The organism is Solibacillus sp. FSL W7-1464, from assembly GCF_038004425.1.
In the GTDB taxonomy this organism is placed as follows: Bacteria; Bacillota; Bacilli; order Bacillales_A; family Planococcaceae; genus Solibacillus.
Genome location: NZ_JBBORC010000001.1, coordinates 3108574 through 3312500 on the forward strand (window position 1 = coordinate 3108574; position 203927 = coordinate 3312500).

Below are 203927 nucleotides of genomic sequence, written 5' to 3' on the forward strand. Positions count from 1 at the left end.
CTGTTGTTAAACGAATATCGACCGATTCACGGGCGTATTCGTAAGGGACGGAATAATACATGCGTTCAACTTGGATGTGGTAGTTCAGTTGAACCTTGGCGGTTTTCCATTCCGTCATTTTGAAGCGTGTTTGAGGCAGTTGCTGGAGAGTGCTTTTCTCTTCTTCCTCAAATACGCTTTTTCGTGTTCCTGGACGTTTTTGAAAATCGGTTGTGTTGATTTCTTCTAATTTTTCAGCGATATACTGATTCAGCTCGTTAATGTGAAAACACTGTGCGTTGCGTAATGCAGCGATGATTTGTCTTGAGGCATGTCCTACGCTACCTTCGGCACTTGGCTTATCTTTTGGCTTTTGCACACGACTTGGCACGATAACTGTACGATAGTGATCAGCCAGTTCACGGTATGCCTCATTTAAAACAGATTCTTCGCGTTTCGCTTTAATGACACCGGTTTTTAAATTATCAGGTACAAGGGTTTCCGTAACACCACCAAAATAATCGAAGGCATGGATGTGTGCTGTTAACCAACTCGTCGATTTCATGTCTAAAAAAGCTTCTACATACATCATTTGGCTGTACGGCAAAGCAGCGACGAATACATACGCAGGCATTTCTTCACCTGTTGCACGGTCTCGAATAGAGAGTGTTGCACCAGCCCAATCGACTTCCATAATTTCACCTGGCTTGCGTCTTAGCGGCATCGTTAGTTTAAATTTTCGCGCATAATGACCATATTTTTCAGCGAATGTCCGATAGGCATAGGGGATTTTCTCTGCTTCCTTTGCAGCTAGCGCGTACTCGTGATGTAAAAGTTTGAGCGTCACATGCTTTTTCTGTAATTCTTTATGCACCTTCTCCCAATCCACAGGATAATAGCCTTTTTCAATTGGCTGTTTCTCGGGGTAAAGATATTCCTCTAGCCAAGCGTTTGTCATCGTGTCGTTTAACAAAGTAATCCTGAGATTTCTCGCACGTTGGATTACGTCAGATATGGTATTGCGAGAGTGTCCGGTGCTAGCGCTAATCGTTCTTTGGCTAATGCCATCAAAGGAAAGAGCTAGTATTTTACGGTAATCAATCATAAAAAATCCTCCTGTTCTGAAGTGTCATGCTGGGTGGCATGCTCCTTCATTATACAGGAGGTTTAAGGGAATATATGTAAGTGGCTCAAAGTTTCCGCACTCGGTGGCTCAATTGTCCGCATTGAGTGGCTTAATGTTCCGCACTAGTGGTCTTTTTTGATCGCAATATTCATTAAAACCTAAATGCCTGACAATTTCTGTTTGAGCTTCATTAAATACTTTAATCTCTATATAAAGAGAACGCTCAAGATCTCCTAGTTGGTTATAACCTAAAACATTTTTTTAAAATTCATTTTTTGGGATAAGGATAGATGGAATTTTTAAAGACTCAAGTGTTTCATCATCATCTTCGTTTTCTTCTCTTCCAAATTTTATTAGAATATTGTGATCAAATTTATTTTTTATATCAAATAAAACAAATAATTTCCCCTCAACTTCTTCAAAGTATATTCTTACAAATTGAATAAACAAGGCATCGTCATTAAATAAATTGAAATAAAAATGCATATCATCTTCACTAACTGTAGTACCGTTTGTCAAATCAATATTAATTATTTCTTTTTCCTTTATTTTCCTCATAATTGGCTCCCAAGGTGATTTCCCTGAATAATATTCTATTATTAACGCATAAAACTATAATACTATAATACTAATTACATTTGTTATTCCACAATCGGGTGCTTTCCTTGAAGAAGGAAAGCCCTTTTTGCGTAAAAGGGCCATGCGTCTTTAAATATACGTTTAAATCCCGTAATGAATCATATATTTATTTTCCTTTTTTGCTTGAATTATTTTTTTGCCCAATTCATTTAAATCATCAAATTGTTTCAAATCATCAGCAGATAAAACAATATCTAAAAACGTGGGTAATGATTCTGGAGGAATAATAGTGATACCGTGATATGCCAATCCGAATTCAGGACGATTTAAAGAATGGAAATAAGTTTTTATTAACGATAAGGGCTTCATTAAATTTGCAATTATCTCATCGTCTACTGAAATACATTGAGATTTCTCAGGTGCATAGTTGTTGTAAGATTTTTCGGTAATATCTTTTATGATTCCAAATTCGTGTGTTAATGGCATCAGCAACCACCTCTTTTCTTCTTCAATGATACCAAATTTACAATATATCCCCAAATCATCGTTTGTGAATATTGTCGTTCATTACCTAGAAGCCCTAAATCATTCAAAAGTCCTTTTTGTAACCTTTGGAATATACCTATAAAAATACTTTTATATAGAAAAGAGGTTGGAGTTGCAGGGGAAGATCAGTTTAATTGTTGGTTGGATTACTTTATTTCTAATGGGTACAGACTTATTTGTAGTGTCTCCGTTATTACCGTCGATTTCCGAAGCATATTACATCAGTCCCGAGACTACTGGATGGATGGTAACTGTGTTTGCAGTTACATATGCATTTTCTGCTCCTTTATTTGGGTGGCTTTCGGATAAAAAGGGACGAAGAACATTTATTCTATTTGGTTTACTTCTGTTTGCCATTTCTAATACACTAACTGCTTTTGCTCCTTCCTTTTTATGGCTTATTGTCAGTCGTATTTTAGCTGGTTTTTCTGTTGCTGCAATTACACCTTTGATCTATGCAATTATTGGAGAGATTGCGCCGTCAAATAAAAGAGGAACATGGCTTTCAATCGTAGTCTCTGGACACTTAACCGCACTTTGGGCAGGTGCACCATTAGGTACGTTATTAGAACATTTTCTTGGTTGGCGTTCAGTATTTATTGTTATAGCAATTATAGGAGTTATATTGGCAGTAGTGAATTTTAAAACATGGGCCTCTATCCCGAAAAGTGATGAAACCAAGGATAGAGTAGAAAGCAATTTGTTAAGAATACTCGGTTCAGTTAGTGTTACGACCATTTGGGCCATTTCGATGTATGCCCTTTATGTTTATTTAGGTGCAGCTCTATACGCGGAAAATAAATTCTCATCAACAGAAATTGCATTAGCTGTTACTTTTTATGGTATTGGAGCCGTTTTAGGAAGCCTTGCAAGTGGACAATTAACAGATAAATTCGGAGCAAACAACATTTCAAAGTCCACATTAATTTTCTTGCCTGTAATACTTATTGGTTTAGGGATATTTTTCTCAGCTGGTGATTGGGTTTATTTCTTTCTTTCTCTCTGGGCTTTAGTCGGTTATGCTGGATTCACATCCTATCAAGCACGATTAGCGGTGGAATATCCAAAAGAGCGAGGCATTGTTATGGCATGGAATAATACAGCTCTGTATATCGGTATCACCATTGGTTCAATGATTGGAGGTTTTGTCATATCGAATTGGGGTTATGCTCTACTCCCTTATGTTTGCAGTGTTGCCGCAATCATAAGTTTTGCGCTGAGTACCCAAAAAGTACAACAAGCAAATACCTAATCCTTTTTAGTTGATTGTTATTCAAAACAACCAGCTAATAAGAGTGTTAGAAAAGATACGGATTTATAACGATAACAAAATGGCTATACAAGTTTTTATGCAATTAAAGATCTTGTCCAGCAAAATTAGTAACGTTTCATTGATTTGCATAAAATCTCGTATAAACAATGTTTCAAAAGAAAAATCGGTAAACGCTGCAATAACGTTTACCGATTTTTCTTATAACCCCAAGCTTTTTGGGAACGTTTTATTGATTTCATTTTGTATAATGTATAAGTCTTTTTTGCATTAAAGCCTCATTTACTAATAAAATCATTGTTTCATTTTATTCTTTAATGAATGTTGCTATATCATTTTCTACTACGAAAACCAGAAACTCGTCATCTTCCTCTACCACTTCTTTTTCATACCTGAATTCTTTATCTATTAGCATCTCAAAATAGTTTGTCTTGGTATTTAATTCAAAGACTGGACATTGGTCAAATCTAACATCGCCAATATAGATTGCTCTAATTTTTTTCATGTAATGTTGTCCTCGCAATTTCTTTGAAGTGATTCTTAAAAGCATTACTGTATCAAATTATATTGTACAGTAAATACATATTGCTATGCACACGATTGCTTCTCCTCTTAGCTTTTAACTACTAAAAAAGATGACTCCAGAACTTACCCGAGTCATCTCATACATCCCTTTTTGTTTGGACACATTTTTAGATTTACTTATGTATAGCCTATAACCCCTTCGATAGTCGAATAAGAATGATTAATTTTCAACTACTTCAATCAAGTCTGTATAGATAGTAACAAAATATGCTTCTAATAAATCTCTCAACTCACCATTAAGCTTGTAATACGCATCTGTTGCATTTTCAACGATAGTATAAAATTCTTCTTCATCAATTTCATTGTTTTCTAAGGCAACGTACAAGCTCCACATTTCTTTACAATACTTTTTCTCAATCACCACATAATTGTGTGCACCAATTTCCTCAAGGACTCCAATTAGTTGATTCATGTAGTTATCTATACCCATTTCTTTAATTTCATGTCCAAACCACCTAAATAAACCTTCGTGCCCTCCACTTTCAAGTTCAGAATAATAATGATAGACAATCAATGCTTTATTTAAAGTGTTATCTTCAGATGATAGATTAGATTTACTTAAAACATCCATTACAGCATTTGAGATATCTGACTTGCTCATTAAATCTTTTCTTTTCATTTTAGGTTTCACAGTATTCCCTCCAATTCACCTTTCCTCTATATTACTAAAACGAAAAACGTAAAACCATATATTGACAATGTAAATATAACTTTGTTAATGTATGACTAACGATATATCGATACTCAATATATGGAGGAGCTTATGTTGCCATTATCAGAACCAACATTTCTTATTTTACTAGCGTTATGGAACAAGCCAATGCACGGATATGGCATCATTAAGACGATTTTTGACTTTACAGAGGAGCAATACGAGCTCGCCCCCGGCACACTTTACGGAGTGCTAAAAAATTTAGAAAAGCAAAAGCTCATCGAAGTTGTCGGTACTGATTTAGACAACCGCAAAAAGAAGATGTATGCCATTACACAAAGTGGCAAAGACGCCCTTATTGAAGAGCAACGCCGTTATGAAAAATTGCTCGGCTATACGCACAATGTGAAAAAGCAAAACGACTAAATGGAGGATTAACGGATGGGACTGCAAAAGGTATTACAAAAAAAGTTTACCTCATTCGAGGCAGAGGAGCAGTGGCTCAATAAACTCGCCTCTTTTGGCTGGCTGCTTGTTGATTACAGCAAGGACGATTTTAGCGAAACAACTTACACATTCGAGCAGCAGGAGCGTGCGAAAAGCGGCCACTATAAAATCGATTTCGTGACATTTCGGAATCGCGCAGACTTTGAAGATTATAAGGCCTTGCTTGAAGAAAGTGGTTGGGATTTCCTCGCTAAAAATGAGTACTACACGAAGCTCATTTTATTTTCAACAACAAACAAAGCACTCTTTTCTGATCAAGCATCTCAAAATATGCGTGATGTACGCAAACGCCATGCTGCGCTTCGGTTCGCCGTTATGTTCTTTGTACTAGATGTACTTTCGCTACTTGCCTATTTAAAGTTCGACTACGGTATGCTCATGGCGCTGTTATTTGGTTTTCTCGCATTTGGCTTATATTACACGTTTGTCGCTTGTAGGTTAACAGTCCGTATTCGAAAGGGGCAATTAGCATGAAGTATGTGAAGCTAACGCTATTCATATTTGGTTTAATCGGGAGTGTCGCGGTATTGCTATCGACGTTTAATATTCAGCGTGACTTTATTTCAGAACATAATTTCTACTTCATGGTTCCGCTTTGGGTTTCGATTATTGGCCTTTTTATCATAAAAAAATATGAGACGCGTAAAACAGAGAAGGAAATGATGAGTAAGTAGTTTTAACTCGGAAATCTCTTGCCACCCTTATGCAAAATTCGGGCGCGAATCTTCAATAAGAAGATCGCGTTTTTCCGTTATAAATAATGACTCATAAAAAAATCGGCAAACGCTGCTGCAACAACGTTTACCGATTTTTCTTATCCCCTTTAGGAATGTTTTTATTTTTCTACTACTATACAATATTGTTCTTGATAGTTTTCATCGTTCCAATCGTACATTTGTAACAGATGATTGAGAGACAATTCATTCTCATTTAATCTGCTATACGGAATGTTTAGTTTATCGTCCTCATCACCAATCCATACCCGCCATAGTTCGATTATCTGGCCTTCCCTCATATTATCTTTTAAGTAATCCAATAATTGCTTTACTCTTGATTCTGAGTAAACAAAATTCACTTCATATATGAATGGATAGCCTGTATATTCACTTATGTCATAGTAACTTCCTTCGTTAATGACTAACTCATTTAAATCCTCTCCATTTTCTACAACTAATACTTGGGCACTCGGGTCCATCTCCTCCCAAGGCACCAGTTCATGCGGTTTTATTTCTAATGCAATCGCTTCTTTGACCGTAATGTATTTTGCTTTGGATTCGATTTCAGGCATTTCAAAGTTTGTTGCGATAAATGAACAAGAGCTCATCTAAGTACCTCCATATTTCGCTTCTTTTGTTTATAATTTTAACATCCTTAAAACTTCATTTGATCACTTAAAATTTTGTCTAATAAAATGTGAAGTATTCTCATATGTTGCTATTTCTTTATCCAAAAATCTTATCGAGTCATCCGAACCTTTTTCGATAAAACTATATTCGATAGCTACTCTCGGTGTTATCGTTTTTTCAAATAGCGTGAAAATGGCATTTAAGTCCTGTTCAAGATGGACATTGGCTTTCGTGAGGCTATTTTCATCAAAATAGACCGTGACGAAAATATTCGTACATTCCCCTTTTTCATTTGTTTCACGACAGTTGAACCAATAGTTGTCATATTCAGATTGAAACGTAAAACGATCATTTTCAACTTTTGCTCTCTCTGCTTCCCATTTCTTATTCTCGTGGAAACTGCTTAATTCCCAGGAACCTCTTTTTATTTGGACGAATAAATCTTCCTTCGTTTTTACATTTTGTAGATGCTCCATATTGAAAGCAAAAGAATTACTATCAGCTGGTTCGCGCAAGTCTGTGACAACCACATTGGTAATGTCAGCTCCGCTTTGTTTTAGTAATCTTTGTAATTCAAAGAAACGATCTAATTCTTTCTCTCCAAAGGACGCTATTTCAATGGGTGTGGACGAATATAAATTTAGGTCATGCAGTTTTTTTTCACTTGAATAGCCTACTCGGACTTCACCATCAAAATAATCCGGACCTTGGAATCCGAGCCTTTCAATAGCTGGAATCACCTTTTCTAATTTATGAAATGCTTTATCCGCTTCGATTGCATGTGCATGATCATCCGTTAACGTATCTGAATCATAATATTGTGTAACTTTGAATTCCATATCTTGATGGTCTTTCGGAAAAACAACAAACACTGAGTCAGAAAAAAGACCTGTTGTCGATACACTTTTAATTTCAGCATCATATCCATATGTCTCTTTTACATAATCTTTAATTTTCTGTTCTTCCATATAGTTAGTAAAGCGCGGAAAATACATCAGGATACCCGCTATCAAGAGGATAAGAATAGGCACTATAATTAATACTATTTTTTTCATTTAAATTACTCCATACGTGTAGTTTAGTTGTGATGCAAAATAACATAGACCGATTATAACAAATTACTATATCTTTAGTGTTGAGAGGTTTTAGCAAACGCGTCTTCTTAGGTGTTCAAACGAAAAGGCACGAAACACTACTGGTGCCGAAGATTCAATTATATAGTTCATATTAAAAGCCTCAAATGTTGTTATATCAGCATTTGGGGCTTTTAGGCACATTATTGGTTATTAGGTTGGAAACGCGCATCTATACGAGCAATAGCCCAAAACTGTGATGTTGTTAATATAACTATAGTATTAAAAAATAGTTCAAATCAATATGTTAGATGAATTAATTGAATTTCTTCGCTTGTGGTATCAAACTACCGAAATTACCTTTTTTTACTTTTTTATAAAAAATAAGGATTTTATATGCTATTATTACAGATGTTGAAAGAAAAATATCAAAATTCTTTCTCGAAGAAGTAAAATTAGGAGGTTGTATTATGAAAAAAAATAAGTTTTTAGTAGTGATGTTCAGTTTTATATTATTATTTTCAACAGTGTCTGTGACAGGGGTCCAAGCTAATTCTTTAAGTGATGGAAAAGGCAATAATAATTTTTATAAAATTGCTGAAATAGATGAAAAAACGTTCAATAAAGAGTTAGAACAACTTATTATCTTGTTAGAGGAAATGGACTCTAAAGGAATTGACATCGTTAATTTGGAAAACAATGAATCTGAAGAAATTAATTTGTTAAGTCCAGAAGCGAAAAAGCTTTACGTTGATTATGAAAAATTTGGAGTCAATCTGGAATTAGATAAGCATGTATCTGTAGAGATGGAAGATAAAAATGCAATTTCTACTATGAGTTCAAAGGTTAATGGTATTTTCATTTCTAATGATACTATTAACAAATTGAATAAAGTTACAGGTGTAAGTGGAGGAATATTTGGTGTTGCAGCAGCGCTTATTAAAGCTAAATTGGGCTTATCTCCAACGGCATTAACAGCATTAATCGTAGCGGTTGGTGCATTAGGTGTAGCAGGAATCAATGCGTGTAATTGGAATAATAAAGGGATTTATCTAACGGCGGAGTTTATTGGACCGATTACAATGCCTTTAGGAGTTGCTACTTGTAAAGCAGCTAAATAAATAGATTATAAAACTGTAAAGTAGCTAATGGTACTTTACAGTTTTTTTATTATATACATATCCGAGAATATTTAATATTTTACATTTTTCTTAGATTTTAAATTTAGTATGAACTCGTATCCAAAGGCTATCAAAATTCCAGTCCAAAAAATCACACCTGAAGTTAAAGGCTCACTTCCAGATATTAAATAGGCAATATAATTTATGAATAATAGCAACATATAAGTGTAGAACCCGAGGATTGCTCCAGTTCTCCAATTATTTTGCTCAGGTTTAGACATCTTTTTAAAGAATTTCATTTTTCCCCTCCACATTTAACGAGTATTCTTCCAGCTATATTCATGCACTTTAGCCGCCGTACTATCATTTAATTTCACACAATTATCTTATCACAAATAACTAGGATACCTTTTCCCAATATGAAAGTAATGGAAAAATTGCGTCAAAAGCTGTATTTAGAAAGCTTTATAATTGTTACTTAGGATAGGTTTTTATAAATTTTACGCATACAATTTGCATGTTTGTCGAGAATTATTTATCGTACGCTTATTAGCAATAGCGTGGAAACGACACCGCCCATTCAATTGTCCAAGGAATGTTGGTTGCTTTTATAATAAGCTCCTAAACGGCATAGCTTTTGAAACTTTCCATGTTGTTTTTCGTATATATTGTTACGATTACATTTATTAGGAGGTCTAAAATGGTCAATGTACGCACGATGAAAAAAGTTTTTATTCCATTTATCTATATAGCAGAATGGGGATTTTTTTTATTTGTTGCTCTTTGTATTCTTGCTTTAAATTCGATTACTTTAATGAATATTATTACTGTAGATATGCCGTGGGAAGAACCTATTGCCCTGACAACATCATTTATTGCTTCTTTGTCTTTTGTCGTAGGACTGGCACTCGTTTGTTTTCTTTACAGTAAGTATTTAATAGGAAGTAAAACATACCAACAAGTAAAAAAAACGATTTGGGGGATTCTTTTTGGGTTGAATACAATTTTTTGCATACTTTTCGGCACCCTTTTTTATCGTTCCAACCTGTTTCAAGATGATAGCATATTATTGTTTATCATCACTTTATTAAGCGCTTTATTAACAATTACATTTATGTCTAAAAAATGAGCGTCAATACCGCTTGCACATAAAAAAGCCTGGCGATACCATGGCACGTCAGTTGTGCCATGTTCCCATGCTTTGCATTTCGTATTTTATAGTGATGTTCCTATGAAGAAGCGAATATCTTTTAAATAAGTTCAATTTTTCAGGTTAGTTTTTAGTCAGAGCACGCTTTTTCTGAACGTACATATTTTTTAACTTAGCATAATAGGCTGCTGCATGTACTGCACCTGCATCCGTTTTACGTAAAGCAAACTCGAACGCCTCCACTAAATGCTCTGTTGTGACCAATTCACTTCTTATTTTAATTAAATCGAAATGCTTATAGTTGTCAGGTACTTTCGATAAAATATCCTGATCCCCCGTAATTGAAATTAAATGATCGTCGTTAAAAAATAGTTGTAGCATCGTTCATGTCCCCTTTTCTGTTTAGTATCGTGATGTTACCTTTTGATGAGCTTGTTTCAGCCCGTTTTTAATACACTTTATTGATACGGCTTCTATCCATTACCCCATTTTCTGCAAAATGAATCACTAATCAGTCAAAAAAATCCCTATTAATAAAATTATTCAGAAAAGTGAAACTCGAATCCTATAAATCCGGTATAATATATCTATAAAAACTGTTTTACGTTTATGACGAAGTACTTGGAGAGGAAAGACATCTATGAAAATAACACGCGTCATTAAATATAATTTAATCCGGTTATTTCGGCTTAAATCTGGACCGCATCATGTGGCTTCAGGTATAACGATCGGTTTTATCCCTAGCTGGCTCCCTACTTTTGGACTCGGCCCTGTTCTTTCGGTCGGTTTGGCAAGACTCGTAAAGGCGAATACTGTTTCCGCACTTGTCGGCGGTGTCCTGGGCACTTTTATTTGGCCCCTGCTATTTTTCTTGAATTATAAGGTCGGGAGCTTACTACTCGATCGAAATATTAGAGTCGAAGAGGTCGAAGAAGTCGAATATATAGATGCGGTCGAACATACGTATACCGGCATTGTAAATTCCCATTCAAGCGGATTCACTTTTCTAGCAGGGGCCATGTGCAATATAGTGATCTCCTCGTTTCTTATTTATTTCATGGTGTATTTCATGTTTAAGACGCACCGCGTAAGGATATTAAATAAAATTCGCTAATTTGGAAATTATCCCCTACCCTTGGCAGAAATGCGACAATACTATAGAATACTTTTTAGAATAATGAGATAAGCAAGGTGATAACATGCCCTACAGAGGAAGAATATTGGCAACAGGAATCGTTCTCTTTTTTAATATAATCCGCTATTTCTACTATCATGAGTATTTAGATTTGCCCTTTTATTGGTCATTTTTTGTTTTAACAGCCATTTTTCTCGGTATCGCCTGGTGGGCCGGTAAACAATTCGATAAAGTAAAATACTTGTCAGAAAGAGATCCGTTAACCGGTACATTTAACCGTCGTACAATAGAAGAATTCTTTCACAAAACTGCAATGATAAGTGATATAAAGAAACAATCATTAGGGATTATCATGCTTGATTTGAATAATTTTAAAGAAGTAAACGATGAATACGGTCACAATAAAGGCGACGAACTGCTCATACAAGTTGCCGCAGCATTAAATACATTTGTCGGGAAACACGATTTAGTGGCAAGATGGGGCGGCGATGAGTTCGTCGTTATCGTAGACAATATGAAGGTAAATACAGCCGACGACTACGTAAAAGAACTCCAGCAAGCGATCACGCTGAAAAATGCCGAGAACTTTCCGGATGTGGAGGCTTCTGTCGGATATGCGATCTACCCACAGCACGGAAAAAGTTTTCAGAAGCTTGTGCAAGAAGCGGATGCGTATATGTATAAACACAAAAAGGAAAAGTGACGTAACTTAGTTGAACTTGCGTCATAAAAAACGCCCACCTGGATTTTTCAGCGGGCGTTTTTATATTGTACAAACGGGATGCATGCATTGTTATGTTAAATCACCGGAGCCGTCCCAAAATAAAAACTTCCTATATAATATGCTAAAATAAAAGGAATAACCATTTAGGATGATGAGGGATTTTATGTATAAAATAATGATTGTCGAGGACGATGGAAAAATTAGAGGGATTGTCGCGGAGACTCTGAAAAAGTGGCAGTATGACGTCGTGGAAGTGACCCAGTTTGATAACGTGCTTACAGAATTCGAGAACCACAGTCCGCACCTTGTTTTACTAGATATTAATCTTCCGGTTTTTGATGGTTACTACTGGTGCCAGCAAATCCGTGCCTGTTCCAAAGTGCCGATTATATTTCTGTCATCCAGAAATCAAAATATGGATATCATTATGGCGATTAATATGGGTGGCGATGATTTTATTCAAAAGCCGTTTGACCTGGATATCCTTCTTGCGAAAATCAATGCACTCATCCGCAGGAAATATACGTATGAAGAAGATAAGAATAGCCAACTGCTCCACCGGGGGTTGAAATTACATGTCACAAATTCAACGATTGAATTTAACGGAACAAGGACCGAAATCAGCCGCAATGAATTTATCCTTTTACAATTACTGATGCGCAATATCGGAAAAATCATTTCGCGTGAGGACCTGATGCAGGCACTATGGAATGATGAACAATTTGTCGATGATAACACCCTCACCGTGAATGTCAATCGGTTGCGCCGTAAAATTGCCGCGCTCGGAGTGGAAGATTTCATCGTTACCCGAAAAGGAATGGGGTATTTAATCGAATGAACTTTCTTCGCTACCTTAACTATGAAAAGCCTTATATTTATTTGTATCTCGTCAGTTTTCTAGTCGTGGCTGCCATATTTTTTACCGATAGCCATGACGGATTGGACTGGGGGACATTTTTCTATGCGTTTGCCCTATCCGTAATTGTTTTGATCGGCTTTTTAGTATTCCGCTACCAGCAAAATGTAAGGGTAATCCAACAAATGAAAAGTGAACAGTATGAGAGTTTGTCGCTGGAAGGAGAAGTTGCTAAAGGATATATCGATGAGCTGAAACGTGAGCATATCCGTGAGATGAACCGGATTCAAGATAAGCAGAAGGAACATTACAATTTCATCGTCTCCTGGTTCCATGAGATCAAAACACCGATAGCCGTCCTCCGTCTACTCCAGCAAACCGATATGGACAAGGATAGTTTAAGGGAAGAAATCACAAAAATTGAAAACTTTGTGGATCAGGCGCTCTATTACGCCAAACTAGATAGCTTTAACCAGGATTACGATATTCAGAACTGTAACGGAATCCGGATTGTGAAAGAGACCATTAAAGCGCATGCGAAAACGTTTATCTCCAAAAAAATCCGCATCGAAATCAATGCAGCATCTCTTGACGTGCAAAGTGACCCGAAATGGCTTCAGTTTATCATCAATCAGCTCATAACAAACTGTTTAAAATATACAGAACCTGGCGGAGAAATCACCATTTCCGTATCAGAAACACCAAAGGAAAAAAGACTGGTCATTCAAGACAGCGGAATCGGCATCAGTCAAAAAGACCTTCCGCGAATTTTCAATCATGGCTTTACCGGAGAAACCGGACGAACACATACAAATTCTACCGGAATGGGATTATATTTGGCTCAAAATTTATCAACAAAGCTCGGCCATTATATAAGCTGCACATCGGAAGTCGGCGTGTATACCCAATTTATCATTCATTTTCCAAAAGACGATGATTTATATTTACAGCTGAAGAAAACACACGATGATTAAGCTCACCGTGTGTTTTTTTCACTAATAATTTTGTAGTAGATCGTTGTGGAGGATACGTAAAAGATTAAATACGTTAACACATAAAGCCCCATGACCGAAAAGATGATCGTTGTTAAGGAAGGCAGATCCTTTATGACAAGGATGACCGAATAGTATAGAAGGAACCAGCTGTGTACCATCCCAAGGATAAGTGGCGGCAGAAATACGAACAGCAATTGTTTTCGGATAATCGATTTGATTTCCTTCTCCTCAACACCCATTTTTCTTAAAATGCTGTACTGTTCCCGCTCTTCTGTCGCTTCCCTTAATTGTTTAAAGTAAATGACGCTTCCTAGAGCAAACAAAGCGATGACCGCAAAGAACGCAACAGAGAACAATACTAAAGAGGATGACTCCGTATCGATACTATACATATCGACAAATGCCGAATAATAGGCCCCTTCTGTCTGCATGACAATATCGCGGATTTCCCTCGATACATCATTGGAAGTTTTGGCATCTTCAATTTGGTATATTTCAAAGGAAGACAGAAGATGGTTTTCTTTTACACGCTCAAATGACTCGTCTGAAATTACGAGTACAGATGGTTGAAGGTTCGAACCTTGCCCTGAATTCGTTGGGATAGTTAGCAACGGGTAACGTATTTTTTCAATAATACGAAATGTTTCATTATCAAACGCGGCCAATTCAGGCTGAGGACTTTTATATTTAGTCGGTTCGTCGATGCCCCTAGTTAAAACAATGGCCTCTTCCCCTTCCAACTCTACTTTCTCACCCACTCCCCGTAAGTCAACAATCGCATTTAACTGGGACTCAGGGAAAAGGTAAAACTCCTCTGTGTAATATTCAGGATACGTTAAGAATGCATTTCGATTTTGGATTTTCCCTGTTTGAATACCCGTAATCGTTTCATGAGCAATAATCGCATGTGAATTTTTGATGAGTTGTTCAATTTCGTTTTGTGTTTCTTCATCTTGTGTTGAAAAGGCAAGATGGTTCGGATACTCTTTTTTTACAACCTCTTCTTTAATGGCGTAGTCTACCGCTATAAATCCAACCGTAAAGATGATCACCGCACTAATCAAAGAATTAAAGGTAAAGTTTAATGTATTTCCGCGAATGGAAAAGCGGAGTGAAGAAATCCACAGCATTTTATTCCCGGAAAAGTATCGATTACTTTGACTCATTTTTTGTAAAATCCAACCGGAAAACTGGCGGAAAAATAAATACGTCCCGACAATCAATGCGGCGGTAGTAGCAATAAATGTTCCCGTAAATTGATTTTTCCAGATGTCCGTTTCGCTCGCCATCATGATCGTGTAGTAAGACGCGGCGATTAAAATAACGGATAGGAGCGCTAACGAAAAAGAAAACTTAATCGGTTTTTCCATTTTTTCTTTTGCATGAAATAACTCCACTAACTGTACCCGACGAACACTGAAATAACTTTGAATTGTAATAATGACGATGAGTAAAGCGAATAACAGAATCGTTAACGCGATGGCTTCAAGCGGGAAAGAAAATGAAATGTCCTCATTGTAGCGCATGAGATTCATTAGTACGGCACCGAAAAACTTCGATAGTAATCCACCAATTAAAATTCCGCTGGATACGGCAATGGCACTGAGGAATAATGTTTCAAAAAAGATCATTGCGGCAATTTGTCTTTCTTTCATCCCGTAAAGCAAATACATCCCAAATTCCTTTTTCCGCTGTTTCATAAAGAACGAGTTCGCATATAAAATAAAAAATACAACAAATAAAAAGACGATAATTGAAGCAATCAAAATAACGGTTTGATAGTTTTCTTTATTTTGGATGGCTGCAACGACGTCCTCATTAAACATGAGACCGGAAAACGTAAAGTATATGACAACCCCGACAAGCATCGAAATGAAATAGATTGTGTACAAACGGAAATTCCGCTTCATATTCCGCCACGATAAATCAATCAAGTTCATCGTTTGTCACTCCCTATCGCACTCTGGATCGTGAGAATTCTATCAAAAAACTCTTTTTCCGATTGTTCTCCTTTAAACATTTCGTTCACGAATTTTCCATCCCGCAGAAAAATAACACGCTGGCAGTAGCTCGCTGCATAGGGATCATGAGTAATCATCAAAACCGTTGTCTGGAAGGTTTGATTGAGCAATTGAATTTGTTCAAGGAGCTGTGTGGCAGACCTTGAATCGAGCGCACCCGTCGGCTCATCGGCAAACACGATGGCAGGATTTGTAATGATCGCCCGCGCAGCTGCCGTCCGCTGCTTTTGCCCTCCGGAAATTTCAGAAGGATATTGGGTTAAGATCGCTTCGATATTCAATGCTTCCACGATTTTCTCCAATCGTTTCTCCATTTCAGCAACAGGTGTTTTTTGTAACGAAAGAGGCAATAGAATATTTTCTTTCACCGTTAACGTATCCAGCAAGTTATAATCCTGAAATATAAATCCCATTCGCTTTTGGCGAAAATCCCGTAAAGCTTTCTTTTTCATATCCAACAGGGATTTCCCCTCGATCCAAATGTCACCGCCGTCGAAGGAATCAATCGTCGACAAAGTATTCATCAATGTCGTTTTCCCCGAGCCGGATGGTCCCATAATCGCAGTGAACTCTCCTTGCTTAATCGTCAAATCTAAGTTTTTTAAGACTTGTGTTCTTCCGTAAGATTTCGATAAGTTCGTTGTTTGTATAATTGTAGTCACGGTTAACACTCCCTTCACAACCATACTATACGAATTCATTTCCCCCTAACATCGATGCACCAAAATCGAAAGTGACATTTCTGTCATGTTGCGAGTCAGAACTAATTTTTATTCACTTTTACTGTACAAATCCAATTGTTGCGGATGGAATAGTAAGCACCGTTCACTTAAGTTGTTCCTGAAATTTTTTATTGCAACCATGCATATTGTTGAGTTGCACTCTTCACAACGAGAAGTCTTACTTTCCCTTTCTTTGAATTGTCTATATCTCAATGTACCTTCATATAATTTGAATGTTTGTCTACAACTACTACACTCGATTTCGTAGTAAAGCATAGTTTCCCGCCTACAGTCTTGGCCCATTACTTTTTCGTTGATTGCTTGAAAATAGTAACCAGTTCGTTATCTTAAATGTACCTTTTAGTAATAAGTGATAGAAAGAAAAGAAAAGAAAAGAAACAATCCATTTTCACGAATGTAGAGGCTTGTGTTAAACATGCCAATCCCTCTCAGTAAGGAAAGAGTATCCTAAAACTTATGCAAGAGTATTTGCGTGCAGCTATTGAAGGGCTCAAGGCAGAGCATTGCAAAAAGGAGATGTACTGGACAACGGAGAGTCCAATCCAATCAGTCGGGTATTTGTTCGTCAGCTCGCAATTAGGACGACTCACTTTAATTGGTCTGTCGATTATACAAAGTTTCTATTATTTGATAAAAACAAACGATGAGGGTATTACATGGAGCTGAGTTTGAGCGTTTCGATACCGGAAGCCAACAAGCATTCTTCTCGAACCCCCATCAAATAACGACACAAGCGGATCGTATGGGCTACCGGTTGGATGGCGAACCACTCAGCCTATCCGAGAAATCTATTATTTGCGATAGTCTATTTGCATTGAGATTTCTTCAGCAACCCACAAAAATTAAAGTGAGTTCAAAAATTATAGTTAGTATATTCCTCTACCAAATGCTGGCTGCCAAATTCCTTGATCATTCTTCTCCATTTTTAATTCTGTTGGGCCTTCATAAGAAATATATTTAATAACCCCTTGTGTATCTGTTAACTGCTCAAATTCTGCGTTTTCTAAACCATCAAACAATCTTGCAATTATAAGTCTGTTTACTTCCTCTGTTAACAACTTCTGACGTACTATTTTTGTTTTCTCATAATATCTTCGGACACTATTTGTTTCGGTATTAACATTTGTTGTGAACAATGCTTCATATGTTTGATAATCTTTTTCAATATCACTTAATAAAAACATTTTAGTAATCGCTTGTGGTGTCACATCTTTTAACCGGTTCACATCGTAATCTGTTTTAAAGCCATCAAAAACTCGTTGCTCTTGTTCAGTTAGTTCAAAAGATAACTCAAAGTTTTGGAAGCCAATAATCTTTCCTACTAAATCTTCTTTATTAATTTTTAAAATGGAGTGCCCATCATTATGTTGATAAACAACAACTTCATCTTCTTTCGTAGAAATTGATTTTTTGATAAATGGTTCTTGTTTTGTTCCTCTATTATGGAAAAAATATGGATTGTTAAACGGATCTTCCTCATTAGTTACTTCTTTATTTAAACCATGTATTTTTAATGCCTGATTATCCACTAGAATCTGACCGTGATTCATTGTTACGGTATCATTTTCTAAACCTAAAACAGTTGAAACTAATAGCCCTTCAGATCCATAATAGGCAACATAATCTCCATAAGTAACTGATGCTTTCTTATCGATAATCATCGGCAAAAAGTGCAACATCCATTGTTCCCCTAGTAAATTGGCGTATTGTGGGTCAATTACCTCCAAAGTTGTGACATCATCGATAATGGGAAGCAATTCATTATTTTCACTAGCTGTTTGTAAATTATTTTCTTGAAAAAGCTCCATAGAAAATAGCAAAGCAATCATAATACAAGCTACAATTGATACTGTGAGGACTTGCCAGTTACTCTTTTTTCTTGTTTTAGGTTGCGTGATTCTCCGTTGTATCTCTTTAGTAAAGGGTGCATCTTTTCGTAATTCATCCTGTAACCTGTCTTTAAACCCTTTCATAAAATATCTCCCCCAAATCCTGATTGGTTCTTAATAACTCCCTTGCTCGACGAATCCTAGTACGAACGGTATTTTGTGATATTTTTAAGAAACTTGAAATTTCAGGTACACTAAATTCCTCATAATAAAACAGGATAATCACCTCTCTATAATGGAGTGGTAAGGAAAAAACAATTTGTTTTAATGTTGAATGTTCTTCAGTAGAAATATACCTTTGCTCCACGGAAGGCTCATCTTTACGGATAGGCCAAAACTTTGAAATAATGGCGTTTCTCTTTTTTCTCCTAAGCTCATCATGGCAACAATTAATAGCAATTCGAGTTAGATATGTTTTCAAGGAAGCATCCTTCCGATATTTGTCTTTATGTAATAAAAACTTCATTATTACGTCCTGCGTAACTTCTTCTGCAAGCTGATAGTCTTTCATATATAAATAATTAAGATGATATAAATATTCACCATATAGTTCTATGATTTGTTCAGCATTCAGATCCAACGAACATGCACCTCCTTTATCTTTTACTACTTAGACGTTTATTTTATATAAAATTGTTCAACTTATTGAAAATAGTTAAACCTATTCATCAAAAAAGCACGTTTTGAAGAAAATTTTCAAAACATGCCTTATATATTATGTAGGATAATTAAATCAATAATGTAACCCAGGTGCATAAATGATTTATTAAAATTGTTCGTGCACCCGGTTCGTTATTATCTATTATATTGTCTATGTTTATGGAGCTTGTCAGATTAAACTCAATTGCCAATAGATTCATTCCAGTCGCTGTACCTGTACCTATTCCCTAAAAGTTTCAATTTCTACGTAAATACATTATCTTCTTCATATTCCCCTATATTTCGTTAAAATCATTTATTACTCTATGTGAGTTTTTTTAAAATTAATTATATAATGAGTTAAGAAAATATTGCAAAATGCAAAGATTGATTTTATTGAAATACGTACGTATAATCATGCATTAACTGATAGATTAGTAACATGGTAACAAAAGAAATATTTAAAATATTGGAGTGAATTAAATGGTTCGTGGAAAAACAGTAAATGGGCTAATGAGACATTTGAGAGATACTCATGGCATTGAAATAAATGGTAGCAAGAATAAAAAAGACTTACTAAATATGGGCTATTATCATGGTTTTAAAGGTTACCGCTTTATCGGTCAATCAGAAAATAAAATTCCTTATACTAAATTTGATGAAGTTGTAGCGGTCTATCAATTTGACTCTAATTTAAAAACAATTTTTTACCCAAATATTATGTTTATAGAAACTGCCATTAAAAACTATACTTTAAATACATTGATTAATTTAGGTCCTGTTGACTTTGAACATGTTTTCACTATTCTCTTAAATGATTATAAAAGTGAAAATACAGGCAATAGCAAATATCGTGATAAAATGAAGAAGCGCTTAGAACTTAGAAATAAAATTAATGAAGCCATCAGCTATAATTATTCCGATAAAGTCCCGGTTATTCAACATTTCTTTCACACGAATCAACAAATGCCTCTGTGGGCTATATTTGAAGTAATTAACTTAGGTGTATTCGGATTCTTCTTACAATGCTTAAATAAAGATACTCGAATTAAAATTACTGAAGACTTAAATCTTCATACTACCTCACATAATCAAAACGGCAGAATTGTTGAAGATATTATTTTCTTAATTAAAGAATTGCGCAATGCCGTAGCGCATAATTCGGTTGTATTTGATTGTAGATTTAAGAAAACTAACCCTCCCTCAAGACTAAAGGAATATTTACAGAGTGAAACCAATATTGATAATATTAATTTTGATAATATTATAGATTACTTCATCTTGGTTATTTTCTTGTTAAAAAAATTAGGTGTTACTAAAACAGAACTCAAGAAAATCATTAAAAATTTCCATAATGAATCTGAACAATTACGTGATGGGATCCCTGTCCCTATACACACCTCTATTATGGGGTCAGACTTCAAGAAAAAAATCAATAAATTATCTAATTATATCTGAGTAAAAACTTTACGTATAATATTACTTGTAGTATCATAAAATACAACTAATTGCGGTGTATAGCTTCGGCTTGCACTTAAGGGAGCTGGATGCGTCTGGCTCTCTTTTAATTATGATTTTATATTTCAACTATTTACATATTTTTATTTAGAATGCTATTAGCATGTTTCAGAAGTATTATTCAATTTCCCCAGGATACCTGTGCCTTCTATATACGTATTGATACACCTTTAAATAAGCTTTTTTATTATCTTCTCCTTCTATAACTCGCTCTCGTTAATTCTTCCTTTATCATGATTTCTGATAAAAGTATCTACAACACGAGTAAACTCAACGAAATTGCTTTCATGCTTTAACAGTTCATCTAGCTGCCCCATTTCCTCCATTTTAAATCTACTTCCCCTCTACAAATTCGTTCAGATTTTCGCTCATTTCCTCATAATGCGTCCAATGTAAATAATGCTGCCCTTCTAGAACGACTAATTTATTAGTTTTTATATTTTGTAACTGTGCATGATAAAAATCGATTTTGGACTTCCCCTCTACGTATTGTTCTTCGGGAGTGAAAATCATCACTGGTAAATCAGAAGGGAATGTCATATTTGTCGTTATATCAAAGTTATCCCTTAGCTCGTTCGTCTCGTTCACTACTGTTTTATTTATGTATTTCGCAGCAGCTATCGATTTTGCCGTTTTTAAATTCACTTCTGGATACGTACCCTTTTCAGCTAACGGCAGAATATTTTCTGGTGCTACATAGGCCAATAATCGGGCAATGCCGGTTGGTGCCATATATCCTAAATAGTTAGGCATCGCAGGAAATAGGTCATCACCAAAATACTCCGACATCTGTGGTAAGGTAGGATCTATTCCTATGATGGCTTTCACTTCCTCAGGATAATGATTCGCATAATACAAACTATAAATACCCGAGACCGAGTGAGGCATCAATATATATGGACCGTTTATGTTCGATTTTTTGAGTGCGGCCCTTGTTTCCTCTACGATGTTTTCAACTGTTCGTTCTTTATCTGTCAGATCGCTCCAGCCATATCCGAACGGTTCCACGACGACTACCTGATTTTTCTTGGACAATTCATTGATCAACGGCTCAAAATCAAGTGCCGGTGCTGGCGTTGCAAGACCGCTTAATAACACAATTGTATTGTCTCCTTGGCCCTTTGTATAAACGTGCATCTTTTTACCATCTACTTCGACGAATTCCCCGATTGCCGGGTATTTTCTTTGTTCATACGCGGTCATAATCTTACTGTAGATGACCCACATAACCGCCACTGCTACTGCAGCTAATAAAATAGTCTTAATAATAGTCCACAATCTGAACTTCTTTTTGCCTTTAATTACGTTCACAACTCCCTATGACTTCAATGATTCCCTTGATACAGAGAACTTGCTAGCTGTATCAAGGGTTTATATTGAGCTAATTCACTCCACTATTCCGTATACGCAATCGCGCTAATTTCGATCAATTGCTCAGGAGAAGCCAAATAATTGACGCCGATCAGGCTGCCGGCTGGGCGATGCTCCCCCATATATTCCTTGAAAATTTGGATCGCCGGCCCTGTATCCTCTTGTGCATTCGTTAAATAAATTTCCAAATAAGCAAGGTTCGATCTTGAAATATTAAACCCTTCTAATACTTGGTCTAGATTTGCCAGCGTTTGTCGAGTTTGCGCTTCAATATCTCCTTCCCCGATAAAAACCCCTTCCGAATCATGCGAAAACTGCCCGGAAATATAGACGGTTCCATCAACACTGAACCCCTGGGAAATGCCATGATCCCAAAGATCGTGGTTGACTGTTTTAATTTTTTTCATTTTTACCATTCCTTTACTTGAGATTAGGTTAAATATAAAATAGTCCTAAATAAAAAAATAGTACGCACTTTTTTGAAAGGTACTATCAGAAAGGATAGTGTAAATATGGGGATGTCTGACTATGTAGAGAAAGGCAACGTTCGGGAGACACCTTTTGGCTATACATTATCAATTATTGGCGGCAAGTGGAAAATGCTCATTATTTATATATTGGCAGAACACGAAACCGTACGTTTTAATGAATTGCAAAGAAAATTGGGGACGATTACCTTCAAAATATTAAGTTCACAGCTTAAAGAATTGGAAGCAGACGGGATGATTGTACGAAAAGAATATCCGCAAATCCCGCCAAAAGTAGAGTACAGCCTTACACCTAAAGCACAAACCCTTTTACCGGCTTTGGAACAGTTATGTGATTGGGGATTGAAAAATCAAAAAAATAGTTAGAATTTTTATGCGTTTCATACTATAGTTTTTAAAGGACAGAACGAATTTCTAGTAATGAAATTCGTTCTTTTATTTGCTGTTGAAATTGTAGATGAGCGAAAAGAAAGGACATTTTATGAAACAAGTAAATTTACGTAAAACCACAATTGTGCTGTTAACTATCTATACAGCACTGATCCTCTATTTCCTATATGTTGGTTTTAATAGAGGGGTCCTCGGGACAGACTCCAGTTTACGATACAACCTAATCCCTGGAGGCATTGCGTTACACTATCCAATGGGAAAAGCCTTTTCAATCTGGTTTTTCGAGTACGGAAATTTTTTGGCATTCATCCCTTTTGGCGTAGTTATTCCCCTTCTGTTTCGTTGTAGTTTTAAACGCTTTATCATCGGTTTTGTTGTGTCGATCACATTGCTTGAAACGATTCAAATGCTGACACATTTAGGCGCTTTTGATATCAATGACATTATGATCAATACACTCGCTGCTGCTGTAGGTTTCGCCGCACAGCGAATCGTCAAGGATAACCGGGATAGCCTTAAAGGAATTTTTAAAATCGTACTGGTTTCCATTGTGCTTGCACTTGGAACAATAATTATTGTCGGCGGGATGAATCAATATTTAGAAAAAGGCCAAGGTGAAACCGTTGCCCTGAATGATCTGATTCAAGAAGATGGGTCGATCCAGTGGGATGAAAACTTGTCCACTTTTACAGTTGGCCAAAATGAAGTAACCCCACACATTAATTTAATTGATCGAGAGAATACGAAAGCCAATGAATTCGTGTACCTTTTAAATGGCCAATATAAATATATGACTGGGTATGTGGCAATACCTGACGATGTATTGAACGCTTCAAGTACAGAGAATATTGAAATGGAGTTCATCAGCGGTGGAGATTTAATTTACTCGGTCGGGTTATCCGCTACAAGTGGCGAAAACGGCGTAGAGTCTTTTGAAGTTCCTCTTAATGAAGTGAATGCTTTAACAATAAAGGTAAACAGTGAAGATGCGAATCCAATTACATATGCCTTGATATGGGATGTCACACTTACAGAGGAAAATGCGGGGCAGAAGGTGATTAACAGGATAAAAGGAAAGATTAAATCATTATTTTAGCAAAATCTAGCCACAGAAAAACTGCACCTCCTTGGTAAAGGGGGTGCAGATCAAAATTTTCAATCAGCCTTTATTTTTCAGCATCCTACTCGTTTCAATACCAGCGGTGAAATGGATACTACCCCTGCATCAGTCGTTGATGCTCGTTTCACGAATTGTATCACTGAACACCTCATAAGGCTCGAAACCGGAAACATAAAACGTATAGGTAGTTTCTACTGCCAGGGAATCCTTTCTCACCACTTCAAACTCATACGTGACATCCGTCCAACCGTATCCTACCTGTTTAATCTCATAGTCCATCTCTGGATAAGTTTCTTGCAAAAATGTTTCCAGGCTCTCTTTTGCTCTTTGTTTATGCACTGTATTTCCGCTCATTTGCATGTAAGCGTACACTAGCACACCAATTAACAAAACAGCAATTACACTATATAGTATTTTCTTTTTCATATTAATTTTCCTCTCTTACTTTAAGAATGCAAAAGCCGATAACAATTCCGATAAACGTTATGATTAAATGAACAATCACGGCTGTGAGTGCGATCGAAAAAGCCTCCAAAAAGTTTCCCCCATAAAATTCACCGAACCAATCCGTCATATACAACAGGCAGTTCCATATAAAATTCGGTATCCCTGCAAGCAGAACGGCTATAAGAATTGAACGGTAAAATAAATAGGTAACCGCGCCCAGTAAGGCATAGGTCAGAATAAATCCACTCTTGTTATTCATCACGGTCGTCCCCATCGCCAAGATAAAGGCAACCGCAACAAAGAAAATCTGTATCGTTGTCAGCTTCAGTGTAATTTTCCGAATCATTTTTTTAGAGCCACCGCCATGTTCTACCTCAACAGGCAGCGGAATTTGAGATTGTTCTGCCATCTGGCGGCACTCTTGGCAACTTTTCAAGTGTTCCTCGACAAATTGTTTTGTCTCCAGCTGAAGCAAATCTTCCTCATATAAAGGTAAAAGATCTTGGATAATCGGACATTCCTTGGTCATAAAGTCACCTCCATTAATTTTTGAATCTTTAATTTCAGCCGGTGAAACGTCACCCGCGCATAGTTCTCTGATTTACCAATTAAATCACCAATTTCTGCAAAGCTCAGTTCTCCATATATGCGCAGCAATACAATTTCCCTTGAGGCATCATCCAGTTTTGAAATATGATGTAAAAGTATTCTTGTATCTTCATTAACTTCTGCTAACTCTTCCAGTGATAGCATGTCAGTCTCTGGAAGAGTTGCGAGTTTTTGCATTAAGCTTTGCTGATACTTGTTTTTCCGGTAATATTTTTTCAGTAAATTCCCCGCAATCGAGAATATCCATGTCGACAAAGTGGAATGTCCATTAAAGGAGCCAATGCTTTTACAGGCCTCATAAAATGTATCGTGGCAAAGATCTTGAGCAGTCATCCGATTTCCTGTCTTGGATAGAAAAAACGCATAGAGTTTTGGATGAATTTGCTCATATTGTTCCTCTAGCTTGTTCATAACTGCCCTCACTTTCTTGTTGTTCGTAGTATTAATACCACGACCCTCTATTTCGTTACAAATTCTTCTAAAATATTTTGTAACCAGTTTCCCTTAGATTTCTTTATCCAGGTGTAGATATATTTTGTGATTCCTGTTAGTGTCAGAGTAAAAATCCCATGAACAACAAAAATAAGAGGAATCCGGTTCGGTACCGAAATCCTCAACTTCTTATGTAACGGTGCTAGGCCCGCGATGATACTTACTAATCCCAATAATTAAATACTAAATCTCCTACTGTCTGTGACCGGAAATGCTTCATAAAACGCAGTTCCACATCATTAAGTTCATTAGCATTCATCAGAATAATCCCTTTGCCATTCGTTTGATATACTAAGGGCTCTGCTAATTGTGATGCAGTTAATACTGTATAGTGATTTTCAAACAGTGCGCCCACTATTTGAGGATCAAGAAATTTTAAGTCCACAATATCACGATTGCTGGTAAAGGCTATATAATCATACATATTATTATGAAAAATATAGAACTCTTTCTCACCGATTTTCACATGAGCATGGGCATACCCAATATCATGATCCGGCTCATAAAAGGCCATCATGCGCCCATTTAATTGCTGAACATACGCGTAGCAATATTTTTTAAATTCAGCAGTATGGGCAGACCAATCACGCTCAAGTGATAAATCCTCTGAAGTAAAGCCTGTTACGCCTCTTTTCAAAATCATGGATAAAGCCCTCTCTTTCATTGTTTTCCTTTACATCCCTGTGTTTTCCCATGGTTGCCGCGCAATATTTTATATCTAAGTTAGATCAAGCTATAAATAATCTCTCCACTTTCCGCATTAATCCCTTTTATAAAAGCACCGTCCGTCATTTGAATACGGTAAATAAGGCGCATTTCATCCTTATCCTGCTCTGTTTTTCCGTATACCCTCTTCCACTCCGGTTGAACTTTTATGCCTGTTAGCGGCAGCAATTCTTCAATAGGCTTAATCGCTTTCGGCTCAAACTTTTCGATAGATTCAACCGCTATATTCGCTGCTGTAAACATCAGAATAGCGCCTGTTTTTTTACAAATATTCATATGGAAAAATTCATTTTCAACAAATAATCCATCCTTGTGCACTACAAATCGGAAAAAGGCGCGGTTTTTCTCCAGGTCATCTTCCTCTTTCACCTCTACATATAAATATGGTGTGTACTCCGGATAATATGTTTGGATAAACTGGGCGGCAATTTGTAAGCATTCTTCTTCAGAAAGCTTCGCCACACCTTCATTTTCAGTTAACCACATGAAACTAATTAAGCGCTTCGTTCGTTTATCCACTTTTACTTTTATCCGATTTTCAAACTTATTTTTCATATATTGATCGTATGTTTTCCCCCCAGAATCTTCCCAGCCTTTAGGACGCCAATTCAGCTCTTCATACGCCTCATCCATGCTTTCTTCTTCATATTGTTCCCATTCCTCATTGATGCCAATGATTTCTTCCATCTTGACCTTTTTCGGCAGTGCTTCAACCTTCGGAAACGGCACATAGATTTGCGTTGACTCATCATCGTCATCATGTAGCGGTTTGCCTGTCACCGCATCATAGGCACGCGTTAATCGCTTAGACTCATAGATTGCATATATACCCGACTCTTGAACGGAATCGTATTTTTCATCAAAACATACAGCACCGAGTAACCAATCACCTCCGTATAATGTAGTTAAAATACGCTCCGTTGGATAAAGCTTCTTTGGCATTTCTGGAGGATTTTCCATATAGCCTGTATAAGTGAACTGAATGACCTCACCTGGATCGGTCACTTCTATACGACAATAAAAACCGTCTAACGGAAAACCGCCAACAACTTGCCCAAATTTAAAGCTTGTACTTGCTTCCTTTTTATTTTGTTCTATTAATGTATAATACGAAGGTGCTTCCGGGTATTGCTCCCGTAGCTGTCGCTGAGCGATTTCAAGCTTCATCTCTTCCGTCATCGGCGGACCTTCTTTTGTTGCGCTTTTTGCAAAATCATCCAGCCGGCCTTTTTCATCTAAACGCATAAAAACCATTTCATCCTTGCTTTGCCCTTTCCACATGTATGAAGAAATTCCATCCTCCAGATAATTTTCAAGTTCCAGCTCATAGTGTGCAGGTATATTTCCATATTGCTTTGCTAAGTTCAATAACTGTTCTTTTAACATGCGTTTTACATCCTTTTGTTGTAATGACTTTTGCATCGTTTCCTCCAGCTTCAGGCGTATCGCTTTTCTGCCGCGGTGCAGATGCATTTTAATTGTGTTGTTCGGCTTCCCTAGTATTTCCGCGATTTCAAACACTTTAAAATCATAAAAATAATGTAATATTATGGCCATTTGATAGTCTTTTTTAAGGCTTTCTATTGCGTTATGCAACTCGCTGTAATCCTCGCTGTTTTCCTGATCCAGTAACAGAAGCTGTTCCATGATTTCTACCTCTAACAGCTCCGTGCGCTTCTTCTTTTTCATTGCAGAAAAGCTTTCACGAATCAATATTTTGTATAGCCATGTCGCAAAATATTTCGGTTCTTTCAGCTGAGCCAGTGCACCGAATGCTTTTATAAACGTTTCCTGCACAATATCTTCCGCATCCTGCTTATTTTTCATATAGGAATTTGCTTTAGCGAGTAATCGAGGCTTATACATCGTCGTTATGTGCCAGATCGCCATTTCATCACCAGCAAGTGCTTGTTGTATGTACTGATCCATTGCCTTCCCTCCCTCTATAAATGTTGATATATCAATGGCTTGCGCCATTTTTGAGTGTCCTAAAAATATTTTTTTGACACATACATCTATCGTTATTTTGTAATTCTTGATTTTTCTTACATTCCGTGCGAACGCTTCGCTATAGGATTAACCATTAATTGGTAATGGTGATCCTGATCCAGTGCAGTATATTGATGCACTTTTGGATCTCTGCGTTTCTTATGATGACGGACCCTCCCATGTCTCTAGGCGTCTGATTGCGCGTACATTCCTTCGTTCGGTCTATTCATAAGGCAGAGGCTGGCGATGCTCCTATAGGGACTCATTTGAATATGAATCAACGGTCGAATGGGATAAATAATGCCGGCTTCTCCGTGTCATCCTCTTGTTTGGACTTCTGATGTGTACGCTTAGGCAGCGGTTTGAAGACTGGCGAAATCGTTCATCATTTGGTGTTCGTTAAACATGGTTTTCTTTTTGCACAAGGCATGTAAAATCTTGAGTAATTTCCCACATAGCACAACGATGGATTGCTTCTTGCGAAGCGGATTGATCGAGCGTGTGGTGTAATATTCATGTAATTGCTTAAATGCAGAATTATGCAAGATTAACGGCATCATGACTCGGAATAAGAGGGCGCGAAGTTTGCGTCTTCCTCGTTTGGAAATCCGTTTTTGTCCTTTTTGCTGACCGGAAGAGTTTTCACGCAATGTGAGTCCCGCTAGTTTGATTAATTGGCGTGGATGTTCATATTGTGTGAGTGAACCTACTTCTGATAGTAAATCGACAATTGTGACGTCTCCGATTCCTGGGACCGATGCTAAATACTCATAATCTGTCATTTGTTTCGAGAGCTCAATTAATTGAGCTGTTAATTCGTCTAGCTGGGCTTGCATTAATTTCACTTGAGAAAGTAGCGTGGCGATTTCCAATTTGGCCATCACTAAGCCTTTTGTCAGTCCGATTGAAGCCTGCGCAACCCCGACTAATTGTTTTGCCTTTGGTAGTTGGGGACTTTTCATTCCGTCTACTTGGCGGTATAAAAATAGTAGTTCTTCAGGTGTTTTCCCTCTGATATCCGATGGCAGTGGTGTCATTTCGAGTACCGCATACGCCATTTTGCCGAAGCTTTTAAATACGTGTGTAAACTCTGGGAAGAAGCGATCTAGCCAACGAATAATCCGATTGTGTAAAGCATTTAAATCTTCTTGAATCTTTGAGCGTAATGTCGCACCATTTCGTAACTCAGCTTCGATTCCTTCGAGAGTTCGAGGATAGCTGAAGCGACCGTCTCGCATGAGGCGAGCGATGACAAGTGCGTCTTTTTGGTCATTCTTTGTTTGAAGATTGTCGTCCAATTCCTTGGAACGGTTGACGTGCATCGGATTGACCATGACGAATGGAATTCCGTAGCTTGTCAGAAACGCCGCCAAGTTCATCCAGTAGTGTCCTGTTGGCTCAAAACCAACGAGGATTTCCTGTTTTTCATGTGTAGCTTTTAACGTAAGCAGTCGCTCATAAAAGCCTTCAAATCCACTGCGTGACTGCACAATGGGAAATGATTTTTGGAGCACTCGGCCTCGATCATCAATGGCACAGGCGAAATGTTTGTGCTTCGCAATGTCGATACCGATTACCAGAGTATTTTCAGAAACTTGATTAATTTTATGGTTCATATTAGAATTCATTAGATAGTCCTCTCGTAGATGAATGAGTCAATTTAGTCGTTGATACTCAAGCATCATACAGGAGGGCTTTTTTGTTTTCAAGTCCCCGAAAATGTTTCTAACAGGAATGCTCCTATTAACTTAGAGTACGGTTTTACGGTAAAGGTTTCATTTTGTGAAATATTTTTAAAGCTTATCATAAAAAAATAAAGCATAAGCTTCCATTTGGAAAACTTATACTTTACTTATAAAGACTTTCATGAAAAAAAGCGCTCTCCTATTTCAGAAAAGCGCACGATTGTTGGCTACATTGATTTGAAACAGTTTTAGAACGCCTTTTTTAATAAACTAAATAACGTTATACTTTTTATAACAACGCTTTTAGGAGGCTCTATGATAACAAAAGGTGAACGTACTAAACAGCATATTTTACAGGTAGCCATTAAATTATTTAGTAAAAACTCATTTAAAAATGTAACAATCAGACAAATTGCTAAAGAAGCGGGTATTTCACCTGGACTTATTTATAAATATTTTGATACACAAGAAGCTATTTACTATGCGGCCATGCAATATGCGAGCCATGAGCTGCTGGAGCGCTTGCAAACAATTGAGAAATTGGAACAGTTTGTCCAAGAGTATTTACATCATATGTTTACTTCTGAAGTACTGTTTGAAATCATGACCTATTTTTCACTTGATCAAGATCATTCCAAAAACTTTCTCCCGATATTAAATGAAATCAATCAGCTTCTCGATTTATTTGAACAAAAAATTTCAGGACCAAATGCTAAAGTGGAAGCTCAACTTTTATTCTCGACATTAAACGGACTAATCATTTCCTATAAAAAAATTCCCAATCGCGATACAGAAGCCAAAATCGCCGCAATTCAAAAGCTAGCTGATTACTATGTGTCGCAATTAAAAAAACGTTTATAAAAGGTGATAGAAAGCTTCTTCTATCACCTTTCATCGTTATACCGGGTTTGCAACAGTTAAATGTGTTTTTAAAATTTTGCCAACTGCATTGCGAGGTAATTGATCTAAAAATACTACTTCTTTAATAGACTTATAGGATGCTAATCGTTCTTTATTAAAAGCAATTATCTCTGCCTCCGTTACGTGCTCTCCTTCTTTTACGACAATGTAAGCACGCGGTACCTCACCCCATTGTTCATTTGGTACACCGACAACAGCTACTTCTGCTACTGCCGGATGCTCAGCTAGAACAGCTTCTAACTCTGCTGAATATATATTTTCTCCACCACTAATAATCATGTCTTTCAAACGATCCACTACATATAAAAAGCCATCTTCGTCAATATATCCAGCATCTCCTGTGTACATTTCCCCATTGCGTACTGTTTGCTGATAACTTTCTTCATTTTTGTAATACCCCACAAATACTTGCGGACCGCTTAAAACAATTTCACCGACAGTTCCTTGTGCGACCGGTTCCTTCGTTTCGACATCAACAATATGAACACTCGCTTGCATAACCGGTTTCCCCATCGATGTGAATTTCTCTTTGTTTTGTGACTCCTTCCAAAATGAAACCGCACCTGTAAACTCGGTAATGCCGTACACTTGCTGAATTGGAATACCAAGCTGTCTAAAACCTAAAATAAGTGGGGTTGGTACTACTGAAGCACCACATGAAATATTACGAATACTTGAAATATCGGATTTTACCATTGGATAAGTCTTCAACATAAATGCAAGCATAGCTGGAACTGTCATCATCGTTGTAATTTGATGTTCCTGAATCGCTTTCCATGCTTCTACTGGATGAAAGTCCTCCATTAAAATCATTGTTGCCCCAACGTGTACATTCGTAATAAGTGGAGCAAATCCGCCGATATGGAAAAACGGCGCAACCATTAAGAAACGATCCTGCTCCCACCAATCGATTGTATGGCTTAAACCAATGGAAGCTGCTTGCAAATTGTAATGCGAGAGCATCGCACCTTTTGGTTTACCTGTTGTTCCAGATGTATACATCATCAAAATTGGCTCATGGTAATGTGTTACATGAATTGGCTCGGATGCCGTCTCAGAATAAATACCTTGAAGTTCTGATGTGCTAATCCCTGTGATCGGCAACTGCCTTACCACTTCTTGAAACACTTCATCATGCACTAGTAATTTAGCGTCACTATGCTCCACAATGTATTGTAACTCTGCCCCTTGTAAACGATAATTTAGCACAACTGTGATAATGCCTAACTTGGCTGCACCGAAAAATGCTGCTACAACATGCTCGTTATTTTTACAAAGTAATGCAATTTTATCTCCTGCCTGAAGCCCATTCTCCAGCAAATACTGTGCAAAACTGTTTGCACGAGCATTCATTTCAGCAAATGTTAGCTGCACCTCATTGTGAATAAAACCAACTTTCTCTCCTTGTAATGTTGCACGACTCGCTAATACTTGACCAATGTTCATAACCCTATCCCCTTTGTTTATAAAATTGGTAAATCTTCAAACGGCTTTGTTACATATTCCTGATACGAGACAAAAAGCTCCTCCCATAAAGCTTCCCATCGACGAGCTGCACGCATATTTTCTTGATTTGGGAAATCGACTAAATTAATTGAAGCAATCGATTCAATTTCCTTTGCATAATTATTTAGTTCTTGCTCCGATAACTGCGGGAACATTTCACGAAGCACATCTGGCAATGGCCATTTTGACTTCAATAAATCACGATAAACTTGCGCTAACAGTACATTCCTTGGACCTTCCCACAGTTCATTGACCATACTGTCCCTAAACAATCTCGGAATATCACTAAAATCTTCAATCGCTCCGTTCCCCCCGAATAAGGAAATGGCTAAACGTAATTTTTCAACAGTCTCTTTCGAAGCATATATTTTTTGAAGTAAAATCATTTCACGGTTCGCAAAGGCCTTTAATGGGGAACCATCCATTGAATCAAATCTTTTATAAATATTAAATGCTGTCGCTACCGTTCTTTTCGCTGCATATTCCAAATCTGCTATTTGCGCAGCCGCCATTGGAAACTGCTCAATTTTACGACCAAACACATCCCGGAAACCCGCGTATAGCTTCGCTTCCCGAGCAGCACGCATCATAAATGCCCCACTACCAAATCCAATATCTAAACGGGATCTTGTAAGTACGATACTAACAGCAATTGCTACACCTTTATTTTGTTGCCCGATTTGATACGCGAGTGCACCTTTATATTCAATCTCGCCTGAAGGAAGCTCACTTGTGCCAAGTTTCCACTTTAAACGGTTAATTTCATAATGATTACGAATTTCTTTTTCTTTATTCCCTGGTAACCATGAAGGCACGATAAATGTCGCAACATCATCAGTCCCTTCAATACGTGCTGTCACCACTGCATAATCTGAGTGAACAGCTGAGCAGAAAAATTTATGTCCATATAAACGATAGACCTCACCATCCGGTACAGCCTTCAAAACATTCGCTGGAATATTTGAGCCGCCCTGCATTTCAGTCATATACTGTGCACCTATTCCAAAGTCACCGTTGATTCCTTCTTTTACATGTCGATGAATTTCGCGCACTGCTTCAGGTACTTCATCATAATAAGCCTCGATGAGTGCAATCAGACCATCCGTACAAACAAGCGGACAAGAGATACCGGCTTCGCCATTGCCTTGTAAAAGATAGCGTTTAATAATCCCCTCATACGGTAAGTTGTTTTCTGAAAAAACAGCTTCACGAAAAACTTCTTGTGTTATTTGCACCGCCTCTTGTGGTCGGATAATGCGGTCAATGCGATGATTATAAGCATCAAAATGTCGGATTTTCGGATGGTTTTCGGGACGTGCGTATTCTGCTGTTGCACGACGCCAGTCATAAGAAAGCTTTTCACTAAATGGTTTCAGTGACATTATTAATTCGTCATAGCCATTACCCGTAAACTCTTTTAATACTTGTTGGAGAAACGGATTGTCTAAATCATTGAGTGCGGCTCGACTCTCCAAAAACTCATCAAAAGTGTATTGTTCATTTTTCTGTACTTTAATCATCAATTCATCTCCTTTTTCCTGAATTTTACAATCGAGTAGGAGGCTAGCCATTAATTGGCTAGCCGACCTCTCACACCACCGTACGTACGGTTCCGTATACGGCGGTTCAACCTTTTGAGTATCTTTGCTCGTAAAATTGGGACAGGTCTTTCAGTCCCCATTTTACGAGCCTTTTATTTGGAATGGCTTGGTGTAGAACCTCGCTTCGTGATATTCGCCAGTACCCTTTTCTTGAATGCGCCGTTTTCATCGCTTCATCATGTTGGATTCCGTATTGGCGTAATTTCACATATTTAGTTCGTGGTAGCTTCCACCGTTTCCATATTAATTGACGTAAGCGATGGTTTAACCATCCCTGTAATTCTTGGATGAAAGTTTTCATGTTGGCAACTCCATAGTAATTAATCCAACCAACCGTTGTTTGATTGATTCTTTTCACAATCTCACTAAATGTCCCTGTTCGTTTACGACTCGTCAGTATTCTTAGCTTATCTTTTAGTCGTTTCTTGGCGGACTTGATTGGTCGGTATCCCACTTTCCCGACAGATTTTGTAGATGAAACCCTAAGAATGTAGCTGCTGTTGCGCCACACACTTTACTTTTCTGCTCATTGATTGTGAGACCCAGTTCATCTTCGATAAAATTCTTGACACTGGTCATGACGCGTTCACCTGCTCTTGGTGACTTTACATAAATCACAAAATCATCCGCATAGCGAATGAATCGGTGTCCTCGTTTTTCTAACTCTCTATCTAGCTTGTTTAAATACACGTTTGCTAGAATTGGAGAGAGTGGACCCCCTTGGGGTGTACCTTCTGTCGTTTCAATGAGGATGTCCTTGTCCAATATGCCTGAGCGTAAGAATTTCCATATTAGCTTAAGTACTATTTTATCTGTTATGAATTCTTCCAAATAAGCTCGTAGTCGCTGGTGATGAATCGTATCGAAGTAACTTTTCAAGTCACAGTCCACCACTGTTCGATAACCTTCCTCGTAATATTTCTTAGCGAGGGCAATTGCCTGGTGTTGGTTTCGACCTTTTCGAAAGCCAAAACTTTTGTCTGAAAAGTGTGGATCAATTATTGGTTGGATGACTTGTAGAATGGCTTGTTGAACAACTCTGTCCAATACACATGGTATACCTAGATATCGTTTGGAGCCATCCGCTTTTGGGATAGCTACTCGTTTCACTGGTTGAGGTTGGTAGGAACCATCTTTTAATTTCCTTTTCAATGGTTCCTCATATTTTATTAAATGCGCCTTCAGTCCATCAACCGTGATACCATCGATTCCAGGTGCTCCTCCATTTCCTTTTACTTTCTTATATGCATTCCATAGGTTTCTATGGGACGCAATTCTGTCAATTAAATTGATACTTTCTTGTTTCTTCATTTCCATGTTTACATCCCTACACGCTCTTATATACTCTTTCGCTTCCAGCTTATCCCTCTATAAGTAGCCATCTATTCGGTCTATACCTTGATGTTTTCTGTGTTTTGGCGGGATGTCTCCACCTCCTTGTTTCTTTCAAGATTTAAAAGATTGTTCGGCCCTTCATCTTTTGTCGAAGACTACTATGGCTTCTGCTGACTTCTCTTGATTCATCCATTTATCACTAAACAAATTGTTAATTGAATAACCCTCAAGAGACCTCCCCGGGTAAGCACAACCGCCTTCCTCTCATGTAACTGCCAGATTTACTGTATGGGATTTGGGCAGTATTGGACTTCGCTTTGTTTGGCAAGCTCATCCGTCCCAAGTCAGCCTTTTATCTGATTTCTGTTCGTCAGTTCGAGAGTTTGCGTCCGACTTCCTTCAGATTCCACGTCACCATGGACACCCTTGTCTTTCGCTAACAGTTCCTACTGCCAAGCCTGTAGTGGACTTTCACCACCAGGCTGTTGTGCATGCCGGGCACACCAAAATAACCCCAAAAGTAAACACTGTTTACTTTTAGGGTTGAACTTTTTCAAGGTAAGCTTCCGATTGTTAGATAAAAAGCAAAATAGATGTTACAAAACGACACAGGAAATATTTTTTTAACTACATACATGACAACAATCAGTTTCTTTTTGACTATTATCATTGTCATTATGACTTATATCGTTTACAATTGCTTTGAGGTGATGAAATGAAAAACAGATTAAAGGAGTTGCGTGCTAGAGAAGGTATGAACCAAACGGATTTAGCCAAAAAGGCAAAGATCTCTCGCCAAACAATTAGTCTGATTGAAAGAAATGAATATATGCCATCATTATTAATCGCCACAAAAATCGCGAATGTATTTAATGAACCCATTGAACAAATTTTTATTTTTGAGAAGGAGGAACTAGAATGATTATGTTAACAACTGCATTAATTATTACAATTTACAGCCTGCAACAATTATGGGTATCCCATTCTGTTATTTCTACAACGGAAACGCTTTTATTTCTTTGCAATATTAGTAGCGGCCTTTTATTAGTTTTTGCAGCTGCCTACAATATTAAAATATCACGTGCTATGAACTTTTCGCCAACCGATAATGAAGACACTTTTTTCGACTCCCTTGAACGAAAATATTATCGAATCCCAAATTCAATCATAACTGCACTGGTCATTGCTTTTATAGCAACTGTCATCGGCTTTATATTCTTACGAGAAGACCATCCGCAAATTGTATTAACATCATTTATTCTTGGAGTTGTTTCATTATTGTTATCCATGTCAGATTCAAAAATGACATCGATCATTTTCCCGAATTATTCCCCTCCTGTACCAAATACAAAGGAGCCTGTTTTAGATACCTTAAACATGTACGATGACGGACAAAAATATGTATTGTTAAAATCGTTATATAAATTATATTTCCTTATTCTATTTCTGCTCGTCTTACTTATTTTCGGACTCATGTATTACTCTATATTATCCGGTAATAACCAAACTGTAAGTATTATTGGTATCGGTGTAATTTTACTGATCAGCTTAACTATTTTTACGAGCAGTTTAAAACCCCAGAAAGCCATTAAAAAGTAAGAATCAAAATTGTCCTCAACCTTTAGAAAGCTCTGTTTTAACCTACCTAAAACAGGGCTTACTTTTTCTCCCCGCGTTTTTTTGGGGGTGTATTCGCCCAATTTGTAATTACTAAGGATAAGTAGAGAATTACAATCGCAATTACGGTAAAGGATAAATTCTCCTTCCATTTAATATCAGCATTCAAAACATATTGACCAACTGTGGCAAGAATAAAATAAATAATGGGATAGCTAAAATAATATAATTGATTTTTTCTCATATAATCACTCTTCTCCCCTCGTTATCTGGTCTTATTTACCTCTTAATCCACCCTACCATATATCACCAGTTGCTCATATTATTAAATAGTCCTAAAACGGAAAAACGCGATCTTCTTATTGAAGGTTCGCGCCATGACCCGATTGTTGTATAAATGAAGACATCGATATATTATAATTTACATATATTGTATGGATAGATGATCTTGTGGAGACTATTTCTGAGTATAATACAATTGTAGAACGGGGGGCTAAAATAGCAGCTAATAGTGCAATGAAGCGCCCACCGGATGATCAGGGGGGCGCTATTTCATTTACTTATTGATAGTTTTAAACACATGGGACATGCTTCTTTTGTTAGCTTTCTCTAGTTAACCTTACATTAGCCAAGGAATTTCCCAGTTCTCCGTTAATAACTGATAAGCTGCCATCGTTTTCGAGAACGATGGCTTTCACTTCCTTTAAGTCGCCGATTCCATCATTCCGTACAGACTGCAGTATATCGCCCTCGCTAATTCTTTCTTTTTTCATAGTTTCTCTAAGAAATGAACCGTTCAAATAGAGCAGGCTCGGCTCGGATTTAATAATTTTATTGAATTTTTCCCAACGTACAGATGTGAATGTCAATAGGAATTGCAAGAGGATCAACAGGACAAATGCTAACAGTCCCTCCAGCAAGCTCACATTTTTATCCAATAAAATTGTAGAGAGGACAGAACCAATTGCTACTGTTACGACTAAATCGAAAGCATTTAATTGGGTTAACGACCGTTTCCCGGAAGTCAGCAGAAAGAAGACGAGACCGACATAAGCAAGAATGCCAACAGTGATAATTCGAATAAAACTTTCCAATGTTATGGAGAACATGCTACCAGCTCCTCTCTGTAATCATTAGCGGCTCAAGCAGGCAATCGTCGGGTTAAAAATTCTTATCTAATAAATTCTCAAAACCATTTAAGTTGCTGTATCTACTCTCTATACCCCATTCCTAACTTCCAAATGCTCATTGCTTTAATTTAATGCCTGATCACACAAAAAAATACATCCTGAAAAAATAATCATTACGTATTTAATGACCACATAAATCATATATTTATACATTGCGTACTATTTTAATTGATTGATTACTAATCATCTAAATAAATTATCGATAGAGGGGGGCGAAATAAAGTTTTAGAAAATCATCGACATTCTAATTCAAGCGGTGAAGCAATAATAGATTGATTAGCACAAAATCAGGAGTTCGACTGCAAGGCTTATAAGCACTATTCGAGCCTTATTAATAAATGCTCTATGGATTTACCTATGACTAATTAAAATATGCGTTGTAAGAACTTGTTTATATAAGGTGGTTAAGTATTGGACTCGAACTTAAATAGTACTATTATTTTACATTTGACTATGTTAACGTTTTTAAAGCACCTATCGTTATTTTGAATAAAACAGCTTATTTGCACCGCCATTTTGAAATAATTCTCCTATAGTTGCTAGCCATCTATAACAAAAATGAAAGGTAGGAATGTTCTTGAAAAAAATTAATATTATATTAGTAATTTTTGTTTTACTGCTCTCTCCATTTAGCTCTGTATCCGTTAAAGCCGCTATTGAAGGTGATTATAAATACGAAGTAAACGGTAGTAACGTATCCATAGAAAAATATAATGGACCAGGAGGCGCTGTAAGCATTCCGGACACAATTAATGGGATGCCTGTAACCGTCATTAAAGAAGAGGCATTTCTAAATAAAGGCATTACAGATTTGGACATTCCAATTAGTATAACGGAAATTGGCACTAGGGCTTTTGCCCAAAACCAACTAGTAGATTTAACTATTCCAACGGGTATAAAGCATATTGGAATCGCTGCCTTTCAGGGAAACAAGTTAACGCATATAACTTTTCCTGATACTTTAGAGACTATTGGACAAACTGCTTTTGGTAACAATAATCTAACCGATCTAAAAATTCCAGCTAGTGTCACGTCGATTAACCATTACGCCTTTGAATATAACCCCCTCAACACCATCACGTTTGAAGGAGTGCCGACAATAAAAGCGGATGCCTTCTGGAAATCAAACAAAGAGCACTATTCTTTTGATGGTTGGTACAGCGATGCGACCTTCTCCACTATTTGGGATGATAGTACGGGGGTAGTGACGAGTGGCATGACACTTTATGCAAAGCGGACAGCAAACCCTTACACAGTTACGTTTAATGCTAACGGCGGATCGGCTGTTGCTGATCAAAGCATTTTATACAATGAAAAGGTTGCTTCCCCTGCCACACCGGCTAAACCCGGCTATACCTTTGCCGGCTGGTACAAAGATGCAGCGTTTTCGACTGCTTGGGATTTTGATGCAGATGTCGTGACTGGCAATACGACGCTATATGCGAAGTGGACAGCTAACACTTACACAGTCAAGTTTAATGCGAACGGCGGATCGGCTGTTGCTGACCAAAGCATTGTATACAATGGAAAAGTTGCTTCCCCTGCCACACCGACTCAACCCGGCTATGCCTTTGCCGGCTGGTACAAAGATGCAGCGTTTTCGACTGCTTGGGATTTTGATGCAGATGTCGTGACTGGCAATACGACACTTTATGCGAAGTGGACAGCTAACGCTTACACAGTCAAGTTTAATGCGAACGGCGGCTCGGCTGTTGCTGACCAACGCATTGGATACAATGGAAAAATTGCTTCCCCTGCCACACCGACTCAACCCGGCTATGCCTTTGCCGGCTGGTACAAAGATGCGGCATTCTCTACTGCTTGGGATTTTAATGCAGATGTCGTAACTGGCAATACGACGCTTTATGCGAAGTGGAGCAATATAGGGGGCGGTGGTGAAGGTAGTTCTAACTACACTTACACACTAAGCTTTATGACAAATGAAGGCACTGCTGTAGCTGCGCAGTCTATCGCACATGGCAAAAAAGCAACACAACCAGTACCACCAACCAAAGTGGGGTATACATTTGCCGGCTGGTATAAAGAAGCGGCTTTCAAGAATGAATGGTTTTTTGCGGAAGATACAATAAAAGAAAATACGACGCTGTATGCGAAATGGATAGCGGTTGCGAATCCCCCTGCATGCTCAGCTGAATTCTCAGATATTTCAACGCATTGGGCAAAGGATGCGATTATTGACATTGCTTGTCGTGAAATTGTTAACGGCTACCTAGATGGGACATTTAAACCGAATGCCCCTATTACACGTGAGCATGTTGCAGTCATCTTTTCGCGTACATTCGAGTTAACAGCTATTCGCAAAGCAATGGTATTTAACGATGTATCACCAAGTCACATTTACTATGATTCAATTATGAGCGTCTATGAGGCAGGAATTTTTGACGGAGTGTCTAGCGAATATTTTAACCCAAATGCATATATGACTCGAGCACAAATGGCAAAGGTTCTTGTTTTAGCTTTCGGTTTACAGGAAAGTACAACAAATAGAACTATCTTCAATGATGTACCTATAAACCATTGGGCACAAGGTTATATTTCAACACTCGCAAACAATGGGATTGCGTTTGGTGATAATGGCAATTTCCAGCCTAATGAGCCCGTTACACGTGCGCAATTTGTCGCATTCCTACACAGAGCGTTAAATTTATAAATTACTAGGCCACCTACTCTGATTATAAGTCAGCTGAGTAGGTGGTTTTTTGTATTATTTAACTTCATTTCATTACTCTGCGATGTTATTTATTCAATAAGAAATTTTTACTTCAAAGAATGGGAATGAAGTGTGAAGTAGAAGTTTGATATACGATGAAGAATTAAACATTATCGTGCTAATCCTGAGAAGAATAAATCATTGAACCTAGAAGATGCTATATCACAAAATCTTTCTAAAAGCTTAATAAAAAGTAATTCACAAAATTAGTCAGTAATAAAAAAGAGACGCACCAGATACGGCACATCTCTTTCCGGGAAAAAGTATTTCTAGGACACTTCCCTATTTGAAAGTTGTTTAAAAGGCACAGATTCCGTTTGTTTCAACTTTTTTCGTCGAATCCATGCAACAATTACGACAAGAATTAAAGCAAACCCTAAATAGCCCATCGTTGAGTAAACTTTCCCTACTAAATTTGTGAAGCCAACTAGACTTGCAGCAAATCCTGCCAAACCAACGACGATGACAGCTGGCTTGAATGACTTGGATTCTGGTGCAAAGAAGCGTACGGTAAAGGCATAGAACATACCGACTGCCGTATTGTACATCATCCCCAAGAGTGCGATTGACATAAGAATACCTACTGCCGGATGAATTTGATTTGCTAGTTCTAATGTTGGCATATCCACCCCTGCCACCACGTCAATTTTCACGAACATCGCGACATTGATTAAAATAATTAATAACCCCAGCATAATTCCGCCAAAAATACCGCCGCGCCCTGCTACTTTACTATCTTTCTCCGTACCACCCATCACGATCAACAGCGCAGCACCCGCAGCGATATTATATGAAACATATAATAATGCGCCCATAAACCAATTGCCTGCCGCTGCCGGCTGCTCCTTCGCCAAGCTATCTGCTTGTGACCACGAAAGATCCATCGTAAAAATCGAGTAGATTAATATCACAAAGATAACCCCCATTAAATAAGGTGTTACACTCGCAATAATATTGATGATATTTTTCACATTCAATAATAATGTCGCAATCGTTAAACCAACCATGATAATGCTGCCCACCATAGGATCAATGCCAAACATTTGATTGAATGTAGAGCCTGAACCTGCAAACATCACCACCGCAACCCCAAATAAGAAGAACGTGATCAGGAAGTCTAAAATGAAGCCTAAATAACGACCACTAATTTGATAAATAACCCCTTTATGTGAAGAGACCTGCATTTCCGAGCCTAGCTGTGCTAATGTCATACCTAAAAAGGCAAAGGCTAATGAAGCGAGAATTCCCCCGATCAGCCCTAGGGTACCGAAACTTGTAAAGTACTGCATGATTTCCTGACCAGAGGCAAAGCCCGCGCCGATTATTAAACCGACGAAAGCACCTCCTATTTGTAAACTTCTTTTCATAGTGCACCTTCTTATTGATTGAATTTTCTGATAAAATAGTCCGTAAATTTCCTTAAGCACAAACATTCATGCTTAAGGAGTTGTTTTGTATTAGCTATATGTTTTCTTATCGACTGTATAAGATTCCACTGTTTCACGATTGATCGCATAACCGATGCCGGCTGTTTGCGGTACCTGGATATAACCGTTTTCCGCCACTACCTCAGGCTCGATAATATCCTTTTCCCAGTAGCGATTCGAGCTTGCCGTATCCCCTGGCAGAATAAAGTTCGATAAAGTTGTCAGTGCTACATTGTGTGCACGTCCCACACCCGACTCCAGCATGCCGCCACACCATACCGGGATGCCCTTTGAGTCGCAATAGTCATGGATTTTTTTCGCTTCTGTTAAGCCGCCGACACGACCGATTTTAATATTAATAATTTTTGTCGCACCGATTTCGATTGCTTTACGTGCATCCTCCAATGAGTGAATGCTCTCATCCAAGCAAATCGGTGTTGTCATTTGCTTTTGCAGTGTTGCGTGATCGATAATATCATCCGAAGCTAACGGCTGTTCCACCATTGTTAAGTTAAACTCATCGAGCTGCTTTAAAAGTGCCGCATCTTCCAGACGGTAAGCAGAGTTGGCATCTGCCATAATCGCCACATCCGGGAATTTTTCACGGAGTGTACGCATCACTTCTACATCCCAGCCGGGCTTAATTTTCACTTTGATCCGCTTGTAGCCTTCACGCACATATTCATCTACTACAGCAACTAAATCATCGATCGATTTTTGGATTCCGATACTGATGCCTACCTCGATTTGATCCTTTGTCCCGCCAAGTGCAGCGGCAAGTGTTTGATTAGTTTGCTGGGCATAAATATCCCAAATCGCACCTTCAATTGTTGATTTCGCCATATTATTTTTACGGATTGGCTCGAAAATCGCACTTACTTCATCTGGATGGTTAATCTCTTTATTTAAGATTAACGGTATCAAATAATCCTCCAGCATGTGCCAGTTCGTTTTCAACGTTTCTTCGTTATACCATGGTGAGTGGAATGCTACCGATTCCCCCCAGCCGATTGTCCCTTGTTCATCTTTTGCTTCCAGTAATAAAAAATCTCTATTTGTAAACGTACCAAAGCTTGTTGTGAAAGGTGCCTTTAGCTTCATTTGTAAATGTCTAATTGTAATTTCGGTAATTTTCATGATTGCGTTCCTCCAAGTGCCAATGTGTCTTTTCGTACAAAAATATATTCATTCCACGCTTCCTGCTGCTGCAGGCGAACTGCTGCGTAGCCTGCTGCAAATAATGCCTGGCAAGTTTCTCGCACAGCTAATCGCCAGTGCATCGCATGCTCCTGACTCGTTGCCTTTAATAGTTGGAAATCCTTTGGAACAGGTAAAGCATAAGCAGGCTTCGTGAAATCTACGTTATGTAACTTGTTCTTGCATAAACTTTCCTGCTCCCAAACCATCTCGCCAAGCGGTGCCGGATTTTCGAAATCAGGCTGGATGGACTGCGCTACATAATCAGACGTTAAATGCCAATGCACCTCAAAACGATCCGATGGCAAGCCTTTATTAAAGCCGTCCTGCATTTCGCCGTAGCAGTTTTCCATGTACGTATCACAAATGCCGTTAAGCTTTGTTAAATTCAAGTAACCATTGCGTGTTTCAAGTGGATCAAATGTCCATACCATCAGGTCATAACCTTTTTGAATGGCGATTTCACGCTGCTTATATTTCAGCTTTTCACCGATTTTTCGAGAACGATAGGCCTCATCAATGCCAAGCATATGTGAACATAAATAAGTTTTGCCATTATTGAGTGCCGCAAAGCCGTAACTGAAGCCGACCAGTGTTTCGCCTTCATAGGCTCCTACCATAATGCCGCCATGCTTGACCGCCGTTAATGTTTGATGTGTCGGCAGGGGGGATATTTGCCAAATTTGCTGCTCAAGCACTTGCACTTGCTGCATTTCTTCCATTGTCGTTAGTTCTTTTATTAAAATCATAGTTGATCGCTTCTTTCTAAATGCTGTAACGCGCCAAGTAGTGCCCGCTTGATTATTTCTACGCCTGTCCCAAGCTGATCTTGGTTAAAGGTCATTTGCGGATGATGCAGCCCCGGTGTGACACCACAGCCTAAGCCGAGCATCGTCGTTTTTAAATGCGGTTTTGTATATGCATAAAAATGAAAATCCTCGCCTCCCGGTGTCACGATAGCCGGTGCACAATACTCGGTTCCAACCGTTTCAATAATCGCCTGTCGCATAATCGCTTTTGCTTCTTCATCGACCTGTGCTGCCGCAATATGAGCGCCAATTGTTGTCGTAATGGCTGCTCCGTATAATGTACTGACAGCATCAATGGCCTTTTGTAAACCCGCTGTGAGTGCATCCATCGTGTCATTCGTCTGTGCGCGCACATCTAAACTAAATGTCGCGGTACCTGGAATGATATTTGTCGATGCTCCTCCTGCCTGAATCTGGGTCATTTTAATCGAGGCGCTTTCCTCAGGTTTGATCCATATACGTTTTAGCGCATCTACAAGTGCAGCGGCAACTTCAATTGCGTTTATCCCCTGCTCTGGTCTTGCGCCGTGTGCTTCGATTCCAGTAATGGTGCCGTTAATAAGTTTTGCTGCCCCGTGATAGATCGCTGGTGCATGATACCCTTCTGCCAGTTCCACAAGCGGGCGTACATGTGTACCAAACAAAAACTGCAACGGATCGACTACACCGCGTTCCACAATCGCCTTCGCACCGCCTGCCTTTTCTTCTGCCGGTTGGAATATAATCCGTACTGCACCGGGTAGATGCATTTTTTGCAAGGCAAATGCTACACCGAGTGCCATCGTCATATGTCCATCATGCCCACAGGAGTGATTGGCCTTGAAGATCCCATCTACTTCCTGCCATAGGGCGTCGATATCTGTGCGGAAGCCAACTTTCGGGATACCAGGACCAATATCCACATACAAACCCGTCATCCCCTCAAACAATATGGGGGTAAGCCCTGCTTGTGTGAGCTGTTCTGCAATAAATTGTGTCGTTTCTACCTCCTGCCAACTCACTTCAGGATGATGATGTAAATGCTCAAATATTTGGTTTAAACTTTTCTCCATATGACTCAACTCCATCGATCTGCTAAAAAACTATTTTGAAAATCATCAAATTTTTTGCGTTGTTGCTCATAAAACGCCGGATCATGCGACACCATGCCCACAACGAGTGTATTCATAAAAGCAATCAGTGCCGGCATGATATCTATCGTCGAAAGCTCCGTTTGCTGCAATACAAATGCAGTATCTGCATGAGCGATAATCGGTGCCACATTTGAATCCGTCATTGCCACCGTGTAGGCCCCCTGCTCATGAAACATTTTCGCTAATGCAATGGATTCCTTATAATAACGGTGCAATGATATGACGATGACTAATGCATCCTCATCCATATCCTGTAATGTACGGATCAGCGCACCTGTGTGTGGCTCAACGACTTGTACATTTGGTCGTAAAATATTTAATGTGAATGTCAGCCAATGTCCTGCAAATTGTGAAGCACCCGCACCGATTAAATAAATCGTCGATGCTTGATGCATGCGTCTTGTGACATCTTGGAATTGGTCCGGGTCGATTTGCTGGGCAATATTGATGATTTGATTGCTTACCTGTCCCATGACCTTTTCTGCAAGCTGCGGTTCATGAAATAATGCTTCCTTTGATGCCACATAATTGCCTAACGTACTATTCGTATTGTTTCCAAAAACGAACATCGTGACTTCCTTTTGGAGCTGTGCATAGCCCGTCAAGCCAATCGCATAACAGAATCGGATCACCGTTGTTTCACTTGTGCCTGCACTAACACCTACTTCACTAGCCGAATGTACACCAATATAAGTTGGATTTTTCAGGACAAATTGAGCAACCTTTTTCTGCGCTTTTGAAAGCTGATCAAAATGCGCCTCAATCCGTTCGGTAATCGTGCTTGCTATAATTCCCAAAAAGAAGCCACTCCTTCACGATTTGTTTTTTGAAGTTTAAACTTCAAACGTTGAATAGTAATTTAACATACTCATCGGTAAAAGGCAATAAGTTTTCTGAAAGTTCATACTAATAAATCTATTAATTTGTCAATTCAATGAAAATGATTAACTTGAGCATATAAATTAAAAGCATATAATGAAGACATAAAGGGGGTATCTTTGATGAGGTTTAATCGAATTTTTCAACAGTTTGCAGGAATAACCGATGCAATCAAAGCATTTCCACTCGTTACTGGACTCTTACTTGTTTTATTCATCTTGAATGTAGCAGAAATTAGCGGTACTGTGACAAACTATGAAAAATGGTTGGCAGCGCTTGTAGTTGCTGTATTCGCTGCATCTGTAGCAGACTTATTTGCCAAACGGGTCATAACGTATAGCATCGCAATCATTTTTACAGGTCTTTTCTTCTTGATTAGCAGCTCAAATGATCTCATATTAGCGATCCAAACAGGCATTGTTGTAAGTGCGCTCATGATGGGCTTTATTTGGCGCGGAGAGGAAAATTTCAGTGCACGTTTTTTCCATATTTTCAAAAGCATACTCATCACAGCCTTCTTCTCCATCGTCATCTTTGTTGGATTAATGCTTGTTTATGCAGCGATCAATTATTTACTGTTTCCAGTTAATTCAACTATCATCGGGTATATCGCAGCTACTGTATTTGGATTGTTTACTCCATTATTCTTCCTGTCCCTGACGATGAAGAAAGCAGAGTCAGCCCATATTCTTGAGGTGTTAATTTCGTACGTCATTGTACCGCTGACAATGGTGTATGCGGTGATTTTAGTGATTTATATTGCACTGCATTTCACCGACTGGTCGGAAAATTTACTCGAGCCATTATTAGTGTCTTTCGTGACAACTGTACTCGTCGTGTACTTTTTAAGCAATGTAATTACTAATGCATTAACGAAATGGTTCCGTCTCATTTTCCCGAAAATATTACTTGTCATTGTGCTTTATCAACTCGTTGTCTCCATCATGAAAATTGGTGAGGCCGGAATTACGCATGGCCGATATTTTGTTATTTTGTTCGGTTTATTTGCCATCATCATCGCAGTGATCCTTACATTCATGCCAAAAAAGCAATGGCTTGTTGCACCGATTTTTATCTTGTTTAGTTTACTTTCTGTCATCCCGCCTGTTGATGCCTTTACGATTAGTAAACACAATCAGGAAAATCTGCTGCAGGAGCGGTTACAATCGCTCGGTATGTACGATGGAGAAGTTCAACCGAATCCGGATATTTCTATGGAGGATAAGCAATTCATTACGGAGAAATTTGATTATTTACAGCGAATGGAATATCGTGTGGCGTGGCTGCCAGATCAACCTTTCGAGAAAATTTTTGGTTTCTCCCCACAATATAAAGATTACACGAATGAAGTCTATTATACAGCTAACTTAAATGGAGACGAACGGATTATTACTGCGATCGATGGTTACGACTATTTTGTTCAAGTATCCATTTCACAAAATTCACTGCATAGACGCTTTGAATTAACAAACGATACGGAGCTCCGTATACAGAAGGATCAGCTCGTGATAATGAAAGACGAGCAAGAGCTATTAGTATGGCCGTTGGAGGAGCTAGACACCCTCTTAACAAGTGATTACAGAAGGTTATCTGTAGAAGAAGCTACTCTAATCGCAGAAAACGACCGCGCGAAGCTGCAAATCATCGTACAACATGCTCAATCCCATCGCAATCAACGCAATGCGGAGCTATATGTTTTTGTGCAGGTGAAGGAGTAAGGAAGCGAAATTATTTATTACAATTATAAAAACGGTGGTAGCTAAAGGATTCCCCTTCAGCCGCCACCGTTTTTAGTGTTGTATGTTATTTGTAGCTCATAGTTACAGGTTTTTAGCCTCGTACTTTTGCTTTTTGTTACTTCGTGAAATCTGTTACGACATAAGTACCTTTTGTTTCGAAGCGGGACATTTTATCGAAGATCGTTGGTACTTCTGATAGTGAGATTTCGGCTGTGACCATTTTGCCAGGTTGTAAGTGCCCTTGCTCCACTAAGCTTAGGAGGCGAGGAAAACCACTGATTGGCATACCTAACGTACCAATGAATTGCGCTTCTTTCATAACGATCAAGTCCTATAATGCCAAAAAAGACCACTCATAAAAGTGATCCTTTTCATTCCGCTCAATTATATTTTAGAGGGCTATATCGAACTGTGAGTATAATATTTTATTAAGCAGAACTGTTATAACTTGTGGGAAATTATCCACGTAACATATTACGGCCACCGTTTACCGGAATAATTTGACCATTAATGAAGCCTGATGCATCTGATGCTAAAAATACCATTACTGGTGCCATGTCACGATCTACATCGCCCATTTCACCACGGAAAGGTACTTTCAGACGTTCAGCTTCTAAAAACTTTGCACGGGCTTCATCAGTTAAGTTGTTTAAATAGTGCTCGTACATTGGTGTTTTCATCGTTGGGTTCACACAGTTTGCACGGATATCGTATTTCAATGCCCATTCGTATGCAATTGTGCGTGTCCAAGAATATACAGCACCTTTTGAAGCAGAATATAATGCACCACCTGGCATACCTGTTGAAGCTGTATCAGAAGAGAAGTTGATGATATTCCCTTCTCCCTCTTGCTCCTTGAAAATATTGCACGCTGCTTGGTTTGTATAAATTGTACCGTTAATGTTTACGCCTAATTGGAACGCTAAATCCTCTGGCGTATATTCTTCAGCAGGTTTTAATTTTTCAACACCTGCAATATGTGCTAAAACGTCTAAACCGCCCATATCTTTTGCGGCTTGTTCAAATACAGAGAATACTTCTTCTTGATTCGCGATATTACAACGATAAAATGTTGCTTTCCCCGCTACACCAGCTTCTGCATTTACATCATTTACTGTTTGTTGACCCATTTCTTCATTAATATCTAGAACTGCTACTGTTGCACCTTCACGTACATAAGCACGAACAGTACCTGCAGCGATACCACTTGCGCCACCAGTCACGATAATGCGTTTATCTTTTAATTGCATATCAAACACTCCTTCAATTTGTCATTAACTATAGTATAAGATGTGCTACATATGATAAACGATTCCGACTTTACGCTAAGTGTTACGCTAAAGGAAACAATTTAAACCATTTGTTACCTACCTTGCTCATCATAATTTTGAAAAATAGGAAGTGTCCATCGCTCATAGTAGGATGCCATCAGCTTTGGTGGAATCAGCATACCATCTTTCATCCATTTCACGAGTAGCATTGTATGTGATGACGCATAGAAGTAAGTCATATATTCATGCTCTAAGTCAGATAGCTTTAACGGTTTTAATTTATTCGATATGATTTCACCCGAATGCTTTAATACAAATTCATAAAAAGAATTTTGCCCTGTAAATGCACTAATGCGTTCATAAAATTTGCGTTCCTTGTAAAATTGCTGATATTGCCACTCCAGAATCATTCCTGATGGTAAGTCCATATTTATATATAGCTCTCGCAACTTCTCCATCGGTGCAATAATGTCTTTAATTAATATTTGCTCAACGATATCGTTTTTATCTTTAAAGTATTTATAAAACGTCTTTCGTGAAACTTGTGCGGCCTCGCAAATTTCAGCAACCGTAAGCTTCGTAAAATCCTTATCCATGACAAGCTTATGAAAACTACGCATAATTTTAAGCGCTGTTTCGTGCAAAACTTTTTCTTTTTCCACCATGCATGCACCACTCTTCTTAGTTCAAGATTATAAATTTAAAGGAATTTATTAATATCAATTATACTATATATAACATAAGTATCAGGCACTCACACTAGTTATAATAGTCAAGATAAAGAAGTTCATCGCACTGCCTATACAGTTTCAGCGTGTAGAATTTCTGAAATCAGTAGTAAAAATAGACTTGATACGGCTGTCGACTACACTGTAATTTATCCACAAGAATATGATGGCTGTGCACATTGCTACAAAGAAAAACATCGAAAATAAAATGAAGGTAGTGAAGTCTGTATGGCTTCTCTACCTTCATTTCTTGTTAGCATAGTTTAATTAAAAATAATTATCTGAGTACCTAGCACTTTTTAAATTAAAAAGGTGGATTAAACTTCAACATTTCTCTAAACTCATCAACGTTTGGTAGCTCACTTACTACCAATTCGATTCCAACAAGCTTTGCAACCGGCATTAAAATACGACATACTTCTGCTGATACGAATATTTTACTAGGAAGAACCGCTAAATCCTTTAACATATTCCAAAACAACAATTGCTGAACAAACGAATGTTTCCGAAATGGAACAATTTCATGGTGAATAACTTCTCCAGTAGTATGATTAACTATTATATTTATAAGAGGATACAGTGGACGTTCCTCCTCCCCGTCTACTGCATAAGGCATATAAAAATAATCAAATTCTATTTCTAGTGGACTCTTTTGCTTCTTTTTTATTTTTGCAACTTCTAAATCATTTACATCAATCTCGAGCACCCAATCTTCAATTCGTTCCATTTCAATAATGCCTAACAAATCCACTTCGCCATCATTTTGCACTTCAAATAGAGGATAGCCATACATTGGCACCATCGGATATTCCCAGCCACTCATCCGCATTTTGGTTACTTGAATCATCAGTTCTATTAACTCAATCATCGTTTCTACTTCATCATAATCCGGCTGCATCGGAACAAATCCAGGTTCAAATGTTTTGAAAGCAATCCAGTTTTTCTTCCCGCGGAACGATAAGCCATGTTCTTTAATTAGTTCATAATCTTCTTTATCAAGTTCATCTCGGTCAACATAATTCACCGTTAATGCACTCATATCAATTGAAAAATCATCCGATAAAGCTTCACCGTTAATAATTTTCTCTAATGATTGATAACCAAAGGCTTCATCATACATCATTAATCCATATTCCTGGCCACCAGCTCCCATAACAGAAATAAAGTACTTCATATCATTTAACTGAACCGCAATAATATCTTCATTATTAAAATACTGCCAAGGCTTCAGTTTTTTAAACTCGTCTGCTACCTCGAATAATGTTAAGTAATCCGGAAATAAATTGTCCATTAAACCTTTCTCAATTTCAGAAAATAAACTTCTATCTAACTCCATTTCCAGTTGCAGTACTTTATTTAACGCATCAATATCAATATTTTTTCGTTTTGAAAATAAATCCCCTTGTCCATCTATGATACAAGCTTCTACATCTTCAATTTCAATTACTTTTTCTAATGTAAGCTTTAGTTTTATTCCGGCTTCAGTCATATAATCCATTCCATCATCAATCTTTACAAACCATTCTCCAACCGTTTCTTCCAAGCTTTCAAATTCATCATAACTCTCACTATAGAGTGGAATCACTTGATGCGATTTTTTTCCCTTTACTTGAAAAAATTCAAAAAACACATCGCTTTCATCTTCTATCGAGAATGCCGTTGATATAACTGTATCCAAATCAAAAAGGCTCATACTTTCAGATACTTGAACAATACGATAAATAGTAGGATTTTTTATACTTTGAATTCGAATTTGGTGCACATTAACGCCTCCGATAATTAATTTAATAGAATTTACTTAATTATCCTGTAAAATTCATATTTTTACACTATTTTATAAAACTTTCTTATGATTTATAAGTTTAATAGAATAAAAAACTTTTCAATTTATAATCCCTGTTTATAATTACTGATAATTAAACTCTAACCGCACCATATCCCGACACTGTATGCCATTTTCAAAAATCGGTTCATCATAATTGTCGACAAAATAGTCATGAATGATTTCTTTTAATCGAAAGCCGCATTTTTGATAAAGAGCAAGCTGCTGAATACTCGAGTTCCCTAATTGGTGATTTAAACTTTTCTTGTAAGAGACCACGATAAGGGAGTAACGTCATTTCCTCTGGAATGGTCTCCATTTCCCGAATAATAACAGTAAGGAACGTTTTATTATTTTCTACTTTATCGAAAGTAACGTTATGATGACTTTTTCCATCAACATTGATCTGCCATCCATAAGGGATGATTTTAGGCTGTCCATCTACTTTGATATGGAGTTGTAGGTCGCCATCTTTTAATTGTGTATCATAAATGGTGTACAAATGGCCTAAATAGTTGAAGCTAGTTTTTTCGTTTCTTTTAAAAGTAAATGGCTCGGTGTAAGTGAGTAGTTGAACAAAGTAGCTTTCAATTTCAAAAAACGTTGGGTCAGTTTCGATGGGCAATGTAAAATGCGTAATTTTCTCTCCGAGTACTTCTGTATCTTGATGGTATGTGCTGACAAGCGGATAAATCGGTTTGATATTTTCACTTTCTTTTATTTCAAAAGTTGTTACCACTTCGTTTCTATTGTTACGGATGAGTATAGAAATAAGTGAGTTCCAGCCGAGATCAAATACAAAATATGGAAACGTATGATACACTTAGGTTAACTAAATTCGCTGTATAAACACTGATGCTTCTTCAACTAAAGGGGCAGGATTGATCAAAAAGAAGTTAATAGATATTCATTCACTGTAAAATAAAATAAAGATTGTTTATATTTTGGGGGAATAAATGATAAATTTTTTTAATGAGATTCGTAGACCAATAAAAATATTGCTATCAAGAAAATTATTATATTCTGCTTCAATATTTATCATAGGGGTTATTTTAGGCGTAATTTCCAAGGTGCTTGATACAACTCCAAGTAATTATTTACCCTATTTTCTTGAAATATTAGATATAGGAAACTTTTTTTCTCGCATGGGAGTTTGGATTTTCCTTGCGGTAGTTATATCTGTGTATAGTAAATCACCTATTTGGTCTGCTATAAATGTATTTTTGTTTTTTGTAGGCATGGTTAGTAGCTATTATCTATACACAGTTCTGGTAGCTGGTTTTTTCCCTAAATCTTATATGATGATTTGGATTATAATGACTTGTATTTCGCCACTTTTTGCTTTTGTATGTTGGTATGCAAAAGGGAAAGGTATATTTGCTATGTCTATTTCATCAATTATATTTATGTTTATTTCAAGACAGACTTTCGGGTTTGGAGTTTGGTATTTTTACATTAAATATAATCTAGAATTGTTACTCTGGATAGCGATCATATTTGTTTTGTATCAGTCTCCAAAACAAATAATAAAGGTGGTTGCTATTGGATTGATTCTTCGCTTTCTTACTGCTGAAATAAATTTGTTCTGGGGAATGTTGTAGTTTTCTATCTACACTTTTTTTACATATCAAAGAATGTGGAAGTTCATACTTAAAGTAACGGGGGCTTTAGTTAAACAAGACATTATAAAAAAACAGAACTTCCAATCTCTGGAGGTTCTGTTTTTTTAAATCTTAAACAACAATAAGCTTTAACAAAGCCAATTAATAAACAACCCCTTTTCATGCGAGAACTAATAAAACGACTGTTATCATTAAAATTGAAGCTTTTTTCATTTTACACCCCCAATATTTAAATTCAATGTAAGAATACTTTTTAACAATATCTCCTAAATTGTAAACTAGATAACTAGGTTGTGTTCAATTATAGGGCCATTTAACGGAACAGGGCCCTTCCTTATTCAAGGAAAACGCCTGATTTTTTAACAAATTAATTTTAGTTACTTCAAATTAAAATTAATCATCCTCATTAACATCAAACAAATAGGAACGATGATGATAATGCATGCTAAAAATAAAGCCGAGCGCAAGTGCGTTACCCATTAATGAACTACCTCCATAACTAATTAACGGCAATGGGATACCTGTAATCGGTAGTAATTGAATTGTCATACCGATGTTTTCAAAGACATGGAATGTAATCATTGCGATAATCCCTGTGCAAATATATGTACTGTATGGATCTTTAATTTTCATCGCAATTTTAATCATATGGTACATTAACAAAAAGTACATACAAATGACAAAACTTGCTCCAATAAATCCCCACTCTTCACCAATAACTGTAAAAATGAAATCTGTATGATTTTCAACTACATATACTTCACGATTTAAATAACCTTTACCAAATATTTCACCTGAACCAATTGAATTTAGTGAAGATATTAATTGAAAACCTTCATCGGAAGCGTAGGTATAAGGATCAAACCATGAAAATATACGTCCCAATTTATAAGGCTCAATGCCAAAATTATCTTTCAAAAAATCTTGCATATTAAAAACCATCCATATAACAAAACTTCCAGCTGCTATTCCTACGGTTACTAATGGTGTTATTATCAACCATGAAATTCCGGACACGAGTATTAAAGCAATTGTAATAGCGATAAAAACAAGTGCTGAACCTAAATCAGGTTGATTAAATACAAGTAAGAATGGCACAACCAGTAAGCCTAATATTTTAATTAATAAATAAAAATCAGTTTTTAATGTACGTAAATAATGTTTTTCATTATGCAAACTGATTGTTTTGGCACAAGCCAATATGTAAAAAGTTTTCATGAATTCAGATGGTTGAATATTTCCTAAAGGGGTATGATACCAACTTTTTGCTCCATTGATGATTTCACCAATTTGTCCTTTTCCTTCTGGCATAAATATTAAAGTGACGAGTAATAGAATGCCAATGCCATATAAATACCAAGTAATTTTTTTATATTGTTCAATATCGAAATACATGACACAGAGTATTATAAACCCTAAAATTCCATAATAGATTACTTGCCTGGGTATAAAATTGATACCTGTATAACTGGTTGTTTGTGCAGAAGAAATAGCTAATAAACTAATACAGAAAAAGATGAATATAATCACAACTAATATCCAATCGATTTTCTTCATGATTTGACTTTTTTCATTCACAAGTTCACATTCCTTTCGGTAAATGTATTATAGATAACGAATACGTTTACAAAAAAAGTTCTAATAGTATCAACAAATCCCAAAAAGAAGATTATTCAACAATATCAATATGGCCCTATAACGGAAAACGCGATTTTCTTATTGAAGAATCGCGCCCTTTTTTCAAGATGAAAAGTTGAAAAGAGATTTAAACATTTATCAAAATAATTAAAGACTATGAGTTCCTATTTAATTTAGTTTTTTATTTTAATAAACGATTCCTCTCCATTCTTTAATAGGAATTGAATCGTATATTTGTCACTTTGTATTACCTCTTTCGTATCCGTTAAAGCTAAGTAATCTTGTACAGCTAATTCAATTTTTTCTATTATTCCTTCCGAAGGTGGTTGTTCAAAATCCGTTTTGATTGAAACATAGGAGTGTCCTTTCCTTACCTTATAGGAGAGCCCAGTCACTTGATAAGTGGATTTCCCAGCCATTGCATTATATATATCAGATGAAATATAACCCCAACGGTTATCTTGTAGGCGATGTTTTAAATTAAAAGTACTTACTTTAATATCCTTAATATTTATATCCTGTGCTTCTATTTCTTTTTCGATATCCTTAACAATTTCATTGGACTCATCGACATGGTCAGGCATATCAATTAAAACAATATTGGAAAACCATGTTTCTTGTAACCCAGCTAATTCATAATCTGCTTCCTTGGCATATCCATAGGCTGAGAATACTTCTTTCACTATCTCGCGTACTTTTTCGTATGTGTCATCCTCTTCAGTCTTTGGAGGAATTTGTTCTTCAGTTCCTTCAGAAATTATTAATTCATACTGGTCATAACCATTTTCATATAGAAAATTTGTTACCTTTGGTTCGAGATTTTCTGTTGCCTGTTTTAATGTAGAATCTTTCAATATAAGCGATATTTCTATCGTATATGGCGATGGCTTGATTCCTACTGAATTAAAAGAGTATCCTTCCCTTTCGACTAATTCTGCAAGTTGGGATGTTAAATCTGGATTATACTGACCATTTGAATAACTTGGAGTAATAGAAATTGGTAATATTCTCTCCGCTACCCTCGCCATTGTGGGTGAATAAAACGGTGAAGTAATGATAAATAGCATACAAACCGCAACAACAATCCCAAAATACCGTTTTCTATTATGCTTTTCACGTTTATTTATATTCTGCAAAATCTTATATTTAAGTTGATTTTTGGATTTCTCCGTTATCTTTAATTCTTCTTCGAGTTCACTAAATTGTTCATCTGTAAATTTCACTGGTAAACCCTCCCTTTATCAACTCATTTTTCAGTTGAACTAACGCTCTTGTTAATGTCATTTTCACTTTACTCTCAGACCAGTTTAAAATAAGAGCTGTTTCTGCAGTTGAAAATTCTTTTAACTTTCGCAAGATGATGACATGCCTGTATGTAGGCTTTAATTGTTGAATCGTTCTGTATAATTGTTCTGTTTGAAAATTCATTGCTGCGATTTGCTCGGGCATTGGCTTGTAATCTTTCTCTTCCATCGTTAAACCGAAAAAGTGCTGCAACGGATGTTTTTTTCGGAAATAGTCCTTGGTGACATTATGTGCGATGCTAAATAGCCATGTTTTCACAGAGGATTTTTGTTCAAATTGATGTTGGTGCTTATAGGCTTTTATAAATGTTTCCTGTGTTAAATCTTCTGCTTGTTGGTAGTCTCTCACGATTAATAGTATGTATGTTAATACCGATTCACCGTATTGTTCAATCCATTTGGTCAACTCCTCTTGTTGCAAAGCTGCTCCCTCCTTTTCTATATACTTAGACGTAAATTAAACTAACTTCGTCACGATTTTTTTAAAACTAAAAATTAAAAACATAAAATTAAACTTCATTCCGGAATTTTTATGCAATTTAAAAAGCGCTTTCCGCACTTTCCTTTTAACAATCGCGCCCAATTGTGAGGGCCTTAGTGCTTTTTTTAAACGGTGGGGCATTCTTTTATAACACTCCCCCAAAAGATGTTATTCAATATGGCCCTATAATAGAAAACACGATCTTCTTATTGAAGAATCGCGCCCCATTGTTGAAGTTTGTTTTTTGTAATCCACAAATTTTCAGCATGAATAATGAAATTAGGTAGCTCAATAAGGCTATAAATCTAACATCTTTAGCTTTATTTTGGAAACCTTTTTTTTAGAATACTTACATATATTCTCTTATTATCCAACTTCAGATTCAAATCCCCCGAAATATTAAAACTTTTAACTAAAAACCAAACAGGATAAATAAAGAACCAACTGTTTGATCAATCTTTATTTCAATACAGTTGGTTTCTTTCTATAAAAAATCAGTGTTTGCTGTAGCTTTGTAATAAAATTTTAAATTACCTCGTAAATCTTTATTTTACGTGTCCTCGTTATGGTAAAATGTTGGTAATTTAATCAAGGAGGTTTTACATTGAAGAAATTATTATGGATAGGTGCATTATCTGCATTACTTTTAGTAGCGTGTAGCGATGAAGCTGATAAAGAGCCTATAGAAGCAGAAGAAGTGATTGTTGAAGAAGAAGCAAAAGAAAACGTGAAGGAAGAAATGATAGAGAAAGAGGCAAATGAGACTGTAGATGCAGCTAATGAACCTCAAATTGATACATCTTTTTTTGAATATGCCAAATCAGTGACAGTAACAGATGCACGTAGCACAAATAAGCATATTACTTTGCAGATAGATTTAAATGACGATGCTAAAGCTGGGATTGGGACTCAGCACGTACTAAATCAAATGTATTTTTTCTTAAAACAAGATGATATAAACGGGGCAGATACAGTTTCCTTCTACGTTCGCATCCGGGAAGAAAAAGTGGCCCAATTCAAAACGACAGTTGCAAATTTTAAAGATGAACTGGAAACACCGTTGTCGAATATTGTATTAAAAGCTTCTGAAATCAAAAAATTAAATCCTGAAGTCGAATCGTACGGTAAGACAATGGGATTATGGTAAGTATGTTTTATAGGTAACTATTAAGAATTTAAATTAAAGACAGGCCCTCCACAATGATGTGGAAGGTTTTACATGCTCCCCATCATAATAATGAATTTAGATTGAAAAATTATACAAGTTTGTGCTTATTGCATCAATGTGATAACTATACAACCGCATACATAATAACGTTCTATACTGAAATTTTGGAGAGAAAAAAAGAAACAAACGTTGATATAACTGCGTTCGTTTTTTTTAAAGTAACTTTATTTATAACCTTTTATACAGATAGCATAAACAAATTGCTTCATTTATCGTTGCAGTGTTATTCCACAATATGGCCCGATCGTGGAATAAGAACACTTTAATATAAGGTATGACACCCTATATCACGGATGGAGTGGTTTTTGTTTGAGAGGAAAAATCGCCAAATTAGGAACATGACAAAGAACGTGAATATACCAAAGCTTGATGATAGATATTAAGTAAAAATGTTATAGTACTGTATAAATGGGAGAAGTTAACGTCTTATGATAATATGACAAAAAGATTGAAGTAAAGCACTTAACAAGGGAAGAGATTATATGAATTATAATTTACATTTAAAATGTGAAGTTTGTAGTAACACAATTCGATTAAAAGTATATGCAGGATATGAACTCCAAAATAGTTTTAGCTATTCTTGTCCAGAGTGTAAAATTAGAATTACTGGTCACTTGATATGGAATGAAAACCCCGAAAAAGGTTTTGTTAAAGAGTTTTCTTGTATTAATGCTAAAGATACAGTGGAATTCGAAAAAGAAAGTCACGTTCTTCAAGTGGCAACAGAATTTTATACCGATAAAATTAAAGAATTTGATCCAGATGATCCGACTTTATATATCTCTCCTTTCATGATAGAGAATATTTCATTCGAGCTAAAAATGAAAAGACAGATATTTTTAAATTATGTTACAGAAAATTTTTCAAATGATTATATGGTCACTAACAGATTATGGCAATTATATAAAATGGAAAACTATAAATATCTAGACAGACAACTTCTTTCAAATAAATTTGTTAAACCAGTATTATTAGGTGAAGTTTTAAAGATAGATTATTTTGATAAAATGTTAGAAGTCCTTTATAAGCCATTTTTACCTTTCCTAATCAACAGTAATAAATTAGTAGAAATACAAAGTTTTAGAAATTTATTATCTGATTTAAAGAAAAATCATAGTGCAGAAATACATCAATTAAAAATAGATTTAGAAGAGTTACTCAATTATTCAGAATCCGAACTTCTTCATTTATTGGATAACTTTTCGAAGTACTATAGTTATATCTGGCCGATTATATTATCTACTTCTCTTAATACCGAAGATTTAGATGAAATAAAAGTAAAAAAGGGTATTCTAACCACTGATTTCGAGGTTTTAAAGAATTACTATGTTGAAGCATTTGAAGTTTTATCTTCGGCCCTACCAGTTTTATTAGGGATTCAAAATATCAAGTTGAGAAAAAATCGCGATACATTTCATGAAAGCAATAGGATAAAATTTAAAAATATTAATTCAATTAAAGATTATAATCACAAAGTTAGAAAAAAAGGTTATAAGATTGAATTCTTTGAAGAAGAGAATATATTCTCTTCATACGATATAACCAAAGTATTAAATAATGAAATTAGAAATAGTATAGGTCACTATTCTTATAGTGTTGAATCAGATCAACAATTAATTCATTTTAAAGATAATAATAAATCATCTAATTTGTATTTAATAGAATTTGCAGATTTATTATTAAAAACATTTTATGCTACGTTTTTTACTTTTGAAGTAGTATTCTTTTTAAAGAATAGCTGATAGAATATTTTAAAAAATAAATGCTATAAATTATTCAAATAACTAATGCAGTTTCAATACATTTATTTTTCGTCTTTGTTTGATTTCCCTATTGTGTATTTGGTTGACTTAATATAAAAGCGCTAGTATCCAATGCCTTAGCAACTTCTATAAATTTAAGACACAAACTTTCCAAATCTGACCAATTTTGTATGTATCCAAGTGGTAAATACCGTATTTAGTAAAATAAATTAAGGATAAAAAATAACGCAAGTTTCTCTTAAAATCAACCATAAGATTTCCGCAAAAAAAATAAAGCATAAGCTTTCCAAATGGAAAACTTATGCTTTACGTCACAATATGACTGCATTTACAGCCACTTTATGTATGGAGACGGTGGGAGTCGAACCCACGTCCAGAAGCTCCAATACGCCGGCTTCTACGCGTGTAGTTTGTCTACTTGCAATTCGCGAATTCTTATGCCGACAAACAGGCGTCCGAATCGCTAACCTGGAAATCTCTTACCGTTGACTCAGGTGGTGCCAACGATCGTATCCCACTTAAGTTGAACCCAGCGTAGTCTACATGGGCGATAGACAGGCTGAGTGCTACGCGCTATTAAGCTGCGAAAGCGAAGTTTTGTTGTTTGCCAGTTATTATATAACTTCCGTTGTTGACGAAGACGAGACCTCCGACGCGCGACCAGAGCTTGAACCACCCCTGTCGAATCCGTAACGTCCCCGAGTAATAGTAAACCCGAGTTAAGTTCGGAAATGAGCTTTATTGGCTCATCAATTATGCCTCGGCATAATTGCCGTCCAGATTTTTTTGAGTTCACTCAAAAAGTTTCCTTTAAAAATCTGTGACATTTGCCAAAGGCTTATCTGCTGAAGGCAGATATCGTGTACCGTATGAGTAGATACACACTGGCTAGTACAGTAAATTATATGACAAAACGGCTAAGCTTGCAAGTAATTGTGCTTCTCTCGTATCCTGCCAATATTTTCTTAGCCTTGTTTATATAATTGATTGCGGTAGTCTACCGGTGTGACACCGTGGAATCGCTTGAACATCTGCGTAAATTCAAAGTAACCGTTCAACCCGATCATTTTTGAAATTTCCTTGAAGTCCATTTGCGTATCTTCCAGTAATCCTTCTGCTTTGTGTAAGCGAACTTTCGTAATATATTCATTGACCGGCATCCCGACTTGCTGTTCGAAAATATTATTATAGTCCGGATACTCACCGGCAATTATATCCTCAACTAATGCCAAACAATCGGCATGTACACTATACTTTTCTACTAAAATGACAATCTTATCGACCAATTCTGCGTTGCGTAATCCATTCACTTCTGGAAGTCCCCCTACGTATGCTAATGCCATTGACCAAAACACCTCAAATTTTATAGTTTTAACCTTGCTTTTACTTCACTTTACCTGTGTACCCCCATCTTCTAGATTGAAAACCACTTTTTTTGGCGAAAAAAAGAGATGTGTTAAAAATAAACAAATTTACTTCACACATCTCTTTTTGGTCAATCTATAAATGCTGTTAAATACGTAGGTTTCCGCTTACTGCTGGCGATCCTTGAAAGCACGTTCCATATCACGCTTCGCTTCTTTTTTCTTCATATCATGACGTTTATCGTAATCTTTCTTACCTTTTGCAAGACCGATCAATAGCTTCGCATAGCCGTCTTTAATATACATTTTCAGCGGAACGATTGTGTAGCCGTCACGCTTTACGGCACCGACTAATTCACTGATTTGCTTTTTATGTAAGAGCAGCTTGCGTTCGCGTAAAGGATCATGGTTGTAGCGGTTCCCTTGGTCGAATGGCGAAATATGCATATTTTTTACCCATGCTTCTCCACCCATAATACTAATATACGCTTCCTTCAGCTGGACACGGGCACCACGTACGGATTTAATCTCCGTTCCTGTCAGTACCATCCCTGCTTCAATCGTTTCTTCTATGAAGTAATCATGGCTCGCTTTTTTGTTTTGAGCTAAAACTTTCCCTGCGCCTTTTGCCATTCGTTTTACACCTCTATTTTAAAGGTAGAGAGCTATGATGCCGAAATTGCACCATAGCTTCACACCTTACTATTTCTTTTTACTTTTTTTCTTTTTGCCTTTTGCGATGCCTTCATAAAACTTCGGCTTATCGCCTGATTTACCTTCTTTGCGTCTCCCGCGTGGATCACGGTCAGATGAGCCTGAACGTTTCGCTTTTTCAGGACGTGCCTTACTGCCACCGCGCGATTTGCGGTCACGTTTTTCGCCTGTACGCTCATCATCTTTTTTGCGGCCTTCTCTGCGACCTGCATGGATGACTTTCGATGTTTGGCGACGAGCCGGACGTGGGCTGCTCACCATATCGACGATTTCAAAGTCGACAGAAGATTCCTCGATCACGACATTCGCCACACGGATCTTCACTTCATCCCCGATACGGAACTGGCGGCCAGTACGCTCACCGATCATCATCATATGACGATCTTCAAAACGGTAGTAATCGTCCGTCATATTCGAAATATGCACAAGACCTTCCACCGTATTTTCAAGCTCTACGAAAATACCGAAGTTCGTAATCGAAGAAACAATCCCTTCGAACTCTTCCCCAATTTTATCGGACATAAACTGCGCTTTTTTCAGTGCATCCGTATCACGCTCTGCTTCAACGGCACGACGCTCACGACCAGAAGTATGGTCCGCAATTTCATCCATTACCGCGCTCCATTGCACAACCGTTTCCTTCGATGTATCGCCATTAATCAAATACGTACGGATTAAACGATGGACGATTAAATCCGGGTAACGACGGATTGGTGATGTGAAGTGTGTATAGAACTCTGTCGATAAACCGAAGTGGCCTAATGACTCAGCATAATATTTCGCCTGCTGCATCGAACGTAACAGCATCGTTGAAATTACCGGCTCTTCCGGCAAGCCTTCAATCGAACGAATGACTTCCTGTAATGCTTTCGGGTGCACCGAGTTCCCTGTACCTTTTATCATAATACCAAAATTTGTCACAAACTCAAAGAAACGTTGCAGTTTTTCCGGCTTCGGATCTTCGTGAATACGGTATAAGAACGGCAGCTCCATCCAGTGGAAATGCTCGGCAATCGTTTCGTTCGCTGCAAGCATGAACTCCTCGATCAGACGCTCTGCTACTGTACGTTCGCGTAACACGATATCAGTCGGCCAGCCGTCTTCATTTACAAGTACTTTTGATTCTTTGAAATCAAAGTCAATCGCACCGCGCGACATACGTTTATTGCGTAAAATTTGCGCTAAATCGGCCATATCTCTGAACATCGGCACTAAACTTTCATAGCGCTCCATTAATTCCGGGTTTTCGTCCGGATTTTCTAAAATGTTGTAAACGTCCGAATACGTCATACGCTCCGTTGTTTTAATGACACTTTGGAAAATTTCATGCTTCACCACTTGACCGGCTTGGTCGATTGTCATTTCGCATGACAATGTTAAGCGGTCAACTTGTGGGTTCAATGAACAGATACCGTTCGATAAACGGTGTGGAATCATCGGAATTACACGGTCCGTTAAGTAAACAGATGTCGCGCGTTCATATGCTTCCTGATCGAGTACAGAGCCTTGTGTCACGTAATAACTAACATCCGCAATGTGAACACCAAGCTTGTATGTGCCATTGTCATTTTTTACAACCGTTACGGCATCATCCAAGTCTTTCGCGTCCGCACCATCGATTGTGACGATCACTTCATTGCGAAGGTCACGGCGTCCGACTAAATCCTGTTCGCTAATCTCATCCGGTACATCGACTGCCGCTTGGACAACCTCAGCAGGAAATTCTGGCGGAATATCATATTTATACAGAATCGATAAAATGTCCACACCCGGATCATTTTTATGACCTAAAATTTTCGTAATCATCCCTGTCGCAGATTTCGTCGCATCTGGCCAGTGCGTTACTTCTACAACGACTTTATGTCCGTCGACCGCACCCATTGCGTCCTCTTTTGCGATAAAGATATCCATATTTAATTTTTTATCATCTGTAACAACAAACCCAAAACCGCGATTTGCCTGGTATGTACCTACAAATGATGTTTTGCTGCGTTCGACGATTTTCACGATCGTTCCTTCACGGCGGTCACCTGATTGTTCCTTTAATACACGTACGAGCACGGTATCTTCATTCAGTGCACCGTTCACTTCATGTGCCGGAATGAAAATATCGTCCATGCCTTGTTCTTCCGGTGCGACGAAACCGAATCCTTTGGCGTTCCCGATAAAGCGGCCGCGCAGTAAATTCATGCGTTCCGGTAAACCGTAGCGATTTGAACGGGAGCGAACGATTTGTCCTTGCGCTTCCATTTTTACGAGTGTTTTCACTAACTCACGGAACTCATCCGCTTCTTCTAATTCAAGTACATCTTCAATTTCCGATACAGTCATCGGTTTATAGCCTTCATCCTTCATCATATCAAGGACGCGCTGTTGTAATTCATTTTTTTGTGTCATGTATTATTTCCCTCCTTTGAACAGAAAATAAAGTTTCTTACGATGTTGTGCTTTTGGAATGAACTTTTCGTTTAGCACCCGTGGATTTCCGTTTCGGCGGACAAGAATTCAAATCAAATTTATTTGTTTTAAATTCTTTGCGCCGAGGATGACGGCAATTTATTGCGGTCACCGCAGAAGCAGCATATTAGAAAGTCGCCGCCTACACTCCAATCCACTGTAAAAATTCCAAATTACAAAGTTTCGTAAAAAACAAAAATTTATTCACACCATTAGACTATCCAATCTAACGAATTTAAAAACGTGAGAACTTCTTCATGAAGCTGGTCTTTTTCTTTGTCGAGTGTGATGACATGGCCCGAATGCTCATACCAGCTGATTTTTTTGTCGATCGATTCGACGGTGTCATAAATAATATTGGCTGAATCGGGGTTGATGACTTTGTCGTTGCGCGCCTGGATCACCAAAATCGGCGCATACAGTAAGTCGATTGTCTCTCGTACATCGTAAATCAGTTGCTGCAGTTCAGGCAGTGATGCCATTCCCTGCTGCTTGATCGCTTCAATCTCTAATTCAATTTCCTGTTCACTTTTACCTTGTTGTTTTTTATATTGTTTTGCATATTCAAGTACGCCTTCAAACATAATGTCTGTCGTGCGCATCGTCATCGGCGAGCACATCGTGACAACGCCTTTTACCGGATGACTTGTCGCAAGCTTGAGTGAAAATACGCCACCGAGCGATAATCCTGCAACGGCGATTTCTTCATAGCCTGCCTCTTTTAATTGTGTATACCCGTTTTTTACATCTTGCCACCATTCTTCGGGATTTGAGACAATCAGTTCTTCAGGCGGAACACCATGTCCTTTATAATGCGGGGCAAGCGATGTGTAGCCGTGCTTTTCCAAAAAGCGTCCAAGCATCCGCACATCTGCCGAACTACCTGTAAATCCATGTAATAATAAAACCGCTCTCGGTCCAGCCTGAAAGAAGAACGGTGAAGACAAAGCTGATTTCATATACGTGGCTCCCGTCTTGTTCCATAATATGAAGAATACGATCCAATCACACCATTGAATCTTCAATCAATTACGCCTCGGCATAATTGCGTCTAGATTCGTCTTTGTGCTTGCACAAAGAACTCCTTATCGAATCTATGACATCCGCTGAAAGATGTGAAGAACTTTCCATTTCTTCTATTATACTGCGTTTCCTGCCACACTAAAAGAAAAAGCCCAACCTAGCATTAAATGCTTGGTTAGGCGTTTAATTTCAATCGATTAGAATTTCGTAATCGCTAGTGCTAATACGAAGAATGCAACAGAAAGAACGATTGTTGTGCGGTGCAGGACTAGATCCATTCCGCGAGCTTTCTGTTTACCGAACAGTTGCTCAGCTCCACCAGAGATGGCACCTGATAAACCAGCGCTTTTACCTGATTGTAATAATACAACAACGATTAAGGCTATAGCTACGATAATAAGTAATACTGAAAATAACGTATGCATTTGCTCCACCTCCTAAGTATGGACGTCACAATACAAAATAGTATATCAAAATGAGGGGGCCATTACAATATTTCTTGGAAATGAACAACATATTTTAGCCAACCATATCCACTCTTATTCAAACGGTTGAAATGGCATTCGCTTTCTTCATTTTTCTTAAAAGAATTGAAAAAAGCATGATACCCGCAATTTAATACGGGCACCATGCTTTTCATTCGTTTTAATTAGTCGTTGCTGTTGTCATCTGCATTATCATCAACAGCGCCATCAACATCTGTATCGTCATCTAAAGTATCTTCTACGTTGTCATCGTTATTGTCGTTGTTGTCATCAACATCTAACTCAACATTCGTATCGTCAGTGTTGTCCTCCATTAAGCCATCATCTGTACCGTCATCGATGTTGTTGTCGATGTTCGTATCGTCATCATCGTTACATGCTGCAAGTGATAATGATAGTAATACCGTCATCATTAGCGTGGGTGTTTTTTTGAGTTTCATAATGTAATAGCCTCCTTTGGTGTATGCTTTATGTTTCCCCGATCTCTGAAAGAAAAACCTTTTTTTAATTTTCCGCCGTAAAAAGTTATTTTCAGGCTTTGTATTTTCTTCCTGATTTATATTCGCTATAGTGAAATGAGGAGGTGAAAATCATGCAGCAATCCAGGCATTATTTATTTGTCAAAACATTGTTGAATCGCATGAAAATGGATGATTTGGACGCACCCGCAATCGAACAGGAATTTTACCGATTGGAGGCCGGCTTATCAGGAGAACAAAAGTTAAAACGGCTGCTCTCGGACTATCATTTTAAATCCGCTTCCCATATTTTTTATAATTTTGAATGCATCAATTCAAAAGGTTTTACCCATCAAATGGACGCTTTGCTCATTACACCGCATTTTGTCGTCGTCATGGAAGTCAAACAAATGTCCGGCACCCTTTTCTATAAACCCGCGCTCCATGAATTTTCCCGCGTCCATGAAAATATCAGCGAAAACTTCCCCAACCCGTTTGACCAGGCATACCGCCATCAGCTTTTTTTAGAACATCAATTCAAAGCGTGGCAAATCTCCATTCCCGTTTACCACATCGTCGCGCTTGCCAATCACCGCGCTACACTCGACCATTCCCTTTCCAGTTTCCCGATCATGCATATGAGCGGCATCCCGAGATTTATCGAAAAACTGTATAGACAGCACCCGAACCCCCGAGCAAATATTACTTTTCTGCAAAACCAATTAGAGCAGCTTTACGAACAGCTTCCCCCGCGCCGAACGATTGAAAGGAACCGGCTCCGCAATGGCGTTCTTTGCAGGGAATGCGATTATGCCAATGAAATGCATTATAGGCAAGGCTATTTTCTTTGCCTGGTGTGCGGTGTGAAAAGTAAAGACGCGTTGTTCGAAACTTTTCTACAATACCGAATTTTAGTCGGCCCCCGCATAACGAATAAAGAATTCCGTGAGTTTTTTAATATATCCTGTATCCACATTGCTTCGAAACTGTTGGCGAGAGCCGGTTTGGAGAAGCACGGGGTGAATAAGGGAACGTATTATTTGATACCGGAGAAGTTTGAGTAGATATACACTAGAAGAAAGGACGTGACACATATGATGGAAAAACAACGCCGTAACCATGTGGATGCGGCAACTAAAGAGCTCATTATTAGATCTGTTGCGGAAGACGGCGCAAAAGTTGCTGATATTGCCGGTCGATATGATGTCGGCCCATCGACGGTCCATCGGTGGGTGAAAGAATACCGCGCGTCATTGACAGACTTGGTTCCAGAGAGCGAATTGAAAAAAATAAGGGTATCGTATGAGAAGAAAATCCGTGCGTTGGAAGAAGAGAACGAAATTTTGAGAAAAGCGATTCGAGGATTTTCGGACATTGAACGGTAGTTTGAGAGGCAAGAGACAGACCCCCACATTCTGTATTCGGGGGTCTTTGTCTGTAATGTTCTAATATATCCGAAAAAGTTCTAATATAAATTTATTTGTTCTAATAAATTGCCGATTTTCTAATATAAATGCGGTTTGTTCTAATAAGGGTTCCGGATGTTCAAATAAAGTATCTACTTCTTCTAATATCCTGTCGCCATTTTCTAATAAACCTCTCGATTGTTCTAATAAAATCAAGGAACGCTTTCTCCCGCCCTATTCTATCAATAATAAAAGCTCTCCAACGCCTCAAATACAAGGAACTTCTAATATCCATCACCGTTCTTCTAATAACACTCGCATTTCTTCTAATAACCCACTAGTTTGTTCTAATAAAATCACGGCATAAATTCTCCCCGCCCATTTCACCGGCAATAAAAGCTCTCCAACGCCTCAACTTTGGGGAATCTTCTAATATCCCCCGTATTTCTTCTAATAACCGGCTCCCTTGTTCTAATAAAATCCCCCACGCCAACAAAAAACAGCACCGGAATCCCCCCGATGCTGCCCCAAAACATACCTGTTAAATTAATTTCCAACCGGCTTGCTGTTCTTCACGAAGAACGAGCCAACCAAGCCTAATACCGAAACGACTGTCACGACGATGAACGCTGAGTGGACACCGTGTGCTAAAAACTCTGCCGGGAGGGCGTTGCTGAATTTCTCGATATAGTTTTGCTGACCGATTGTGTACATTGTGATCGCAATGGCTGTACCCGAAGCACCGGCGATTTGCGTTAATGTGTTTAATGCTGCAGAACCGTCAGCAAATTTCTGCGGCGCCAATGAGTTCATCGCATTTGTCTGTGCCGGCATGATAGACATCGATACTCCGACGAAGAACACACATAAGTTTACAATGATAATCCATGTCGCTGTTGTGGCTGAGATAGTTGTTAAAAATACAATCATTGACACTAATATCAATGTAAAGCCGATACGTGTAAAGATTTTCGCTCCGACTTTATCGAAGTTTGACCCAACGATTGGTGACATGATGATATTTAGGATGTTCGCCGGCAACATGCATAAACCGGCAGTTAATGCGGCGAATCCTAATACTGTCTTCAGGAACATCGGCACTAGGATCGCTACCGAAAGAATCATGAACATGGTCGCAACCATTAACGCGACACCTAAAGAGAACATCGGTGATTTGAATACTGATAAGTCGATCATCGGCTCATCCATTTGTGTTTGACGAACGCCGAATACGACTAATAAAACTAACCCCACGACAAGAGGAACCCAAACGATCGGTTTTGAAATCGATTGCTCCGCCAATGTTGCCAATGCGAATACAACGCCGCCAAAACCGAATGTAGAACATAATAAGGATAATAAATCGATTTTCGGACGTGTTACGTTTGACACGTTATCCACTTTAGATAGCGCTAAAACGATGACAAGGACATAAACGACCGCCATGATCCAGAAAATATAGCGCCAGCTTAAAGATGTTACGATTAAGCCTGCGATTGACGGACCTAATGCCGGACCTGCTGTTAAAACTACCCCTACAATCCCCATTACGGCTCCGCGCTTTTGCACCGGAAAAATCATCATGATAACACTGAACATCAGCGGTAAAATAATCCCTGTTGCAAATGCCTGTACGAAACGGCCTATCAGTAATACCGCAAAGTTCGGTGCCAATGCTGCTAATAATGAACCGATTACGGCCAACAAAATTGCCGAGACGACTAATTGACGTGTAGTAAACCATCGGACTAAATAGGATGATAACGGAACTAATACGGCCAATACTAATAAATAGCCGGTTGTTAACCATGCGGCAGATGCTGCTGATACACCGTAGTCATCCATAATATTTGTTAACGCCATGTTTAATGCCGTTTCACCAAATAAACCAACGAATGTACTGATCATCATAACAGCCGCCATACCTTTTGGGCTTTTTACATTGAAAAAAGGTGCTGCCATTTTTTGTTTCCTCCTATTGATAAGACTCTTTTATGAAAGATGATAATTGCTTCATATCATGCTATTGCTGTCACTCTTGTCACAGCACGCTTTAAAATATATCAAATTTTTTCCTGGAAATTCAATTGTTTATGTAATAACTTTTAGATCCGTTGTTATAATTGTGAACAAATATATTCCAATATTTCCCTTTTATGGAGCTATGTTTCGTAGACATTATTTTACATATTCTTATGAAACCGATTGCAATCTCACCCCCCAAAATTTAAACAACATCTGAAAAACCGCGCCACATCAGCATCAGTAAGTTGATGCATTCTCATTGCTAGGAAAATGAATTATTTTGCAATAGTTTTTCGCGCATTTAGTACTTAAAAAAGGCTAATTGTGAACACCTTCCTACAGCTTTCTTAGACAGAACCAACATTCCGCCCACTAGAATAGAGAGTCCCACATTTGAGTCTCTCTGGCTTTTCTAATATATTCGAAAAAGTTCTAATATAAATTTATTTGTTCTAATAAATTGCCGATTTTCTAATATAAGTGCGCTTTGTTCTAATAAGTGTTCAAGATGTTCAAATAAAGTATCTACTTCTTCTAATATCCTGCCGCCATTTTCTAATAAACCGCCCCATTGTTCTAATAAAATCCAGACACGAATTCTCCACGCTCTATTCTCTCGGAATAAAAGCTTTCCTCCACCTCAAATACACGGAACTTCTAATATCCCCCTACGTTCTTCTAATAACACTCGCATTTCTTCTAATAAACGACGCAAATGTTCTAATAAAATCCAAGCAAGCTTTCTCCCGGCCCTACTCATTAGGAATAAAAGCTGTTTTTCGCGTCAAATTCAACATACTTCTAATATCCATCCTGGTTCTTCTAATATCACCCAGCTTTCTTCTAATATCCGTCTCTATTGTTCTAATAAAATCCAGACACGCTTTCTCCACGCCCTTTTTACCCGGAATAAAAGCATTCCTCCACCTCAAATACACGGAACTTCTAATATCCACCCACATTCTTCTAATATCACTCGCATTTCTTCTAATAAACGACGCAAACACGGCTTTTTTCCGCAAAATTAAACGACTCACACCGGAACATTCACCCCGCCCCACTCCCCAACAAAAAAAGACACCCGCCAAAAAGCGAGTGCCTGATCAACCGTCAAACAGTTATTTAATATTGTAGAATGATTTTAAGCCTTCAAAACGGCTAGTTGCGCCTAGTTGGTCTTCGATGCGTAGTAATTGGTTGTACTTCGCAACGCGGTCCGTACGAGATGGTGCACCAGTTTTGATTTGACCTGCATTTGTTGCAACCGCGATGTCAGCGATTGTGTTATCTTCTGATTCGCCTGAACGGTGAGAGATTACAGCTGTGTAGCCAGCGCGTTTCGCCATTTCGATTGCTTCAAATGTTTCAGTTAATGTACCGATTTGGTTTACTTTGATTAAGATTGAGTTGCCAACACCTTCTTCGATACCGCGAGATAATTTTGTTGTGTTTGTTACAAACAGATCGTCACCAACTAATTGTACGCGGTCGCCGATACGCTCTGTTAATAGCTTGTGGCCAGCCCAGTCGTTTTCGTCTAAACCGTCTTCGATTGAGATGATTGGGTATTTAGAAGTCAGCTCTTCGTACCAAGCAACCATTTCTTCAGAAGTTTTTTCTACGCCTTCACCAGCTAAAACGTATTTGCCTGTTTCTTTGTTGTAAAGCTCAGAAGACGCAACGTCCATAGCTAAACGGATTTCTTCGCCCATTTTGTAGCCTGCTTTTTCAACTGCTTCGATGATCACTGTGATTGCTTCTTCATTTGAACCTAAGTTTGGAGCGAATCCGCCTTCGTCACCTACAGCTGTGTTGTGGCCTTTTTCTTTTAATACAGTTTTTAAGTTATGGAAGATTTCCGTACCCATACGTAATGCTTCTTTGAATGATTTAGCACCTACTGGCATTACCATGAATTCCTGGATGTCCACGTTGTTGTCAGCGTGTGCACCACCGTTTAGGATGTTCATCATTGGTACTGGTAATTGCTTCGAGTTGAAGCCACCTAAGTATTGGTATAAAGGAATGTCCAGGTAGTCAGCTGCTGCATGCGCTACTGCCATTGACACACCTAAAATTGCGTTTGCACCTAATTTACCTTTGTTTTCTGTTCCATCAAGTTCGATTAACGCTTGGTCGATTACTACTTGGTCCAATACAGAATATTGGCCTTCAAGTTCTTCCGCGATAATTGTGTTGACGTTTTCTACCGCTTTTTCAACACCTTTACCTAAGTAACGGTTTACGTCCCCATCGCGTAATTCCACTGCTTCATATTCACCAGTTGAAGCACCAGATGGCACGATAGCACGGCCGAATGCGCCTGATTCTGTGAATACTTCTACTTCTACTGTTGGGTTACCGCGAGAATCTAATACTTCACGAGCATATACTTGAGTAATGAATGGCATAATAAAAAACTCCTCTATTGATAAATTTAGTTGGTGCTTGCACAAGGACAAGCTATATAATTAACCGCGCGATCAATTCTGTTCGCTTGGCATAACTAACGATTTTCCTGTCATCTCTGCAGGTTGGGCAATATTAAGTAATTCAAGCATTGTCGGTGCCAGATCGGCTAAAATGCCGTCTTCATAAAGCATGACACCAGGCTTCGTCACAATCACCGGTACCGGGTTTGTCGTATGTGCCGTCATCGGCTTGTCATCAAGTGTCACGACTTCATCCGAGTTCCCGTGGTCCGCTGTAATGATTGCATAGCCGCCTTTAGCCGTAATCGCATCAACGACTTTCCCTAAACATTCGTCCACTGCTTCGATCGCTTTGATCGTCGGTTCAAGCATTCCTGAATGTCCGACCATATCCGGGTTCGCAAAGTTTAAAATGATCGCATCGAACTTATCTGCTGCAATAGCTTCCAGTAAAGCATCCGTCACTTCATACGCACTCATCTCCGGCTTCAGATCGTAAGTTGCCACTTTTGGCGATGCGATTAAAATGCGCTCCTCGCCGGCAAATGTCTCTTCACGGCCACCGCTCATAAAGAACGTAACATGCGGATATTTTTCCGTTTCCGCGATACGCAGCTGCGTTTTGCCTGCTTTGGAAATAACCTCACCGACTGTATTGACTAAATCGTACTTTTCGTACGCTACATCCGCTACGACATCATCACTGTAATGTGTAAACGTTACAAATTTCAGATTCGTCGGATGATTTTCAGAGCGTGGCATCGCGTCAAATTTTTCATTTGTCATTAAAGAAGATAATTGAATCGCACGGTCCGGACGGAAATTGAAGAAAATAACCGCATCGTTTGAGCTGATCGTTGCGGCTGGTCGACCTTCTTCTGTCACGACAAACGGCACGACGAATTCATCATGCACTTCACGTTCATACGAAGACTCGACACCAGCTGTTGCAGTAGATGCCGTTTGACCGATCCCGTCAACTAACGCATTGTACGTTAAGCCGACACGTTCCCAGCGGCGGTCACGGTCCATTGCATAATAGCGACCGTGAATCGATGCGAACTTACCGATCCCGATTTCTTTCATTTGTTTTTCAGTTTCACGGATATAATCAAGTGCTGTCGTTGGACCGACATCGCGTCCATCAAGGAAACCGTGGACATAAACTTTCTCAAGACCATTTGCTTTCGCCAATTTCAACAAGGCAAACAAATGCTCATAATGGCTATGAACACCGCCATCCGAAAGCAGACCCATTAAATGAAGCTTTGAACCATGCGCTTTTGCATGTTCAACAGCCGCCAGTAACGATTCGTTACGGAAGAAATCGCCGTCACTAATGGATTTATGAATACGTGTCAAAGACTGGTACACAATACGTCCAGCTCCGATATTTAAGTGTCCAACTTCAGAGTTCCCCATTTGGCCATCTGGTAGACCTACTGCTTCACCACTTGCTGTTAAAGTCGCATGTGGATAGGCATGCCAGTAACGGTCAAAATTCGGTTTATTTGCTTGTGCTACGGCATTCCCTTTCACTTCATCGCGAAAGGCAAAGCCATCTAAAATAATTAATGCAACGGGTTGTTTAGGCATTTGCTGCCGCCTCCAATAACTTCATGAATGATGCTGGCTGTAGGCTTGCTCCTCCTACTAATGCGCCATCGATATGCTCTTGTGCTAAAAGCTCTTCAATGTTTTCAGGCTTCACACTGCCGCCGTATTGAATGCGCACTTTTTCAGCTGTATCTTTTCCGTATAATGTTTCAATCGCCAGACGGATTGCACAGCACACTGTGTTCGCATCTTCTGCAGTAGCTGTTTTCCCTGTTCCGATTGCCCAGATTGGCTCATAGGCAATGACCATATGCTCTACTTCAATTGGTGCAAAGCCTTCTAATGCTTTTGTAATTTGGCGTGCCACTTTTGCTTCAGTTTGCTCCGCTTCACGCTCTTCCAATGTTTCACCACAGCAAATAATCGGTACAATACCGTAATTAAGTGCAGCACGGACTTTTAAGTTGATCGCTTCGTCCGTTTCATTGAATAGCTCACGACGCTCCGAATGCCCTAAAATAACATAGTCGACATTGACATTCGAAAGCATTTTCGGGCTGATTTCCCCTGTAAATGCGCCTTCATCTTCGTAGTGCATGTTTTGTGCACCAATTGCCAGGCTTGAATCTTCTGCCCCTACGACAAGTGATGGTAAATATAATGCAGGTGCACAGATGACCGCATCGACTTTATCCGGAGAAGGAACCTGTTGTTGGATTTCTTCGATAAAATCAACTGCCTCATCAAATGACTTATACATTTTCCAGTTTCCTGCTATAATCGGTTTTCTCATTCAAAACCCTCCGTTTTTAAAAGATTCTGTCCGGCTGATATCCGCTAGGCAAAGCTTTTCGTGCACCCAACCCGCTTCAACCAACCTTTAACAGATAGTTCAGCCTCCAAACGATTTATTTATCGTTTAACGCTACAATTCCCGGTAATTCTTTACCCTCCATTAACTCTAATGAAGCACCGCCGCCTGTTGAAATATGGTCCATTTTTGAAGCGACTTCGAATTTTTCTACCGCTGCAGCCGAGTCACCGCCGCCGATAATTGTGTAGCCGTCTGTTGTTGCCATTGCATCCGCAACTGTTTTCGTACCGTTTGCGAATTTTTCCATTTCGAATACACCCATTGGTCCGTTCCAAATGATCAATTTCGATTGTTTAATAACTTCTGCATAGTTTTCAGCAGTTTTCGGTCCGATATCAAGTCCCATCCAGTCAGATGGAATAGCATCGATTGCCACTACTTGCGTTTCAGCATCTTTTGAAAACTCGTTTGCTACGACAGCATCAACCGGCATGTGCAGTTGTACGCCTTTTGCTTTCGCTTGCTCGATAAAGCCTTTTGCCAGCTCGATTTTATCTTCTTCCAAAAGTGACTTCCCGATATCGTGACCCATCGCTTTGACGAATGTAAATACTAAACCGCCACCGATAATCAGGTGATCCACTTTATCTAATAAGTTTTCAATCACACCGATTTTATCTTTAACTTTCGCTCCACCAATAATTGCTGTGAACGGGCGCTCTGGATTTGATAATGCTTTTCCTAGTACATCCAGCTCTTTTTCCATTAATAAGCCTGAAACAGCCGGTACATGTTTTGCGATACCTTCTGTTGAAGCATGTGCACGGTGAGCTGCGCCGAATGCATCATTTACGTAAAGGTCTGCTAATTTTGCAAACTCTTTTGCCAATGCTTCGTCGTTTTTCTCTTCGCCTTTATGGAAACGAACATTTTCAAGCAGGATAATTTCGCCTTCTTGCATATTGTTAACCGCTGCTTCTACATCTGAACCAATTGATTCATCCAATTTTTTAACCGGCTTGTCCATTAATTCCGCAAGACGCTCGCCGACTGCTGTTAAGCGCATGTCCTCGTTTACTTCGCCTTTTGGACGGCCAAGATGTGAAGCTAAAATAACTTTTGCTCCAGCGTTTACTAGTTGTTCAATTGTTGGAATAGCTGCACGAATACGCGTTTCGTCGGTAATGCGGCCCTCATCCATCGGCACATTAAAATCGACACGCACAAATACGCGTTTTCCTTTTACATCTACATCGTTCATTGATTTCTTTAAAAACATACTGAAAATCCTCCTTCATACTCGTTCGTCAATTATTATGGATCGTATACTCGCTAGTTAAAATAGTAACAAAATTCGATAAGACTGTCTTGATATCGCCTCTGTTTTGTATATTTATCCTTATATCCGAAAAAAGAGCGGTCCGGGTGAGTCCCTGCCGCTCTTTTACCCTTATTTATTATAAGGTTTACATGTATTAAAGGCTATACTTTTTATGCCCGTTTCCTTTTAATATGACACACTTTTCCTTTAATTCCGAAAAAGTATGTCACATTTAGGTGAATTATTATTCTTTAATACCTTGTTTTGCGATATATAAAGCTAAATCCATTAAACGAGTAGAGTAGCCGATTTCGTTATCATACCAAGAAACGACTTTCGCCATACGACCTTCCATTACCATTGTTGATAAACCATCAATAGTAGATGACGCCGGGTTACCATTGTAGTCGATTGATACTAATGGTAATTCGTTGTAAGCAAGAATGCCTTTTAAATCGCCTTCAGAAGCTTCTTTTAATGCAGCATTGATTGAATCTGTTGTTACGTCTTTATCCAATTCAACAACTAAGTCAACACATGATACGTTTGGTGTTGGAACACGCATTGAGAAACCGTCCAATTTACCTTTTAATTGTGGTAATACTTTTGATACGGCGATTGCTGCACCAGTAGTTGTCGGAATCATTGATACCGCGCCTGCACGTGCACGACGTGGGTCAGAGTGCGGGAAGTCAAGGATACGTTGGTCATTAGTATAAGAGTGAATAGTTGTCATCATACCGCGTTTGATGCCGAATTTTTCATCCAATACTTTTGCAAGTGGTGCTAAACAGTTTGTTGTACAAGAAGCGTTTGAAATAACATCTTGTGATGGGTCATAATCTTCGTGGTTAACACCCATTACATATGTTGGCATATCGCCTTTTGCTGGTGCAGAAAGGATCGCTTTTTTTGCGCCGGCTTCGATATGTTTTGATACTTCTTCCATTGAACGCCATCTGCCAGTACATTCAAGAACTACATCTACACCAAGTTCACCCCATGGTAAATTTGCAGGATCTTTTTCTGAAAGCACTTGAATGCGTTTGCCGTTTACGATAAATGCATCATCTTCCGCTTGAACGTCTGCATCATACACTCCATGTACTGAGTCGTATTTTAATAAATGTGCAAGCTGTTTCGCGTCAGTTAAATCATTTACTGCAACTACTTCAAATTCCTCGTGCTTCATTGCTTCACGGAATACTAAACGTCCGATTCGTCCAAATCCATTGATTGCTAATTGTAATGCCATGTGTAATTCCTCCAATAACTTTATTATTAAAATAGTATGTGTAAAATCATACTTTTAAAAACATGTTTAATTTTCAAGAATTGTACTTGCGGTTTGCTCATCTGTAATCAAAATCGTTTGCGATGCGGCATTTTTAAAATACGCCTGAATCGCAGCCGCTTTATTTCTGCCTGCCGCAATGGCAAGAACATGCTTCGCTTTGTTGACTTGATCACGCTGGATTCCAATTGTCCTCAGATGATGAACCGTGTCTCCATTTGCATTGAAATAGTAGCCGAATGCTTCGGCAACCGCGCCTTTTTCCTCAAGTAACTGCTGCTCATGCTGTGAACTTTTACGTCGAAGCGCCATTTCCTGTGCTGCCCCGATTCCGTGAATAACGATGTCCACCTGTTCATAAAGTGTTATCATCTCCCGAATGATCGGTTCATCCTTCATCGCTTCATACGCCTGCTCACTTAAATGCTCCGGCAAAAACAATGTGCGGTATGTTGCCCCGCATCTTTTTGAAAACTTCGAAACAATTGTATTCGCCTGGAATGTCATCTCATCACCCATACCACCGCGTGCCGCAATAAATGTGGCGTCGCTCAACACCGGGACATCCGACAAATATTCCTTCATCGATGCAACGCTGCTGCCGCCTGTTACCGCAATGTTGGCTTTCGCAGGTGCGATTTGCTGTAATACTTGTGCCGCCACTTTACCGAGCTGCTGCTTTACCGTTTCATCCTGTTCGGCATCACCAGGCACAATGATGACACGTGCGATGCCAAAGATGTTTGTAAGCTGCTGTTCCATCGCCACAATACCGGAAAGCTCACGATACAGTTCGTAAAGCTGCTCTATTACTTCATACCCTTTCGGCGAGCAAATCATGCCTTTTTTTTGAATCAAGATCAATTGCTGTTCGCTCAGGACCGTTGTTTCATTCCGGATATCACGCTCTGTCATCTGTAGCTGTTCTCCTAAAGCACGTCTACCAATTGGGCTAAATGTCGCAATTGCTTGTAAAACTCGAAATCTCTTTTGAAAAAGAGCATCAATTTCAGGCATTAGTTTACGCTCAGCTGCAAAAAATGAAATATCCGTCAAAAAACCACCTACCCGATTTATCCTGTTGGACAATATATGTCCCACATAAATATTTTATGTCCCACATGGGGTAAAAAAAAGAATTTCTGTCTTTATTATAGATCGGCTCGGAGGGATTTGCAACTTATCTGACCGAATTTATTACAAAAAATAGCGAACAGGCACCGATGGCTAGTCCACCAGCGCCTCGTACAACGTCGCATAATCAAGCTGCCCGTATTGCACAACGTCCCCGTTATACTCCACAACCGGAATCATCAGCATATATTTTTCATGCGCTTCATCGTCTTCTTCTATATTGCAGTGCTCAATCGTAAAGTCGATGTCTTCCTGCACGGTTTTTAACGTATGGAGTCCTTCAATGCAAAGTCCGCAGTCCGGTTTCGAATAAAATTTGATGATCATTGGCAGTTCCTCCTTTTTTTATTATTATAGCGGAGTTTGGGTGGGGATGGGATGTGCGCGTCGGGATTTTATTAGAAGATTTTTTGGTTTTATTAGAAGGTGCGGGTGGGATATTAGAAGTTCGCGGTTGTTTATTAGAAGATGTGGACCACTTATTTGAACATCGGCGACTTATATTAGAAGATCCGCGTTTTATTAGAACTTTCCCGGGTTTATTAGAACATCGCGCATACTTATTAGAAAATGCGTCCCCCCTATTCATCGGCCGCTTTTATTAGAAATTATTCCGGCTATATTAGAACATCTGGCAGACTTATTAGCAGTTCCCAACCGTATATTAGAACTTTGCACGAACTTATTAGTAAACCGGTGCAGCACCTCAATAAAACTTCACGACCGCATATCAGAAAATGCGGTCAGCTGCTTATATTAGAACTTTTCACGATATATTAGAACATCCGAATTATTTATTAGAAGTTCTCGATTGCTTATTAGAAGATCCGGGCCACTTATTTGAACATCGGCGACTTATATTAGAAGATCCGCGTTTTATTAGAACTTTTCCGGGTTTATTAGAACAACGAGCTTATTTATTAGAAAATGCGCCCTTCATTTTCATCGGCCGCTTTCATTAGAACATCGCACCAACTTACTTGAAAACCGCCGCACACCGCCGCCCGCCCGCACTACAGTAAAAAAGCACCCCACCCGCAACGAGTGAGATGCCTTTCCCTAGAACTATACTTAAAACTTCCTGCCCGCGCCTCCGCCGAATGAGCCGCCGCCACCGAAGCCGCCAAAGCCGCCCGATGAACCGCCACCACCGCCGAAGCCGCCTCCGAATCCACCGAAACCGCCACTGCGGTATACTCGGCGTGCTGTGCGTCGGCGTCCGCCTGGGCCACCGCCACCGCCAAACTTCGATATGATAAAGTAAATAATAATGATGAATATAATGAAGCCGATTGAAATCCCATCCTCTTCATTTGACGCAACAGGCTGTACTAAATCCGCACCGCCTGCTTCACCACCCATTTCTTCATAAAAAACGGAGAAGATGCTGGCAAACGCATTTGTATAGTCACCATTTGCTAAATAAGGCATCATATACGTATCGATCATGCCGCCGAGCTTCCCATCCGGATAATCGCCTTCCAGACCGCCGCCGACCGTAATCCACACATCATTCTGGCCTGGCCCTTGCTCGGTTGTCGCAAAAATAAGCATACCGTTATCGAGCGCTTCATCACCGATTCCCCAACTGCGAATCGTTTCCGTACCGAATTCAAATGCATCCATTCCATCGATCGTATCTATCGTCATCATGACAATGACATTTCCCGTTGAACCTTCGAGCGCTTTTGCCGACTGGATCAGGTTCTGTTCCACATCATCGGACAGGACGTTCGCATAATCATACACGTAAGAATTATAGGCCGGTTTTTCCGGTATAGCTGCCATCGCTTGGAGTGGTACGATCATTAACCATAAAAGAAGCGATACCATTAATCTCACATACAGTCCCCCCTTTTTCGAAGCTTCGGTCATTGCCGACAAGCTTCATTATTCCCATCATTAATCGCCAAAATCGACTGCCGGTGCTTCTTCCACACCTTCCTTAATTTCGAAGTAGTCTTTTTGATCAAAGCTGAACATACCGGCGATTAAGTTTCCCGGGAAGCGGCGAACATCATTATTAAACTGCTGAACCGTGTCATTGTAATCTTTACGCGCTACCGTCAAGCGATTTTCCGTCCCTGCCAGTTCATCCATTAACCGTGTAAATTGTGCATCCGCTTTTAAATTCGGATAGTTTTCAATAACAACGAGTAAACGGGATAATGCAGAAGACAGCTCATTATTTGCGTCCGCCGTTTCTTCTACTGTATTGGCACTCCCGTATTGTGTACGGGCATCTGCAATCTGTGTGAAAATTTCTTCCTCATGTTCGGCATAACCTTTGACCGTATTTACTAAGTTCGGCACTAGGTCAAATCGACGCTGCAGCTGGTTTTCGACTTGTGCCCATGCTGCATCCACCGTTTCTTCACCTGTTACAAGTTTGTTGTATTTCGGCACGACAAGCATGGCCGCAATGACGATCAATGCAACAATTGCAATAAGGGCGACTAATACCGCACTCCCTCGTTCATTTTTTTTAAACATTTGCCCCATCCTCTCTTTTTTAAAAATGCGTATAAAATTACTGTTCGTTTCCACAATAAGAACGTACGAAATATCTTACTATGGAGGTTACTAATTCATGTTTACCCAATCATCCCAATCTCAAGACAATCAAATGCCTTTTTCAACAAATCATGGTGCCCATGAAATACTGGATGTTCATGAAGTACTAAGCGCGATGATCGGCGGATTAAACCAATTCGTCCTTCTTCGCGAACAAGTTCAAGATAGCGAGCTTTTATCTATTTTGGATCGTCAGTACGCTTTTATGCTTGATGAGTACAATATTACAATGGAAGCCTTTAAAACAGGTCATGATCCAAAACATCCTACACGCAGCTACAATATGAACATGGGGAACGATACGATATACGGCATCAAACCTGGGGAGCCGAAAAAACCGATTACTTCAGCAAGTGAAATTAATGATGCGATTATTTCAGGCTTCTTGTTAAGCTGCCACAAAATGGGTGCTTCAGGGAAAACAGTTGCTGCTTTAGAAAGCACAAACCCTGTTGTTCGTCGTGTGCTGCAAGATTCAGTACCAAACTGCATCGAAATGGCCTATGAACTTTCACTGTATCAAAACAAAAAAGGCTATTACCAAGTACCGCAACTTTCACCACAGGATATGAGCACAATGCTCAATATGTACGGCCAGGCAGAACAAGCAAAAAATATGCCTAACTAGTATGCCCAATAAGCTATACGAACAAATCATTATTTAGTTTCATTTTTAAACAATTTACCCATTATTTACAATAAATATTTCACCGAGAAGTACAAACAATAGGAACGGTGCTCGTTTCACCCACTACGATGAAGGAGGGGCTTTTATGAAAAATATTCGTGAAGGTTTAATTCCGACTGTACTTGGATCAGCTGTCACTGCGACGGGGTATGCGATGAAACAAAAAATCGGTACGAACAAGATGATTGCCAATACCATTTTTGGTTTCGGCCTTGCCCATATTGTATTAGGGGCAATTGACCTTGTAGAACATCGTAAGTAACTAGGAAAAGCTGATGTAAAGAAATCCGCTTTCCCACAAAGAAACGCCCAACTTTCTAATGTGTATAGAAAGTTGGGCGTTCTTTATTTGGTCTTCCCCCTTTACTTTTTTAGCGGTGTTTTCATGCCATGCTTATCGCAAATTCCACCGATAAGCGCTAATCCATGTTATATCCACACTCCTCGCAAAATTTTTTCGGTTCATCGTACACTTCATTACAGTTGGCGCAATTGTATATATAGGACGCCGTAATTTCGTCAATCGTTTGCTTCGCTTTCGAATCGGGCGTTATTTCCTCCTCTTCGACACCCGCTAATTTACTGAGTTCATTCAATTCTTCAATATCTTTTTCCAGCTGCGCAATCGTGTTTTCTTTCGCCTCAATTTGCGCGAGCTGATAATTCACCATGCTGACTGAAAACAGGCTGTTGCGGTTCAAATTGACGATTTCCCCGATCTGCTGTTTCAGCACTCTGATCTCTTCTTCAATTCCGTTGATCTGTTTTCGCAGTTTGGACCGGTCGACCGCAAAAGACGTTTTGCTGCTAAGCGTTGTCACCTTCTTGTTGACTTTCTTCCTCCATTTCTGAAATGTGCCTTTCCCTTCACCCATAAAAACCCTCCACTTCGATCAGAAATTTTTCTGGATTCAACTGGTGCATCCACTTGTTCTGTTTCACAATATGTGTTTCCATGTCGAAATATGCCTTTGTTTAAAATTTTCCCGTGCAATTTATTAATATAAAAAAAGGCACATCCCGTAAGGAAATGCGCCTGCCGCTCTAAATTTTCAACTGCTCAATTGTTCCAGCAGTTTACTGGAGAAATATTTTCTTGTGTCGGCCATTTTAATATGCAGTAAACGCTCCTCATGGGTTGCTGGATTGATAAACGTCACGAAAGCTCCTTCCAGATTCTCATCGATCGTTTTAATAATATAGTTTTCAGCAAGCAGTTCATCAATTTGCTGAATTTCTTTTTCTACAAACTGAAATTCTGACATGTTCGCACCTCGTTTACATTTAATCTGCGGAAGCTGTTTGCTGAATACCAATTGGTTCTGGAACAGCGTCAATTTCCCAGCTGCGTCCCGCTGTAATGCCTAAATATTCATCATCGCTCGGATTCACGATTTCAGCTTGCGGATACTTCTTGAACCACCAGTATTTCGCCAGCACATAATAGATTGCCGCCCCTACAAAGAAGCCAACAAGTGAAGAAAATGATGGCCAAATATTCGCGATCAGACCGCCAATCACCCAAGCGATAATACCCGCTACATTGACACCTTTCAAATAGCGGTATTGCCCTTCCGCCTCATAAAGCTCCGTGACATTTACACGGCGTTTTCGAAGCAAGTAATAGTCAGCGAATAATATACCGACAATCGAAGAAAGGATACCCCCTACAACAAGAAGTACGCTATTTAAAACATCAAACAAGCTCCAAGGTTGAACAACCGTCCCGACAATACCGGCAACGACTACACCCACCCAGAACGGTACTTTCGCTCCGCCGATATTCGAGAAAATCGTCGCGGCCGGAATAACGTTCGCGGAAGTATTTGTCGACCATTGTGCCAGTACGATCATCGATAACAGCATCACGAGGACAAAACCGCCCGCCGCTTGCTGTAGTGCGTTGATCGGGTCACCTGAACCAGTCGACATATAACAAACCGCACCGATGACGATCATCAGTGTATTGAAGATTGGCTGAACTACTAATGAACCAAGTAATTGCGTTTTATTTCGTTTAAACCAGTTACGCTCATTTTTCGGCGCCTTAAAGTGACGGGAAAGCGTCGGCATATCTGCAGCCAATGTCGCCCAGAAGCCCATGATTGCAGTCGCGACTACCATGAATGCCGTAAACTGTTCAAATCCTGTTTGCGGTGCTTCCACCCATGACCATACCGCTTTGCCCTGCTCTTTTGCTTCAGCAGATAATTGCAGATACATCCAAATCGAAATAAAGATAATGACCGGTGCAGCGAAATCCGCGAAACGTTCAATTGATTTAATCCCCAGTGATACATTGAACAACTGCAACGTCGCAAATACTAGGAAACAGATAAACCAGTTATCAAAGCCGACAAGAATGTTCAGAATACCGTTGATCGCCAATGCCCCGAAATACGTGTTGATCCCGAACCAGCACGAAGCTGTAAATGCACGGGCAAATGACGGGAAATGCGTACCGATTGTTCCGAATGGGGCACGCATATAAACAGGAAACGATAATCCGTGTTCAACACCGATATCCCCGATGACGACCATGAAGATCCCGATCAGAATCGAGCCCACCAATGTCGCAAGGATAAGCATTGGCATACTTAGATTGACAATTCCTCCTGCACCGATCGCAAATGCCGCAAGTACGATGGCCATCCCAACCCAGATGACACCAAAGCCCATCATACTGATACTGCGGTTTTCGTGTGTGACAGGAAGTAAATCCGGTGATTTCAAATAGTTATTACTTTTGTCTTTTCTGTCTGACATCGCTACACCTCTCTTTATTCAATTTTTTGGTTTACAGAGGAAGTATGTCAGTCACCCGCTGCCGCTTGATGCGACGCGGTTAGGCTGACATACTTCCTTTTAAAAACTTGTGCCAATTACCTCGCAACACCTGAACTGCTCGGAGCAAATCCTGCAATTAGTTTCTGTCTTTCGTTCCACGTCATCGGCGGTTGTGTCGGAACAAGTTCCTTCATCGTAATCGCACCTTCTGCCGGACAGACGATTGAACATAAGTTACAGCCTACGCAGTCTTCCTCGCGCACTTTCAGCATTGGACGGCCATCTTCTGTATACAGATCGATACATTGATGGGACGTATCTTCACAGGCAATATGGCATTTATTACAGTTGATGCAAACATCGTTATTGATCTCTGCAACAACTTTATAATTTAAGTCTAAATCTCCCCAATCCGAATATTTCGGTACTGTTTTGCCGACTAAATCCATGACCGATTTCAAGCCTTTATCGTCTAAATAATTGCTTAATCCATCAATCATGTCTTCAACAATGCTGAAACCATGGTGCATTGCCGCTGTACAAACTTGCACACTAGTCGATCCCATCAGGATGAACTCAGCAGCGTCCTGCCAGTTCGAAATACCGCCAATTCCGGAAATCGGTAAATTGATATACGGACTTCTCGCACACTCGCCCACCATGTTCAGTGCAATTGGCTTCACGGCCGGTCCGCAATAACCTCCGTGTGCCCCTTTATTGCCAACATGCGGAATCGTGTTCCAGGAGTTCAGATCAACGCCTGCCAAACTGTTGATCGTGTTGATCATACTAATCGCATCCGCACCGCCGCGCACCGCTGCTTCCGCCGTTACAGTAATATCCGTAATGTTCGGTGTCAGTTTGACGATGACCGGCACTTCAGCATACTCTTTCGCCCAATATGTCTGCTTTTCCACCAGGTCAGGTACTTGACCCGAAGCGGCTCCCATACCACGTTCCGCCATACCATGCGGGCAGCCGAAGTTTAATTCGAAGCCATCTACCCCAACATCCTGGACTCTTTTTACGATTTCATGCCATTTCTCAGCTTTCGGCTCGACCATCAATGAAGCGATGATCGTATGATCCGGGAAGCGTTTTTTCGTTTCATAAATCTCCTTTAGGTTCACTTCAAGCGGTCGGTCTGTAATGAGCTCAATATTGTTGAAACCCGCCACCTTCTGACCATTAAAACTAACTGCAGCAAAGCGAGAGGAAACGTTCAAAATAGGGTCGCCCAACGTTTTCCATACAGCGCCGCCCCAGCCCGCTTCAAATGCACGCTGCACTTGATAGCCGGAGTTTGTCGGTGGTGCCGATGCCAGCCAAAAAGGATTAGGTGACTTAATACCAGCAAAATCTATTCGTAAATCTGCCATTTCAATTCCCCCTATGCAATTTCTGAATTTGCGTTTAGTTCATAATGAATCGCGTAAGCCGAATCTTTGCCTTGCTGCGCCGCCGATACAACTGTCGCCTCACCGTACCCGTTGCCGTAAATCACATCACCGCAAGCGTAAATTTTCGGATTGGAAGTCTTCAGACTGTTGTGATCCACATCAATCACACCGCGAGTATTTGCCAAACCTAAATGCTCGATCAGCTCATACTGCTTCGTTTGGCCGATCGCCCGAATCACCGCATCTGCCTCAATCACAAACTCAGAACCAGGAATTTCCGTTAACGTCCCTTTTCCACCTTCGATATCCGTCAGCTTCATTTTGATGCATTCCATTCCGATTACTTTACCGTTTTCATCGCCAATGATGCGCTTCGGTAATGTCAGCCATCTGAATTCAACACCGTCCTGCTTCGCAAAATCAAATTCAAAATCATATGCCGTCATTTCATTCGATGTACGACGGTAAACGATTTGTACTTGCTCAGCACCAAGTCTTACAGAACATGTCGCTGCATCAATCGCTGTATTGCCGGCACCGATAACGAGTACTTTTTTGCCCAGTACGCGGTCAGTGAATGAAGATTTCGATTCCTTTACGAAATCAATTGCATCATACACACCGTCCAGGTTTTCGCCTTCAATGCCAAGCATCGGTACTTTGCCCATACCTACTGCTACAATGATGCGGTCATAGTTTTCAAGCAGCTCATCGACTAATACATCTTCACCGATCTTCGTGCTTGTTCTAATTTCAACGCCTAGGTTTTGCACTTGCTTCACTTCCCATTCCACCACATCTTGCGGCAGACGGAATGAAACGATGCCGTAGTAATTCAGGCCGCCCGCTTTTTCATCTGCTTCGAAAATCGTCACACCGTAACCAAGCAATGCCAGTTCACGTGCAGCAGATAACCCTGCCGGACCGCTTCCGATAATCGCGACTTTTTTGCCGTTTACCGGTTTTGGTGTAAACAGATTCACATTCGACTCACGCAGCCAATCTGTTGCGTAGCGCTGAAGATGACCAATTTGAATCGGCTTTTCCTCACTGTTCAACACACAAGCCCCCTCACAAAGCTCGATTGTTGGACAGACGCGCGCACAGCTTGCGCCTACCGGATTGGATTCCATAATGACACGGGCAGAACCCTTCATATTATTCGAAGCAATTTTCTTTATAAAGCTCGGAATATTAATGCTTGTTGGACACGCCTTTACACATGGCGGATCATAGCAATACAAACAACGATTCGCTTCAACAGTTGCCGCGTATGTTGTTAAACCATCAAATATCTCTTCAAAGTTCTTCGCTAAACTATTGCTCATTTCATAACAACCCTCTCCAGTTTGATTTGTTATTACTTTTAGCTGTTGATATCTTCAACCAGCAAATGCCCTAACCACCTGCTGAATGAAGATAAGCCCCGGCAGATGTCACAGATTTATTGATGGAATGGATGCCAGCCTAATGTGTCGCGTCGTGCAACAAAGGCTGGCTGACCCACGAATCCGGACGCAATTACATAGCGTAATTGACCTTGTTATGAAGTTACTTTAGTGGAACCTTTTACTTCACGACGGATATACTTGCCGCTTCCAAGCTGTCCGACGAATTTTTTATCTTGAATGACATACTCACCGCGCACTAGCACACTTGTCGGTTCACCCGTCACTTCCAGCCCTTCAAATGCGTTGTAGTCCACATTCATATGATGTGTTTCCACAGAAATCGTACGTTTTACAGTCGGATCGAATAATACGATATCCGCATCTGAACCGACCGCGATTGTTCCTTTTTTAGGGAATAGCCCAAAAATCTTCGCAGACTGCGTTGAAATCATATCGACAAACTCGTTTTCCGTAATACGGCCTTTCGCAACACCTTCTGAATACAGTACAGAGAAACGGTCTTCGATAAACGGTCCGCCGTTCGGGATTTTCGAGAAGTCGTTCTTCCCTAACGTTTTCTTGCCGTTGAAGCTGAACGAACATTGGTCCGAACCAATCGTTTGCAGCTGCTTCGCCTTCAATGCATTCCACAATACTTCCTGATGCTCTACAGGACGTAACGGCGGAGACCATACATATTTCGCACCTTCAAAGTTCGGCTTTTCCAATGCCGTCTGGTCAAGCACTAAATACGGCGGACAAGTCTCGCCTAATACGTTGTAGCCTTTGTTACGTGCCGAGATGATTTCATCTACCGCTTCTTTACACGTTACATGCACAACATATAATTGCGCTCCAGCCAAGTTCGCCAGCTCAATCGCACGCTTCGTCGCTTCCCCTTCTACTTCAGGCGGACGAGTAAGCGCATGATAAATCGGCTCTGTCTGACCATTTGCCTTCGCTTCTTCTACTAGCTCATCGATAACCGATCCGTTCTCACAATGGACCATAACCGTTGCCCCAAGCTTCTTCCCGACTTTAAACGCCTGGAATAGCGTACGATCCGTCGCCTGGAATTCCTTCGCATATGCAAGGAACACTTTGATCGAGCTGATCCCGCCCCGTTCCAACGCTTCCGGTAATTCCTGCAGGCGCTGCTCATTCAAATCACCGATCATTAAGTGGAAGCCATAGTCGATTACGGCTTTATCTTTTGCTTTACCATGCCATGTATCGATCGCATCCATCAGTGTTGGGGAGCCCGCACTAATACAGAAATCGATGATTGTCGTTGTTCCTCCGTATGCCGCAGCAATTGTTCCAGATTGCCAGTCATCATCTGTTACCGTGTTGTTGAACGGCATATCGAGATGGGTATGAGGGTCAATACCACCCGGGAATAAAAGCTTTCCTGTTGCATCAATAATTTCCGCTTCCGCATCATCTATTTTTGCTGCAATTTGAGTGATGATCCCATCCTCAATCAGCACATCCCCTTTAAACGTATCCGCAGCAGTAACAATTGTTCCCCCAGTAATAATCTTTTTCATATGAACCCTCCTAGTTTTCTAGTAATTTCTGTTGAAAAAATGAAAAACCAAAGTGCATCTAGTATTTGAGAATATTTACTAGTTTTTAAGCATATAATTTAATATATAGTATTATATGTAACAATTAGTAACATAATATCTAATTCACGAAAAAAATTTAAATAAATATTTTCCGCTAATAAATCCTTTGAGAATCCTTCATATACATAACTTTACTGAATATTTCGACTAAAATTAATATACAAAAGGTAATTTTTTCCGGAAACTTTTTAGACAAAAGGTTAAAAGTTGTAAGGAAATATACTATAATTATGTAAGTTTTTCTAACATAATGTATTGTTTTTGTCGGGTTTCTATTAGGAGTGCGGTTCTTTCGGAAGTTTTCTAAAATATTGGGAGGATGTTCTAATATATTTTTATTTGTTCTAATAAAAGTCGGATTTTCTAATATATCGTTCTATTGTTCTAATATGTGTACGCAATGTTCTAATATCCACTCGTGATCTTCAAATATCTACCCCGTTTCTTCTAATATCCGCAGGCAATGTTCTAATAAAACTATAAACTTGCCTACTCCCAAGCCTAAAACTGCGTCCGCCACCACGATTACCGCCCAATCTTCTAATAAACCCCCTAACTGTTCTAATAACCGGGCTACTTCTTCTAATATCCATAACAAATGTTCTAATAAAATATAAATTTGCCTCTACCCGAGCCTAAATCAGTATCTGCAAATCCCATTACCGCCCAATCTTCTAATAAACACCCCAACTTTTCTAATAACCGGTCCTCTTCTTTTAATAACCGCCACCAATATTCCAATAAAACCACCTTCCCGCTATCCGACAACCTGCACTTCTAATAAACTCCCTTTTTCTAATAACCGCCCTCCCGCGTCCGCCGACCTCTCGTTCCAATAAATACAAAAAACAGCCTAACCCCACATCCGGATTCAGGCTGTTTCTGCATGTATTTTAGTTATTGCTAGGGAAAGCGAAAGTCGATGCTGTCGTTTCTGTTGTGTCTGGCCAGCGTTCCGATACTGTTTTCGTCTTCGTAAAGAATCGGGCCTGATCCGGACCAAACATATGCCCTTCACCAAAGCGCGAACCTTTGAAGCCGGCAAAATTGTGATAGCCGACTGGGATTGGAATCGGCACATTGACGCCGACCATACCGACATCAATCTCCGTCGTAAACTTGCGCGCTGCCGCACCATCGTTCGTGAAGATCGTTACCCCATTTGCCAGATCCTGACCGTTAATGAAATCGATCGCTTCTGCAAGCGAGTTTACGCGCACGACATTACGAGCCGGACCGAAAACTTCCTCATCGAAAATTTCCATCTCCTTCGTAATATTGTCCAGCAATGTCGGACCGACGAAGAAGCCTTCCGAGTTTTTCACGATATCCAGTTCACGGCCGTCCACTACAACCGTTGCACCTTGACGTTCTGCCAGATCGATTGCTTTCAAAATATTCTCTTTCGACTCTTTCGAAATGACCGGACCAAAATCCGTGCCTTCTTCTTTATAGCTGCCCACTTTTAAATTGCTGATTTTCTCTTTTAAAATCGCAACAAGTCGGTCAGCCGTCTCTTCACCAACCGGCATAATCGTCGAAATCGCCATGCAGCGTTGGGAAGCCGCGCCGTATGCTGCACCGATAAACGCGTTCGCCACTTGCTCTAAATCCGCATCCGGCATAACGACCATATTGTTTTTCCCGCCGCCTAGAGCCGTTACGCGCTTGCCGTATTTTGAACCCGTTTCGTAAATATATTTCGCAACAGGTGTCGAGCCGACAAATGAAATCGCCTGAACAGTCGGGTTTTCCAATAGCTCATTTACCGCGTCCTTACTGCCGTTTACTACTGTCCAAATTCCGTCCGGCAGTCCTGCTTTTTTCCACAGCTCACTGACAAACAGTGAAGTCATCGGCACCTTTTCAGATGCTTTTAAAATAACCGCATTCCCGACAGCGACCGCCATCGAAGTTTGCGCTAACGGCACCATGATCGGGAAGTTGAATGGCGAGATCGCCGCCACGACACCTAAAGGATACTTCGCAGAGTAGGCATTAATCTGACCACCTACATTGACCGAATATTCCCCTTTCACCAGATGAGGCGCACCGATTGCCAAGTCAACCGATTCCAGTGCACGAGTCACTTCACCGCGTGCATCCTCCAATGTTTTGCCGCTCTCCATACAAATAATATCCAACAGCTGATCCATATTTTCTGTCAGTAAAAATCGGAAACGCATCAATACTTCCGCACGCTTCGCAACAGATAAATCGCGCCATGCCGGGAAAGCCGCTTTTGCTGCTGCAATGGCTTCACGTGTTTCTTCAGCTGTCGCAATCGGAACTTCGGCAATTACTTCGCCTGTCGTCGGGTTATAAACTTTCGAGTAGTTGTTGCTCTTCCCTTCGACCAATTCCCCATTGATAAAATGTGTTAATTTTTTTACCGAAACTGCTTCTGTCATTATGAAGATCCCCCTTTATTTAATACTGTTCACTGCTTCAATCACTGTATTGGCAATCAGGTCTTTTTCCTCCAATGAAATTGAAAGCGGCGGTGACAGTGTTAATACGTTATTGAAGTTTGCTACCGTCACACCGTTTTTCCCGATAATGACGCCCTTTTTCTTACAGTAGGCAATCACTGCATTAACGCGCTCAACATCAAGCGGAGTTTTCGTTTCCTTATTTTCAACAAGCTCAATCCCGATCAGTAATCCTTTTCCGCGAATATCGCCCACGAAAGGATGTTCCTCCAGATTTTCTTTCAATGTGCGCTTGAGCGATTCTCCGAGGACAACGGATTGCTCGAATAAATTTTCGCGCTCCATAATTTCAATGTTTTTCAGTGCAACCGCACATGCGACCGGTGAACCGCCGAATGTATTAATGTGACGGAAAAATTCATATTCCCCGTTCGCCACAAACTGCTCATAAATTTCACGGCGGATGGCAGTTGCTGATAATGGCATGTAGGCACTTGTTAACCCTTTAGCCATCGTCACAATATCCGGTTTAATGCCGTAGTTCTGGAATCCGAATGCTGTACCCGTACGTCCGAAACCATTGATTACTTCGTCAACGATCAGCAGCGCACCATGTTTTTCGCACACTTCCTTTACGCCTTTCAAGTAATCCTCATTCGGCATGATGACACCGCCACCTGTAATGATCGGCTCCATAATCACAGCAGCGATCGTTTCGGACATTTCCCAAGTCATCACCTGGTCTATGTTCTTCACACTTGGCAATGTCGTTGCATCGCCGTTGACTGCTTCTTCCGGATTCCGGTACTGGTCAGGTGGTGCTACATGTAAAAAGCCGGGTGCTAGCGGCTCGTATTTATATTTGCGCTGCGCTTGGCCGGTTGCTGCCAATGCGCCCATTGAACTTCCATGATAAGCACGGTAGCGGGAAATGATTTTATAGCGGTTCGTATCACCTTTTTGCTGATGATATTGTCTTGCCACTTTAAACGCCACTTCATTTGCTTCCGATCCGCTGTTCGAATAGAAGACAACATATTCGTCACCAAGCAGCTCACTGATTTTCTGGCTCAGTAAAATGGCCGGTGTATGCCCATTCGTTAACGGTGTATATGAATTTTTAAGCATTTGCTCGTAAGCTGTGTCGGCAATCTCCTTACGACCATAACCAATATTCGTACACCAAAGCCCTGCCATTGCATCCAAATATTTATTGCCATCGATGTCTGTCAGCCAAGCCCCTTCCGCTCGTTCAACGATAAATGTTGCTTCAGGGTTATAAGGTTTCATCGAATGCCATACATGTTTTTCGTCATTTGCTTTCCAGTTATACTCTACATATTGGCTCATGCATTTCCCTCCTACATTCCTAAACTCTATTTCTATTTTCGCTCATTGGAAGATTAAGGGCATTATACATAGTGTCAAATGGATGTTTGCATCGATTTCACATTTAGCAAAGAGTTGTTCTCACCGGGCAAGAGGTTGATTTCCTTTCCGGGTAGGACGCTTTCCGCGGGCACGGCGTGAGGCCAACACGATGTTGGTCACAAAAGCGTTGCCACAGGACGTGGCGCTCTTAGCTTTTGTTCCCAAGTCTCAGACGTCTCGCTATTCCCGCAGGAGTCGCCTCCCCTCCATTCCAATCAACCTGTTTCACATTTATTCGCGTCATCATCATTCACTACTCTAAACCTTCACACCCTCATAATAATTATGCTTCGTCATGAGCAGCATGATCTCAAGACAGAGACGGTTTTCGTACTTCATAAAATCATTGCCGATAATCTGCTCCACCTTTTCCAGGCGGTGATAAAGGGTTTGGCGGACGATGAACAGCTTTTCGGCCGTTTCCTTTTTTAGTCCGTTACACTGAAAAAACACATCGAGCGTTTGGATCAGATTCGCGTTGTGCTTGCTGTCATAATGGCTAAGCTTTTCGATTTTTTCCTTTGCTGCCTGCATGAGACTGTTGTTGTTTTGCAGAACTTTCACCATATGGTACAGCACAAGTTCATCATAAAAATACGAATGCTCCATATGCTTCATCCGGATCTGCAACGTTTCCTGCGCTGTTTGATAGCTTTCTTTCAATTCATTGTAATGCGAAACATACTTCCCGACCGCGATCAGCATGTCCTGTTTATTTTGCTGGATCACCTCATTCACCACGCGGTTCATCCGCTCTTTATATGTAGCTCCCTGCGCCAGGTCATTTACGATGAAAATCAAATATTGGGACTGCTCGACTATAAATGTGTAAAACCCTTCCTTCTGCAGTGCCTGACGAAGATTGATTTTATAGTTCGTTAAATCTTTTTTCGCATTTTTCCTTCTCAGCTGATGTATCATAACCATCCAGCCATTATGCTTCAGCTTCTGATCGATCTCTTCGATAAAATAAAGCAGCTCATCATCGCTGTTTTCACCTTCAAGCCACTTTTCGAAGAACTTTCGGTTTTCGCTTTCCAATTTTTCTTCAATATATAAATCTCTTAAAATAAACTGTGACAGTGTGACAACAGTGCGGTCCAAAATAAGCAAATCCAACTCAGTCATTTCTCTTTTTTCCGAGTATATATAGACCGTACCGTACAATTGATCAAATAAATTCACTTCAATCTTCGCTTTATGTTTGGCACCTAAACGATCGATATACTTTTTGCAATTTTCAATCTTTTTATCCGGGATTGCGAGACTCGTACCTTTTTTCACATCAAAATAAATATCCACGTTCAAATACTTTTGCATATACTGCAAAATCTTTACTTTGTCGTTCACCTTCAAAACATAATTGTTGATCTTCTGGGAATAATCTTCGAGCTGCCTTAAAATATCGTATTGCTGATGAATGATTGCTGTATGCAAATCTTGTGTAATGCCGACGAACGGGACAATCTCCTGAAAAACGATGAGCGGAAAATCCAGTTCATCCGCCAGACTGATCACACTTTCCGGAACCGTTTGAATGTACATACCCAGCTCTATACAAAGCCCGGCTACATGTAATTCGCTAAGCTGCTTTACAAAATTCAAAAAACCTTGTTCATTATCCTTTAAAGTGACGCCCGTTGTCAGAATGAGCTCATTACCCCTTATTAGCTGCTTCACATCGGTTACTTCCAATATATGAATCCATTTGATCGCATGATTTAACCCGGTTTGACCTGCGACGACCTTCGCTGATTCAAAGTATTTTCGATTTAGAACTTCTTTTACGGTTAACATAAGCAGCCCCCTATCATTAACAATTCGTCCATACAATTATTGTAACATTTTACATTAAGTATATATTAATTTGTTATATGCTAGTGCTAATGTTTATATATTATTGAATTTAAGGGGGACCTTTATGTTAAAAACAAATCGCGAAAGACTTCAAAACACGATTGATTTATTCAGCAAATTTGGGGCAACAGAAAATAATGGTGTCACACGTTTAAGCCTATCTCCCGAAGATATTCTTGCGCGCAACAAATTCAAGGAAATTTGCGAACAGCTTGGTATGGTCGTAACAGTTGATGATATGGGCACTATGTACGCAACACTTCCTTCCAACTCCGATAATTTACCGATTGTCATCGGCTCACACTTGGATTCAGTCATTAAAGGCGGACGCTTCGATGGAGTGCTAGGTGTTTTAACTGCACTGGAAGCTGTCCAAACGATTATCGATGAAAAACTCGAACTGAATCACCCTATCACGATTGTAAACTTCACAAATGAAGAAGGTGCACGTTTTGAACCGTCTTTAATGGCTTCAGGTGTTCTTTCAGGGAAATTCGAAAAGGAAAAGATGCTCGCTTCAACTGATCGTGAAGGGGTAACATTTGAACAAGCCTTGAAAGAAAGCGGCTATGAAGGCGACGTTGCAAACCGTCTGACAGAGGCACATGCCTATTTGGAGCTTCATATCGAACAAGGTCCCGTGCTGGAACATTACAAAAAAGAGATCGGTGTCGTGGAAGGCGTCCTTGGCATGGTATGCTATGACATCACATTAACCGGCGAATCGAACCATGCGGGCACTACCCCTATTTCCATGCGGAAAGACAGTATGTTCGCCGCGATGCAAATCATTTCAATTCTGCAAAATAAACTAAAACAGCTTCCTGAAGATCTTGTTTATACAATCGGGCGCATCAATGCCTATCCGAATATTCATACGGTCATTCCGAGTAACGTAACATTCTCGCTGGAATCCCGCCACCAGGACCCGGCAGTCATTCAGCAAGTGGAGCAAATTATTTCTGATCTGCCAAAAGAAATCGAAAATTGCGAGTTGAGCTATGAAAAGCTATGGAGCCGGGATACGGTGTATTTCGCACCGGAAGTTGTTCATGCCGTTGCAGCAAGCACAGAGGAACTGGGCTATTCACGCCATCATATGTTCAGCGGTGCCGGCCACGATGCTCAATTTATCGCCGGATACATTCCTTCAACCATGATTTTCGTTCCAAGCGAGAAAGGCTATAGCCACCGCGAAGATGAATATACATCCTATGAAGAATGTTCAAAAGGCGCGGATGTCCTTCTGAATGCGGTATTGAAAGTAGCCGAATCTTCAGTTTCACCCGTAAAGTCTGCTAGTGTAAAGTAAAGGTTTTTATGATGAAATCAATAGTTTTGCCCTCCTCTTCTTATTAGGTGAACATACTATATGGTACCTACTAAAAGGAGGTGGGATGATGAGACGTCCTGCAATGGGGTTCTGCTTCCCTGGCTACCGCTACTGTGGACCGGGATGCACTGGACCTGGTGCACCAACGAATGCAGTCGATAATTGCTGTCTGAACCACGATGCCTGCTATGCATACGGATACGACAAACGATATTGTGACGCAATTTTCCAGCAATGTTTAAATCAATACAAAAACCCCTCAACAAAAATGGGGAGGGACGCAAATTTATTCTCTCGAGCAATTCGGTTAAAGAACTTTCTAATATAAACTAAAACACAGGCATGAATTCCTTTTCAAAAGGTTCCATGCCTGTGTTTTCAATTAATTAATCAATCTTCTGACCTGTAATTTCTTCTAATTTACCGTTTTCTTTAATTTTTGCCAGGCCTTCATTTAAACGGTCCACTAACTCCTTGTTCCCCTTTTTCACCATGAAGCCGTAATACTCTTTCTCGAACTGATCTGACTCAATCGCTTTTAGCCCTGAATTCGGATTGTTCTTTAAGTACTCGATTACTACGGCATTATCGCCAAACGCCGCGACTGTTGCACCATTGATTACTTCCTGGAATGCAACTGGCTGATTTTCATAAGCTAAAATTTTTGAACTTGATTTCCCTTGCAGGTTTTGGGCTGCAATATGGCCTGTCGTATTAATTTGAACAGAGATTTTCTGATCTTTTAACTCATCCAATGTTTCAATTGTTGAATCTTCTTTCACAACAATCATCAATGACGCTTCATAATATGGATCTGTGAAGTCATACGTTTCTTTACGCTCATCTGTAATTGTAATGCCTGATGCACCTAAATCCAGTTCACCGTTCGTAATTTGTTGGAATACCGGCTCCCAGCCTACATTTCGGAATTCAATTTCCGAACCGATTTCTTCACCGATTGCATTCATAATATCAACATCGATTCCGACAATCTCACCTTTGTCATTCATCGATTCAAATGGGGCAAATGTTGCTTCTGTTCCGACTAATAGCTTTTTACCGCCACCTTCTCCGGATGTTGCACTTCCTGAAGTTTCGTCGTCTGCCGCACCGCATGCGGCTAAAATGATCGTTAATGCCATTAGCAGCATCGTTGTTAAAAGTTTCTTTGTTTTGAGCATTATAAAGCCCCCTCTATTTTTGTTAAGATTATACATTTTTTAGCAGAGTCACACAATATGCAATTCTAAATCTTCTGATAGTTTATGATATAAAAATCCCTAAACAATTTATGCTACTAAAATCTTCACGGCTCATATAGGGTTGATTTCCATTTCGGGTCGGACGCTTTCCGCGGGCACGGCTCCTCTGCATTCCAATCAACGCGTTTTAAATCTATTTGCATTCTACTCCAATTAGTAAGAAGCAAAAAACTATCTTCTACTACTCATCATAATAGAAGATAGTTTCCCTGCTCTTATAGAACTTTTCCTAAAAAGGCTTTTGTACGTTCATTTTGCGGGTTGCCGAATACTTCATCCGGGTGGCCTTGTTCTACGATATAGCCGCCATCCATAAACAGTACACGGTCGCCTACTTCACGTGCGAAGCCCATTTCATGTGTTACGACAACCATTGTCATCCCTTCTTTTGCAAGGTTCTTCATTACTTCCAGAACTTCTTTCACCATTTCCGGGTCAAGGGCTGACGTTGGTTCGTCGAACAGCATCACTTTCGGCTTCATCGCCAACGCGCGGGCAATCGCTACACGCTGCTGCTGACCGCCTGATAACTGCTGCGGATAGTTATATGCTTTTTCACGCAAACCGACCTTATCCAATAGCTCCAGTGCCAGTTTTTCGGCAACGGCTTTGTTCAGTTGGCGAATTTGCATTGGAGCCATCGTAATATTATCAATGACCGACATATGCGGGAATAAGTTGAACTGCTGAAACACCATTCCTACTTCTGTACGGATCTCGTTAATATTTGTTTTCGGATCATTAATTTTAGTACCTTCAATATAGATTGCACCATCCGTTACTTCTTCCAGCAAGTTCATGCAGCGAAGAAACGTTGATTTCCCGGAACCTGATGGCCCGATAACACAAACTACCTCTTTTTCACGCACTTCATAATCGATCCCTTTTAACACTTCGAGCTTGCCAAAATGCTTGTGTAAGTTTTCTACTTTAATCATTTACGCGCGCTCCTTTTTCTTACGTGGGTTGTAATTGATATCAACTCGTTTTTCGATAAATGCAATGAGCTTCGTTACAGCATACGTCAATACAAGGTATAGGAACGCCGCGAATAAATACGGCTCCCAGAAACGCTGATACGTTCCGGCTACAACTTTACTTACGTATAAAATTTCGGCTCCGGCGATTACCGTTACAAGTGAAGAATCTTTTAACAGTGCGATAAATTCATTCCCTAAAGGTGGAATCATACGACGAAACGCCTGAGGTAAAATAACTTTGCGCATCGCCTGTCCCTGTGTTAAACCTAAAGACCTTGCAGCTTCCATTTGCCCTTTGTCGATCGACTGGATCCCCGCACGGAAAATTTCTGCATTGTATGCGGCACTGTTTAAAATCAGGCCGACAATACCCGATACCCACCAACCTTGTGATGTTCCAAAAATAGTCGGAATAACAGCTAAGTGAATTAATAATAATTGTACGAGCATTGGCGTACCACGGAATACGTCGACATATATTTTAGCCGGCCAGTAAATCCATTTTTTTGTTGAAACTTGGCCTAATCCTAAAACCAGACCGAATATAATACCACCAATATAACCACATGCTGTTAAAACAATAGTCGCCCAAAGTCCTTTTGCATATAGTTCACGGTAGTTCCAGATTATATCCCAACGGAAAAAATCAAAAAAATCCATCTGAAACCCTCCAATAAATTAAAATGTAGCTTATTCGATTTCCGTACCTGTAATTTCAGCTAACTTGCCGTTGTCTTTAATTTTTTGAAGACCTTCATTTAAAATGTCCAATAGCTCTTTGTTGCCCTTTTTCACCATAAAGCCGAAGTAGTCTTTTTCAAATGAAGTATCTTCGACCGCTTTTAAGCCTGAATCAGGATTGTTTTCAAGGTAATCCAGAATTACTGCGTTATCACCGATAGCAGCATCCGCAGCGCCTGTAAGCACTTCTGTTAATGCAACAGAGAAGTTTTCATAAGCTAAAATCTTCGAGCTTGCAACACCTTGCAGTTCCTGTGCGGCGATATGTCCTGTCGTATTAATCTGTACCGCGATTTTTTTGTCTTTAATATCTTCTAATGATGCCACTGTCGAACCTTCTTTTGTCACGATCAATAAAGTCGCTTCATAGTAAGGATCTGTAAAGTCATATGATTCTTTACGCTCATCTGTAATTGTAATAGCCGCTGCACCCATATCCACTTCACCAGTTGTTACTTGGCTCATCATTGAATCCCAGCCTACATTCTTTACTTCTGTTTCAATCCCCATTTCTTCGCCGATCGCTGCTAAAATCTCTGAATCCAACCCGACAACATTACCTTTATCATCTAAGTATTCGAATGGTGCATATGTAGCTTCCGTACCTGCAACAATTTTCTTATATTCTTTATCACCTGTTGATGAAGATTCGTCCGCTCCACACGCTGTTAAAATCATAGAAGCTGCTGCTAAAGGTGCTGCCCATTTAAATAGTTTTCTAGTACTCATTATGAATATCCTCCTGGATGTAGTAGTTTTTTTATTAATAACATGTTCAATTATATTAATTCCACAATTAATATACAACATTTAATTTTTAAAAAATTGATTATTATTGCAGTATGATGAATTAATATAACAAAATTAACGGTATATTTGCATATAATTTAATATTTATTCACTTAATTGTTATTTCATTTTTGTATCCCCCTCTTAAAAAGGCGCCCATTCCATTACATATATTCCCTGTTTTTTATAATATATGTTAATTAACTAAAGAATTTTTACTAAAAAAAAAAGACTGCACAAGAGGAACTCCCTCTCATACAGCCTTGGAAATATTATTTAGTCAGAGAACGAATGAAGGATAAAAAGAACCGGTACAGTGATTCCTTCTATCCTACTAAAACTTCATTCTCTACTGCAAAAAAACCTCAGATGATTTTTTGCAATTGATATTGAAACGTATATTAAAACAGTAAAATGGTGCCCTCTAGAGGACATGATAATATAGTATACCTAGCTACTATTGTGAAAACACAACATTTAATAATGTACTAATTTTCATCATATATTACAAGTAGGAAATGTGCTTTTTTATAAACAAATTTAATTTTTTAATTGAAGAGCGTTTAAATTAGATTGGATTCGGAAACTTATAGTGTAGCGTCAAAAATAAACTGTAGAAAAATGGAAGAGAAAGATTATTTTAACTTCATGTTGACCAATAATAATCTTTAAAAAGAAAGCGCCCTCGGAGGGAATCGAACCCCCAGCCTCAGAACCGGAATCTGAAGTGTTATCCATTACACCACGAGGACATATAAATAAGTATATGAGCAACTTTTTTCATTATACAGATGGAACCCCTTATTTTCAACTGTAAAAATCAGAGTTTATATTTGACCATAACTGACTAATACGTGTATGATAGGTTTACAGCTGAAATATTTGTCAATTTCAGCAAAAGTTATCGAATATAAGCTTTAACAAAGGGAGGATTTTTCAATGAACTTAATTCCTACAGTTATTGAACAAACAAACCGCGGCGAACGTGCATATGACATTTATTCACGTTTACTTAAAGACCGCATCATTTTATTAGGTAGTGGGATTGACGATAATGTTGCGAACTCAATCGTAGCACAGCTATTATTTTTAGAAGCTGAAGATCCAGATAAAGATATCTACCTATACATTAACTCACCAGGCGGCTCTATCACTTCAGGTATGGCAATCTACGATACGATGAACTTCATCAAACCTGATGTATCAACTATCTGTATCGGTATGGCTGCTTCAATGGGTGCATTCCTGCTTTCTGCTGGTGCAAAAGGCAAGCGTGTTGCATTACCAAACGCAGAAGTGATGATCCACCAACCACTTGGCGGAGCACAAGGTCAGGCAACAGAAATCGAAATCGCTGCAAAACGTATTTTACACTTACGTGAAAAATTAAACCGCATCATGGCAGAAAACAGTGGCCAAGATTACGAAACGTTAGCACGCGACACAGATCGTGACAACTTCATGTCTGCACAGCAAGCATTAGAGTACGGTCTTATCGATAAAATTTATGAGCGTAACCAATTAAAATAATCGATCCATCCAAGCATACAAGATTCGTCTTGTATGCTTTTTTGTGTTCAAAAAATAAGCACAGCCGTTCATATACTGAACAGCTGTGCTTTTGTCTTGCAAATAAAATTCATTATCGCGTTATATTTATTGCTTAAATAATATGTTTGTCCACGTCCAGAATAAAGCACCAACTCCTTGCACCCTTTCGGTCCCTCATGCAAAAGTGGTGGAGCGTTTACTTTTGCATCGGGCCCTCCAATGGTTTGAGGAGTTGAACGGGCGCTTTATCCTTTTGCTTTAATCCGCTTTTTCAATTAGAAGTTGTAGTGCGTTGATTGCTTTTTCTTCGTCATGGCCGTCTGCCCATAATGTGACAACCGTGCCTTTTGCAACGGCAAGGCTCATAATGCCCATGATCGACTTTGCATTCACTTTTTTCGTATCTTTTTGTAAATAGACATCTGCTTTATAACGATTCGCCTCTTGGACGAACAAAGCTGCCTGTCTTGCTTGTAAGCCCGATTTTAATTTAACTTCTACTTGTTTTTCAATCATGTTGAAATACTCCCTTTCACAACCGTTCATCGCTTCTAAGTTCATCTTATCGAAATTATCCGAAAAGAACAACAATTGGAAACATCTTTTATGAAATCGTTACCAATTTTCTCTATTACACTACGGAATACTTACCCTTATGCTTAAGTGGCTTTAAATATTCTCTCCACGGCGAAGCGCATCCGCGATTTCATCGATTTTGCGCAAACGGTGATTGACGCCTGATTTGCTGACAACGCCAGTCGAAACCATTTCGCCAAGCTCTTTTAACGTCACATCCTGATATTCCACACGGAGACGTGCAATTTCCCGCAGTTTTTCCGGCAGCTGATCAAGGCCCATTGCATTATCGATATAGCGGATATTTTCCACTTGCCTCAATGCAGCGCCAATTGTTTTATTTAAGTTGGCTGTTTCACAGTTTACGATACGATTTACACTGTTGCGCATATCTCTTATAATCCGTACATCCTCAAACTTCAGCATTGCCTGCACGGCACCGACTAAATTCATAAAATCCGAAATTTTTTCGGCTTCTTTTAAATATGTGACAAAGCCTTTTTTACGTTCGATTGTTTTCGCATTTAGATCGTAGCGGTTCATCAGCTCTGCCAACGCTTCCCCGTGCTCCTTATATAAAGAATAAATTTCCAAATGGTAAGAAGAGGTTTCCGGATTATTCACCGAGCCTCCCGCCAAAAAGGCACCACGTAAATAGGCACGGCGTTCATTTTCTTTCGGTATGATTGATTTGGCGATTGTATGATTAAACTCGAAGGAATTAGAGACAATTTCTAAATCCGCAAGAATTTCCCGCGCGCCTTCCCGGACACGGCATATATATACATTATTCTTTTTAAGACGCATCTTTTTCCGAACGAGCAGCTCGACATTATATGGATAAAGTCTTTTTACAATTGTATAAAGCCGACGTGCGATTGCCGCATTTTCTGTTTGTACGTCCAAGCTTATTTGACGATTTGCAAAACTCAATGAACCGTTCATCCGTATTAGGGCAGATACTTCAGCCTTTAAACTGCTATCACCGGCTTCTACCTGCGTCAGTTCTTTCTTTGTTTCAGATGCAAATGACATGGATTCGCTCCCCCTTTCCCAGCAACCTATGTAGTGTTTCTTCAGTACTACTATTCTTGCATCATTTGTCTTTTCTGTAATGTATATTCACAAAGCCAATCAGCGAGATTTACCGCATCATGACGTACTGTTCCATTTTCTATAAGCGCAATCTCTTTAGGAATAATATTGATGCCCATTTCTTGCAGTCTTTCAATATCAAACTTTACAGGTTCGGCATTTTCTTCACGATAATTTTCATAGATCGAAGGAGGCAGCTCCTTTTCATTGATCAGGACCGATTCGATAAATACTTCTCCTACATGTGCGTGGATTGCCTCAATATGCTGTGAGGCAGTAAAGCTTCTCGTTTCACCCTGCTGTGTCATTAAATTTGCAATATAGATCTTTTCACCTTTAGCACGTATAACCGCCTGCCCGATTCCTTTAACTAATAAATTCGGAATAATGCTCGTATAAAGGCTTCCTGGTCCAATCAAAATAAAATCCGCTCGTTCAATCGCATGAACTGCAGCAGGTAATGGTTTGAGATTACTAGGCTCCAAATATACCCGTTTAATCGGTGCATGGCCAGATGGAATTTTCGACTCGCCTATAATATCTGACCCGTCCATTAATTCGGCATGTAATGTAACCTTTTTATTCGCTGCCGGAATGACCTTTCCGTGCACATTCAGCACTTTGCTCATTTCTGCAATCGCATGGTTAAAATCACCTGTAATTTCCGTCAAAGCCGTCAACATCAAGTTCCCGAGCGAATGTCCGCCTAAATCGTTTGATTGGGAAAAGCGATATTGAAACATCTGCTCCACTAACGGCTCTACATCTGAAAGTGCGGCAATTACATTTCGCACATCTCCTGGCGGCGGGATATCATAGTCATCCCGCAGACGCCCAGAAGAGCCACCGTCATCTGCAACCGTAACGATGGCCGTAATATCAAAAGGATGTTGCTTTAAACCGCGTAAAATTGTAGAAAGGCCTGTCCCCCCGCCAATTACGACGATTCTTGTTCTCTTTTTTTTCATCTCATCAATCCTTCCTATGATTGATATCTCTATGTGTAACGATGACTTGATCATTTTTTGCCAATAGCTTCCCGAAGTATTCAGCAAGTGTAACGGAGCGATGTTGACCGCCCGTACAGCCGAAAGCGATGACAAGCTGTGATTTGCCTTCATTACGGTAATGGGGAATCATGAATGTGAACAAGTCCGTCAGTTTGGCAATTAATTGTTGCGTTTCTTCTGTTGCCAGTACGTAAGAGGAAACTTCTGTTTGTAGCCCAGTTTTATGTCGCAATTCTTCAACATAGTAAGGATTTTTTAAAAAACGAACATCAAATACTAAATCAGCATCAATCGGCAGCCCATGTTTAAATCCAAACGACATAATGTTCAGTGAAAAAGTAGGACTGCTCATATTGCTGAATTCCTGGGCGATACGTTCACGTAATTCGCGTGGTTTTAAATTGGAAGTATTGACGATCGATTTGGCGCGCCCTTTTACTTCAGAGAGCAATTCGCGCTCCAACTCAATCCCTTCCAGCGGTAATCCCTGAGGGGCAAGCGGATGTGATCGGCGTGATTCTTTATAGCGCCGAACTAATGTGGCATCATCGGATTCCAAAAATAAAATACGGAGTAAAATATCTTCTTCGTCCAATAGCGCGTCGAGCATTTCAATCAATGAGCCAAAAAATTCTCTCCCACGTAAATCCATAACTACTGCCATACGTGAAATCTTTTTTTCGGAACCTTTCATCAGCGCTAAAAAAGTAGTTAAAAGTTCCGGAGGTAAATTATCAACACAGTAATAACCTAAATCCTCAAAACTTTGAACCGCTACCGTTTTGCCCGCCCCTGACATTCCTGTAATAATAACTAACTCATGTGTACAGCTCGAACTAGCCACTTATTTCATCTCCTCTAGTTTTGTTCCGTCGAGTTTTGAATTTTTTCGCTGATCAGCTCAAAATCCTCTGTATATTCAAATGTACCATATTGCGTACCATTATTTAATGCTGCAAATAATAAATTCGTCCGGTCACCTGCTGCCATCGGAAGATCCTTTAATCGCTCAATATCATACCAGCTTAAAATGCCTTCACGTGTTTCGACAAATGGTGTTCCTTCGACATCCGTTGCAATAAATGTGTACAGCATCCATTCATCGACAACAGTATCTCCATTTTTGATAACCATTGTATATACGCCTTTTAAATGAACGTCTTTTGGTGTCAGATTCGTCTCTTCCTGAAATTCGCGTATAGCGGAGTCATAGATGGACTCTCCTGGCTCCATTTTTCCACCTGGTGCAACAAACCAGCCTCTTCTCGGTTTTTGCAGCAATAGGACTTGACCATCTTTAATAGCAAGTAAATTTGTAATTCGTTGCATACACAACACCTCAACTTTTTCATTTAATGGATTGTGAATATATAATATTTCACAAAATCCACATAAGTAAAGACACAATATCGCTATGTGAAACGAATTGTGTTTTTCTAAAGCTTATTTCTATTATACCTTGTCCTATGCATTCCGTAAAAGCAAGCGTTTCATTTATAATGTCAACATTTATGCCGGAAAGCCACAAAAAAAGAGGTTGCTTCAGCGTAAACCGCTTGAAACAACCTTAGGATAAAAATATAAGGGGGTTAAAACAAATTCCACTTTTAGTATACCCTTATTTTGTAACGATATGATTACATTTATGTTAAAGAATTATTGATTTATCTTTTCTTTTATTTCTTCCACGTAATGTTGAGCCGACTGTGCTGCAATACTGCCGTCGCCTGTAGCTGTTACAATTTGACGCAGCATTTTTTCACGAACATCGCCCGCTGCATAAATACCAGGAATTGATGTTTCCATTTTTTCATTTGTTACAATATAGCCTGCTTCGTTTAAAATATTCAGGGAAGCAAATGGCGCTGTTAATGGAAGCATGCCGACATATACGAATACGCCATCTGTTTCCACTTCTTTTTCTGTACCGTCAACTGTAGAAGCTAACGTCACTTTGCCTACTTTACCATCAACTTCATGAATTTCCTTCACTGTCGAGTTCCAGATGAAGTCTACTTTTTCATTGGCAAATGCACGATCTTGTAGGATCTTTTGTGCACGAAGCTTATCGCGACGGTGTACGATTGTTACTTTATCCGCAAAGCGTGTTAAGTAAACACCTTCTTCAACAGCAGAGTCGCCCCCGCCGATTACGATGAGGTTCTTTTGTTTGAAGAATGCGCCATCACATACAGCACAGTAGCTTACACCGCGGCCGCCAAGCTCTGTTTCGCCGGGAATACCCAGTTTTTTATATTCTGCACCAGTTGTAATAATAATTGTGCGTGTTTTATATTGTTTTTTACCTGAAACGATAATTTTGTACTCTTCCCCGTCGATGATTTCATTTACATCTCCGTAAGCATATTCGGCACCGAACTTTTTCGCATGCTCGAACATTTTCGTCGATAGCTCAGGCCCTAAAATTGTATCGAAACCAGGGTAGTTTTCCACTGCTTCTGTATTCGCCATTTGTCCGCCGGGAATCCCGCGTTCAATCATTAATGTTGATAAGTTAGCGCGTGATGCATATACCGCAGCCGTCATACCTGCCGGACCTGCTCCGATAATGACTACATCATAAATTTTTTCTTCAGACATGTTGATCCTCCTCTTGCATATACCTTCTATATAGTTTTATCGTATAAGATTGCTTGGGTAAATACAAATATACTGCCTATTCAAAGTCCGCCGGTACAAATTCATACAATTCATCATTGTATTTCGTTAACGTCGCAGTTGAAATATTGTATTTGCCCGCAATCGCTTTTTTCGTCACTTTGTTTTCCAGTGCGACATGGAATGAATATTCAACAGCAGCAGCCAGCGCCGCGCGATTTTTAAACGAATAGCCTTGCTGGAATGCGATTTCCCCAAGCGCAAACCATGTACTTAACACTTGCGCCACTTCCAATGAAATCGAATCATTTACTTCAATAATCTGCTCGGCTACTTCCATAAAACGCAGGAATTGCTGTTCTTCCTTACTGCCGTTACTGAAATCATAGTCCAGTGCATACGCCATGCACAGCTTTTCGATAGCCGAAAAATCCGAGACATTCAAAAGAGAAGGGTGTGCGACAATCTCCTGCTTATGTGCCGAACGCTTCAATAAGAACATGCCGAACAACCGGCTGGACTGATGCTCATCTGTTAATTGACGTATGATGAAGTCACGATGATTTTCCGCTGAATTCCGTAAAATTGACCCTTCACCATTTGCCCACGGTTCCATCCCTTCTTTTGACGGATCCAACTGAATGAGCATTTTCCATGATTCTTTTGCAATCGTTTCATGCCCTGAGAAGTAGGCTGACTGGGCAAGCCAGAAATAGAAGCCAGGCTCTCCGTCATAGCCTTTCTTGCTCATAGAGCGCAGCCATTTATAAGCCGCTTCATATTGTCCGATCAATGCAAATGTTGCACCGAGCTTGTAACGGTTTTCCCATTCGAACGGTTGGATTTTCTTCAATAAACCGACCAGTTCATTCAGCTCTTCACTGTTTTTTTCGTAATACGCAAATACGGCCAAGTTGCAAAGTGCATGAAGATTGCCTTTGTTTTCACGCAGCACTCGATATAAAAGTGCGCGGGCCTGTTCCGCGTCTCCGACATAAAAATAGGCTAACGCCAGATTATTGTATGCATTCCAAAGGTCTGGATACTCTTCAATGAGTTGCTCCAGCATTTCGATTGCTGTCTTGAAATCACCCTGCTCCATTTGACGGCGGGCCTTTTCCTGTGCCACATGCTTCGCCCCATCAAATTCGTCCATGTCATCCATTTCATCGCCCACATAGTCGACAAACTCCAATATTTCAGAGGCGTCTTCCGTATATGTGCCGTTTGGTTCCATTTCTAAATATTGTGCTGCGTATTTTTGGGCATCCGCAATATGACCGATACAGCCCGACACTTCCGCCAGCATGAAAATGATTTCGGATTCATTCGGCTCTAAACTATAGGCTGTGTGAATCAACTCATAGGCATGCTCGAAATTTTGCAGTTCCATTTCAAGTATTCCGTACTGTAGTAACACATGCGCGTCATCCGGACTTAAATCCGCCGCACGCTTAATAAATTTATATGCTTTGTCCATTTCGTCTCGTTCAATTGCCTTTAAAGCTTTCTTGTAATAATAATCACCATTCGGAACAAACGACACGACATTAGTAGCTTTTGTTTTTAAACGTTTATTTTCCAATAATATTCCTCCGAGTCATTCCGTTCAGTACATTCTATATCATCAAATACGCAGGTCATTTGTTTGTAAACAAAGAAATAAGGAACGCACAGGTGTGGTCCCTTAATCAATTCTTACTATTATAGCATATTCGGCACATATGTACTAAAAACACGTCTGACAAAGCGGTGTTAATTTTCCGGCCGTTACTGTTTCTTTCCTTCATGACGTTTTTGCAGGACATCCAGCACTTCATAAACATCGACTTTTTGCTCTTGAAGCAACACTAATAAGTGATAAAGAAGATCTGCCGATTCCCATTTCACTTCTTCTGCATCGCGGTTTTTTGCCCCGATGACAACTTCAGTAGCCTCTTCGCCGACTTTTTTACAGATTTTATCGATTCCTTTATCGAATAAATACGTTGTGTACGCCCCTTCAGGCATATCGATTTCACGTTGTTTAATCACTTCTACAAGTTGCGGAAGAATCGCGACAGAGCCTGGGCGTTCGTTTTCTACCAAGCTTTCAGTAAAGCATGAAGTCGTTCCGTTATGACAAGCCGGACCAGCTGGGATCACTTCAATGACAAGCGCATCCTTGTCACAGTCTGTTTTGATCGAAACTACTTTTTGCGTGTTGCCGCTCGTTGCGCCTTTATGCCAAAGCTCCTGACGAGAACGTGAATAAAACCAGGTTTCATTCGTTTCAATCGTCTTTTGCAGTGATTCTTCGTTCATATACGCTACTGTTAATACTTCTTTTGACTGTGCATCTTGTACTACGGCTGTAATTAAGCCTTGTTCATTAAATTTTACGTTCATCGTACACGAACCCCTTTTTCTTTTAAGTAGCTTTTCACTTCTGCTACGCTCGTTTCTTTATAGTGGAAAATACTCGCTGCGAGTGCCGCATCTGTATCAACATCCTGCAGTACTTCACGGAAGTGTTCGGCATTCCCGGCCCCGCCGCTCGCAATAACCGGCACTGTTACTGCATCACGTACCGCTTTTGTTAGTTCCAGGTCAAAGCCTGATTTTTCGCCGTCCTGATTCATCGATGTAAGGAGAATTTCTCCGGCACCTAATCGTACCGCTTCTTTCGCCCAATCGACTGCTGTCCAAGTCGTTTTATTGCGCCCGCCATGTGTATAAACCATCCATGTGCCGTCTTCTTCGCTGTACCTCGCATCAATCGCACAAACGATACATTGGGCCCCAAAGTAATCCGCACCTTCTTTAATAAGCTGCGGACGTTCCAGTGCTGATGTGTTGACCGATACTTTATCGGCACCCGCACGTAAAATACGCTTCATATCATCGATTGTCCGGATGCCGCCGCCTACTGTAAACGGAATCGCCAATGTTGCCGCCGTTTGACGGACAACATCGACCATCGTTTCCCGTCCTTCATGCGAAGCGGAAATATCAAGAAATACAAGCTCATCGGCGCCTTGCTCATCATAAAACTTAGCTAACTCTACAGGATCGCCTGCATCACGCAATTCTACAAACTGTACCCCTTTTACAACACGTCCTTCTTTTACGTCAAGACATGGAATAATTCGTTTTGTTAACATACGCCCTCTTTCACTCCCTGCGTCCAAGCCGTCAGTAAATACACACCAAACGGACCTGACTTTTCTGGATGGAACTGCATACCTGTAAAATTATCTTTTGCCACGATACCCGGTACTTGAACGTGCTCATAATCAGCTGAGGCGATCAGCTCCATGTCATCGATGCCGCTCGCATAGTACGAGTGAACAAAGTAGACATGGCGCTCCTGCGGCAAGTCTTCATTATTTAACCACGCTGGTGTCTGCTTTAATTTCAGTTCATTCCAGCCCATATGCGGAATGCGTGTAACATCGGTAAAACGCTGAATACGTCCTTTGAAAATGCCAAGACCTTTCGTTTGCGCCACTTCATCGCTTTCTTCAAACATCAGCTGCATGCCAAGGCAAATACCTAAGAGCGGCTTTTTCGTCGTTTGAATGAAATCGATGAGCCCCGTTTCATCCAGGCGTTTCATCGCATCCGGAAAAGCGCCAACCCCCGGCAGCACATAAGCATCTGCCGCTTCCAGCTGTTCAATATCGCTTGAAACAATTACTTGTACATCCAATCGTTTTAGTGCCTGTTCGACACTAAACAGATTGCCCATTCCATAATCAATTACACCGATCTTCACGTTAACAGCCCCTTTGTTGATGGCACACCTTTTACACGTGGATCGATTTCAACCGCTGCATCCAATGCACGTGCCGTTGCTTTAAAAATCGCTTCAATAATATGGTGTGTATTATGCCCGTAAGGAACGATGACATGCAGGTTAATGCGTGCTTCCAGTGCAAACTTCCATAGAAACTCATGGACTAGCTCTGTATCAAAGTTTCCTACTTTCGCATTGAGTCCCGGTGTAACGCGGTACTCCAAATGCGGACGGTTAGAGCAGTCAACGACAACTTGTGCTAATGCGTCGTCCATCGGCACAAATGCTGTACCGTAGCGTTTGATTCCTTTTTTATCGCCTAACGCTTCACGGAATGCCTGTCCTAATACAATCCCGATATCTTCTGTCGTATGGTGATCATCAATCCAAGTGTCCCCGTCCGCCAGTATTTTACCGTCAAACAGTCCGTGCTTGATAAATAGATCGAGCATATGGTCCATAAAGCCAACACCAGTTTTAATGTCGGCTTGACCTGTACCGTCCAAGTTGAGCTCTACTTTAATTTTTGTTTCATTTGTATCACGATCGATTTTTGCAAAACGTGTCATTATTCTTCTCCTTTATCCCAGCCGCGCGATTCTACCGCTCTTGCATGTCCTTCCAACCCTTCAAGTCGTGCAAGACGCGCAATCTTCGGCGCATTTTGTTGCCATGTTTTCTCGCTGTAATAAACAACGCTCGTGCGCTTAATAAAATCATCGACATTTAAGCCGCTTGCAAAGCGCGCTGTTGAGTTCGTAGGTAATACATGATTCGTGCCCGCAAAGTAATCCCCAACCGGCTCCGAGCTATAGCGGCCGATAAATATCGCACCGGCATGTGTAATCATTTCCGAAACCTTTTCAGCATCTTCTGTTATGACTTCCAAATGTTCAGGTGCCAATGAATTGACAGCACGTACCGCATCTTTGATGGATTCCGCTACGTATATATGACCGAAGTTTTCAATCGATTTTCGTGCAATCGACTGTCTCGGCAGTTTTGATAATTGAATCTCGACCTGATCTGATACGGCATCCGCCAAATCATCGCTTGTTGTAATCAGTACAGCACACGCTAATGTGTCATGCTCTGCCTGTGACAACAGGTCTGCAGCAATTTCATCGGCATACGCACTTTCATCCGCTAAAATACAAATCTCAGACGGACCGGCAATCATATCAATCGCTACTTCACCGAATACTTCACGCTTCGCCAATGCTACGAATATATTGCCCGGACCTGTAATTTTATCTACCGGGGCAATCGTTTCCGTTCCGTACGCTAATGCAGCAATCGCCTGTGCACCGCCTACTTTGTAAATTTCCGTCACACCTAAAATGTGCGCTGCAACGAGTACAGCTTCCGGCAACTTCCCGTCATTTCCAGCAGGTGATGTAATGACAATGCGCTTTACTCCGGCAACTTGCGCAGGGATGACATTCATCAATACAGAAGAAGGATAGGCTGCAGATCCGCCGGGCACATACAATCCGACTGCATCAAGCGGTGTAATCCGTTGCCCTAAATACGACCCGTCTTCTAGGGGCAACTGGAATCCCGTACGTTTCTGTTCATTATGGTAGCGGTAAATATTATCTGCCGCTTCCTGTAGATCGCCGTATAATTGCGGATCAAAGTTTTTAACCGCTTCAACGATTTCACTTTCGGCTACGCGTAAATTTTCAGGTGCAAAACCGTCCCATTTTTCACTGTAATATTTAATCGCCGCATCACCTTTTGCACGCACATCCTGAATGACTTCACGAACGGTTTGCAGCTGCTGTTCATTGCCTTGCTCGAGTTGGCGTTTTAAAGAAATATCGTTATCCAAAATTGTTATTTTCATCTCGTTGGCCCCTCTTATTTCACACATTTTTTCAAGCGTGTCACTAAATCTTGAATGCGGTCACTCTTCATGCGATAGCTTACAGGATTCGCGATTAAACGGGATGAGACTTCGGCAATATGCTCATATTCCACTAAGCCGTTTTCCTTCAGTGTACGACCCGTTGAAACGATATCGACAATGCGATCGGCCAGACCAATCATCGGTGCCAGTTCAATCGATCCGTTCAGCTCGATAATCTCAACCTGTTCCCCGATTCCCTTATAATACTTCATCGCAATATTCGGATACTTCGTCGCAATACGCGGCGCAATTTCATTAATTGTTGTGTTCGGCAAACCTGCTGAAGCGATATAGCATTCACTGATTTTCAGATCGAGCAGCTCATGTACCGTTCGGCGCTGCTCAAGTAAAACGTCTTTACCCGCAATTCCGATATCCGCAACCCCATGTTCGACATAAACCGGTACGTCCATCGGTTTCGCTAAAATAAAGCTGATGTTTTCCTCTGGTATTTCAATCATGAGTTTACGTGACATTTCCACTTCTTCAGGAAGGTTAAAGCCAGCCTCCAGCAGCATTTCATAAGCTTCTTCGAAAATACGGCCTTTTGGCATCGCAATTGTTAGCTGTGTCATTTGTTTACGCCTCCCTGCTATTGTATTCATTAACGATTTTAAAGTGAGCTTTTAATGCTTCGATATTTTCGATGCCTTCATATGATTGGAATGTCACTTGCTTTCCTTGTTCACGCAGCAGTTGTGCAGCTCCCAGTGCTTCTGCAAAACGCTCTGCCGTAAACAATACAAGCACCTCATCTTTGTCGATGCTGATTTTTGGCATTGCTTCAAAAACACGGTCAACACGCAATCCAAAGCCTGTTGCACCGACTTGCGTGCCAAAGTGCTGCATCAAGCCGTCATAACGTCCGCCATTTCCTAACGGGAACCCGCTTCCTGAAGCAAACACTTCAAATAACATGCCTGTGTAATAACTCATATGGCTTGATAATGTGAAATCGAATGCGATGTACTCTTCATAGCCGGCAGCATCCAAAATTCTCGCCAAGTTTCTCATATATTCCAGCGCATCATTTTTGCGCACATATTTTTCCATTGCTTCGATTGAAGGAAGGCTGATCGCATCTTCAATATAGGCTAACAGTGCATCGGATTTCGTTTTCGGCAAATCAAATGCCAGTACCGCTTCTTCAAACCCGACAAAATTCCGTTGTACAAGAAGATCATTTAAATCATCTGCCTGTGCATCGCTTTCTGTATAGTCCTTCAAAATGCAGCTCAATACACCTGCATGTCCGATCGTTACTTTGAAATCTGTAATTTGATAGGCTTTCACTAAATCGATCGCTGTCATGATTACTTCCGCATCGGCATACACGGAATTATCGCCAATCAGTTCAACCCCCATCTGATCAAACTCAGCCGGACGCCCGCCTTCACGCTGCTGCGCACGGAATACATTTGCAAAATAGGCAAGGCGTTGCGGAATTTTCTCTTTCAGTAATTTCGATGTTGCAACACGGGCAATCGGTGTTGTCATATCAGGTCGTAGTACAAGGGTATTCCCTTGGCTATCAACCAATTTAAAAAGGCGGGCATCGGAAATTGCAGAAGCTTTTCCGACCGTATCGTAATATTCAACAGATGGTGTTTTTATAAATTCATAGCCGCGCTCGCGTAGCAATGCTCGTCCTGTCGAGCGGACCATTTCAAGTTTTTCGTAAATTTCAGGTAATGTATCACGCATTCCAAGTGGCTTTTCAAACATTTTAATCGATGACATTTTCACACATCCTAATTTTTGTACTTGGTAAAATTCTGTATACTGCACTTTAGTATACTAGAGTGTTAAATCACTAGTGTATGAAAGTATTTTACTGCTACTTATTGCCATAGTCAATGGATTCATACAAATATTTAGTTAATTTAATTTTCTGATATATTTTTATATTATACATCATCTTTTGCCGAATTCAGTTATGTGGCGAAAAAGACATGAAAAAATACCCATCTCCGCGTTAGTTGGAGATGGATATCTGCATTCAATTTTGCCAAACCGGGTTGTCATTCTTTTTCCGTTCTGCCATTTGTTCCGCAGTGAAAATAATGCGCATCGGGTTTCCGCCTGCCATTGCGCCAGCCGGTACGTCCTTATGTACCAATGTCGCTGCAGAAACAATCGCCCCGTCTCCTATTTTCACTCCCGGTAAAATCGTCGAGTTTGCGCCAACCATAACATTGCTGCCAATTTCGACATTACCGAGACGGTATTCTTCGATTAAATATTCATGCGCTAAAATTGTCGTATTAAAGCCGATGATCGAATTATCTCCGACCGAAATACGCTCCGGAAACATGGAATCAGGCATGACCATCAATGCAAGGGATGCCTGCTTGCCGATTTTCATTTTTAAAAACGAGCGGTACAGCCAGTTTTTCCAAGCCATGACCGGGGTAACCCGTCCGATTTGGATAACAATAAAGCATTTCATCACTTTCCAAAATGAAACGGTATTATAAACTTTCCATAATGAATTCGCACCTTGAACTTTGTAGCGTTCTGTTCTGCGCATGCCTACTCCCCTTTCACAATTTCCAATAAATCACGCATATGATGAAGCATATAAGTCGGCTCATAAGCCATTAAATAGTCGACACCTTTCGCAGACCACGCAACCCCCGCTGTACGGACACCCGCATTTTTCCCGCCTTCAATATCATGCGAGTTGTCGCCAATCATAATCGCTTCCTCTTTACCGACACCCAGCTTTTCCAGTGCTACCAGAACCGGTTCCGGATGTGGCTTCACATGCTCCACATCATCAAAACCGACAATGACATCGAAAAACTGTTCCGCACAAAGCACTTTTAAACCACGGGCAAGGCTTTCTCTTGCTTTCGTTGAAACAATCGCCAGTTTGATCCCTGAATTATGGAGTTCCTCCAATGTTTCGACAACTGCATCATAGCTTGTTACTAAACGGTCATGGTTGATTGCGTTCCACTCTTTATATTTCCCGATCATTACATCGGTTTCGCCCGGTGTCAGTTCGTCAAACGTCTGTTTTAATGACGGACCGATGAATCTCAGGCAGTCTTCTGTCGAATATTGCCCGGGAAATCTTTCGTCAAAAATATGCATGAATGTCTGGATGATTAAATCATTTGTATTTAATAATGTGCCGTCAAAGTCAAACAGCAATGCTTTTGTTATCATACTGAAGAATGCTCCCTTTTAAAAAACCGCTCGCACTAATGCAAACGGTGTTAAATATTTATTTCCCCAAACAGAGGTGATTTTTATTTCAAAAATTTTCCCCTACATAATAGGGGGGGTGATTTCCATTCCGGGGAGTACGCTTTCCGCGGGCGTGAGGCCAACAGGATGTTGGTCACAAAAGCGTTGCCACAGGACGTGGTGTTCTTAGCTTTTGTTCCTAGTCTCAGGCGTCACGCTATTCCCGCAGGAAACGCAGTTTGTAGCGAAAGGCGTTAGCCGTCAGCTACATTCGACTCTCCTCCATTCCAATCAACCAACTTTTTTATTTATTTCGTTTAATTACTTAACATCTTGCTAAAATTATTTCTTCTTGCTCTTCTTATTTTTATTATTTTTAGTAGCAACTGGCTTTTCCTCATCTAAATAGTGGATAACCGGTTTTACTTTCATGCGGCGGTACACAATGGCGATAATACCGACTGTAATACCGATGATCGAAACGACTTGAGCCGAGCGTAAATCGCCGACTAAGTATAAGCTGTCTGTACGCAAGCCTTCGATGTAGAAACGACCGATTGAATACCAGATTAAATAGAAGAAGAACATTTCGCCGCGTCGCCAGTTTAATTTGCGGGCAAACAGTAAAATGACTAAACCGACTACATTCCATAATGATTCATACAGGAATGTCGGGTGTACATAGTTCCCGTCTTCACGGATATACATTTGTTCAATCAGCCAGTTCGGTAAAAACAGACCTTCCAGAAATTCACGTGATACAGGACCGCCGTAAGCTTCCTGATTGATGAAATTGCCCCATCGTCCGATAATTTGACCAACGAGAATACTCGGTGCTGCAATATCGGCCAGTTTTAGGAAGCTCACTTTGCGCTTTTTCGTAAATATGTATGCTGTAATAAACGCTCCGATTAATGCACCGTGAATTGCAATACCGCCATTCCAAATTTGAATGATACTCCCTGGATGCTGGCTATAGTAATCCCACTTCATCACAACGTAATACACGCGGGCGGACAAGATTGAAATCGGAATTGCCCAAATGAGCAGGTCGGCAAAAAATTCCGGATCTAACCCGCGGCGGACCGACTCTTTTTGTGCCAGAAAGTAGGCAACAATAATACCGAAGCCGATAATGACTCCATACCAGTTCACCGGTATTGGCCCTAAATGGAATGCGACCGGGTTAATTGCTAATAAATTTGTAACCATAAACTTCTCCCTTCAACTACCTATTAATAATCGTCTATTTCATCATTCGGAACAAGCATATCGTCCAGACGACGTGAAAATTCCTCGGCAGCATTGACGCCCATTTTCTTCAGTCGGTAGTTCATCGCCGCTACTTCAATAATTACGGATACATTTCGTCCCGGCTGTACTGGAATTGTCAGCTTCGTTACTTCTGAATCAATAATTTTCATCTTCTCCTCATCCAGCCCCAGTCGATCATAAAACTTATCCGGATCCCATGTTTCAAGCTCTATTATTAATGTAATACGCTTGTAGGGGCGCACCGCACTTGCACCGAACAGTGTCATAATATCAATGATTCCAATACCGCGAATTTCCAGCAGATGTTCCAATAATGGAGGCGGGAATCCAACAAGCATGTTTTCGCCTTCCTGACGAATTTCCACACTGTCGTCAGCCACTAACCGATGTCCTTTTTTTACAAGCTCAAGTGCCGTCTCACTTTTACCGACGCCACTTTTCCCAATAATAAGAACACCAATGCCATATACATCAACAAGAACCCCATGAATGGCAGTTGTTGGTGCAAGCTTGCTTTCCAAATAGTTCGTCAGCCGGCTCGAAAATCTAGTTGTCGTCAGCTTCGTAACGAGCACCGGGACATGATTTTCATTCGATGCATCGATCAGTTCCTGAGGTACTTCCAAATCGCGCGAAATAATAATCGCAGGTGTTTCATCCGAACAAAGCTGCTTCATCCGGCTTCTTTTTTCCTTTTCAGGCAACATTTCAAAAAATGAGAGCTCTGTTTTTCCCAACAGCTGAACTCGGTCAGCTGGATAATGTGTAAAATAGCCGGCCATTTCCAAACCTGGACGGGAAATATCACTCGTTGTTATGTATCGTCCAACTCCGGCTTCCCCACTGACCAGCTCCAAATTAAACTTTTCCATAACATCTTTCGCAATTACTTGAATCATAAGTTTGGTACGCTCCTATCCTCTAGCATCTCCACTGTATTTTATCATGTCTATAGCATTTCCAATATATAACGCGCCTAGTTTTTTAAATTATCAATCACATCACTTGGCCTTTCGCAAAAAAAGGTAAAAAAAGATGAAGCGAATAAAGCTCCATCTTTTTTATGTATACATTACTTGAGTGTTGATAAATATTCTGCAGCTGCTTCCGCTTTTTCGCCTTTTACGATCCCACCAGGCATACGGTCTTTACCATTTAAAATAATATCCAAAATCTCTTCTTCTGAATATTTTGCTCCTAATTGATTCAATGCCGGTGCACCGCCGCCTTGCAATTGGCCGCCATGGCATGTTGCGCATGATTGCTGAACAACGCTTTTCCCGTCGATTTCAGCTGTTTCACCGCCGCTTGAAGCCGAATCATCTCCACCGCACGCAGCAAGGAAAATGGCTGATCCAAAAACTAATGTAAGTAAACCCTTTTTCATTCTGAACCCCTCCAAAAATGTACTACTATTCCACTACCGATTATAACAAACTTATACTTTTTTGAAACCTTCGCCCAGTACTTCATATGCGTCCGAAACGATGACAAACGCTTGAGGATCAACGGTTTTCAATACTTGTTTCAACCTTGTGAACTCTGTTTGGTAAACAACGACCATTAATACCGGGCGCTCCTCACCTGTATATCCGCCAAATGCCGGAAGCCTTGTAATCCCGCGGTTGATCTCTTTATAAATTGCATCACGCACATCTGTTTCTTTTTGTGTAATAATGTAAACCATTTTAGATTGGCTAAAACCTAGCTGAACAATATCAATCGTCTTTGTCGTGACATACAGGCCAATTAATGCAAAGAGTCCTTTTTCAAGGTCAAACACAATTGCCGCACTAACCGCGATTAGGCCATCGATGAACAGTACGCTTGTCCCTAATGTTAAGCCTGTATATTTTGTAATAATTTGAGCAAGTAAATCCGTACCGCCAGTAGAAGCATTCCCTTTAAATACGAGACCTATCCCCAAACCTACCACAATCCCGCCAAAGATGGCCCCCAGTAACGGATTCAGTGTCCAAGGATCCCAGCTCTCCGTTATTATAACGAAGAAAGGAAGGGCAATTGTTCCAATAAAGGATTTGATGCCGAACTTTTTCCCTAGTACAAGCACACCAGCTATAAATAAAGGAATATTGAAAGCATATTGAACAATCCCGGCATTCCACCCGAACATTCCATTCAAGATTGTACTGATTCCGCTTACCCCGCCGGATGCGACCTGGTTTGGAAATAAAAAAACATTAAAGCCGAACGCAATGACCGCGGCGCCGACAATGACAAATACATATTCCATTACATTGTTTTTCACTGAACTCTGTGAGCTATATGTCATACAAATCCTCGCTTCTTTTGTAAATTCCATTGAATTATAACAAATCCTGCATTAAATGAGAACTTCATCTGACTAAAGGAAAAGCGCCCCATATAAGGACGCTTACTCTTCTAATTTTATTGGATTATAATGCCTCATCAACCCATACTTTCACTTCTTCATACATCGGCAGAAGCCCTTCGACAGGTATGTTTAATTGCCGCGCTAACGGAATGAGATTTTCCCAGTCCAATTTACTTAATGCGGTAGCGAATTGTAGATAAGGCGTCATCTCCGTACGTTCACCTGATATTGTTTCCAGTATCGTTTCCGATAATGGCAATTGCGTAACGATTGCATTCATCGGTCGTTTTAGCAGGGAATCGATTAACGAAAACATACCGACTAAAAAGTACTCGGAGAAATTCTTTTTATAGTTAAGTCGGGCAATTTTTTCGCATGTTTTTGCTCTGAACAACGAGGCATACATTAACTCCTGAAATACATCGTTATTTTGATTCATATCGGTTTCACGCATCGCCAGTAAGTAAATCCATTTCCGCAACTCCGTTAAGCCCAGTAATAAAATGGCCTGCTTAATCGAGCGGATTTTTGTTTTGGAACGTCTTGAAGAACCATTGATTAATTTGAGCAACCGGTATGATAATGAAATTTCCCGTTCAATACTATTCGTCAATACATCAATATTTGCTTCATCATCGCGCAACAATGAGATGATCTGAAAATATTGAAACAAGTTTGCCGGAATATCTGTAGCCGCCAGTATTTGCGGTTTTTCAAAAAAGTAACCTTGAAATAAATAATAACCCGTTTCTTTGGCCATTTCATATTGCTCACGCGTTTCTACTTTTTCTGCCAATAGTTTAATATGAGGAAATTGTGATTTAATAGCATTTTCAATTGCAGCCCTCTCATTTTCACCTGTATGTAAAAAATCGATTTTTATATAATCAATGTGCTGAAAGAGCTCATCATAAATCACCACTTCTTCATTCATGACAAAATCATCAAGCGCAAGTTTATATCCTGTATGCTTTAATTGTCTGAGCCGATCGATTAATTCCATTGTAATCGGAACATCTTCCAATATTTCAATGACAATTTGTTCTTGCTCAATAAAATCCAATGATTCCTGCATAATGAGGTTTTCCGTAAAATTAATGAATGACGGCTTTCCATTGGCTATTTCTTTTATGCCAATGGAAAGAAATGAATTGATTAGCAGCTCAACGGTTGCTGTATCTGCATCAATACGCGGAAACTCGTTGGTGTAATTATTTCGATACAACAACTCATATGCTACGATTTCTTCATGTTTGTTAAATATAGGTTGTCGCCCAACAAATACTTCCATTTTATATATTCTCCAATACCCTTATATTTTCTTTCTATTTATATTGGAATTTGCTGTTATTTTACAATTTTCCAATGTACTATAAAATTAGATTAACAAACTTCAAGGAGGCAGTAAATGTGAATACTGTAAAATATGAGCAAAAAGACTTCATTGCATATGTAACACTTGATCGCCCCGATATGTTAAACGCCTTTAATTATGAAATGCTGGAACAATTGCGCCATGTCATTGAATCCATCCAAATCCACCCTGATATTCGTCTTGTCATCATTACAGGTTCCGGTGACAAAGCCTTTTCGGTTGGTGCGGACTTAAAAGAACGAAAAACATTGCCGGATACACTTGTTAAACGTAATTTAAACCTTTTCAGGGAAGTATTCACGCTCATTGAGCAATTACCTCAACCGACGATTTGTGTATTAAACGGCTATGCCTTTGGTGGCGGACTTGAGCTTGCTCTTGCATGCGACTTCCGTATTGCTGCTGAAACAATATCACTCGGCTTAACGGAAACAGGCTTAGGCATCATTCCGGGTGCCGGCGGAACACAGCGACTGCCGCGCCTAATCGGTGAAGCGAAAGCATTGGAGCTTATTTTGACCGCAAAACGTATGACTGCCCATGAAGCACTTGACTATGGTGTCGTGACGAAAGTGGCACCGGTCGAAAGTTTACATGAAGTGACGGCCGAATTTGCCGCACTTATTTTACGAAATGCACCGATTGCGATTCAGCAGGCTAAATTTGCTGTAAAACAAGGGATGAAAACAGATATTCAAACAGGTCTTCATATTGAACGAAAAGCCTATGAACTGACGATTCCAACCGAAGACCGCATTGAAGCACTGAATGCCTTTGCCGAAAAAAGAACACCACAGTTTAAAGGTAGATAAATTTATTACTAAAGAAAACAGGGCCCTCTGGGAGGAAGCCCTGTTTTATCTTTGTTAAGTAAATTATATATGTTCGCGCTGTGGAATCACTGAAGCGAAATCTTCATCCCCGTCCAGGCTAAAGCGCCAACTCCTTGGCCATTTCAGTCCCTCCGTGCAAAAGTGGTGAACCGTTTACTTTTGCGTCGGGCATTCCAATGGCTGGTGGAGTTGGACGGGCGCTTTAGCGCTTTTATTCTCTACAAGTATTTCTCGAACCAGCCTGTAATTTGCTCAAGTCGTTCTAATCGTAAGTTCGGGATACCTGTACGTGACAAGTTATGGTCACATTCAGGGAAACGGACGAAACCGACCTCTTTGCCCATTTTCTTAAGCGTAATATAAAGTTGCTCTGCCTGTTCAATCGGGCAGCGGAAATCACGTTCACTGTGCAAAATAAGCAGCGGTGTCTCCACATTTGCCGCATATTTCAGCGGTGAATGGTGCCACAGTTTTTCCACATCATTCATATCAGCGAGCATTTGCCATTCCGAGAAATAATAACCGATGTCCGATACGCCGTAGAAGCTGATCCAGTTCGAGATTGAACGTTGTGTAACAGCTGCTTTAAAGCGGTTCGTATGACCAACAACCCAGTTCGTCATGAAGCCGCCATAGCTTCCGCCTGTAATCCCTAGACGTGACTCATCGATCCATGCATAGTTTTCCAGGGCATAATCTACACCAGCCATAATATCTTCATAGTCCCCATCACCATAATTGCCGCGCACACCATCAACAAACTCCTGGCTGTAGCCATGACTGCCTCGCGGATTTACATAAAGTACGCCATACCCTTTCGCCGCCAATAGCTGCATCTCATGGAAAAACGTATTCGCATATAAAGTATGCGGTCCGCCGTGCACTTCGACAATTAACGGATATTTTTCTCCTTCTGTATACTGTGCAGGTTTCATAATCCAGCCATGTACAGTCAAACCGTCTTTTGAAGGATACGAAATCGCTTCCGGTTCAGACAGCGCAATTTCTTGTAAAAACTTTTCGTTAAACGTTGTTAACTGCTTACGATCACCTGTTGTAATATCAAAGTCAAACAGCTCTCCGGGGAATGTTCCATTGGATACCGTCAATAATGCACGATTGCCGTTTTTAAAAATTGCGTAGCCGTATACATGCTCATTTTCCGGTGACGCAGGATAAAGTGCGCCTTCCAACGTTGCATAATATAAACGGATATCCCCTTCAGTCGATACTTGGAAATACAGATCATTGTTTTCCGTCCATACTACGGATGGAGCTGATACACCTTGCTGAATATCTGCAACCGCATAGTCGCCAACCGGCAAGTCCAGCATTTCCGTCAGCTTCCAGGTTGTTTTCGTTTCTGTATCATGAATATAAACATGGCCATGTGTAGCATTTCTGAATGAATGATCCGAGCCGCCAAATGCAATGTAACGGTCATCAAATGAAAACTCAGCCCCGCCAAAGTAACCATCTTCATCTATTAGAACTGTTTCTTCTTTCGTATCTACATCAACAAGGTAGAGCGGCGTGCGGAATACATCATCCGTATTTTCTGCACGGTTCACACCGATCACCAATGTTTTGCCGTCATGTGATATGCCTTGTAAGCTATGTGAATAATCGCCTTCTGTAAATGTATTTACTTCTTTCGTTGCTAAATCAACAGAAGCAATTTGTGTATAGCGGTTCTGCTTCAATAACCCGACACTGTCTGCTTTGTATTTCATTTTATCCACGACATAGGCTTTCGGGAATTTTGTGTCTTCCTTTTCTTCCTCTTTCGTAATATCCAGCCCTTTTTTAACGGTGCTTGTTATCCAGACTTTCTGACCACAAGGGCTCCATAAAAATGAATTGACGCCATTTGGAAGTGTCGTAATTTCCTGTGCTTCCCCGCCACGGCGGTTTAATATGTATAGTTGCTGTTTTTCATTGCGCTTCACTAAAAAGGCGACTTGTTTTCCGTTCGGAGACCACTCGGGATTTGTCACACGTTCATTGCCGTAAGTCCATTGCGTTGTTTCTCCTGACTCCAGGTCGATATGGAACAAATGGGCATTATAATTATTTTCTTCTTTATTGATCTGTGTTCGAATAAATACGGCCTCTTGCTCATTTGGCGCAAGTACCGGATTTGTAATGGATTGAATTTCGAACAAGCTTTCTTTTGTAATATACTTTGTCATTAAAACACCTCTTCATTTATTTCGATTCCCGTAATATTAATGTACCATCTTTTGTTTGAAATTTCAAAATATAAATTTATATCGTTACCTTTTTATTATCCCATTTAAAAAACACCCGCCACAAAACTTGGCAGGTGTCGGAATATTATGTTCTTGCAATTTCTTTTAAAGAACGGCGCAGAATTTTGCCTGTTGTGTTTTTTGGCAGCTCGTCCAAAATTTCAATGACAGTCGGCACTTTGTATTTCACAATACGGTCTGCACAGAACTCGCGAATCGCTTCAATTGTTAAAGTCGGGTCCTTCAACACAACGTAAGCATGTACCGCCTCACCGAAATCCGGATCCGGGAAGCCTACTACCGCCGCCTCCACAATACCTTCATGTGAGAACAATACTTCTTCTACTTCACGTGGATAAACATTGTAACCGCCTACAATGATCATATCCTTTTTGCGGTCAACGATGTAGAAGTAGTCTTCCTCGTCTTTTCTTGCCAAGTCACCTGTATATAACCAGCCGTCGCGAATCGCAACCGCTGTTTCTTCCGGCATATTGTAATAGCCTTTCATGACATTCGGCCCGCGCACGATCAGCTCGCCTACTTCACCAACGCCCACTTCATCGCCATTTTCGTCGACCACTTTGTTTTCAACATTGCTGATCGACTGACCGATTGAGCCTGGTTTACGCTCACGGTCTGTTGGGTTGAAACAAGTAACAGGTGAAGCTTCAGATAAGCCGTATCCTTCAGAAATTCGTACATTGAACTTTTGCTCAAAGTTGTGCAGCAATGATACAGGTAATGAAGCACCGCCTGAAATTGCTAAACGAATTGTGGAGAATGCGGCAACATCCGCTTTGTCGTATTGATAAAGGAAATTGTACATCGTCGGAACGCCCGCAAATACCGTTGCTTTATAAGTCGAAATCAACTCGAAAATTTCTCCTGGACTAAAGCGTGGCGCTAATAAAATCGTGGCGCCGCGTGTTAACGGTGAATTGACAACTACCGTTAATGCAAAGACGTGGAAAACCGGCAATGTTGCCACAATACGGTCTTCTGATGTCATTTTCAGATAATCGCCGATATCTCTGGCATTCGAAAATAAATTGTTATGTGTCAGCATGGCACCTTTCGGATGACCTGTCGTACCGGAAGTATATAGAATAATGGCCGTATCATCCGGCGCTACTTCTACTGGATCCGTTGTACGTGCTGTTGTTGACAGTACTTGTGAAAACAGCTTCGTCTTTTCTTTCGCCCCATCTGAAAGCGCTGCATACTTTTCGCCGATGTCTTCTGTCGTTTCGCAAATGATATATTGTTCTACTTGCGGGAATCTATGCACCCCTGCTTCCACAAGCGGTAATAATAAATCAAGTGCAATGACAACTTTTACATCACCATTTTGGATGATATATGAAATTTCATCTGCTGTATAAATTGGATTAATCGGAATTGCCACAGCACCAATACGCATTGACGCGTATAAGCTGATGATGAAATGCGGTGTATTACCTAATAAAAACGCGATATGGTCGCCTTTTTGTACACCCAAATCTTCCAGAGCAGCTGCAAACCGTGCAACTGATTGCTCCAATTCACCGTAAGATGTGCCTTTACCTAAAAAGTAGTACGCTGTTTTTTCTGGTTGTTCGAAAGCTTGTTGTCTTACCTTTTCAACTAAATTCAATACACCCATCCCCCTATTGCGTAAAATGAAAAAATATTCACTCTATTAGCATTATAGAATAAGTATATTAATAAAACAATATGAAAATCTCGTTTATTCATAAATATTGTACTAAAATCATTTTTTCTCTATTTAAACTCACCCGCGCACATGTGAAATATAACGCCAGCGGATTAAGTAGAAGTAGACAATTTGAATAAGCGCAAACATTGTAAATGAAAATACAACTTCTTTTACGATCGATAAATTCATGACATCATTCAATACGGTTTGCACAACATAGAACGCAAAAGCGCTGTGTATAAAGGCTAATCCCCATGGCAGGAAAAATTGTATCATTAAATTCCTCGTAATCAGACGCTTCAGTTCTTTACCGCTCAATCCTACTTTAATGAGCATATCAAACTGTTTTTTCTCCCGGTCCAAGTTCGCATATATTTTGAAATAAACGAAACTTCCCGACGCAAGTAGAAATACAGCTACTACTAATATACCGATGAGTGTTAATAAAGAATACGTAGCTAATATATAAGAATAATTTAATCCGGCATTTTCAAAGTAAAATGGCAATGTATATTCACTGTTGATCAAATAATCGCGGGCGACCATCTGCTGAATATCGATTCCGACATTTTTCGTTTCGGTCCAGTTAGGAATATCAAACGTAAATAAATGATAACCAGGCTCTACATATGGGGCCATTTCAAACTTATTTGTCAGTTTTTCAAAGTCCTCATCACTAATAATAATGGAGTTGCTGCTAATAATAGCCGTCGGGAAAAACATTTTCGGGTACACACTGTTAATCGTCAGGTCCACATTATTTTCCTTCAGTACCGTTTTCACTTCCGTTTTCTCCAGCTTTTCAATCGAGTCTTCCGAATAAGGGATGAACATTGCTTCCCCGCTTTTCAGATTCACTAAAGGATATTTGTACGAAAACAGAAGATGGTTAATATCCGTTTCCCGGAAAACTTCCACCGGATTCGATGTATACGATGATGTTTGGCGCATGACCGTAAAGCGCGTCATATGATAACTGATTCCATTAAACTCAAGTTCATCAATTACCGATAAAATATGTTCAATTTCATATGGATTATCCATTTCCCCTTTATAAATGAGGCCGATTGGATTGATTTTGTCATACTGTGATGTATAAGAAGACATCGCCGATAAAACACCGACCATTAAAAAGGCCAGTGTCGAGACGAGGGTCACAATGAAAAACATGCGTGAATTGAAACGTAAAATCTGCACCTGTTCGGCAATCGCGAGCATGCGTGCCCGTTTCCAGTAAAACTGTTTATGCCCCTTCAACCGGTCAATAATATAAAGTGTCGTATCCGAAAAGAAATAGTAGGTTCCCAATGTCACGAATACAGGGATCAGTAATGTATATGAAAAAATAGATGACTTCGTTGTAATCAGTGCAAGCCCGTACCCGCATAAAATAAGGATAATTCCTAAAATGGCATTACGCTTTGAATAGGACACGGCAGCATCCACAAACTTCGGACCTCTTATAAAGTTCCGGATTTTAATATCCGGCGTAAATAGGATACTCAACGTCGAGATGACGATAAATGCGCTCAAATAAACGAATAATGTCAGCACAAATGGCTCCCATGACAAATAGAGCGGCAATGCATTTAAATTTAAAATTTCACGGACAATCATAAAGAAAAACTTCGAGAACGCGAATCCGAAAACAATACCCGAAATACAGGAGAAAATTCCGATTGTCATTGTTTCAATGATGACCAGTTTTCCTAACTGATTCCGGTCCATCCCAAGATGAAGCAATATCGCGAACTCTTTAGACCGCGCTTCCAAAAAGGCACGCATCGAGTAAAAAATAAAAAACCACGAAAACAGCACGAGAACGACTTCTGCAAAAACCATTCCGGCTATCGAGACTTCCCCTAAAATACCACGTTCGATTTCAGGATGAAACATGAGCATCGAATAGATAAAGAACACAAAAACACTGAAAAAGCTCGCCATAAAAAAGGCGGCATAGTTACGAAAATTCCGGAAAACGTTACGGTAAGCGAATTGAAGAAAAGTCACCTACATGTCCTCCTAATAAACTTAATACATTTAAAATGCGCTGGAAAAATGTTTGGCGACGATCGTCTGTATATATTTCATTGAAAAACTCGCCGTCTTTAATAAAAATAACTCGATCGCAATAACTCGCCGCAATCGGATCATGTGTCACCATTAAAATCGTCGTATCGTTTTCTTTATTCATTCTTGCTAAAAGTTCCAGCACTTCGCGTGATGCATTCGAATCCAGATTCCCTGTCGGCTCATCGGCTAAAACGAGCATCGGTTGGTGGATCAGTGCACGTGCAATTGCAGTTCTTTGGGCCTGTCCACCTGATATTTCATTCGGACGCTTCATTAAAATAGACGTTAAATCGAGCCGCTCACTTAAATAGTGCAGACGTTCCTCCATGACAGATATCGGCTGTTCATCAATTGTCAGCGGTAAAATGATATTTTCCTCCACCGTCAATGTCGGCAGCAGATTAAAGTCCTGGAAAACGAATCCTAGCTGGCGGCGTCTGAAGTAGGCCAGTTCCTCACTGTTGAGCTTTTGCGGTTTCATCCCATTAAAGATGATTTCGCCGGATGTCAGTGTGTCAATCATTGATACCATATTCAATAATGTCGTTTTGCCGCTGCCGGATGGACCCATAATTGCGACAAACTCACCCTTCTCCACTTCAAAACTAAGCTGATTGAGCGCTCGCTTCGTCACTTTTCCTTCATATACTTTCGTTGCATCTTGTATTTGTAAAATAGACATAGTAACTCCTTTTAAACAAGTCTGTTTCTTTCAATCAATAATAATCCTCATGACTGAAAAATCACTTCAATTTGTGTACCTTTACCAACTTCAGATGTAATCAATAGCTGGTGTCCGAGCTTATCACAAATCTCCTTTGCGATATAGAGTCCCATGCCGGTAGATTCTCCGGTTTTCCTGCCGTTTTCACCGGTAAAGAACGGCTTCATTACACGGGGTAAATCGGATTTGGGAATGCCGACCCCTTCATCGCGTATGAATAAATGGACGTGCTGTTCTTTTTGCTCCGCCGTTATATATAACTTTTTATTCGGTTCAAATGTATATTTCACCGCATTTGTAATGAACTGCCCAATAAGGAAGTTCAGCCATTTCATATCGCTCATGACGATTAACTCTTCGTCGATGTTCACTTCCGGAAACACCCGGTTGGCGATAAACAGACGTTTATTGTCATTTACATTTGCCATGATCGCCGATTTCAAAGGCACTTTTCCGATTTGCATATCATCCGAGAAGTTTTCCAGACGTGCATTCACTAAAACCATTTCAAGACCGCGCTTCAAACGTTCGGTTTCTTCCTGCACACTTTTTTTATCCAGCTCCTCTTCCTGCTGCAGCAAAAGTTCCAAAACCGAGACAGGCGTTTTCATCTGATGTACCCACTGGTTCATAAATTTATATTGTCTGGACTGGGTCGCATAAAGCGCCTGTACTTCATGCTGATACAATTTATACAGCTCATGCAAATAACGCTCCGTCTCCATATATTCCGTTGTTTTCGCATTCTTTTGAAGGGCATCCTCCATCGTTTGCGGCAGCGTGGAAATCTTCGCTAAATAGCGGCGTCTCAACATATAGCGCACGACTAAAAATGAGACAATGAGAAGAAGGCTGATCGCAATCGCGTAAATGCCGGTAGTGACACTGCGAAAGCCGTCCAGCCAAAATAATGAAAGCAAAAATAATGTGAGGAAAATTTGAAAGATTACGTATGAAAGGTGCTCCTTCACAAATAATTTGATCGCCATTACATTTCCTCCGAGCTTAATAAGAAGCGGTACCCTGCTCCGCGCACGGTTTCAATAACAGAAGAAATGCCGTAATCGGCCAGCTTCTTCCGCACACGCGTCATATTCACGTTTAATGTGTTTTCATCAACGAATGCCTGATCGTCCCACAATTCTTCCAACAGCTGTTCGCGTGACACGACTTTCGGCGCTTGCCCCATCAATAATCCTAAAATGACACATTCCTTCTTTTGAAGCGGCACAACGAGATCCTTCAATTGAAGTTCCATCCGTTCCAAATACAATGTAAGCTGTCCTTGTACAATTTTCCGTTCTTCCTGTCTTGCAGAATACTCACCATATGTACGACGTAAATGGCTTCGAATTTTAGCGAGCACGATTTCATAGTTAAACGGCTTCGTTATAAAGTCATCCCCACCATTTTCCAGTGCAAATATTTGATCCATTTCCCCCGAACGAGCGGAGATAAATAAAATCGGACACTTCGTAAATTGTCTCAGCTCCCGGCACCAATAGTATCCGTCATAGGAAGGCAGATTAATATCCAGTAAAATTATGTGAGGAGAAAATGCGATGCATTGCTGTATTAAGGAATCAAAGTCTTCAATCGTTTCGACTTCGTACTGGTATTTTCTTAATGTGTCTGCCAATAGTGCAGCTATTTTAGGATCATCCTCAACGATGAAAATTCGATGTTTTTCCATCTGAATGACCTCCTTTTCAATAGGTTTCCAACTAAAATATCCCTACATAAGTTAATTGTTCATATTGTTCCATTGTATCAAAAAAAGGGGGCTCCCGAAAACAGGAGCCTCCCTTTCTACACTCTCTATTACATTCATGATGATTGACAAGCTGCTAGTAAATTAGATGAAGGAAATCCTCTTCCGTAATCCCGCCAAAGTATACCGGAATTTCAATATCTTTCAGCTTTTCTGCAATTGCGGCACGGTCATATTTCGTTCCGACCAGAAGTTCTCCAACCTCATCCACATCACCGACACCAAAGAAATCCCCGAAGATTTTCGCCTCTTCAATGACCCCTTTATTCACTTCCAGACGAATATCCAGGCTGCCTGAAGGGAAACGCTTCGTTTTTTGAATGTTAAAGCGCGGTGACTTTCCGTAATTCCACTCCCATAACTGGTAACGGTTTTTCGAAATTTCATGGATGTTGTCCCAATCTTCTTCCGTCAGCTCGTAATATTGAATATTTTCCTCGCCGCCGAAAATCGATTTTAAAATTTCCATACGGAACTGATCTACCGTGATTTTTTCTGGAAGGAAATCAATAATGTTCGCAACACGCGAGCGCACGGATTTGATTCCTTTTGACTCGATCTTGTCCTGTTTTACTTTAAGCGAGTTCACCACAGCATCAATATCCAGGTCGAACATAAGTGTCCCATGGCTGAACATGCGGCCACGCGTTGAATATTGGGCATTGCCCGAAACTTTTTTCCCTTCAGCCAAAATATCGTTACGGCCTGAAAGCTCGGAGTTAACCCCTAATTTTGCAAGCGCATCAACAACAGGCTGTGTGAATTTTTTATAGTTGCTGAAGCTGTTGCCGTCATCCTTTGTCAGGAAGCTGAAGTTCAGATTGTTTAAATCATGATAAACCGCTCCACCGCCGGAAAGACGACGTACTACAATGATTCCGTTTTCTTCAACGTAATCTGTGTTGATTTCTTCGATCGTGTTTTGATTTTTTCCGATGATAATCGAAGGCTGATTAATATAGAACAGTAAAAAATCATCCTTTTCGATATCCATGTTTTTCAGTATATACTCTTCTATTGCCAAGTTAATACGCGGATCTGTAATTCCTTTATTATCGATAAAATACAAAAGGCTCACTCCTTCAAAAATCGTCCATTTATATTTTAACTTAATTTAGGCATTTTGTGTTGACGAATTAAATCTGTTATAATACAATACAATATATAAACAGAAGTAGTATAACAGAAACTTAAAGGAGGCATGCACAATGTTAGAAAACGTAGTGGAATTTTTCAAGAATTTACCTGATAAAATTTGCGTTCAATGCGGTGATAAAATCGAAGAACAAAGCGAGTGCTACAGCAACAATTGTGATAAATGTAACTCTCTTTAATTCTTTACACACTGTTTAATTCGCATTACTGACAACTTCATCTTAGAAATGGGATGAACCTATAATAGCTTACTTGAACCACGGGCTTGCTCAATGCTCGTGGTTTTTTCTGTATAAAAAAGCATGGATTCAAGTAATTACCCGAATCCATGCTTTTTCTTCTATTGTTCTGTTTGTTGTTTTGAATAACGTTTTTTATAAAGCAATGCAAAGTAACCGAACGTGATTGCTAAGCATGAAATCATAACTGCACCTAAAATCGACCAGTTGAACATTAGGAATGATGTATCACCAGTTGAAATGGCTGCTTTGAAGCCTTGTACAGAGAATGTCATCGGTAAAATTTTATTGAAGAAATGCAATTGCTCTGGTACTAGCTCAATCGGGAATGTCCCTGCACTTGTTGTTAATTGAAGAATCAACACGACGATGGCAATAAATCGTCCTGGATCACCAAACACAGACACAAGCAATTGAACCATAGCTAAAAATGTAAAGCTAGTTATAATTGTTGTCAGAATGAACTGCGGCATATTATTTACCTCAAGTCCAAGCCCCCAAACGACAATTGCAATCGTTATAAATGACTGCACCAATCCAACACCGATTAATACAGTTACCTTACTTACAAACCAGCTTGCACTGTTTTTCGGGATAACAGCCGGTTCAACAAATGGGAATACAATCGAAATTAATAATGCCCCGACGAATAATCCTAAAGAAATAAAGTATGGTGCAAAACCTGTACCATAATTCGGGACATGGTTTACGGAATCTTTTTCGACTTCCACTGGAGAACCGACCATATTGTACGTTTCTTCAGTCGGATTTACAGCCGCTTTTTCACCAGCCTCCGTTAACTTTTCAGATAAAGTTGTCGTACCTTCCTTCAACTCTTTCGTACCGTCTGCTAAAGTAGTAGAACCTTGTGCCAACTCACCTGACTTTTCTGCCAGCAAGCTAGTACCGTCATATAATTTATTCGAACCATCCACTAATGTGTTCAAACCTTGTGCTAATGTGTTGGCACCTGTTGCTGCACTTGATGCGCCTGCTGTTAGTTCATTTAGTTTTCCGGCAATTGTCGTATTGCCTTGTGCTAATGAATTGGCACCTGCTATCAGCTGTGCTGAATTTTGCTGTAATTGTGCAACACCTGCAGTTACTTGTTGCTGTCCTGCATTTAATTTACTTGCACCTTCACTGATTGCCGCGATTTTATCGTCCAATCCGTTTGTTCCTGCGTGTAGCTGGCTTAAACCGCCACTTACTTGTTTACTGCCTTCTTGCAGCTGCCCTAGTGCGGCTTTTAATGCTGCCTGATTTTCTTCAGGGAGCATAGGTAATATCGCTTCCAGCTGCCCCGCCAATTGATCCATACCGCCTGCTACATTAGCTGAACCATCTGCCAGCGCTTTTACCTTGTCATCGATATTCGCTGTGCCTTGTGTTAATAGTTTCAGGTTTTCAGCTAAACTTGCCTGACCGGATGTGATGTCCTTTTGCCCGTTTGCTACTTGTGCAACACCATCAGTATAGCTTTCAATACCTTGCTGCAATGTATTGGCGCCATCTGCGGCAGATTTTGCTCCTGCTTCAAGTTGACTGCTGCCATCCGCAATTTTTGCTACTCCTGCCGCCAAATCACCAGCACCTTTCGCAGCATTTTTAGCACCGGTAACTAAAGTGTCAGTACCATCGGATAGTTGAACAGAGCTTGATGCCAATTGTTCTAAATAGCCTTTCAACTCATCAGCGCCATCCGCCAGCTTTGCGGCACCTTTATCCAGTTCTCCTGCTCCATCTGCCGCTTCGGTAAAACCGTCACCAAGCTGTGTAATAGAATCAAATAATTTTTCGGCATATGTTGCTGAAACCTGTGTATTTACTTCCGCTTTAATACGATCCATTGCAGTTTCACCAATTTGTGCGCCTAAAAAGTTGAAGCCTTCATTTGGAATATAATCAATAACCAACTTTTGTGGTTCTTCATCTAATAATGTCGTTGCATGCTCAGAGAAGTTTTCCGGAATTTTAATTAAAATATAATACTTTTGATCCAATAATTTTTGGTCCGCTTCCTTCGCATCAACTTCCTCAAACTGGAATTGCTCGCTATCTATCAGCTTGTCGACCAATGTTTGACCGAGCTCCATTGTTTCCTCATCCATCATAGCCCCTTTGTCTTCATTGACAACGGCAACCGGCAGGCTCTTTAAATTGGCATATGGATCCCAAAATGCCCATAAGAACATCCCGCTGTACATAACAGGAACAAAAAGAACGGCAATAACTGAAATAAGCATTTTCTTTGTTTTAAAAATCTTCAGCCATTCTGCTTTTATCACACTAATTTCCTCCTTCTAAAACTACATGACCAATATCGTCATTCGGTCATTTCATGGTAAAAAGAAACCACTTCACCAGGAAGTGACTACTACTTTTTCTTTGCCAAACCACGGAAAATGGTTTCGCTGAATAATGTTAAAATTTCTTGTTCATTGAGTGGTTCATTATGCGTCAACTGCCAGTCTACAATAAAAGCCAAATACGATTTAAACAATAAAAAAGCTACATGCTCAGGATTACAGTCAATGACCTCATCTTTTGCAATGCCGTTTCGAATACGCATCGAGACGTATGAAATGATTTCCGACTCAATTTTTAACAGCATTTGCTGTACTTCTGGAGTTCCAAGTGCTGTTTCCTCTTCTATTAGTTTAGCAAACAGTAAATGACGCTCACGGAACTGCAGCATTTTCATCAATGCTGTATGGGCATTTTGCATAAAGCTCGCATTTGCATCGATTAGCTGATCTGTTTCGCGCTTCATTTCACCGATTAAATGGAATACAACTTCCTGAAACAGCTCTTCTTTATTTTTAAAAAAAGTATATATAGTCCCTTTTCCTACATTTGCAATTTTAGCAACTTGTTCAATCGTTGTCGCTTTATATCCAAATAATGTAAACGACTTTGTAGCAGCTATTAAAATTTCATGTCGACGATCCATAAATCCACCTCCTCAAAAAAGTGACCAAATGAACACTTCGGTCATTCAGTCACTATTATACACCGTTTTATTCATATTGCAATATTTAATGGTTATGGTCTTCTTCTTTTTCTTCTTCTTTTTCTTCTTCGTCATGTTCCATCGAATTAGAACTTGTATCTTCCAGCACTTTGCTCATATCAGGGTTGCCGACGATCAGCTCCTGCTTTGGCATCACATGCATTCCTCGTGCCGTCGTATGAGCAAACATATAGTATACGCCATCATGGTCAAACGTATAGTCAGCGACATAGATTCCGTCTTCTGTCAGTTCTCCGTCCAGCATCTCCCCTTCATCGCGAAGGCCAGATTCCCATACTTCAAACTTCACTTCTTTTGCATCATTTACCGCTTCATCATCTTGAGTTACACGTGCTGCAAGCTGAATCTTTTCCCCTGCATTTAATTGTTCAGCCGTTTGAATATGTACATCTACAATTGCCGGTACCTCGGCAGTATCAAGTGTCTCAACTTCAGGATCATCGCCACATCCTCCCAGTAAAAAGGGTACTGCTACTAAACTGTATAACCATTTTCTCATCATGAAATCTCCCATCCTTGTTAACAATTATGTAATTTACTGCAATCTTTTCCCCATCTTTATAAGCGTACTAAAAAATCCGGACAGATGCATACTATAATTAAGATAAATTTGTGAACCATTCGGAAATTCTTCAAACAAAAATGCTGCATTAAAAGCGATTCACTTTTAATACAGCATTTTGTTCAATTAGTCTACTGAATTGTTACATTGCTAATTTTGACTCGGCCAACTGGTTGAGTAATTGCTCGGCAGTGTGTCTTCCTTGCAATACACAGTCTGGAATACTAATTCCCTCATAGGAGCTTCCTGTTAACAAGACATTCGGAAACTCCTGATAAAACTGTTTTTTCATAGTTGACATGCGAGACTCATGACCAATTGTATATTGAGGCATTGCTTCCTTCCAGCGGGCAACTGTCGTCAGTAATGGCTGGGCATTCAACCCCACCGCCCGTTCCAAATCCTGCAGTACGATTTTTTCGATTTCACTGTCAGGCAGTTCCACAATCGATTCGTCCCCTACACGGCCAATGTAAACCCTCAACAGCTCATGGCCATCCGGTGACACATTATCCCATTTCCTGTGACTCCACGTACAGCTTGTAATCGCAAAATGACTATTGCGTGAAACGAAGAAGTTAAGTGCATCCTCATATTTTTGCATCGAACCTTTTTCAAATGCCATCGTAACCGTGGCAATTGTCGCATAGTTCATGTCCGGAGCTTTCAGCATCGTTGTTGAATCTGGGAAGATTTTTTTTGTTACATTAAAAGGTGTCGTCACGACGATTTTATCTGCTTGGATCGACGTACCGTCATTCAATTCTATAAGATGCGTGTCATCATTATTTTTTTCGATGAAATTCACTTTCAATCCTTTTAAAATCGTTACATCCGTTAAGGCCTTTTCCAATGTTTCAATTAAAGATTCCAATCCGTTTTCGAATGATTCGTAATGCAGTTCACCTGGAGTATCCACGAGCGCGTAAATACCTTTTCCGGTTTTTTTCATACCGAGCAGTAAACTGCGGTATTCTTTTTCCAACTGATAAAACTGCGGGAACATCGATAGCATACTAAGATGGTCAACATCACCTGCAAAAGTACCCGCCAATACCGGCTCCACTAAATTTTCTACAACTTCTTTACCAAAGCGTCGATTGAAAAATTCACTAATCGGTTCGTCTGCAGCATGCGGTAATTTCGGTAATAACAAATCTCCTGCTGCGCGGAATTTCCCCATTAAGGATAGAACATTCGATGTCATGAACGGGAAGATTTTAGGTGACCCCCCAAGCAGAATATTGCTCGGAATTTGGTGTAACTTGCTACCAACTGCGATGAATGTTCGACCATAATTATTTTGAATCATCTCATGTTCGATATTTAAATCACGTGCCAACTTTCGGACACTGCTACCTGTATCAAAAAACGATTCAGGCCCACGTTCGATAATATACCCATTTTGCCGTACTGTATGGATTTTACCACCTAAACGTAGTGACGCTTCGATCAGCACGATGTCTATCGGTAAATTATGCGCCTTCGTTTTTTGCTGTAAATAGTATGCCGTCGTTAAACCAGTGATGCCACCGCCAACGATAACAATCTTCTTCCTTTTTAAAGTCACCCTCATCATCACTCTCTACTATTTCGCTAATTTTTTATTGATAGCATCTACCATTGCATCAATGAATAAAGGATGTGTATTTGGCATTGTCGGGCGATAGTAGCTTGCACCGATTTCGTCACAAACAACTTTACACTCAATGTCATTATCATATAGCACTTCTAGATGCTCTGTAACAAATCCTACTGGTGTATAGATGAATGCTTTATAACCTTTTTGCTCAAATAATTCCTTTGTTAAGTCCTGTACATCCGGTCCTAGCCACGGCTCCGGTGTTTGTCCGGCTGACTGCCAGCCTACTTCAACATTCACAATATCAGAAGCCTCTTCGATTAAACGTGCTGTTTCGATTAACTGCTCTTCATACGGATCGCCTGCAAGCTTAATTTTTTCCGGCAATGAGTGGTTAGACACGATTAAGCACGCATTTGCACGTTCTTCTTCAGTCATTTTCGCAAGCTCGCCATTCACGGCATTTTTCCAGAATTCAATGAATTTAGGCTCGTCATACCATGCTTCAACAGAAGTGATATTTAATGTTCCGCCTAATTTTTCTGCAGCTTCTTTCGCTCGTCCATTGTACGATTTAATCGAGAAAGTTGAGAAGTGCGGTGCTAAAACGATTGATACCGCTTCAGTGATTCCTTCTTTCACCATTGCTTCTACAGCATCTTCTACGAATGGTTCAATATGCTTTAAGCCGATAAATACTTTATATTCCACTTCATCCTGTACTTCGTTCAAACGTGCACATAATGCATGGGCCTGTGCTTCCGTCATTTTCGCAAGCGGAGATATACCGCCGATTGCACGGTAACGTTCTGTTAAGTCGTCCAAATGTTCCTGACTCGGTTTGCGGCCATGACGAATATGTGTGTAATAACGTTCGATATCTTCTTCTTTGTATGGCGTACCATAAGCCATTACTAATAACCCGCGTACTTCTTTCATGTAAGTTCACCTCTGCATGTTTTTAAACACGTTTCTTTTTTTATTAGTTTTAAAGGTTTTACATCCCATTTATTTTTGGGTGCTCTCCAGTCAACCTTCATCTATATAGTTTTCTCACCTACACCGGTGAATGGTCAAATTTAAACCTATTGTTGTATTATGAACGTTTTGCGATTTGTTCGCGGCTGTATTCGTGTACAAATGTTGTCAGTCGTTTTAATACAGCTGGATCTACTTCAGGGAAGACGCCGTGGCCTAAGTTGAAAATATGCCCGCCAGTATGTGCTAAACCTTGATCGACAATATCTTTTGCGCGTGCTTCGATTACGTTCCAGTCTGCCAATAATAATGTAGGATCCAGGTTCCCTTGTACCGCTTTTGTAACGCCGCGCGCTTCTGCTTCACGGATAGGTAAACGCCAGTCCAAACCTACTACATCGACTGGCAGGTCATGCCATTCGTTTACTAAATGCGATGCACCTACACCAAACTGGATTAACGGCACATTTAATGCGCGCAATTCAGCAAAAATGCGTGTCATCGTCGGCTTGATGAAAATACGGTAATCTTCCACATTTAATGCACCAACCCAAGAATCGAAAATTTGGATTGCCTTTGCACCAGCTTCTACTTGCGCTGTAATATCCACAATAATCATATCAGCCAGTTTTTCCATTAAAGCAAACCATGCTTTCGGCTGCGAAACCATGAATGATTTTGTTTTAGCATAGTTTTTACTTGGGCCGCCTTCGATCATATAGCTCGCAAGCGTGAACGGCGCACCGCCAAAACCGATTAACGGAACATTTAACTGTTCTGTTGTTAACATTTTAATTGTCTCCAACACGAAAGGTGTATGCTCCTGTGCGTTGAAGTCACGCAAGTTTTCCACATCAGCAGCTGAACGGATAGGATTTGAAATAACCGGACCGATTCCTGCTTTTATTTTTACATCAATTCCCATTCCTGGTAAAGGGGTAACGATATCTTTATAAAGAATCGCAGCATCCACGTTGTACTGGTCGACAGGTAAACGTGTCACATATGCGCATAACTCCGGCTGCATTGTAATCTCTTCTAATGAATATTTTTCTTTTATTTCACGATATTCTGGCTGTGAACGGCCTGCCTGGCGCATAAACCAAACCGGAGTATGCTCTACTTGCTCACCGCGAGCAGCACGTAATAATGTGTCATTAAATTTCATCATGTTTGATTTCTACCCCTTAAAGTAAATTCTTTTTTATTCTATACCTCAAAAACGCATTGATATCCATCATCGACTATAAACTTTTCATAAATAATTGTATAGATTTCTTTAATAAATGTCATAAATTTGTCTCTTCTGCTACAGAACTTTTTGACAAATGGCTTGAACATCTTTATAAATGGAAATAATAGTGTAAAGGAGGTCGGTCATATGAATTTTTATGTAACTTCAGGAACACCTGACTATATGGAAAAATTAATCGTAAAAAATCCACAGCACCCTTTAATTTTATTGCACGGTAATGGAAATTCGGTGGTGTTGCACGAAACAGATAGGAAATCTATTTTCGCAGTACCTCGCAAGTTTGAAGTCATTGCACAAGACGGGCAGTTTACGCAAAAAGGCTATTTTACTTTTTTCAATATGCCCATTATGTCAGATGAGCGCCCGGTTTTCGAGAAAAAAGCTCTCGACGTCATCCCTGCATTGAATTCCAATGACGCTGTAATTGCCTACCGTTTACTGCGTCCGGTTAAAGCCGAAACCTATCTATTTATTATTCAATGGGGCGGACCTGCTTCCTATGAAGTCTGGAAAGCCAGCGATGAGTATAAAACTACATTTGCCCCTGTTTTTGAAGGTACGACACAAGTGTTACAGTCGATGTTTAACTCATCCTCCTATATTACGACATATAGTGCAGCTTCAAAAGAATAATGCTTTTATGAAAAATGCTACGATTGTATTTCGTAGCATTTTTATATAAAATAATACATATTTACAAAATCTTTCGTTTTCCGAACTATTCTGCTTCTAACTAATTAAAAGGCGGTTATGATGTGAAAATTCAAATTCAGTTGTTCAAAGCTTTCTTTGTGTCTGGAATTCTTGGGTTCGGTGGGGGTCCGACAATAATTCCATTACTTCACAAAGAAGTGGTGGAAAAGTATAAACTTATGACGGATGATGATTTTTCCGATGTTTTATCAATCGGAAACACACTTCCTGGTCCGATTGCGACAAAGATGGCAGGCTATATTGGTTACCGTATAGGCGGAGTGCTCGGGTTAATCAACGCCTTGTTTGCGACGGTAATGCCTACTGTACTATTAATTATTATTCTATTAAATTCTTTGAAACAATTTAGCAACTCCGATTTTATCAATAATATGTCTAAAGGGGTTATACCGATCGTGACAGTAATGATGGGGCTGTACGCATTCGACTTCCTGAAAAAATCGCATAAATCTTTAGGTCTGAAAATCAGCGCCATTATTTTCTTATATAGTTTTATTACGATGGTTGTATTCGATCTCCATCCTGGGATTATCATTGCTTCCCTCTTAATATTGGCGCTTGCACTGCCAGCTAAAGGAGGAAAAGAACAATGATATTTTGGGAACTTTTTATTGCATTTTTAATACCGAATCTTTTGGCATACGGTGGCGGGCCTGCTTCAATCCCATTAATTGAGCATGAAGTGGTGGACAGGTATGAGTGGATGACGCAAAGTGAATTCAGTGAATTTCTTGCTTTGGCAAATTCGCTTCCCGGTCCAATTGCAACGAAGATGGCAGGCTATATCGGATTTGAAGTCGGCGGATTTTTAGGGAGCATTATAGCGTTATTTGCAACAGTTGCCCCTACCCTGATTTTAATGATCACACTTTTGAATCTACTACATAAATATAGAGATTCGCCTAAAGTAATGCGGTTATCAAGCTTTGTCTTACCTGCAATTGCCGTATTATTAATTTCATTAACATTCGATTTCGCAAAGTCTTCCTATGAATCAAATAAACTGATTCCAACAATTTTAATGATTGCCGGAAGCTATATTGCATTGGAAAAATTTAAAGTTCCTTCTATTATAGTTATCGCCGTCGGGTTATTAATTGGCGGATTCTTGTTATAAATATAATGAAGTGTATTATAACCCAAAAAGCTACTTTTCTCTGAGAGAAAAGTAGCTTTTTTGATGAGCTCTAAAATTGATTTCCATTCCGGGGACGCTCTCCGGGGGCGTGGCATGGGGCCAACACGATGTTGGTCACAAAAGCGTTGCCACAGGACGTGGCGCACTTAGCTTTTGTTCATTAGTCTCAGGCGTCACGCTTATCCCCCAGGAGTCGCCCCTCCATTCCAATCAATTTTAATATTCGTTTCTAATAAAGTTTCCTTCTTATCCCACATATATCTACTTCTATGCCAACCTCTATTTATTGTTACAATTCCATTTTTTATTTTGACATTCTCATCGTCAGTTCGCTCACTGCGATAATGACAACCGGTATGATATAAAACTGCGGCTGCATGACTGCGCAAAGTGTCACGATAATGGCCTGAACAATGCTCAGTTGGCGAAGCAGCTTTGCGACAGCCTGTTTTCTCGTATCGCGAGGAATCGGATAAAGCATGTCCATTCGGAAATCCCCTGCCGACATGAGCGCATACTTAAGCTGAAGCGTTGTTGCAAATGCCAGTGCACCGACAACGATCCAAGTCACAAAAGGAATCGTAATAAACATCGCAATAACAGCTGAAATCGCCGTTAGCCGCACCCATAAATAAAAATGGTCATCTGTACGGATAAACGTCCGGTATATTAAATACGCCTGTGTATTTTCCTTTTTATAGCTGATCGCTTTATAGGCAATATCCAGCCATGCACGACGTTTTACTGAGCCCTTTAAATGCGGTACATCTGTAAAGTAGTTGGCAAAACGGTAAAAACGCATCATACGGTTTTGCTCAAGCTTAATAAAATGTTCGTACGGCACAGGATGATCCTGCACTTTTTTCTTCAACGTCATTGTATAATAGGCCATCATAATGAGAAATACGATACCCAGCAAACCGTCTGTCAATGTCATTTGAATCCCGATTATTGAAACGATCGCCCTTACAACACGATCCAGAAATATGGCATTGCCGCGATTTGCATAACGGTAATTGAATTCGGCGCGAACATTAATAAATTTTAATACCGCAATAAATGCAGCCGTCAGCCAAATCTCACCCGCGCTGAGTGTCGTAACCTCTTTCAACAATGGAATCGTAATTATATACAGAACGACCGGCAACAATAGCTGTGACCAGAATGTCCAGTTCATCGCCTTTTTAAAGTAGTTCGGCATTTGGCTTTCAAGCGGCAATAGGTAAACTTGATCGGGTTCTTTCAGCAATGTGACAGGTCTGCTTAATGCAACCAGGACACCTGTTACAATGGCAATAAGCCATTCTGCCAGGAAATCCGGCTGCACGACCTTCAGCCATTCGCTGTACTGATATCCCCCTGCCCCTAATATAAAGACAAGGACAATCGCAATATGCCCTGTAAAGACGAAGCGCATATACTTCATCACTTCGCCGATGTAATGCTCGAAGCGCTTAGCCCATACACTATGCATGCTGTTCATTGTCCTGCTCCTTTGTCATCGCAATATACAAATCATCCAGTGTCGCAGTCGGCATATTGAACGCTTTGCGCAAATCATTCATTGTCCCTTGTGCCCGTACACGCCCCTCATGAAGCAGAATGATGCGGTCACAATGTTTTTCTGCAGTCGATAAAATATGTGTCGACATTAAAATCGATGCACCTGCACGCTTTTTATTATCCATTTGGTCAAGCAATGACTGAATGCCGAGCGGATCCAACCCGACAAACGGCTCATCGATAATATACAGACTTGGATCGACCAAAAAGGCGCACATGATCATTACTTTCTGGCGCATCCCCTTTGAAAAGTGCGATGGGAACCAGTTCAGTCGCTTTTCCATACGAAATTCCTTCAATAAAACTTCAGAGCGCTCATCCAACGTTTTTTCATCTAACCCATAGGCCATTGCCGTTAATTGCAAATGTTCTTTTAATGTTAACTCTTCATATAGTACGGGTGTTTCCGGAATATAGGAGAAGCTTGACCGGTACTTGTCCAAATTTTCCTTTAACGTCACACCATTTAAACGAATTTCCCCGGAGCGCGGCAGGAGCGTACCAATAATATGCTTGATCGTTGTACTTTTCCCCGCACCATTAAGGCCGATTAAGCCAACCAGCTCTCCTTTATTAATTTCAAATGATAAATCTTGAATCACAGGCTTTCTCGTATAACCACCTGTTACATTTTGCAGTTGTAAAATTGTCACAGTCGTCACTCCTCTTTTCTAAAATTTAGTTTATCAAAAGCGAATAAAATTGAACACTGAATGCAACACTCAATTCAAAGAACAAAAAATAAATCCTTTATATAAGAAAGTAGTTTTCCGAATAATCTATGATAGAATAAAGAAAAATAATAGTATGTTCACCATAAATTGGGGTTGTACAAATTGATATTTATTGCAGGCGGGTGCTTTTCGAGAAAATTTTCCGCGCTTTCACCCTCTCAATTTACATTATCATTATTTTCTAACTTCTCATGGTGAAAATCAAAAACAAAAAAGGAGCGATAAATAATATGAGTGATTGCTTATTTTGCAAAATTATTGCCGGTGAAATTCCAAGTATTAAGGTTTATGAGGATGAGCATACTTTTGCCTTCATGGACATTGCCCCGCTAACAAAAGGCCATACACTGTTAATCCCGAAAACGCACTGTAAAGATTTATTTGAAATGTCTGAAGATGTGGCACGCAATCTATATGCTGCTGCACCGAAAGTAGCAAATGCCATTAAAGCAGCCTTTAACCCGGCCGGAATGAATACGATCAATAATAACGGAGCTGAAGCAGGTCAAACTGTTTTCCATTATCATTTGCATCTTGTTCCGCGCTATGACGAAAAAGATGGACTTGTTGTCAACTGGAATGGCCGTTCACAGGAATTCCCGCCAGAAGTGCTGTCGACACTTTCCGAGGAAATTAAATCACACTTATAATTGCTCCGATCATGGCTACATAATGGTATGAGGAGACTATGGCCAGCATCTTTTTCATATGTGAAAATGCTGGTTTTTCTTTTAATACATCTCTGTCCCATCTTTTCAATGTTTACCGGAAGATGGATTCGGAAAAAGATTTGGATAACAAATATAAAAAAGCGAGGTTACCACTATGAAAGCAAAATCATTTTTACTAGGTGTTACAACAGGCATCGTTAGCGGTGCAGCAGTCATTTTATTCACAGCACCACAGTCAGGGACAACTTTACGACAAAATTTATTGGAAAACACAAAAAACGCTAAATCAAAGTTTCAAGGTGTTCAAAGCGAATTAAATAGCGAATTGACTAGTGTGAAGCAATCCATCACAACGTTAAAGGCAGAAGTCCAAAATAGTATGCCTAGTATAGTAAATGAATTAAAGGATAGTTTGGCAAATTTCAAAACACAGATTGAACCCGAAACGATAAATTTAAAACAAGAAATAGAGAAATTACAGAATTCTATAAGTGAAATCGAGAAAAATATACCTTCAAACAAAAATGACGGGTAATGAATAGCGATTCACCGCCATTACTTTAGAACTAATTCAAACTATAAAAACTGTCAAATCAATCTTAAATTTATCTTTTTATAGCATAAATCAACCAATGTTGAATTATTCCATTTTTCTAACTTTAAACTCTTTTCTTTTATTGCTATAATAATTTTAAAATGTTAATGAAAGAAGAAGGTGATTGCTTTGACAGAAGATTTATACTCGCAAAGAGAGGCTATGTTATTTAGCCAAAGAGTCGCACAACTTTCGAAAGCACTATGGAAAGCTATCGAAAAAGATTGGCAAACATGGATTAAACCTTTTGATTTAAATATTAATGAACACCATATTTTATGGATTTCATATCATTTGAAAGGTGCCTCCATTTCAGATGTAGCTAAATTTGGTGTCATGCATGTATCTACCGCTTTCAACTTTTCAAAAAAATTAGAAGAACGTGGATTACTTACTTTCTCAAAACGTGATGAAGACAAACGAAATACATATGTTGAGTTAACTGATAAAGGCGCTGAACTCATCTTACGTATGTACGATCATTATCACGATACAGAACATACGATTTTAACTGGTGCATTGCCGTTAAAAGAACTTTACGGACGTTTCCCGGAGTTTTTAGATGTAATGGCTGTTATTCGAAATATTTATGGAGATGACTTCATCGAAATATTTGAACGGTCTTTCTTCAACTTCAAAGAAACAATCGATGACAAAGGAAAGCCTTCAATCTCAACAACTTCATAAAGTGATAGTAAGAAATGTCGCCAATTTTAAATGGATGACATTTCTTTTTTTATTTATTATAGTTAGTTTTATGTTTAATAATGTTACGTTAATGGAAAAGCATAATACGTCCTTTTCCATAATGATTTAGGAGGGCTGACATGCATTGTTGGAAAACGATCAACATTGAGCGCGAATATGGTACGGGAAGGCTTGTACTATTGGCAATCACTCTTTTCGTCCTTGTATTTTGCTTTTCATACATTGCATTTAGTTTTAATTTTAACGGCAAGCATATCGACCGCCATTTTTGGTTAGTTTTATTAGTAATACCTTTTGTTTATCCTATGCACAAATTATTGCATTATTTCGCTCTGCTTCAACATAGAAAATCACTCGTCGTTCGTTTTAAAATCCAGCATTTCATGCCGGTTGTCCGCATGCGTCTGCAAAACGGCATACCGAAAAAATCTTACATTTTCGCACTCGTTACACCTTTTGTTACGATTAATTCCGCATTGATTGCTGGAGGCATTTCCTTCCCTGAATATGCGCATTATTTTAGTGGTCTGCTCGCATTTCACTGTTGTATTTGTCTGATGGATTTTTTATATGTGAAAAATTTAATGTCTGCACCAAACAATGCTATAATTGAAGAAACGCCAAGAGGTTATGAAATTTTAGTTCCGCTTGATATTTAAGTTTTTATTGATGCTTTAGAGGGGAGGAATAAATTTGTTACTACTTGTTGTAATTTTATTCTCAGTAATATACTTATTCCAAATAAATCGAATGACTGCCGCATTATGCAGTCGACGCGAAATTCCAGAAGAAAAACAGCCAAAAATTTTCCGTACGATTAATGTACTGATTACGATTTTACTAGTGAGCATGTATGTCGAAGTACTGCTGGCCGTTTAAATTATGTAATAATTTTTTGGTCATACTTTAATAATTGGAAAAGGTGTGTTAAAAGCCGTAATGACTTTTAACACACCTTTCTTTCTTAGTAGATGAAAGCTGCACCTACAATAATCAACAAGATAAACAATACAACTAAAAGAGCAAAGCCAGAGCCGTAGCCGCCGCCGTTGTAACCTCCGCCACCCATATTGACACCTCCCTTCTCTCTTTCTCTCAATATCGTATGCGCCTGTCGTCACAAAACTTAGGCACTCTTCACATGCAACCATTTTGTTTTTAAATCGTTTATGTTATAGTTACAATTGCATTAAAGTTAAGTTAGGAGCGTATTTAAATGAAAAAGTCCATTTTTGCATTAACAGTTGCTGCTTCAATCGGTTTAGCTGCATGCAGTAATCCAGGCGATGAAGTTGTTGTATCAACAAGCGTAGGCGATATCACTCAAGAAGAATTTTATAATTCGATGAAGGACATCGCTGGTGATCAATTACTGCAACAAGTAGTAGTTGAACAGATTTTAAACGATAAATATAAAGTGACTGACGAGGAAATCGAAGAAGAATTGAAGGGTGTAAAAGAGCAGTATGGCGAAAGCTATGAAGCTGTTTTAGCTCAAAGCAATTTAACGGAAGAAACGTTAAAAACAAATATTCGTTTCACGTTGTTACAAGAGAAAGCATTAAAAGATGTTGAAGTGACTGACGAGGAAATCGAAAAGTACTACAACCAAGCGTCTAAAGAATTAAACGCTCGTCACATTTTAGTGGAAGATGAAGAGACTGCCAAAGAAGTCAAAGCTAAATTAGATGCTGGGGAAGATTTTGCTAAATTAGCGAAAGAATTCTCAACTGATCCAGGTTCAGGAGCACAAGGCGGAGATTTAGGCTGGTTTACAGTAGGTACAATGGTGCCTGAATTCAATGATGCTGCATATGCATTGGAAATAGACCAAATCAGTGAGCCTGTACAATCTGAGCACGGTTTCCACATCATTCAAGTGACTGAAAAACGTGATGTGAAAGATTACGGTAAACTTGAAGACAAAAAAGAAGAAATCCGTGAGTCAATTGCAGCGACAAAAGCTGATTGGAACACGAAAATGGCAGAGTTAATCAACGAAGCTGATGTAAAAGTTAAAGACGAAGAATTAAAAGACGCATTTTCAGGCTTCAAAGCTGAATAATCGTTGACATATAAATGCGAGACCCACTAACGGGCCTCGCATTTTTTAGTTTTTCTTCACGAATTCCGATTTCAGCTTCATTGCACCAAAACCGTCAATTTTACAGTCAATATTGTGGTCGCCTTCTACAAGTCGAATGTTTTTAACACGTGTGCCGATTTTCAATGTAGAGGAGCTCCCCTTCACTTTCAGATCCTTTACAACCGTGACAGTATCACCTTCAGCCAACAAGTTGCCGTTTGCATCGCGAACGACTAATCCTTCTTCCACTGTTTCCGCCGATTGAGACCATTCATGCGCACATTCCGGGCACACATAATTCTGTCCATCTTCATACGTATACTCTGATCCGCATTCCGGACACTTGGGTAACTGTTCCATTTTTATATACCTCCTGTAATTCATCCCCTCTATACTCGCATAGTTCCTGTTTATAAACAAGACTGTAAAAATAAATATGCCCAAAACACGAACATTCCCTTTTCCTTTGTGACAAAAATCTATATATTTTCTATAAGTTCTTCTCTTTTTTGTTTATTCGAAAGATAATTTCAAGAATTTTCACATATCTGTGCCAAAAGGGTATATTATCAATTTATATTCTAATATTAAAATTCAGGAGTGATTGCATTGACAGTAACGACAAAACGCGCATTTAACTTTAATGCTGGTCCATCGGCATTACCATTGGAAGTTTTACAAAAAGCACAGGCAGAACTAGTAGATTTCAAAGGTACAGGTATGTCTGTAATGGAATTGAGTCACCGCAGCGCTGCATTTGAAGGCGTGCATAATGAAGCAATCTCAAATTTACGCGAGTTGTATGAAATCCCTGAAAACTATGAAGTACTATTTTTACAGGGTGGAGCAAGCCTTCAATTTTCAATGATTCCAATGAACTTCTTAAATGAAGGACAAAAGGCAAGCTATATCCAAACAGGTGCCTGGTCGGAAAAAGCCTTTGCAGAAGCGAAGTTATTCGGTACCCCTGTAGAGGCAGCAAGCTCAAAAAGCAATAACTACAAAAATATCCCGGCTCTTTCGGATATCCAAATCGACGAGGATGCAGCATACCTTCACTTAACATCGAACAATACAATTTTCGGTACACAATGGAAAACATTCCCGACTACGGGTGACGTTCCGCTGATTGCGGACATGTCTTCCGATATTTTATCGAAGAAAATTGATGTATCAAAGTTCGCTATGATTTATGCGGGTGCACAGAAAAACTTAGGCCCTTCAGGTGTAACGGTAGTCATCATCCGCAAAGATTTTCTTGAAAAAGCAAATTCAAATATCCCGACAATGCTGAAATTTGCAACGCATTCAAAAAATAATTCATTGTACAATACTCCTCCTACTTTCGGGATTTATATGTTAGGTGAAGTATTGAAATGGGTGAAAGCTGAAGGTGGCTTACAAGCGATCGAGCAGCGCAATGAAGAAAAGGCGAAGTATATTTATGATGTGATCGACAATTCGAACGGCTTCTACTACGGGCATGCAACTGATGATTCTCGCTCATTGATGAACATTACGTTCCGTGTAGCGGATGAAGAGCTGGAGAAAAAATTCCTTGATGAAGCAAAAACAGCCGGTTTTGTCGGTTTAAACGGTCACCGTTCTGTAGGAGGTTGCCGCGCTTCCACTTACAATGCTGTCCCGGTCGAAACATGCAAAGCCCTTGCTGATTTCATGGTGAAATTCCAGCAGGACAATCAATAACAACTTAAGCCATAACAGCACTTCTCATCATTAAAGGCCGTTCAAATTTACGCTGAGTAAAATTGAACGGCCTTATTTTATTTTTGTGATTTGTATAGCGTACGTTGTTCTCCGTTACGCAAGAAGCTTTTCTTGCGGCACGATACTCCATCTCTGTTGGTCAAAAACTTGACTGCAGGATTGTATACAGGCAGCTTAAATCGTCGGCTTGTAGAATGAGCGGTTATCTAACGGGAAGAGACGCTCTGTAAATTCACCCGGCTTCGTCTTATCAAGGGCACGAGTCAGCATATTCATCTTCGCGTCAATATTGTCAATATAGTGTAAAATTTCAGCTTCCTGAATCATAGGCTTTTTCGGGCTGCCCCACTCTTCTTTTCCGTGATGTGAAAGCACTAAATGCTGAAGCAGCATGACTTCTTCACCTTCAATTTTCAACTCATTGGCAGCTTGACCAATTTCGTTGACCATAATCGAAATATGACCAAGCAGATTGCCTTCCACCGTATACATTGTGCCTACCGGACCGCTCAGCTCAATGACCTTACCGATATCATGCAAAATAACACCCGCATACAATAAATCGCGGTTTAGTGTCGGGTATAGATCACAGATTGCCTCACTTAATTTGAGCATCGATACAACATGATCGAGTAAACCCGACGCATAGTCGTGGTGATTTTTAGTTGCGGCAGGATATATCAGCAATTGATCTTGGTATTTTTTTGTAAGATTGCGTGTAATACGCGAGATATTCGGATTTTGAATTTGAAAGAAGTACTGTGTAAGCTCTTCAAATAATTGTTCTTTTGGTACGGCAGATGTCGGCAAAAGATCGCTGATTTGAACGCCTTCCTCTTCTCGTGCTGGTCGGATTTGTTTCACACGCAGTTGGTTTTTTCCACGATAGTCGTGAATCTCTCCCCCAACTTTTACAATTACCTGTGCACGGTATAAATTTTCATGTTCCTCGTTTGTATCCCATAGCTTAGCTTCAATATCACCGCTACGATCCTGTAAAATCAGTGACATAAAAGGCTTGCCGACAGTCGTAACACCTTTTTTTGATTCTTTTATCAATAAATATTGGTCCACTTGTTCACCAGGTTGGAGTTTTGTAATTCCATTCACAAGTAATCGCCCCTTTATAACTCTATTACAATTTATTGTAACATGTATATGCGTTAATTATCGATTAAAAGACTATCAATTACACTTCGACCAACTACAGCACTTTGATTTTTTAAAATATAATGGTTAACAATAGAAAAAACAGGGTATATACCGTTTGAATAAAATGTTCATGAACAGTTAATAAAGTGCAAATATTTCTCGAATAATGGTGGCTGCTTCGTGAATTATCAGAAAATCTCTAGTATAATTATATTATCTTGCTTATAAAGGGTGGTTTAAATGGAGAATTATCGTTTTACTGCATTTGAAAAAACTGGGGAAACATTATTTGATGAAGTGTGGAATTTCGCAAACGATGATGCTGCAAAAATCGAAGGTCAAAAGCAAATCGAAGAAAAAGGTATTGCTGAAAAAACTCACCGATTAGTAAACTCATCGGGTAAATTAATTTTATTCCACGTTTAAAATTAAACGTACATAGTGGAAACTTCAACCCGGCTTTTACCGGTAGTTTATCTCCCGCTGTGCGGGGCTAAATGAAAGGTGCCCTGAAAATTCAGGGCACCTCTTTTTTATACTAAACGTTTTATCGCGTCATACAGTTCTTCATTTGTTGGGACTTGCAAATACATGCGCAGCCGTACGATACGATTTAATTCCTTTTCAATCATAGCTCTTGCATAGGCAACACGATCCTCTGTTGCATACATCTTCCGGAACTCTTCCTGCATATTATACATTTCATTAAAATCGCTTAACACGAGCTGGAGTTCTTTTTCATTTAATAAATACTGCTCTACTAAATTGACAAGCTCCTCATTAAATATTTCCAGCATTTTCACTGCATCATCTTTTATAAATAGATCAAGCACTTTTTTTACAAGCGTCGTCGTCAATATACTGCCCACAATAAGACCGATGATCCCGCCAATTAAACTAATGACCGTTGTACTTACATTCGGAATTGATAAGCCGATTCCTCCACCAACGATCAAACCGATAATACTCCCTGCAACACTTGCCGCTGTTTTGGAAATATTTTTAAACAGTTGTGCCGGAGACATCTGCTTTTTGATCGTGCGAACAATATCGACGCTCGACATGACACCCGTGACAATCGCTCCTGTCACAACATTTGCATTGAGTAATGTGATGGCTTTTTTAGCAATAACCGAGCTGTACATCGCCTTTTTCGTGGCGGTACTAGCCATCCTCTTCACCACTGCTTTTGCACCATTTTTCTTTACTGCGCTTGCAATGCCTTCATCCAGCTCAATATGGTCCACGATATTCAGGTTATCAATCTGCTTTTCGATTATTTCTTCTGCAAATGGTTCTCCTATTACTGTTAAACCTGTCAGTACAGCATTTTCAACTGCGGTACCCCGTTCTGCACCATTCCACTTACTTTGGGCGAAAGAAATTGCGGTACTCATGCCGATTACTTCTTTCTTAAAATCAATACAGCCTCTTTCATCAATCACTAGATTATGGATATTTCCGGCATCTAATATGTGACGAACCTGCTCATATGTGAATGCACCTTGCTTAATAATATCGCTATTATTAAAATATGCATGTATTTCATGATATTGCTCGAAAGGAACTTCCAAGTAATTACTCTGTTCCTGATCCAGCTGTTTCAGTTCAATTTCGCAAATTGCAATCGCATCATTTACATTGGGACAATACACATTGTGTACGATTTGTCGCCGGTTGTTTGATAGCCAAATTTGGTCCATGAAGTTACCTCCATTTTTCGTCTTTCACTATCATATAAGCATTCGGTAATGTTGTACAGTAATTATTTTTAAGCCCAACTAAAAAGGAGGAGCCGACGTTGTTTCAGCGGCTTCCTCCGTCATTTATTTACTTTCCTTCAAATTGTGGCATTCTCTTTCCGACAAACGCCTGAATCCCTTCCAGATGATCCTGTGTCTGGCGCATTTTCACTTGTCCTGCTGATTCGCCTTCCAATATTTGCTCTAAAACAGGCAAGTTCGCATTATGCAAAATCTGCTTTGTTTCAATCTTCGCCAAAATCGGTGATGCCAACAGCTTGCCGACAAGCTGATCGACCGTTACTGATGCCTGACCATCTTCCACATTATAATCGATGAGCCCTAATGATAATGCTTCATCGCCGCTTAACACTTTTCCTTCCCAAATCATTTGCTTCGCTTTTGGTGTCCCGAGGCGTTCCTTCATGAAGAAGTGTCCTGCACCATCGGGAACTAAACCGATGCCGATAAAGTTCATCGCTAATTTACTCGATTGCTCCGCAACAATGAAATCGCTTCCCAATGCCAGACTAAACCCTAAACCGGCTGCAGCTCCATGAATTTGTGCAATCGTAATCATCGGAAGTGTATAATATGCCTTCACTAAACGTGAAATGTCTCCCATAATCGTCCCAAAATCAGAAAAGTCGTCTGATGAAACCATCATTTTTACATCGCCGCCAGCAGAGAAGACTCTCCCTTCCCCTCTAATGATAAGAATTTGAATATCCTTTTCATTATGTAGCGCTTCAAAGCAGTCCGCCAACTCGCGCATCATCGTAAAATCCATTGCATTCATAGCACTCGGACGATTTAATGTTAATGTTGCTTTTCGCTCCGCAATTTCCAGCTTAATTGTTTCAAAGTTCAATTGTATGCACCCCTTATTTATGAATAATCATTCATTTCGACAAATAACTGCCGATCTCCTTTATTTTCATACTTCTACTACTTTTGCTTTGTTCGGTACCGGCTTTAAAGTTGCTAAATATTTACCGACCTGCAAACCTGTAAATAGGCACCCTCCTAAAAATGTCCCTTCCAGTGAACGGTAACCGTGTACGCCACCGCCGCCAAAACCGCTGACCTCTCCTGCCGCAAAAAGTCCTTGAACAGGGTTGCCCTCATCATTTAGTACTTGCCCGTTTAGATTAGTTTGTAATCCCCCTAATGTTTTTCGTGTGAGTATATTTAAGCGTACCGCAATTAACGGTCCTGCTTTCGGATCCAAAATTTTGTGAGGCTTCGCTGCACGGATCAATTTATCACCGACATAGTTTCTCGCTCCGTGCAATGCATTAATCTGTGCATCCTTTGAAAACGGATTTTCGATTTCACGATCACGTGCTAAAATCTGCTCTTTAATTTGCATAAAATCTAGCAAGTCATTGCCTGCCAGTTTGTTCATACCTTCGACTAAATCTTTTAAACTATCCGCAATGACAAAGTCTTCCCCGTTTTCTTTGAATGCCTGAACGGCTTTAGGCGGCCCTGGCAAAACACGCTTCAGCACATCTTTTATACTTTTATTAGTCAAATCCGTATTTTGCTCTGAACCGGATAATGCAAATTCTTTTTCGATTATTTTTTCCGTCAAAATAAACCAGGAATAATCATAGCCGGTTTTTTGGATTGCTTCGAGAGTGCTAAGTGTATCAAACCCAGGAAAATTCGGGGCTTTAAAGCGGTTTCCTGTTGCATCAAACCACATCGAAGACGGTCCGGGCAGTATACGGATTCCATGGTTTTTCCATATCGGATCCCAGTTTTTCAAGCCTTCCGTATAATGCCACATCCGGTCGCGATTGACGATCCGCCCGCCTGCCCGCTCGGTAATCTCAAGCATTTTCCCATCTACAAATGCAGGTACCCCGGACACCATATTTTCCGGGGGAAGACCCAGTCTTGACGGCCAATTTTCTTTGACAAGTTCCAAATTGGCTCCGATACCACCGCTTGCCACTACGACTGCATCTGCGGTATATTCAAATGTTCCGATAACTTCTCTTGAACTTTCTTCTCCGCGGCGAATAATACAATTTTCCAAAATATTTCCCTGGATGCCGGTAACCGCCCCGTCTTCAGTCAGTAAGTTTGTGACTTGGTGGCGCGGCAAATAATCGATTAAACCACTTTCCGAAGCTTGCAATACTTTACTCGAAAAAGCCTCTGCAATCGCAGGGCCAGTCCCCCAAACGATATGAAAGCGGGGAACCGAATTCCCGTGTCCGCCTGCTAAAGCACCCCCACGCTCTGCCCAGCCGACAACCGGGAAAAATTGAATCCCCTGTGATTTTAGCCAATCATATTTTTCACCCGCTGCAAAATCTACATAGGCCTTTGCCCATTCATATGACCAGTAATCCTCATCCTCTAACCGGTCGAATCCTGCAGAGCCGTGCCAATCCTGCCATGCAAGCTCCTTACTGTCTTTTATACCCAACCTTCTCTGTTCAGGAGTATCTACTAGAAATAATCCTCCAAATGACCAAAATGCCTGACCTCCGATTGAATTTTCGGGCTCCTGATCAACAAGCAATACCTTTTTCCGTGCATCTATGAGCTGACAAACCGCAGTCAATCCTGCTAGCCCTGCTCCAATTACGATTGCATCATAATGCATTTTCTACTCCCCCTTTGTCAGTGCATATGTTATACAATTTCGTGGTATTTCTTATTTCCCCTTCTAATTATTTTTTCTTTAAAGCATCGAAACTTTAAATTAAGGCAAAATTTTAGCGAAATAGTAAATCATTATTTTTCCGATAAATGCTACGGGTCGCAACTTTTCAGTAAATTCAAACAAATCCCTATAAATCAACATCGTTAGCGCTTTCATAGTTTTAGCGAATTACGAACATTATATTCAGATTAACTAAATACCGTTCGTAAAACGAACCGATATCTGCTGATTAATCCACTAATTATTTATTAATTTTGAAAATTTCGTTGACAAAGATGAACAATCGGGTTTATGATGTTATCAAATTTAAAAACGACAAACTATTGTGATAGAGACATACTGTTTAGTTCTGTATAGCAAAGAGAGCTGGTGGTCGGTGTAAACCAGTGTATACGCTAAATGAGTTCCACTCTTGAATAGAATAGCCGAAAATCCAAAGTAAGTTATTCCGTCCCATGCACGTTACGCATATTGATAAGGTTGTATGACTATTTTTTCAAATAGTCGGCAACGAATAAGGGTGGTACCGCGATTTGTTTATAGAATGCCTTTCGCCCCTTACGTTATTCGTAAGGGACGGAAGGCTTTTTTTGTATAGTTATTTAAAAATAATAGTAAAATTTAAGGAGAGATTATTATGACAGCAACACAATTAATCGAAAAGGCGACAAAAACAATCAACGTATTTATTGCAGATCCACTGAGCGATGATGGTATTTTCCCGCTGCGTCAAGAAACAGAATTAAATTTAAATATCATCGTTGATACAGGGTTAACACCTGAACAATTAATAGCACGAATTGCGGATGTGGATGTATTACTTGTCCGCTCACAAACAACTGTTACACGCGAAGTTATTGAAGCTGCTAAAAACTTGAAGTTAATCGGACGTGCCGGTGTAGGTGTTGATAACATCGATTTAAATGCCGCAACAGAGTACGGAATTATTGTTGTAAACGCTCCAGACGGGAACACGAACTCTGCGGCTGAGCATACAATCGCAATGATGACATCTCTTGCCCGCTTTATCCCACAAGCTTTCAACACTCTAAAAAACGGTAAATGGGATCGTAAGTCTTATGTTGGGGTTGAACTTAAAAACAAAACATTAGGTGTAATCGGGATGGGCCGTATCGGTGCCGAAGTGGCTTACCGTGCAAAAGGTCAACGTATGGACGTAATCGCCTATGACCCGTTTTTAACTGAAGAACGTGCAAAAGAATTAGGTATTACAAAAGGTACTGTCGACGAAGTTTGTGCAGCTGCAGACTTTGTAACGGTTCATACACCACTTTTACCTGAAACGCGCAACATCATTAACAAAGAGCGCTTTGCCATTATGAAAAACGGGGTGCGTATTATCAACTGTGCCCGCGGCGGAATCATTAACGAAGACGATCTATACGATGCAATTGTTGAAGGCAAAGTAGCCGGTGCAGCACTGGATGTATTCGTACAAGAGCCTGCAACAGACCATAAACTGTTAACATTGCCACAAGTGATTGCAACACCTCACTTAGGAGCATCTACAGTAGAAGCACAGGAATCAGTAGCAGTCGATGTATCAAACGATATTATCAAATTCTTTAAAACAGGTACTGTAACAAATCCGGTAAACATGCCGTCTATTCCGAAAGAAAAGCTGGCTGAAGTAGAACCGTTCTTCGCATTGGCCGAAAAGCTCGGCAAGTTTTTAATCCAGGTTACAGAAGAAAGCATCAAACAATTGAATATTTCTTATGCGGGTGAAGTCGCTAACTTTGATGTACGTCCATTAACAGCCAATGCCATTAAAGGTCTGCTTTCTACAAACCACGGCTCACACGTAAATGATGTGAACGCTCGTTACTTGGCAGAGCGTATCGGCATTCAGATCAATGAGCATAAAACAACAACTGCAAAAGGGTTCACAAATTTAATTACAGTTGAAATCGTGACAGAAACAGAAAAACATACTGTAGCCGGTACGTTATTAAATGGTCTGGGTGCCCGCATCGTTAAAGTGGAAGGTTTCGTAGTGGATGTTATTCCTAACGGCAACCTGCTTTACATTAAAAACCAAGATAAGCCAGGTTCAATCGGCCGTGTAGCGACTAAGCTGGCTGAAAAAGATATCAATATCGCAACAATGCAGGTTGGTCGCGATCAAATCGGCGGCTCTGCAGTCATGATGCTTGTCGTGGATAACGAAGTAACAACTGAAGATTTAATCTTTGTCGCACAACTTGAAAACATTGATGAAGTAAAAGCCATTTCACTTTAATTATTTCTACTACTGATGAAAGAAAATTTCTTTCATCAGTAGTTTTTTGTTTTAACATATTTCCGCTTCGCATACATAAGTTTAAAGGACGATTTTATCTCTTATTCTTTGTAACTTCGATTGGATAAAATCTTACATAAAACTTGGCGAAAGTGAAGACCTCTACCCCATTCCCACCACCCGTTCACTCTATTCGCTCACTTTTCATTAAAAGGAGAGTTTAGTTGAGAAAAATACTTTATTTCTTATTAATTGTTTTTTGCTTCGTTGGTATTTCCATAGTAAATAACGAACATGTCCATGCAGCTGTCCCTTCTTCTGCCACAATTAAAATCACAACAATCGATACCGAAATATACGATGAAATACAGCAGAAACTGGTTCCACTGACAAAAGAATCGCCTGTAATCGTATTATCGGAAGCAGACGAATGGACTGAAATTCAATACAAAACGGTGATCGGTTCTATTCCAAGTAACTATTTAAAACCTGCAAACCCTCAATATATGCTCGTACAAGCAAAAGAAGAGCCATCTGTGTTTGTGACGAATACACCACAGAGCGAGATTAAAGGAAAACTCCATTTAAATACAATTGTAGAGCTTTACGGGTCTGCAACTGCCGACTTTGTTTTTATAAAATATGGCCAGCTTGCCGGTTTTGTAAATAAACAGGCACTTGTGAAACCCATTTCAAAAGCGATGTTCATCAAAGATTCAGCCGACATCGTTGTAAGGGAAATCGCCAGTTCTTCGAGTACGGAAATTGGTGTGCTACGTAAAAACAGCCCCGTTAAAATGCTTACAAATATTAAAGGTTGGGCATTTGTCACGACAGAAAAATTGTCAGGCTACGTGCTGACGAACGGGCTTATCACACCGCCTGCTGAAAAAGAAGAACCCGTAAAACCTGTTATTCCTAAACAAGCAGCCGATAAGAAAATCGCCTTAACCTTCGATGATGGCCCCCATCCGAAAGTGACGAGGCAAATTTTAAAAACTTTAGAGAAGTATGAGGCAAAGGCGACTTTCTTTGTTGTTGGGCAAGAGGTAAAGGAACATCCCGAAATCTTAAAGGAAGTGCATAACGCCGGCCATGAAATCGGCAATCATACATTTAATCATGAAAAGCTGACGAAACTGAAACCCGAAAAAATAAAGCAGCAAATCCAGTCTGCCGATACAATTATTAAATCGACAATCGGCCATCAGGCAACTGTCTTCCGCCCGCCATACGGAAGCTATGATAAAACGATTACTGACCAATTGACTGTTCCGAACGTACTGTGGACAATTGATACACTTGACTGGAAGCACCGTGACCCGAAAAAAACGGTGCTGGCAGTGAAGGAACGTGCAAAAAATGGCAGTATCATATTAATGCATGATATTCATCAGGCAACGGCCGATGCATTGGATGAAGTTCTCGCTATGCTCCAAAAACAGGGCTATGAATTTGTGACCGTTTCCGATCTGTTAGGAAAATAAATAAAAGGACCTGGTGAATGGTTCAACAGGTCCCTAACTTATTGATATTCTTTTAATTGTAAAAAGGTTAAGTACTCATTTATCAGCATGGAGTCAGCTTCAATCAGCGGCAATGTCACAATGTCCGTGCTTTTCGCTACCCCGAATGCTGCAATCGCAACGAAAAATAAAACACCAACTGCAATAAATGCCGACAGTATTCGGTGTGCTCTTTGCATATCGGGATTGGCTTGTTTTCTGTTTTTGCTGCGTACAAGGCTGAAGAAACGGTTTTTGTTTTCCGGTAAATGAAGCACATGTTCACATGCCAAACAAAGGTATGCTGTATGATGGTCAATCGTTATCGGATTAATCTGAACTGATCTGTTTGTACGGCCGCAGCTTTCACAGCGACAAGTATTATTATTTACCATGGAAAAAACCTCTTTCATCCCTTTCATACACTTATTATAGCACGAATTTTTAGAAAATTCATTCTTTTAACAGAAAAACGCACTTACTTAAAGTAAAGTGCGTCTGCTGGATTATAATGTTTTCACTAACTGTAAAAATTCAGTAAGTGATGTTACTTCATATGTCGGGACAATTTCCGGATTGTGCGGTTTACTTTCGCGGTTAATCCAAACATTGCGCATACCGACACGCGATGATCCTAAAATATCGGTCATTAAATTATCGCCGACCATGATGGCTTCATCTTTAGAAACCTGCGCTTTTTCCATTACAAATTCAAAGATTGAAGCATCCGGTTTCCCCTTACCAAAATCACCTGAAATAATGATATGGTCAAAATACGGGACAATTTCCGGCGTAATCTCCAACTTTAAATTTTGTAAGCTTGGTGCACCGTTCGTTAATAACACAAGCTCGTATTTCCCTTTTAATTCATCCAATACGGCAAATGTGTCTTCATAGAAAAACGGTGCTTTTTTACGTTCTTCTACAAAACGCTCTCCAAGTTCTGCGCCTAATGCTGCATCTTCAATTCCCTCTGCCGCTAAACCTTTTGTCCAAGCTTCAGCCCGATAGGCAGGCACAATTTCTTTCATCTGCTGAAATTGCGGTGTCGGATCATCAAATGTTCCCCAGAGACCTTCAAATGGGTTAATTCCGATTAAAACCGTATAGTCATATGTAGGATAACTTTCATATAGACTGCGCGCTGCCGATCTTACCGCTTCTTCCAATGCTTGAGCGTCGACGTTTTTTTTAGTCGCTGCATAGTCACATGTCTTTTCAAATGCCGTTTTCACTGAATGTTGATCAAATAATAAAGTATCATCTAAATCGAAAATAATTGTTTTGATAGCCATTTTTACGCTCCTAAAATTAATATATGTACCCATATATTTTACCATAGTAAGACGTACAATTTCCGATAATTTTAGATTTTTCTAACTTTTCAATGATATTTGGAATTAAACGATAAAAGCCCCGTCATTCCTTGTTTTTTAATTGTTGCAATAGATTGTTGACACGTGTTTTTTGATTTTCAGTTTCTTCTTTCAGTAACTCAATCTTATAGTCAAAACCATCATCCTTAATATGAACAATATCTCCTTCTTTTAGCTCCGAAGGAATTTCGGTATGATGGATAAGGAGCTGCTCCGTTTCGTTCGGGCGTTTTAAAAAAATCGCATATTCTCCATCAAATCGGTCCAGCGTATACTTATTGTAGTTCACTTACAATCTCCCCTTTCGTATTGACTAGTTGGGCTGCATCACCGCTGTTTAGCCATATTTGCCTTTTCGACCATTCCAGTGTAGCCGTACCTGTTTTTGCATTGGGACCACTCGTAATCGAAAGCTTTTTCCCTGGCGCCAAACTAATATTCGGGAAACTAAATACTTGATCGCCTTCAACGGATTTCAGTTTCCAGCCTTCCAAATTAACTGCTTGATTACTGCTATTCTGGATGACAACAATTTCTTCATGCACATCTTTGCTGATAAGCTCCACTTCACCGCTCTTTATTGAAGCTGGTAACGGTATTGAACTCGTTGCCCCGACACCTGTCCACTGCTGTGCATCTATGTCATATGTTACCCCATCTGTTGTAATCACAATCGTTCCGGCTTCTGCAGTACTATATATTTCACTGTTTGCTTTTTGCAATATATCGATTACTTCTGCATGCGGATGACCGTATTTATTGTCCTGTCCATAGCTTAATATTGTTGCAAGCGGGCTCACTGCTTCTACAAATTCAGGCAAGCTGCTAGTATTCGATCCGTGATGACCTGCTTTTAAAATTGTTGCCTGTACATCGTTGCCTTTTTGTAAAAGCTCCTGCTCTACCCCATGGTCGGCATCTCCCATTAATAAAAACGAAATGTTCTGGTATTCCGCGCGCAGTACGATTGAAGCGTCATTATTATCAGAAGCCGTTTCGTCTGCCGCAAGTACTTCTATAATAAGATTGTCTTCAAGCTGAATTTCATCACCTGCTTCAGGAATCGTAAACTTAATATTTTTAGCTTGAATGAGGCTTAGCATTTCTTCATATGTTTGAGACGTATGTACTTTTCCGGAATCGATAAATTCCTTAATAGAAATGGAATTCAGCACTGAAATCAGGCCACCAATATGATCGGCATCCGGGTGTGTAGCGACTACATAATCCAACCGGTTGACTCCCTGTGCTTTTAAATAGGCGACAACTTCCTTACCGGCACCCTTTACGCCTCCGTCAATCAGCATCGTTTTCCCGTTTGGCGCTTCGATGAAAATGGAATCCCCCTGTCCTACATCAATAAAGTGGACGGCCATTTCTTTTAGTGGCTCTTCGTATGTTTCGGTTGTTTCCGTGCATCCCGCTACGATTAGTAACGTGAATAGTAACAATCCTATTATTTTTTTCATTGCAACAAATCCTTTTCTTTTACTCTCTTACTAGTTTACACAAGTTGATCTCATTATAAAAATCTCCCCTTCGCAGAAAAAAGCAGCGACTTAACCAAAAGAGCCATTTTCCTCTATGAGAAAAATGGCTCTTTTTCGCTGTGCGTAAAAATTGATTTCCATTCCGGGACGCTTTCCGCGGGCGTGAGGCCAACAGGATGTTGGTCACAAAAGCGTTGCCACAGGACGTGGCGTTCTTAGCTTTTGTTCCTAGTCTCAGGCGTCACGCTATTCCCGCAGGAGTCGCCCTTCATTCCAATCAATTTTATAAAATATCCGTTTTTTTAATAAGCTTTTTCAATCAAATATTAAAGATCATCAATTAAGAATAAAGCTCATCTAAAATGGCGATTTTCTTGGCGATTGATTCTTCAAATGTCAGGATATATGCTGCTGGATCTTTCGGGTTGTGGAACTGTGTAATTTTGCCGGTCGTTGGATGTACGAACTTCGAGGAAGCGCCGCAGCCAATCCCTAAAATTGTCTGTACTTCTTCCATAATGACAATATTGTAGATCGATTCTTCTTCCGGTTTACAATACCCGACGTTTTCCAAGTTTCCTAAAATATTTTTCTGGCGGTATAAGTAATATGGAACATAGCCGTTTTCAGCTGTCCATTCTGTTGCCATCTGCATCATTTTCCCTACCGTATCACGGTCGGCTACTTTATACTTATCTTTGTTTCGTGTCATTTCCGATGCGCGCTTGAAGCTGAGTGTATGCACCGTTAAACTTTCAGGCTGCATTTTTGCTGATTCCGCCAATGAATGCTCGAATTCTTCAATACCTTCGTTCGGCAAGCCGATAATCAAATCCATATTGATATTATTCATACCGGAATTGCGTGATAGCCAAAACTTCTCCACTGTTTCTTCAACCGTATGGTGGCGCCCAATTGCTTTTAATGTTTCTTGCGTATAGCTTTGCGGGTTAACGGAAATGCGGTCAATACCCCATTTTTTCAATACTTCTATTTTCTCAGGAGTAATTGTATCCGGGCGCCCTGCTTCAACCGTAATTTCACGAATGGTCTCTGGGTTCGGGAAAGCATCGAACATTGTTTTATATAATGCATCCATCTCATGTGCCTCGATTGAAGTCGGTGTTCCTCCGCCCCAGTAAATCGAAGTAATGCGCATATTTTTTTCTGTCAGCCACTTGCCCATTTCACGCAGCTCAATATGCAGGCCATCGATAAATTTCTCTACACGTCCTGCCTTACGATTTGATTGGATGGCATAGGCCGGGAATGTACAATACGCACACATTGTCGGACAAAACGGAACCCCAATATAAATTGAAATTTCCTTTCCAAGCTCGTCCAGATCGGGAATCACCGTAAGTTGTCGCTCAACAATCGCTTTCATTAATGCGATTTTCTGATCCGAAATCCGGTAATCTTCTTTTAGTACCGCGGCAATTTGTTCATCGTTCATACCGGCTTTACGATATTTATGATAAAGCTTTGTCGGACGGACTCCTGTTAAAATCCCCCACTGCTGAGTCATACCGGAATATTGTTCAAGTACATCAAGCATGACATGTGACAATGCACGCTTCATTCGGATATTTTGCTCTTTTTCCGTTCCTTCTGTTGAATATTTAATCGAATAGTCGCTCGTATATTCCTGGCCATCCACTTTCAGCTTGGCAAATGTGGAAATCGTAAAATTTTCATCGATAGACTTATTGAATTCAATCGACATATCCGACCCGTCCTGCCCGATTTGAATAACGGAATCCTCGTAAAATAAATTGGCTATATGATTAAGAACACGTGTCCAGTCTTCCTTGAATTGCTCATTAATATGAATCGTTTTCATGTTATTCTCTACCTTCTTATTATAATAAATAAAAAATCTATCTCATTGTAACAAATATTAAGGTAGAAGAAAAAAAACATGTTTATTGTTAGTAAATTTAATTGGAATAATTGCCCCTCAATATCATCAAAATTAAAAGGAGCCACACAATAGTGTGACCCCCCTGGATCTTATAGTCCGTCGTATAAAGCTTGAATTGGTTGTGTAATAATGCGGTTTACTTCTTGAATGACCTCACTTAATGCCATTTCCGCTTCCAGCATACCAATAATTTTAGCATTTTGCTGTGCCAGCTGTGCTGTTTTTTGTAAGAATACGTATTCTTCTTCTGTAATTTCTTCACCGGCATTTTGTTTTGCCTGCATTTTTAATTGAACATCGCGGAAGTTTGTGAATAATACTTTCGCTTCCTCATCTGCACGTACAGTTTCCACTGCATTCTTTAAATTTTGAAACTCATCAGTCTTGCGGAATGTTGCTTCAAGTTTATTAATATCTTCGTAAATATTAATCATGTAATATTCCTACTTTCTCTTTTTAGTTCGTCAAAAAGACGATTAACGCTTGAATGATCCCGACAAGACCACCAATTATGCCGCCCAGCCACGTGATTAACTTCAGCTCTTTACTAATAATGCCTAGTACAAGTTCTTCTAATTTGGCGATAGGGAAAGAATCAACCTGCTCTCGAACGACTTCCGCTAAATTCAATCGCTTCAGTACGTCTTCGATTTTTCCTTCTGCTGCAATGAATGTTTTATCCATCATTTTAGGTAGCAGATCATTTGCAGCCCAGTCTATTCCTTGTGGCCAATAGTCATTAATCGTTTTATCCAGGCGTGCCTCCAAAGCAAGTGCATTTTTTGCATAGCTCTGGATACTCGTTTCAATCGTATCAAAATTTACGTCATTCATAAAGTCCATGGCCGGGCGATTTTTAATTTTCTCCCATTCTGTAGTAAATATTCGTTGTAAAAGTGCAGCTGTTCCGGGAGCTTTTAAAAACTTTATAAGCTCCCGCTGTACTTTATCAACAAGGGATGTCGAGTCTCCCAAAAACATTTGAATCATTCCGCCAAATGAACCTTTTGTCGACAAGAAGTCATCCAGCATATTTTTGATTGTCATCGTACCTTCCGGCGACAGAAAATAATCTTCACCCTTTTGCAGTATCTGAACGACAGCCTCATCGATTTTCTGGTCCAGTACAGGCTCCAAATCATTCGGTAACAGTTCACGAATCGATTTAGTTGATAACGTATTTTTTACTTTATGGAACTGTACGTGAATAAGTTCATCCACTTTCCCTTCCACTGTTTGCGGTAATTGTGTAAAACCCGCCAAACGAACCCAATCATTAATTGTTTTTTCGTTAGTAAATATTTCTTGTGTCACTTTATTTTGTGCAAAGGTTAATACATTTTCGCGTATTTCCTTTGATAAAAACTTCTTCTTAATTGTTTCGGGTGTCAGTAAATATTCCGAAACGGTTTTCCCTAACTGAATCGCCAAATCTCCACGGCGTTTCGGGATCAGACCCGGCGTTAACGGCAGCTTCCATTTTTTAAAATAGATTGGCCTATACGGTCTAAACAGCATTTTGATTGCCATATAGTTCGTCGCTGCACCAACGACAGCCCCTACAACACCAAGCAGGAATAATAGCGAAATAAATTCTCCCATTTTGCTCACTCTTTCTTCATCATGTGTATGTTCTATTATTAATTTCAAAAAAGAAAAATTGCAACAATGTACTACTTTCTTGTACGATAAAAATGGGAGGGAAGTTTCATGATTCAACATTTTAGCTATAAACCATTATTTAAAAACAGCCAAATTCCGGGGTGGTCCATCCGCTTTTTCTATGAGCAGAAGCGTTATACAGCGGAATATTATAAAGATGGAAGCATCAAATTCTTTGGGGAAAGTCCTGCTGAAAAACAGAAAGAGCAGCTTGAGAAAATGATTCACGAGTTGATGCTCTTTCATGTTTACGAATAAAAAAAGAAATGGGAGCAGTCGAATTTCCGATGCTCCCATTTTTATGCGCGTTACGAGTTAATCATAATTTAATAGCTGGCTGCAGGAAATTATAGTTGCTGGCGTTTGCTAATTATTCTGCCTACTAAATTATCATTATCTACCATTTCACAGTAGCATAATTATATCAAAATTTCAATTTTCTATTAATTCATATAAACGTGCTAAAAATTTATTTCCGGATTATTTAACCCGAATTGTAGATTGGATAATTCAAATTTCATTCCACCATCTTTTTCCTCAAATTTCAAATTCATAAATTGTTTTTTTTACGTAAATATTTTATGATTGTAGTATTAAAATTTTTTTAGGAGGTGTACTCTTTATTTGCCACGCTCATTTGCGCCGCAAATAGGGAATATAGTTGGACGTAGACATAGGAATCGAACTAACCATTAGGTTGATAGCATTTGCTATCTTAATTGCCGCTACGGCATTTTTTGTTGCAACTGAGTTTGCAATAGTTAAAGTAAGAACGACAAAAATCGATCAGCTCGTTGCAGAAGGAAATAAATCTGCGATAAGGGCAAAAAAGGTAATTTCAAACCTCGATGAGTATTTATCTGCTTGTCAGCTCGGAATTACGATTACGGCATTAGGACTCGGATGGCTCGGAGAACCGACTTTCGAAATCATTCTTCATCCAGTATTTGAGTTCTTTAACTTAAGTGGTAATGTCACAACTGTTCTTTCATTTATTGTTGCCTTCTCACTCGTAACATTTATACACGTTGTCGTAGGGGAATTAGCACCAAAAACTCTCGCTATTCAAAAAGCAGAAGCCGTAACATTAAAGCTGTCAGGATTTTTAATTCTGTTCCACAATATCATGTATCCTTTCATCCGTGCTTTAAACGGATCGGCACGTGGACTAACTGGACTTTTCGGCTTAAAAATGATTTCTGAATCTGAAGAAGCGCACTCTGAAGAAGAGCTTCGCATGATTTTATCAGACAGCTTTAAAGGTGGGGAAATTAACCACTCGGAATACGAATATGTAAATAGTATTTTTGAGTTTTCTGATCGAATAGCGAAGGAGATAATGGTACCTCGAACTGAAATTATCAGTATTGAAAGAGGTCAAACGATTCGCGAAGTATTTGAAGTAATGGGCATTGAGCAATATACACGTTACCCTGTTACAGATGGCGATAAAGACCATGTCATCGGCCTTGTTAATATGAAACATTTATTAACAGCCTATATTAAAGATTCAGCAAATGGCGATAAGCTTGTTGATGATTATATGCAACCGGTGATTCGGGTAATCGAAACAATTCCTATTAGTGATTTATTGTTAAAAATCCAAAATGAACGTATCCACATGGCCATTTTAATGGATGAATACGGTGGTACTTCCGGTTTAGTAACAATTGAAGATATCATCGAGGAAATTATCGGTGATATTCAAGATGAATTCGATGAAGATGAAATTCCGGAAATACAGGAAATCGCAGAAGATCACTACATCTTTGACTCTAAAATGTTATTGCAGGAAATGAACGATATTTTAGGTACAACAATTGAAGATGAAGATATCGACACAATCGGCGGCTGGTTCATGACACAACGCTTCGATGTTCAAGAGGGCGATATCATTGAATCAGAAGGCTATAGGTTCAAAGTAACCGAACTGGACGGCCACCACATTTTGTATATTGAAGTAACAAAACTTCCACCGTCTGAAACGACAGATGGGGAAATTCTATAACCGATACAAAAAACCTCACTCTTTTTCCTTCTGGAGAAAAAGTGAGGTTTTTAATTTCTCGGATGATTCGCCCTGCTTGTATTTAGCTTGTATTTAGCTTTCATTCGTTTCCGTCAAATTATGTTTTACTGCGTATAAAGCCGCCTGTGTACGGTCCTGTACATGGAGCTTAGCAAAAATATTCGATATATGGGTTTTAACCGTTTTTTCCGTTACATATAACGAAGAAGCGATTTCCCTGTTGCTTTTCCCCTTAGTCAGTTCCGCCAATACGTCCTGTTCCCTCGGTGTCAGCGGATTTAAAATATGGGGCTTGTTCTCGTCTTCGCGCAAGCCTTCTTCCAATTGCGTAGTCGCATCCGGATGAATCGTATTTTCGCCGCGCATTATCTGACGGATCGATTCGACCAAATCATCCGGTTCGATATCTTTTAGCTGGTAGCCGGATGCCCCTGCATCTATTGCCGGCAGCACATGGTCTTTATCCGAAAAGCTTGTCAGCATCAGTATTTTAATATGCGGCCAATGATTTTTTATTTTCTTTGTTGCCTGGATGCCGTCCATCTCGGGCATGACCAGGTCCATTAAAACAATATCGGGAGAAAGTTGTTCAACAAGCTCTACTGCTTCCAGTCCGTTTTTCGCTTCTCCTACAACTTCGATATCCTTTTGGGTTTTTAAAAAGAATAATAGTCCCCGTCTTACTACATGATGGTCGTCTGCTATTAGTACCCGTATCATCAAATCCCCCCTAGTATGGTAAACGGACAAGTAATTCTGTTCCTTTTCCAATTTCACTTACCCAATCCGCGTTTCCTCCAACTGCATGTGCCCTGTCAATAATTGATTGCATGCCGATTGATGGTATACGGCGATGTGCCTCCACATTAAAGCCGTGGCCTGTATCATTTACAACGAGTAATACATCGGTAGCGGTCACGTTTAAATATATTTCCACAGTTTTTACTCCAGCATGTTTCCGTACATTATTCAATGCTTCCTGAGTAATTCGGAAAAGGGTTTCCTCTACTCGTGAAGGAAATTGAATGACACCCGAAACATTGACCGTTAATTTCAGACTCAGCATTTCTGCATACACTTTGATTGCTTCAATGAGTCCGCTTTCCAACCCTTTTGGACGGAGCTGCCAAATGAGTGCACGCATTTCCGTCAACGCCTCCTGTGTAAGCTGCTGAATATCTTTAAATGTATCTTTAATATCCTGCTCGTTGCTCATCTCCACTCCAGCACGGGCTGTCAGTGTTACCGAAAAAAGCAGCTGGTTGACAGAATCATGTAAATCGCGCGCTAAACGGTTACGTTCCTGAACAAGCGCGATTTCCTGCTGTTCATTTGTCAAGTAAATACGTTTAATCGCAGAACCCATCTGAAAGGCTACCGATTCGAGTAGATCCAGCTCCTCGTCCGAAAAGCGTACCGTATTCCTGGAAGCGACATTCAGCAAGCCGAAACGTTCCTGTCCTGACTGCAATGGTACAGTCGCATGATGGGTAATTTCGTTATGGTCGCCAACATTTGCGGCGATGGCACTTTCTATGCGCTGGCATTCAATAATATTCGAAGCTTTCTTTAATTCTTCATTGCGGAAACGGGACACACACCAGCATCCGCCCTTCTTTAAATAGTGGCACCCATTATGGCTAAGCGCATCCGGTAAATCCTGCTTCACGACAAGTTCCGATTTCCCTTTTTCATCGATAAAGAAAATCCATCCTGTCTCAAATTTCGTACCGCTTAAAAATTTCGACAGCGCACCATTCAGCATCGGAATCATCTCTGTTTCCTCGTTTAACAGCTCAGCAATTTCTTTTAATATGGCAATATTCGATTGGTCTTTTGTCATACTGGCTCTTCCTTTGCAACTTCACTTTTCTATATCATACCATTTCCATTAAATAGAACGCACCGCTATCCCTCTCATACTTTTGAACGAAAAAAATCCCGCTATCTTTTACGATAGCAGGATTTCCCTGTAAGTTATTTCAAATATTCCACGCGATAAACATCATGGCGTCTGTCTTTAAGGTGCTTCACGGTACCGTCTTGTCGTTGTCGCCGCAATATTTCCAGATCGACATCTCCGATTAATACCATTTCCAGGTTCGGACTCGTTTCTCCGACAATTCCATCCCGCGCAAATTCAAAATCGCTTGGTGCGAAGATGGCCGATTGCGCATATTGGATATCCATGTTTTCCGTTTCAGGCAAGTTGCCGACCGTTCCGGAAATCACCGTATAAATCTGGTTTTCAACCGCACGTGCCTGTGCACAATAGCGCACGCGTAAATAGCCTTGACGATCTTCTGTACAAAACGGCGTGAAAATAATATTCGCGCCCATATCTGTCGCAATGCGGGCAAGTTCCGGAAACTCGATATCATAGCAAATCTGAATGGCAATCTTGCCGCAGTCCGTATCGAATACGCGGACTTTATCTCCGTTACTGATTCCCCACCATAAACGTTCATTTGGTGTAATGTGAATTTTATATTGTTTTTCAATCGTTCCGTCGCGTCTGAATAAGTAGGCGATATTGTAAATTTCCTCGTCCTCTTCCTCCACAAAATGCGAACCGCCGATAATGTTGACATTGTAGCGGACCGCCAGACTTGTAAACAGTTCGATATATTCAGGTGTATATTTCGTCAATTTACGGACTGCCTGTGATGGTGATTTCTCGTTTAAGAAACTCATGAGCTGAGTTGTAAAAATTTCCGGAAAGACTACAAAATCCGAGCCTGCATCAGACCCGACATCCACAAAGTATTCACACTGTTTCGCAAAGTCATCAAAGGAATCGATCGCGCGCATCATATATTGCACAACACAAATACGCACTGGATAGCTCGTCTTGAAATGACGTTTTGACAGCGGTCGATAATCGACGTTGTTCCATTCCATTAATGTCGCATACTTGCCTGAAGCCGTATCGTCCGGCAGATAGTTTGGATTAATCCGCATTAAAATAAAGCCGTTCATCATCTGGAATGTCAGCACCGGGTCATATATTTTATGGCGGCTTACCGCATCCACATAATCACGTGGACTCATCTCATCCGAATGGACATGATAGTTTGGAATACGGCCGCCAATAATGATGGATTTTAAATTAAGTGTTCGTGCCAGATCTTTCCGTGCCTCATAAAGCCTCTGACCGACTTTCATACGTCGATACGCCGGGTGCACCATCACTTCAATTCCGTACAGATTATAGCCATCCGGATTGTGGTTTGTAATAAAACCATTGTCTGTAATATCATTCCATGTATGGCGGTCATCATATTCATCGAAGTTAATGCGCAGGCTCGAGCAGGAACCGATTACCTTCCCATCAAGTTCGGCTACCATTTGTCCTTCAGGGAAAATGGTTAAATGGCTGTATAAATGTGCTCGTTCCCACGGCTCCATACCTGGAAAGCATATACGCTGTATTTCTAATATTGAGTCAATATCCTCTGTTGTCATATTTCGGATAATCATTGGTTTTTCAAATTGGGACATATCTAATGAATCTGTCATGCAAAACTCCCCCTCCATATTTAACTTTCCTTTTAATAGCCTTTGATAAACGTAGTAATTTACTTTTTCTCGAATTCAAACTATAATCAATGAGAATATATATGAAAAACTTCTGCTGATAGAAGTTAAATTTGAATATCGAGGTAGCACTATGTCCAAAAAACTTGAAAATGCCTTGCTCATTATTTGGGTTGTATCGTTGACTGCAACGCTCGGATCATTGTATTTTTCTGAAATACGAGGCTACGAACCATGTACATTATGCTGGTACCAGCGCATTATAATGTACCCTATTGTGCTGATTTCAACGATTGCCTACATCCAGAAAAATGCGAAAATTGCATTAACAACAGCCGTATTCTCTACAATTGGAGCGGCAACATCTCTTTATCATTATAGCCTGCAAAAGCTAACTTTTATGCAGGATGCAGCACCTGCCTGTGGGCGTGTAGCGTGTACCGGTCAGTATATTAACTGGCTGGGCTTCATTACGATTCCATTTTTGGCACTTACTGCTTTTGTTATTATAGCAGCAGTTAGTTTTTATATGTTAAAGGTTTTAAAGGGGGAGAAATAATTTGAAGAAGTTAGCGATTGTCGGTGCAGTTATTGTGTTATTATTCGCAGCAATTATTGTGCTGACAAACATGAAAAACAGTGAAAAACTAGAAAACAATCCGTACGGTACAGATAACTTGAAACAATCAACAATCGACTTATTGGACGATGAAAATTATCAAAATATCATTTTACCGGATGCATTGGCAGAGAAAATCAAGTCAGGTGATGGCGTTGTCGGCTATTTCTTCAGTCCCGAATGTTCTCACTGCCAAAACTACACTCCAAAGCTTATGCCGATTGCCGATGAACTAGATGTTCAAGTTGATCAATTAAACATTCTTGAGTATACAGATGAGTGGACTACTTATAATATTCAAGCAACACCAACACTTATCTATTTCGAAAACGGTGAAGAAGTTGCCCGTCTGGAAGGTGACGCGCCGGATGAAACAACGCGTCAATTCTTTAACGATGTTGTGTTAAAATAAGATTATATTCAAAATCGTGTTCTTTACGAGCACGATTTTTCATTTGGAGGAAAATAAATGTTCACATATATCATTCACGAAAACGGTCAAACCGTTGAAGACCTGCTGCGCGATAAGTGGCGCTTAGGCAAAAAGCTTGTTCATGAATTACGTATGGCTAAAGCAGTCACAATCGATGGAGAGCCAGTTATTTGGAAGGAACCATTCGAAAAAGGGACGAAAATCGATTTTGCATTTGATATTCCCGCTTCGAACTATATTCCAACCGGCAGCTGTGATGTAAAGATCCGCTATGAAGATGCGCACTGCCTTATTGTTTCAAAGCCTAAAGGGATGGCAACACATCCGAACGAACCAACAGACAATGACACATGCATGAATCATGTAATGCGTCACATTGTGGACAACGGCGGGCATTATGCAGAGCATGTACACCGCTTGGATCAAGGGACAAACGGCTTATTGCTTGTTGCAAAGCATCCGATTGCAAAGTCTATTTTTGACCGCATGATTGAGGAAAAAACAATCGTCCGTACGTATGCTGCAGAAGTACAGGGCAATCTTCGTACAGACAGCGGTACGATCAATGCTGCCATCGGTAAAGACCGCCATCATAATACGCGCCGTGTCGTGTCACCTACTGGCCAGCATGCTGTGACACATTATGAGGTAGTGAATCGCTATAAAGGCACATGTGTTGTACATGTAGTTCTTGAAACAGGGCGTACACACCAAATTCGTGTGCATATGGCGCATTTAGGTCACCCGATCGTAGGCGATACAATGTACGGTGCACGTGAAACTACATCAGGCGATTATGCACTACATGCCATTCAGCTAGCATTTATGCACCCGTTTTTAGACGAGCAGATCATCGTTAAAGACAACTAAAAAACGAGGCCGGGACATAACCCAAAAATGCTATTTTTCTCTGAGAGAAAAATAGCATTTTTTTGCTGAGCGTTAAAATTGATTTCCATTCCGGGACGCTTTCCGCGGGCGTGGCCTGAGCCTGTAGTCTCAGGCGTCACGCTATTCCCGCAGGAGTCGCCCTGCATTCCAATCAATTTTGCAAAATATCCGTTTCTTAATAAAGGTTTTCCTGTTATTTAACGGTCATTCTACTTATGTCCCAGCCTTTTTCCTATCTTTTTTCACGCTCAATATACGTTACTTCATTCGCTCTCGAAAAATGATAAATCATGCTTTTACCAGTTGAGTGCAATTCTTTTTCTTTTATTACAAACTGTTCCCCTGTTTTTGTTGTAAATGTAATATCTCCCTTGTTGCTGCCTACCACATATTCGTAAACAACTTCATCGAATTCTTCCCACCGATATTTTTGTTCTTCCAATAAATGATGTCGTTCCAATTGCTCCTGGCTAATCAACAGATAATTTTGAGTCGATAAATAACCGATGCCAATACTCAATATAAAGAGTAATAGGCCGATCAAATAAAATTTCATATTACGCCTGTACGCCAAAATCCACAGCATCACAATCAAAACAAAACTTGTTACAAGTACAAGTCTTAAATTGAGCGGGTTTGGAATAAATGTCGCGGACGAATTATTAAACTGAAAAAACTCATTTTGAAAAATCGGATGGAATATCATAATAAATGGTGCAACAATTAAAACCGTTACTGCTGCCATTGCGAAAAACAAACTCGGCGAAAAGTTTTTAAACACAGTTCCACTCCCCCTAAGTAAAAACAATGTTAGAAATCAAAATTGAAATTATCCGGATCTTTCCCGAATCGTTCATTGCGATTCAATGCATTTAGCTGCTGCATTGTTTCATTTGTTAATTCGAAATGATAGAGTTCACTATTTTCTTTAATGCGTGAAGCTGTAACGGATTTCGGAATAATGATGACATCATTTTGTAAATGCCAACGTAAGATGATCTGAGCCGGTGATACATTATATTCATTTGCAATACGAATAATCGTTTCATCGTTTAAAACATTTCCACGGCCTAGCGGTGACCATGCAGTTACTGCAATCTGCTGCTGTTCACAAAATGCGCGCAGCGGTTCCTGGGACAAATAAGGATGGGCTTCGATTTGATTGACCATCGGCGCCACATTGCAAGTTGCCATAATTTCTTTTAAATGATGTTCATGATGGTTGGATACCCCGGGTACACGGATGAGCTTCTCATCATACAAGCGCTCAATTGCACGGTACGTATCTACATACTTATCCTCGACCGGCCAATGTGTTAAATAAAGATCCACATAGTCCATATCAAGCTTTTTCAACGATGTTTCAAATGCACGCAATGTATTGTCATACCCTTGGTCGCTGTTCCAAACTTTTGTAGTCACAAAAATGTCCTCGCGCAGTACAGAAGAATGGCGAATTGCTTCCCCTACTTCTTCTTCATTGTAATAAAGCGCGGCTGTGTCGATTGCACGGTAGCCTAAATCAAGCGCTGTTTCAATCGCCTGAAGTGTTTCATCACGGTCCGTCATTTTATAAACGCCCAATCCTAAATAAGGCATCTCTAATCCATTTGCCAGTTTTTTCGTTGATTGTAAATTCATATTGTTCACCTCTTAAATTTGATTGACTCTATTATATCATTCAAATTATTTGCCGTTTATTCATGTTATTATTTGTTAAATTTTAACAGATAATCATTTTATTATCTAGTATATTACTATTTATAGAATAATCTCCCAATCTCTGGAGTATATATTATAATATATTTTCGTTGAGGAGCTGAAAAACTATGATGGATACACAACTAGTTTTGACTGGATTTTTGAAGCGTGCACAACGGTACTTCCCGAACAGAAAAATCATCTCTCGTACAAGCCCTACTAAAACACATCGCATTACATTCAATGACTATGTAAAAAGAACGCACCGATTGGCGGATGCCCTGACAAAACTAGGGATGAAGCGCGGTACAAAGGTCGGTACATTTGCCTGGAATCATCACCGTCACCTGGAGGCATATTTCGCAATTCCGAGCAGCGGTGCGATCTTACACACGATTAATATCCGCCTTGCACCTGAACATATTGTTTATATTATCAATCATGCCGAAGATGAAATATTACTGATTGACGGCGACTTATTCCCGTTAGTCGAGCCTGCACTTGGCCATTTGAAGACGGTTAAGCATATTATCGTCATGAGTGATGAATTAAACGCTCCACAATCCAGTTTCCCGAATGTATACAGCTACGAACAGCTTCTTCAGGAAGCCGATGAAAATTACGAGTTCCCGACAGATCTGGATGAAAATCTGCCAGCAGGAATGTGCTACACTTCCGCAACGACAGGTATGCCAAAAGGTGTCGTTTATACACATCGAAGCATCGTACTTCATAGTTTGGCTCTTGGTCTTGCTGAATCTTTTGCAATTAAAGAAAGTGACACTGCCCTGCCTGTTGTCCCGATGTTCCATGCAAATGCATGGGGTTTCCCGTTTGCTGCACTGAATTTCGGTTCCAATATCGTTTTACCAGGTCCAATGATGACACCAAGTTTAATACTGGACCTAGTTGAACATGAAAAGGTGACAATCACAGCAGGTGTTCCAACAATTTGGCTTGGCGCACTGGTTGAACAGGAAAAAAATCCACGTGACCTTTCATCTGTCCGTCTAATTATTTCGGGTGGTTCCGCATCACCGAAAGGCTTAATTCAGGCTTACAATGAAAAGCTTGGTGTTCCTTACATCAACGCATACGGTATGACGGAAACTTCACCGCTTGTAAGCATGTCGCATCTAACAAGCGATATGAACGACTATACAGAAGATGAACAGTTAAATATTCGTGTTTCACAAGGTTTGACAGTTTCGCTAATCGAAACAGAAGTGGTGAATGAAAATGGCCCGGTTCCATGGGATGGAAAAACGATGGGTGAACTGCGTGTCCGCGGTCCATGGATCGCCTCAGAATACTACAATGATGAGCGGACGAATGAAGCATTCCGTGATGGCTGGCTTTATACAGGTGACATTGCGGTCTATACAAAAGAAGGCTATATCAAACTTACCGATCGTACGAAGGACCTTATCAAATCGGGCGGAGAATGGATTTCGTCCGTAGATCTGGAAAATGCCCTCATGTCACATCCAGCTGTTTTCGAAGCAGCGGTAATTGCAGTTCCGCATCCGAAGTGGCAGGAGCGTCCATTGGCATGTGTTGTTTTAAAAGAAGGTGCCACTGCTTCTAAAGAAGAGCTGATTGCGTCAATCGAACTGGACTTTGCAAAATGGTGGCTTCCGGATGATGTCGTATTTTTAAATGAAATTCCGAAAACTTCTGTCGGCAAATTTTTAAAAGCAACACTGCGAGAACAATTAAAAGATTATCAAGTTCAAATTTAACGAAAGAAAATGTGCACTGAAACGCAAATTCCAGTGCACATTTATTTATTTCTCTTCTTCCTCTTCATCATCAAACTGCTGCGGATCTGAAATGCGTTCTGCTTCTTCCAATTGTCCGCCGTCTCTTAAATTCTCCATTTGCTTCCCGAGAATTTTCAGCTCATCCATAGTATTCGCCATATTCCCGTTAACGATTTCTTCTCTTTTCATACACAATCCCTCCAAATTAATTTAGTATTATTTTTTTCCAATTTTGACTGATTTCTGTCATAAATAAAGTATTCATTCAAATAATTTATGCTATACTGAAAAAAGAGATAATTAAAACATGAGGAGGATACTTCCATGAAATTACTTTTAATTCTTGGTGTCAGCATATCATTTTTAGTAGCTATTTTCACAGCTGGCTATGATAGCAAACCATTCCCAAAAGAAAGATAATTCCACTAGCTTTCCAGTAAAGGACAATCGTCAAACAGCGATTGTCTTTTTCATTTGACTTTTATTATCACATATTTTATATTAGTTACATAAAGTAAGTTGATTATAAAAAATAACCATCAAGGGAGTTCATATATTATGGCTACACATTTTCACAAAAAACCTAATCTATACCCAGCTCATGTTCAATTAAAGGTTTCCAACTTAGTACGTTCAATCGAATACTACACAACGGTTATCGGCTTTAAAGTATTACAGCAGACAGAAACGGTAACCTACTTAACAGCAGACGGACAAACAAGCTTAGTATCACTAGTCGAAGTACAAAATGCCCAACCGCTTAAACAAGGCTTTGCAGGTTTATACCACTTAGCATTACTATTACCCTCTCGCAAGGACTTAGGAAACATCGTACAGCATTTTGTTAACATGAATATTCGCCTCGGTGCTGCAGACCATGATGTTTCAGAAGCACTTTACTTGAACGATCCGGATGGAAACGGAATCGAAATTTATATCGACCGTCATGAATCGGAATGGACTTGGAATCAGGACGAACAAGTGCATATGGTGACAGAACAGCTGAATTTCCAGCCGATTTTAGCAGCTGCAGACGGCAATTGGAACGGCCTGCCTGCTGACACTGTTATGGGGCATGTACACTTATCCGTAGTAAATCTGGACAAATCGGAGCAGTTTTATACAAATGTATTAGATTATAATGTCGTGACTCGTTACGGTGCACAGGCGCTGTTCGTATCAACAGGGAAATATCATCACCATTTCGGATTAAACACTTGGAACAGCAACAACGGCCATGCTCCAACAGAAGATATGGTTGGCTTAAAATCCTTTACAGTCGTGTTAAAGGATGCACAATACGCTGAAGAAGTAAAACAAAGCCTGACAAATAACGGATTCATCGTTGAAAACTTTGCAGAAGCACCAGCACACGGTGGTACCCAGTTATTTTCAACAGTCGATCCAAACGGTTTACGAATCGTATTTACATTAGACGGTGAATAATTTACCGGTCACCTAAACTTTGAGCCCGAAAAATTTTTCGGGCTCTTTTTGAAACTTTCTTTTCTGTCCTACGTATACATGATTAATTACAATTCATGGAGGAATTCATTTGTCACTATTTAATAAAGTTTTAGCAAGTGTTGGGATAGGAGCTGCAAAAGTTGATACAAAATTGCACAAATCAACTTATACATTAAATGAAAATATTTCAGGTGTTGTCGAAATCGTCGGGGGTAGCACGGAACAGCAGGTTGATGCAATCTATCTAACACTTCATACAAACTTTATCCGTGAAATCGATGATAAAAAGATTAAGGATGAAGCAGTACTGCACAAATTCAAATTAACTGAGCCATTTACAATTCAGGCAGACGAAAAACGCCAAATCCCATTTTCATTCTCTCTGCCCCCTGTTGTTCCGGTAACGACGGGCAACTCTCGTGTATGGATTCAAACGGGCTTGGATATTAAAAATGCGGTAGATCCTAAAGATAAAGACTTTATCGAAATTAAGCCGACTCGTCTTGCGAATGGTGTATTGACAGCGATTCAAAATATGGGTTTCCGGTTGCGTAAAGTAGATAATGAGCAAGCCCCTTCTTATTTGCGCCGCCAAACACCGATTGTACAGGAATTTGAGTTTACACCGACAAGCAACACATATCGCCGGTATCTAGATGAACTTGAAATTGTCTTTTTACATCAATCACCAAACTCAGTAGAGATCTTATTGCAGGTGGACCGACGTGCCCGCGGACTTGGCGGGTTTTTATCCGAAGCATTCGATATGGATGAAAGCTTCATCCGCCTCACACTATCCGAACACGACAATATCCAGGCAAAGCTTGAACAAGTGATTAAAGCGAAGATGAAGTAATAAAAAGGCAAGAAGCATCCGTCGCTTCTCGCCTTTTATTATTTTAACCCTGGATAGTTTTGTTGTCTTAGTACTTCGTATATAACGATTGCCGCTGTGTTTGATAGATTCAGTGAGCGGATATGGTCGCTTTGCGGTATGCGCAGACACATATCGGCACGCTCTTTTGCAAATTCTTTTGGCAAGCCTGTCGTTTCTCTTCCGAACATAAAGTACAGGTCCCCTTCTGAATTGCTGAAATCATGTGTCGTGAATGGCTCATCGCTATATGTCTCAATTAAATACACATCGCCATCTTTACTGTACTCGATAAAATCCTCTAATGAATCATGGTAAACGACATTCACATGCTCCCAATAATCCAATCCTGCACGCTTCAACATTTTATCATCTGTTGAAAATCCCAATGGTCGGATTAAATGTAATGATGTATTCGTTCCAGCACAAGTGCGGGCAATGTTGCCAGTATTTGCTGGGATTTCTGGTTGGTATAATACGATATGGTTTGGCACTTTTCGATCCTTCTCTCTTAATGATTTAACATGGCCAGCCCTTTTTCAATCTCGGCCAGCACTTCTTCATCCTGCTCTGTATTTTTGGCAGTCAATAATATATCCATTGCCCCATCCGTTCCGATTTTCCCGATTGCCCAAGCAGCCGTTCCTCTTAATACAGGGCGTTCATCTTTTTGCAATACTTGAATTAAGTCAGGCATTGCCGCTTCTTCTTTAAAGTGGGCAAGCGCTAAAATGGCATTGCGCTGAATCGGCTTTTTACCGCGCCATGAACCGGATACATGGCCAAACTTAGTTTTAAATTCCTTATTGGAAATCGATAAAAGCGGCTGAAGTAACGGTTTTGCGATTTTAGGATCCGGTGTGAATTCATCATGAATCCAGTTGAGCTTTCCTTTGTTTTTCGGGCACACTGTCTGGCATGTATCACACCCATAAAGACGGTTTCCGATTTTGGCACGAAACTCATCCGGCAAAAATCCTTTCGTCTGAGTTAAAAAGGCAATGCAACGCTGTGAATTAAGCTGTCCCGGTGCGACGATTGCTCCTGTAGGGCATACATCGATACATAATGTACAGTCACCGCATTCATCTTCCATCGGTGTATCTGGTGCAAACGGGATGTTCGTGATGATTTCCCCTAAATAGACGTACGAACCAAATTCAGGTGTAATAATAGAGCAATTTTTGGCGCTCCAGCCGATGCCTGCTCGTTCTGCAACCGCACGATCTACCAGTTCCCCGGTATCGACCATCGATTTCACCTTTACATTCGGCACCCGTTCTTGCAGCCAAGCTTCAATGAGCTGCAGACGTTCACGAACTGCTGTATGATAATCTATCCCCCATGAAGCACGGCAAAAGATGCCGCGACGCTCCCCTTTTTTACCTTGCGGGGCATCTTGCATGCGTGAAGGATATGCAATCGCAATCGCAATAATACTTTCAGCTTCATCTAATAATTTTAAAGGCTCTGTACGCAGCTCTATATTTGCTTCTTCAAAGCCTGATTGATATGCTAATTGTTGCTGACGACGTAGACGATTCTTCAATTCATGAAACGGAGCAGCGGTTGTAAATCCGATTTTATCAACACCAATGGATGCTGCATATTTCACTAAATCTTCTTGAAGTTGATGTACTTTCATTTCACATGCTCCTTTCAAATGATACAATAAATATAAATTTATTAGATATTACATATTTTAGTATTTATCCCATTAAAAACAATATAAGAAGGTGTTCTACATGAATATTTCAATAAACGAAGCTCTTTTTTCTATTAATGAACAATTAAAAATTGGCCTTATCCATTATAGCAAAATTATCGTTGAAGAATCTCCTCAAATGATTAAAGGACGTACACAACTTTATCAGGAAAATCTATATTTGGAATTACAGGAAACACCTGTGACAGAACGACCTGGCATTAAAGAGTGGCGCCAGCTTTGGAAGTCTTTCGGCGGTGATCCGAACCGGTACCGTCACTCTGCGGAAAGTTTAATGCGACGTATCGCTAAACAGCAATATTTAACGCCATTCCATTCGGCTGTCGATTTAAACAACTTCTTTTCTCTGCAATACGAGATTCCTGTTGGTATCTATGATTTAGATAGTATTGAGGGGGACGTGAAAATCGAAGTAGGCGATGCGACGTCAGGCTATGAGGGAATTAATGGACGGTTTAATTCACTGGAGAATATCATCCATTCAAAAGATGCGCTCGGACCATTCGGCAGTCCCTTTGTTGATTCAAAAAGAACGGCCGTAACAGAAGCGACGACAAATGCGCTGCAAATCTTTTATTTACGCCCTTCCCTTAGTGAAAAGGAAGCAACTGAACTATTGAGCAGTGCAGGGAACATGTTTACACAAATTAGCGGTGGCGAATATGAAATACATATTCTATCAAAGGAAAATTCAAAAGTTCATTTTTAAGGAGTGGAAACATTTGAGTATTAACTTAGCTGAGGCAGTAAAACTAAAAAGTATTATAACGAAGAGAATTCAGGAACGCACGATGCAAGTACATTCATTAACACATGTTATCATTGAAAAAGGTGAACAGCCAAAAACACCTGACTATTCTCTTGAGATGCTTGAAGCAGAGCTAAAAGAGCTTCGTTATGATTCTCGTAAGCTTGATGCCCTAATCTACCGTGCTAACATCGACAATTCGGTTGTCTTTAAAGATGAGGAAATACCTATCGTCGAAGCAATTGAACTGGCGAGCCAATTACGCGCGGAAGCACAATTTTGTAAAAACCTTGGTTCTGAAGAGAAAGAAGCTTTTTACCATAATTCCGGTGATGCCATGCTTTACCGAGTAGCATTGTATGATCCTATGACATATCGCAAGCGTGCAAACGAGCTTGAAAAGGAAGCACATCGCCTTTCCAATCTAATTAATGCCAAAAACTATCAAGTCGAAATTGAATTTGATGACAGCAATTATTTCTAAACCTGGGGCGGTGAGACTCCAAACTAGGTAATAACGAGCGATTTATGCTTCGGCATTCCCTACAACCGGTCAAACCGATAACTCTTTACCGTTTACAATGTTACCTATCACTAATAACCAACCATAGTAAAGGCTAACACAAACTTTTAGAGTAATTTTGCTCGCTCGTTATTAAAAGACACCTGCTCACATTTGTGAAAAGGTGTCTTTGCTTTATAGATGGATTTCGTTTATTCGCCCATTTAAATCTTCCGTTAATGAACGTATTTTAACAGTAATTTGATTAAATTCCTGCGCTGTTTCAAGTTGATGCTGTGCATCTGTCGCTATATTTGCTGTCTCGATTTTGTATCCTTCTACGGTCGATGTCATTTCTTTAAGGAAGTCATTCACATTATAGACATCCTCTTCAATCTGTGTAGCTTTATCGAACGAGTGATTAAGCAATTCTTCTATTTTCTCTACTTTATCGGAGATTTTTTGGAAAAGAGCATTGGAATCATGTACTTTATCTACACCTGTTAAGACACTCTTCTCTGTAATCTGCATTTCATTCCTTAAGCTTGCAGTATCTTGACGTAACCCGGTAATAACTTGAGAAATTTGTACTGCATACTGATTGGATAAATCCGCCAGTTTTCTTACTTCATCCGCTACAACTGCAAAACCTTTCCCCGCCTCTCCAGCACGGGCTGCTTCAATCGCAGCATTTAAACCAGGTAAATCTTTGAAAGATTCCGTGCAGAACGCTTAGAAACCCTTACATACCAAGGGATTAGAACAATTATAAATACAGTAAATTTGTTCTAAAAAAAACCCACCAATTTTTTTGGTGGGTTTTTCAACTTTTTAAAGTTTTTTTATATAACCATAAGTTGATTTTAGGCTGTTTTCGTATAGATTGTTGCCGACTGAAAATTACAGATCATTAAAGGGTATAATTTAGTTGTTATAAACACTTAGAACATTATAAGTAGGTTTATTGTTATTCAACAATCGGGCCATATTGTGGGTGCGACACGTTCCTAGCTTAAATGAGATGTGGTTAACACAATCTTGGTAAAGGCTAGGCAATTTATATTTAATTGAAGGATATTATCAAGGAGTCGAATGATGAGGTAACGCTCTGAAAGGCTCCCCCTGCGTCGAATAGCACGCTGCTTAGTAAGGAAAAGCGTGTTATAAGCTCGGTTAATAGGCGTGAGAATTTACCGTAACAGTCTAGCTGACGAAATCCTACCCGATGGGGTGGTGTAAATCATGGTGCTTGGGTTGAACAAATATGGTGAGAATGCAACCAATAGGATAATAAACCTAATTTGCTGACGAACCTCTGAATGTACGGGTCTAGACTGGCAATACATAGAAATGTGTATATCACTAAATGTGAGATTAGCTATGGATGAGTAAGAATCAACAATATAAAAGTCCATCTTGTGTTACAGGCACATGTAATGCTAACAGGCTCATAGGAGGCACCTAAGTTTGTTCCATAATAGTTAATATTCAACGTGGTAAGCTGATAACGTGGAGAGCTTACTCTCGATGAAACGTTGGAAAGGAAAATAATCGTGAGATTAACGAGTATATAACTTTCCTTAATATCAGTGAAAGTGGTGGCACAGTACCGTTGAAGCGTGTAATGAACGTGGAGGGATCGCCACTAGATTAATACAAGATTTATTCACCATGAAAGGCAGTTCTTCAACGATTAATAAGGTTCTTGTGAGACTAATAGAGGTTCAGCTCCAAAAGGAGCCACCGACTTGTTAAAACGAAAGAAACTGAGACATAACGAATATTATGACATGCAAAATCAATTTGATAGGTTATATGCTCGCAGTGTTGATGGTCAAAATTTTTATGATTTATTAGATGTAATGCAATCGCGTGAAAACATTCAATTAGCGTACCGTAATATCAAGAAAAATACGGGTAGTAAAACAGCTGGGTTTGATGGTCAAACAATTGAAGATATTAAGCAACTTGAAATATCTAAAGTTGTATCAACGATACAAAAGATGTTTGCACACTATCGTCCACAAGCAGTACGACGTGTTTTTATTCCAAAAGCAAACGGGAAAACACGACCGCTAGGTATTCCGACAATTTGGGATAGGTTATTTCAACAATGTATTTTACAAGTCTTAGACCCAATTTGTGAAGCACGATTTTATAAGCATAGCTATGGATTCAGACCCAATCGTAGTACACATCATGCGAAGGCACGTTTTGAAACATTGATAAATCGAGCGTGTTTATATCACTGTGTAGACGTTGATATAAAGGGATTTTTCGATAATGTTAATCATTCGAAACTGTTAAAACAAATGTGGACAATGGGTATTCGTGATAAAGCTCTTCTATCTATAATTTCACGCCTCTTAAAAGCTGAAATTATAGGCGAGGGTTTTCCAGTAAAAGGTACTCCGCAAGGAGGAATACTATCACCACTTCTATCGAACATTGTATTAAATGAGCTTGATTGGTGGGTTAGTAAACAGTGGGAAAGCTTTGAAACGAAGAAGGCTTATAAAAACAAAGTGAATATGAATCAGGCATTAAAGAAATCGAACTTAAAGCATTGTTATATTGTAAGGTATGCAGATGATTTTAAAATCATCTGTCGTACACGTTCACAAGCAATACGCATGTTTTATGCAGTTAAAGATTTCCTCTCTACACGCTTGAATCTTGATATTAGCGACGAGAAATCGAAAGTTGTGAATCTAAAGAAAAATTCTTCCGAATTTCTTGGCTTTCGTATTAAAGCTCATCCTAAGAAAACAGAGAAGCGTACCCTATATGTTGCACATTCACATATGACGAAGAAGGCTCTAAACAATGCCCAAATAAAGTTGAAAAAGGCGGTAAAGACAATACAAAAACATCAATGTATTGAAAATGTCTGGCGGTTTAATACGGTAGTTATGGGTATTCAAAACTATTACTCCGCAGCGTCACACATAACAGATGATTTAGCTGAGCTGAACTATCGTATCCATAGAACGCTACATAATCGTTTGAAAGGGATTAGAAAAGAAGCAACGTTTCAAGACCTTACGAAATCTTTACGAAAAAGGTATAAGGGGTACGAATGCAAGATTTATAAAGTTAAAGAAATGGCACTTGCTCCAATTCATGCTCAACGTTGCCGAATAAATCTAAACTTCTCACAAATTATCTGTAATTATACTACCGAAGGTAGAAATAAAATTCATCATAGTTTAAGAGCGATTAACAAGCAAACACTTATAAATGTGATGCAACAGTTTATCCCTCAACGTTCCATTGAGTATAACGATAATCGGATAAGTAGATTTATTGCGCAATATGGTAAATGTGCTGTAACTGGGGTTGAACTTAGTTTTAATAATTGGCATTGTCACCATAGAACCCCATATTATTTATCGCAAGATGATTCTTATAGTAACTTAATTATTTTACATAAATCAGTTCATAGATTAATTCATCTTAAAGACCCCAAGAAAATTGAAGTACTCATGAAAGTACTTCAATTAGATAAAAAGCAACTAATGAAAGTAAATGAATTGCGTGAGCAATGTCTGAACGAAGCAATCTAATTCTACATTACATCTTGTCCTTACATAAAAATCAAATGAATTGAATTAATTGGAACGCCGTATGCTGGGAAACTCGCACGTACGGTGTGAAGTGGGGGAAAAGCTGGAGATAACTTCAAAGGCTTACCTATCACTATAATAAAAGCCTTTTATGCAATAGTTACCAAACATCGATTTGGTAACTTCAACTAACGATGCAGAATACTTCAAATAAATAGAACACCAATTTTGTATCCAAGATAAGCCAAGATAAGACCTCCACCATATATGGTTGCTGTATAAAATAAAAATTCTTTTTTATAATTGTTTAAGTGCAACTGTACCATTTCTAATTTCAAAGTGGAGAAGGTAGTAAACGCACCCATAAAGCCAGTCCCATATAAAAGAATAATCATTGTATCAGCCTTTGAGCCAGTTATTATTCCTGAAAGAAAAGCACCCAATAAATTTACTGTTAAAGTTCCTATGGGGATTGAGAATCCTGATTTATTATTTAGATATTTACTAATGGAATAACGAGCTATTGCTCCGAAAAAACCACCAATTCCAACCATTAATATATGTACCATTGTCAAGATTTTAATTCCTCCTTATTCACTTTGAACCCCAATCTACTCATTAATAATCCTCCGAAAATGCTTGCTAAAACATAAAGAAAACCAAACAATATATCGCCATTTTGAAACAAAGCAACTGTTTCTACATTTACTGTTGAGAAAGTGGTAAAAGAACCAACGAATCCTGTTCCAATTGCGGTCGATACAGCTGGTGGAACAATAATTTTCTTGAATAGTCTGGTCGTTAACCAAGCCAATAAAAAACTTCCAATCAAATTAATACTTAATGTTGCAAAGGGGAACGAACTATTCGTAAATAATGAAATGCCAATCAAATATCTTAAAATTGCTCCCAGCGTTCCTGCAATACCAACTAAAAAATAAACCATTTTTAAACCTCATTTCCCTGCACTGAAAAAATCTTTCTTTATTATAAACATTTAGCAATTTTGTTCATTGCATTAATTTATTGAATTTTTATATACAATACCATTCAAAATAACGTTCCAAAATGCAAGCTTGGGAATGTTTCAAACAGGGACAAACACTATTAAATCAGTATTTGTCCCTGTTTTTTATATAAAATAATGTTCTGAGACGCTGTGAGAAATTATTTTAAAGAGGTCTGTTCGATTCACTTGTTCTGAATGGCTGTAACATCTAAATAGAATCTCAATGAAATATTCCCAAACGTGAACTACATTGTGTTAGCTAAGGATTATAGTTTGATTAGTTTAACTAATAATTGAAAATTAATCATTAAGTTTGTGTAACTAATTCTACAGCTTCTATTACTAATGGAGTTCCGGCTGAGATTGTACCAGTAACATTGTTAAAAGTTAAATCTGTTGCAGAGATTGTATAAGAATCGCCCTCTTGCATTACACCGTTAATATAGAAATTGTAGTAACCATTTACTACTACCGGAAAAGCAGTTGCAGCAGTCCCGCTATCGTCTAAAAAAGCAGTTGCAGCAATCGTAGTACCATCAATTACTGATAAATCTGCAGCCAATACATTAAAAAATCTTGTCGAAGAACCATTGACTTTTACATTAATGTTAATAATTGAAAGTGCCATTATTTTCACCTCCTTTCAAGGGAAAAAGATTATTTTTGATAGATTTTTATATAGAATTTGTTGTAAATCCCAATGATTCTATAATGATTGGAGTTCCAGCAAAAATAGTTCCATTATTCGGGAGAATTGTTAATGAAGCTGAAGTTACTGTATATATCCCTCCTTCTTGCATCACAGCATTGATGTACAGGTTAACATATCCATTGGGATTAAAAATTTCGAATTCTGTTACCAAATTTCCATTATCATCTGAAAATAGATTAGCCGGAAGTATGACTCCATTTGATAGATCGATATTTTCTGTAACAATATAAAAATATCTATTTATCGTTGGAATAATAGTTCCACCTGGGACAATGACTGGGGGAGGGGGAATAGAACATATATCAATAGCTTTTATACGAGGCCAATAAAATCTATTCTCTTCACAACAATCTTTGTAAACAAATTTTGTGGGATTTATTTCATTCATTTTGTCACCTCACTTTTAAAATCTATAGGTAATCCCATAAACCGTGGGGATTATTTTGAATTATCTAAAGAAGTATAAAAAATTTAGTTTTATATGAATAATTTATGCTTTGAAATTGAAAAGTTCTTGGTATTTGTCTATTAAACGGAAATTAATAAACCTTTTTTGAGGGAGAATAGGTAAGCCCGTACTCAAATAACGCATATAAAACGCCAGGCACCTCCGGTACGATTAAACGTATCAATCAAAGGAGGTGCCATTCTTATGCCTACAAATAAATTAACCATCGTCCCCGTTAAACTGGATCCCCTTCCAACTGAATCTGCCACGCTTCGCTCCTCTCATGATACAGCTATACCAAGTTGTATCATTAAAACTGCAGAAACTGAAATCATCTTCTTCAATGGCGTAGATGAACGCATCATCCAAACCATTATGAAGGAGCTGAAAAGGCAGTGAAGCATGATTTTACGAGTGTGCAAAACATCTATATTATTTGTGGAAAGACTGACATGCGCAAAGGGATAGATGGTCTTGCAACACTTATTCAAGATTCTTTTGAATTAGATCCTTACAGTGATTCGATTTTTCTTTTTTCCGGATGGAGTAAGGATCGCTATAAGTGCTTATACTTTGATGGAGATGGCTTCGCCATGTTTTATAAAAGATTAGATAATGGCAAACTTCAATGGCCAAAAGATGAAAATGAAGTGCGCAATCTTTCTCAACAAGAATTGCGCTGGCTATTAGAAGGTCTCTCCATACAACAGCCAAAGGCTATTGCAAAATCTTCAAAAGGAATCTTTTAACCACATCACCTTTAATGGTATAATTACCCATAAAAAACGAACGGAATGTGGTGACGATTTGATGCCTGTTGATCAAAAGCAAGAAGAACAAAACGAACGTATTATTCGATTATTTGAGCAACAACTGGCTCAATCAAATCGACAAATAGAAGCATTAACTGAACAAGTTCGTCAGTTAACAAAAGCCTTATATGGCTCTAAATCAGAAAAATCAAAATATCAAGCGCCCGATGGGCAAGTTTCCTTATTTGAAGACGACCCGTCTTTTAACGAACCTGAGCAGACAGAAGAACAAAGCACTGAAACGATTAGTTATTCGGTTACACGTAAAAAGAAAAATAAAAAACGAAATGATTCATTCTGTGAAAACATAGAAATAGAAGAAATTCATCATCATCCTGTTCACTTAACTTGTGACTGTTGTCATCAGGAGATGGTTGAATTTAGTTCAACATTAGTGCGGGAAGAAGCAAAGTTCATTCCAGCTACAATGAAACGCGTACAGCACTTTGAGCATATTTATGAGTGTAAAGCCTGCAAAAAAGATGTCTCACAGAAGGCGCAAATCAAACGTGGCAAAGCACCACAAGGTGCTATTCAAAGAAGTATTGCCGGTCCTACGGTTTTAGCAAAGCTTATTTACGATAAGTTTATTCAGTACCTGCCTCTTTACCGTCAGGTAAAGGAGTGGGAACGCCACGGTCTCCTCACGAACGATAAAAATTTATCGAATTGGGTGATTCGTGTAGCAGAAGATTGGCTTCAACCGCTATATGATTTGATGAAGCAACTATTAACAGCAAAATCTGTGCTGCATATGGATGAAACCTTTGGGCAAATACTGAAGCGTTCCGATGGAAAGCCAGCGCAATCAAACGCTTATAATTGGGTTTCTCGTAGTGTTCCAAGCGAAGGTCCTGTGATCGTTCTTTTTAAAAGTGCGCTTTCTCGTGGGCGTGCTATTTTAGAAGATTTTATCAAAGGATTTAAAGGTACCGTCATATGCGATGGCTATTCTGCTTATGGACAACTACCTGACGTTCAATTCGCCAACTGTTGGGCGCATGTACGTCGATATTGGTTAAAGGCCGAGAGTAAGAATGGACAAATCGGTGTGCAGTATTGTGATCGATTATTTCATATTGAGCGTAAAATCAAGCATCTTTTACCTGAGGAACGTGTCCAAATTCGACAACAAGAGTCAAAGCCAATTATCGATGAATTTTTTGATTGGATTGATCGTTCACCTTTCTTTGGTAAAAATGCCATTGCGAAAGCAGCTGAATACACGTTAAGTCGTAAAGAGGCATTAATGGTGTTTCTTGAAAATGGTAATGTAGCCATCGATAACAATCCAGCTGAAAATGCGATTCGTCCTAATGTCATCGGTCGAAAAAATTGGCTTTTCTCTGTGAGTGAAGCAGGTGCGCAAGCAAATGCCATTTGTCTAAGTCTAGCTGAAACCGCTAAAGCAAACGGAATCGATTTCTATAAATACCTGGTAAAGCTACTAACAGACTTACCAAATTTACCGTTTCATCAGCAACCTGAAATTTTACATAGCTACCTGCCGTGGTCAGAAAATATTCAAGTCACATGTGCAAAATAGCCAGCTAGCCGAAAAAAATTTTCAGCTAGCTGGCCATTCGTCGTGCGTACCGTCAAGGTGCGCTATTTTTATATTTCGGGCTTACGAGAATAGCTCCTTCTTAAATAGATAAGATGAAATGAATGCTATGAAAGTGGAATTGGAATATTAACATAAAACCAATAGTTTTGTAACATTTTAATTAAGGGGGCCATCAGAAAAATGTAGATTTATAAAATATACAAAAATAAACCTAATAACGTTCCCAAATGAGAGTTAGGTAACTAATAACCGTGTCTAACTTTTAGGGGTCACTTCAAGTTTGGACGCACATTAAAAAGTCGCGAATGTTGTACAACCAACATTTCGTGGCTTTTAATTTCAGTGTTTAGTTGTTGTTATATATTTTTAAGTAAGTAGTCCATCTATAATGAACTACAACCGAAAATTTATTTTCTAGATTTTAAACTATGGCTTAATCCTAATATATTCAACTTTAGAAACACTAAGCTCCGACAAATATACAGGGAAAACTATATTTTTTTGCTATGTAACTATTATTAGATGAGATAGATTGTAGCAATATATAAAATAAGTCCGCTATCTGTTAGCATGATAGTGGACTTATTTGTCTATTTATTAAATGTGCGATTAATTACAGCTGCTTGATAGCTTAATAACTGAATATCATCATATTTTGCGATGGCATCATCCGTATGCACTTTTGAATTAATAATTCCTTCGCTACGTGCCTTTTTTAATAACGAGCGAATTTCTTCTCGCCCTGTTTCATTTAAAAACACGTTTGAGCCTTCCTTTTTTTCCACTGGTATAGAAGGTTTTTTTAGTTTTAAATATGTTGCAAGCGCCTCAGCAATCATACGCCCTGCATTTTCTAACACATTTTTATCACGTAGCTTCATAATGTCAATCTTACTATCCATGAAGCCGCCTTCAATTAGAATCGCCGGCATTTTTGTTTCGCGGACAATGTGTAAATTTCCTTCTTTAATTCCACGATTTTTTAGTCCATAAGCTTTTACAAGCGCTGGATGAATGGCCGCTGCTAATTCTCCGCTCATTGTGTTTTTATTGCCAATATACACAAACGTCTCGACACCTGTATGATTTCCCCATGTAGCTCCTAATGCATTATGGTGAAAAGAGATATAATACTGAGCACCCCAACCATTCGCGTTATTTGTACGTTCTTGTAATGGTACATCTCTTTGCCCTGTTGGATCATCAAATCGTTTACTTGTAATTCCCTCGTATTGTGCTAGTTCATTCGCAAATGCTCGCGCGACAATGTCATTAAATGTAAGCGCCAAATATAGCACACCTTCAACGAATTTAATGGCCATGAGACAATCATGACAATGAATGAAGTTGGAGGTTTTTTTATGAAACGATCAGAACGTCAGCTGATGTGGCAATCTCGTATTCAAGCTTTCCACACGAGTGGTGAAGCAAGCGTTGCTGCTTGGTGCGCAAAAGAAAATGTACCTGTTCAAAGTATGTATCAGTGGCTGCGTAAATCACGGACGCAGACAAAAATTCAACCTGCTCAGTGGTTACCTGTTGTTGTACAAGAGCCTGTTCTACCTGAAACGATTCCCATTACGATTAAATTAAATGGCATCACCATTGACTGTCCACCCGATTTTGATGAAGCGACTTTAACGAAAGTCCTTCAGGTTGTCCAACATCATGTTCACTAATTTAAGAATGGATCAAGTGTTCATTGCGTGTGGACCAACAGATTTACGGAAATCCGTGGATGGTCTCGCTGCAATTGTACAAGAAAGCTTTCAGCTTGATCCCTTTTCATCGCATCTCTTTGTATTCTGTAACCGAAAAAAGGATAAATTAAAAATCCTTCACTGGGACCATAATGGATTTTGGCTCTTTTATCGTCGTTTAGAAGATGGCCTGTTTGACTGGCCCGATGAAGCGACTACGCCATTGAAAATTTCAGGCAGGCAATTTAAATGGTTACTCGAAGGGTTACCTATGAATCAAAAATCCTCACATATGAAGATTTCTGCTAAAGTTGTCATTTGAAAAAGGAATTCGGCTATTCAGGTCGAATTTCTTTATCTATGGTAAAAATCGAACTTACTCCAACACTTACAATTGAAGAACTCGCAAAAAAGAATGCGGCGTTGGAAAAACAAAATGAAGCCCTACTGGCTAAACTCAACTGGTGGGAAGCACAGTTCCGCCTGAGCCAACAAAAGAAGTATGGTGCTTCAAGTGAAAAAACCAACCAAGATCAACTTACGCTGACGCTATTCAATGAAATGGAAATGACGTCAGATAACACGGTCGAAGAACCGACGCTTGAAACGGTTACCTATAAACGTAAAAAGCGTTCGGGTCAAATCGAAGCGATGTTAGAAAACTTGCCTGTCGAAACGATTCACTATCGTTTAAGCGAAGAAGAGCAGGTTTGTTTGTGTTGCGGTGAAAAGACACACGAAATGAGTACACAAATCCGTCGTGAATTGAAAATCATTCCGGCACAAGTCGAAGTGGTCGAACATGTTCAACACATTTACAGCTGCCGTCATTGTGAAAAAGAAGGAACAGAAACACCTATCGTCACAGCGAAAATGCCAGCGCCTATGTATCCAGGTAGCTTAGCTTCGCCATCAGCGATGGCTTATTTGATGAGCCAAAAATATTGTGAAGGTCTTCCGCTTTATCGACAAGAAAAACAATTAGAGCGAATGGGCATTTCACTCTCACGTCAAACGATGGCGAACTGGATGATGTATGGGGCGAACACATGGCTTATCCATTTATATCATCATCTTCATAAAAAACTACTACAAGAGGATATTGCCCATGCGGATGAGACCAGTTTACAAGTATTAAATGAACCTGGTCGCGCTGCGACAAGCAAATCGTTTATGTGGATGTATCGAACAGGTCGAGAAGTGGCGCCCATCGTGCTTTATGACTATCAAACAACACGCTCGGGTAAACATCCCAAAGCATTTTTACAAGGTTTTTCAGGTTATCTCCATGTCGATGGATATGCAGGTTATCACGACTTGAAAAATGTCGAGTTGGTCGGGTGCTGGGCGCACGCGCGTCGAAAATATGATGAAGCACTGAAATCCTTACCAGCAAATCTACAAAATACAGAGCAGCCATGTGCCGCAAAAATAGGCCTTCAATTCTGTAATCGTTTATTTGCGATCGACAAAAAGATTAATAAAATGGACGACTGTACACCTGAACGTCGCTACGAGGAACGTCTGAAGCAGAGTAAACCTGTATTAGATGATTTTTTAGTATGGCTAAAAACAGAAAAAGCCCGTGTCGCACCAAAAACAAAATTAGGTGAAGCCATTACATACTGTTTAAATCAGTGGCAAAAACTCGTGGTATTTTTAAAGGATGGTCGTCTAGAGTTAGATAATAATCGAGGCGAACGTTCGATTAAACCGTTCGTTATCGGTCGCAAGGCGTGGTTATTTGCGAGTTCTCCAAAAGGCGCAAAGGCTAGTGCTGTCATTTACAGTATTGTAGAAACAGCCAAAGAGAACCAACTCGATCCGCTGAAATATTTAACGTATGTCTTGGAACAGCTGCCGTTAATTGAACGAACAGACGACGCAGCGTTAGATGCGTTGATGCCTTGGTCAGATAAAATTCCGACCAACTGCCACGTACCAAAACGAACTATATAGATAACATAACAATAGCGGCTGCCTAAAACTAGGTGGCCGCTATTTGACGCTTACATTTATTTAAAAGTCTTAGCTGGAGGTAGAGATTAATATGACCCATCCTTTCGAATTATTACAAGACAAATGTCGCACCCTACGTCTGGCTGAGACAGCAAAAGAGTTGCCGAATCTAATGCGAGCAGCGGAATCAAAGAATTGGACTTATCATGAATTGATTCACGAAATCTTGAGTTACGAATTGAACTGTAGAGAGAAAAAGAATAATGAGAGATTAATGAAGTGGGCTGAGTTTCCAGAGAAGTTAACTTTTGAAGAATATAACTTGAATGAACAATCAGCAATAGGAGAAAAACAACTTAATGTTCTAAAAGAATTGAATTGGGTTGAAGAATATTTCACATTAATTATGATGGGCCCAACTGGAGCTGGTAAAACGCATTTGTCGATCGCTTTAGGAATACACGCCGTGGAGAAAGGATACCAAGTATCCTTTATCTCCATGAGCCAACTCATGTATGTTTTAAAAACAAAAGAATATACCAACAAGTCGAAAACTCGTTACAAGCGGATTATTACATCTGATTTGATTATCATTGATGACGTGATGTACATGACATACGAAGCTCAGGAAGCTAACTTATTCTTTCAATTTATCTATGATTTATATGATAAAGCTGCATTTATATTGACATCAAACAAAGGTCCAGGAGAATGGGGGAAGTTTTTAGGAGACCCAACATTAACAACCGCTATTTTGGATCGCTTACTTCATCGAAGTGAGATTATCACATTTGACAAAGAGGCAGATAGTATTCGAATGAAATATAGAAAGGCTTTATTCCAACATCAAACTGTTGAAACTTAATTGGTGAAAACTGTTGAAACTTACTTGTGAAAAACTGTTTAATTCTACTTGACGGTTACAAATTGTAATAATAAGCCCAGCGTATAGTACGTTTGTAATGAGTATAGCTTTCAAATAAGATATTAAAGATTTTTATTTTATCAGTGGTACTTATGAATTCATTTTCTAAAAACCAAACTAGAATATATTCGATTGTTTCATTTTCTAAAGGCTCTTTACTATTTTGTAACCAAAATTCAGGTGTTGGGTACTTTTGATGGAAACTATCAATCGTTTTCTGTATACGCGGAATATCCCGACCAAATAATTTAAGTTTAATGGGGTTTTCGGATTCCCTTTTTAAAAAGGCATCTGTACTCATCCAAGTAAGGCTGCTAGACATATAACGCTCCTGTCATTTTATGGTATTTTTTATATCTGAAATAATGGATTCTGGCTTATCATCGTTTAAATAATGAATATAGGTAGTCCTCGTTATTTCTGTATCTGAATGACCTAATAAACGTGATACATCATCCAAAGTATATTTTTTAATTCGTAGCAAATACGTAGCGTAAAAATGTCGGAAAGTGTGGGGAGTAATAAAGGAATAATCAACTCCTGTTTTCTTACTTATATTTTTACTAATGGTTTTAACAATAGAATAAACAGTGCTTCCGAGCATAGGTTTACAATCATTTCTAGGTGAGATGAATAACTCATCAGGATTTTTTGTATTCTTAACTTTAATTAATAATTGACGTTCTCTTAATGCACTGTATAGAATGCTTGTAAGTTCTTCTTGTTCAAATATGTAAAAAACTTCTCTACTGTTAGTTTTATTTCTTCTTGTATGATGGGAATTATCTTCTGTAAGTCTAACCTCACATATCCATTTATTAAGTGATTTATTATAGTATAGATCACCAAATTTTTGTTCTTTCAAAAGTGATAACGCTTCATTGTAATTTAAGTGTAAGAAGTTGCTAGGTAATTTACTTGTATCAAATAATAGATTAGATAGTTCACCTTCTCTTATTCCAAACCCTTTTAATAAGTAAATAACTAATTTATTAATATTAGAAGTCTTAATTAAATTCAAAGCACTCATAAATAATTCAATCTCTTCTAGAGTAGGAATTCTTACTTTAATAGGAGATGCTTTCTTTTTAGATTCAATATGTTTAATTCCTGCCTTTGCACAAAGAGCCTTTGTATCGTATTTTACCTTTGCATAAGCTACCTTGTTTGTTGAAGAGAAGCTGGATGTGTTATCCACCTTTTTTCTTGGGATTGAATCTACTGCGATGGGTTTTCTTTTGTTATAAAAGTCGATATATTTAAACGTATTTTGTAAAGCTTTAACAATAGAGTCGTTGCTTAGTTCGTTGGCTGATGAAAAACTTCTTTTCCCATATTCATTAATATCTAGGTTTTTTATATCATCATCTACTAATGGGATATAGTCTATCAAACTCCACATTATGCTTTTAGTTACGTTTATTCCCTTAGTGCCAAGTATTCTAAGATACAATAAATATCCTACTAATAATTCCTCTAAATCAGTAACTTCCTCTAAAGTAATTTCAAATAACATTAAAAAATCTAAAAATTTAGTCAAATCATAAGCTGTTGATCTTACTGTATTAGGTGAATCTCCACTTGAAACAATTTCTATTAATAAATCAGTTGCTTCATTATGTGTAGTGTAATCGGGTTTAACTACACACCCAACCCCTTTATTTGCAATGAAATGAGCATAATGTAATCCATTAATCTTTTTACGTTTTATATATTCACCAAGTTTATCTAGTGATTCATCTATGGTGAAGGAATTGCTTATTATGTTAGTTAATTCTAATAGCCCCATACGCCCCAACCTTCTTGCTAAAAAATTCTAAATATATTAATATTATAAATACAGTACATTGATGATTGCAATACTGTATTTATAATTGTTATGAAGGCTGTAATATCAAGGGTTTGTTTAAAATACATTAAAAAATCAATGATATGCAAGCAAATTCGTTTGAGCGGCAATTTCCGTAATTAACTGTAATGTATTTTCAATTTCAATTGAACGGTTCTCCAACTGCTTCACAACGAATTGCATCTGATCTGCACTTTTCACGACACTGTTCATCTGTTGAACCGTATCTGACATAACGGCCATCCCGTGTAATGCCTCTTCCGATGTTTCCTGTGAAGCTTCTTTTGAGATGGTCAGGTGATTGATGACCGTATGGGTACTTTCGTTTACTTTTTCAAGCATTGCACGACTTTTCTCTGTATAGTCCATCTGTTCATCTGCTGCTGTTACTAAATGCTGGATTGCCAATTGAGTGTGTTGCGCTGATTCTTTACTGGTTGTGGCACTCGACTCCAAAGTATTAATATTTTCCAGTACTTGTTGAGACATGCCATTAACATTTTTCATCATATTTTTAATAATGTCAGCATGATTCTTTTCTTTTTTGTATTGCTGAATTGTATGTTTACGCACAAGAATTTGCGTGATGACAACCCCACTAGTCAACAATAGGAAGAAGGCATGGATCAGCAGTAATTTAAATGGATACTCAGTCAAACCGCACAATAATTCCGGTACAAAGAAATAGCCTAGTAGATGCTGAGCTACGAAAATCATTGTTGATACGACAACAATTTTAACACTTTCATAATAGCCTAATGCGGCCACCACCAGAAATACAGAAAAATGATATTCTACCAATCCGTGTCCGCTTGCGATGAGAGCTATACTTCCGATAGTTGCTGAAATAGCTGTGAACATAGGGATATATGTATGTGAACTGTTTTTTCTAAATAATATATAGGATGCAATAATCAGACCAATGGATATTGAAATTAAAGAAAAGATGATTGATGCATTCATTGGTGTTAAAGATGCTCCACGTGATTGTTCCAGCAAAGTATACGGTTCGATCCATCCAAAAACCCGATGTAAAAGAAATACGGCTACCGTAATGCCGCTCATAACAACTGAAAATAAAATCATTACTATATTTTTATTTTTATACATAATACAGACACCATTCCTCTCTTTATCTCATGATATAAAATTTATGTATATTCTTGAAAAAGCCTCCTTAATCTACTGCCTTACTATAATTTAACACAATACCCATTTTTATTCCTATATTTCGTTTAGAAAATTCAGATTAAAGTCTTACATAAAAACTTAAATAGAAGTATTTTTTACCTATAAATATAGAAAAAAGACAGATAACGGTAATTATCTGTCTGCTCTTTATAAATATTTACTCTACCCCAGGTAAAATTCTTAATGCCTTTTCATCTGCGTCCAAAATTACATCCACACCTAATGGAATCGCAATATTAGGTTTGCAGTGGCCAATTTTAAATCCTGCTAACACAGGTTTGTTAAATGGCTTCAAATACCCTTCTATTACCTTCAGTACATCTGCATAGCTGTATGTATCATCCGGCATATTAAAGTCCGCTATAGCAAAGCCTGCTGCAAGCTCCAGCTTTCTTGAAAGACGCAGCTGGTTCAGCATTAAATCAATTTGCTCAATTGTTTCCCCTATATCTTCAAGTAGTAATATTTTATTGCGCACATCAATTTCAAATTTCGTTCCAAGCGTACTGACAATACGGTTTAAATTTCCGCCTGTCAATTCGCCGCGTACAACTCCCGGTACAATTGCCGTAAGTGGTGAAATGCTATCTGTATACTGAATTTCAATCGGTTGGAACAGCTGCTGGAACATTTTTTTAGAAAGAGTATCCAGCTCCCCTTTTGGACTGGACATCATCGGGCCATGGAATGTCACTAAATTTGCAAACTCGTTTACTTGAGTGTGTAGAGCCGTCACATCGGAAAAGCCCCAAATAATTTTCGGATTGTCCTCGATTAATGGGTAACTTATTTTATCGATAATTCTTGAGACTCCATAGCCGCCTGTCACTAAAAAGACTGCCTTCACTTCCGGATCGACAATCATTTGATGGAAGTCTTTAATACGCTCCTCGTCGGAACCTGCCAAATAGCCTTCATAATCTTGCACTGTATTACCAAGCTTATATTTTAAACCTAGCTCATCTAAGAACGCTAATTTATCACCTAATGATTCTGTCTTAAGCGGACTGCTTAAATTTACTAATCCTACAGTATCGCCTTGCTGTAATCTTGCTGGTCGTATTTTCATTTTAATGACCTCCTTTTACTTCTGTCGCTATTGTATCATAGCGTTTTATGTAAAGCGCATTGCAAATTCCATGTGGTTGTCCCTATAATAGATAAAATCATTTTTCCAATATAAGGAGATGTACAAGTATGAAATTTCCACCACAGCTATTGCTCATTTTAGCTACTTTATTATGGGGCGGTAACTTTGTAATTGGCCGGGCTGTTTCCGGGGATATTCCTCCGATTACTCTAGCTTTTTTACGTTGGATTGTCGCCTTTCTCGTATTTTTCCCTATCGCCTACCAACGAACAAAAAAAGAATGGCCTGCGCTGAGACAGTATTGGGGTGCTGTCATTATTTTAGCACTAACAGGAGTTGCCGCATTCAATACACTCGTATATATCGGCCTGCATTATACAACGTCCATCAATGCATCATTAATGAATTCATCGACACCGATTATTATATACATACTGAGCTTCATCTTTTTAAAAGAACGCTTAACAAAATTTCAACTGCTCGGCACGCTTCTCTCTTTAGCCGGAGTGCTCTTTATTATATCTGGAGGTTCATTGCAAAGCCTGCTTACATTTTCTTTCAACAAAGGGGACTTAATCGTAGTAGTTGCGGTAGTATGTTGGAGTGTCTATTCATTACTCATTAAAAAGTATGCTGGGAAATTGCCAGGATACTCTACATTTTTAGTGACGATCGCAATCGGTGCCATTATGTTACTCCCGTTTGCAGTATTTGAACAACTTACATCGTCACAAGCAATCGTATGGAACGCTTCGACAATTGGGGCGATTATTTATGTGGGGCTCATTGCTTCAATTGTTGCCTTTTTAAGCTGGAACAATGGTGTGGTCTCATTAGGTGCGAACAAAGCGGGAATCTACCTGAACTTCATTCCACTATTCGCTGCAATCTTTGCCGTGCTGTTTTTAAATGAGCAACTCCTGCTTGCCCAAATAATTGGTGGGGTCGCTGTTATTGCCGGGGTATTTATTTCGACTATAAAATAAAAAGGAGTGCACATTGTATGCACTCCTTTATTTTATTTAACATCTTATTTAACATCTGTATAAATTACAGTCACATCCGGATGGTTGTGCAGAGCGCTTGCAGGAAAGTCTTCTGTTACTATCCCACTGCGCAAACGATCAAAGGCCTCTTGTTTTGATGCACCCGAAATTAATAATACAATCTTTTTAGAACTCAAGATTGTCTTGATACCCATTGTAATAGCATGTGTCGGAACATCGTCAATTGAGTCAAAATAAACTTGATTCGCTTCACGTGTAGACTGTGTGAGCTCTACAATATTTGTACCTAAATCAAAAGGAGTACCCGGCTCATTAAAACCGATATGTCCATTCACACCGATTCCTAAAAGCTGTACATCAATATTTCCTGCATCCTTTATCATCGCATCATATTCAGCTGCTGCCTTTTCTAAATTTGATTTATTACCTGCGGGTAAATAAATATTTTCCTGTTTTATATCAATATGATTAAACAGATGATGATCCATATAAAAATGGTAGCTCGATTCATTTGCCGGATTAATGCCGATATACTCATCCAGGTTAAAAGACTTGGCCTGTGCAAAGGATACCTCACCAGCTTTGTATGCTGCTACCAGCTCTTTATAAAAGCCTTCCGGAGTACCACCTGTAGCCATTCCAAATACCGTTGCACCATTCTTTTTTAATTGATCTATAAAAATTGTTGCGGCAATTTTACTCATCTCATCATAATTCGTCGCTTCAATCCATTTAAAGTTTGTTGCTACATTCATTTATTTAATTCCCTACTTCCTTACTAAAATACACATTTGTTATTATTTAAATAATATTTGCTGTGTTTTATCTTCCTTACATTATAATGTTCATTCTATAGTAAATATTTTTAAGAAGCTAGAAAAAAACGTATTATTTCCTATAAAAAAAGCTTGTACTGAAGCGAGGCTTAAACATATGTACTTAGCATATCTTTCGCAATTTTAAATATGAAAAACAGAGAAACCATTTTAATTCCTGAATAATATTATTATACTTTTAAACACTTTCAATGGATTAATGATTGCATGCATTCTAGGAAATCCATAAGCATTGTTACTGCGGTTGCAGCGTTATTATAAGAGCGGTAATGCAGGAGTAGATATTATACTACAATTCAATTACTGAAAGCATAAGCAAAAAACCCTTAAAGCCTAATTTAAAGGTTTTAAGGGTTTTTGATCTGTTGTATTGAACTGATACCGAGTGTGGGACTTGAACCCACACGCCTCGCGGCAACGGATTTTGAGTCCGTCGTGTCTGCCATTCCACCAACTCGGCAAAATAAGGTAAAAAAAAATCGGGTTTTCCGATTCAATAAAATATGGAGGCGGCAACCGGATTTGAACCGGTGGTAAAGGTGTTGCAGACCTGTGCCTTACCACTTGGCTATGCCGCCATGTTTGGAGCGGAAGACGAGGTTCGAACTCGCGACCCCCACCTTGGCAAGGTGGTGTTCTACCACTGAACTACTTCCGCAAATAAAAAAATGGCTGGGGTACCTGGATTCGAACCAGGGCATGACGGAATCAAAATCCGTTGCCTTACCGCTTGGCTATACCCCAATATTTAAATTTTTATATAGAATAGAATGGGGCGACTGATGGGAATCGAACCCACGAATGCCTGAACCACAATCAGGTGCGTTAACCACTTCGCCACAACCGCCACTATATTATAATTTTAATACTTAAACCTAAATAAAAATGGGGCGACTGATGGGAATCGAACCCACGAATGCCTGAACCACAATCAGGTGCGTTAACCACTTCGCCACAACCGCCACTATATTATTTTAAGTATTTTAAAGTTATTTGGCAGGGGCAGTAGGAATCGAACCCACACTGACGGTTTTGGAGACCGTAGTTCTACCTTTAAACTATGCCCCTATCAAAAGGATGGTGGAGGGGGACGGATTCGAACCGCCGAACCCTAAGGAGCGGATTTACAGTCCGCCGCGTTTAGCCACTTCGCTACCCCTCCAGGTAATGGTGCCGGCGAAAGGAGTCGAACCCTCGACCTACTGATTACAAGTCAGTTGCTCTACCAACTGAGCTACACCGGCAAAAAAATATGGTGGGTTTGGACGGAATCGAACCGCCGACACTTAGAGCTTCAATCTAATGCTCTACCAACTGAGCTACAAACCCACAATTTAATGTTTTAAAAATGGCGGTCCCGACCGGGATCGAACCGGCGATCTCCTGCGTGACAGGCAGGCATGTTAACCGCTACACCACGGGACCATTTGGTTGCGGGGGCAGGACTTGAACCTGCGACCTTCGGGTTATGAGCCCGACGAGCTACCACTGCTCCACCCCGCGATAATACTATTTGTTTAATGGTGGAGGATGACGGGCTCGAACCGCCGACCCCCTGCTTGTAAGGCAGGTGCTCTCCCAGCTGAGCTAATCCTCCAACGCTGGATACTTACTTATGTATCTTTTTGGTGACCCGTACGGGATTCGAACCCGTGTTACCGCCGTGAAAGGGCGGTGTCTTAACCACTTGACCAACGGGCCTCTAAATTTGCCTGGCGGAGAGTAAGGGATTTGAACCCTTGATGCAGGGTTACCCGCATACACGATTTCCAATCGTGCTCCTTCGGCCACTCGGACAACTCTCCAAGATTTAATGGCTCCGAAGGCAGGACTCGAACCTGCGACCTGCCGGTTAACAGCCGGATGCTCTACCAACTGAGCTACTTCGGAATAATTTTATAACAGCCTAGCGACGTCCTACTCTCACAGGGGGAAGCCCCCAACTACCATCGGCGCTAAAGAGCTTAACTTCCGTGTTCGGTATGGGAACGGGTGTGACCTCTTTGCCATCATCACTAGACTATTTATTCGAAAGACATTACTTATTATATCATACTTTTCATATTTGTCAAGTATTTTTTAATAAATTTTCATTCTTTCAAAACTGGATAAACGTTTCATTGAATTGAGCAATAAAATGTGGTTAAGTCCTCGACCGATTAGTATTCGTCAGCTGCATACGTCACCGCACTTCCACCTCGAACCTATCTACCTGATCGTCTTTCAGGGGTCTTACTTACTTGCGTAATGGGAAATCTCATCTTGAGGGGGGCTTCATGCTTAGATGCTTTCAGCACTTATCCCGTCCATACATAGCTACCCAGCGATGCCTTTGGCAAGACAACTGGTACACCAGCGGTATGTCCATCCCGGTCCTCTCGTACTAAGGACAGCTCCTCTCAAATTTCCTACGCCCACGACGGATAGGGACCGAACTGTCTCACGACGTTCTGAACCCAGCTCGCGTACCGCTTTAATGGGCGAACAGCCCAACCCTTGGGACCGACTACAGCCCCAGGATGCGATGAGCCGACATCGAGGTGCCAAACCTCCCCGTCGATGTGGACTCTTGGGGGAGATAAGCCTGTTATCCCCGGGGTAGCTTTTATCCGTTGAGCGATGGCCCTTCCATGCGGAACCACCGGATCACTAAGCCCGTCTTTCGACCCTGCTCGACTTGTAGGTCTCGCAGTCAAGCTCCCTTATGCCTTTACACTCTACGAATGATTTCCAACCATTCTGAGGGAACCTTTGGGCGCCTCCGTTACTCTTTAGGAGGCGACCGCCCCAGTCAAACTGTCCGCCTGACACTGTCTCCTACCCCGCTAAGGGGCATGGGTTAGAAGTTCAATACAACCAGGGTAGTATCCCACCGACGCCTCCTTCGAAGCTGGCGCTCCGAGATCTCTGGCTCCTACCTATCCTGTACAAGTTGTACCAAAATTCAATATCAGGCTACAGTAAAGCTCCACGGGGTCTTTCCGTCCTGTCGCGGGTAACCTGCATCTTCACAGGTACTATAATTTCACCGAGTCTCTCGTTGAGACAGTGCCCAGATCGTTACGCCTTTCGTGCGGGTCGGAACTTACCCGACAAGGAATTTCGCTACCTTAGGACCGTTATAGTTACGGCCGCCGTTTACTGGGGCTTCAATTCACAGCTTCGCTTGCGCTAACCGCTCCTCTTAACCTTCCAGCACCGGGCAGGCGTCAGCCCCTATACGTCACCTTACGGTTTTGCAGAGACCTGTGTTTTTGCTAAACAGTCGCCTGGGCCTATTCACTGCGGCTTCTCTAGGCTATGCACCCAAAGAAGCACCCCTTCTCCCGAAGTTACGGGGTCATTTTGCCGAGTTCCTTAACGAGAGTTCTCTCGCACACCTTAGGATTCTCTCCTCGACTACCTGTGTCGGTTTGCGGTACGGGCACCTCTCACCTCGATAGAGGCTTTTCTTGGCAGTGTGAAATCAGGAACTTCGCTCATACGAGCTCGTCATCACAGCTCAACGTTATAGTATGCGGATTTGCCTACATACACGCCTTACTGCTTGAACACGCGCAACCAACGGCGTGCTTACCCTATCCTACTGCGTCCCCCCATTTCTCAAACGGTGAGGAGGTGGTACAGGAATATCAACCTGTTGTCCATCGCCTACGCCTATCGGCCTCGGCTTAGGTCCCGACTAACCCTGAGCGGACGAGCCTTCCTCAGGAAACCTTAGTCATACGGTGCATGGGATTCTCACCCATGTTTCGCTACTCATACCGGCATTCTCACTTCTAACCGCTCCACCAGTCCTTCCGGTCTGACTTCAACGCTGTTAGAACGCTCTCCTACCACGCATACTCAAAGTATGCATCCACAGCTTCGGTGAATCGTTTAGCCCCGATACATTTTCGGCGCAGCGTCACTCGACCAGTGAGCTATTACGCACTCTTTAAATGATGGCTGCTTCTAAGCCAACATCCTGGTTGTCTAAGCAACGCCACATCCTTTTCCACTTAACGATTACTTGGGGACCTTAGCTGGTGGTCTGGGCTGTTTCCCTCTTGACTACGGATCTTATCACTCGCAGTCTGACTCCCGTGTATAAATATCCGGCATTCGGAGTTTGTCTGAATTCGGTAAAGCGAGATGCCCCCCTAGTCCAAACAGTGCTCTACCTCCGGTATTCTCAATCACGAGGCTAGCCCTAAAGCTATTTCGGAGAGAACCAGCTATCTCCAGGTTCGATTGGAATTTCTCCGCTACCCACACCTCATCCCCGCACTTTTCAACGTGCGTGGGTTCGGGCCTCCAGTGAGTGTTACCTCACCTTCACCCTGGACATGGGTAGATCACCTGGTTTCGGGTCTACGACCACGTACTAATTCGCCCTATTCAGACTCGCTTTCGCTGCGGCTCCGTCTTCTCAACTTAACCTCGCACGTAATCGTAACTCGCCGGTTCATTCTACAAAAGGCACGCTATCACCCATTAACGGGCTCTAACTACTTGTAGGCACACGGTTTCAGGATCTATTTCACTCCCCTTCCGGGGTGCTTTTCACCTTTCCCTCACGGTACTGGTTCACTATCGGTCACTAGGTAGTATTTAGCCTTGGGAGATGGTCCTCCCGGATTCCGACGGAATTTCACGTGTTCCGCCGTACTCAGGATACACTCTGGAGGGAATGAACTTTTGACTACAGGGCTTTTACCTCGTTTCGCGGACCTTTCCAAGTCGCTTCGTCTAATCCATTCTTTTGTAACTCCGTATAGAGTGTCCTACAACCCCAAAGAGCAAGCTCTTTGGTTTGGGCTCTTCCCGTTTCGCTCGCCGCTACTCAGGGAATCGAATT

General features: G+C 39.8%; 203 protein-coding genes, 17 tRNA genes, 2 rRNA genes, 1 other RNA gene, 1 pseudogene and 1 other annotated feature (2 of these 225 only partly in view). Of the genes and pseudogenes, 65 read left to right on the forward strand and 159 right to left on the reverse strand.

Going from position 1 to position 203927, the window contains the following annotated elements:
• The 3 genes from istA to MKZ25_RS15485 all read right to left on the reverse strand — a co-directional run.
• A protein-coding gene (gene istA / locus MKZ25_RS15475; protein WP_340800721.1) for an IS21 family transposase crosses the window boundary here: on the reverse strand, window positions 1-1084 show its 5' portion. Its footprint begins 458 nt before the window's first position; 1084 of the gene's 1542 nt are visible here — the first part of the coding sequence; its start codon is at window positions 1082-1084; its stop codon lies off the left edge, out of view.
• A 282-nt stretch (window positions 1085-1366) separates the two neighbouring features.
• Window positions 1367-1663: a hypothetical protein gene (locus MKZ25_RS15480; RefSeq protein WP_340802287.1), complete on the reverse strand. Its 297-nt coding sequence runs from the start codon at window positions 1661-1663 to the stop codon at window positions 1367-1369.
• A gap of 162 nt (window positions 1664-1825) precedes the next feature.
• The gene (locus tag MKZ25_RS15485) at window positions 1826-2170 is read right to left on the reverse strand and encodes a short-chain dehydrogenase (protein WP_340802288.1); all 345 of its coding nucleotides are present in this window, start codon (window positions 2168-2170) and stop codon (window positions 1826-1828) included.
• A gap of 172 nt (window positions 2171-2342) precedes the next feature.
• Between MKZ25_RS15485 and MKZ25_RS15490 the strand changes: the two genes are divergently transcribed.
• Window positions 2343-3482, forward strand: a complete 1140-nt coding sequence (locus tag MKZ25_RS15490) for an MFS transporter (protein WP_340802290.1) — start codon at window positions 2343-2345, stop codon at window positions 3480-3482.
• A 325-nt stretch (window positions 3483-3807) separates the two neighbouring features.
• On the opposite strand, the gene MKZ25_RS15495 is transcribed toward MKZ25_RS15490, so the two are convergent.
• Window positions 3808-4005, reverse strand: coding sequence for a hypothetical protein (locus tag MKZ25_RS15495; protein ID WP_340802291.1), 198 nt, complete (start codon window positions 4003-4005; stop codon window positions 3808-3810).
• A gap of 240 nt (window positions 4006-4245) precedes the next feature.
• Window positions 4246-4716, reverse strand: coding sequence for a DMP19 family protein (locus tag MKZ25_RS15500; protein ID WP_340802292.1), 471 nt, complete (start codon window positions 4714-4716; stop codon window positions 4246-4248).
• Window positions 4717-4851: 135 nt separating this feature from the next.
• Here MKZ25_RS15500 and MKZ25_RS15505 point away from each other — a divergent pair, with 135 nt between their 5' ends.
• From MKZ25_RS15505 to MKZ25_RS15515, 3 genes are read left to right on the forward strand one after another with little or no spacing between them, the layout of a single operon-like run.
• Window positions 4852-5163, forward strand: coding sequence for a PadR family transcriptional regulator (locus tag MKZ25_RS15505; protein WP_340802293.1), 312 nt, complete (start codon window positions 4852-4854; stop codon window positions 5161-5163).
• A gap of 15 nt (window positions 5164-5178) precedes the next feature.
• Window positions 5179-5718, forward strand: a complete 540-nt coding sequence (locus tag MKZ25_RS15510) for a DUF2812 domain-containing protein (protein WP_340802294.1) — start codon at window positions 5179-5181, stop codon at window positions 5716-5718.
• Window positions 5715-5918, forward strand: a complete 204-nt coding sequence (locus tag MKZ25_RS15515; RefSeq protein ID WP_340802295.1) for a hypothetical protein — start codon at window positions 5715-5717, stop codon at window positions 5916-5918. The genes MKZ25_RS15510 and MKZ25_RS15515 overlap by 4 nt, the downstream gene beginning before the upstream one ends.
• A gap of 161 nt (window positions 5919-6079) precedes the next feature.
• Here MKZ25_RS15515 and MKZ25_RS15520 read toward each other — a convergent pair whose 3' ends face one another.
• Together MKZ25_RS15520 and MKZ25_RS15525 are read right to left on the reverse strand one after the other, a co-directional pair.
• Entirely contained in the window at window positions 6080-6568 is a 489-nt protein-coding gene (locus MKZ25_RS15520) for a magnesium transporter (RefSeq protein WP_340802296.1), read from the reverse strand.
• Window positions 6569-6631: 63 nt separating this feature from the next.
• Window positions 6632-7645 carry a hypothetical protein gene (locus tag MKZ25_RS15525; protein ID WP_340802298.1) on the reverse strand — a complete coding sequence of 338 codons (1014 nt, stop codon included), beginning with the start codon at window positions 7643-7645 and terminating at the stop codon, window positions 6632-6634.
• 488 nt (window positions 7646-8133) lie between these two features.
• Between MKZ25_RS15525 and MKZ25_RS15530 the strand changes: the two genes are divergently transcribed.
• The gene (locus MKZ25_RS15530) at window positions 8134-8784 is read left to right on the forward strand and encodes a hypothetical protein (RefSeq protein WP_340802299.1); all 651 of its coding nucleotides are present in this window, start codon (window positions 8134-8136) and stop codon (window positions 8782-8784) included.
• 71 nt (window positions 8785-8855) lie between these two features.
• Here MKZ25_RS15530 and MKZ25_RS15535 read toward each other — a convergent pair whose 3' ends face one another.
• A complete protein-coding gene (locus MKZ25_RS15535; protein WP_340802300.1) occupies window positions 8856-9083 on the reverse strand; it encodes a hypothetical protein in 228 nt (75 codons plus the stop codon).
• 401 nt (window positions 9084-9484) lie between these two features.
• Between MKZ25_RS15535 and MKZ25_RS15540 the strand changes: the two genes are divergently transcribed.
• Entirely contained in the window at window positions 9485-9913 is a 429-nt protein-coding gene (locus MKZ25_RS15540; protein ID WP_340802302.1) for a hypothetical protein, read from the forward strand.
• Between the two features lie 144 nt (window positions 9914-10057).
• On the opposite strand, the gene MKZ25_RS15545 is transcribed toward MKZ25_RS15540, so the two are convergent.
• Complete coding sequence (locus MKZ25_RS15545) at window positions 10058-10315, reverse strand: UDP-glucose 6-dehydrogenase (RefSeq protein ID WP_340802303.1); 258 nt, start codon at window positions 10313-10315, stop codon at window positions 10058-10060.
• A 259-nt stretch (window positions 10316-10574) separates the two neighbouring features.
• On the opposite strand from MKZ25_RS15545, the gene MKZ25_RS15550 reads away from it, so the two are divergent.
• The 4 genes from MKZ25_RS15550 (at window position 10575) to MKZ25_RS15565 (ending at window position 13623) form a co-directional block, all read left to right on the forward strand.
• Entirely contained in the window at window positions 10575-11048 is a 474-nt protein-coding gene (locus MKZ25_RS15550; RefSeq protein WP_340802305.1) for a DUF2062 domain-containing protein, read from the forward strand.
• Window positions 11049-11154: 106 nt separating this feature from the next.
• On the forward strand, window positions 11155-11772 hold the full coding sequence (locus MKZ25_RS15555) for a GGDEF domain-containing protein (protein WP_340733105.1): 618 nt from the start codon (window positions 11155-11157) through the stop codon (window positions 11770-11772).
• A 184-nt stretch (window positions 11773-11956) separates the two neighbouring features.
• Complete coding sequence (locus tag MKZ25_RS15560; RefSeq protein WP_340802307.1) at window positions 11957-12631, forward strand: response regulator transcription factor; 675 nt, start codon at window positions 11957-11959, stop codon at window positions 12629-12631.
• Entirely contained in the window at window positions 12628-13623 is a 996-nt protein-coding gene (locus MKZ25_RS15565) for a sensor histidine kinase (RefSeq protein WP_340733107.1), read from the forward strand. Before MKZ25_RS15560 ends, MKZ25_RS15565 begins: the two co-directional genes overlap by 4 nt.
• Before the next feature lie 2 nt (window positions 13624-13625).
• On the opposite strand, the gene MKZ25_RS15570 is transcribed toward MKZ25_RS15565, so the two are convergent.
• Together MKZ25_RS15570 and MKZ25_RS15575 are read right to left on the reverse strand one after the other, a co-directional pair.
• Window positions 13626-15584 carry an ABC transporter permease gene (locus MKZ25_RS15570; RefSeq protein WP_340733108.1) on the reverse strand — a complete coding sequence of 653 codons (1959 nt, stop codon included), beginning with the start codon at window positions 15582-15584 and terminating at the stop codon, window positions 13626-13628.
• On the reverse strand, window positions 15581-16327 hold the full coding sequence (locus MKZ25_RS15575; RefSeq protein WP_340802308.1) for an ABC transporter ATP-binding protein: 747 nt from the start codon (window positions 16325-16327) through the stop codon (window positions 15581-15583). Before MKZ25_RS15575 ends, MKZ25_RS15570 begins: the two co-directional genes overlap by 4 nt.
• Before the next feature lie 537 nt (window positions 16328-16864).
• On the opposite strand from MKZ25_RS15575, the gene MKZ25_RS15580 reads away from it, so the two are divergent.
• Complete coding sequence (locus tag MKZ25_RS15580; protein WP_340733657.1) at window positions 16865-17074, forward strand: hypothetical protein; 210 nt, start codon at window positions 16865-16867, stop codon at window positions 17072-17074.
• Window positions 17052-17369: a hypothetical protein gene (locus MKZ25_RS15585; protein WP_340733110.1), complete on the forward strand. Its 318-nt coding sequence runs from the start codon at window positions 17052-17054 to the stop codon at window positions 17367-17369. The genes MKZ25_RS15580 and MKZ25_RS15585 overlap by 23 nt, the downstream gene beginning before the upstream one ends.
• Here the strand turns inward: MKZ25_RS15585 and MKZ25_RS15590 are convergent.
• The gene (locus MKZ25_RS15590) at window positions 17275-18381 is read right to left on the reverse strand and encodes a hypothetical protein (RefSeq protein ID WP_340733111.1); all 1107 of its coding nucleotides are present in this window, start codon (window positions 18379-18381) and stop codon (window positions 17275-17277) included. The two genes, MKZ25_RS15585 and MKZ25_RS15590, sit on opposite strands and share 95 nt — an antisense overlap.
• On the reverse strand, window positions 18368-18877 hold the full coding sequence (locus tag MKZ25_RS15595) for a sigma-70 family RNA polymerase sigma factor (protein WP_340733112.1): 510 nt from the start codon (window positions 18875-18877) through the stop codon (window positions 18368-18370). Before MKZ25_RS15595 ends, MKZ25_RS15590 begins: the two co-directional genes overlap by 14 nt.
• Window positions 18878-19419: 542 nt before the next feature.
• On the opposite strand from MKZ25_RS15595, the gene MKZ25_RS15600 reads away from it, so the two are divergent.
• Window positions 19420-20394 carry an Abi family protein gene (locus MKZ25_RS15600; RefSeq protein WP_340733113.1) on the forward strand — a complete coding sequence of 325 codons (975 nt, stop codon included), beginning with the start codon at window positions 19420-19422 and terminating at the stop codon, window positions 20392-20394.
• Between the two features lie 393 nt (window positions 20395-20787).
• Here MKZ25_RS15600 and MKZ25_RS15605 read toward each other — a convergent pair whose 3' ends face one another.
• Together MKZ25_RS15605 and MKZ25_RS15610 are read right to left on the reverse strand one after the other, a co-directional pair.
• On the reverse strand, window positions 20788-21765 hold the full coding sequence (locus MKZ25_RS15605; protein ID WP_340733115.1) for an alpha/beta fold hydrolase: 978 nt from the start codon (window positions 21763-21765) through the stop codon (window positions 20788-20790).
• A gap of 83 nt (window positions 21766-21848) precedes the next feature.
• Complete coding sequence (locus MKZ25_RS15610) at window positions 21849-22232, reverse strand: RidA family protein (RefSeq protein WP_340733116.1); 384 nt, start codon at window positions 22230-22232, stop codon at window positions 21849-21851.
• 105 nt (window positions 22233-22337) lie between these two features.
• On the opposite strand from MKZ25_RS15610, the gene MKZ25_RS15615 reads away from it, so the two are divergent.
• Together MKZ25_RS15615 and MKZ25_RS15620 are read left to right on the forward strand one after the other, a co-directional pair.
• Complete coding sequence (locus MKZ25_RS15615) at window positions 22338-22679, forward strand: winged helix-turn-helix transcriptional regulator (protein ID WP_079524372.1); 342 nt, start codon at window positions 22338-22340, stop codon at window positions 22677-22679.
• Window positions 22680-22794: 115 nt separating this feature from the next.
• Window positions 22795-23799 (forward strand): VanZ family protein, encoded by a 1005-nt coding sequence (locus tag MKZ25_RS15620; RefSeq protein WP_340733118.1) that lies wholly within the window; start codon window positions 22795-22797, stop codon window positions 23797-23799.
• A 129-nt stretch (window positions 23800-23928) separates the two neighbouring features.
• On the opposite strand, the gene MKZ25_RS15625 is transcribed toward MKZ25_RS15620, so the two are convergent.
• From MKZ25_RS15625 to MKZ25_RS15650, 6 genes are all read right to left on the reverse strand, one after another.
• The gene (locus tag MKZ25_RS15625; RefSeq protein WP_340733119.1) at window positions 23929-24249 is read right to left on the reverse strand and encodes a YfjL-like protein; all 321 of its coding nucleotides are present in this window, start codon (window positions 24247-24249) and stop codon (window positions 23929-23931) included.
• 1 nt (window position 24250) lies between these two features.
• Window positions 24251-24799 carry a zf-HC2 domain-containing protein gene (locus MKZ25_RS15630; protein ID WP_340733122.1) on the reverse strand — a complete coding sequence of 183 codons (549 nt, stop codon included), beginning with the start codon at window positions 24797-24799 and terminating at the stop codon, window positions 24251-24253.
• Complete coding sequence (locus tag MKZ25_RS15635; RefSeq protein WP_340733123.1) at window positions 24796-25290, reverse strand: RNA polymerase sigma factor; 495 nt, start codon at window positions 25288-25290, stop codon at window positions 24796-24798. Before MKZ25_RS15635 ends, MKZ25_RS15630 begins: the two co-directional genes overlap by 4 nt.
• A gap of 244 nt (window positions 25291-25534) precedes the next feature.
• Complete coding sequence (locus MKZ25_RS15640) at window positions 25535-26014, reverse strand: hypothetical protein (RefSeq protein ID WP_340733124.1); 480 nt, start codon at window positions 26012-26014, stop codon at window positions 25535-25537.
• An 80-nt stretch (window positions 26015-26094) separates the two neighbouring features.
• Window positions 26095-28026 (reverse strand): sigma-70 family RNA polymerase sigma factor, encoded by a 1932-nt coding sequence (locus tag MKZ25_RS15645; protein ID WP_340733125.1) that lies wholly within the window; start codon window positions 28024-28026, stop codon window positions 26095-26097.
• A gap of 410 nt (window positions 28027-28436) precedes the next feature.
• Window positions 28437-29714, reverse strand: coding sequence for an IS110 family transposase (locus MKZ25_RS15650; RefSeq protein WP_340802310.1), 1278 nt, complete (start codon window positions 29712-29714; stop codon window positions 28437-28439).
• Window positions 29715-30086: 372 nt separating this feature from the next.
• On the opposite strand from MKZ25_RS15650, the gene MKZ25_RS15655 reads away from it, so the two are divergent.
• Entirely contained in the window at window positions 30087-30632 is a 546-nt protein-coding gene (locus MKZ25_RS15655; protein ID WP_340802312.1) for a TetR/AcrR family transcriptional regulator, read from the forward strand.
• Between the two features lie 36 nt (window positions 30633-30668).
• On the opposite strand, the gene MKZ25_RS15660 is transcribed toward MKZ25_RS15655, so the two are convergent.
• The 4 genes from MKZ25_RS15660 to ltrA (MKZ25_RS15675) all read right to left on the reverse strand — a co-directional run bounded on the left by MKZ25_RS15660 (window position 30669) and on the right by ltrA (MKZ25_RS15675) (window position 35110).
• Window positions 30669-32138, reverse strand: coding sequence for a class I adenylate-forming enzyme family protein (locus MKZ25_RS15660; RefSeq protein ID WP_340802313.1), 1470 nt, complete (start codon window positions 32136-32138; stop codon window positions 30669-30671).
• A gap of 17 nt (window positions 32139-32155) precedes the next feature.
• On the reverse strand, window positions 32156-33718 hold the full coding sequence (locus tag MKZ25_RS15665; RefSeq protein ID WP_340802315.1) for an acyl-CoA dehydrogenase family protein: 1563 nt from the start codon (window positions 33716-33718) through the stop codon (window positions 32156-32158).
• A 106-nt stretch (window positions 33719-33824) separates the two neighbouring features.
• The gene (locus MKZ25_RS15670; protein WP_340801943.1) at window positions 33825-34310 is read right to left on the reverse strand and encodes a group II intron maturase-specific domain-containing protein; all 486 of its coding nucleotides are present in this window, start codon (window positions 34308-34310) and stop codon (window positions 33825-33827) included.
• Window positions 34214-35110, reverse strand: a complete 897-nt coding sequence (gene ltrA, locus MKZ25_RS15675) for a group II intron reverse transcriptase/maturase (protein WP_340799763.1) — start codon at window positions 35108-35110, stop codon at window positions 34214-34216. The genes MKZ25_RS15670 and ltrA (MKZ25_RS15675) overlap by 97 nt, the downstream gene beginning before the upstream one ends.
• 739 nt (window positions 35111-35849) lie before the next feature.
• Between ltrA (MKZ25_RS15675) and MKZ25_RS15680 the strand changes: the two genes are divergently transcribed.
• Together MKZ25_RS15680 and MKZ25_RS15685 are read left to right on the forward strand one after the other, a co-directional pair.
• A complete protein-coding gene (locus MKZ25_RS15680; protein ID WP_339173265.1) occupies window positions 35850-36056 on the forward strand; it encodes a helix-turn-helix transcriptional regulator in 207 nt (68 codons plus the stop codon).
• A complete protein-coding gene (locus MKZ25_RS15685; protein ID WP_340733130.1) occupies window positions 36053-36733 on the forward strand; it encodes a hypothetical protein in 681 nt (226 codons plus the stop codon). Before MKZ25_RS15680 ends, MKZ25_RS15685 begins: the two co-directional genes overlap by 4 nt.
• A gap of 58 nt (window positions 36734-36791) precedes the next feature.
• Here MKZ25_RS15685 and MKZ25_RS15690 read toward each other — a convergent pair whose 3' ends face one another.
• Both MKZ25_RS15690 and MKZ25_RS15695 read right to left on the reverse strand, forming a co-directional pair.
• Window positions 36792-36995 (reverse strand): hypothetical protein, encoded by a 204-nt coding sequence (locus MKZ25_RS15690; RefSeq protein ID WP_340733131.1) that lies wholly within the window; start codon window positions 36993-36995, stop codon window positions 36792-36794.
• Window positions 36996-37350: 355 nt separating this feature from the next.
• Window positions 37351-37860 (reverse strand): DUF421 domain-containing protein, encoded by a 510-nt coding sequence (locus MKZ25_RS15695; RefSeq protein ID WP_340733132.1) that lies wholly within the window; start codon window positions 37858-37860, stop codon window positions 37351-37353.
• A gap of 658 nt (window positions 37861-38518) precedes the next feature.
• Between MKZ25_RS15695 and MKZ25_RS15700 the strand changes: the two genes are divergently transcribed.
• Window positions 38519-40612, forward strand: a complete 2094-nt coding sequence (locus tag MKZ25_RS15700) for an InlB B-repeat-containing protein (protein WP_340802317.1) — start codon at window positions 38519-38521, stop codon at window positions 40610-40612.
• Between the two features lie 329 nt (window positions 40613-40941).
• Here the strand turns inward: MKZ25_RS15700 and MKZ25_RS15705 are convergent, their stop codons facing one another.
• The 5 genes from MKZ25_RS15705 to MKZ25_RS15725 all read right to left on the reverse strand — a co-directional run bounded on the left by MKZ25_RS15705 (window position 40942) and on the right by MKZ25_RS15725 (window position 46035).
• Window positions 40942-42039 (reverse strand): YkvI family membrane protein, encoded by a 1098-nt coding sequence (locus MKZ25_RS15705; protein WP_340733134.1) that lies wholly within the window; start codon window positions 42037-42039, stop codon window positions 40942-40944.
• Window positions 42040-42129: 90 nt separating this feature from the next.
• On the reverse strand, window positions 42130-43236 hold the full coding sequence (menC, locus tag MKZ25_RS15710) for an o-succinylbenzoate synthase (protein ID WP_340733135.1): 1107 nt from the start codon (window positions 43234-43236) through the stop codon (window positions 42130-42132).
• Window positions 43233-44045: a GNAT family N-acetyltransferase gene (locus MKZ25_RS15715; protein ID WP_340733136.1), complete on the reverse strand. Its 813-nt coding sequence runs from the start codon at window positions 44043-44045 to the stop codon at window positions 43233-43235. Before MKZ25_RS15715 ends, menC begins: the two co-directional genes overlap by 4 nt.
• Entirely contained in the window at window positions 44042-45157 is a 1116-nt protein-coding gene (locus MKZ25_RS15720) for an amidohydrolase (RefSeq protein WP_340733138.1), read from the reverse strand. The genes MKZ25_RS15715 and MKZ25_RS15720 overlap by 4 nt, the downstream gene beginning before the upstream one ends.
• Window positions 45158-45162: 5 nt before the next feature.
• Window positions 45163-46035: a MurR/RpiR family transcriptional regulator gene (locus MKZ25_RS15725; protein WP_340733139.1), complete on the reverse strand. Its 873-nt coding sequence runs from the start codon at window positions 46033-46035 to the stop codon at window positions 45163-45165.
• Between the two features lie 204 nt (window positions 46036-46239).
• Between MKZ25_RS15725 and MKZ25_RS15730 the strand changes: the two genes are divergently transcribed.
• Window positions 46240-47835, forward strand: a complete 1596-nt coding sequence (locus MKZ25_RS15730; protein WP_340733140.1) for a DUF4153 domain-containing protein — start codon at window positions 46240-46242, stop codon at window positions 47833-47835.
• 136 nt (window positions 47836-47971) lie between these two features.
• Here MKZ25_RS15730 and MKZ25_RS15735 read toward each other — a convergent pair whose 3' ends face one another.
• The 6 genes and pseudogenes from MKZ25_RS15735 to MKZ25_RS15760 form a co-directional block, all read right to left on the reverse strand.
• Complete coding sequence (locus MKZ25_RS15735; protein ID WP_340733141.1) at window positions 47972-48175, reverse strand: hypothetical protein; 204 nt, start codon at window positions 48173-48175, stop codon at window positions 47972-47974.
• A gap of 139 nt (window positions 48176-48314) precedes the next feature.
• Window positions 48315-49106 carry an SDR family NAD(P)-dependent oxidoreductase gene (locus MKZ25_RS15740; protein ID WP_339173291.1) on the reverse strand — a complete coding sequence of 264 codons (792 nt, stop codon included), beginning with the start codon at window positions 49104-49106 and terminating at the stop codon, window positions 48315-48317.
• Between the two features lie 113 nt (window positions 49107-49219).
• Window positions 49220-49792: a TetR/AcrR family transcriptional regulator gene (locus MKZ25_RS15745; protein ID WP_340733142.1), complete on the reverse strand. Its 573-nt coding sequence runs from the start codon at window positions 49790-49792 to the stop codon at window positions 49220-49222.
• A gap of 367 nt (window positions 49793-50159) precedes the next feature.
• Window positions 50160-51617, reverse strand: a complete 1458-nt coding sequence (locus tag MKZ25_RS15750; protein ID WP_340733144.1) for a DUF7309 domain-containing protein — start codon at window positions 51615-51617, stop codon at window positions 50160-50162.
• 144 nt (window positions 51618-51761) lie between these two features.
• Window positions 51762-51920 (reverse strand): annotated as a pseudogene (locus MKZ25_RS15755) (GNAT family N-acetyltransferase); the annotation flags it as partial.
• A complete protein-coding gene (locus tag MKZ25_RS15760) occupies window positions 51850-52416 on the reverse strand; it encodes a hypothetical protein (protein WP_340733658.1) in 567 nt (188 codons plus the stop codon). The gene MKZ25_RS15760 and the pseudogene MKZ25_RS15755, both read right to left, overlap by 71 nt.
• Window positions 52417-52633: 217 nt before the next feature.
• Here MKZ25_RS15760 and MKZ25_RS15765 point away from each other — a divergent pair, with 217 nt between their 5' ends.
• Complete coding sequence (locus tag MKZ25_RS15765; RefSeq protein WP_340733146.1) at window positions 52634-53278, forward strand: hypothetical protein; 645 nt, start codon at window positions 52634-52636, stop codon at window positions 53276-53278.
• 414 nt (window positions 53279-53692) lie between these two features.
• Here the strand turns inward: MKZ25_RS15765 and MKZ25_RS15770 are convergent, their stop codons facing one another.
• The 3 genes from MKZ25_RS15770 to MKZ25_RS15780 form a co-directional block, all read right to left on the reverse strand.
• Window positions 53693-54877, reverse strand: coding sequence for an FtsW/RodA/SpoVE family cell cycle protein (locus MKZ25_RS15770; RefSeq protein WP_445326872.1), 1185 nt, complete (start codon window positions 54875-54877; stop codon window positions 53693-53695).
• 233 nt (window positions 54878-55110) lie between these two features.
• Window positions 55111-56160 carry a DUF4030 domain-containing protein gene (locus MKZ25_RS15775; protein WP_340733148.1) on the reverse strand — a complete coding sequence of 350 codons (1050 nt, stop codon included), beginning with the start codon at window positions 56158-56160 and terminating at the stop codon, window positions 55111-55113.
• On the reverse strand, window positions 56144-56662 hold the full coding sequence (locus tag MKZ25_RS15780; RefSeq protein ID WP_340717194.1) for an RNA polymerase sigma factor: 519 nt from the start codon (window positions 56660-56662) through the stop codon (window positions 56144-56146). The genes MKZ25_RS15775 and MKZ25_RS15780 overlap by 17 nt, the downstream gene beginning before the upstream one ends.
• A 664-nt stretch (window positions 56663-57326) precedes the next feature.
• Between MKZ25_RS15780 and MKZ25_RS15785 the strand changes: the two genes are divergently transcribed.
• Together MKZ25_RS15785 and MKZ25_RS15790 are read left to right on the forward strand one after the other, a co-directional pair.
• The gene (locus MKZ25_RS15785; protein WP_340733149.1) at window positions 57327-57869 is read left to right on the forward strand and encodes a hypothetical protein; all 543 of its coding nucleotides are present in this window, start codon (window positions 57327-57329) and stop codon (window positions 57867-57869) included.
• Window positions 57870-58432: 563 nt separating this feature from the next.
• Complete coding sequence (locus tag MKZ25_RS15790; protein ID WP_340733150.1) at window positions 58433-59692, forward strand: hypothetical protein; 1260 nt, start codon at window positions 58433-58435, stop codon at window positions 59690-59692.
• Window positions 59693-60056: 364 nt separating this feature from the next.
• On the opposite strand, the gene ssrA is transcribed toward MKZ25_RS15790, so the two are convergent.
• From ssrA to MKZ25_RS15825, 7 genes are all read right to left on the reverse strand, one after another.
• Window positions 60057-60413, reverse strand: a transfer-messenger RNA (tmRNA) gene (gene ssrA, locus MKZ25_RS15795).
• A 265-nt stretch (window positions 60414-60678) separates the two neighbouring features.
• A complete protein-coding gene (locus tag MKZ25_RS15800; RefSeq protein WP_340733151.1) occupies window positions 60679-61056 on the reverse strand; it encodes a helix-turn-helix domain-containing protein in 378 nt (125 codons plus the stop codon).
• A 189-nt stretch (window positions 61057-61245) separates the two neighbouring features.
• Window positions 61246-61710 (reverse strand): SsrA-binding protein SmpB, encoded by a 465-nt coding sequence (gene smpB / locus MKZ25_RS15805; protein ID WP_340733152.1) that lies wholly within the window; start codon window positions 61708-61710, stop codon window positions 61246-61248.
• Between the two features lie 69 nt (window positions 61711-61779).
• Complete coding sequence (gene rnr, locus MKZ25_RS15810; protein WP_340733153.1) at window positions 61780-64188, reverse strand: ribonuclease R; 2409 nt, start codon at window positions 64186-64188, stop codon at window positions 61780-61782.
• Between the two features lie 272 nt (window positions 64189-64460).
• Entirely contained in the window at window positions 64461-65207 is a 747-nt protein-coding gene (locus MKZ25_RS15815) for an alpha/beta hydrolase (protein ID WP_340733154.1), read from the reverse strand.
• Between the two features lie 261 nt (window positions 65208-65468).
• Window positions 65469-65696, reverse strand: coding sequence for a preprotein translocase subunit SecG (gene secG, locus MKZ25_RS15820; protein ID WP_251690282.1), 228 nt, complete (start codon window positions 65694-65696; stop codon window positions 65469-65471).
• A gap of 224 nt (window positions 65697-65920) precedes the next feature.
• The gene (locus tag MKZ25_RS15825) at window positions 65921-66166 is read right to left on the reverse strand and encodes a hypothetical protein (RefSeq protein ID WP_340802318.1); all 246 of its coding nucleotides are present in this window, start codon (window positions 66164-66166) and stop codon (window positions 65921-65923) included.
• Between the two features lie 182 nt (window positions 66167-66348).
• On the opposite strand from MKZ25_RS15825, the gene MKZ25_RS15830 reads away from it, so the two are divergent.
• Both MKZ25_RS15830 and MKZ25_RS15835 read left to right on the forward strand, forming a co-directional pair.
• Window positions 66349-67278 (forward strand): nuclease-related domain-containing protein, encoded by a 930-nt coding sequence (locus MKZ25_RS15830; RefSeq protein WP_340733156.1) that lies wholly within the window; start codon window positions 66349-66351, stop codon window positions 67276-67278.
• A gap of 30 nt (window positions 67279-67308) precedes the next feature.
• Complete coding sequence (locus tag MKZ25_RS15835; RefSeq protein WP_340733157.1) at window positions 67309-67599, forward strand: transposase; 291 nt, start codon at window positions 67309-67311, stop codon at window positions 67597-67599.
• 60 nt (window positions 67600-67659) lie between these two features.
• Here MKZ25_RS15835 and MKZ25_RS15840 read toward each other — a convergent pair whose 3' ends face one another.
• The 9 genes from MKZ25_RS15840 to MKZ25_RS15880 form a co-directional block, all read right to left on the reverse strand.
• Window positions 67660-67836 carry a phosphomannomutase gene (locus tag MKZ25_RS15840; RefSeq protein ID WP_340733158.1) on the reverse strand — a complete coding sequence of 59 codons (177 nt, stop codon included), beginning with the start codon at window positions 67834-67836 and terminating at the stop codon, window positions 67660-67662.
• A gap of 330 nt (window positions 67837-68166) precedes the next feature.
• Entirely contained in the window at window positions 68167-69582 is a 1416-nt protein-coding gene (locus MKZ25_RS15845) for a DHA2 family efflux MFS transporter permease subunit (protein WP_340733159.1), read from the reverse strand.
• Window positions 69583-70763: 1181 nt separating this feature from the next.
• The gene (gene eno, locus MKZ25_RS15850; RefSeq protein ID WP_079524408.1) at window positions 70764-72056 is read right to left on the reverse strand and encodes a phosphopyruvate hydratase; all 1293 of its coding nucleotides are present in this window, start codon (window positions 72054-72056) and stop codon (window positions 70764-70766) included.
• A gap of 72 nt (window positions 72057-72128) precedes the next feature.
• Complete coding sequence (gene gpmI / locus MKZ25_RS15855; protein ID WP_340802319.1) at window positions 72129-73673, reverse strand: 2,3-bisphosphoglycerate-independent phosphoglycerate mutase; 1545 nt, start codon at window positions 73671-73673, stop codon at window positions 72129-72131.
• Complete coding sequence (gene tpiA / locus MKZ25_RS15860) at window positions 73666-74427, reverse strand: triose-phosphate isomerase (RefSeq protein WP_339195994.1); 762 nt, start codon at window positions 74425-74427, stop codon at window positions 73666-73668. Before tpiA ends, gpmI begins: the two co-directional genes overlap by 8 nt.
• Window positions 74428-74542: 115 nt before the next feature.
• The gene (locus MKZ25_RS15865) at window positions 74543-75727 is read right to left on the reverse strand and encodes a phosphoglycerate kinase (protein WP_339173360.1); all 1185 of its coding nucleotides are present in this window, start codon (window positions 75725-75727) and stop codon (window positions 74543-74545) included.
• Window positions 75728-76013: 286 nt separating this feature from the next.
• On the reverse strand, window positions 76014-77024 hold the full coding sequence (gap, locus tag MKZ25_RS15870; RefSeq protein ID WP_340802321.1) for a type I glyceraldehyde-3-phosphate dehydrogenase: 1011 nt from the start codon (window positions 77022-77024) through the stop codon (window positions 76014-76016).
• Between the two features lie 66 nt (window positions 77025-77090).
• On the reverse strand, window positions 77091-78119 hold the full coding sequence (locus MKZ25_RS15875) for a sugar-binding transcriptional regulator (protein ID WP_340733164.1): 1029 nt from the start codon (window positions 78117-78119) through the stop codon (window positions 77091-77093).
• Between the two features lie 171 nt (window positions 78120-78290).
• On the reverse strand, window positions 78291-78524 hold the full coding sequence (locus MKZ25_RS15880) for a glutaredoxin family protein (protein WP_340802322.1): 234 nt from the start codon (window positions 78522-78524) through the stop codon (window positions 78291-78293).
• 53 nt (window positions 78525-78577) lie between these two features.
• Here MKZ25_RS15880 and MKZ25_RS15885 point away from each other — a divergent pair, with 53 nt between their 5' ends.
• Window positions 78578-78802 (forward strand): hypothetical protein, encoded by a 225-nt coding sequence (locus MKZ25_RS15885; RefSeq protein WP_340802323.1) that lies wholly within the window; start codon window positions 78578-78580, stop codon window positions 78800-78802.
• A gap of 466 nt (window positions 78803-79268) precedes the next feature.
• Here MKZ25_RS15885 and MKZ25_RS15890 read toward each other — a convergent pair whose 3' ends face one another.
• Window positions 79269-80030: a TPM domain-containing protein gene (locus tag MKZ25_RS15890; protein WP_340803030.1), complete on the reverse strand. Its 762-nt coding sequence runs from the start codon at window positions 80028-80030 to the stop codon at window positions 79269-79271.
• A gap of 69 nt (window positions 80031-80099) precedes the next feature.
• Complete coding sequence (locus MKZ25_RS15895) at window positions 80100-80690, reverse strand: LemA family protein (RefSeq protein ID WP_340802324.1); 591 nt, start codon at window positions 80688-80690, stop codon at window positions 80100-80102.
• A gap of 97 nt (window positions 80691-80787) precedes the next feature.
• Here MKZ25_RS15895 and MKZ25_RS15900 point away from each other — a divergent pair, with 97 nt between their 5' ends.
• Both MKZ25_RS15900 and MKZ25_RS15905 read left to right on the forward strand, forming a co-directional pair.
• Window positions 80788-81399: a spore coat protein gene (locus MKZ25_RS15900; protein ID WP_340802325.1), complete on the forward strand. Its 612-nt coding sequence runs from the start codon at window positions 80788-80790 to the stop codon at window positions 81397-81399.
• A 145-nt stretch (window positions 81400-81544) separates the two neighbouring features.
• Window positions 81545-81721 carry an asparagine synthase gene (locus MKZ25_RS15905; protein WP_079524417.1) on the forward strand — a complete coding sequence of 59 codons (177 nt, stop codon included), beginning with the start codon at window positions 81545-81547 and terminating at the stop codon, window positions 81719-81721.
• 157 nt (window positions 81722-81878) lie between these two features.
• On the opposite strand, the gene MKZ25_RS15910 is transcribed toward MKZ25_RS15905, so the two are convergent.
• From MKZ25_RS15910 to MKZ25_RS15950, 9 genes are all read right to left on the reverse strand, one after another.
• Window positions 81879-82334: a nucleotide-binding protein gene (locus MKZ25_RS15910; protein WP_340802326.1), complete on the reverse strand. Its 456-nt coding sequence runs from the start codon at window positions 82332-82334 to the stop codon at window positions 81879-81881.
• A gap of 177 nt (window positions 82335-82511) precedes the next feature.
• The gene (locus MKZ25_RS15915) at window positions 82512-82724 is read right to left on the reverse strand and encodes a hypothetical protein (RefSeq protein WP_079524418.1); all 213 of its coding nucleotides are present in this window, start codon (window positions 82722-82724) and stop codon (window positions 82512-82514) included.
• Window positions 82725-82743: 19 nt separating this feature from the next.
• A complete protein-coding gene (locus tag MKZ25_RS15920; protein ID WP_340802327.1) occupies window positions 82744-84225 on the reverse strand; it encodes an NCS1 family transporter in 1482 nt (493 codons plus the stop codon).
• Window positions 84226-84341: 116 nt separating this feature from the next.
• Window positions 84342-85625, reverse strand: coding sequence for an NAD-dependent dihydropyrimidine dehydrogenase subunit PreA (gene preA, locus MKZ25_RS15925; RefSeq protein ID WP_340716325.1), 1284 nt, complete (start codon window positions 85623-85625; stop codon window positions 84342-84344).
• Window positions 85626-85636: 11 nt separating this feature from the next.
• Complete coding sequence (locus MKZ25_RS15930) at window positions 85637-86974, reverse strand: NAD(P)-dependent oxidoreductase (RefSeq protein ID WP_340802329.1); 1338 nt, start codon at window positions 86972-86974, stop codon at window positions 85637-85639.
• Between the two features lie 215 nt (window positions 86975-87189).
• On the reverse strand, window positions 87190-88587 hold the full coding sequence (hydA, locus tag MKZ25_RS15935; protein ID WP_340802330.1) for a dihydropyrimidinase: 1398 nt from the start codon (window positions 88585-88587) through the stop codon (window positions 87190-87192).
• A 974-nt stretch (window positions 88588-89561) separates the two neighbouring features.
• A complete protein-coding gene (locus MKZ25_RS15940) occupies window positions 89562-91079 on the reverse strand; it encodes a CoA-acylating methylmalonate-semialdehyde dehydrogenase (RefSeq protein WP_340802332.1) in 1518 nt (505 codons plus the stop codon).
• Between the two features lie 15 nt (window positions 91080-91094).
• Window positions 91095-92450, reverse strand: coding sequence for an aspartate aminotransferase family protein (locus MKZ25_RS15945; RefSeq protein ID WP_340802334.1), 1356 nt, complete (start codon window positions 92448-92450; stop codon window positions 91095-91097).
• Between the two features lie 339 nt (window positions 92451-92789).
• Window positions 92790-94328, reverse strand: a complete 1539-nt coding sequence (locus MKZ25_RS15950; RefSeq protein WP_340802336.1) for a PucR family transcriptional regulator — start codon at window positions 94326-94328, stop codon at window positions 92790-92792.
• Window positions 94329-94452: 124 nt separating this feature from the next.
• Between MKZ25_RS15950 and MKZ25_RS15955 the strand changes: the two genes are divergently transcribed.
• A complete protein-coding gene (locus MKZ25_RS15955) occupies window positions 94453-95700 on the forward strand; it encodes a Zn-dependent hydrolase (RefSeq protein WP_340802337.1) in 1248 nt (415 codons plus the stop codon).
• A gap of 88 nt (window positions 95701-95788) precedes the next feature.
• Entirely contained in the window at window positions 95789-96049 is a 261-nt protein-coding gene (locus tag MKZ25_RS15960; RefSeq protein WP_340802338.1) for a Parvovirus coat protein VP1-like protein, read from the forward strand.
• A 58-nt stretch (window positions 96050-96107) separates the two neighbouring features.
• Here MKZ25_RS15960 and MKZ25_RS15965 read toward each other — a convergent pair whose 3' ends face one another.
• From MKZ25_RS15965 to MKZ25_RS15985, 5 genes are all read right to left on the reverse strand, one after another.
• Window positions 96108-96902, reverse strand: a complete 795-nt coding sequence (locus MKZ25_RS15965; protein WP_340802339.1) for a basic amino acid ABC transporter substrate-binding protein — start codon at window positions 96900-96902, stop codon at window positions 96108-96110.
• 296 nt (window positions 96903-97198) lie between these two features.
• Window positions 97199-97921 (reverse strand): amino acid ABC transporter ATP-binding protein, encoded by a 723-nt coding sequence (locus tag MKZ25_RS15970; RefSeq protein ID WP_340802340.1) that lies wholly within the window; start codon window positions 97919-97921, stop codon window positions 97199-97201.
• Window positions 97922-98623, reverse strand: a complete 702-nt coding sequence (locus MKZ25_RS15975) for an amino acid ABC transporter permease (RefSeq protein ID WP_008406394.1) — start codon at window positions 98621-98623, stop codon at window positions 97922-97924.
• A 30-nt stretch (window positions 98624-98653) separates the two neighbouring features.
• Complete coding sequence (locus tag MKZ25_RS15980) at window positions 98654-99433, reverse strand: basic amino acid ABC transporter substrate-binding protein (protein ID WP_079524431.1); 780 nt, start codon at window positions 99431-99433, stop codon at window positions 98654-98656.
• A gap of 740 nt (window positions 99434-100173) precedes the next feature.
• A tRNA-Arg gene (locus MKZ25_RS15985) sits at window positions 100174-100245 on the reverse strand.
• A 187-nt stretch (window positions 100246-100432) separates the two neighbouring features.
• Here MKZ25_RS15985 and clpP point away from each other — a divergent pair.
• Entirely contained in the window at window positions 100433-101023 is a 591-nt protein-coding gene (clpP, locus tag MKZ25_RS15990; protein ID WP_251690323.1) for an ATP-dependent Clp endopeptidase proteolytic subunit ClpP, read from the forward strand.
• 279 nt (window positions 101024-101302) lie between these two features.
• Here the strand turns inward: clpP and MKZ25_RS15995 are convergent, their stop codons facing one another.
• From MKZ25_RS15995 to MKZ25_RS16095, 21 genes are all read right to left on the reverse strand, one after another.
• Window positions 101303-101560 (reverse strand): HPr family phosphocarrier protein, encoded by a 258-nt coding sequence (locus MKZ25_RS15995; protein ID WP_008406398.1) that lies wholly within the window; start codon window positions 101558-101560, stop codon window positions 101303-101305.
• A 153-nt stretch (window positions 101561-101713) separates the two neighbouring features.
• Window positions 101714-102655, reverse strand: a complete 942-nt coding sequence (whiA, locus tag MKZ25_RS16000) for a DNA-binding protein WhiA (protein WP_340802342.1) — start codon at window positions 102653-102655, stop codon at window positions 101714-101716.
• Between the two features lie 50 nt (window positions 102656-102705).
• Window positions 102706-103683, reverse strand: a complete 978-nt coding sequence (locus MKZ25_RS16005; RefSeq protein WP_340802344.1) for a gluconeogenesis factor YvcK family protein — start codon at window positions 103681-103683, stop codon at window positions 102706-102708.
• A gap of 4 nt (window positions 103684-103687) precedes the next feature.
• A complete protein-coding gene (gene rapZ / locus MKZ25_RS16010; protein ID WP_340802345.1) occupies window positions 103688-104569 on the reverse strand; it encodes an RNase adapter RapZ in 882 nt (293 codons plus the stop codon).
• A gap of 14 nt (window positions 104570-104583) precedes the next feature.
• On the reverse strand, window positions 104584-105054 hold the full coding sequence (locus tag MKZ25_RS16015) for an 8-oxo-dGTP diphosphatase (protein ID WP_340802347.1): 471 nt from the start codon (window positions 105052-105054) through the stop codon (window positions 104584-104586).
• A gap of 327 nt (window positions 105055-105381) precedes the next feature.
• Window positions 105382-106326, reverse strand: coding sequence for a thioredoxin-disulfide reductase (gene trxB, locus MKZ25_RS16020; protein ID WP_340802349.1), 945 nt, complete (start codon window positions 106324-106326; stop codon window positions 105382-105384).
• Window positions 106327-106402: 76 nt separating this feature from the next.
• A complete protein-coding gene (locus MKZ25_RS16025) occupies window positions 106403-107929 on the reverse strand; it encodes a tetratricopeptide repeat protein (protein ID WP_340802350.1) in 1527 nt (508 codons plus the stop codon).
• A 185-nt stretch (window positions 107930-108114) separates the two neighbouring features.
• A complete protein-coding gene (gene hisIE, locus MKZ25_RS16030; RefSeq protein WP_079524440.1) occupies window positions 108115-108732 on the reverse strand; it encodes a bifunctional phosphoribosyl-AMP cyclohydrolase/phosphoribosyl-ATP diphosphatase HisIE in 618 nt (205 codons plus the stop codon).
• Window positions 108729-109487, reverse strand: a complete 759-nt coding sequence (hisF, locus tag MKZ25_RS16035; RefSeq protein ID WP_340802352.1) for an imidazole glycerol phosphate synthase subunit HisF — start codon at window positions 109485-109487, stop codon at window positions 108729-108731. Before hisF ends, hisIE begins: the two co-directional genes overlap by 4 nt.
• The gene (gene hisH / locus MKZ25_RS16040) at window positions 109481-110101 is read right to left on the reverse strand and encodes an imidazole glycerol phosphate synthase subunit HisH (protein ID WP_340802353.1); all 621 of its coding nucleotides are present in this window, start codon (window positions 110099-110101) and stop codon (window positions 109481-109483) included. The genes hisF and hisH overlap by 7 nt, the downstream gene beginning before the upstream one ends.
• Window positions 110098-110691: an imidazoleglycerol-phosphate dehydratase HisB gene (hisB, locus tag MKZ25_RS16045; RefSeq protein ID WP_340802354.1), complete on the reverse strand. Its 594-nt coding sequence runs from the start codon at window positions 110689-110691 to the stop codon at window positions 110098-110100. The genes hisH and hisB overlap by 4 nt, the downstream gene beginning before the upstream one ends.
• Window positions 110691-111971 (reverse strand): histidinol dehydrogenase, encoded by a 1281-nt coding sequence (gene hisD, locus MKZ25_RS16050; protein WP_340802355.1) that lies wholly within the window; start codon window positions 111969-111971, stop codon window positions 110691-110693. The genes hisB and hisD overlap by 1 nt, the downstream gene beginning before the upstream one ends.
• Before the next feature lie 14 nt (window positions 111972-111985).
• The gene (gene hisG, locus MKZ25_RS16055; protein WP_008406420.1) at window positions 111986-112609 is read right to left on the reverse strand and encodes an ATP phosphoribosyltransferase; all 624 of its coding nucleotides are present in this window, start codon (window positions 112607-112609) and stop codon (window positions 111986-111988) included.
• A gap of 4 nt (window positions 112610-112613) precedes the next feature.
• Complete coding sequence (locus MKZ25_RS16060) at window positions 112614-113774, reverse strand: ATP phosphoribosyltransferase regulatory subunit (protein WP_340802356.1); 1161 nt, start codon at window positions 113772-113774, stop codon at window positions 112614-112616.
• Window positions 113775-114033: 259 nt separating this feature from the next.
• Window positions 114034-114564, reverse strand: a complete 531-nt coding sequence (locus MKZ25_RS16065; RefSeq protein ID WP_340802358.1) for an acyltransferase — start codon at window positions 114562-114564, stop codon at window positions 114034-114036.
• Between the two features lie 2 nt (window positions 114565-114566).
• Entirely contained in the window at window positions 114567-115208 is a 642-nt protein-coding gene (gene ppaX, locus MKZ25_RS16070; protein ID WP_340802359.1) for a pyrophosphatase PpaX, read from the reverse strand.
• Window positions 115209-115571: 363 nt separating this feature from the next.
• Window positions 115572-116441, reverse strand: coding sequence for a prolipoprotein diacylglyceryl transferase (lgt, locus tag MKZ25_RS16075; RefSeq protein ID WP_340802360.1), 870 nt, complete (start codon window positions 116439-116441; stop codon window positions 115572-115574).
• A 23-nt stretch (window positions 116442-116464) separates the two neighbouring features.
• Window positions 116465-117403 carry an HPr(Ser) kinase/phosphatase gene (gene hprK, locus MKZ25_RS16080; protein ID WP_340802361.1) on the reverse strand — a complete coding sequence of 313 codons (939 nt, stop codon included), beginning with the start codon at window positions 117401-117403 and terminating at the stop codon, window positions 116465-116467.
• A 173-nt stretch (window positions 117404-117576) separates the two neighbouring features.
• Window positions 117577-117891, reverse strand: coding sequence for a cytochrome c551 (cccB, locus tag MKZ25_RS16085; protein WP_340802362.1), 315 nt, complete (start codon window positions 117889-117891; stop codon window positions 117577-117579).
• 51 nt (window positions 117892-117942) lie between these two features.
• A complete protein-coding gene (locus MKZ25_RS16090; protein ID WP_340802364.1) occupies window positions 117943-118797 on the reverse strand; it encodes a YitT family protein in 855 nt (284 codons plus the stop codon).
• A 124-nt stretch (window positions 118798-118921) separates the two neighbouring features.
• On the reverse strand, window positions 118922-120151 hold the full coding sequence (locus MKZ25_RS16095) for an EAL and HDOD domain-containing protein (protein WP_340802365.1): 1230 nt from the start codon (window positions 120149-120151) through the stop codon (window positions 118922-118924).
• A gap of 119 nt (window positions 120152-120270) precedes the next feature.
• Between MKZ25_RS16095 and MKZ25_RS16100 the strand changes: the two genes are divergently transcribed.
• Window positions 120271-121047, forward strand: coding sequence for an enoyl-CoA hydratase-related protein (locus MKZ25_RS16100; RefSeq protein WP_340802366.1), 777 nt, complete (start codon window positions 120271-120273; stop codon window positions 121045-121047).
• A gap of 239 nt (window positions 121048-121286) precedes the next feature.
• On the opposite strand, the gene MKZ25_RS16105 is transcribed toward MKZ25_RS16100, so the two are convergent.
• The 7 genes from MKZ25_RS16105 to MKZ25_RS16135 form a co-directional block, all read right to left on the reverse strand.
• Window positions 121287-123260 carry a S9 family peptidase gene (locus tag MKZ25_RS16105; protein WP_340802367.1) on the reverse strand — a complete coding sequence of 658 codons (1974 nt, stop codon included), beginning with the start codon at window positions 123258-123260 and terminating at the stop codon, window positions 121287-121289.
• Between the two features lie 145 nt (window positions 123261-123405).
• The gene (locus tag MKZ25_RS16110; RefSeq protein ID WP_340802368.1) at window positions 123406-124956 is read right to left on the reverse strand and encodes a fatty acid--CoA ligase family protein; all 1551 of its coding nucleotides are present in this window, start codon (window positions 124954-124956) and stop codon (window positions 123406-123408) included.
• A gap of 138 nt (window positions 124957-125094) precedes the next feature.
• Window positions 125095-127029, reverse strand: coding sequence for an ABC transporter permease (locus tag MKZ25_RS16115; protein ID WP_340802369.1), 1935 nt, complete (start codon window positions 127027-127029; stop codon window positions 125095-125097).
• Entirely contained in the window at window positions 127001-127774 is a 774-nt protein-coding gene (locus MKZ25_RS16120; protein ID WP_340802370.1) for an ABC transporter ATP-binding protein, read from the reverse strand. Before MKZ25_RS16120 ends, MKZ25_RS16115 begins: the two co-directional genes overlap by 29 nt.
• Window positions 127775-127821: 47 nt before the next feature.
• Entirely contained in the window at window positions 127822-128805 is a 984-nt protein-coding gene (locus MKZ25_RS16125) for a sensor histidine kinase (RefSeq protein WP_340802371.1), read from the reverse strand.
• A complete protein-coding gene (locus tag MKZ25_RS16130) occupies window positions 128805-129509 on the reverse strand; it encodes a response regulator transcription factor (RefSeq protein WP_340802372.1) in 705 nt (234 codons plus the stop codon). Before MKZ25_RS16130 ends, MKZ25_RS16125 begins: the two co-directional genes overlap by 1 nt.
• A 154-nt stretch (window positions 129510-129663) precedes the next feature.
• Window positions 129664-130656, reverse strand: a complete 993-nt coding sequence (locus MKZ25_RS16135; protein ID WP_340802373.1) for a lipoate--protein ligase — start codon at window positions 130654-130656, stop codon at window positions 129664-129666.
• A gap of 139 nt (window positions 130657-130795) precedes the next feature.
• Between MKZ25_RS16135 and yhfH the strand changes: the two genes are divergently transcribed.
• Window positions 130796-130921 (forward strand): protein YhfH, encoded by a 126-nt coding sequence (gene yhfH / locus MKZ25_RS16140; RefSeq protein ID WP_008406441.1) that lies wholly within the window; start codon window positions 130796-130798, stop codon window positions 130919-130921.
• A gap of 161 nt (window positions 130922-131082) precedes the next feature.
• Here yhfH and MKZ25_RS16145 read toward each other — a convergent pair whose 3' ends face one another.
• From MKZ25_RS16145 to hemE, 6 genes are all read right to left on the reverse strand, one after another.
• Complete coding sequence (locus tag MKZ25_RS16145) at window positions 131083-133269, reverse strand: YhgE/Pip domain-containing protein (protein WP_340802374.1); 2187 nt, start codon at window positions 133267-133269, stop codon at window positions 131083-131085.
• 89 nt (window positions 133270-133358) lie between these two features.
• On the reverse strand, window positions 133359-133934 hold the full coding sequence (locus MKZ25_RS16150; protein ID WP_340802375.1) for a TetR/AcrR family transcriptional regulator: 576 nt from the start codon (window positions 133932-133934) through the stop codon (window positions 133359-133361).
• A gap of 85 nt (window positions 133935-134019) precedes the next feature.
• Entirely contained in the window at window positions 134020-134514 is a 495-nt protein-coding gene (locus MKZ25_RS16155; protein ID WP_340802376.1) for a FixH family protein, read from the reverse strand.
• Window positions 134515-134719: 205 nt separating this feature from the next.
• Window positions 134720-136153 (reverse strand): protoporphyrinogen oxidase, encoded by a 1434-nt coding sequence (gene hemY, locus MKZ25_RS16160; protein WP_340802377.1) that lies wholly within the window; start codon window positions 136151-136153, stop codon window positions 134720-134722.
• A 12-nt stretch (window positions 136154-136165) separates the two neighbouring features.
• Window positions 136166-137098 carry a ferrochelatase gene (gene hemH, locus MKZ25_RS16165; protein ID WP_251690373.1) on the reverse strand — a complete coding sequence of 311 codons (933 nt, stop codon included), beginning with the start codon at window positions 137096-137098 and terminating at the stop codon, window positions 136166-136168.
• A 157-nt stretch (window positions 137099-137255) separates the two neighbouring features.
• Entirely contained in the window at window positions 137256-138308 is a 1053-nt protein-coding gene (gene hemE / locus MKZ25_RS16170; RefSeq protein WP_340802378.1) for a uroporphyrinogen decarboxylase, read from the reverse strand.
• 210 nt (window positions 138309-138518) lie between these two features.
• Here hemE and MKZ25_RS16175 point away from each other — a divergent pair, with 210 nt between their 5' ends.
• From MKZ25_RS16175 to MKZ25_RS16185, 3 genes are all read left to right on the forward strand, one after another.
• Window positions 138519-139025: an antibiotic biosynthesis monooxygenase family protein gene (locus tag MKZ25_RS16175; RefSeq protein ID WP_340802379.1), complete on the forward strand. Its 507-nt coding sequence runs from the start codon at window positions 138519-138521 to the stop codon at window positions 139023-139025.
• Window positions 139026-139147: 122 nt separating this feature from the next.
• On the forward strand, window positions 139148-139699 hold the full coding sequence (locus MKZ25_RS16180; protein WP_340802380.1) for a chromate transporter: 552 nt from the start codon (window positions 139148-139150) through the stop codon (window positions 139697-139699).
• Window positions 139696-140223 (forward strand): chromate transporter, encoded by a 528-nt coding sequence (locus tag MKZ25_RS16185; RefSeq protein ID WP_340802381.1) that lies wholly within the window; start codon window positions 139696-139698, stop codon window positions 140221-140223. Before MKZ25_RS16180 ends, MKZ25_RS16185 begins: the two co-directional genes overlap by 4 nt.
• 325 nt (window positions 140224-140548) lie before the next feature.
• Here the strand turns inward: MKZ25_RS16185 and MKZ25_RS16190 are convergent, their stop codons facing one another.
• On the reverse strand, window positions 140549-141727 hold the full coding sequence (locus tag MKZ25_RS16190) for an ABC transporter permease (RefSeq protein WP_340802382.1): 1179 nt from the start codon (window positions 141725-141727) through the stop codon (window positions 140549-140551).
• Window positions 141711-142460 (reverse strand): ABC transporter ATP-binding protein, encoded by a 750-nt coding sequence (locus tag MKZ25_RS16195; RefSeq protein WP_340802383.1) that lies wholly within the window; start codon window positions 142458-142460, stop codon window positions 141711-141713. Before MKZ25_RS16195 ends, MKZ25_RS16190 begins: the two co-directional genes overlap by 17 nt.
• Before the next feature lie 272 nt (window positions 142461-142732).
• Between MKZ25_RS16195 and MKZ25_RS16200 the strand changes: the two genes are divergently transcribed.
• From MKZ25_RS16200 to MKZ25_RS16220, 5 genes are all read left to right on the forward strand, one after another.
• A complete protein-coding gene (locus tag MKZ25_RS16200; protein ID WP_340802384.1) occupies window positions 142733-143191 on the forward strand; it encodes an HIT family protein in 459 nt (152 codons plus the stop codon).
• Between the two features lie 175 nt (window positions 143192-143366).
• Complete coding sequence (locus MKZ25_RS16205; protein ID WP_340802385.1) at window positions 143367-143747, forward strand: YtxH domain-containing protein; 381 nt, start codon at window positions 143367-143369, stop codon at window positions 143745-143747.
• Between the two features lie 183 nt (window positions 143748-143930).
• Complete coding sequence (locus MKZ25_RS16210) at window positions 143931-144494, forward strand: HTH-type transcriptional regulator Hpr (RefSeq protein ID WP_340803031.1); 564 nt, start codon at window positions 143931-143933, stop codon at window positions 144492-144494.
• A gap of 140 nt (window positions 144495-144634) precedes the next feature.
• Window positions 144635-145174 (forward strand): DUF3267 domain-containing protein, encoded by a 540-nt coding sequence (locus tag MKZ25_RS16215; RefSeq protein ID WP_340802386.1) that lies wholly within the window; start codon window positions 144635-144637, stop codon window positions 145172-145174.
• Between the two features lie 34 nt (window positions 145175-145208).
• Complete coding sequence (locus MKZ25_RS16220) at window positions 145209-145394, forward strand: hypothetical protein (protein WP_079524475.1); 186 nt, start codon at window positions 145209-145211, stop codon at window positions 145392-145394.
• Window positions 145395-145479: 85 nt separating this feature from the next.
• On the opposite strand, the gene MKZ25_RS16225 is transcribed toward MKZ25_RS16220, so the two are convergent.
• Window positions 145480-145584, reverse strand: a complete 105-nt coding sequence (locus MKZ25_RS16225; protein ID WP_081483416.1) for a YjcZ family sporulation protein — start codon at window positions 145582-145584, stop codon at window positions 145480-145482.
• 147 nt (window positions 145585-145731) lie between these two features.
• Between MKZ25_RS16225 and MKZ25_RS16230 the strand changes: the two genes are divergently transcribed.
• Window positions 145732-146580 (forward strand): peptidylprolyl isomerase, encoded by an 849-nt coding sequence (locus MKZ25_RS16230; RefSeq protein ID WP_340802387.1) that lies wholly within the window; start codon window positions 145732-145734, stop codon window positions 146578-146580.
• Window positions 146581-146625: 45 nt separating this feature from the next.
• Here the strand turns inward: MKZ25_RS16230 and MKZ25_RS16235 are convergent, their stop codons facing one another.
• Window positions 146626-146961, reverse strand: a complete 336-nt coding sequence (locus MKZ25_RS16235) for a zinc ribbon domain-containing protein YjdM (protein ID WP_340802388.1) — start codon at window positions 146959-146961, stop codon at window positions 146626-146628.
• Window positions 146962-147210: 249 nt separating this feature from the next.
• Between MKZ25_RS16235 and serC the strand changes: the two genes are divergently transcribed.
• On the forward strand, window positions 147211-148308 hold the full coding sequence (serC, locus tag MKZ25_RS16240; protein ID WP_340802389.1) for a 3-phosphoserine/phosphohydroxythreonine transaminase: 1098 nt from the start codon (window positions 147211-147213) through the stop codon (window positions 148306-148308).
• A 195-nt stretch (window positions 148309-148503) separates the two neighbouring features.
• Here serC and yhaM read toward each other — a convergent pair whose 3' ends face one another.
• A complete protein-coding gene (yhaM, locus tag MKZ25_RS16245; RefSeq protein WP_340802390.1) occupies window positions 148504-149439 on the reverse strand; it encodes a 3'-5' exoribonuclease YhaM in 936 nt (311 codons plus the stop codon).
• Window positions 149440-149721: 282 nt separating this feature from the next.
• Between yhaM and MKZ25_RS16250 the strand changes: the two genes are divergently transcribed.
• Entirely contained in the window at window positions 149722-149907 is a 186-nt protein-coding gene (locus MKZ25_RS16250) for a YhzD family protein (RefSeq protein ID WP_008406474.1), read from the forward strand.
• Between the two features lie 107 nt (window positions 149908-150014).
• Here the strand turns inward: MKZ25_RS16250 and MKZ25_RS16255 are convergent, their stop codons facing one another.
• The 3 genes from MKZ25_RS16255 to MKZ25_RS16265 all read right to left on the reverse strand — a co-directional run bounded on the left by MKZ25_RS16255 (window position 150015) and on the right by MKZ25_RS16265 (window position 153846).
• Window positions 150015-151184, reverse strand: coding sequence for a hypothetical protein (locus tag MKZ25_RS16255; protein ID WP_340802391.1), 1170 nt, complete (start codon window positions 151182-151184; stop codon window positions 150015-150017).
• Between the two features lie 127 nt (window positions 151185-151311).
• The gene (locus MKZ25_RS16260) at window positions 151312-152094 is read right to left on the reverse strand and encodes an enoyl-CoA hydratase (protein ID WP_340802392.1); all 783 of its coding nucleotides are present in this window, start codon (window positions 152092-152094) and stop codon (window positions 151312-151314) included.
• Window positions 152095-152160: 66 nt separating this feature from the next.
• Window positions 152161-153846, reverse strand: a complete 1686-nt coding sequence (locus MKZ25_RS16265; RefSeq protein ID WP_340802393.1) for an FAD-binding dehydrogenase — start codon at window positions 153844-153846, stop codon at window positions 152161-152163.
• Window positions 153847-154222: 376 nt separating this feature from the next.
• Window positions 154223-154468: a binding site (T-box leader), on the forward strand.
• Window positions 154469-154543: 75 nt separating this feature from the next.
• On the opposite strand from MKZ25_RS16265, the gene serA reads away from it, so the two are divergent.
• Both serA and MKZ25_RS16275 read left to right on the forward strand, forming a co-directional pair.
• Window positions 154544-156169, forward strand: a complete 1626-nt coding sequence (serA, locus tag MKZ25_RS16270; protein WP_340802394.1) for a phosphoglycerate dehydrogenase — start codon at window positions 154544-154546, stop codon at window positions 156167-156169.
• Window positions 156170-156393: 224 nt separating this feature from the next.
• On the forward strand, window positions 156394-157656 hold the full coding sequence (locus MKZ25_RS16275) for a polysaccharide deacetylase family protein (protein WP_340802395.1): 1263 nt from the start codon (window positions 156394-156396) through the stop codon (window positions 157654-157656).
• A gap of 38 nt (window positions 157657-157694) precedes the next feature.
• Here the strand turns inward: MKZ25_RS16275 and MKZ25_RS16280 are convergent, their stop codons facing one another.
• From MKZ25_RS16280 to MKZ25_RS16310, 7 genes are all read right to left on the reverse strand, one after another.
• On the reverse strand, window positions 157695-158069 hold the full coding sequence (locus tag MKZ25_RS16280; RefSeq protein ID WP_340802396.1) for a DNA polymerase III subunit delta: 375 nt from the start codon (window positions 158067-158069) through the stop codon (window positions 157695-157697).
• 111 nt (window positions 158070-158180) lie between these two features.
• Window positions 158181-158969 carry an HAD family hydrolase gene (locus tag MKZ25_RS16285; RefSeq protein WP_340802397.1) on the reverse strand — a complete coding sequence of 263 codons (789 nt, stop codon included), beginning with the start codon at window positions 158967-158969 and terminating at the stop codon, window positions 158181-158183.
• Window positions 158970-159093: 124 nt separating this feature from the next.
• Window positions 159094-159339, reverse strand: coding sequence for a DUF3006 domain-containing protein (locus MKZ25_RS16290; RefSeq protein ID WP_340802398.1), 246 nt, complete (start codon window positions 159337-159339; stop codon window positions 159094-159096).
• On the reverse strand, window positions 159326-160519 hold the full coding sequence (locus MKZ25_RS16295) for an MBL fold metallo-hydrolase (RefSeq protein WP_340802399.1): 1194 nt from the start codon (window positions 160517-160519) through the stop codon (window positions 159326-159328). The genes MKZ25_RS16290 and MKZ25_RS16295 overlap by 14 nt, the downstream gene beginning before the upstream one ends.
• 361 nt (window positions 160520-160880) lie before the next feature.
• Window positions 160881-162383, reverse strand: a complete 1503-nt coding sequence (locus MKZ25_RS16300; protein WP_340802400.1) for a coproporphyrinogen III oxidase — start codon at window positions 162381-162383, stop codon at window positions 160881-160883.
• A gap of 170 nt (window positions 162384-162553) precedes the next feature.
• On the reverse strand, window positions 162554-162898 hold the full coding sequence (locus MKZ25_RS16305) for a YlbF family regulator (RefSeq protein WP_340802401.1): 345 nt from the start codon (window positions 162896-162898) through the stop codon (window positions 162554-162556).
• Window positions 162899-162920: 22 nt separating this feature from the next.
• Window positions 162921-164066, reverse strand: a complete 1146-nt coding sequence (locus tag MKZ25_RS16310; protein WP_340802402.1) for a DUF445 domain-containing protein — start codon at window positions 164064-164066, stop codon at window positions 162921-162923.
• A gap of 108 nt (window positions 164067-164174) precedes the next feature.
• Between MKZ25_RS16310 and MKZ25_RS16315 the strand changes: the two genes are divergently transcribed.
• Together MKZ25_RS16315 and MKZ25_RS16320 are read left to right on the forward strand one after the other, a co-directional pair.
• Window positions 164175-164384, forward strand: a complete 210-nt coding sequence (locus tag MKZ25_RS16315) for a YheE family protein (RefSeq protein ID WP_340802403.1) — start codon at window positions 164175-164177, stop codon at window positions 164382-164384.
• Between the two features lie 439 nt (window positions 164385-164823).
• A complete protein-coding gene (locus tag MKZ25_RS16320; protein WP_340803032.1) occupies window positions 164824-166134 on the forward strand; it encodes a hemolysin family protein in 1311 nt (436 codons plus the stop codon).
• Between the two features lie 93 nt (window positions 166135-166227).
• Here the strand turns inward: MKZ25_RS16320 and MKZ25_RS16325 are convergent, their stop codons facing one another.
• The 3 genes from MKZ25_RS16325 to MKZ25_RS16335 form a co-directional block, all read right to left on the reverse strand.
• Window positions 166228-166875 (reverse strand): response regulator transcription factor, encoded by a 648-nt coding sequence (locus MKZ25_RS16325; protein ID WP_340802404.1) that lies wholly within the window; start codon window positions 166873-166875, stop codon window positions 166228-166230.
• Between the two features lie 10 nt (window positions 166876-166885).
• The gene (locus MKZ25_RS16330) at window positions 166886-167998 is read right to left on the reverse strand and encodes a GAF domain-containing sensor histidine kinase (protein ID WP_340802405.1); all 1113 of its coding nucleotides are present in this window, start codon (window positions 167996-167998) and stop codon (window positions 166886-166888) included.
• A gap of 134 nt (window positions 167999-168132) precedes the next feature.
• Complete coding sequence (locus MKZ25_RS16335; protein WP_340802406.1) at window positions 168133-169674, reverse strand: GNAT family N-acetyltransferase; 1542 nt, start codon at window positions 169672-169674, stop codon at window positions 168133-168135.
• Window positions 169675-169825: 151 nt separating this feature from the next.
• On the opposite strand from MKZ25_RS16335, the gene MKZ25_RS16340 reads away from it, so the two are divergent.
• The 3 genes from MKZ25_RS16340 to MKZ25_RS16350 are packed head-to-tail and all read left to right on the forward strand — an operon-like array spanning window position 169826 to window position 171614.
• Window positions 169826-170251: a disulfide oxidoreductase gene (locus MKZ25_RS16340; protein WP_340802407.1), complete on the forward strand. Its 426-nt coding sequence runs from the start codon at window positions 169826-169828 to the stop codon at window positions 170249-170251.
• A gap of 1 nt (window position 170252) precedes the next feature.
• Complete coding sequence (locus MKZ25_RS16345; RefSeq protein WP_340802408.1) at window positions 170253-170723, forward strand: thioredoxin family protein; 471 nt, start codon at window positions 170253-170255, stop codon at window positions 170721-170723.
• A gap of 57 nt (window positions 170724-170780) precedes the next feature.
• Window positions 170781-171614, forward strand: coding sequence for an RluA family pseudouridine synthase (locus tag MKZ25_RS16350; RefSeq protein WP_340802409.1), 834 nt, complete (start codon window positions 170781-170783; stop codon window positions 171612-171614).
• A 253-nt stretch (window positions 171615-171867) separates the two neighbouring features.
• Here the strand turns inward: MKZ25_RS16350 and MKZ25_RS16355 are convergent, their stop codons facing one another.
• Complete coding sequence (locus MKZ25_RS16355; protein ID WP_340802411.1) at window positions 171868-172416, reverse strand: acyl dehydratase; 549 nt, start codon at window positions 172414-172416, stop codon at window positions 171868-171870.
• Between the two features lie 29 nt (window positions 172417-172445).
• On the reverse strand, window positions 172446-173276 hold the full coding sequence (locus MKZ25_RS16360) for an aldo/keto reductase (protein ID WP_340802412.1): 831 nt from the start codon (window positions 173274-173276) through the stop codon (window positions 172446-172448).
• 188 nt (window positions 173277-173464) lie between these two features.
• Here MKZ25_RS16360 and MKZ25_RS16365 point away from each other — a divergent pair, with 188 nt between their 5' ends.
• The gene (locus tag MKZ25_RS16365) at window positions 173465-175078 is read left to right on the forward strand and encodes a long-chain fatty acid--CoA ligase (protein ID WP_340802413.1); all 1614 of its coding nucleotides are present in this window, start codon (window positions 173465-173467) and stop codon (window positions 175076-175078) included.
• A 45-nt stretch (window positions 175079-175123) separates the two neighbouring features.
• Here MKZ25_RS16365 and MKZ25_RS16370 read toward each other — a convergent pair whose 3' ends face one another.
• Window positions 175124-175288: a multidrug ABC transporter ATPase gene (locus MKZ25_RS16370; protein ID WP_340716403.1), complete on the reverse strand. Its 165-nt coding sequence runs from the start codon at window positions 175286-175288 to the stop codon at window positions 175124-175126.
• Window positions 175289-175657: 369 nt separating this feature from the next.
• Here MKZ25_RS16370 and MKZ25_RS16375 point away from each other — a divergent pair, with 369 nt between their 5' ends.
• Both MKZ25_RS16375 and MKZ25_RS16380 read left to right on the forward strand, forming a co-directional pair.
• Window positions 175658-176545, forward strand: coding sequence for a VOC family protein (locus tag MKZ25_RS16375; protein ID WP_340802414.1), 888 nt, complete (start codon window positions 175658-175660; stop codon window positions 176543-176545).
• 109 nt (window positions 176546-176654) lie between these two features.
• Entirely contained in the window at window positions 176655-177422 is a 768-nt protein-coding gene (locus MKZ25_RS16380) for a sporulation protein (protein ID WP_340802415.1), read from the forward strand.
• Between the two features lie 38 nt (window positions 177423-177460).
• On the opposite strand, the gene trmL is transcribed toward MKZ25_RS16380, so the two are convergent.
• On the reverse strand, window positions 177461-177934 hold the full coding sequence (gene trmL, locus MKZ25_RS16385) for a tRNA (uridine(34)/cytosine(34)/5-carboxymethylaminomethyluridine(34)-2'-O)-methyltransferase TrmL (protein WP_340802416.1): 474 nt from the start codon (window positions 177932-177934) through the stop codon (window positions 177461-177463).
• Between the two features lie 17 nt (window positions 177935-177951).
• A complete protein-coding gene (gene queG / locus MKZ25_RS16390) occupies window positions 177952-179085 on the reverse strand; it encodes a tRNA epoxyqueuosine(34) reductase QueG (RefSeq protein ID WP_340802417.1) in 1134 nt (377 codons plus the stop codon).
• A 100-nt stretch (window positions 179086-179185) separates the two neighbouring features.
• Between queG and MKZ25_RS16395 the strand changes: the two genes are divergently transcribed.
• Window positions 179186-179875 carry a B3/B4 domain-containing protein gene (locus tag MKZ25_RS16395; RefSeq protein ID WP_340802418.1) on the forward strand — a complete coding sequence of 230 codons (690 nt, stop codon included), beginning with the start codon at window positions 179186-179188 and terminating at the stop codon, window positions 179873-179875.
• A gap of 13 nt (window positions 179876-179888) precedes the next feature.
• On the forward strand, window positions 179889-180398 hold the full coding sequence (locus tag MKZ25_RS16400) for a DIP1984 family protein (protein WP_340802419.1): 510 nt from the start codon (window positions 179889-179891) through the stop codon (window positions 180396-180398).
• A gap of 213 nt (window positions 180399-180611) precedes the next feature.
• On the opposite strand, the gene MKZ25_RS16405 is transcribed toward MKZ25_RS16400, so the two are convergent.
• Window positions 180612-181100 carry a methyl-accepting chemotaxis protein gene (locus MKZ25_RS16405; RefSeq protein ID WP_445326885.1) on the reverse strand — a complete coding sequence of 163 codons (489 nt, stop codon included), beginning with the start codon at window positions 181098-181100 and terminating at the stop codon, window positions 180612-180614.
• Window positions 181101-182164: 1064 nt separating this feature from the next.
• Here MKZ25_RS16405 and ltrA (MKZ25_RS16410) point away from each other — a divergent pair.
• The gene (gene ltrA, locus MKZ25_RS16410) at window positions 182165-183982 is read left to right on the forward strand and encodes a group II intron reverse transcriptase/maturase (RefSeq protein ID WP_445326855.1); all 1818 of its coding nucleotides are present in this window, start codon (window positions 182165-182167) and stop codon (window positions 183980-183982) included.
• A 206-nt stretch (window positions 183983-184188) separates the two neighbouring features.
• Here ltrA (MKZ25_RS16410) and MKZ25_RS16415 read toward each other — a convergent pair whose 3' ends face one another.
• From MKZ25_RS16415 to MKZ25_RS16430, 4 genes are all read right to left on the reverse strand, one after another.
• On the reverse strand, window positions 184189-184551 hold the full coding sequence (locus tag MKZ25_RS16415; protein ID WP_340803033.1) for a fluoride efflux transporter FluC: 363 nt from the start codon (window positions 184549-184551) through the stop codon (window positions 184189-184191).
• Between the two features lie 2 nt (window positions 184552-184553).
• On the reverse strand, window positions 184554-184928 hold the full coding sequence (crcB, locus tag MKZ25_RS16420) for a fluoride efflux transporter CrcB (protein ID WP_340802420.1): 375 nt from the start codon (window positions 184926-184928) through the stop codon (window positions 184554-184556).
• Window positions 184929-185298: 370 nt separating this feature from the next.
• On the reverse strand, window positions 185299-185619 hold the full coding sequence (locus MKZ25_RS16425; RefSeq protein ID WP_340802421.1) for a DUF4183 domain-containing protein: 321 nt from the start codon (window positions 185617-185619) through the stop codon (window positions 185299-185301).
• Between the two features lie 46 nt (window positions 185620-185665).
• Entirely contained in the window at window positions 185666-186091 is a 426-nt protein-coding gene (locus tag MKZ25_RS16430) for a DUF4183 domain-containing protein (protein ID WP_340802422.1), read from the reverse strand.
• Window positions 186092-186355: 264 nt separating this feature from the next.
• On the opposite strand from MKZ25_RS16430, the gene MKZ25_RS16435 reads away from it, so the two are divergent.
• The 3 genes from MKZ25_RS16435 to tnpC (MKZ25_RS16445) all read left to right on the forward strand — a co-directional run bounded on the left by MKZ25_RS16435 (window position 186356) and on the right by tnpC (MKZ25_RS16445) (window position 188509).
• Complete coding sequence (locus tag MKZ25_RS16435) at window positions 186356-186550, forward strand: hypothetical protein (protein ID WP_340802423.1); 195 nt, start codon at window positions 186356-186358, stop codon at window positions 186548-186550.
• Window positions 186547-186900 carry an IS66 family insertion sequence element accessory protein TnpB gene (tnpB, locus tag MKZ25_RS16440; protein WP_340802424.1) on the forward strand — a complete coding sequence of 118 codons (354 nt, stop codon included), beginning with the start codon at window positions 186547-186549 and terminating at the stop codon, window positions 186898-186900. The genes MKZ25_RS16435 and tnpB (MKZ25_RS16440) overlap by 4 nt, the downstream gene beginning before the upstream one ends.
• Window positions 186901-186961: 61 nt before the next feature.
• Window positions 186962-188509 carry an IS66 family transposase gene (tnpC, locus tag MKZ25_RS16445; protein WP_340802425.1) on the forward strand — a complete coding sequence of 516 codons (1548 nt, stop codon included), beginning with the start codon at window positions 186962-186964 and terminating at the stop codon, window positions 188507-188509.
• A gap of 611 nt (window positions 188510-189120) precedes the next feature.
• On the opposite strand, the gene MKZ25_RS16450 is transcribed toward tnpC (MKZ25_RS16445), so the two are convergent.
• Window positions 189121-189819: an N-acetylmuramoyl-L-alanine amidase family protein gene (locus MKZ25_RS16450; RefSeq protein ID WP_340802426.1), complete on the reverse strand. Its 699-nt coding sequence runs from the start codon at window positions 189817-189819 to the stop codon at window positions 189121-189123.
• Window positions 189820-189891: 72 nt separating this feature from the next.
• Between MKZ25_RS16450 and tnpA the strand changes: the two genes are divergently transcribed.
• From tnpA to istB, 4 genes are all read left to right on the forward strand, one after another.
• Window positions 189892-190209, forward strand: a complete 318-nt coding sequence (gene tnpA, locus MKZ25_RS16455; protein WP_340800995.1) for an IS66 family insertion sequence element accessory protein TnpA — start codon at window positions 189892-189894, stop codon at window positions 190207-190209.
• The gene (tnpB, locus tag MKZ25_RS16460) at window positions 190199-190552 is read left to right on the forward strand and encodes an IS66 family insertion sequence element accessory protein TnpB (protein ID WP_340800994.1); all 354 of its coding nucleotides are present in this window, start codon (window positions 190199-190201) and stop codon (window positions 190550-190552) included. Before tnpA ends, tnpB (MKZ25_RS16460) begins: the two co-directional genes overlap by 11 nt.
• 38 nt (window positions 190553-190590) lie before the next feature.
• Window positions 190591-192189: an IS66 family transposase gene (gene tnpC, locus MKZ25_RS16465; RefSeq protein WP_340801190.1), complete on the forward strand. Its 1599-nt coding sequence runs from the start codon at window positions 190591-190593 to the stop codon at window positions 192187-192189.
• Window positions 192190-192280: 91 nt separating this feature from the next.
• Window positions 192281-193054, forward strand: a complete 774-nt coding sequence (istB, locus tag MKZ25_RS16470; RefSeq protein ID WP_340800556.1) for an IS21-like element helper ATPase IstB — start codon at window positions 192281-192283, stop codon at window positions 193052-193054.
• Between the two features lie 55 nt (window positions 193055-193109).
• On the opposite strand, the gene MKZ25_RS16475 is transcribed toward istB, so the two are convergent.
• From MKZ25_RS16475 to MKZ25_RS16490, 4 genes are all read right to left on the reverse strand, one after another.
• Entirely contained in the window at window positions 193110-193436 is a 327-nt protein-coding gene (locus MKZ25_RS16475) for a hypothetical protein (protein WP_340802427.1), read from the reverse strand.
• A 12-nt stretch (window positions 193437-193448) separates the two neighbouring features.
• The gene (locus tag MKZ25_RS16480) at window positions 193449-194903 is read right to left on the reverse strand and encodes a tyrosine-type recombinase/integrase (protein ID WP_340802428.1); all 1455 of its coding nucleotides are present in this window, start codon (window positions 194901-194903) and stop codon (window positions 193449-193451) included.
• 135 nt (window positions 194904-195038) lie between these two features.
• Window positions 195039-196073 (reverse strand): methyl-accepting chemotaxis protein, encoded by a 1035-nt coding sequence (locus MKZ25_RS16485; protein ID WP_340802429.1) that lies wholly within the window; start codon window positions 196071-196073, stop codon window positions 195039-195041.
• A gap of 238 nt (window positions 196074-196311) precedes the next feature.
• Window positions 196312-197223 carry a S66 peptidase family protein gene (locus MKZ25_RS16490; RefSeq protein WP_340802430.1) on the reverse strand — a complete coding sequence of 304 codons (912 nt, stop codon included), beginning with the start codon at window positions 197221-197223 and terminating at the stop codon, window positions 196312-196314.
• 128 nt (window positions 197224-197351) lie between these two features.
• Between MKZ25_RS16490 and MKZ25_RS16495 the strand changes: the two genes are divergently transcribed.
• The gene (locus MKZ25_RS16495; protein ID WP_340802431.1) at window positions 197352-198230 is read left to right on the forward strand and encodes a DMT family transporter; all 879 of its coding nucleotides are present in this window, start codon (window positions 197352-197354) and stop codon (window positions 198228-198230) included.
• A gap of 44 nt (window positions 198231-198274) precedes the next feature.
• Here MKZ25_RS16495 and nagB read toward each other — a convergent pair whose 3' ends face one another.
• The 19 genes from nagB to MKZ25_RS16590 all read right to left on the reverse strand — a co-directional run.
• Complete coding sequence (gene nagB / locus MKZ25_RS16500; protein ID WP_340802432.1) at window positions 198275-199006, reverse strand: glucosamine-6-phosphate deaminase; 732 nt, start codon at window positions 199004-199006, stop codon at window positions 198275-198277.
• Window positions 199007-199466: 460 nt separating this feature from the next.
• Window positions 199467-199547, reverse strand: a tRNA-Leu gene (locus MKZ25_RS16505).
• A 44-nt stretch (window positions 199548-199591) separates the two neighbouring features.
• Window positions 199592-199665, reverse strand: a tRNA-Cys gene (locus MKZ25_RS16510).
• A gap of 5 nt (window positions 199666-199670) precedes the next feature.
• Window positions 199671-199745 (reverse strand) — tRNA-Gly (locus tag MKZ25_RS16515).
• Between the two features lie 11 nt (window positions 199746-199756).
• Window positions 199757-199831: transfer RNA gene (locus MKZ25_RS16520), tRNA-Gln, on the reverse strand.
• Window positions 199832-199858: 27 nt separating this feature from the next.
• Window positions 199859-199934: transfer RNA gene (locus MKZ25_RS16525), tRNA-His, on the reverse strand.
• Between the two features lie 39 nt (window positions 199935-199973).
• Window positions 199974-200049 (reverse strand) — tRNA-His (locus MKZ25_RS16530).
• Window positions 200050-200081: 32 nt separating this feature from the next.
• Window positions 200082-200155, reverse strand: a tRNA-Trp gene (locus MKZ25_RS16535).
• Between the two features lie 10 nt (window positions 200156-200165).
• Window positions 200166-200249, reverse strand: a tRNA-Tyr gene (locus MKZ25_RS16540).
• 6 nt (window positions 200250-200255) lie between these two features.
• Window positions 200256-200331, reverse strand: a tRNA-Thr gene (locus MKZ25_RS16545).
• 9 nt (window positions 200332-200340) lie between these two features.
• A tRNA-Phe gene (locus MKZ25_RS16550) sits at window positions 200341-200416 on the reverse strand.
• Between the two features lie 20 nt (window positions 200417-200436).
• Window positions 200437-200512, reverse strand: a tRNA-Asp gene (locus MKZ25_RS16555).
• A gap of 3 nt (window positions 200513-200515) precedes the next feature.
• Window positions 200516-200590, reverse strand: a tRNA-Met gene (locus MKZ25_RS16560).
• Window positions 200591-200608: 18 nt separating this feature from the next.
• Window positions 200609-200684 (reverse strand) — tRNA-Val (locus tag MKZ25_RS16565).
• 29 nt (window positions 200685-200713) lie between these two features.
• Window positions 200714-200788: transfer RNA gene (locus tag MKZ25_RS16570), tRNA-Glu, on the reverse strand.
• A 12-nt stretch (window positions 200789-200800) separates the two neighbouring features.
• Window positions 200801-200892: transfer RNA gene (locus MKZ25_RS16575), tRNA-Ser, on the reverse strand.
• Window positions 200893-200901: 9 nt separating this feature from the next.
• Window positions 200902-200977 (reverse strand) — tRNA-Asn (locus MKZ25_RS16580).
• A 14-nt stretch (window positions 200978-200991) separates the two neighbouring features.
• Window positions 200992-201107 (reverse strand): 5S ribosomal RNA (gene rrf, locus MKZ25_RS16585).
• Between the two features lie 119 nt (window positions 201108-201226).
• Window positions 201227-203927, reverse strand: a 23S ribosomal RNA gene (locus MKZ25_RS16590); it runs 228 nt beyond the window's last position.

Bases quoted from the DNA above. Each gene is read 5' to 3' on its own strand.
- MKZ25_RS15480 (WP_340802287.1), bottom strand. From the start codon at position 1,663: ATGAGGAAAATAAAGGAAAAAGAAATAATTAATATTGATTTGACAAAC.
- MKZ25_RS15485 (WP_340802288.1), bottom strand. From the start codon at position 2,170: ATGCCATTAACACACGAATTTGGAATCATAAAAGATATTACCGAAAAA.
- MKZ25_RS15495 (WP_340802291.1), bottom strand. From the start codon at position 4,005: ATGAAAAAAATTAGAGCAATCTATATTGGCGATGTTAGATTTGACCAA.
- MKZ25_RS15510 (WP_340802294.1), top strand. From the start codon at position 5,179: ATGGGACTGCAAAAGGTATTACAAAAAAAGTTTACCTCATTCGAGGCA.
- MKZ25_RS15515 (WP_340802295.1), top strand. From the start codon at position 5,715: ATGAAGTATGTGAAGCTAACGCTATTCATATTTGGTTTAATCGGGAGT.
- MKZ25_RS15520 (WP_340802296.1), bottom strand. From the start codon at position 6,568: ATGAGCTCTTGTTCATTTATCGCAACAAACTTTGAAATGCCTGAAATC.
- MKZ25_RS15525 (WP_340802298.1), bottom strand. From the start codon at position 7,645: ATGAAAAAAATAGTATTAATTATAGTGCCTATTCTTATCCTCTTGATA.
- MKZ25_RS15530 (WP_340802299.1), top strand. From the start codon at position 8,134: ATGAAAAAAAATAAGTTTTTAGTAGTGATGTTCAGTTTTATATTATTA.
- MKZ25_RS15535 (WP_340802300.1), bottom strand. From the start codon at position 9,083: ATGAAATTCTTTAAAAAGATGTCTAAACCTGAGCAAAATAATTGGAGA.
- MKZ25_RS15540 (WP_340802302.1), top strand. From the start codon at position 9,485: ATGGTCAATGTACGCACGATGAAAAAAGTTTTTATTCCATTTATCTAT.
- MKZ25_RS15545 (WP_340802303.1), bottom strand. From the start codon at position 10,315: ATGCTACAACTATTTTTTAACGACGATCATTTAATTTCAATTACGGGG.
- MKZ25_RS15550 (WP_340802305.1), top strand. From the start codon at position 10,575: ATGAAAATAACACGCGTCATTAAATATAATTTAATCCGGTTATTTCGG.
- MKZ25_RS15560 (WP_340802307.1), top strand. From the start codon at position 11,957: ATGTATAAAATAATGATTGTCGAGGACGATGGAAAAATTAGAGGGATT.
- MKZ25_RS15565 (WP_340733107.1), top strand. From the start codon at position 12,628: ATGAACTTTCTTCGCTACCTTAACTATGAAAAGCCTTATATTTATTTG.
- MKZ25_RS15570 (WP_340733108.1), bottom strand. From the start codon at position 15,584: ATGAACTTGATTGATTTATCGTGGCGGAATATGAAGCGGAATTTCCGT.
- MKZ25_RS15580 (WP_340733657.1), top strand. From the start codon at position 16,865: ATGCAAGAGTATTTGCGTGCAGCTATTGAAGGGCTCAAGGCAGAGCAT.
- MKZ25_RS15585 (WP_340733110.1), top strand. From the start codon at position 17,052: ATGAGGGTATTACATGGAGCTGAGTTTGAGCGTTTCGATACCGGAAGC.
- MKZ25_RS15590 (WP_340733111.1), bottom strand. From the start codon at position 18,381: ATGAAAGGGTTTAAAGACAGGTTACAGGATGAATTACGAAAAGATGCA.
- MKZ25_RS15600 (WP_340733113.1), top strand. From the start codon at position 19,420: ATGGTTCGTGGAAAAACAGTAAATGGGCTAATGAGACATTTGAGAGAT.
- MKZ25_RS15610 (WP_340733116.1), bottom strand. From the start codon at position 22,232: ATGAAAAAAATTAAAACAGTCAACCACGATCTTTGGGATCATGGCATT.
- MKZ25_RS15615 (WP_079524372.1), top strand. From the start codon at position 22,338: ATGGGGATGTCTGACTATGTAGAGAAAGGCAACGTTCGGGAGACACCT.
- MKZ25_RS15620 (WP_340733118.1), top strand. From the start codon at position 22,795: ATGAAACAAGTAAATTTACGTAAAACCACAATTGTGCTGTTAACTATC.
- MKZ25_RS15625 (WP_340733119.1), bottom strand. From the start codon at position 24,249: ATGAAAAAGAAAATACTATATAGTGTAATTGCTGTTTTGTTAATTGGT.
- MKZ25_RS15630 (WP_340733122.1), bottom strand. From the start codon at position 24,799: ATGACCAAGGAATGTCCGATTATCCAAGATCTTTTACCTTTATATGAG.
- MKZ25_RS15635 (WP_340733123.1), bottom strand. From the start codon at position 25,290: ATGAACAAGCTAGAGGAACAATATGAGCAAATTCATCCAAAACTCTAT.
- MKZ25_RS15640 (WP_340733124.1), bottom strand. From the start codon at position 26,014: ATGATTTTGAAAAGAGGCGTAACAGGCTTTACTTCAGAGGATTTATCA.
- MKZ25_RS15645 (WP_340733125.1), bottom strand. From the start codon at position 28,026: ATGGATCAGTACATACAACAAGCACTTGCTGGTGATGAAATGGCGATC.
- MKZ25_RS15650 (WP_340802310.1), bottom strand. From the start codon at position 29,714: ATGAATTCTAATATGAACCATAAAATTAATCAAGTTTCTGAAAATACT.
- MKZ25_RS15655 (WP_340802312.1), top strand. From the start codon at position 30,087: ATGATAACAAAAGGTGAACGTACTAAACAGCATATTTTACAGGTAGCC.
- MKZ25_RS15660 (WP_340802313.1), bottom strand. From the start codon at position 32,138: ATGAACATTGGTCAAGTATTAGCGAGTCGTGCAACATTACAAGGAGAG.
- MKZ25_RS15665 (WP_340802315.1), bottom strand. From the start codon at position 33,718: ATGATTAAAGTACAGAAAAATGAACAATACACTTTTGATGAGTTTTTG.
- ltrA (WP_340799763.1), bottom strand. From the start codon at position 35,110: ATGAAGAAACAAGAAAGTATCAATTTAATTGACAGAATTGCGTCCCAT.
- MKZ25_RS15680 (WP_339173265.1), top strand. From the start codon at position 35,850: ATGAAAAACAGATTAAAGGAGTTGCGTGCTAGAGAAGGTATGAACCAA.
- MKZ25_RS15685 (WP_340733130.1), top strand. From the start codon at position 36,053: ATGATTATGTTAACAACTGCATTAATTATTACAATTTACAGCCTGCAA.
- MKZ25_RS15690 (WP_340733131.1), bottom strand. From the start codon at position 36,995: ATGAGAAAAAATCAATTATATTATTTTAGCTATCCCATTATTTATTTT.
- MKZ25_RS15695 (WP_340733132.1), bottom strand. From the start codon at position 37,860: ATGTTCTCCATAACATTGGAAAGTTTTATTCGAATTATCACTGTTGGC.
- MKZ25_RS15705 (WP_340733134.1), bottom strand. From the start codon at position 42,039: ATGAAAAGAAGTTTACAAATAGGAGGTGCTTTCGTCGGTTTAATAATC.
- menC (WP_340733135.1), bottom strand. From the start codon at position 43,236: ATGAAAATTACCGAAATTACAATTAGACATTTACAAATGAAGCTAAAG.
- MKZ25_RS15715 (WP_340733136.1), bottom strand. From the start codon at position 44,045: ATGATTTTAATAAAAGAACTAACGACAATGGAAGAAATGCAGCAAGTG.
- MKZ25_RS15720 (WP_340733138.1), bottom strand. From the start codon at position 45,157: ATGGAGAAAAGTTTAAACCAAATATTTGAGCATTTACATCATCATCCT.
- MKZ25_RS15730 (WP_340733140.1), top strand. From the start codon at position 46,240: ATGAGGTTTAATCGAATTTTTCAACAGTTTGCAGGAATAACCGATGCA.
- MKZ25_RS15735 (WP_340733141.1), bottom strand. From the start codon at position 48,175: ATGAAAGAAGCGCAATTCATTGGTACGTTAGGTATGCCAATCAGTGGT.
- MKZ25_RS15740 (WP_339173291.1), bottom strand. From the start codon at position 49,106: ATGCAATTAAAAGATAAACGCATTATCGTGACTGGTGGCGCAAGTGGT.
- MKZ25_RS15745 (WP_340733142.1), bottom strand. From the start codon at position 49,792: ATGGTGGAAAAAGAAAAAGTTTTGCACGAAACAGCGCTTAAAATTATG.
- MKZ25_RS15765 (WP_340733146.1), top strand. From the start codon at position 52,634: ATGATAAATTTTTTTAATGAGATTCGTAGACCAATAAAAATATTGCTA.
- MKZ25_RS15790 (WP_340733150.1), top strand. From the start codon at position 58,433: ATGAATTATAATTTACATTTAAAATGTGAAGTTTGTAGTAACACAATT.
- MKZ25_RS15800 (WP_340733151.1), bottom strand. From the start codon at position 61,056: ATGGCATTAGCATACGTAGGGGGACTTCCAGAAGTGAATGGATTACGC.
- smpB (WP_340733152.1), bottom strand. From the start codon at position 61,710: ATGGCAAAAGGCGCAGGGAAAGTTTTAGCTCAAAACAAAAAAGCGAGC.
- rnr (WP_340733153.1), bottom strand. From the start codon at position 64,188: ATGACACAAAAAAATGAATTACAACAGCGCGTCCTTGATATGATGAAG.
- MKZ25_RS15815 (WP_340733154.1), bottom strand. From the start codon at position 65,207: ATGAAATCAGCTTTGTCTTCACCGTTCTTCTTTCAGGCTGGACCGAGA.
- secG (WP_251690282.1), bottom strand. From the start codon at position 65,696: ATGCATACGTTATTTTCAGTATTACTTATTATCGTAGCTATAGCCTTA.
- MKZ25_RS15825 (WP_340802318.1), bottom strand. From the start codon at position 66,166: ATGACGGTATTACTATCATTATCACTTGCAGCATGTAACGATGATGAC.
- MKZ25_RS15830 (WP_340733156.1), top strand. From the start codon at position 66,349: ATGCAGCAATCCAGGCATTATTTATTTGTCAAAACATTGTTGAATCGC.
- MKZ25_RS15835 (WP_340733157.1), top strand. From the start codon at position 67,309: ATGATGGAAAAACAACGCCGTAACCATGTGGATGCGGCAACTAAAGAG.
- MKZ25_RS15845 (WP_340733159.1), bottom strand. From the start codon at position 69,582: ATGGCAGCACCTTTTTTCAATGTAAAAAGCCCAAAAGGTATGGCGGCT.
- eno (WP_079524408.1), bottom strand. From the start codon at position 72,056: ATGCCATTCATTACTCAAGTATATGCTCGTGAAGTATTAGATTCTCGC.
- gpmI (WP_340802319.1), bottom strand. From the start codon at position 73,673: ATGCCTAAACAACCCGTTGCATTAATTATTTTAGATGGCTTTGCCTTT.
- tpiA (WP_339195994.1), bottom strand. From the start codon at position 74,427: ATGAGAAAACCGATTATAGCAGGAAACTGGAAAATGTATAAGTCATTT.
- MKZ25_RS15865 (WP_339173360.1), bottom strand. From the start codon at position 75,727: ATGTTTTTAAAGAAATCAATGAACGATGTAGATGTAAAAGGAAAACGC.
- gap (WP_340802321.1), bottom strand. From the start codon at position 77,024: ATGGCATTACAATTAGCAATCAATGGATTTGGACGAATCGGACGTTTA.
- MKZ25_RS15880 (WP_340802322.1), bottom strand. From the start codon at position 78,524: ATGATCATCAAATTTTATTCGAAACCGGACTGCGGACTTTGCATTGAA.
- MKZ25_RS15890 (WP_340803030.1), bottom strand. From the start codon at position 80,030: ATGGTATCGCTTCTTTTATGGTTAATGATCGTACCACTCCAAGCGATG.
- MKZ25_RS15895 (WP_340802324.1), bottom strand. From the start codon at position 80,690: ATGTTTAAAAAAAATGAACGAGGGAGTGCGGTATTAGTCGCCCTTATT.
- MKZ25_RS15900 (WP_340802325.1), top strand. From the start codon at position 80,788: ATGTTTACCCAATCATCCCAATCTCAAGACAATCAAATGCCTTTTTCA.
- MKZ25_RS15905 (WP_079524417.1), top strand. From the start codon at position 81,545: ATGAAAAATATTCGTGAAGGTTTAATTCCGACTGTACTTGGATCAGCT.
- MKZ25_RS15910 (WP_340802326.1), bottom strand. From the start codon at position 82,334: ATGGGTGAAGGGAAAGGCACATTTCAGAAATGGAGGAAGAAAGTCAAC.
- MKZ25_RS15915 (WP_079524418.1), bottom strand. From the start codon at position 82,724: ATGTCAGAATTTCAGTTTGTAGAAAAAGAAATTCAGCAAATTGATGAA.
- MKZ25_RS15920 (WP_340802327.1), bottom strand. From the start codon at position 84,225: ATGTCAGACAGAAAAGACAAAAGTAATAACTATTTGAAATCACCGGAT.
- preA (WP_340716325.1), bottom strand. From the start codon at position 85,625: ATGGCAGATTTACGAATAGATTTTGCTGGTATTAAGTCACCTAATCCT.
- MKZ25_RS15930 (WP_340802329.1), bottom strand. From the start codon at position 86,974: ATGAGCAATAGTTTAGCGAAGAACTTTGAAGAGATATTTGATGGTTTA.
- hydA (WP_340802330.1), bottom strand. From the start codon at position 88,587: ATGAAAAAGATTATTACTGGGGGAACAATTGTTACTGCTGCGGATACG.
- MKZ25_RS15940 (WP_340802332.1), bottom strand. From the start codon at position 91,079: ATGACAGAAGCAGTTTCGGTAAAAAAATTAACACATTTTATCAATGGG.
- MKZ25_RS15945 (WP_340802334.1), bottom strand. From the start codon at position 92,450: ATGAGCCAATATGTAGAGTATAACTGGAAAGCAAATGACGAAAAACAT.
- MKZ25_RS15950 (WP_340802336.1), bottom strand. From the start codon at position 94,328: ATGTTAACCGTAAAAGAAGTTCTAAATCGAAAATACTTTGAATCAGCG.
- MKZ25_RS15955 (WP_340802337.1), top strand. From the start codon at position 94,453: ATGTTAAAAACAAATCGCGAAAGACTTCAAAACACGATTGATTTATTC.
- MKZ25_RS15960 (WP_340802338.1), top strand. From the start codon at position 95,789: ATGAGACGTCCTGCAATGGGGTTCTGCTTCCCTGGCTACCGCTACTGT.
- MKZ25_RS15965 (WP_340802339.1), bottom strand. From the start codon at position 96,902: ATGCTCAAAACAAAGAAACTTTTAACAACGATGCTGCTAATGGCATTA.
- MKZ25_RS15970 (WP_340802340.1), bottom strand. From the start codon at position 97,921: ATGATTAAAGTAGAAAACTTACACAAGCATTTTGGCAAGCTCGAAGTG.
- MKZ25_RS15975 (WP_008406394.1), bottom strand. From the start codon at position 98,623: ATGGATTTTTTTGATTTTTTCCGTTGGGATATAATCTGGAACTACCGT.
- MKZ25_RS15980 (WP_079524431.1), bottom strand. From the start codon at position 99,433: ATGAGTACTAGAAAACTATTTAAATGGGCAGCACCTTTAGCAGCAGCT.
- clpP (WP_251690323.1), top strand. From the start codon at position 100,433: ATGAACTTAATTCCTACAGTTATTGAACAAACAAACCGCGGCGAACGT.
- MKZ25_RS15995 (WP_008406398.1), bottom strand. From the start codon at position 101,560: ATGATTGAAAAACAAGTAGAAGTTAAATTAAAATCGGGCTTACAAGCA.
- whiA (WP_340802342.1), bottom strand. From the start codon at position 102,655: ATGTCATTTGCATCTGAAACAAAGAAAGAACTGACGCAGGTAGAAGCC.
- MKZ25_RS16005 (WP_340802344.1), bottom strand. From the start codon at position 103,683: ATGAAAAAAAAGAGAACAAGAATCGTCGTAATTGGCGGGGGGACAGGC.
- MKZ25_RS16015 (WP_340802347.1), bottom strand. From the start codon at position 105,054: ATGCAACGAATTACAAATTTACTTGCTATTAAAGATGGTCAAGTCCTA.
- trxB (WP_340802349.1), bottom strand. From the start codon at position 106,326: ATGTCTGAAGAAAAAATTTATGATGTAGTCATTATCGGAGCAGGTCCG.
- hisIE (WP_079524440.1), bottom strand. From the start codon at position 108,732: ATGAACGTAAAATTTAATGAACAAGGCTTAATTACAGCCGTAGTACAA.
- hisF (WP_340802352.1), bottom strand. From the start codon at position 109,487: ATGTTAACAAAACGAATTATTCCATGTCTTGACGTAAAAGAAGGACGT.
- hisB (WP_340802354.1), bottom strand. From the start codon at position 110,691: ATGACACGTTTTGCAAAAATCGATCGTGATACAAATGAAACAAAAATT.
- hisD (WP_340802355.1), bottom strand. From the start codon at position 111,971: ATGAAAATAACAATTTTGGATAACGATATTTCTTTAAAACGCCAACTC.
- hisG (WP_008406420.1), bottom strand. From the start codon at position 112,609: ATGACACAGCTAACAATTGCGATGCCAAAAGGCCGTATTTTCGAAGAA.
- MKZ25_RS16060 (WP_340802356.1), bottom strand. From the start codon at position 113,774: ATGTCATCGATTAAAATGTTTGAAAAGCCACTTGGAATGCGTGATACA.
- MKZ25_RS16065 (WP_340802358.1), bottom strand. From the start codon at position 114,564: ATGCGCAGAACAGAACGCTACAAAGTTCAAGGTGCGAATTCATTATGG.
- ppaX (WP_340802359.1), bottom strand. From the start codon at position 115,208: ATGATAACAAAAGCATTGCTGTTTGACTTTGACGGCACATTATTAAAT.
- lgt (WP_340802360.1), bottom strand. From the start codon at position 116,441: ATGGTTACAAATTTATTAGCAATTAACCCGGTCGCATTCCATTTAGGG.
- hprK (WP_340802361.1), bottom strand. From the start codon at position 117,403: ATGATTCAAGTAATTGCGAAAGATGTTATGGAAAAGTTTAATTTGGAG.
- cccB (WP_340802362.1), bottom strand. From the start codon at position 117,891: ATGAAAAAGGGTTTACTTACATTAGTTTTTGGATCAGCCATTTTCCTT.
- MKZ25_RS16090 (WP_340802364.1), bottom strand. From the start codon at position 118,797: ATGACATATAGCTCACAGAGTTCAGTGAAAAACAATGTAATGGAATAT.
- MKZ25_RS16095 (WP_340802365.1), bottom strand. From the start codon at position 120,151: ATGGAAGTATTTGTTGGGCGACAACCTATATTTAACAAACATGAAGAA.
- MKZ25_RS16105 (WP_340802367.1), bottom strand. From the start codon at position 123,260: ATGACAAAGTATATTACAAAAGAAAGCTTGTTCGAAATTCAATCCATT.
- MKZ25_RS16120 (WP_340802370.1), bottom strand. From the start codon at position 127,774: ATGTCTATTTTACAAATACAAGATGCAACGAAAGTATATGAAGGAAAA.
- MKZ25_RS16125 (WP_340802371.1), bottom strand. From the start codon at position 128,805: ATGGCGATCAAATTATTTGTGAAGGAGCACCTTTCATACGTAATCTTT.
- MKZ25_RS16130 (WP_340802372.1), bottom strand. From the start codon at position 129,509: ATGGAAAAACATCGAATTTTCATCGTTGAGGATGATCCTAAAATAGCT.
- yhfH (WP_008406441.1), top strand. From the start codon at position 130,796: ATGTTAGAAAACGTAGTGGAATTTTTCAAGAATTTACCTGATAAAATT.
- MKZ25_RS16150 (WP_340802375.1), bottom strand. From the start codon at position 133,934: ATGGATCGTCGACATGAAATTTTAATAGCTGCTACAAAGTCGTTTACA.
- MKZ25_RS16155 (WP_340802376.1), bottom strand. From the start codon at position 134,514: ATGAGAAAATGGTTATACAGTTTAGTAGCAGTACCCTTTTTACTGGGA.
- hemY (WP_340802377.1), bottom strand. From the start codon at position 136,153: ATGAGGGTGACTTTAAAAAGGAAGAAGATTGTTATCGTTGGCGGTGGC.
- hemH (WP_251690373.1), bottom strand. From the start codon at position 137,098: ATGAAAGAAGTACGCGGGTTATTAGTAATGGCTTATGGTACGCCATAC.
- hemE (WP_340802378.1), bottom strand. From the start codon at position 138,308: ATGATGAAATTTAATGACACATTATTACGTGCTGCTCGCGGTGAGCAA.
- MKZ25_RS16175 (WP_340802379.1), top strand. From the start codon at position 138,519: ATGAATTTTTATGTAACTTCAGGAACACCTGACTATATGGAAAAATTA.
- MKZ25_RS16185 (WP_340802381.1), top strand. From the start codon at position 139,696: ATGATATTTTGGGAACTTTTTATTGCATTTTTAATACCGAATCTTTTG.
- MKZ25_RS16190 (WP_340802382.1), bottom strand. From the start codon at position 141,727: ATGAACAGCATGCATAGTGTATGGGCTAAGCGCTTCGAGCATTACATC.
- MKZ25_RS16200 (WP_340802384.1), top strand. From the start codon at position 142,733: ATGGTGAAAATCAAAAACAAAAAAGGAGCGATAAATAATATGAGTGAT.
- MKZ25_RS16205 (WP_340802385.1), top strand. From the start codon at position 143,367: ATGAAAGCAAAATCATTTTTACTAGGTGTTACAACAGGCATCGTTAGC.
- MKZ25_RS16215 (WP_340802386.1), top strand. From the start codon at position 144,635: ATGCATTGTTGGAAAACGATCAACATTGAGCGCGAATATGGTACGGGA.
- MKZ25_RS16225 (WP_081483416.1), bottom strand. From the start codon at position 145,584: ATGGGTGGCGGAGGTTACAACGGCGGCGGCTACGGCTCTGGCTTTGCT.
- MKZ25_RS16230 (WP_340802387.1), top strand. From the start codon at position 145,732: ATGAAAAAGTCCATTTTTGCATTAACAGTTGCTGCTTCAATCGGTTTA.
- MKZ25_RS16235 (WP_340802388.1), bottom strand. From the start codon at position 146,961: ATGGAACAGTTACCCAAGTGTCCGGAATGCGGATCAGAGTATACGTAT.
- MKZ25_RS16250 (WP_008406474.1), top strand. From the start codon at position 149,722: ATGGAGAATTATCGTTTTACTGCATTTGAAAAAACTGGGGAAACATTA.
- MKZ25_RS16255 (WP_340802391.1), bottom strand. From the start codon at position 151,184: ATGGACCAAATTTGGCTATCAAACAACCGGCGACAAATCGTACACAAT.
- MKZ25_RS16265 (WP_340802393.1), bottom strand. From the start codon at position 153,846: ATGCATTATGATGCAATCGTAATTGGAGCAGGGCTAGCAGGATTGACT.
- serA (WP_340802394.1), top strand. From the start codon at position 154,544: ATGACAGCAACACAATTAATCGAAAAGGCGACAAAAACAATCAACGTA.
- MKZ25_RS16280 (WP_340802396.1), bottom strand. From the start codon at position 158,069: ATGGTAAATAATAATACTTGTCGCTGTGAAAGCTGCGGCCGTACAAAC.
- MKZ25_RS16285 (WP_340802397.1), bottom strand. From the start codon at position 158,969: ATGGCTATCAAAACAATTATTTTCGATTTAGATGATACTTTATTATTT.
- MKZ25_RS16295 (WP_340802399.1), bottom strand. From the start codon at position 160,519: ATGAAAAAAATAATAGGATTGTTACTATTCACGTTACTAATCGTAGCG.
- MKZ25_RS16300 (WP_340802400.1), bottom strand. From the start codon at position 162,383: ATGAAAACGATTCATATTAATGAGCAATTCAAGGAAGACTGGACACGT.
- MKZ25_RS16305 (WP_340802401.1), bottom strand. From the start codon at position 162,898: ATGATTAATATTTACGAAGATATTAATAAACTTGAAGCAACATTCCGC.
- MKZ25_RS16310 (WP_340802402.1), bottom strand. From the start codon at position 164,066: ATGGGAGAATTTATTTCGCTATTATTCCTGCTTGGTGTTGTAGGGGCT.
- MKZ25_RS16315 (WP_340802403.1), top strand. From the start codon at position 164,175: ATGATTCAACATTTTAGCTATAAACCATTATTTAAAAACAGCCAAATT.
- MKZ25_RS16325 (WP_340802404.1), bottom strand. From the start codon at position 166,875: ATGATACGGGTACTAATAGCAGACGACCATCATGTAGTAAGACGGGGA.
- MKZ25_RS16330 (WP_340802405.1), bottom strand. From the start codon at position 167,998: ATGACAAAAGACCAATCGAATATTGCCATATTAAAAGAAATTGCTGAG.
- MKZ25_RS16335 (WP_340802406.1), bottom strand. From the start codon at position 169,674: ATGACAGATTCATTAGATATGTCCCAATTTGAAAAACCAATGATTATC.
- MKZ25_RS16340 (WP_340802407.1), top strand. From the start codon at position 169,826: ATGTCCAAAAAACTTGAAAATGCCTTGCTCATTATTTGGGTTGTATCG.
- MKZ25_RS16350 (WP_340802409.1), top strand. From the start codon at position 170,781: ATGTTCACATATATCATTCACGAAAACGGTCAAACCGTTGAAGACCTG.
- MKZ25_RS16360 (WP_340802412.1), bottom strand. From the start codon at position 173,276: ATGAATTTACAATCAACGAAAAAACTGGCAAATGGATTAGAGATGCCT.
- MKZ25_RS16365 (WP_340802413.1), top strand. From the start codon at position 173,465: ATGATGGATACACAACTAGTTTTGACTGGATTTTTGAAGCGTGCACAA.
- MKZ25_RS16370 (WP_340716403.1), bottom strand. From the start codon at position 175,288: ATGAAAAGAGAAGAAATCGTTAACGGGAATATGGCGAATACTATGGAT.
- MKZ25_RS16375 (WP_340802414.1), top strand. From the start codon at position 175,658: ATGGCTACACATTTTCACAAAAAACCTAATCTATACCCAGCTCATGTT.
- queG (WP_340802417.1), bottom strand. From the start codon at position 179,085: ATGAAAGTACATCAACTTCAAGAAGATTTAGTGAAATATGCAGCATCC.
- MKZ25_RS16395 (WP_340802418.1), top strand. From the start codon at position 179,186: ATGAATATTTCAATAAACGAAGCTCTTTTTTCTATTAATGAACAATTA.
- MKZ25_RS16415 (WP_340803033.1), bottom strand. From the start codon at position 184,551: ATGGTACATATATTAATGGTTGGAATTGGTGGTTTTTTCGGAGCAATA.
- crcB (WP_340802420.1), bottom strand. From the start codon at position 184,928: ATGGTTTATTTTTTAGTTGGTATTGCAGGAACGCTGGGAGCAATTTTA.
- MKZ25_RS16425 (WP_340802421.1), bottom strand. From the start codon at position 185,619: ATGGCACTTTCAATTATTAACATTAATGTAAAAGTCAATGGTTCTTCG.
- MKZ25_RS16430 (WP_340802422.1), bottom strand. From the start codon at position 186,091: ATGAATGAAATAAATCCCACAAAATTTGTTTACAAAGATTGTTGTGAA.
- MKZ25_RS16435 (WP_340802423.1), top strand. From the start codon at position 186,356: ATGCCTACAAATAAATTAACCATCGTCCCCGTTAAACTGGATCCCCTT.
- tnpC (WP_340802425.1), top strand. From the start codon at position 186,962: ATGCCTGTTGATCAAAAGCAAGAAGAACAAAACGAACGTATTATTCGA.
- tnpA (WP_340800995.1), top strand. From the start codon at position 189,892: ATGAAACGATCAGAACGTCAGCTGATGTGGCAATCTCGTATTCAAGCT.
- tnpB (WP_340800994.1), top strand. From the start codon at position 190,199: ATGTTCACTAATTTAAGAATGGATCAAGTGTTCATTGCGTGTGGACCA.
- tnpC (WP_340801190.1), top strand. From the start codon at position 190,591: ATGGTAAAAATCGAACTTACTCCAACACTTACAATTGAAGAACTCGCA.
- istB (WP_340800556.1), top strand. From the start codon at position 192,281: ATGACCCATCCTTTCGAATTATTACAAGACAAATGTCGCACCCTACGT.
- MKZ25_RS16475 (WP_340802427.1), bottom strand. From the start codon at position 193,436: ATGTCTAGCAGCCTTACTTGGATGAGTACAGATGCCTTTTTAAAAAGG.
- MKZ25_RS16480 (WP_340802428.1), bottom strand. From the start codon at position 194,903: ATGGGGCTATTAGAATTAACTAACATAATAAGCAATTCCTTCACCATA.
- MKZ25_RS16485 (WP_340802429.1), bottom strand. From the start codon at position 196,073: ATGTATAAAAATAAAAATATAGTAATGATTTTATTTTCAGTTGTTATG.
- MKZ25_RS16490 (WP_340802430.1), bottom strand. From the start codon at position 197,223: ATGAAAATACGACCAGCAAGATTACAGCAAGGCGATACTGTAGGATTA.
- MKZ25_RS16495 (WP_340802431.1), top strand. From the start codon at position 197,352: ATGAAATTTCCACCACAGCTATTGCTCATTTTAGCTACTTTATTATGG.
- nagB (WP_340802432.1), bottom strand. From the start codon at position 199,006: ATGAATGTAGCAACAAACTTTAAATGGATTGAAGCGACGAATTATGAT.